This is a genomic window from Micromonospora sp. IBSANI012 (genome assembly GCF_052814045.1).
Map to the genome: position 1 here is coordinate 2,208,131 of NZ_CP199933.1, position 230,686 is coordinate 2,438,816.

145 protein-coding genes, 7 pseudogenes and 1 riboswitch (1 of these 153 only partly in view) are annotated in these 230,686 nt (G+C 74.2%); of the genes and pseudogenes, 77 read left to right on the forward strand and 75 right to left on the reverse strand.

Annotation, left to right across the window (positions count from 1 at the left end; translation table 11 throughout):
• Together ACTWM8_RS10365 and ACTWM8_RS10370 are read right to left on the reverse strand one after the other, a co-directional pair.
• Positions 1-82 carry the 5' end (the start) of an ABC transporter permease gene (locus tag ACTWM8_RS10365; RefSeq protein ID WP_446213620.1) on the reverse strand. Its footprint begins 710 nt before the window's first position, so the window shows 82 of its 792 coding nt (coding positions 1-82); its start codon is at positions 80-82; the stop codon falls past the left edge of the window.
• Complete coding sequence (locus ACTWM8_RS10370; protein ID WP_446213621.1) at positions 75-1,052, reverse strand: ATP-binding cassette domain-containing protein; 978 nt, start codon at positions 1,050-1,052, stop codon at positions 75-77. Before ACTWM8_RS10370 ends, ACTWM8_RS10365 begins: the two co-directional genes overlap by 8 nt.
• A gap of 870 nt (positions 1,053-1,922) precedes the next feature.
• Between ACTWM8_RS10370 and ACTWM8_RS10375 the strand changes: the two genes are divergently transcribed.
• A complete protein-coding gene (locus ACTWM8_RS10375) occupies positions 1,923-2,189 on the forward strand; it encodes a hypothetical protein (RefSeq protein WP_157746089.1) in 267 nt (88 codons plus the stop codon).
• Positions 2,190-2,294: 105 nt separating this feature from the next.
• On the opposite strand, the gene ACTWM8_RS10380 is transcribed toward ACTWM8_RS10375, so the two are convergent.
• Positions 2,295-2,513, reverse strand: a complete 219-nt coding sequence (locus ACTWM8_RS10380; protein ID WP_446213622.1) for an acyl-CoA carboxylase epsilon subunit — start codon at positions 2,511-2,513, stop codon at positions 2,295-2,297.
• Positions 2,510-4,078: an acyl-CoA carboxylase subunit beta gene (locus ACTWM8_RS10385; protein ID WP_435820588.1), complete on the reverse strand. Its 1,569-nt coding sequence runs from the start codon at positions 4,076-4,078 to the stop codon at positions 2,510-2,512. Before ACTWM8_RS10385 ends, ACTWM8_RS10380 begins: the two co-directional genes overlap by 4 nt.
• Before the next feature lie 427 nt (positions 4,079-4,505).
• On the opposite strand from ACTWM8_RS10385, the gene ACTWM8_RS10390 reads away from it, so the two are divergent.
• Positions 4,506-6,629, forward strand: a complete 2,124-nt coding sequence (locus ACTWM8_RS10390; RefSeq protein WP_446213623.1) for an MMPL family transporter — start codon at positions 4,506-4,508, stop codon at positions 6,627-6,629.
• Positions 6,630-8,058: 1,429 nt separating this feature from the next.
• The gene (locus ACTWM8_RS10395) at positions 8,059-10,884 is read left to right on the forward strand and encodes an AAA family ATPase (protein WP_446214517.1); all 2,826 of its coding nucleotides are present in this window, start codon (positions 8,059-8,061) and stop codon (positions 10,882-10,884) included.
• Between the two features lie 228 nt (positions 10,885-11,112).
• On the opposite strand, the gene ACTWM8_RS10400 is transcribed toward ACTWM8_RS10395, so the two are convergent.
• Positions 11,113-11,385, reverse strand: a complete 273-nt coding sequence (locus ACTWM8_RS10400; protein WP_446213624.1) for an acyl carrier protein — start codon at positions 11,383-11,385, stop codon at positions 11,113-11,115.
• A 104-nt stretch (positions 11,386-11,489) separates the two neighbouring features.
• Between ACTWM8_RS10400 and ACTWM8_RS10405 the strand changes: the two genes are divergently transcribed.
• The 6 genes and pseudogenes from ACTWM8_RS10405 to ACTWM8_RS10430 all read left to right on the forward strand — a co-directional run bounded on the left by ACTWM8_RS10405 (position 11,490) and on the right by ACTWM8_RS10430 (position 34,079).
• Positions 11,490-13,028 (forward strand): AMP-binding protein, encoded by a 1,539-nt coding sequence (locus ACTWM8_RS10405; RefSeq protein WP_446213625.1) that lies wholly within the window; start codon positions 11,490-11,492, stop codon positions 13,026-13,028.
• 76 nt (positions 13,029-13,104) lie between these two features.
• Positions 13,105-29,811 carry a type I polyketide synthase gene (locus ACTWM8_RS10410; RefSeq protein ID WP_446213626.1) on the forward strand — a complete coding sequence of 5,569 codons (16,707 nt, stop codon included), beginning with the start codon at positions 13,105-13,107 and terminating at the stop codon, positions 29,809-29,811.
• A gap of 26 nt (positions 29,812-29,837) precedes the next feature.
• Positions 29,838-31,184 (forward strand): annotated as a pseudogene (locus ACTWM8_RS10415) (type I polyketide synthase); the annotation flags it as partial.
• Between the two features lie 20 nt (positions 31,185-31,204).
• Positions 31,205-31,795 carry a flavin reductase family protein gene (locus ACTWM8_RS10420; RefSeq protein ID WP_446213627.1) on the forward strand — a complete coding sequence of 197 codons (591 nt, stop codon included), beginning with the start codon at positions 31,205-31,207 and terminating at the stop codon, positions 31,793-31,795.
• 127 nt (positions 31,796-31,922) lie between these two features.
• Positions 31,923-33,206, forward strand: a complete 1,284-nt coding sequence (locus ACTWM8_RS10425; RefSeq protein WP_446213628.1) for an LLM class flavin-dependent oxidoreductase — start codon at positions 31,923-31,925, stop codon at positions 33,204-33,206.
• 105 nt (positions 33,207-33,311) lie between these two features.
• Positions 33,312-34,079, forward strand: coding sequence for a thioesterase II family protein (locus ACTWM8_RS10430; RefSeq protein ID WP_446213629.1), 768 nt, complete (start codon positions 33,312-33,314; stop codon positions 34,077-34,079).
• 498 nt (positions 34,080-34,577) lie between these two features.
• On the opposite strand, the gene ACTWM8_RS10435 is transcribed toward ACTWM8_RS10430, so the two are convergent.
• On the reverse strand, positions 34,578-35,360 hold the full coding sequence (locus ACTWM8_RS10435; RefSeq protein WP_446213630.1) for a TetR/AcrR family transcriptional regulator: 783 nt from the start codon (positions 35,358-35,360) through the stop codon (positions 34,578-34,580).
• A gap of 303 nt (positions 35,361-35,663) precedes the next feature.
• On the opposite strand from ACTWM8_RS10435, the gene ACTWM8_RS10440 reads away from it, so the two are divergent.
• The 13 genes and pseudogenes from ACTWM8_RS10440 (at position 35,664) to ACTWM8_RS10500 (ending at position 85,081) form a co-directional block, all read left to right on the forward strand.
• Positions 35,664-36,875, forward strand: a complete 1,212-nt coding sequence (locus ACTWM8_RS10440) for a cytochrome P450 (protein WP_377606305.1) — start codon at positions 35,664-35,666, stop codon at positions 36,873-36,875.
• Positions 36,872-37,123 (forward strand): ferredoxin, encoded by a 252-nt coding sequence (locus tag ACTWM8_RS10445; protein ID WP_238450351.1) that lies wholly within the window; start codon positions 36,872-36,874, stop codon positions 37,121-37,123. The genes ACTWM8_RS10440 and ACTWM8_RS10445 overlap by 4 nt, the downstream gene beginning before the upstream one ends.
• Before the next feature lie 132 nt (positions 37,124-37,255).
• Complete coding sequence (locus ACTWM8_RS10450) at positions 37,256-38,449, forward strand: DUF993 family protein (protein ID WP_446213631.1); 1,194 nt, start codon at positions 37,256-37,258, stop codon at positions 38,447-38,449.
• The gene (locus ACTWM8_RS10455; protein ID WP_446213632.1) at positions 38,446-39,855 is read left to right on the forward strand and encodes an NAD(P)/FAD-dependent oxidoreductase; all 1,410 of its coding nucleotides are present in this window, start codon (positions 38,446-38,448) and stop codon (positions 39,853-39,855) included. Before ACTWM8_RS10450 ends, ACTWM8_RS10455 begins: the two co-directional genes overlap by 4 nt.
• A gap of 161 nt (positions 39,856-40,016) precedes the next feature.
• Positions 40,017-49,277 (forward strand): annotated as a pseudogene (locus ACTWM8_RS10460) (SDR family NAD(P)-dependent oxidoreductase); the annotation flags it as partial.
• 6 nt (positions 49,278-49,283) lie between these two features.
• Complete coding sequence (locus ACTWM8_RS10465) at positions 49,284-54,101, forward strand: type I polyketide synthase (RefSeq protein WP_446213633.1); 4,818 nt, start codon at positions 49,284-49,286, stop codon at positions 54,099-54,101.
• A gap of 23 nt (positions 54,102-54,124) precedes the next feature.
• Positions 54,125-70,024 (forward strand): SDR family NAD(P)-dependent oxidoreductase, encoded by a 15,900-nt coding sequence (locus ACTWM8_RS10470; RefSeq protein WP_446213634.1) that lies wholly within the window; start codon positions 54,125-54,127, stop codon positions 70,022-70,024.
• Positions 70,021-70,068, forward strand: a pseudogene (locus ACTWM8_RS10475) (polyketide synthase docking domain-containing protein); the annotation flags it as partial. The gene ACTWM8_RS10470 and the pseudogene ACTWM8_RS10475, both read left to right, overlap by 4 nt.
• Before the next feature lie 60 nt (positions 70,069-70,128).
• Positions 70,129-77,439: pseudogene (locus tag ACTWM8_RS10480) on the forward strand (type I polyketide synthase); the annotation flags it as partial.
• Between the two features lie 375 nt (positions 77,440-77,814).
• Positions 77,815-82,212, forward strand: a pseudogene (locus ACTWM8_RS10485) (SDR family NAD(P)-dependent oxidoreductase); the annotation flags it as partial.
• A gap of 75 nt (positions 82,213-82,287) precedes the next feature.
• Positions 82,288-82,590 carry a hypothetical protein gene (locus ACTWM8_RS10490; RefSeq protein WP_154938578.1) on the forward strand — a complete coding sequence of 101 codons (303 nt, stop codon included), beginning with the start codon at positions 82,288-82,290 and terminating at the stop codon, positions 82,588-82,590.
• Positions 82,590-83,492 carry a proline iminopeptidase-family hydrolase gene (locus tag ACTWM8_RS10495; RefSeq protein ID WP_446213635.1) on the forward strand — a complete coding sequence of 301 codons (903 nt, stop codon included), beginning with the start codon at positions 82,590-82,592 and terminating at the stop codon, positions 83,490-83,492. Before ACTWM8_RS10490 ends, ACTWM8_RS10495 begins: the two co-directional genes overlap by 1 nt.
• Positions 83,493-83,509: 17 nt before the next feature.
• Positions 83,510-85,081, forward strand: a complete 1,572-nt coding sequence (locus tag ACTWM8_RS10500) for an amino acid adenylation domain-containing protein (RefSeq protein WP_446213636.1) — start codon at positions 83,510-83,512, stop codon at positions 85,079-85,081.
• Between the two features lie 9 nt (positions 85,082-85,090).
• Here the strand turns inward: ACTWM8_RS10500 and ACTWM8_RS10505 are convergent, their stop codons facing one another.
• Positions 85,091-86,071: an ACP S-malonyltransferase gene (locus ACTWM8_RS10505; protein WP_446213637.1), complete on the reverse strand. Its 981-nt coding sequence runs from the start codon at positions 86,069-86,071 to the stop codon at positions 85,091-85,093.
• Positions 86,068-87,639, reverse strand: a complete 1,572-nt coding sequence (locus tag ACTWM8_RS10510; protein WP_446213638.1) for a phenylalanine aminomutase (D-beta-phenylalanine forming) — start codon at positions 87,637-87,639, stop codon at positions 86,068-86,070. The genes ACTWM8_RS10505 and ACTWM8_RS10510 overlap by 4 nt, the downstream gene beginning before the upstream one ends.
• Positions 87,640-87,986: 347 nt before the next feature.
• On the opposite strand from ACTWM8_RS10510, the gene ACTWM8_RS10515 reads away from it, so the two are divergent.
• Positions 87,987-88,442: an SRPBCC family protein gene (locus tag ACTWM8_RS10515; RefSeq protein WP_446213639.1), complete on the forward strand. Its 456-nt coding sequence runs from the start codon at positions 87,987-87,989 to the stop codon at positions 88,440-88,442.
• Between the two features lie 23 nt (positions 88,443-88,465).
• Here the strand turns inward: ACTWM8_RS10515 and ACTWM8_RS10520 are convergent, their stop codons facing one another.
• Both ACTWM8_RS10520 and ACTWM8_RS10525 read right to left on the reverse strand, forming a co-directional pair.
• Positions 88,466-88,858, reverse strand: coding sequence for an MmcQ/YjbR family DNA-binding protein (locus ACTWM8_RS10520; protein ID WP_446213640.1), 393 nt, complete (start codon positions 88,856-88,858; stop codon positions 88,466-88,468).
• 170 nt (positions 88,859-89,028) lie between these two features.
• The gene (locus tag ACTWM8_RS10525; protein ID WP_446213641.1) at positions 89,029-89,544 is read right to left on the reverse strand and encodes a 2'-5' RNA ligase family protein; all 516 of its coding nucleotides are present in this window, start codon (positions 89,542-89,544) and stop codon (positions 89,029-89,031) included.
• A gap of 83 nt (positions 89,545-89,627) precedes the next feature.
• Here ACTWM8_RS10525 and ACTWM8_RS10530 point away from each other — a divergent pair, with 83 nt between their 5' ends.
• From ACTWM8_RS10530 to ACTWM8_RS10540, 3 genes are all read left to right on the forward strand, one after another.
• Positions 89,628-90,137 carry a mycothiol transferase gene (locus ACTWM8_RS10530; RefSeq protein WP_446213642.1) on the forward strand — a complete coding sequence of 170 codons (510 nt, stop codon included), beginning with the start codon at positions 89,628-89,630 and terminating at the stop codon, positions 90,135-90,137.
• Positions 90,138-90,353: 216 nt separating this feature from the next.
• Positions 90,354-90,728 (forward strand): SCP2 sterol-binding domain-containing protein, encoded by a 375-nt coding sequence (locus tag ACTWM8_RS10535; RefSeq protein WP_446213643.1) that lies wholly within the window; start codon positions 90,354-90,356, stop codon positions 90,726-90,728.
• Complete coding sequence (locus ACTWM8_RS10540; RefSeq protein ID WP_446213644.1) at positions 90,725-92,791, forward strand: amylo-alpha-1,6-glucosidase; 2,067 nt, start codon at positions 90,725-90,727, stop codon at positions 92,789-92,791. The genes ACTWM8_RS10535 and ACTWM8_RS10540 overlap by 4 nt, the downstream gene beginning before the upstream one ends.
• A 40-nt stretch (positions 92,792-92,831) precedes the next feature.
• On the opposite strand, the gene ACTWM8_RS10545 is transcribed toward ACTWM8_RS10540, so the two are convergent.
• The 3 genes from ACTWM8_RS10545 to ACTWM8_RS10555 all read right to left on the reverse strand — a co-directional run bounded on the left by ACTWM8_RS10545 (position 92,832) and on the right by ACTWM8_RS10555 (position 95,087).
• Entirely contained in the window at positions 92,832-93,554 is a 723-nt protein-coding gene (locus ACTWM8_RS10545; RefSeq protein ID WP_446213645.1) for a Pr6Pr family membrane protein, read from the reverse strand.
• Positions 93,555-93,612: 58 nt separating this feature from the next.
• Entirely contained in the window at positions 93,613-94,350 is a 738-nt protein-coding gene (locus ACTWM8_RS10550; protein WP_446213646.1) for a hypothetical protein, read from the reverse strand.
• 230 nt (positions 94,351-94,580) lie between these two features.
• On the reverse strand, positions 94,581-95,087 hold the full coding sequence (locus tag ACTWM8_RS10555; RefSeq protein ID WP_377606343.1) for a DinB family protein: 507 nt from the start codon (positions 95,085-95,087) through the stop codon (positions 94,581-94,583).
• A 119-nt stretch (positions 95,088-95,206) separates the two neighbouring features.
• Here ACTWM8_RS10555 and ACTWM8_RS10560 point away from each other — a divergent pair, with 119 nt between their 5' ends.
• Together ACTWM8_RS10560 and ACTWM8_RS10565 are read left to right on the forward strand one after the other, a co-directional pair.
• Entirely contained in the window at positions 95,207-96,103 is an 897-nt protein-coding gene (locus ACTWM8_RS10560) for a DUF72 domain-containing protein (RefSeq protein WP_446213647.1), read from the forward strand.
• 58 nt (positions 96,104-96,161) lie between these two features.
• Positions 96,162-96,335 carry a hypothetical protein gene (locus tag ACTWM8_RS10565; RefSeq protein ID WP_446213648.1) on the forward strand — a complete coding sequence of 58 codons (174 nt, stop codon included), beginning with the start codon at positions 96,162-96,164 and terminating at the stop codon, positions 96,333-96,335.
• Between the two features lie 131 nt (positions 96,336-96,466).
• Here ACTWM8_RS10565 and ACTWM8_RS10570 read toward each other — a convergent pair whose 3' ends face one another.
• The 13 genes and pseudogenes from ACTWM8_RS10570 to ACTWM8_RS10630 all read right to left on the reverse strand — a co-directional run bounded on the left by ACTWM8_RS10570 (position 96,467) and on the right by ACTWM8_RS10630 (position 110,325).
• The gene (locus ACTWM8_RS10570) at positions 96,467-96,856 is read right to left on the reverse strand and encodes a hypothetical protein (protein WP_446213649.1); all 390 of its coding nucleotides are present in this window, start codon (positions 96,854-96,856) and stop codon (positions 96,467-96,469) included.
• Between the two features lie 95 nt (positions 96,857-96,951).
• A complete protein-coding gene (locus ACTWM8_RS10575; protein ID WP_446213650.1) occupies positions 96,952-97,584 on the reverse strand; it encodes a hypothetical protein in 633 nt (210 codons plus the stop codon).
• Positions 97,585-97,742: 158 nt separating this feature from the next.
• Positions 97,743-98,606 (reverse strand): alpha/beta hydrolase family protein, encoded by an 864-nt coding sequence (locus ACTWM8_RS10580; protein WP_446213651.1) that lies wholly within the window; start codon positions 98,604-98,606, stop codon positions 97,743-97,745.
• 20 nt (positions 98,607-98,626) lie between these two features.
• Entirely contained in the window at positions 98,627-99,568 is a 942-nt protein-coding gene (locus ACTWM8_RS10585) for a glycosyltransferase family 9 protein (protein ID WP_446213652.1), read from the reverse strand.
• Positions 99,565-100,260, reverse strand: coding sequence for an SDR family oxidoreductase (locus ACTWM8_RS10590; protein WP_446213653.1), 696 nt, complete (start codon positions 100,258-100,260; stop codon positions 99,565-99,567). The genes ACTWM8_RS10585 and ACTWM8_RS10590 overlap by 4 nt, the downstream gene beginning before the upstream one ends.
• The gene (gene rfaE2 / locus ACTWM8_RS10595) at positions 100,257-101,672 is read right to left on the reverse strand and encodes a D-glycero-beta-D-manno-heptose 1-phosphate adenylyltransferase (protein WP_446213654.1); all 1,416 of its coding nucleotides are present in this window, start codon (positions 101,670-101,672) and stop codon (positions 100,257-100,259) included. The genes ACTWM8_RS10590 and rfaE2 overlap by 4 nt, the downstream gene beginning before the upstream one ends.
• A 269-nt stretch (positions 101,673-101,941) precedes the next feature.
• Positions 101,942-102,517 (reverse strand): annotated as a pseudogene (locus tag ACTWM8_RS10600) (D-sedoheptulose-7-phosphate isomerase); the annotation flags it as partial.
• On the reverse strand, positions 102,517-103,734 hold the full coding sequence (locus ACTWM8_RS10605) for a glycosyltransferase (RefSeq protein WP_446213655.1): 1,218 nt from the start codon (positions 103,732-103,734) through the stop codon (positions 102,517-102,519). The pseudogene ACTWM8_RS10600 and the gene ACTWM8_RS10605, both read right to left, overlap by 1 nt.
• Positions 103,719-104,693 (reverse strand): glycosyltransferase, encoded by a 975-nt coding sequence (locus tag ACTWM8_RS10610; protein ID WP_446213656.1) that lies wholly within the window; start codon positions 104,691-104,693, stop codon positions 103,719-103,721. Before ACTWM8_RS10610 ends, ACTWM8_RS10605 begins: the two co-directional genes overlap by 16 nt.
• Before the next feature lie 9 nt (positions 104,694-104,702).
• Positions 104,703-106,319, reverse strand: a complete 1,617-nt coding sequence (locus ACTWM8_RS10615) for an HAD-IIIA family hydrolase (protein ID WP_446213657.1) — start codon at positions 106,317-106,319, stop codon at positions 104,703-104,705.
• Positions 106,319-107,341 carry a glycosyltransferase family 2 protein gene (locus ACTWM8_RS10620; protein ID WP_446213658.1) on the reverse strand — a complete coding sequence of 341 codons (1,023 nt, stop codon included), beginning with the start codon at positions 107,339-107,341 and terminating at the stop codon, positions 106,319-106,321. The genes ACTWM8_RS10615 and ACTWM8_RS10620 overlap by 1 nt, the downstream gene beginning before the upstream one ends.
• Positions 107,338-108,990 carry a carbamoyltransferase family protein gene (locus ACTWM8_RS10625; RefSeq protein WP_446213659.1) on the reverse strand — a complete coding sequence of 551 codons (1,653 nt, stop codon included), beginning with the start codon at positions 108,988-108,990 and terminating at the stop codon, positions 107,338-107,340. The genes ACTWM8_RS10620 and ACTWM8_RS10625 overlap by 4 nt, the downstream gene beginning before the upstream one ends.
• Before the next feature lie 114 nt (positions 108,991-109,104).
• Positions 109,105-110,325, reverse strand: a complete 1,221-nt coding sequence (locus ACTWM8_RS10630) for a globin domain-containing protein (RefSeq protein WP_446213660.1) — start codon at positions 110,323-110,325, stop codon at positions 109,105-109,107.
• Between the two features lie 148 nt (positions 110,326-110,473).
• Here ACTWM8_RS10630 and ACTWM8_RS10635 point away from each other — a divergent pair, with 148 nt between their 5' ends.
• The 4 genes from ACTWM8_RS10635 (at position 110,474) to ACTWM8_RS10650 (ending at position 116,743) form a co-directional block, all read left to right on the forward strand.
• On the forward strand, positions 110,474-110,911 hold the full coding sequence (locus ACTWM8_RS10635; RefSeq protein ID WP_446213661.1) for an RrF2 family transcriptional regulator: 438 nt from the start codon (positions 110,474-110,476) through the stop codon (positions 110,909-110,911).
• 157 nt (positions 110,912-111,068) lie between these two features.
• Positions 111,069-111,710 carry a class I SAM-dependent methyltransferase gene (locus ACTWM8_RS10640; protein WP_446213662.1) on the forward strand — a complete coding sequence of 214 codons (642 nt, stop codon included), beginning with the start codon at positions 111,069-111,071 and terminating at the stop codon, positions 111,708-111,710.
• A 403-nt stretch (positions 111,711-112,113) separates the two neighbouring features.
• On the forward strand, positions 112,114-114,225 hold the full coding sequence (locus ACTWM8_RS10645; RefSeq protein ID WP_446213663.1) for a DNA gyrase/topoisomerase IV subunit B: 2,112 nt from the start codon (positions 112,114-112,116) through the stop codon (positions 114,223-114,225).
• A 31-nt stretch (positions 114,226-114,256) separates the two neighbouring features.
• Positions 114,257-116,743 carry a DNA gyrase/topoisomerase IV subunit A gene (locus tag ACTWM8_RS10650; protein ID WP_446213664.1) on the forward strand — a complete coding sequence of 829 codons (2,487 nt, stop codon included), beginning with the start codon at positions 114,257-114,259 and terminating at the stop codon, positions 116,741-116,743.
• Positions 116,744-116,907: 164 nt separating this feature from the next.
• Here the strand turns inward: ACTWM8_RS10650 and ACTWM8_RS10655 are convergent, their stop codons facing one another.
• From ACTWM8_RS10655 to pseB, 8 genes are all read right to left on the reverse strand, one after another.
• Positions 116,908-118,245: a uracil-xanthine permease family protein gene (locus ACTWM8_RS10655; protein ID WP_446213665.1), complete on the reverse strand. Its 1,338-nt coding sequence runs from the start codon at positions 118,243-118,245 to the stop codon at positions 116,908-116,910.
• A gap of 166 nt (positions 118,246-118,411) precedes the next feature.
• Positions 118,412-119,047 (reverse strand): alpha-ketoglutarate-dependent dioxygenase AlkB, encoded by a 636-nt coding sequence (locus ACTWM8_RS10660; RefSeq protein ID WP_238449492.1) that lies wholly within the window; start codon positions 119,045-119,047, stop codon positions 118,412-118,414.
• 12 nt (positions 119,048-119,059) lie between these two features.
• Positions 119,060-120,130, reverse strand: coding sequence for a PseG/SpsG family protein (locus ACTWM8_RS10665; protein ID WP_446214518.1), 1,071 nt, complete (start codon positions 120,128-120,130; stop codon positions 119,060-119,062).
• The gene (locus ACTWM8_RS10670) at positions 120,127-120,825 is read right to left on the reverse strand and encodes a cytidylyltransferase domain-containing protein (protein WP_446214519.1); all 699 of its coding nucleotides are present in this window, start codon (positions 120,823-120,825) and stop codon (positions 120,127-120,129) included. The genes ACTWM8_RS10665 and ACTWM8_RS10670 overlap by 4 nt, the downstream gene beginning before the upstream one ends.
• A 65-nt stretch (positions 120,826-120,890) precedes the next feature.
• On the reverse strand, positions 120,891-122,660 hold the full coding sequence (locus tag ACTWM8_RS10675; RefSeq protein WP_446213666.1) for a class I SAM-dependent methyltransferase: 1,770 nt from the start codon (positions 122,658-122,660) through the stop codon (positions 120,891-120,893).
• 206 nt (positions 122,661-122,866) lie between these two features.
• Positions 122,867-123,703 carry a hypothetical protein gene (locus ACTWM8_RS10680; RefSeq protein WP_446213667.1) on the reverse strand — a complete coding sequence of 279 codons (837 nt, stop codon included), beginning with the start codon at positions 123,701-123,703 and terminating at the stop codon, positions 122,867-122,869.
• A gap of 11 nt (positions 123,704-123,714) precedes the next feature.
• On the reverse strand, positions 123,715-124,875 hold the full coding sequence (locus tag ACTWM8_RS10685; protein ID WP_446213668.1) for a DegT/DnrJ/EryC1/StrS family aminotransferase: 1,161 nt from the start codon (positions 124,873-124,875) through the stop codon (positions 123,715-123,717).
• On the reverse strand, positions 124,872-125,855 hold the full coding sequence (gene pseB / locus ACTWM8_RS10690) for a UDP-N-acetylglucosamine 4,6-dehydratase (inverting) (RefSeq protein ID WP_446213669.1): 984 nt from the start codon (positions 125,853-125,855) through the stop codon (positions 124,872-124,874). The genes ACTWM8_RS10685 and pseB overlap by 4 nt, the downstream gene beginning before the upstream one ends.
• A gap of 339 nt (positions 125,856-126,194) precedes the next feature.
• On the opposite strand from pseB, the gene ACTWM8_RS10695 reads away from it, so the two are divergent.
• On the forward strand, positions 126,195-127,949 hold the full coding sequence (locus ACTWM8_RS10695) for a hypothetical protein (RefSeq protein WP_446213670.1): 1,755 nt from the start codon (positions 126,195-126,197) through the stop codon (positions 127,947-127,949).
• 69 nt (positions 127,950-128,018) lie between these two features.
• On the opposite strand, the gene ACTWM8_RS10700 is transcribed toward ACTWM8_RS10695, so the two are convergent.
• The gene (locus ACTWM8_RS10700; RefSeq protein ID WP_446213671.1) at positions 128,019-128,528 is read right to left on the reverse strand and encodes a GNAT family N-acetyltransferase; all 510 of its coding nucleotides are present in this window, start codon (positions 128,526-128,528) and stop codon (positions 128,019-128,021) included.
• Between the two features lie 89 nt (positions 128,529-128,617).
• Here ACTWM8_RS10700 and ACTWM8_RS10705 point away from each other — a divergent pair, with 89 nt between their 5' ends.
• Genes ACTWM8_RS10705 through ACTWM8_RS10720 form a run of 4 tightly spaced genes read left to right on the forward strand, consistent with a single transcriptional unit; the run spans position 128,618 to position 131,279 of the window.
• Entirely contained in the window at positions 128,618-128,869 is a 252-nt protein-coding gene (locus ACTWM8_RS10705; protein ID WP_446213672.1) for a phosphopantetheine-binding protein, read from the forward strand.
• On the forward strand, positions 128,866-130,104 hold the full coding sequence (locus ACTWM8_RS10710; protein WP_446213673.1) for an AMP-binding protein: 1,239 nt from the start codon (positions 128,866-128,868) through the stop codon (positions 130,102-130,104). Before ACTWM8_RS10705 ends, ACTWM8_RS10710 begins: the two co-directional genes overlap by 4 nt.
• Positions 130,097-130,843, forward strand: a complete 747-nt coding sequence (locus ACTWM8_RS10715; RefSeq protein ID WP_358002811.1) for an SDR family NAD(P)-dependent oxidoreductase — start codon at positions 130,097-130,099, stop codon at positions 130,841-130,843. Before ACTWM8_RS10710 ends, ACTWM8_RS10715 begins: the two co-directional genes overlap by 8 nt.
• On the forward strand, positions 130,827-131,279 hold the full coding sequence (locus ACTWM8_RS10720) for a hypothetical protein (protein ID WP_446213674.1): 453 nt from the start codon (positions 130,827-130,829) through the stop codon (positions 131,277-131,279). Before ACTWM8_RS10715 ends, ACTWM8_RS10720 begins: the two co-directional genes overlap by 17 nt.
• A 100-nt stretch (positions 131,280-131,379) precedes the next feature.
• Here the strand turns inward: ACTWM8_RS10720 and pseI are convergent, their stop codons facing one another.
• The 3 genes from pseI to ACTWM8_RS10735 all read right to left on the reverse strand — a co-directional run bounded on the left by pseI (position 131,380) and on the right by ACTWM8_RS10735 (position 135,128).
• Entirely contained in the window at positions 131,380-132,432 is a 1,053-nt protein-coding gene (gene pseI / locus ACTWM8_RS10725; RefSeq protein ID WP_446213675.1) for a pseudaminic acid synthase, read from the reverse strand.
• A 141-nt stretch (positions 132,433-132,573) separates the two neighbouring features.
• Entirely contained in the window at positions 132,574-133,713 is a 1,140-nt protein-coding gene (locus ACTWM8_RS10730) for a glycosyltransferase family 2 protein (RefSeq protein WP_446213676.1), read from the reverse strand.
• Positions 133,714-133,802: 89 nt separating this feature from the next.
• Positions 133,803-135,128 (reverse strand): polysaccharide pyruvyl transferase family protein, encoded by a 1,326-nt coding sequence (locus ACTWM8_RS10735; RefSeq protein ID WP_446213677.1) that lies wholly within the window; start codon positions 135,126-135,128, stop codon positions 133,803-133,805.
• Positions 135,129-135,430: 302 nt separating this feature from the next.
• Here ACTWM8_RS10735 and ACTWM8_RS10740 point away from each other — a divergent pair, with 302 nt between their 5' ends.
• From ACTWM8_RS10740 to ACTWM8_RS10760, 5 genes are all read left to right on the forward strand, one after another.
• Complete coding sequence (locus ACTWM8_RS10740; protein WP_446213678.1) at positions 135,431-136,654, forward strand: acyltransferase family protein; 1,224 nt, start codon at positions 135,431-135,433, stop codon at positions 136,652-136,654.
• A gap of 66 nt (positions 136,655-136,720) precedes the next feature.
• Positions 136,721-137,128 (forward strand): hypothetical protein, encoded by a 408-nt coding sequence (locus tag ACTWM8_RS10745; protein WP_446213679.1) that lies wholly within the window; start codon positions 136,721-136,723, stop codon positions 137,126-137,128.
• Between the two features lie 151 nt (positions 137,129-137,279).
• Entirely contained in the window at positions 137,280-138,041 is a 762-nt protein-coding gene (locus ACTWM8_RS10750) for a hypothetical protein (RefSeq protein WP_446213680.1), read from the forward strand.
• Positions 138,042-138,344: 303 nt separating this feature from the next.
• Positions 138,345-138,485: riboswitch (cyclic di-AMP (ydaO/yuaA leader) on the forward strand.
• Between the two features lie 223 nt (positions 138,486-138,708).
• Positions 138,709-139,539 (forward strand): C39 family peptidase, encoded by an 831-nt coding sequence (locus ACTWM8_RS10755; protein WP_446213681.1) that lies wholly within the window; start codon positions 138,709-138,711, stop codon positions 139,537-139,539.
• A gap of 106 nt (positions 139,540-139,645) precedes the next feature.
• Positions 139,646-140,401 (forward strand): alpha/beta fold hydrolase, encoded by a 756-nt coding sequence (locus tag ACTWM8_RS10760; RefSeq protein WP_446213682.1) that lies wholly within the window; start codon positions 139,646-139,648, stop codon positions 140,399-140,401.
• Positions 140,402-140,507: 106 nt separating this feature from the next.
• Here the strand turns inward: ACTWM8_RS10760 and ACTWM8_RS10765 are convergent, their stop codons facing one another.
• From ACTWM8_RS10765 to ACTWM8_RS10795, 7 genes are all read right to left on the reverse strand, one after another.
• Entirely contained in the window at positions 140,508-140,681 is a 174-nt protein-coding gene (locus tag ACTWM8_RS10765; protein WP_446213683.1) for a hypothetical protein, read from the reverse strand.
• Positions 140,682-141,239: 558 nt separating this feature from the next.
• Positions 141,240-142,436 carry a helix-turn-helix domain-containing protein gene (locus ACTWM8_RS10770; RefSeq protein WP_446213684.1) on the reverse strand — a complete coding sequence of 399 codons (1,197 nt, stop codon included), beginning with the start codon at positions 142,434-142,436 and terminating at the stop codon, positions 141,240-141,242.
• Between the two features lie 214 nt (positions 142,437-142,650).
• A complete protein-coding gene (locus tag ACTWM8_RS10775) occupies positions 142,651-143,085 on the reverse strand; it encodes an ester cyclase (protein WP_446213685.1) in 435 nt (144 codons plus the stop codon).
• 326 nt (positions 143,086-143,411) lie between these two features.
• Positions 143,412-145,127, reverse strand: a complete 1,716-nt coding sequence (locus ACTWM8_RS10780; RefSeq protein ID WP_446213686.1) for a CDP-glycerol glycerophosphotransferase family protein — start codon at positions 145,125-145,127, stop codon at positions 143,412-143,414.
• A gap of 27 nt (positions 145,128-145,154) precedes the next feature.
• Complete coding sequence (locus ACTWM8_RS10785) at positions 145,155-146,666, reverse strand: D-ribitol-5-phosphate cytidylyltransferase (RefSeq protein ID WP_446213687.1); 1,512 nt, start codon at positions 146,664-146,666, stop codon at positions 145,155-145,157.
• A 113-nt stretch (positions 146,667-146,779) separates the two neighbouring features.
• On the reverse strand, positions 146,780-147,598 hold the full coding sequence (locus tag ACTWM8_RS10790) for an ABC transporter ATP-binding protein (RefSeq protein ID WP_088962955.1): 819 nt from the start codon (positions 147,596-147,598) through the stop codon (positions 146,780-146,782).
• Positions 147,591-148,484, reverse strand: a complete 894-nt coding sequence (locus tag ACTWM8_RS10795; protein WP_446213688.1) for an ABC transporter permease — start codon at positions 148,482-148,484, stop codon at positions 147,591-147,593. The genes ACTWM8_RS10790 and ACTWM8_RS10795 overlap by 8 nt, the downstream gene beginning before the upstream one ends.
• A 216-nt stretch (positions 148,485-148,700) precedes the next feature.
• On the opposite strand from ACTWM8_RS10795, the gene ACTWM8_RS10800 reads away from it, so the two are divergent.
• The 3 genes from ACTWM8_RS10800 (at position 148,701) to ACTWM8_RS10810 (ending at position 153,533) form a co-directional block, all read left to right on the forward strand.
• A complete protein-coding gene (locus ACTWM8_RS10800; protein WP_446214520.1) occupies positions 148,701-149,300 on the forward strand; it encodes a TetR/AcrR family transcriptional regulator in 600 nt (199 codons plus the stop codon).
• A 170-nt stretch (positions 149,301-149,470) separates the two neighbouring features.
• On the forward strand, positions 149,471-151,555 hold the full coding sequence (locus tag ACTWM8_RS10805) for a DUF6077 domain-containing protein (protein ID WP_446213689.1): 2,085 nt from the start codon (positions 149,471-149,473) through the stop codon (positions 151,553-151,555).
• 220 nt (positions 151,556-151,775) lie between these two features.
• Entirely contained in the window at positions 151,776-153,533 is a 1,758-nt protein-coding gene (locus ACTWM8_RS10810; protein WP_446213690.1) for a CDP-glycerol glycerophosphotransferase family protein, read from the forward strand.
• Between the two features lie 58 nt (positions 153,534-153,591).
• Here ACTWM8_RS10810 and ACTWM8_RS10815 read toward each other — a convergent pair whose 3' ends face one another.
• Positions 153,592-153,930 carry a DUF952 domain-containing protein gene (locus ACTWM8_RS10815; RefSeq protein ID WP_446213691.1) on the reverse strand — a complete coding sequence of 113 codons (339 nt, stop codon included), beginning with the start codon at positions 153,928-153,930 and terminating at the stop codon, positions 153,592-153,594.
• A 132-nt stretch (positions 153,931-154,062) separates the two neighbouring features.
• Between ACTWM8_RS10815 and ACTWM8_RS10820 the strand changes: the two genes are divergently transcribed.
• Positions 154,063-154,719: a response regulator transcription factor gene (locus ACTWM8_RS10820; protein WP_088962950.1), complete on the forward strand. Its 657-nt coding sequence runs from the start codon at positions 154,063-154,065 to the stop codon at positions 154,717-154,719.
• Positions 154,720-154,729: 10 nt separating this feature from the next.
• Positions 154,730-156,198, forward strand: a pseudogene (locus ACTWM8_RS10825) (ATP-binding protein); the annotation flags it as partial.
• Between the two features lie 104 nt (positions 156,199-156,302).
• Here ACTWM8_RS10825 and ACTWM8_RS10830 read toward each other — a convergent pair.
• From ACTWM8_RS10830 to ACTWM8_RS10845, 4 genes are all read right to left on the reverse strand, one after another.
• Positions 156,303-157,265: a TAXI family TRAP transporter solute-binding subunit gene (locus ACTWM8_RS10830; RefSeq protein ID WP_446213692.1), complete on the reverse strand. Its 963-nt coding sequence runs from the start codon at positions 157,263-157,265 to the stop codon at positions 156,303-156,305.
• Between the two features lie 60 nt (positions 157,266-157,325).
• Positions 157,326-157,973 (reverse strand): hypothetical protein, encoded by a 648-nt coding sequence (locus ACTWM8_RS10835; RefSeq protein WP_446213693.1) that lies wholly within the window; start codon positions 157,971-157,973, stop codon positions 157,326-157,328.
• Positions 157,974-158,072: 99 nt separating this feature from the next.
• The gene (yaaA, locus tag ACTWM8_RS10840; protein WP_446213694.1) at positions 158,073-158,867 is read right to left on the reverse strand and encodes a peroxide stress protein YaaA; all 795 of its coding nucleotides are present in this window, start codon (positions 158,865-158,867) and stop codon (positions 158,073-158,075) included.
• 22 nt (positions 158,868-158,889) lie between these two features.
• Positions 158,890-160,512 carry a hypothetical protein gene (locus ACTWM8_RS10845; protein ID WP_446213695.1) on the reverse strand — a complete coding sequence of 541 codons (1,623 nt, stop codon included), beginning with the start codon at positions 160,510-160,512 and terminating at the stop codon, positions 158,890-158,892.
• Between the two features lie 117 nt (positions 160,513-160,629).
• Here ACTWM8_RS10845 and ACTWM8_RS10850 point away from each other — a divergent pair, with 117 nt between their 5' ends.
• Positions 160,630-161,670 (forward strand): App1 family protein, encoded by a 1,041-nt coding sequence (locus tag ACTWM8_RS10850; RefSeq protein WP_446213696.1) that lies wholly within the window; start codon positions 160,630-160,632, stop codon positions 161,668-161,670.
• Positions 161,671-161,705: 35 nt separating this feature from the next.
• Here the strand turns inward: ACTWM8_RS10850 and ACTWM8_RS10855 are convergent, their stop codons facing one another.
• The 4 genes from ACTWM8_RS10855 to glgA all read right to left on the reverse strand — a co-directional run bounded on the left by ACTWM8_RS10855 (position 161,706) and on the right by glgA (position 169,347).
• Positions 161,706-163,409, reverse strand: coding sequence for a hypothetical protein (locus ACTWM8_RS10855; RefSeq protein ID WP_446213697.1), 1,704 nt, complete (start codon positions 163,407-163,409; stop codon positions 161,706-161,708).
• A 507-nt stretch (positions 163,410-163,916) separates the two neighbouring features.
• Positions 163,917-166,019, reverse strand: coding sequence for a 1,4-alpha-glucan branching protein GlgB (gene glgB, locus ACTWM8_RS10860; protein WP_446213698.1), 2,103 nt, complete (start codon positions 166,017-166,019; stop codon positions 163,917-163,919).
• Entirely contained in the window at positions 166,007-168,100 is a 2,094-nt protein-coding gene (locus ACTWM8_RS10865) for a maltotransferase domain-containing protein (protein ID WP_446213699.1), read from the reverse strand. The genes glgB and ACTWM8_RS10865 overlap by 13 nt, the downstream gene beginning before the upstream one ends.
• A 38-nt stretch (positions 168,101-168,138) precedes the next feature.
• The gene (gene glgA, locus ACTWM8_RS10870; protein ID WP_446213700.1) at positions 168,139-169,347 is read right to left on the reverse strand and encodes a glycogen synthase; all 1,209 of its coding nucleotides are present in this window, start codon (positions 169,345-169,347) and stop codon (positions 168,139-168,141) included.
• Between the two features lie 72 nt (positions 169,348-169,419).
• On the opposite strand from glgA, the gene glgC reads away from it, so the two are divergent.
• Together glgC and pgm are read left to right on the forward strand one after the other, a co-directional pair.
• Entirely contained in the window at positions 169,420-170,652 is a 1,233-nt protein-coding gene (gene glgC, locus ACTWM8_RS10875; protein WP_154938456.1) for a glucose-1-phosphate adenylyltransferase, read from the forward strand.
• 69 nt (positions 170,653-170,721) lie between these two features.
• Positions 170,722-172,365: a phosphoglucomutase (alpha-D-glucose-1,6-bisphosphate-dependent) gene (gene pgm / locus ACTWM8_RS10880; protein ID WP_446213701.1), complete on the forward strand. Its 1,644-nt coding sequence runs from the start codon at positions 170,722-170,724 to the stop codon at positions 172,363-172,365.
• A 13-nt stretch (positions 172,366-172,378) separates the two neighbouring features.
• On the opposite strand, the gene ACTWM8_RS10885 is transcribed toward pgm, so the two are convergent.
• Complete coding sequence (locus ACTWM8_RS10885) at positions 172,379-173,308, reverse strand: NAD(+)/NADH kinase (protein ID WP_446213702.1); 930 nt, start codon at positions 173,306-173,308, stop codon at positions 172,379-172,381.
• Between the two features lie 88 nt (positions 173,309-173,396).
• The gene (locus ACTWM8_RS10890) at positions 173,397-176,513 is read right to left on the reverse strand and encodes a M14 family zinc carboxypeptidase (RefSeq protein WP_446213703.1); all 3,117 of its coding nucleotides are present in this window, start codon (positions 176,511-176,513) and stop codon (positions 173,397-173,399) included.
• A gap of 247 nt (positions 176,514-176,760) precedes the next feature.
• Between ACTWM8_RS10890 and ACTWM8_RS10895 the strand changes: the two genes are divergently transcribed.
• The 4 genes from ACTWM8_RS10895 to ACTWM8_RS10910 are packed head-to-tail and all read left to right on the forward strand — an operon-like array spanning position 176,761 to position 180,402.
• Positions 176,761-177,708: an NAD-dependent epimerase/dehydratase family protein gene (locus tag ACTWM8_RS10895; protein WP_446213704.1), complete on the forward strand. Its 948-nt coding sequence runs from the start codon at positions 176,761-176,763 to the stop codon at positions 177,706-177,708.
• Positions 177,705-179,111, forward strand: coding sequence for a lipopolysaccharide biosynthesis protein (locus ACTWM8_RS10900; RefSeq protein WP_446213705.1), 1,407 nt, complete (start codon positions 177,705-177,707; stop codon positions 179,109-179,111). The genes ACTWM8_RS10895 and ACTWM8_RS10900 overlap by 4 nt, the downstream gene beginning before the upstream one ends.
• Before the next feature lie 23 nt (positions 179,112-179,134).
• Positions 179,135-179,698 (forward strand): DapH/DapD/GlmU-related protein, encoded by a 564-nt coding sequence (locus ACTWM8_RS10905; RefSeq protein ID WP_446213706.1) that lies wholly within the window; start codon positions 179,135-179,137, stop codon positions 179,696-179,698.
• Entirely contained in the window at positions 179,698-180,402 is a 705-nt protein-coding gene (locus ACTWM8_RS10910; protein ID WP_446213707.1) for an acyltransferase, read from the forward strand. Before ACTWM8_RS10905 ends, ACTWM8_RS10910 begins: the two co-directional genes overlap by 1 nt.
• On the opposite strand, the gene ACTWM8_RS10915 is transcribed toward ACTWM8_RS10910, so the two are convergent.
• On the reverse strand, positions 180,288-181,478 hold the full coding sequence (locus ACTWM8_RS10915; RefSeq protein ID WP_446213708.1) for a glycosyltransferase: 1,191 nt from the start codon (positions 181,476-181,478) through the stop codon (positions 180,288-180,290). The genes ACTWM8_RS10910 and ACTWM8_RS10915 overlap by 115 nt on opposite strands.
• A gap of 284 nt (positions 181,479-181,762) precedes the next feature.
• Here ACTWM8_RS10915 and ACTWM8_RS10920 point away from each other — a divergent pair, with 284 nt between their 5' ends.
• Positions 181,763-182,845, forward strand: coding sequence for a glycosyltransferase (locus ACTWM8_RS10920; protein ID WP_446213709.1), 1,083 nt, complete (start codon positions 181,763-181,765; stop codon positions 182,843-182,845).
• Positions 182,842-184,113 (forward strand): glycosyltransferase, encoded by a 1,272-nt coding sequence (locus tag ACTWM8_RS10925; RefSeq protein ID WP_446213710.1) that lies wholly within the window; start codon positions 182,842-182,844, stop codon positions 184,111-184,113. The genes ACTWM8_RS10920 and ACTWM8_RS10925 overlap by 4 nt, the downstream gene beginning before the upstream one ends.
• Here ACTWM8_RS10925 and ACTWM8_RS10930 read toward each other — a convergent pair.
• Entirely contained in the window at positions 184,100-185,590 is a 1,491-nt protein-coding gene (locus tag ACTWM8_RS10930; RefSeq protein ID WP_446213711.1) for a hypothetical protein, read from the reverse strand. The two genes, ACTWM8_RS10925 and ACTWM8_RS10930, sit on opposite strands and share 14 nt — an antisense overlap.
• Positions 185,591-185,996: 406 nt before the next feature.
• Between ACTWM8_RS10930 and ACTWM8_RS10935 the strand changes: the two genes are divergently transcribed.
• Genes ACTWM8_RS10935 through wecB form a run of 3 tightly spaced genes read left to right on the forward strand, consistent with a single transcriptional unit; the run spans position 185,997 to position 189,287 of the window.
• Entirely contained in the window at positions 185,997-187,028 is a 1,032-nt protein-coding gene (locus tag ACTWM8_RS10935) for an SDR family NAD(P)-dependent oxidoreductase (protein WP_446213712.1), read from the forward strand.
• A complete protein-coding gene (locus ACTWM8_RS10940; RefSeq protein ID WP_446213713.1) occupies positions 187,022-188,149 on the forward strand; it encodes a polysaccharide biosynthesis C-terminal domain-containing protein in 1,128 nt (375 codons plus the stop codon). The genes ACTWM8_RS10935 and ACTWM8_RS10940 overlap by 7 nt, the downstream gene beginning before the upstream one ends.
• A gap of 13 nt (positions 188,150-188,162) precedes the next feature.
• Entirely contained in the window at positions 188,163-189,287 is a 1,125-nt protein-coding gene (wecB, locus tag ACTWM8_RS10945; RefSeq protein ID WP_446213714.1) for a non-hydrolyzing UDP-N-acetylglucosamine 2-epimerase, read from the forward strand.
• A 77-nt stretch (positions 189,288-189,364) separates the two neighbouring features.
• Here wecB and ACTWM8_RS10950 read toward each other — a convergent pair whose 3' ends face one another.
• On the reverse strand, positions 189,365-189,952 hold the full coding sequence (locus ACTWM8_RS10950; RefSeq protein ID WP_446213715.1) for a sugar transferase: 588 nt from the start codon (positions 189,950-189,952) through the stop codon (positions 189,365-189,367).
• Complete coding sequence (locus tag ACTWM8_RS10955; RefSeq protein WP_446213716.1) at positions 189,949-191,103, reverse strand: DegT/DnrJ/EryC1/StrS family aminotransferase; 1,155 nt, start codon at positions 191,101-191,103, stop codon at positions 189,949-189,951. Before ACTWM8_RS10955 ends, ACTWM8_RS10950 begins: the two co-directional genes overlap by 4 nt.
• 121 nt (positions 191,104-191,224) lie before the next feature.
• Between ACTWM8_RS10955 and ACTWM8_RS10960 the strand changes: the two genes are divergently transcribed.
• The 3 genes from ACTWM8_RS10960 to ACTWM8_RS10970 all read left to right on the forward strand — a co-directional run bounded on the left by ACTWM8_RS10960 (position 191,225) and on the right by ACTWM8_RS10970 (position 194,141).
• Entirely contained in the window at positions 191,225-192,466 is a 1,242-nt protein-coding gene (locus ACTWM8_RS10960) for a glycosyltransferase family 4 protein (protein WP_446213717.1), read from the forward strand.
• On the forward strand, positions 192,463-193,095 hold the full coding sequence (locus ACTWM8_RS10965; RefSeq protein WP_446213718.1) for a GNAT family N-acetyltransferase: 633 nt from the start codon (positions 192,463-192,465) through the stop codon (positions 193,093-193,095). Before ACTWM8_RS10960 ends, ACTWM8_RS10965 begins: the two co-directional genes overlap by 4 nt.
• Positions 193,096-193,169: 74 nt before the next feature.
• Complete coding sequence (locus ACTWM8_RS10970; RefSeq protein ID WP_446213719.1) at positions 193,170-194,141, forward strand: DUF389 domain-containing protein; 972 nt, start codon at positions 193,170-193,172, stop codon at positions 194,139-194,141.
• Here ACTWM8_RS10970 and ACTWM8_RS10975 read toward each other — a convergent pair.
• Complete coding sequence (locus tag ACTWM8_RS10975) at positions 194,104-194,538, reverse strand: hypothetical protein (protein ID WP_358002667.1); 435 nt, start codon at positions 194,536-194,538, stop codon at positions 194,104-194,106. The genes ACTWM8_RS10970 and ACTWM8_RS10975 overlap by 38 nt on opposite strands.
• Positions 194,539-194,885: 347 nt before the next feature.
• Positions 194,886-197,405 carry a Tex family protein gene (locus ACTWM8_RS10980; protein WP_446213720.1) on the reverse strand — a complete coding sequence of 840 codons (2,520 nt, stop codon included), beginning with the start codon at positions 197,403-197,405 and terminating at the stop codon, positions 194,886-194,888.
• A 103-nt stretch (positions 197,406-197,508) separates the two neighbouring features.
• Here ACTWM8_RS10980 and ACTWM8_RS10985 point away from each other — a divergent pair, with 103 nt between their 5' ends.
• Entirely contained in the window at positions 197,509-199,020 is a 1,512-nt protein-coding gene (locus tag ACTWM8_RS10985) for a deoxyguanosinetriphosphate triphosphohydrolase family protein (RefSeq protein WP_446213721.1), read from the forward strand.
• Between the two features lie 47 nt (positions 199,021-199,067).
• Here ACTWM8_RS10985 and ACTWM8_RS10990 read toward each other — a convergent pair whose 3' ends face one another.
• From ACTWM8_RS10990 to ACTWM8_RS11015, 6 genes are all read right to left on the reverse strand, one after another.
• Positions 199,068-200,213 (reverse strand): MBL fold metallo-hydrolase, encoded by a 1,146-nt coding sequence (locus tag ACTWM8_RS10990; protein WP_446213722.1) that lies wholly within the window; start codon positions 200,211-200,213, stop codon positions 199,068-199,070.
• 254 nt (positions 200,214-200,467) lie between these two features.
• On the reverse strand, positions 200,468-201,421 hold the full coding sequence (locus tag ACTWM8_RS10995; RefSeq protein WP_446213723.1) for an SDR family NAD(P)-dependent oxidoreductase: 954 nt from the start codon (positions 201,419-201,421) through the stop codon (positions 200,468-200,470).
• Entirely contained in the window at positions 201,418-202,602 is a 1,185-nt protein-coding gene (locus tag ACTWM8_RS11000) for a zinc-dependent alcohol dehydrogenase (RefSeq protein WP_446213724.1), read from the reverse strand. Before ACTWM8_RS11000 ends, ACTWM8_RS10995 begins: the two co-directional genes overlap by 4 nt.
• A 171-nt stretch (positions 202,603-202,773) precedes the next feature.
• Entirely contained in the window at positions 202,774-203,535 is a 762-nt protein-coding gene (locus ACTWM8_RS11005; RefSeq protein ID WP_446213725.1) for a succinate dehydrogenase/fumarate reductase iron-sulfur subunit, read from the reverse strand.
• Complete coding sequence (locus ACTWM8_RS11010; protein ID WP_446213726.1) at positions 203,532-205,469, reverse strand: fumarate reductase/succinate dehydrogenase flavoprotein subunit; 1,938 nt, start codon at positions 205,467-205,469, stop codon at positions 203,532-203,534. The genes ACTWM8_RS11005 and ACTWM8_RS11010 overlap by 4 nt, the downstream gene beginning before the upstream one ends.
• Positions 205,470-205,471: 2 nt before the next feature.
• Positions 205,472-206,104, reverse strand: a complete 633-nt coding sequence (locus tag ACTWM8_RS11015) for a succinate dehydrogenase cytochrome b subunit (protein ID WP_446213727.1) — start codon at positions 206,102-206,104, stop codon at positions 205,472-205,474.
• Positions 206,105-206,238: 134 nt separating this feature from the next.
• Between ACTWM8_RS11015 and ACTWM8_RS11020 the strand changes: the two genes are divergently transcribed.
• Positions 206,239-207,171: a LysR family transcriptional regulator gene (locus ACTWM8_RS11020; RefSeq protein ID WP_446213728.1), complete on the forward strand. Its 933-nt coding sequence runs from the start codon at positions 206,239-206,241 to the stop codon at positions 207,169-207,171.
• 10 nt (positions 207,172-207,181) lie between these two features.
• Here ACTWM8_RS11020 and hrpA read toward each other — a convergent pair whose 3' ends face one another.
• Positions 207,182-211,222 (reverse strand): ATP-dependent RNA helicase HrpA, encoded by a 4,041-nt coding sequence (hrpA, locus tag ACTWM8_RS11025; RefSeq protein WP_446213729.1) that lies wholly within the window; start codon positions 211,220-211,222, stop codon positions 207,182-207,184.
• A 147-nt stretch (positions 211,223-211,369) separates the two neighbouring features.
• On the opposite strand from hrpA, the gene ACTWM8_RS11030 reads away from it, so the two are divergent.
• On the forward strand, positions 211,370-211,843 hold the full coding sequence (locus ACTWM8_RS11030; protein WP_154938401.1) for a cytidine deaminase family protein: 474 nt from the start codon (positions 211,370-211,372) through the stop codon (positions 211,841-211,843).
• Between the two features lie 61 nt (positions 211,844-211,904).
• Here ACTWM8_RS11030 and ACTWM8_RS11035 read toward each other — a convergent pair whose 3' ends face one another.
• Positions 211,905-212,264 (reverse strand): YciI family protein, encoded by a 360-nt coding sequence (locus ACTWM8_RS11035; protein ID WP_446213730.1) that lies wholly within the window; start codon positions 212,262-212,264, stop codon positions 211,905-211,907.
• A 136-nt stretch (positions 212,265-212,400) separates the two neighbouring features.
• On the opposite strand from ACTWM8_RS11035, the gene ACTWM8_RS11040 reads away from it, so the two are divergent.
• The 4 genes from ACTWM8_RS11040 to ACTWM8_RS11055 are packed head-to-tail and all read left to right on the forward strand — an operon-like array spanning position 212,401 to position 216,513.
• A complete protein-coding gene (locus ACTWM8_RS11040; RefSeq protein ID WP_446213731.1) occupies positions 212,401-213,447 on the forward strand; it encodes a FecCD family ABC transporter permease in 1,047 nt (348 codons plus the stop codon).
• A 56-nt stretch (positions 213,448-213,503) separates the two neighbouring features.
• Positions 213,504-214,586, forward strand: a complete 1,083-nt coding sequence (locus tag ACTWM8_RS11045) for a FecCD family ABC transporter permease (protein ID WP_446213732.1) — start codon at positions 213,504-213,506, stop codon at positions 214,584-214,586.
• A gap of 26 nt (positions 214,587-214,612) precedes the next feature.
• A complete protein-coding gene (locus ACTWM8_RS11050) occupies positions 214,613-215,569 on the forward strand; it encodes an ABC transporter ATP-binding protein (RefSeq protein WP_446213733.1) in 957 nt (318 codons plus the stop codon).
• Positions 215,569-216,513 carry an ABC transporter substrate-binding protein gene (locus ACTWM8_RS11055; protein WP_446213734.1) on the forward strand — a complete coding sequence of 315 codons (945 nt, stop codon included), beginning with the start codon at positions 215,569-215,571 and terminating at the stop codon, positions 216,511-216,513. The genes ACTWM8_RS11050 and ACTWM8_RS11055 overlap by 1 nt, the downstream gene beginning before the upstream one ends.
• A gap of 220 nt (positions 216,514-216,733) precedes the next feature.
• Here the strand turns inward: ACTWM8_RS11055 and ACTWM8_RS11060 are convergent, their stop codons facing one another.
• The gene (locus ACTWM8_RS11060; protein WP_446213735.1) at positions 216,734-216,928 is read right to left on the reverse strand and encodes a hypothetical protein; all 195 of its coding nucleotides are present in this window, start codon (positions 216,926-216,928) and stop codon (positions 216,734-216,736) included.
• A 60-nt stretch (positions 216,929-216,988) separates the two neighbouring features.
• On the opposite strand from ACTWM8_RS11060, the gene ACTWM8_RS11065 reads away from it, so the two are divergent.
• The 6 genes from ACTWM8_RS11065 to ACTWM8_RS11090 all read left to right on the forward strand — a co-directional run bounded on the left by ACTWM8_RS11065 (position 216,989) and on the right by ACTWM8_RS11090 (position 224,567).
• Positions 216,989-217,738: a hypothetical protein gene (locus ACTWM8_RS11065; RefSeq protein ID WP_446213736.1), complete on the forward strand. Its 750-nt coding sequence runs from the start codon at positions 216,989-216,991 to the stop codon at positions 217,736-217,738.
• Positions 217,739-217,836: 98 nt separating this feature from the next.
• Positions 217,837-219,396, forward strand: a complete 1,560-nt coding sequence (locus ACTWM8_RS11070; protein WP_446213737.1) for a pyridoxal phosphate-dependent decarboxylase family protein — start codon at positions 217,837-217,839, stop codon at positions 219,394-219,396.
• A gap of 26 nt (positions 219,397-219,422) precedes the next feature.
• A complete protein-coding gene (locus ACTWM8_RS11075; RefSeq protein WP_446213738.1) occupies positions 219,423-220,715 on the forward strand; it encodes a lysine N(6)-hydroxylase/L-ornithine N(5)-oxygenase family protein in 1,293 nt (430 codons plus the stop codon).
• Positions 220,712-221,281, forward strand: coding sequence for a GNAT family N-acetyltransferase (locus ACTWM8_RS11080; protein ID WP_446213739.1), 570 nt, complete (start codon positions 220,712-220,714; stop codon positions 221,279-221,281). Before ACTWM8_RS11075 ends, ACTWM8_RS11080 begins: the two co-directional genes overlap by 4 nt.
• Positions 221,278-223,062, forward strand: coding sequence for an IucA/IucC family protein (locus ACTWM8_RS11085; RefSeq protein ID WP_446213740.1), 1,785 nt, complete (start codon positions 221,278-221,280; stop codon positions 223,060-223,062). The genes ACTWM8_RS11080 and ACTWM8_RS11085 overlap by 4 nt, the downstream gene beginning before the upstream one ends.
• Positions 223,059-224,567 (forward strand): MFS transporter, encoded by a 1,509-nt coding sequence (locus ACTWM8_RS11090; protein WP_446213741.1) that lies wholly within the window; start codon positions 223,059-223,061, stop codon positions 224,565-224,567. The genes ACTWM8_RS11085 and ACTWM8_RS11090 overlap by 4 nt, the downstream gene beginning before the upstream one ends.
• Before the next feature lie 132 nt (positions 224,568-224,699).
• On the opposite strand, the gene ACTWM8_RS11095 is transcribed toward ACTWM8_RS11090, so the two are convergent.
• The 3 genes from ACTWM8_RS11095 to trmB form a co-directional block, all read right to left on the reverse strand.
• Entirely contained in the window at positions 224,700-225,347 is a 648-nt protein-coding gene (locus tag ACTWM8_RS11095) for a hypothetical protein (RefSeq protein ID WP_154938380.1), read from the reverse strand.
• A 118-nt stretch (positions 225,348-225,465) separates the two neighbouring features.
• Complete coding sequence (locus ACTWM8_RS11100) at positions 225,466-227,970, reverse strand: DEAD/DEAH box helicase (protein ID WP_446213742.1); 2,505 nt, start codon at positions 227,968-227,970, stop codon at positions 225,466-225,468.
• Positions 227,971-228,152: 182 nt separating this feature from the next.
• Positions 228,153-228,866 (reverse strand): tRNA (guanosine(46)-N7)-methyltransferase TrmB, encoded by a 714-nt coding sequence (gene trmB / locus ACTWM8_RS11105; protein WP_446213743.1) that lies wholly within the window; start codon positions 228,864-228,866, stop codon positions 228,153-228,155.
• A 133-nt stretch (positions 228,867-228,999) separates the two neighbouring features.
• Between trmB and ACTWM8_RS11110 the strand changes: the two genes are divergently transcribed.
• Together ACTWM8_RS11110 and ACTWM8_RS11115 are read left to right on the forward strand one after the other, a co-directional pair.
• Positions 229,000-229,584: a hypothetical protein gene (locus ACTWM8_RS11110; protein WP_446213744.1), complete on the forward strand. Its 585-nt coding sequence runs from the start codon at positions 229,000-229,002 to the stop codon at positions 229,582-229,584.
• On the forward strand, positions 229,581-230,276 hold the full coding sequence (locus ACTWM8_RS11115) for a class F sortase (protein ID WP_446214521.1): 696 nt from the start codon (positions 229,581-229,583) through the stop codon (positions 230,274-230,276). The genes ACTWM8_RS11110 and ACTWM8_RS11115 overlap by 4 nt, the downstream gene beginning before the upstream one ends.
• Positions 230,277-230,288: 12 nt before the next feature.
• Here ACTWM8_RS11115 and ACTWM8_RS11120 read toward each other — a convergent pair whose 3' ends face one another.
• Entirely contained in the window at positions 230,289-230,609 is a 321-nt protein-coding gene (locus tag ACTWM8_RS11120) for an antibiotic biosynthesis monooxygenase family protein (RefSeq protein ID WP_446213745.1), read from the reverse strand.
• Between the last annotated feature and the right edge of the window lie 77 nt (positions 230,610-230,686).

Consider the following 230,686-nt stretch of genomic DNA (forward strand, 5'->3'; position numbering starts at 1 on the left):
TGCAGCGCGCGATCATGGTCACCATGTCGGTCCCGAGCGAGGTGGGCCGGGGCCGGTTGCGCAGGACGATGGACTCAGTCACCGACAGTCTCCTTAACTCTCTCCACCTCCGGGCTCGGGGTGGGGTGGCCCGTCAGCGCCAGGAACACGTCGTCCAGCGTGGCGCTGTGCACCTGGAACTTCGTGATCCGGTTGCGCTGCGGGTCTGCCTCGTCCAGCACGGCCCGCACCTGGTTGGCCGAGCCGTCGGTGGTGACCCCGATCGTCAGCAGGTCGAGATCCTTGGTGACCACCCGCTCGCCCAGCAGCGCCAGGACGTCCTCCAGCGCCGTGCGGTCGACCAGCTCCAGGTCGAGCCGCTGACCCGCGACCCGCTCCTTGAGCTGGGTGGGGGTGCCCTCGGCGACGATGGTGCCGCCGTCGAGCAGGGCCACCTTGTCGGCGAGGCGGTCGGCCTCCTCCAGGTACTGCGTGGTCAGGAAGATGGTCAGGCCGTTGGCGGCCAGGTCGGCGATGACGCCCCACAGTGCGAGGCGGCTGCGCGGGTCCAGGCCGGTGGTCGGCTCGTCGAGGAAGACCACCGACGGCGCCCCGACCAGGCTCGCGGCGAGGTCCAGCCGGCGGGCCATGCCGCCCGAGTAGGTGGCCAGTCGCCGGCCACCGGCGTCGGTCAGGTCGAACCGGGCGAGCAGCTGCTTCGCGCGCTCCTGCGACTCGGCGCGGGACAGGCCGGTGAGCCGGCCCATCATGCGCAGGTTCTCCTCGCCGGTCTGGTTCTTGTCGATCGCTGCGTACTGGCCGGTCAGGGTGATGGCCCGCCGCACCTTGCGCCGCTCCTTGACGACGTCGAAGCCGGCGACCCGGGCCTGGCCCGCGTCGAGAGAGGTGAGCGTCGAGAGGATGCGGACGCTGGTCGTCTTGCCCGATCCGTTCGGGCCCAGCAGGGCGAAGACGCTGCCCCGGGGGACGGTGATGTCCACGCCCTTGAGCACCTGCACGTCGCCATAGGACTTTCGTAGCCCGCTGGCTTCTATTGCCAATTCGTAGGCCATTGTCGTTGCACTCCTTGCCGTCCCTGCTCCGGGTGGTCTTCTGCGTGCCTCATACGCTGATTCGTGTAGACTGTACGCAGTTCGATGTCCGCCTGTCAACCGGCTTCGTCGCCGCAGGTCAAGACCGTTCTCGCCGCCGCGCCGGGCGCCTGCGGTGGGGGCTCGCGGGCGGCGCCCGTCCACGGATGGTCAGGCGTGTCGCCGAGGGGTGGACCAGCGGCGGCGTCACGGCCCGCAATGGGAGGCGGCGCGGCTGGATTTCCCGTGCTCGACAATGCGCGGAATCGCCACCGACGGCCGGCTTGCTGAGCTGTTCTGAAACGTCCTCACTCATTTTCCGTCATCCGGGATCAGATGGGGGATGACCCTGATGTGTGGCCCCTCGACGCGTGCGCTGACCCCTAGGTGGTCCGCGTCCCTGCTGCTCACGGCCGCGTTCCGAACCGCCGCCAGTGGTCCTGGCTGGGGGTGCCGGCGTGCCGGTTCCCGGCCGGCGCCCGGTGGTGGGGTTGACGCGTCGAGTAGCCGGTGTGTACGGTCTGCACACAACGGTATACGGCATACACAGAAGCTTTCGGGGTCTATTCCCGAGCCGATTTCTGTTCGGTTCGAGGTTGACGCCGGGAAAGTCGCCACAATCATTCCGTTCTCACTTGTCGCATTGATGTTCGACTTCCTGCGTGAATTCGCGCCCGGCCCGGGCGGGCGCGGGTCGTCGAGGCGGACGGTGAGACGGCGCGGACGAGAGGGCACAGGCGACCGACGGCCCGGGAGGGCGCATCCCTCGGGTGGTCGCCCATCGCCCGGGAGGTGAGGGCGACGGTGATCGGAGCGCACAGGGATCGGGTGAGGGTGATGTCGGGAGGAATGGTGGGTCTGCGTTGGGAGCACAACGTGGAGGTCACGGTGTCTCCGGACGGGTGGCTGATCCTGCACCGGCAGCCGACCGCCGTCACGTACCGGTACCCGCCCTTCGTCACGGTCTCCTGGATCTCGCTGCAACGGCACGGCGGTGACCTCAACCTGGCCGCGGACGAGGTGGCCACCAGCTGGGAGGCGGACCGCGCGGAGATCATCGTGGTCATCGGCCGGTGGCTCGACGAGCTGCGCGACGCCGGCCTGGTGCGCGAGGACTGACCCCGCCGGTGACCGCCGCTTCCGGTGCCCGCCGGGCCGGCCCCCACGGTGCCGACGCGGTGCGAGGCGGCGCCGACCCGGTCGGCGGCGACGGCGGCGCCCCGGTCAGTGGCATCGTGAGGCCCAGGCACCCGGCGCCCGGTAGTCCGCCGCCGGGGACCACGACGCCTCGGCGCGCCGACGGCCGGGGGCGGTATCCCGAGCGGCGCGCAGCGCGCACATCAGGGCGACCGTGGCCGCCGCGAGCTCCTCCTCGGTGGGCGCGCCCCGGACCACCACCAGTCGGGGGACGCCCGCCGCGTCGAACTCCTCCGCCGCGGTCACGTCGGCGGGTTCCCGTGCTTGCGCCCCGGCAGCTGCACCCGCTTGGCCCGCAGCGTCTCCAGCGCCCCGACCAGCACCGCGCGCGTCTCGGCCGGGTCGATGACGTCGTCCACCAGGCCGCGCTCGGCCGCGTAGTAGGGATGCATCAGCTCCTGCTCGTACTGCTTGATCCGCTGCCGGCGGGCCACCTCCGGGTCGGGCGCCGCCGCGATCTCGCGGCGGAACACCACGTTGGCCGCGCTCTCCGCGCCCATCACCGCGATCTCGTTGCTCGGCCAGGCGAACGACAGGTCCGCGCCGATCGACCGGGAATCCATCACGATGTACGCCCCGCCGTACGCCTTGCGCAGGATCACCTGGATCCGGGGCACGGTCGCCGAGCAGTACGCGTACAGCAGCTGGGCGCCGTGCCGGATGATCCCGCTGTGCTCCTGCGCCGTGCCGGGCAGGAAGCCGGGCACGTCGACCAGGGTCACCAGCGGGATGCTGAAGGCGTCGCAGGTCTGCACGAAGCGGGCCGCCTTGGCCGACGCCAGGCCGTCGAGGGCGCCGGCGAGCATCCGGGGCTGGTTGGCGACGATGCCGACCACGTGCCCGTCCAGCCGGGCCAGGCCGCAGACGATGTTGCGGGCCCAGGAGGCGTGCACCTCGAGCAGGTCCCCGTCGTCGACGATCTCCCCGATCACCTCGCGCATGTCGTACGAGCCGCGGGGGTCGGCGGGCACCAGGTCGAGCAGGCGCGGGCAGCGGCGGTCCGGCGGGTCCCCGGTGGGCTGTACCGGCGGCAGCTCCCGGTTGTTGGACGGCAGCAGCGAGAGCAGGTGCCGGACCTCGGCCAGGCACTCCGCCTCGGTGTCGTGCACGAACGAGACGGTGCCGGTGACCGAGGCGTGCACCTCGGCGCCGCCGAGCTGTTCGTGTGTCACGGTTTCGCCCGTCACCGCCTGCACCACGTCCGGCCCGGTGAGGTAGAGCTGGGCCACGTTGCGGACGGCGAAGACGAAGTCGGTCAGCGCCGGGGAGTACGCCGCGCCGCCGGCGCAGGGCCCGAGCATCACGCTGATCTGGGGGATCACCCCGGACGCCTGCACGTTGCGGCGGAAGATGCCGCCGTACCCGGCCAGGGCGGTGACGCCCTCCTGGATGCGGGCACCCGCGCCGTCGCCGAGGCAGACCAGGGGCGCGCCGGCCGACTCCGCCATGTCCATGATCTTGTGGATCTTCTCGGCGTGGGCCTCGCCCAGCGAGCCGCCGAAGATCCGGAAGTCGTGCGCGTACGCGAAGACCGTCCGGCCGTCGACCTTGCCCCAGCCGGTCACCACGCCGTCCGTGTGCGGGCGGCGGTCCTCCAGCCCGAACCCGGCGGCCCGGTGCCGGCGTAACTGCTCGATCTCCCGGAACGTGCCTTCGTCGAAGAGCAGGTCGAGCCGTTCCCGGACGGTGAGTTTGCCCTTGGCGTGCTGCTGCGCCGAGGCGCGGGGCCCCGGGCCGGCGACGGCCGTGGCCTTGACGGAATGCAGCTCGGCCACCCGGGACCCGAGGTCGGAATGCGGTTTGTCCACCATGCGTCGTCGCCCCTCACGCTCGCCGACGCCGACCCGCGTCAACCGGCTGGTCGGGCTCTCACGTAACCACCGGCGACGGCGGCACGAACAGAACGGCCGCCCCCTAACCCGGGCGCCGGATCCCCTAGCCGCCCGCCCGAGAACCCCAGGGCTATCGACATTTCCGCAGCTGAAACCGGGTGAGAGCGCTTCTTGCCAGCTGATCGGACACTCTGCCGAAGTGCTTGACGCTGTTCCGCCGTACTGCTTAGCATGTACGCGTGGGGCATACGCAGAAGCGTGCCCCGCGTGGTGGGGCACCTTTGGAAATGGCCGTCAGGCCCGATGAGCGACGAGGTCTTGTCCCCGTCCCAGGCGGACGACGCCGGGATCTCCGTGCCCTGGACGATGAAATCGGCATAGACGGGCATAGAAGGGTTTCGGCTCAATGAGCGATTCTGTCGGGCTACTGGCCAAATTGCCGAGTGGTCGGCGTTCCAAGTGGGCCATCCTCGCGTTGTGGATAGTCCTCGCCGTCGTGCTCGGCCCGCTCTTCGGCAAGATCGAGGACTACGAGGACCGGACTCCGTCCGGCAGCCTCCCGCGCGGCGCCGAGTCGACCGCCGTCATGGAGGAGTTGGACAAGTACCGCTCCGCCTCCGAGGCCGTCCCGGTGGTCGCCGTCTACACCCGCGAGTCCGGGATCCAGGACGCCGATCGCAGCAAGGTGGAGGCCGACCGTACGGCGTTCGCGAAGTTCGCCGACGGCGGCGCGGCCATCCAGCCGGCCATCCCGTCCCAGGACGGCAAGGCGCTCATGCTGGTGGTGCCGCTCACCCGCGACGACGTCGAGATCGACTTCGCGGTCAAGGACCTGCGCACCGCCGCCCAGGCCGGCGCCCCGGCCGGGCTGGACGTCGACCTCGGTGGCCCCGGCGGCCTGCTCAACGACTACACGCAGTCGTTCGAGAACCTCGACGTCAACCTGATGATCGCCACCAGCTCGATCGTCATCGTGCTGCTCCTGCTGATCTACCGCAGCCCGTTCCTCTGGATCTTCCCCCTGCTGGCTGTCGGCTTCGCCAGCGCGCTCACCCAGGGCGTGGCGTACCTGCTCGCCAAACACGCCGGGCTGCCGGTCAACCCGGCCAGCTCCAGCCTGCTGATGATCCTGCTGTTCGGCGTCGGCACCGACTACGCGCTGCTGCTCATCGCCCGCTACCGCGAGGAGTTGCGCCGGCACGCCGACAAGCATCTGGCCATGGGCATCGCGCTGCGCCGCTCGGGCCCGGCGATCCTCGCCTCCGCCGCGACCGTCGTGGTCGGCCTGGCCTGCCTCGCCCTGGCCGACATGCAGAGCGCCCGCAGCCTCGGCCTGGTCGGCGCCACCGGTGTGCTCTGCGCGTACCTGGCGATGGTCACCATCCTGCCGGCGCTGCTGGTGATCGCCGGCCGGTGGGTGTTCTGGCCGTTCGTGCCGAAGTTCGGCCAGGAGGCACGGGCCGGGCGCGGGTTCTGGTCCCGGATCGGCATGGCCGTCGGCCGCCACCCCCGGGTGGTCTGGCTCGGCTGCCTGATCGTGATCGGCGGCCTCGCCGTCAGCGCGCTGGACATCAAGATGGGGCTGGCCCAGACCGAGGTGTTCCAGACCAAGCCCCAGTCGGTCACCGCGCAGGAGAAGCTCGCCCGGCACTTCCCGTCCGGCGCGTCCGACCCGGCCATCCTCGTCGCCGACGCCTCGGCGGCCGGGCCGGTCAAGGCCGCAGCCGCCGGCGTGGAAGGCACGACGGTCGGCCAGGAGTCGCCCAGCCCCGACGGCAAGCGGGTCATCATCGACGTGGTGCTCCGGGACGCGCCCGACAGCGACGCGGCGAAGGAGACCATCGACGAGATCCGGGACGCGGTGCACGCCGTACCCGGGGCCAACGCGAAGGTCGGCGGCACCACCGCGGAGACCCTGGACATCGACCGGGCCTCCAGCCGGGACGCCCGGGTGGTCATCCCGGTCGTCCTCGCGGTGATCCTGCTGTTCCTGATCATCCTGCTCCGCGCCCTGGTGGCGCCGCTGGTCCTGCTCGGCACGGTGGTGGCGTCCTACTTCGCCGCGCTGGGCGCGTCGCACCTGCTCTTCAAGCACGTGTTCGGGCACGAGGGGACGGCCTGGCAGTTGCCGCTGGTCAGCTTCGTCTTCCTCGCGGCACTCGGCGTCGACTACAACATCTTCCTGATGACGCGGGTGCACGAGGAGGCCGCGCGACACGGCCATGCCGAAGGCGTACGCCGTGGTCTGTCCACCACCGGCAGCGTCATCACCTCGGCCGGCATCGTGCTGGCGGCGACGTTCGCGGTCTTCGCCTCCATGCCGGTGGTCGACATGATCCAGTTCGGTGTGGTCGTCGCGGTGGGCGTCCTGCTCGACGCCTTCCTGGTGCGGACGCTGCTGGTGCCGGCGCTCTCCTTCGACATCGGCCGGGCGAGCTGGTGGCCCGGGCGCCTCTACCGGGACCTCGGCAAGCAGGCCTCCGCGCCGGTCAGCCCCGGCGTGCCGGGGCCGGTGCGGGCCAGCAAGTAGCCACCGGGCGGGGCGGGTCTCTGGGCCCGCCCCGGCCCTTGGGTGGGCTGGGCGCTCTGCCGTGGGCGGTGGTCGCCGGCGTTGGCCGGGGACCGTGACCTGGGGTGAGGCGGCACCGAGCCCGGGCAGCACGTGCGATTCGCTCTGGCGGCGCGCCCGACGATCTCGTCGGGCGCGCCGCTTCGTCGCTTCCCGAGAGCCTTCCCTGCCGCATGGCAGGGCCGCTGTCGCCGCGCCATACGTGGTGGGGCACGGTTTGCGGCCTGTTGGTGGGGCGCGGTCTGCGGTGTGTCGCGGCGACGACCGGCCAGGGTGCCGCGACTTGCCGCAAAGCGGGGGAGACCTCGTCCACGCTGCACCGTCGGGCGTCGGGGCGCTGCCTCCCGGTGGGGCGCGGTTTGCGGTGTGTTGCGGTGACGGTCGACCGGGACGGCGCGACATGCCGCAAAGCGGGGGAGCTCTTGTCCGCGCCGCACCGTCCGGGCGATCGGGGAGTCGCGGGCCGTCGAGCGCTCGGCGTCGCCGTAGTCAGCTCAGGGCGAGCTGACGGCAGGGCAGCAGGCCCTTGGCGAACGTGCGCGCCAGGTCGAGCTGGTGGCAGGGCAGCCAGCCCGGGGTGGCTCGTCCCGGTGGGCGGGGGCCGTCGGCGAGTGTGGGCGGCGAACATCGGTACCGCTCCGACGCCCATCGGACCGCCGCCCGCGTCCCACGGCACCACCGGATCGACGTGACGCAACGAGGCTCGGGCCGCCGTCGTTGTCCCGGACGCGCCCGGATCTGCGGGGATGTGGGCCGGGCCACCTGTCGGGAACCGGCCAGGTCGAGAGGCGCAGACGAGGGTGGCGACGGGCCGGCGGGTCGTCCCGAGGTCGCGTCTCGGATCGCCGTTCGGCCGTGAGGACAAGCCGGACGGCCAGCGCGGAAGGCCTGTCGTCCCGGCTCGTCGACGCGTCCCGCCCGGTCAGGGAAGGTCACGGTCAGGTCACACAACCGCTGTCGGGTGACGACGGGCCGGCGGCCGGTGTGAGTGCCCGGCGGGTGCGGCCCGGCAGGAGCCGACCGGACCTGCGCGAATACCGAGATCCCGCCCTCGCCGATCACCGAAAAATGAACGATAAGTTGCCGTATCAAGTAACCGTTGGTGACATTTGAAGATGGCTCACATCGTTCCTGATTGATTAGCGGGGCAAACGCGGCGGCGTGATCAGTCGCATTAAAAATGGGACACCCCGGCGAACTGGACATTCTGCAATTGGCCCGGATCGGATCGCCGACAGAACCGCCTGACCAGGGCCTTGTGCCCGATCTGTGCTAAAGCGGGTGGACTAGCATCACCGTCGATCTGTGGATATGATACGCCGCAACGTGGCTACCAGTGCTGGAGCGTTTCGACTACTACGCTACTTAGGGGTATGCAAACGTGGCGACCATGGGATATGAGGGGGCCCTGTCGCTGTTGCAAGGGCTCCTTCGCCAATGCGACGGCTCAAGCGGTCGACTGGCGCTCGTCGAGGGGGGACTCGCCAGCGGTAAAACATTTCTGCTCCATCAATTTTCGCGTTACGCGGTGGAGACGGGGGCGTTACTTCTCACTGGTACGGCATCACGGGCGGAGCAGTCGGTGCCGCTCGGAGTGGTCGATCAGTTGTTCCGCAGTGCCGACCTGGTGGACGCGCTACCCGAACGGGCCGCCCGGCTCATCGGTTCGGCCGATGCGGGTGACCAGGACGGGGGATGGTCGGACCCGCTGGCGGAGCCGGATGCTCGATCGGGCTGGATGCGTGAGTTCTGCGGAGTGCTGCTGGGCCTGGCCCGGGAGCGCACCCTCGTGATCGTGATCGACGATCTGCAGTTCGCCGATTCCGCCTCGCTGCGGCTGTTGTTGTCGCTGCAGCGACGGATGGATGCGGCCCGAATGCTGCTCGTCCTGAGCAAGTGGCACCGACGCCGGCCGACCCTGCCGCTTTTCTACACGGAACTGACCCGCCAGCCGCACGAGAGCATCAGGTTGTCGGCGTTGACCGTGTCGGACATCGCCGATCTGCTCACCGAGAAATGGGGAAAGACGGCGCCCGAGTCCGTGGCCCAGGAATACCACGACCTGACAAACGGTAATCGACTGTTGGTCCACGCGCTGCTCGACGACAATGCGGCGGACGCCGGGATCGAGGACGGGGCCACGCCCGTCGTCGGTGACGGATATGCCCACGCCGTGCTGGCCGGCCTGCACCGGTGGGACGCGCAGCTGCTGGACGTGGCCGCCGCGGCCGCGGTACTGAACGAGCGTTCGGATCCGGCCCTGATCGGCCGTCTTCTCGGAATGCGGAACGAAACCGCCGAGGAGATCGTCGGAATACTGACCGAGGCGGGCATACTGCGGGACTGCCGCATGCGCCATCCGCTGGGCGCGGCCACGGTGCTGGAGAGCATGACCCCGGCGGAACGGTCCGCCGTCCACGTCCGCGCCGCCGACCTGCTCCACCAGCAGGGCGCGCCGGCGGCCGAGGTCGGGCGGCACCTGCTCAACGCCGAGCAGGTGCCCGCCGACTGGGCGGTCGGGGTGCTGCGTACCGCGGCCGACCAGGCGCTGGCCGCGGACGACCCGGACCTGGCGGTGCGCTGCCTGGAGCTCGCGCTCTCCGGCTGCACCGACCGCAAGGAACGGATCGCCATCATGCACGCGCTCACCGGCGCGCTCTGGCGACGGAACCCGTCGGCCACCCTGGCGTACCTGCCCTGTCTGCAGGGCGCGGTGCAGGACGGGGAACTGCACGGGCCGGACGCGGCGGCGGTGATCCGCTACAGCCTGTGGAACGGCGACGAGGACGCGGCGGCCCGGGCCGCCACGGCGCTCGGCGCGTCCGCCGATCCGATCGACGCGCAGACGGCGGCCGAGCTGGCCGTCAGCTTCCACTGGTTCCTCGGTCCGGCGCGGGGGCGCCTGTCCGAGTTCGGGCCCACCGGCACCACCCACCCGAGGGACCTCTGGGCGGACGCGGCGCAGCGACTCACCTCGCTCTGGGGCCGGGGCGGCGGGGAGGCCGCCACCACCAGTGCCGAGCAGATCCTGCGCAGCTGCCAGATCGGTGAGACCCCGCTGGAGGTGGTGGCCGCGGCGGTGCTCGCGGTGCAGCGCGGCAACAAGCCGGAGCTGGCCCGCACCTGGTGCGAACGGCTGATGCGGCAGGCCGCCGAGCGCGGCGAGGTCACCTGGCAGGCGGTGCTCTCATCGCTGGCCGGCAGCATCGCCTACCGGCGCGGCGACCTGGTCAACGCGATCCGGCACGCCGAGCAGGCGCTGGCCCTGCTGCCGGAGAAGGGCTGGGGGGTCCTGATCGGTCAGCCGCGCGCCACCCTGATCGTCGCGCGCACCGCCCGGGGCGAGCTCCGGGAGGCGGCCGAGGTGCTCCAGGCGCCGGTGCCCGACTCGATGTTCGGCACCGTCTTCAGCCTGCCGTACCTGCGGGCGCGGGGGCAGTTCCACCTGGCCACCGACCGGGTGCTGGCCGCCGGACGGGACTTCCAGCTGTGCGGCCGGCTGATGCGCGAATGGGACGTGGACGTGCCGGCGTTGATCCCGTGGCGCAGCGACCTGGCCGAGGTGAACCTGCGGCTGGGCCGCTCCGTCGAGGCCCGGGACCTGCTCACCCAGCAACTGGAGCGGGCGCGCGCGGCCGACGTCCGGGTGCGGGGCATCTCGCTGCGGGTGCTCGCCGCCGCCAGCGAGCCGGCGCAGCGTCCGACGCTGCTGCGGCAGAGCGTGGAGTGCCTCCAGGCGGCCGACGACCGGCTGGAGCTGTCCAAGGCGCTGACCGCGTTCAGCGTCGTCCGGCAGCAGCTCGGCGAGTTCGACCGGGCCCGGGTGCTGGCCCGGCGGGCCGCGCAGGTGGCCCAGGCGGGTGCGACCGGGCCGGCCGTCCCCGCCGACGGGGACCGACCGGTCGAGCCGCCCGCGCTGGTGGGCCGCTGGCACGACCGGGAGAAGGAGGGCCGGCACGTGCTCAGCGAGGCCGAGCGTCGGGTGGCGAAGCTGGCCGCGTTGGGGCACACCAACCGGGAGATCAGCCAGACGTTGTACATCACCGTCAGCACCGTCGAGCAGCACCTGACGCGGGTCTACCGCAAGCTCGGCATCACCCGGCGCACCGACCTGCCGGCCGAGCACGAGCTGCGCAAGCGGCTCTCGGAGTCCCGTGGCGAGGGGGCCACCGGGCTGCTCCACGCCGGGCAGGACTGGGAGGAACTGGCCGGCTGAGGGGACCGCGCCCGTCTGGAGCACCCGGGACCGTGCTCCGGGCGGGCGCCTCGCTGTACGGACACACCACGGCGTCCCGACCGGAGCGGTCGGGACGCCGTCGTATGTCCACAGGGTCACCGCAGCCGTCGACCGCAAGGCCGGCCGGCGGCCGCGTACGTCAGGGGGCGCTAGGGGTTTCCGCGGGTACGGGCCTGCACCAGCATTGCCTCACACGGGCGTCACGGGTCAGTGGCCGACCCGGGCCTCGGTCACCTGGCCCGTGACGCCCAACGTGGTGAGGCTCGCCCAGATCGTGCCCGGGGTGGCGAAGTTTTCCAGGCTCAGCAGGTCGTCGACGAACCGCACCCGGTACGTCGACTCCAGGTCGGAGATCAGCTCCACCGTGGCCATCGAGTCCAGGCCGAAGTCGCGCAGCGGGGTGTCCTCGGTGAGGGTGTCGGTCGGCGACAGGAAGGCCAGGTAACCCCGCAGGATCCCCTCGAACCGTTCGTCCAGCATGGGTCACTCCGAATCTGTCGGAACCGGTGTCGGCGGTGACCTCGATACAAGTACCTGCCCGTGCGGCCGACAACCCCTGTCGCCCCTTACTGTTGGAGCACCGGATGGTAGACGTGGACGGTCCCGCCCTGTCGGCGCGTTTCCTTCGCGGCCTGGCGGCCAACCCCACCGGCACGGCCCTGCGGGTCGGATCCCGCGCCGTGAGTTACGAGGAACTGCACGAGCTGGCGCTGGCCCGGGCCGGGGCCCTGCGCGCCGCCGGGGACCAGCCGCCGGAGGCGGTCGCGGTGCTTACCGGCAAGAGCGTCGAGGCGTACGCGGGAATCCTGGCCGTGCTGTACGCCGGCGCCACGGTCGTACCGTTGCACGCCGGCTTCCCGGTCTCGCGGACCCGGCGGATGCTGGAGGTCTCCGGCGCGACCGCCGTGGTGGCCGACGAGGCCGGCCTGGCCACCCTCGGCGAGCTGGCCGGCGCCGGGCTGGAGCTGCCGGTGCTCGCGCCCGGCCTGGACGCCGACGCGGTGCCCGGCGCGGCGCGCATCCCGCTCGGCGACCGGCCCCTCGACGCGCCGCTGCCGGTCACCGCGTCGCAGGTGGCCTACGTGCTGTTCACCTCCGGCTCCACCGGCCGGCCCAAGGGCGTGCCGATCACCTACGGCATGACCGACCACTACTTCCGGCTGGTGGACCGGCACTACGACTTCGACACCACGGACGTCTTCTCGCAGACCTTCGACCTGAACTTCGACTGCGCGGCGTTCGACATGTTCTGCGCCTGGGGGGCCGGGGCGGCCGTGCAGCCGGTGCCCGCGCCGGCCTACCGGGACCTGCCCGGCTTCCTCGCCGAGCGTGCGGTGACCGTCTGGTTCTCCGCGCCGAGCGCGATCACCCTGATCCGCCGGCTGGGTGGCCTGCGCCCCGGCGGCATGTCCGGGCTGCGCTGGAGCCTGTTCGCGGGAGAGGCGCTGCGCGCGGCGGACGTGGCCGACTGGCACGCCGCCGCCCACCGGTCCACGGTGGCCAACATCTACGGCCCCACCGAGCTGACCCTCACCATCACCGGCCACCGCTGGTCACCGGAGACCTCGCCGGGGCTCTGCGTCAACGGGCTGGTGCCGATCGGGCACCTGCACGAGGGGCACGACGCCCTGCTGCGGACCCCCGACGGGGAACTGTCCGACCACGAGGGTGAGCTCTGCGTCACCGGCCCGCAGATGACCCCCGGCTACCTCGACCCCGCCGACGACGAGGGACGGTTCCTCGACCATGACGGGCGCCGCTGGTACCGCACCGGCGACCGGGTGCGCCGGCTGGCCAACGGGGAACTCATCTACCTCGGCCGGTGGGACGCCCAGGTGCAGGTCAACGGCTGGCGGATCGAGCTGGCCGAGATCGAGCACGCGCTCGGCGGCTGCCCCGGCGTACGGGACGCGGTGGCGGTCACCCGGACCGTCGACGGGCTGGTGGAGATCGTCGTCTACTACACCGGCGAGCAGGTGCCCGCCGCCCAGCTCGCCAAGCAGCTCGCCGAGATCCTGCCGAAGGGGATGCTGCCCCGCCGGTACACCCACCTCGACGAGTTCCCGCTGAACTCCAACCGGAAGATCGATCGCGGCCGGCTGGCCCGGGAGGCGGCGAGCTGATCGGCCGGCCCCGATCGGCACCGGTAGGGGCTGGTAGGGGATTCGGAAAGCAGCGTCCCGCCGTAATTCTGGTCGGGTGGCAGAAGAGGGTACGGAGAACCGGGGAACGCCCGCGTCGGTCGCCCGCCTGGCGGGCCTGCCGGGACCGGAGCAGACGCGCGTCCTTGTCGACCTGGTCCGCGCGCAGGCGTCGGCCGTGCTGCGGGAGATCGGCGCCGACGACGCGCCGGACACCGTCGACGCCGGCCGACCGCTGCGCGAACAGGGCCTGGACTCGCTCGGACTGGTGCAGCTGCAACGGCAGCTCACCGCCGCCACCGGCCTGACCCTGCCACCCACCGTCGGCTTCGACCACCCGACCGCGGTCGCCCTCGCCGACCACCTGCGCACCCTGCTGCTGGGCGAGGGTCCGGAGCCCGCCGAGTCGGCCCCGGCCGGCCCGCCGGCCGAGGAGGAGCCGATCGCCGTGGTCGGCATCGGCTGCCGCTACCCGGGCGGGGTGGACTCCCCGGACCGGCTGTGGGCGCTGGTCGCCGACGAGGGCACCGTGGTCACCGGATTCCCCACCGACCGGGGCTGGGACCTCGACGGGCTCTACCACCCCGACCCGGACCACCCCGGCACCACGTACGTGCGGCACGGCGGCTTCCTCGACGACGCCGCCGGCTTCGACGCCGAGTTCTTCGGCATCAGCCCCCGCGAGGCCAGCGCCATGGAGCCGCAGCAACGGCTGGTGCTGGAGACCGCCTGGGAGGCCCTGGAACGGGCCGGCATCGACCCGCAGTCGCTGCGCGGCAGCCGCTCCGGCGTCTTCATCGGCGCCGACCCGCAGGACTACGGCATGCGGCTGCACGAGGCCCCGGACGGCCTCGACGGCTACCTGATGACCGGCAACTCGCCCAGCGTCGTCTCCGGCCGGTTGGCGTACGTGCTGGGCACCGAGGGGCCCACGCTGACCGTCGACACCGCCTGCTCCGGCTCGCTGGTCGCGTTGCACCTGGCCGTCCGCTCGCTGCAACGCGGCGAGTGCACCCTGGCGCTGACCGGCGCGGCGTCGGTCATGGTCAACCCCGGCGCCTTCACCTCGTTCAGCCGCCAGCGCGGGCTCTCCCCGGACGGCGTCTGCCGCCCGTTCGCCGCCGGCGCCGACGGCACCGCCTGGGCAGAGGGCGTCGGGCTCTTCGTCCTCGAACGACTCTCCGACGCGCGCCGCCACGGTCACCCCGTGCTCGGCGTCATCCGGGGCACCGCGATCAACTCCGACGGCGCCAGCAACGGCCTGACCGCCCCGAACGGCCGGGCCCAGCAGCGGGTCATCCGGCAGGCGCTGGCCGACGCCGGGCTCACCCCCGCCGAGGTGGACACGGTGGAGGCGCACGGCACCGCCACCACCCTCGGCGACCCGATCGAGGCACAGGCGCTGATCGCCACGTACGGGCGGGCGCACCGGGCCGACGCCCCGCTCTGGCTCGGCTCGATCAAGTCCAACCTCGGCCACGCCCAGGCCGCCGCCGGGGCCGCCGGGCTGATCAAGGTGCTGATGGCGATGCGGCACGGCACGCTGCCCCGCACCCTCGGCGTGGACGCACCGACCCCGCACGTCGACTGGTCCGCCGGCACCGTGCGGCTGCTCACCGAGGCCCGGCCCTGGCCCGCCGACGGCGCCCCGCGCCGCGCCGGCATCTCCTCCTTCGGGGTCAGCGGCACCAACGCGCACGTCATCGTCGAGGAGCCGCCGTCGGTCGAGCCGGCACCGGCGCCGCACCCGGGGCCGCCCGTCGCCGCCGCGCTGCGCCCGGTCGTCGTCTCGGCCCGGACCGCGCCGGCGCTGCCCGCCCAGGCCGCCCGGCTGCTCGACGCCACCGACCCCGCCGGCACGCCGCCGCACCTGGTTGACCTGGGCTGGTCGCTGGCCACCGGCCGCGCGGCCCTCACCCACCGCGCGGTGCTGCTGGCCCGCGACACCGACGAGGTACGCGCCGGACTGCGCGCCCTCGCCGCCGGTGACCCGGCCCCCGGGCTGATCCGGGGCACCGCCACCGGCGGCCGGCTGGCCCTGCTCTTCACCGGCCAGGGCAGCCAGCGCCTCGGCACCGGCCGCCGGCTGCACGCCGCGTACCCGGTCTTCGCCGACGCGCTGGAGGAGGCGATCGGCCACCTCGACCTGCAACTGGACCACTCGCTGTGGGACGTGCTCTTCGCCGCCGAAGGCACCGACGAAGCGGCGCTGCTCGACCAGACCGGGTACGCCCAGCCGGCGCTCTTCGCCGTCGAGACCGCCCTCTACCGGCTCGTCGAGTCCTGGGGCCTGCGGCCGGACTTCGTCGCCGGGCACTCCATCGGCGAACTGGCCGCCGCCCACGCGGCCGGGGTCTTCTCGCTGCCCGACGCCGCCATGCTGGTCGCCGCCCGCGGCCGGCTGATGCAGGAGCTGGAGTCGGCCGGCGCGATGGTCGCGGTGGCCGCCGCCGAGGACGAGGTCCGCGAGCTGCTGGTCGACGGGGTCGACCTCGCCGCCGTCAACGGCCCGGCCGCCGTGGTGATCTCCGGCGTCGAGGACGAGACGCTGCGGATCGCCGCCGAACTCGCCGGCCGCGGCCGGCGCACCAAGCGGCTGCGGGTCAGCCACGCCTTCCACTCGCCGCTGATGGAGCCGATGCTCGACGAGTTCCGCCGGGTCGCCGAGCTGGTCGCGTACGAGCAGCCGCGCATCCCGGTGGTCTCCAACGTCACCGGCGCGCTCGCCAGCGCCGACCTGTGCACCCCCGACTACTGGGTGCGGCACGTGCGGCAGCCGGTCCGGTTCGCCGACGGCATCGCCTTCCTCGACTCCGCCGGCGTCGACACGTACCTCGAACTCGGGCCGGACCCGGTGCTCACCGGGATGGCGCAGGAGTGCGTCGCGCCCGACGGCGACCGCGCGTTCGTCGCCGCCCTGCGCCGCGACCACGACGAGGAGCGGGAGGTGCTGGCCGCGGTCGCGGCGGCGCACGTCCGGGGCGCCGACGTCGACTGGTCGGCCTGCTACGCCGGCAGCGGCGCCCGCCGCGTCGAGCTGCCCACCTACGCCTTCCAGCACCGGCACTACTGGCTGACCTCCCCGCCCGCCGCCGGGGACGCGTCCGGGATCGGGCAGCTCGCCGCCGACCACCCGCTGCTCGGCGCGCTGCTGCACCTGGCCACCGAGGACGGCACGGTGCTCACCGGCCGGCTGTCCCGCCGCTCCCACCCGTGGCTCGCCGACCACGTCATCGGCGGAGTCAACCTGGTGCCCGGCACCGCGCTGGTCGAGCTGGCCGCGTACGCCGGCGACCAGGTCGGCTGCGCCCTGGTCGAGGAGCTGACCCTGGAGGCGCCGCTGGTGCTGCCGGAGGACACCGGGGTCGCGCTCCAGGTCGTGGTGACCCCGCCGGACGCCGACGGGCGGCGGACGGTGGAGTTCCACTCCCGCCGTGAGGACGCCCCGCCCGGCGGCGACTGGACCCGGCACGCCAGCGGGGTGCTCGCCCCGACCGGCGCCGCCCCGACCCGCGACGACGAGCTGACCCGATGGCCGCCGCGCGACGCGGAGGCCGTCGACGTCACCGACTTCTACCCGGGCCTGGCCGAGCAGGGCTACGGCTACGGGCCGACCTTCCACGGCCTGCGCGCGGTCTGGCGGCGCGACGGCGAGGTCTTCGCCGAGGTGGCACTGCCCGAGTCCAGCACCGACGGCGGCGCGTACGGGCTGCACCCGGCGCTGCTCGACGCCGCGCTGCACGCGCTGGACCTGGCGCTGCCGCAGCCCGCCACCGGGGTCACCCTGCCGTTCACCTGGTACGACCTCACCCTGCACGCCTCCGGCGCCACCGCCGTGCGGGTGCGGCTCACCGCGACCGGGCCGGACACCGTCCGGGTCGCGCTGGCCGACGGCTCCGGCGCGCCGGTCGCCACCGTCGGCTCGCTGCTGGTGCGCACCGTCGACGCCGAGCAACTCGGCGCCGGCACCGGCGGCGGGGACCTGCTCCGCGTCGAGTGGACCGAGCAGCCGCTGCCCGCGCCGGCCGAGGCGTCCGTCGCCGTCGTCGGCCCGGACCCGTTCGGGCTGGCCGGCGCGCTCGGCGCACCGGCGGTGACCGGTCCGGAGGCCGTCGAGTCCGCGCCGGACCTGCTGGTCGCGACGTTCGACGCCGGGGACGGCGAGACCCTGGCCGGCGTACGGGCCGCCGCGCACCGGGCGCTGCGACTGGCCCAGGACGTGCTCGCCGACGACCGGCTCGCCGGCACCCGGCTGGTCGTGGTGACCCGGCACGCCGTGGCGGCGCTGCCCGGGGACCCGATCGCGCTGACCACCGCGCCGCTGTGGGGCCTGCTGCGCGCGGCCCAGGCCGAGAACCCGGGCCGCCTGCTCCTGCTCGACCTCGATACCGCCACCCCGGCCACCGCCCTGCCCGGCGCCGCCGTCGCCGGTGAACCGGAGGTGGCGCTACGCGAGGGCCGGCTGCTCGCCCCCCGCCTCGTGCCCGTCCGCCGCCCGCGCGCCGCCGCCCCGGACACCTGGGACGGCACCGTCCTGGTCACCGGCGGGACCGGTGGACTCGGCGCGGTGCTGGCCCGGCACCTGGTCACCACCCACGGGGTGCGGCACCTGCTGCTGGCCAGCCGGCGCGGACCGGACGCCCCGGGCGCCACCGCGTTGCGGGACGAGCTGGCCGCCCTCGGCGCCCAGGTCACCCTCGCCGGCTGCGACGTCGGCGACCGCGACGCCCTCGCCGCGCTGCTCGCCACGGTCCCCGCCGACCAGCCGCTCACCGGCGTCGTGCACGCCGCCGGCATCGTCGACGACGGCACGTTCGACGGCCTCACCCCGCAGCGGCTGGACGCGGTGCTGCGCCCCAAGGCCGACGCCGCCTGGCACCTGCACGAGCTGACCTGCGACGCCGACCTGCGCGCCTTCGTGCTCTACTCCTCGGCCGCCGGCTTCCTCGATGGCGCCGGACAGGCCAACTACGCGGCGGCCAACACCTTCCTGGACGCCCTCGCCGCGCACCGCCGGGCCGCCGGGCTGCCCGCCACCAGCCTCGGCTGGGGGCTCTGGCCCCGGGACATCGGCATGGGCGCCGGGGTGGACGACGTCGCCGCGCACCGGGTGAGCCGCCTCGGGCTGCGGGAACTCACCGTCGCGCAGAACCTCGCCCTCTTCGACGCCGCGCTCGGCGTGGACGAGGCGTTCCTGGCGCCGCTCCACTTCGACCTGGCGGACCTGCAGCAACGGGCCGCCGAGTTGCCCCCGCTGCTGCGCCGGCTGGTCCGCGCGCCCCGGCGACCCGCCGCCCGGGCCGCCGCCGGTGCCGTTCCGGTCGAGCTCTCCCTGGCGCGTCAGATCGCCGAGCTGACCGAGGCGGAGCGTATGTCGGTCCTGCTGGACCTGGTCCGTACCCAGGTGGCCGCCGTGCTCGGGCACAGCGGCGCGGACGCGATCGCGCCCCGGCAGGCGTTCAACGAGATCGGCTTCGACTCGCTGGCCGCGGTGGAGCTGCGCAACCGGCTCAACGCGGCCACCGGGCTGCGGCTGACCGCCACCCTCGTCTTCGACTACCCGAACCCGCGCGCGCTGGCCGGGCACCTGGTCGAGAAGCTGCTCGACCTGCGCCCGGCGGCCGAGGCGGTGCGGGCCGCGGTGCGCGCCGTCCCCGACGAACCCATCGCCATCATCGGCATGAGCTGCCGCTACCCGGGCGGGGTCGGCTCGCCGGAGGAGCTGTGGCGGCTGGTCGCCGAGGGTGTGGACGCCATCGGCGAGTTCCCCGCCGACCGGGGCTGGGACGTCGACGAGCTGTACGACCCGGAGCCGGGCCGGTCGGGGCGTACCTCGACGAAGGAGGGCGGCTTCCTCTACGACGCCGCCCTGTTCGACCCGGACTTCTTCGGGATCAGCCCCCGCGAGGCCAGCGCCATGGACCCGCAGCAGCGGCTGATGCTGGAGGCGTCCTGGGAGGCGTTCGAGCGGGCCGGCATCGACCCGCACTCGGTGGCCGGCTCGCGTACCGGGGTGTTCGCCGGGGTGATGTACCACGACTGGGCGACCCGGCCCGGCGAGATGCCGGAGGAGGCGCTGGGCTACCTGGGCAACGGGGGCCACACCAGCGTGGTCTCCGGGCGGGTCGCGTACGTGCTCGGGCTGGAGGGGCCGGCGGTGACCGTGGACACCGCCTGCTCGTCGTCGCTGGTGGCCCTCCACTGGGCGATCCAGGCGCTGCGCACCGGGGAGTGCGAGCTGGCCCTGGCCGGCGGCGTCACCGTGATGTCCACCCCGGACACGTTCATCGACATGAACCGGCAAGGTGGTCTCTCCTCCGATGGGCGGTGCCGGTCGTTCGCCGCGTCGGCCGACGGCACCGGTTGGGGTGAGGGGGTCGGCGTCCTGCTGGTCGAGCGGCTCTCCGACGCCCGCCGCAACGGGCACCCGGTCCTGGCCGTGGTGCGGGGATCGGCGGTCAACCAGGACGGCGCGTCGAACGGCATGACCGCGCCGAACGGCCCGTCGCAGCAGCGGGTGATCCGGGCCGCGCTCGCGTCGGCGGGTGTCAGCGCCGCCGAGGTCGACGCGGTGGAGGCGCACGGCACGGGTACGACCCTCGGCGACCCGATCGAGGCGCAGGCGCTGCTCGCCACGTACGGCCAGGAGCGCCCGGCGGAGCGCCCACTCTGGCTCGGCTCGATCAAGTCCAACCTCGGGCACACCCAGGCCGCCGCCGGGGTCGCCGGGATCATCAAGATGGTCCACGCGATCCGCCACGGCGTCCTGCCGCCCACCCTGCACGTGGACGCGCCGTCGCCGCAGGTGGACTGGTCCGCCGGTGCGGTGGAGCTGTTGACCGAGGCGCGCCAGTGGCCGGTGAACGGGCATCCGCGCCGGGCCGGGGTGTCGTCGTTCGGCATCAGTGGCACCAACGCGCACGTCATCATCGAGCGGGCCCCGGAGGACGCCCCGGCGGTCGTCGCGTCGGCGCCGGCCGGGCCTGCCGGCGACGCCCCCGGCCCGGTCGGGTCCGCCGGCCTCCCGGTGGCGGTGCCGTGGCTGCTCTCCGCCCGGTCCGAGGCGGCGGTGCGGAGTCTGGCCGGTCGGCTGGCGGAGTTCGCCTGGTCGATGGACCCGGCGGACCTGGCACCCGCGGCCCGGACCCTGGCGACCGGACGGGCGCTCTTCGACCACCGGGCCGTGGTGCTCGGCGCGACTCCGGCGGAGCTGTCGCCGGCCCTCGCCGCGCTCGCCGACGGCGAGTCCGCGCCGGGGGTGGTGTCCGGGGTGGCCCGGGCCGGTCGGCTGGCGGTGCTGTTCACCGGTCAGGGCGCGCAGCGCCTGGGCATGGGTCGCTCGCTGCACGCGGTGTTCCCGGTGTTCGCCTCGGTCTTCGACGCGGTGGCGGCGGAGCTGGATCAGCACTTGGACCGGCCGTTGCGTGAGGTCGTCTGGGGTGACGACGAGGAGCTGATCCGGCAGACGGGCTATGCGCAGGCCGGCTTGTTCGCGGTCGAGGTGGCGCTGTTCCGGCTCGCGGAGTCGTGGGGTGTGCGGCCGGATTTCGTGGCCGGGCATTCGATCGGTGAGTTGGCTGCCGCGCATGTGGCCGGGGTGTTGTCGCTGGCGGATGCGGCTCGTCTGGTGGCCGCGCGGGGTCGGTTGATGCAGGCGCTGCCCGAGGGCGGCGCGATGGTGGCGGTGCAGGCGTCGGAGGAGGAGGTGCGGGCGGCACTGTCAGGACGGGATGCCTCTGTCGCGTCCTACCGACCTGATCACGTAAACGATTCAGCCTCCAACGGCACAGTTGCCAGCAGCGGCCCGGTCGCCGACGGCAGCGATGGCGATGGCCGGGTCGTGGCCGACGGCACCGACGACGGCCGTGGCACGGTCGCGGCCAACGGCGATGGGCCGTTCGCGGCAACCGGCGCCGGCGTCGTCGCGGCGGCAGGTGCCGGGGTGGACATCGCGGCCGTCAACGGCCCCCGGTCGGTGGTCATCTCCGGCCCCGAAGCCGCCGTGCTGCACGTCGCCGAGCACTTCACCAAGCTCGGGCGCAAGACGACCCGTCTTCGGGTGAGTCACGCGTTCCACAGCGGACTGATGGACCCCATGCTCGACGAGTTCCGGGCCGTCGCCGCGGAGCTGACCTACGCCGAGCCGCACCTCCCGGTCGTGTCGAACCTGACCGGCGCTGTCGCCACCTCCGAGCTGACCGACCCGGAGTACTGGGTCCGGCACGTCCGTGAGGCGGTCCGCTTCGCTGACGGCATCACGGCCCTGCACCAGGCAGGCGTGACCACGTTCCTGGAACTCGGCCCGGATGCCGCGCTCACCCCGATGATCGAGGGCGTCCTCACCGACGACGCCACGATCATCCCCAGCCTGCGCCGGGGACACGACGAACAGCGGCAGGCCCTGACCGCCCTGGCGAGGCTGCACGTCACCGGCACCACCGTCGACTGGACCGCCCTGCTCCCGCAGACCACCCGCAACGTCGACCTTCCCACCTACCCGTTCCAGCGGCGGCGGTACTGGCTGAATCCGCTGCCGCCCGCCGGCGACGTCGGCTCGGTCGGGCTCGACCCGATCGGGCACCCGCTGCTCGGCGCCGCCGTACCGGCCGCCGACACCGACCGGGTGGTGCTCACCGGGCGGCTCGCCGTCGACCGGCAGCGCTGGCTGGCCGACCACGAGATCCTCGGTGCGGTGCTGCTGCCCGGCACCGGCTTCGTCGAACTCGCCGTCCGCGCCGGTGACCACGTCGGCTGCGGCCGGGTCGAGGAGCTGACCCACCGGGCACCCATGATCCTGCCCGGCCGGGGCGCGGTGGTCGTACAGGTGGTGGTGGGGTCGCCCGACGACAACGGCGTACGCCAGATCGGGATCCACTCCCGACCCGAGGGCGGGGACGGGGGGTGGACCCTGCACGCCACCGGCGCGATCGCGCCGACCGCCGCCCCGGCCACCTGGGACCTCACCCAGTGGCCGCCGCCGGGGGCCACCGCGCTGCCGGTAAAGAGCTTCTACCCCGGGCTGCGCGCCCGCGGCTACGGCTACGGCCCGACGTTCCAGGGCCTGCGGGCCGCCTGGCGGCGCGGCGAGGACGTCTTCGCCGAGGTCGCGCTCCCCGAGGGCGAGGACGCCGAGCGGTACGGCCTGCACCCGGCGCTGCTCGACGCCGCCATGCACGCCGACCAGCTCGGCGAGGACGGCCCGCTGGACGGCGAGACGCTGCTGCCGTTCTCCTGGTCCGGGGTCACCCTGCACGCCGCCGGGGCCCGTGCGCTGCGCGTACACCTGGAGCGGCTGCGTGGCGACGAGGAGTGCCGGATCCGGGTGGCCGACCCCGACGGACGCCCCGTCGCCACCGTCGAGTCGCTGCTGGTCCGGCCGGTCTCCGCCGGGCAGCTCGCGCGGGACGACCGCGCCGGCGCGCTGCTGCGCGTGGAGTGGACCCCGGCGCCGGCACCGCCGGCGACCAGCCGGGCCGTCGTGCTCGGCGACCTGCCGGGAACCGGACTGCCCGCGTACCCGGATCTGGCCGCGCTCGGCGCGGCGCTCGGCGCGGGAGAGACCGGCACCCCGGACCTGGTCCTGCTCGCCGCCCCCACCGGCGGGGGCGATCCGGCCGAGGCGGCCCGCGCCGTCACCCGCGACACGCTGCGGACGGTGCGGTCCTGGCTGGCCGACGGGCGGCTCGACGGGGCGCGGCTGACCGTCGTCACCCGACAGGCCGTCGCCACCGCGACCGGCGAGGACGTCGACCTGGCCCAGGCCCCCGTCTGGGGGTTGCTGCGGGCGGCGGCCGGCGAACAGCCGGGCCGGTTCGGCCTGCTCGACACCGACGGCAGCGCCGACTCCGCGCGGCTGCTCGCTGCCGTCGCCGCCGCCGAGCCCGAGGCGGCGGTCCGCGCCGGCCGGGTGAGCGTGCCCCGGCTGGCCCGGCTGCGCCCCGCCGACGGCGGGCCCGGCTGGAAGCCGGACGGCACCGTACTGGTCACCGGCGGCACCGGCGGGCTCGGCGCGCTGATCGCCCGACACCTGGTAACCACCCACGGGGTACGCCGGCTCGTGCTCACCAGCCGGCGCGGCCCCGACGCGCCCGGCGCGGCGGCGCTGCGCGACGAGCTGCGCGCGCTCGGCGCGACCGAGGTGACCGTCGCCGCCTGCGACGTCACCGACCGCGCCGCCGTCGCCGCCGTGCTCGCCGCCGTCCCCGCCGAGCACCCGCTCACCGCCGTGGTGCACGCCGCCGGCGTACCCGGCGCCGGCCTGGTCGCCGACCTCGACCCGGACGGACTCGACCCGGTGCTGGCACCCAAGGTGGACGGCGCCTGGCACCTGCACGAGCTGACCCGGGACCTGCCGCTCGACGCCTTCGTGCTGCTCTCCTCCGCCGGTGGCCTGGTGCTGGCCGCCGGGCAGGGGCACTACGCCGCCGCGAACGTCTTCCTGGACGCCCTCGCCGCCCACCGGGCCGCCGCCGGCCTGCCCGCCACCGCGGTCGCCTTCGGCCTCTGGGACCTCGGCGACGCCTCGGCCGACGACGTCGCCCTGGTGCGCCGGCTCGGCCTGCCGGCGCTCGGCGTCGACGACGGCCTCGCACTGCTGGACGCCGCCGTGGCGACCGGCGAACCGCTTGTCGTGCCGCTGCGCGTCGACCCGGCCGCCGTCCGGGCCCGCGGCGAGGTGCCGACCCTGCTCCGAGGCCTGGTCACCGCCCCCACCCGGCGCGCCGCCGCCGGTACGACCAGCGGCGGCGGCACGGCCACCGGCCTGGCCCAACGGCTCGCCGGCGTCACCGAGGCGGAACGGCACCGCGTCCTGGTTGAACTCGTCCGCGCCCGGGTGGCGGCGGTGCTCGGGCACTCCGGCGTCGAGGCGGTCGCCCCCGACCGGGCGTTCAAGGACCTCGGCTTCGACTCGCTCGCCGCCGTCGAGCTGCGCAACGCCCTCAACGAGGCGACCGGGCTGCGGCTGCCCGCCACCCTGGTCTTCGACCACCCGACCGCCGAGGCCGCCGCGCGTTTCCTCGCCGACCGGCTGGTCGGCGCCGCCCCCGCCGCCGCACCGGCGCTCGCCCCGGCCGCGCCCGACGACGACCCGATCGCCATCGTCGCGATCCACTGCCGCTACCCCGGCGAGGTGCGCTCCGCCGACGACCTGTGGCGCCTGCTGGTGGAGGAGCGCGACGCGATCTCCGAGTTCCCGGTCGACCGGGGCTGGGACGTCGACGCGGTCTACGACCCGCAGCCCGGCGCGGCCGGGAAGACGTACGTCAAGACCGGCGGGTTCCTGCACGACGCGGCCGAGTTCGACCCGGAGTTCTTCGGCATCATGCCGCGCGAGGCGCTCGCCATGGACCCGCAGCAGCGGCTGCTGCTCCAGGGCGCCTGGGAGGCGTTCGAGCGGGCCGGCATCGACCCCGCCTCGATGCGGGGCAGCCGCACCGGCGTCTACGTGGGCGTCATGTACACCGAGTACGGCAGCCGGGTGCAGCAGCACGTGCCCGAGGAGATCGCGGCGTACCTCAGCGGCGGCAGCGGCGCCAGCATCGCCTCCGGGCGGGTGGCGTACGCGCTCGGGCTGGAGGGGCCGGCGGTGACCATCGACACGGCCTGCTCCTCGTCGCTGGTGGCGCTGCACATCGCCTGCCAGGCGCTGCGCCAGGGCGAGGTGGAGATGGCGCTGGCCGGCGGCGTGACCGTGCTGCCCACGCCGGACGTCTTCGTCGACTTCAGCCGGCAGCGGGGCCTCGCCCCGGACGGCCGGTGCAAGGCGTACGCGAACGGCGCCGACGGCACCGGCTGGTCCGAGGGGATCGGGCTGCTGCTGGTGGAACGCCTCTCCGACGCCCGGCGCAAGGGCCACCCGGTGCTCGCCGTGGTGCGCGGATCGGCGATCAACCAGGACGGCGCGTCCAACGGGCTGACCGCCCCGAACGGCCCCTCCCAGCAGCGGGTCATCGAGGCCGCCCTGGCCGCCGCCGCGCTCGCCCCGGCCGAGGTGGACCTGGTCGAGGGGCACGGCACCGGCACCGCGCTCGGCGACCCGATCGAGGCGCAGGCCCTGCTCGCCACGTACGGCCGGGACCGGGACCGGCCGCTGTGGCTCGGGTCGGTCAAGTCGAACCTCGGCCACACCCAGGCCGCCGCCGGGGTGGCCGGGGTGATCAAGGCGGTGCAGGCGATGCGGCACGGGCTGATGCCCGCGACGCTGCACGTCGACACCCCCTCCGACGAGGTGGACTGGTCCTCCGGCGCGGTGGAGCTGCTGACCCGGCCGCGGGAGTGGCCGGCGCAGCCCCGCCCCCGCCGGGCGGCGGTCTCCTCGTTCGGACTCAGCGGCACCAACGCTCACATGATCATCGAGGAGGCGCCAGCGGACCTCGCCAGTTCGGACCGGCCCGCCGGCCCGCCGGTCGCTGACGCGCCGACGGCGCCGGTGCGGCCGTGGCTGCTGTCCGGGCGTACCGACCGGGCGCTGCGGGCGCAGGCGGAGCGGCTGGCCGCCCACCTCGACGGTCGGGACGACCTGGCCGACCGGGACGTCGCGTGGTCCCTGGCCACCGGCCGGGCCGCCCTGGAGCACCGGGCCGTGGTGCTCGGCGCGGACCGGGACGAGCTGACCGCCCGCCTGACCGCCCTGGCCGCCGGGGAGATCGCCACCGGCGTGCTCACCGGCGTCGCGCGCTCCGGCGGCCGGACGGCGGTCGTCTTCACCGGTCAGGGCGCGCAGCGCCTCGGGATGGGTCGCTCGCTGCACGCGGTGCTCCCGGTGTTCGCCGCTGCCTTCGACGCCGTGGTGGCGGAGCTGGACGGGCATCTGGACCGGCCGTTGCGTGAGGTGATCTGGGGTGATGACGAGGAGCTGATCCGACAGACGGGTTATGCGCAGGCGGGGTTGTTCGCGGTCGAGGTGGCGTTGTTCCGGCTGGTGGAGTCGTGGGGTGTGCGGCCGGACTTCGTGGCTGGGCACTCGATTGGTGAGTTGGCTGCCGCGCACGTCGCTGGGGTGTTGTCCATGGCGGATGCGGCGCGTCTGGTGGCGTCTCGTGGGCGGTTGATGCAGGCGTTGCCGGTTGGTGGGGCGATGGTGGCGGTGCAGGCGTCGGAGGAGGAGGTGCGGGCGGCGCTGGTGGGTCCGGGTGTGGTGGTCGGATCTTTTGGAGCTGATGTCGTAAACGACTCAGCCTCCACCGGCAACGGCACCGGCACCGGGGACGGCGTCGGCCAGGTCGCGGGCATCGGTACGGGTACGGGTAATGGTGGCGGTCTGGCGGCAGTTGGCAGTGTGGATGTCGCCGCCGTCAACGGCCCCCGGTCGGTGGTGATTTCCGGCCCGGAGGCCGCCGTGCTCGCGGTCGCCGAGCACTTCACCAACCTGGGCCGCAAGACCGCCCGGCTGCGGGTGAGTCACGCCTTCCACAGCCGGCTGATGGACCCGATGCTCGACGAGTTCCGGACCGTCGCGGCGAGCCTGACCTACGCCGAGCCGCAACTCCCGGTGGTCTCGAACCTGACCGGCGCCCTGGCCACCCACGAGCTGACCGACCCGGACTACTGGGTGCGGCACGTCCGCGAGGCGGTTCGCTTCGCCGACGGCATCACCGCCCTGCACCAGGCGGGAGTCACGACGTTCCTGGAGCTCGGCCCGGACGCCGCGCTCACCCCGATGATCGAGGGCGTCGTGACCGACAACGTCGTCGCGCCGGCTCAGCGCCGGGACCGGCCCGAGGTGACGCAGCTGCTCGACGCCCTGGCCCGGCTGCACGTCACCGGCACCCCGGTCCGCTGGACGGAGGTCCTCGGCGGCGGCACCCGCGTCGACCTGCCCACGTACCCGTTCGAGCGGCGGCACCTGTGGTTGAACGCCCCGAAGACCCGGGCCGGCGACGCCGCCGGGCACGGCCAGCGCGACGCCGACCACCCGCTGCTCAGCGCCGTCATGGTGGCGCCGCAGGGCGGCGGCGTGGTCCTCACCGGCCGGCTCGCCCTCGACACCCACGCCTGGCTGGCCGACCACAACGTGATGGGCATGGGGCTGCTCCCCGGCACCGGTTTCGTCGAGCTGGCCCTGCGGGCCGCCGAGGAGGTCGGCTGTGACGTGGTCGAGGAACTGATCATCGAGCAGTTGATGCCGCTGCCCGACCACGGCGGCGCGGCCGTCCAGGTGGTGGTGGGGGAGCCGGACGCCGGCAACCGGCGGAGCATCGCCATCTGGTCCCGGTTCGACGACGCCCCGCCGGAGGTGGGCTGGACCCGGCACGTCACCGGCTGGCTCGCCACCGAGAACGCGCCGCCGGTGACCCCGGAGGAGTTCGGCGTCGGGGTCGGCCAGTGGCCGCCGGCCGACGCCCAGCCGGTCGACATCAGCGGCGTCTACGACTACCTCACCGCGCAGGGCTACCACTTCGGGCCGATGTTCCGCGGGCTGCGGGCCGTCTGGCTGCGCGGCCGGGACCTCTTCGTCGAGGTGGCGCTCCCCGACGAGGCCCGGCAGGACGCGGCCGCGTACCGGCTGCACCCGTCGCTGCTCGACGCCGCGCTCAGCGCCACCGACTTCCTCGGCGGGCGCAAGCCGCAGGACATCGGCGCCGGCCAGCTGCCGTTCTCCTGGACCGGGGTACGGCTGCACTCCGGCGGCCGCAGCCGCCTGCGGGTACGGATCAACTGGACCAACTCCGACGAGAGCGCCGGCTCGGAGGCGGTCCGCCTGGACCTGGCCGACACCGCCGGCACCCCGGTCGCCACCGTCGAGTCGCTGGTGGTCCGGCCGGTCACCGCGGACCGGCTGGTGGCCGCCGGAGCGGCGATGACCGGCACCCGCCACCTCGACTCGGTGTTCCGGGTCGACTGGCCCCAACTGCCGCTGGGCGAGGCCGCCGAGGCCGTACCGGGGCGGTGGGCGGTGCTCGGCGGCGAGGTCGACCTCGGCCGCGCGGACGTGCCCGCGTACCCGGACCTGGCGGCGCTGGCCGCGGCGGCCGCGACGGACGGCGTACCCGATGTGGTGTTCCTGCCGGTCGAGCCGGCGGACGGCGAGGTGCCCGAGGCGGTCCGCGACGGCTTGGCCGGGGTGCTGGAGACCACCCGGGCCTGGCTCGCCGACGAGCGGTTCGCCGCCACCCGGCTGGTGGTGCTGACCTGGTTCGCCGCCGACGACGACAGCGGGCACCTCGACCTGACCGTCGCCCCCGTCTGGGGTCTGCTGCGCGCCGCGCAGGCCGAGAACCCGGACCGGCTGATGCTGGTCGACCTCGACTCCGACGAGGCCAGCCTGCGGATGCTGCCGGCCGTGGTCACCCTGCCCGAGCCGGAGGTCGCCGTGCGCGGCAACCAGGTGAAGGTGCCCCGGCTGGCCCCGGTCCCGGTGCCGACCGAGCTGCCGCCGTCGCCCTGGCGGCCCGACGGCACGGTGCTGGTCACCGGCGGCACCACCGGTCTCGGCGCGCTGGTCGCGCGGCACCTGGTCGGCACGCACGGCGTGCGGCACCTGGCGCTGGTCAGCCGGCGCGGCCCGGACACCCCGGGTGCGGCGCGGCTGCGCGACGAGTTGGCCGCGCTCGGCGCCGAGGTGACCGTCGCCGCCTGCGACGTGACCGACCCGAAGGCCCTGGCGGCGCTGGTCGACGGGCTGCCGCAGCCGCTGACCGCCGTGGTGCACGCCGCCGCGGTGCTCGACGACGCGCTGTTCACCTCGCTCACCCCGGACCGGCTGGCCGCGGTGCTGGCGCCCAAGGTGGACGCCGCCTGGGCGTTGCACGAGCTGACCGAGGAGCGGGAGCTGACCGCGTTCGTCCTGTTCTCGTCGGTGGCCGGCCTGCTCGACCCGGCCGGCCAGGGCAACTACGCGGCGGCGAACAGCTTCCTCGACGCGCTGGCCCGGCACCGCCGGTCGATGGGGCTGCCCGCCACCTCGCTGGTCTGGAACCTGTGGGGCGAGGGCGCCGGCCTGGCCGGCGGCACCGACCCCGGGGTCACCCGGCGGCTCGCCGCGATGGGCATGCCGGCGCTGTCGCCGGCCGACGGGCTCGCCCTGCTCGACCAGGCGATGCGGGTCGACGAGCCGGTGCTGGTGCCGCTGCGTCCCGACCCGACCGGCACCGAGATTCCGGCCAAGTTGCGCGACGTCGCCCGCGCGGCCGGTCGCCGGCCCGCCCCGGCGGCCACCCCGGCCGCCACCGCCGAGGCGCCGGCGGCCCCGGTGGACGAGGGCAGCCTCGTCCAGCGCCTCGCCGCGCTGCCCGAGGAGGGCCGGCAGCGGATGCTGCTGGACCTGGTCCGCGGTCACGTCGCCGCCGTTCGGCACGCCGAACCGGGGGAGATCGACGTCCACCGGGGCTTCACCGAGCTCGGCCTGGACTCGTTGGCCGCGATCGAGCTGCGCAACCGGCTCAGCGCGGCGACCGGGCTGCGGCTCGCCGCCACGCTGATGTTCGACCACCCGACCCCCGCCGAGGTGGCTCGGCTGCTGCGCGAGGAACTGGCCGAGGAGGTGCCGGTCGGGCCGTCCGCCGACGTGCCCGCCGGGCCGGCGGGCGCCGACGCCCCGGACGAGGAGGACGTACGCCGCCGGCTGGCCACCATCGGACTGGACGCGCTGCGCGAGGCGGGCCTGCTCGACGCCCTGCTGCGGCTCACCACGCCGGGCGTCGAACCCCCGCCCACCGCGGCGCCCGCCGCCGCCGACCGCAGCGAGGAGATCCGGAACATGGCGGTGGACGACCTGGTCCGCGCCGTCCTCGGCGGCGCCGACCCGAACGGAGCGCAGCGGTGAGCGGCGTGGACACCGACCAGATCGTCGCGGCGCTGCGGACCTCGCTGCTGGAGAACGACCGGCTCCGGCAGGAGAACGCCCGGCTCGCCCAGGCCGCCGACGAACCGATCGCCATCGTCGGGATGGCCTGCCGGCTGCCCGGCGGCGTGGACTCCCCGGAGAGTTACTGGGAGCTGCTGGCCCGGGGCCGGGACGCGGTCACCCCGTTCCCCACCGACCGCGGCTGGGACACCGACGCCCTGTACGACCCGGAGCCCGGCCGCCCCGGCCGGACCGTCACCCGGGAGGGCGCGTTCCTGCACGACGCCGCCGACTTCGACGCCGACCTGTTCGGCATCTCCCCGCGGGAGGCCCGCGACATCGACCCGCAGCAGCGGGTGATCCTGGAGACCGCCTGGGAGGCCCTGGAGCACGCGCGGATCGACCCGCTCTCGCTCAAGGAGAGCCGCACCGGCGTGTACTGCGGGGTGATGTACCACGACTACGACGGCGCGGACGGCGGCGGCAGCATCACCAGCGGCCGGATCTCCTACACCCTCGGCCTGCAGGGGCCGTCCGTCTCGCTGGACACCGCCTGCTCGTCCTCGCTGGTCGCGCTGAACCTGGCCGGGCACGCGCTGCGCTCCGGGGAGTGCACCCTCGCGCTGGCCGGCGGCATCACCGTGATGTCCACCCCGGAGACGTTCGTCTACTTCAGCTCCCAGCGCGGGCTCGCCCCGGACGGCCGGTGCAAGTCGTTCGCCGCCGCCGCCGACGGCACCGGCTGGGGGGAGGGCAGCGGCCTGCTGGTCCTGGAACGGCTCTCCGACGCCCGCCGCAACGGCCGGCGGATCCTCGCCGTGATCCGAGGCGCGGCGGTGAACTCCGACGGCGCGTCCAGCGGCATCACCGTGCCCAACGGGCCGGCCCAGCAGCGGGTCATCCGCCAGGCCCTCGACAGCGCCGGGCTGCGACCGGCCGACGTGGACGCGGTGGAGGCGCACGGCACCGGCACCCGACTCGGCGACCCCATCGAGGCCCAGGCGCTGCTGGCCACGTACGGGCGGGACCGGGCGGGGGAGCCGCTCTGGCTGGGGTCGGTCAAGTCCAACCTCGGGCACACCCAGGCCGCCGCCGGGGTCGCCGGGGTGATCAAGATGGTGCTCGCCATGCGGCACGGGCTGCTCCCCGCCACGCTGCACGTCGACGCGCCCACCCCGCAGGTCGACTGGTCGGCCGGGCGGGTGGAGCTGCTGACCGAGGCCCGGCCCTGGCCGGAGGCCGGCCGGCCGCGCCGGGCCGCCGTGTCCTCCTTCGGCATCAGCGGCACCAACGCACACGTGATCCTCGAAGAGGCGCCGGCCGAGGGTGGCGACGCCCCCGCGCCGGCGCCGGGCTGACGGGCGGGAGAGCGATGACATCGCGTACGGGCACCACGGCGGGCCGGGTCGACCCCGGCGCCTTCCGGCACGTCCTCGGACTCTTCTGCACCGGGGTCACCATCATCACCGCCGCCGGCGACGGGGTACGGCCGGTCGGCTTCACCTGCCAGTCGTTCGTCTCGCTCTCCCTCGACCCGCCGCTGGTCTCCTTCTCGGTGTCCCGCACCTCCCGCTCCTGGCCGCTGATCCGGGCCCGGGGCGCGTTCGGGGTGAACATCCTGACCGCCGAGCAGGAGGGACTGTGCCGGACCTTCGCCAGCCGGGCCACCGACAAGTTCACCGGGGTGGACTGGACGCCCGGCCCGGTGACCGGATCACCCCGGCTGTCCGGCTCGCTGGCCTGGGTGGAATGCACCGTCGAGGCGGAGTACCCGGGCGGGGACCACGTCATCGCCGTCGGCCGGGTACGCGACCTGGAGGTGGTCGACGGCGACGCCGACCCGCTGCTGTTCTTCCTCGCCGGGTTCCGCCGTCCCGCCCCGGCCGTCCCGCCGGCCCCCGCCGTACCCGGGTCGGTGCTGGCCGCCGGCGGCACCGCGCCCGCCGTCCCGGGCACCCCCTAGGCCGCGCCGGCCGACCCCTGAACGGCCCCCGCCGGCCCCCTGATTACGGCCTCCGCCAGGCCGGATCCGGCGGCCGCGGCCCTAGCGTCATGGCCACCGGGCAGCTTCTCGTCACGCGGAGGAACGCATGCGCTTCGGCTTGACCTATCACCACCAACTTCCCCGGCCGTGGGCCGAGGACAGCGAGGAACGCCTGTTCCAGGAGGCGCTGGCGCAGATCGAGCTGGCCGACCGGCTCGGCTTCGACTACGCCTGGGGCACCGAACACCACTTCTTCGAGGAGTACTCGCACTCCTCGGCGCCGGAGGTCTTCCTTGCCGCCGCCGCGGCCCGGACGAAGAACATCCGGCTCGCGCACGGCATCATCCACATGCCGCCGGCGGTGAACCACCCGGTGCGGATCGCCGAGCGGCTGGCCATGCTGGACCTGATCTCCGGCGGCCGGGTGGACTTCGGCTCCGGCCAGGGCAGCTCCCAGCTGGAGGTGGGCGCCTTCGGCATCGAGCTGGCGGACAAGCAGGAGCAGTGGCACGAGGCGCTCGAGGTGGTCATCCGGATGATGACCGAGACCCCGTTCACCGGCCACAAGGGCAAGTGGGTCGACGTGCCCGTCCGCAACGTCATCCCCAAGCCGAAGCAGAAGCCGCACCCGCCGCTGTGGCGGGCCTGCACCCGGCGGGAGAGCATCCAGGAGGCGGCCCGCGAGGGTATGGGCGCGCTCGCCTTCTCCTTCGTCAACCCGGAGGAGGCCGAGGAGTGGGTCGAGGCCTACTACCGGACGCTGGAGTCGGACGACTGCGTCCCGATCGGCCAGGCGGTCAACGCCAACGTCGCCATGGTGCTGCCGTTCATGTGCCACGAGGACGAGGAGGTCGCCCTCGACCGCGGGCTGGAGGGTGCCTACTTCTTCTCGTACGCCCTGATGCACTACTACATCACCGGTGAGCACCAGCCGGGCGTGACCGACATCTGGCAGGGCTTCCAGGACGCCCGGGAGAGCATGGGCTTCACCCGGGACGCGATCGTGCCGGACGAGAAGGACCTCCAGTCGGCCGAGTCGCAGGCCATGATGGACCAGGTCGGGCAGCTGCGCCGGGGCATCGGCACACCGGCGCAGATCGCCGACATCATCCGCCGGTACGAGGCGGTCGGCGTCGACCAGATCATCTTCTCGGTGCAGATCGGCAAGAACAAGCACGAGCACATCATGGAGTCGCTGGAGCTGTTCGCCCGCGAGGTGATGCCGGAGTTCGTCGACCGCCGGGAGGCCCGCGAGGCCGCCAAGCGGGACCGGCTCGACGTCGCCGTCAAGGCGGCCCTCGGCCGGGTCAAGCGGCAGACCAAGGACGTCTCCGACTTCGTCATCGCCCCGGAGATGTCGCTCTACGGCAACGCCGACGACGACGACTGACCACCGCCGCACCCCGGCCGGGTCGACCCCCGGCCGGGCCGGCGGCGGCCGGGCCGTTCCTCCCGCGCCGGCCGCGCCGGCGCACCGACGCGAAGGATGCACGAGATGGCCACGGACAACGGCGCCTGGATCCGCCGCTTCCACCCCGCCCCGGACGCACCCACCCGGCTGGTCTGCTTCGCCCACGCCGGTGGCTCCGCGTCGTACTTCTATCCGGTGTCCCAGGCGCTGAGCCCCAGCCTGGACGTCCTGGCCGTGCAGTACCCGGGCCGCCAGGACCGCCGCGCCGAGCCGGCCTTCGAGGACGTGCTCCGGCTGGTCGACGCGCTCGTGGACGAGGTGGCCGTCTGGGCCGACCGGCCGCTGGCGCTGTTCGGGCACAGCCTGGGCGCGACCGTGGCGTTCGAGGTGGCCCGGCGGCTGCAGGCGCGCGGGACGGAGGTGTCCGCGCTGTTCGCCTCCGGCCGGCGGGCGCCGTCGCGGCACCGCCCCGCCTGGGTGCACGAGGGCGACGACGACGCGCTGATCAGCGAGATGCTGAAGCTGGAGGGCACCGACGCCCAGATGCTCACCGACCCCGAGCTGGTGCGCATGATCCTGCCGGCGCTGCGCGCCGACTACAAGGCCGCCGAGACCTACCGCTACCAGCCGGGTCCGCCGCTGACCTGCCCGGTGTACGCGCTGACCGGCGACGCCGACCCGCAGGTCGACGTGGGCGACGCGGAGAGCTGGCGGGAGCACACCACCGGCCCGTTCGCGCTGCACGTCTTCTCCGGCGGGCACTTCTACCTCAACCGGCACGCCCCCCAGGTCATGGCCCTGATCCGTCGGCACGCCGCGGACGGGGTGGTGGCCGACCACGCCCGCGCCTGACGCCCGCCGCTCCGCATGGAGCGGGCCGACACCGTTGGAGCGTCGTGCTGGCGGGCCGGAGCGGGGCACGGGTGCGAGGTGCCCGGTGGGCCGGGCCCGCCGGGGTCGCTACGGACCTGATGTCTGAATGGCTCAGGCCGCTGCGGCGGGGTGGTGGTATCGGGGCCGTTGTCGAGCTGATGACGTGGACGGCTCAGGCTGCCGCCGACAGGACAGCCGTGTCGCGGCGCTGTCGAGCTGATGACGTGGACGACTCACGGCCCTCGCCGGCCGGGCAGCGGGGCGGACCGGGGCGGCCGAGACCCGGCGGGTCTCCTTGACCCTGTTGAAGGCGGTCGGCCCGCGACCCGAACGCACTGCTGCCGGTGCCGAGGGCCCGGGCGGACGCGCGGGTCACCGCGACGGATCAGCGTGCGGGCTGAGTCGTTCACGACATCAGGTCGACAGCGACGGGAACGCGGTGTGCGTCGGCCGGCCGGGGGGTGACCGGGCGGAGGGTCAGTGCCCGCCGCCGCCCGCGCTCCTCGCCGCGGCGCGCTGCTCGACCAGGGCACCGACCCCGTCGAGGATGCGCTCCAGGCCGAAGACGAACTCGTCGTCGGGGCCGGCCGGGGTGTCCAGCACGCCGGCGTCGATCACCGCGGTGAACGCCGGGAAGCGGTCCGGCCCGGCGAGCTTGCGGATCAGCTGGCCGTAGGAGGACATCGCGGCCAGCTCGTCGGGGGCCTTGGCCATGAACGAGGCCTGCACGTCGGCGGAGACGGTGGCGTCGTTGCGGCAGAAGCCGCTCAGCAGCATGATCACCGACAGCTTCTCGCCCTCGCCCAGCGCGGTGCCGCCCAGGCACTCCAGCCCCCGCTCCAGCCAGATGATCTGGTTGGGGGTGACCGGCGGGCCGAGGGTCGGGATGTGCAGCGCCCAGGTGTGCTTGCGCAGGATCGCGTGCTGCTCCCAGGTCCACCGGGCCAGCCCGGCGCGCCAGCCCTCGTCCGGCGAGTCGGGCCCGGACGGCGGCGTCTGGTAGATCGCGTCCATCATGAGCTGGAGCAGCTCGTCCTTGGCCGACAGGTAGCGGTACAGCGACATGGTCGAGGCGCCGAGATCCGACGCGACCCGGCTCATCGACACCGCCGACAGACCCTCGGACGCGGCGATGGCGACCGCCGCGTCGACGATGCGCGGAAGGCTCAGCGCGCGCTTGGGGCCCTTGTTCGGTCGGTCCCGCAAACCCCAGGCGTCCCCGATGTATCCCGGCAGCCCCGGATCAATGCTTCCGCCCATCGACTCCACTTTCCCTCGAGACGCCCGGCCGCGGTCATCCGCCCTTCGCCGCTGCCCGTCGCTGCGGTTCAGGGTATGCCGCCGCCCGAACGATGTCTGCACGGGATTGGGAACCGGACCGTCGGTGCCGTGACAGTAACCGTTCCGCCCCGTCCCGTGGTGCCGGCATAGGGGGCGCATCGCCGACCTTAGGGGGTGCGGAACCTGTCCGCCGTGCCGGCGCGCTGCTTGAATCGATCCGATCGATTCCCGCCGCCCCCTGAAGAGAGAGGCGTCGCAGCGATGACCGAAACAGCCGATGCCGTGACCACCGGTACCGAGCGCCCGGATTTTCCGCTGGACCGGCGCCGGTGCCCGCTCGCCGTTCCGCAGGAATACGAGCGGATGCGTGAGGAGAATCCACTCGCCCCGGTGACCAACCGGATGACCGGAAAACCCGTCTGGGCATTGACCCGCTACCGGGACGTGCGCCAGGTGCTCGGTGACCCGTCGATGAGTTCGAACGCCCGCAATCCCTCCTATCCGGCGCAGTTCCACGTGCCGGAGGAGATGCTGCCGTACATCGCTTTTCCGTTCCCGGCGATGGACCCGCCGGAGCACACCGTCCGCCGGCGAATGGTGATCCCCGAGTTCACCGCCGCGCGGATCAACAAACTCCGCCCGCGGATGCAGCAGATCGTCGACACGCAGATCGACCAGATGCTGGCCAAGGGCGGCCCGCTGGACCTGATGGCCGAGCTGGCGCTGCCCGTGCCGGCGCTGCTGTTCTGCGAGATGCTCGGCGTCGACCCGGTGCACATCGGCTATTTCCGCCGCTACGCCGAGACCACCACCGGCCGGGACTCGACGCAGGAGGCGGTGGCCGGCGCGATCGCCGAGATGGACGAGTTCCTCGACGAGCTGATCACCGAGAAGACCAAGAACCCGGGCGACGACCTGCTCAGCCGGATCGCGGCCCGGCTGCCCGACGAGCCCACCCTCGAACACGAGGACCTGGTCGCCATCGCCCGGGTGCTGGTGATCGCCGGCTCGGACACCACCGCCAACGTCGTCTCCCTCGGCACGGTGGTGCTGCTGGAGCACCCGGAACAGCTCGCCGAGCTCAAGGCGGACCCGTCGCTGTGGCCGGGCGCGGTCGAGGAACTGCTGCGCTTCCTCAGCATCCTCGACTCGGCCACCGTGCGGGTGGCCACCCACGACGTCGAGGTCAGCGGCGGCACCATCCGCCAGGGCGAGGGCGTGCTCGCGCTCAACGGCGCGGCGAACTGGGACCCGGAGCGTTTCCCGGAACCGGAGAAGTTCGACATCCACCGCAACGCCGAAGGACACATGGCCTTCAGTTACGGCAACCACATGTGCCCCGGCGCGAACCTGGCCCGGATGCAGCTCGAAACCGTCTTCCGTACGCTCTTCGAGCGCATTCCGGAGCTGCGCCTGGCCGCCGACGTCGACAAATTGTCGTACATGTTCGACGCGCACGCGTACGGGTTGCACGAACTGCCCGTCACCTGGTGAGCGACGGGTCGCCGACAATGCGTGTCGAGGTCGACCGGGAAACCTGCGTCGGTTCCGGCAACTGCGTGTACTTCGCGCCCACTGTGTTCGACCAGGACGACCGCGACGGTCTCGTGGTCGTCCTGGTGGAATCGCCGGAACCGGCGCTGCGCGCGGCGACCCGTACGGCCGCGCTGAACTGTCCGGTCGGCGCCATCTCGGTCGATCGGACCAATTCCGGCAGTCCGCCGGTCCGGCCCGCCCCCTAGGGGCGCGCTCGGGCCGGCGGAAGCCGTTGAGGGGTTGCCCCGGAATTAGGGGGTCGCCGCTATGGAACCGCACTCCCGCGAGTCGCTTGAATTGTGCCGACTCGATCCAGACGACGGTTCGGAGCAGAAAAAATGATCAAGCTTCCGGAGTCGGACGGCACCCTGACCGTCTACCACCCGACCCAGGCGCCGCGCGTGGTGCAGCCCGCCGACCCCTCCCCGTTCCGGACCCGTTCCGTGCTGGCCACCGCGCACGTGCTGGGTGACCCGCTGGCCGACAACGAGCCCTTCGGGCCGCCCGGCGGGTCGCCGCCGCCGCAGTCGCTGGACTGGGAGGCGACCCTGGCCTTCCGCCGGCACCTGTGGTCGTACGGCTTCACGCTCTGCGAGGGCATGGACACCGCCCACCGCGGCATGGGGCTCGACTGGCCCGGCGCCGCCGAGCTGATCCGCCGCTGCGGCGCCGAGGCGAAGGCGGTCGGCGGCCGGATGGCCGCGGCCGTCCTCACCGACCAGCTGGAGCCGTTCGCCCCGGTCACCCTCGCCGAGGTCCAGGCCGCCTACGAGGAGCAGCTGGCCGTGGTCGAGGAGGCCGGCGCGCAGCCGGTGATCATGTGCAGCCCGCACCTGAACGTCGCCGTCCGCGGCCCCGAGGACTTCGCCACCGTGTACGGCAACCTGCTCCGCCAGTCGAGCCGGCCGGCGATCGTGCACTGGATCACCTCGGAGTGGGACCCGCGCAACTCGGAGTACTTCGGCTACGAGGAGCCCGACGACGCGTACGACGCGCTGATCGCCATCGTCCGCGACAACCTGGACAAGGTCGACGGCGTCAAGATCGGGCCGGCGTCGCTGGCCCGGCAGGTCGAGTGGCGCAAGCGGCTGCCCGAGGGCGTGAAGTTCTACACCAGCGACACCACCGAGTACCCGGAGATGTTCGTCGGCGACGGGTCCGGGCACAGCCACCCGCTCACCCCGGTCATCGACGCGGTCGTACCGATCGCCGCCGAGGCCTTCCGGGCGCTGGACGCCGGCGACGACAGCCGGGCCCGGGGGCTGCTGGAGGAGACCTTGCCGCTCAACCGGCACCTGTTCAGCGGCGAGGGCCGGAGCATCTTCTTCTTCAAGACCGGAGTGGTCTTCCTGGGCTGGCTGGCCGGGCACCACGACCACTTCCGGATGGTCTGGGGCGAGCAGTCGGCCCGCTCGGTGCCGCACCTGGCCGCCGCGTACCGGCTGGCCGACAGCCTCGGCGCGCTGCCCGACCCGGAGCTCGCCGAGCGGCGGATGAAGCTCTTCCTCGCCACCTCGGGGATCGAGCAGTGAGCCGGGCCGTCGTCCTCGGCGGCGGCCTCGCCGGGATGCTCGCCGCCGCCGCGCTGGCCCGCGCCGTCGACGAGGTCACCGTCGTCGAACGGGACCAGCTCCCCACCGAGCCGCAGCCGCGCAAGGGGCTGCCGCAGGGCCACCACAGCCACATCCTCATGCGCGGCGGCGTCGAGGCCCTCGACCAGCTCCTGCCGGGCGTCACCGACCGGCTGTACGCCGCCGGCGCCAAGCGCCGGGGGCTGCCCTCCGGCGCGCTGGCCCGCGGCCCCGAGGGCTGGATGGAACGGCTGGACACCGACGCGTACCTGCTGCTGTGCAGCCGCGAGCTGCTCGACCACGCGGTCCGCGAGCAGGTGCTGCGCGAGGAGCGGATCGGCGTCCGGGAGGGCACCCGGGTCACCGGGCTGGTCGGCGACGCCGACCGGGTCACCGGCGTGCGGGTCGAGCAGGGTGGGGCGGAGCGCACCCTCGACGCCGACCTGGTGGTCGACGCCACCGGCCGGGCCACCAGCGCCCCGAAGTGGCTGGCCGACCTGGGCCTGCCCCAGGTCCGCGAGGACGTGGTGGACGCCGGCATCGTCTACGTCAGCCGCTGGTTCACCGCGCCGCCCGGCACCCGCGACGACTTCCCCGGCGTGATGATCCAGATGCAGGCGGGCACCGGCCGCCCCGGCCAGGGCGCCGGGCTGCTGCCGATGGAGAACGGCCGCTGGATCCTCAGCCTCTTCGGCAGCCGCGGCGGCGAGCCCCCCACCGACGAGGAGGGCTTCGCGCAGTTCGCCCGGGAACGGCACCACCCGATCATCGCCGACCTGATCGCCCAGGCCCGCCCGGCCGGGCCGATCCGCGCCTACCGGAGCATCCCGGACCAGCGGCGGCGCTTCGAGAAGCTGCCCGTGCCGGAGGGCTTCCTGGTGATCGGCGACGCCGCCCAGGCGCTGAACCCGGTGCACGGCACCGGCATGTCGGTCGCCGCGCAGTGCGCGCTGGCGCTGCGGACCGAGCTGGACGTGCGGGGCCTGCGCCCCGGCTTCTCCCGCAACGTGCAGGCCGCGATCGCGAAGATCAACCAGGGCGCCTGGCAGATCGCCGTCAACACCGACCAGGGGCTGCCGCACGTACGGGCCAACGTGCCGCTGCGCGGCGGCGCGTTCGCCAACAAGATGGCCGCCCGGGTCGCCCGGACCGGCTGCGGCAACCGCATGGTCATCAACACCGTGTTCAACGTGGCGTCGCTCTGCGCGCCGATGACCCGGATGATGACGCCCGCCTTCCTCTGGGCGGTGCTGCGCGGCCCCCGTACGCCGGCGCTGACCGCCGAGCAGGCCATCGCGCAGTTCCCCGAGTTCGGCGACCTCGTCAAGGTCGACGCGGCGCCCCGGTCCACGGCCAGCCCGGCCTGACCCATGCACGACCCGCAGACGGCTCACCTCGCGATCGGAACAGGCGGTGGTACCCGGTGAACCAGGAGATGCCGTCGCGGGACGGCGCGGTGCTGCCCTGGGTGCTCTCCGGGCGCGGCGCCGACGCGCTGCGCGGGCAGGCGGCCCGGCTGTCGGCGTACCTGGAAAAGGCCGCCGAGCCCCGGGCGGCGGACGTCGGTCACTCGCTGCTGACCACCCGGGCCCGGCTCGGCCACCGCGCCGTGGTGCTCGGCGCGGACCGCGCCGAGCTGCTGACCGGGGTACGCGCACTGGCCGTCGCCGCCGACGCCCCCGGCGTGGTGACCGGCACGGTCCTGCCCGACGCCCGGGCGGTCTTCGTCTTCCCCGGCCAGGGCTCCCAGTGGCCCGGGATGGCCCGGGCGCTGCTCGACGAGGCGCCGGCCTTCGCCGCCCGGCTCACCGAGTGCGCCACCGCGCTCGAGCCGTACGTCGAGTGGCGGCTGCTGGACGTGCTGCGCGACCCCGACTCGCCGCTCTGGGACTCGGTCGACGTGGTCCAGCCGATGCTCTGGGCGGTCATGGTGTCGCTGGCCCACCTCTGGCAGGAGCACGGGGTACGGCCCGCCGCGGTGGTCGGCCACTCCCAGGGCGAGATCGCCGCCGCCTGCGTCGCCGGCGCGCTCACCCTGGACGACGGCGCCCGCGTCGTCGCCCTGCGCAGCCGGCTCATCGGCGCGGAACTCGCCGGCCTCGGCGGGATGATGTCCGTGCTGCTGCCCCGCGACGCCGTCGAGGCCCGGCTGGAGCGGTGGGCCGGCCGGCTCCAGCTCGCCGTCGTCAACGGTCCGTCGTCCATGGTGGTCTGCGGCGAGGTCGCCGCCCTCGACGAGTTCCACGCCGAGCTGACCGCCGATGGCGTGCAGGTCCGCCGGATCGCCGTCGACTACGCCTCGCACTCGCACTACGTCGAGGGCATCCGGGAGAAGCTGATCGAGGCGCTTGCCCCGGTCAGCCCGCGTACGGCCGGGGTGGCCTTCTACTCCACCGTCACCGGGGGGCCGCTGGACACCGCCACGGTGACCGCCGACTACTGGTACCGCAACTTGCGCCAGACGGTCCGCTTCTCCGAGGCCGTCCGGGCGCTGCTCGCCGACGGGCACCGCGTGTTCGTGGAGTCCAGCGCCCACCCGGTGCTCACCTCCGCCGTGCAGGAGACCGCCGAGGCGGCCGGCGTCAATGCCGTACCGATCGGGTCGCTGCGCCGCGAGGACGGCGGGCTGCGCCGCTTCGCCACCTCGCTCGCCGAGGCGTACGTGCACGGCGCGCCGGTGGACTGGGCCGGCTTCCTCGCCGGCGGCCGGGTCGTCGACCTGCCCACCTACGCCTTCCAGCGGCGGCGCCACTGGAAGAACCCGACCGGGCGCACCACCGGCGCCGGCGAGGGCGCCCCGGGCCACCCGCTGCTGACCGGGCTGGTCCGGCCCGCCGACGGCGACGGGCTGCTGCTCACCGGCCGGCTCTCGGTGACCCGGCAACCCTGGCTCACCGACCACGAGGTGTACGGCCGGCCGGTGCTCCCCGGCGCGGCCCTGGTGGAGCTGGCCCTGCACGCCGGCGAGCAGGTCGACCTGCCACGAGTGGCGGAGCTGACCCTCGGCGTGCCGCTGGTGCTGACCGAGCGTGGCGCCGTCGCGCTCCAGGTCGTCGTCGGCGCCCCCGACGCCGACGGCGCGCGCCCGGTGAGCGTCCACTCCCGCCCCGAGGACGGGGACCGGCCGTGGACCCGGCACGCCGAGGGGCTGCTGGTGCCCGCCGCCCCGGCCCCCGCCGCCGGACCGGCCGACTGGCCACCGCGCGACGCGACCGCGGTCGACATCCGCGACGGGTACGCCCGGCTGACCGAGCGGGGCTACGGCTACGGCCCGGCGTTCCAGGGCCTGACCGGGCTCTGGCGGCACGGCGACGACCTCTTCGCCGAGGTGACCCTGCCCGAACCGGCCCAGCCGGACGCCGACCGGTTCGGGGTGCACCCGGCGCTGCTCGACGCCTGCCTGCACGCCGGCGTGATCGAGGACGCGGGCGGGGACACCCTGCTGCCGTTCGCCTGGACCGACGTCACCCTGCACGCCGTCGGGGCCACCGCGCTGCGGGTACGGGTGCGGCGCCTCGGGCCGGACCGGGCCACGATCGAGGCGGTCGACCCGGCCGGCGCACCGGTGATCTCGGTCGGCGCGCTGGTGGCCCGCCCGGTCGCCGCCGAGCAGTTGGCCGCCGCCGGTGCCCCGGCCGTGGAGCCGCTGCGCCTGGACCGCCGACCGGTCGACCTGGCGGCGGGCGTCGGCTCGTTCGACGGCTGGGCGGTGCTCGGCGCGGACCCGCCCATCGGCGCGCCCGCCACCAGCCACCCCGACCTGGCCGCGCTCCGGGCCGACCTGGACGCCGGTGTCGCCGTACCCGAGGTGGCGCTCTGGCCCGTCAGCGCCGGCGACGGCGACGTGGTCGACGCCGCGCACGCGGCGGCCCGGCGGGCGCTGCGGGTCGTCCAGGACTGGCTGGCCGACGAGCGGCTGGCCGGCGCGACGCTGGTGGCGCTCCTGCCCGACGCCGACGACGACCTGCTGACCGCGCCGGTGCGGGGCGTGCTCCGGGCCGCCGCGGCCGAGCACCCGGGGCGCTTCCTGCTGGTCGGCGCCGACGACGATCCCGCGTCCCTCGCGGCGCTGCCGGCCGTGCTGCGTCTCGGCGAGCCCGAGGTGACGCTGCGGGCCGGCGCGGCGGCCGTACCCCGGCTGGTGCGCGCCCCCGCGAACGGCGACGCGCCGCCGGCGCTGGCACCCGACGGCACCGTCCTGGTCACCGGCGGCACCGGCGGGCTCGGCGCCCTGGTGGCCCGCCACCTGGCCGCCGTCCACGGCGTGCGGCACCTGCTACTGACCAGCCGCCGCGGCCCGGACGCCCCCGGCGTCGACGCGCTGCGCGCCGAGCTGACCGACCTCGGCGCGCGGGTCACCGTCGTCGCCTGCGACGCCGCCGACCCGGTGGCGCTGCGCGCCCTGCTCGACGCCGTGGACGCCGCGCACCCGCTGACCGGGGTGGTGCACGCCGCCGGGGTGCTCGACGACGGCCTCGTGCAGTCGCTGACGCCCGAGCGGATGGCCGCCGTGCTGGCGCCGAAGGTCGACGCCGCCTGGCACCTGCACGAGCTGACCCGCGACGCCGACCTGGCGCTGTTCTGCCTCTTCTCCTCCGCCGCCGGGGTGCTCGCCCCGGCCGGGCAGGCCAACTACGCCGCCGCGAACCTCTTCCTGGACGCCCTCGCCGCGCACCGCCGCGGCCGGGGCCTACCCGCCCACTCCCTGGGCTGGGGGCTCTGGGCCGGCGGCACCGGGATGACCGGCCACCTCGACGAGACGGCGCTGCGCCGGCTGCGCCAGCAGGGCTTCGACGCGCTCTCCGAGGCCGACGGACTGGCCCTGCTCGACGCCGCGCTGGCCGGCGACGTCACCGCGCCGGTGCTGCTCCGGCTGGATCCGGCCGGCCTGCGCGCCCAGGCCACCTCCGGGGCGCTGCCGGCCGTGCTGCGCGACCTCGTCCGGGTGCCCCGCCGCCAGGCCCACCGGGGCGCCGGCGCCGCCTCGCTGGCCGACCGGCTGCTGCGGCTGCCGGAGGAGGAGCGCCGGCGCACCCTGCTGGACCTGGTCCGCGCCGAGGTCGCCGGGGTCCTCGGCCACGCCACCCCGGACGCCGTGGACGCCGGCCGCGCCCTCAAGGAACTCGGCTTCGACTCGCTCACCGCAGTGGAGCTGCGCAACCGGCTCAACGCGGCGACCGGCCTGCGGCTGCCCGCCACCCTGGTCTTCGACCACCCGACCGTCTCGGCGGTCGCCGCCCACCTCGCCGCGACGCTGCTCGGCGCGGGTCACCCGACCACCCCGGTCGCGCCGGCGCCGGCGGTCGCCGACGAGCCGATCGCGATCGTCGCGATGGGCTGCCGCTTCCCCGGTGGGGTCGGCTCCCCGGAGCAGCTGTGGCGGCTGGTCGCCGACGGGGTGGACGCCATCTCCGGGTTTCCCACCGACCGGGGCTGGGACACCGACGGCCTGTACCACCCCGAGCCGGGACTGGCCGGGCGTACGTACACCCGGTCGGGCGGGTTCCTGGCCGACGCGGGGGAGTTCGACGCCGACTTCTTCGGGATCAGCCCGAACGAGGCCGTGGCGATGGACCCGCAGCAGCGGCTGCTGCTGGAGTGCGCCTGGGAGACGCTGGAACGGGCTGGCATCGACCCGGCCACGCTGCGCGGCAGCGACACCGGCGTCTTCGCCGGCCTGATGTACCACGACTACGCCGGCAGCACCGCCACCGGCTCGATCGCCTCCGGCCGGGTCGCGTACGCGCTCGGACTGGAGGGGCCGGCGGTCACCGTCGACACCGCCTGCTCGTCGTCCCTGGTGGCGCTGCACTGGGCGGTCCGCGCGCTGCGCGCCGGGGAGTGCTCGCTGGCCCTCGCGGGCGGGGCGACCGTGATGGCCACGCCCGAGGTGATCCTGGAGTTCAGCCGGCAGCGCGGGCTCTCCCCGGACGGACGGTGCAGGTCGTTCGGGGCGGGCGCCGACGGCACCGGCTTCTCCGAGGGCGTCGGCCTGCTCCTGGTCGAACGGCTCTCCGACGCCCGCCGCAACGGGCACCCGGTCCTCGCCGTGGTGCGGGGCTCGGCGGTGAACCAGGACGGCGCGTCGAACGGGCTCACCGCCCCGAACGGGCCGTCGCAGCAGCGGGTGATCCGGGCTGCCCTCGCCTCGGCCGGCGTCCCGGCCGCCGAGGTGGACGTGGTCGAGGCGCACGGCACGGGTACGACCCTGGGTGATCCGATCGAGGCGCAGGCGCTGCTTGCCACCTACGGTCAGGACCGGCCCGCCGACCGGCCACTGTGGTTGGGGTCGATCAAGTCGAACCTGGGGCACACCCAGGCCGCCGCGGGCGTCGCCGGCGTGATCAAGATGGTCCTGGCGATGCGGCACGGGGTGCTGCCCCGCACGCTGCACGCCGAGGAGTCCTCGCCGCAGGTGGACTGGTCCGCCGGCGCGGTGGAGCTGTTGACCGAGGCGCGCGAGTGGCCGGTCGACGGGCGCCCCCGCCGGGCCGGGGTGTCGTCGTTCGGGATCAGCGGCACCAACGCCCACGTCATCATCGAGCAGGCCCCGGACGACGTGGCGACCGTTGCGTCCGGCTCCGGCGCTCTCGGCTCTGGCACCTCCGGCTCCGACGTCGCCGTCTCCGACGCGTCCGGCTCTGGCGCGTCCGGCTCTGGCGGGGACGGCCCGGGCGTGGAGTCCGGGGTGACCGGTGCACTGCCGTGGCTGGTATCCGCGAGGTCGGTACCGGCGCTGCGGGCCCTCGCCGGTCGGCTGGCGGAGGTCGCCGGGTCGATGGACCCGGCGGACGCGGCTGCGGCGGCTGGCACCCTGGCGACCGGCCGGGCGCTGCACCCCCACCGGGCCGTGGTGCTGGGCGCGGACCCGGCGGAACTGTCCGCCGGCCTGGCCGCCCTGGCCGCCGGCGAGACCGCGCCGAACACGGTGGTCGGCACGCCCCGGGGCGGTCGGCTGGCAGTGTTGTTCACCGGTCAGGGCGCGCAGCGCCTGGGCATGGGTCGTGAGCTGTGCGACGTGTTCCCGGTGTTCGCCTCGGCCTTCGACGCGGTGGTGGCGGAGCTGGACGCGCATCTGGATCGGCCGTTGCGTGAGGTGGTCTGGGGTGATGACGAGGAGCTGATCCGGCAGACGGGCTATGCGCAGGCCGGCTTGTTCGCGGTCGAGGTGGCGTTGTTCCGGCTGGTGGAGTCGTGGGGTGTGCGGGCCGATTTCGTGGCGGGGCACTCGATCGGTGAGTTGACTGCCGCGCACGTCGCAGGGGTGTTGTCGCTGGCGGATGCAGCGCGTCTGGTGGCGGCGCGGGGTCGGTTGATGCAGGCGTTGCCGGCTGGTGGGGCGATGGTGGCGGTGCAGGCGTCGGAGGAGGAGGTGCGGGCAGCACTGTCGGGTCAGGATGCCTCTTTCGCGTCCTACCGACCTGATGACGTAAACGATTCAACCTCCAACGGCAACGGCAACGGCACCGGCAACGGCACCGGCACAGGCCTGGCGGCAGGTGCCGGTGTGGACATCGCGGCCGTCAACGGTCCCCGGTCGGTGGTCATCTCCGGCCCCGAAGCCGCCGTGCTGCACGTCGCCGAGCACTTCACAGCGCAGGGCCGCAAGACCACGCGACTGCGGGTCAGCCACGCGTTCCACAGCGGGCTGATGGATCCCATGCTCGACGAGTTCCGGACCGTCGCATCGGAGCTGACCTACGCCGAGCCGCAACTCCCGGTCGTTTCGAACCTGACCGGCGCTCTCGCCACCATCGAGCTGACCGACCCCGACTACTGGGTCCGCCACGTCCGCGAGGCGGTCCGCTTCGCCGACGCCGTCACCGCCCTGCGCCAGGCAGGCGCGACCACGTTCCTGGAACTCGGCCCGGACGCCGCCCTCACCCCGATGATCGAGGGCATCCTCAGCGACGATGCCACGATCATCCCCAGCCTGCGCCGGGGACACGACGAACAGCGGCAGGCCCTCACCGCCCTGGCCAGGCTGCACGTCACCGGCACCACCGTCGACTGGACCTCCCTGCTCCCGCAGACCACCCGCACCGTCGACCTGCCCACCTACCCGTTCCAGCGGCAGCGGTACTGGCTCGCCGCACCCTCCACCGCCGACCTCTCCGGCTTCGGGCAGGTCGCCACCGGCCATCCGCTGCTCGGCGCCAAGGTGAGCGTCCCCGACGACGACCTGCTGGTGCTCACGGGCAGGATCTCGCTGCCGGGGCAGCCCTGGCTGGCCGACCACGACCTGCACGGCCGGGTCGTCTTCCCCGGCACCGGCCTGCTCGACCTCGCCCTGCACGCCGGTGCGCAGGTCGGTTGCGACCGGCTGGTCGAGCTGACCGCCGAGACCCCGCTCGTCCTCACTGACGAGGCGGCCACCGTACGCGTGGTGGTCGGGCCGCCCGACGACCACGGCGCGCGGCCGGTCGGGGTGCACACCCGCGGCGCCGACGAGGAACTGCCGTGGACCCGGCACGCCACCGGCGTGCTCGCCCCCGGCGGACCCACCCCGCCCCCACCGCCGGCCGCCTGGCCACCCCCGGGCGCGGTCCGCGCGGACGTCGAGGACGTCCACCGCGGCCTGCTGCGCCACGGCTACGGGTACGGTCCGACCTTCCAGGGTCTGCGGGCGGTGTGGCGACGGGGCACCGAGCTGTTCGCCGAGGTGAGCCTGCCCGAGGGGGCCACCGCCGACGGCCACGAGATTCATCCCGCGCTGCTCGACGCGGCCCTGCAGCCGCACCGGCTCGACGACGCCGCCGGACCGGTCCAGCCGTCGGTCTGGCGGGACGTCACCCGCCACGCCGCCGCCCCGGCGACGCTGCGCGTACACCTGGTGCCGGTCGGCGGCGGGGTCACGCTGACCGCCACCGACGCCGACGGCCGCCCGGTGCTCACCGTCGGGCACCTGGAGAGCCGGCTGGTCGGCGCCGCCGAACTGGCCGCCGTCACCGGCGCCGGCGACGAGAGCCTGCTCCGCCTCGACTGGGTGCCCGCGCCCGAGTCCGCCCCCGACGCGGCGCCGGCGACCTGGGCGGTGCTCGGCGAGGACCCGTTCGGGGTGGTTCCCGACGCGCCCGCGCACCCCGACCTGGCCGCGCTGCTCGCCGCCGTGGACGCCGGCGCGCCGGAACCGGCGTACGTGCTGCACGCCCCGGCCACCCCGGCCGGGCAGGGGCCGGAGGCGGTCCGCGCCCTGCTCACCGACCTGCTCGCAACGCTGCGGGACTGGCTGGCCCAGAGCCGGCTGCCCCGGACCCGGCTGGTGCTGCTCACCCAGGGCGCCGTCGGGGCGGGGGAGCTGCCCGCCGACCCGATGCTCGCGCCGGTGTGGGGGCTGGCCCGCGCCGCCCAGTCCGAGCAGCCGGGGCGGCTGGTACTCGTCGACACCGACGGCAGCGGACCCTCCTGCGTGGCCCTGCCGGCGCTGCTGGCGTACGACGAACCGGAGCTGGCCGTTCGCGACGGCCGCGCGCTGCTGCCCCGGCTCACCCGGGCCTCCGCCGGGGCCGGCGCGCCGCCGCGCTGGGACACCGGCGGCACGGTGCTGGTCACCGGCGGGACCGGCGGGCCCGGCGCGGCGATCGCCCGGCACCTGGTCGCCGAGCACCGGATCGACCACCTGCTGCTCGCCGTCGACCCCGCCGAGGACGCCGACAAGGACCTCCTCGCCGAGCTGGCCGAGTTCGGCGCCGACGTCACCGTCGCCGCGTGCGACCTCACCGACCGGGCCTCGGTGGCCGCGCTGCTCGACTCGATCCCCGAGGAGCACCCGCTCACCGCCGTCGTGCACGCCCCCGCCGTACGCGAGGAGAGCCTGCTCGCCACCACCGCGCCGGAGGCGTTCGCCGCCGCCCTGCGCGCCACCGTCGACCCGGCCTGGCACCTGCACGAGCTGACCACCGACCGGCCCCTCGCGGCGTTCGTGCTGGTCTCCTCGGCCGCCGGGCTGATGTTCGGCGCCGGCCGGCCGGCCACCGCGGCGGCGGCCACCTTCCTCGACGCGCTCGCCGCCCACCGGGCCGCCCGCGAGCTGCCCGCCACCGCGCTCGCCTTCGGCGCGTGGGAGGCCGGGCCGCCGTGGCTGGACCGGATGGGCCTGCACCCGCTCGGCGTGGCCGAGGGGCTGGCCCTGGTCGACCGGGCGCTCCGGCAGGCCACCCCCGCCCTGGTCCCGGTACGCCTCGACGTCGCCGCGCTGCGCGCCACCGGCGACGCGCTGCCGGCGCTGCTGCGTCAGGTGGTCCGGGTACCGGCCCGCCGTATCGCGCCGACCGGTCCCGGCCTGGCGCAGCGGCTCGCCGGGCTCCCCGACGACCAGCGGGACCGCTTCCTGCTGGAGCTGGTCCGCACCCACGTCGCCGCCGTCCTCGGCCACCCCGACTGGCGTTCGGTCGAGCCGGACCGGGCCTTCCAGGATCTCGGCTTCGACTCGCTGGCCGCCGTGGAGCTGCGCAAGACGCTCAGCGAGGCGTGCGGGCGGTGGCTCTCACCGACGCTGGTCTTCGACTACCCGACCTCGCGGGAACTCGCCGCCCACCTCGCCGCCGAGCTGGGCGCGCGGGACGTCGCCGAGGACGACCCGGTGCTGACCGAACTGGACCGGCTCGCGGCGGTGCTCGCCGGCCCCACCGACGGCGACCCGGCCCGGGTCACCGCCCGGCTGGAGGCGGTGCTGCGCGAGTGGCGGACCCGGCACGACCCGGCCGGGCCGGACGGCACGGACGACGACCTGGCCACGGCGACCGACGACGAACTGTTCGCGGTGCTCGACAACCTGGGGATGGGCTGAGCGGCGATGGCGACCGACGACAAGCTGCGCGACTACCTCAAGCGCGCCACGGCTGACCTCCAGCAGACCCGGCGGCGGCTGCACGACGCCGAGCAGCGCTGGCACGAACCCATTGCGATCGTGGCCGCGGCCTGCCGGTTCCCCGGCGGTGTCCGCACCCCCGACGACCTGTGGGAGCTGGTCGCCTCCGGCGGCGACGCGATCAGCGGGTTCCCGCAGAACCGGGGCTGGGACGTCGCCGGCCTGTACGACCCGGAGCCGGCCACGCCCGGGCGGACGTACTGCGTCAACGGCGGGTTCCTGCACGACGCGGGGGAGTTCGACGCCGACTTCTTCAAGATCAGCCCACGGGAGGCCCGGGAGACCGACCCGCAGCAGCGGCTGCTGCTGGAGACCGCCTGGGAGGTCGTCGAGCGGGCCGGCATCGACCCCGCCTCGCTCAAGGGCAGCGCCACCGGCGTCTTCGCCGGCCTCGTCTACCACGACTACGCCGCCAAGGGCGTCGGCAGCCTGGCCAGTGTCGCCTCCGGCCGGGTCGCGTACGCGCTGGGCCTGGAGGGCCCGGCGGTGACCGTGGACACCGCCTGCTCCTCGTCGCTGGTCTCGGTGCACCTGGCCGCGCACGCGCTGCGGGCCGGCGAGTGCGGCCTGGCCCTGGCCGGCGGGGTGACGGTGATGTCCACCCCGGACTCGTTCGTCGGGTTCAGCCAGGACCGGGGGCTGGCCCCCAACGGCCGGTGCAAGTCCTTCTCCTCCGACGCCGACGGCACCGCCTGGGGCGAGGGCATCGGCCTGCTGCTGCTGGAACGCCTCGCCGACGCCCGCCGCCACGGCCACCCGGTGCTCGGGCTGGTCCGGGGCAGCGCGGTCAACTCCGACGGCGCCAGCAACGGCCTCTCCGCCCCCAACGGGCCGGCCCAGCAGCGGGTGATCCGGGCCGCGCTGGCCGCCGCGCAGCTCACCGCCGACCAGGTCGACGCCGTCGAGGCGCACGGCACCGGCACCACCCTCGGCGACCCGATCGAGGCGCAGGCGTTGCTGGCCACGTACGGGCAGGGCCGGCCGGCGGACCGGCCGCTCTGGTTGGGCTCGTTCAAGTCCAACGTCGGGCACGCGCAGGCCGCCGCCGGGGTCGGCGGGATCATCAAGATGCTGGCGGCGATGCGGCACGACACGCTGCCGCAGACCCTGCACGTCAAGGAACCGACGCCCAACGTGGACTGGTCCACCGGCAACGTGCGGCTGCTCACCGAGGCCCGGCCCTGGCCGCGCGGCGACCGCCCTCGCCGGGCCGGGGTCTCCGCGTTCGGGCTCAGCGGCACCAACGCCCACGTCATCGTCGAGGAGCCCCCGGCCGAGGCCGCCCCCGTCCAGGACACCGCCGCCCCCATCCGCGACGACGCGGCCTCCGCGCGGGACGACGCCGGCGGGCGGCCGGCGCGCCCGGTGGCGCTGCTGGTCTCCGGACGGGACGAGCCGGCGCTGCGGGCGCAGGCCCGCCGGCTCGCCGGCCACCTGGAGGAGCACGCCGACCAGGCCCCGGCCGACGTGGCGTACTCGCTGGCCACCACCCGCGCCGCGCTGGAGCACCGGGCCGCCGTGATCGGCGCCGACCACACCGCGCTCCGCGCCGGCCTGGCCGCGCTCGCCGACGGCACCGCCGCCGCCCACCTGGTCCGCGACACGTTACGCGTCGACGGCCGAACCGCCTTCTGCTTCACCGGGCAGGGCGCCCAGCGCTCCGGCATGGGGCGGCAGCTGCACGCCGCCTTCCCGGCCTTCGCCGACGCGTTCGACGCCGCCGTCGCCGCCCTCGACCCGCACCTGGCCCGGCCGCTGCGCGAGGTGGTGTGGGGCGCCGACGCCGACCCGCTGAACGACACCGGGTACGCCCAGCCGGCGCTCTTCGCGCTGGAGGTGGCGCTGTACCGGCTGCTGGAGAGCTGGGGGGTGCGCCCGGCGTACCTGGTCGGGCACTCCATCGGCGAGCTGGCCGCCGCGCACGTCGCCGGCGTGCTCACCCTGCCCGACGCGGCGGCACTGGTCGCCGCCCGGGGCCGGCTGATGGCGGCGCTGCCCGCCGGCGGGGCGATGGTCGCCGTCGAGGCGACCGAGGAGGAGGTCCGGCCGCTGCTCGACGAGCGGGTCGACCTGGCCGCGGTGAACGGCCCGACCGCCGTGGTGGTCTCCGGTGTGGAGGCGGCCGCGCTGGCCGTCGCCGAGCAGTTGCGCGGCCTCGGCCGGCGGACCCGCCGGCTGGCCGTCTCGCACGCTTTCCACAGCCCGCTGATGGAACCCATGCTCACCGACTTCGCCGAGGTCGCCCGGTCGCTGCGCTACACCGCGCCGACCCTGCTGGTGGTCTCCACCCTGACCGGGCAACCGGTCACCGGCGAGCTGACCGACCCCGAGCACTGGGTACGCCAGGTGCGCGGCACCGTCCGCTTCCACGACTCCGTACGGTGGCTCGCCGAGCAGGGCGTCACCACGTTCCTGGAGCTCGGCCCGGACGCGGCGCTCTCGGCCACCGGCCCGGACTGCGTCGGCGACGGCCGGGACGCGGTCTTCGTGCCGCTGCTGCGCCGGGACCGGGACGAGGAGCGGGAGCTGGTCACCGCGCTGGCCCGCGCGCACACCCGGGGCACGCCGGTCGACTGGGCGGCGGTGCACCCCGGCGCCCGCCGGGTCGAGCTGCCCACCTACGAGTTCCAGCGCCGCTGGTACTGGTGGGAGGCGCCCGAGCCGGTCGCCGCCGACCCGAGCTTCCTCGACGACCTCGCCGCCGCCGACCCCGCCGCCCTCGCCGCCGACCTCGGCGTCGACCCGGCCGCCCTCGGCCAGGTGCTGCCCGCCCTGTCCGCGCTGCGCCGTCGGCACGCCGACCGGTCCGCGGTGGACGGCTGGCGCTACCGGGTGGTGTGGGAGTCTGTCGCCGACCCCGAGCCGGGCCCGGCGCCGGCCCGCTGGCTGGTCGCCGTGCCCGACGGGTACGACAACGACCTGCGGGTCGGCATGATCGCGGCCACCCTGGCCGAGCACGGCGGCGAGGTGGTCCGCCTCCCGGTGGCCGACGCCGACCGGGACGCCCTCGCCGCCCGGCTGCGTGAGCTGCCCGGCCCCGGCACGGTGCTGCTCTCCCTGCTCGCCCTCGACGACCGGCCGCACCCCGACCACCCGGCGCTGACCCGCGGCCTCGCCGGGACGGTCGCGCTGGTCCAGGCGCTCGGCGACGCCCAGCTCGACGCCCCGATCTGGTGCCTCACCACCGGCGCGGTCGCCGTCGACCCGAGCGAGTCCGCCGACCCGGCCCAGGCCGCCGTGCACGGCCTCGGCACCGGCCTCGCCCTCGACCTGCCCCGGCACTGGGGCGGGCTGGTCGACCTGCCCGAGTTCCCCGACCCGGCCGCCCTGCGCCGGCTGCGCGCCCTGGTCACCACCGCCGGCGGCGAGGACCACGTGGCCATCCGCGACGGCGGGGTGCGCGCCCGCCGGATGGTCCGGGCCGCCCGGCCGGTGGCGCCGCCGTCGTGGCGGCCGCGCGGCACCGTGCTGGTCACCGGCGGCACCGGCGGCCTCGGCGCGCACGTGGCCCGTGCCCTGGCCCGGGCCGGCGCCGAGCACCTGGTGCTGGTCGGCCGGCGCGGCGCGGACACCCCCGGCGCGGAGGCGCTGGCCGCCGAGCTGACCGGCCTCGGCGCCGAGGTGACCCTCGCCACGTGCGACGTCGCCGACCGCGACCAGCTCCAGGACCTGCTCGACGGGCTACCCGCCCGGTGGCCGCTGACCGCCGTGGTGCACGCCGCCGGGGCCATGCAGCGCATCGCCCCGGTCGGGGAGCTGACCCTCGCCGAGATCGCCGACGTGGCCGCCGCCAAGGTGGCCGGCGCCGCCCACCTCGACGACCTGCTCGCAGACACCGAGCTGGACGCGTTCGTGCTCTTCTCCTCCGGCGCCGCCGTCTGGGGCAGCGCCGGGCAGGCCGGCTACGCCGCCGCCAACGCCTACCTGGACGCGCTCGCCGCCCGCCGCCGGGCCCGGGGCCTCGCCGCCGCCTCGATCGCCTGGGGCTCCTGGGACAGCGGCATGGTCGACGCCGACCTGGCCGCCGGGATGCGCCGCCTCGGCGCGCCGCCGATGCGACCGGAGCTGGCGATCACCGCGCTGCCGGAGGCGTACCGGGCCGACGCCGGGGACCTCGTCGTCGCCGACATCGACTGGTCGCGCTTCGCCCCCGTCTACACCATGGCCCGGCGGCGGCCGCTGCTCGACGCGCTCCCCGAGGTGGCCGAGGCGGTCGCCGGCGACACCACGAACGCCCCGACCGGGCTGGCCGACCGGCTCGCCGGGCTGCCGCCGGCCCAGCGGGCGCGGGCCCTGCTGGACACCGTCCGCGCCGAGGTGGCCGCGCTGCTCGGCTACGACAGCCCGGCCGCCCTCGACCCCGCCCGCCCCTTCGCCGACCTGGGCTTCGACTCGGTCGCCGCGATGGACCTGCGGCAGCGGCTCACCGCCGCCACCGGCCAGGCGTTGCCCGCCACGCTGGTCTTCGACCACCCGACGCCGGCCGCCGTGGCGGAGTTCCTCGGTGCGGAACTGGGCGTCGGCGCCGCCGACGCGACGACCGGGCCGGCGGCCGACCTGGACCGGCTGGAGGCGTCGCTGGCCGCGCTGCCCGCGGACGACGCCGACCGGCCCGCGCTCGCCGCCCGGCTGCGCGCCCTGATCGGCCTGGTCGACCCCTCCGCCGGCGACGACCGGCTCGGCGAGGCGGCGACCGCCGACGAGATCTTCGACTTCATCGACAACGAACTCGGGTTGCGCTGACCCGCACAGGGGTGAGGACGGGCATGGCGGAGGACGGCAAGCTTCTCGACTACCTGAAGCGGGTGACCGCGGATCTCACGCAGACCCGCCAGCGGCTCCAGGAGGTCGAGGGCGTCGAGCGGGACCCGATCGCGATCGTGGCGATGGCGTGCCGCTACCCGGGGAACGTGCGGACCCCGGAGCAGCTCTGGGACCTGGTGGCCGGCGGCGTGGACGCGGTCGGCCCGCTCCCCACCGACCGGGGCTGGGACCTCGCCCGGCTGCTCGCCGACGACCCCGACCGGATCGGCACCAGCTACGTCGCCGAGGGCGGCTTCCTCGCCGAGGCCGCCGAGTTCGACGCCGCCTTCTTCGGCATCTCCCCGCGCGAGGCGGCGGCGATGGACCCGCAGCAGCGGCTGATGCTGGAGGTCTCCTGGGAGGTGCTGGAACGCGCCGGCATCGCCCCCGACGCCGTCCGGGGCAAGCCCGTGGGCGTCTTCACCGGCTCCGGCTACCAGGACTACGGGGACCTGCTCAACGCCGCCCCGGAAGCGGCCGAGGCGTACCTGGGCACCGCGGCGGCGGCCTCGGTGATCGCCGGGCGGGTCGCGTACACGCTGGGGCTGGAGGGGCCCACGCTGACCGTGGACACCGCCTGCTCGTCGTCGCTGGTCGCGCTGCACCTGGCGGTGCAGGCGCTGCGCCGCCGCGAGTGCACCCTCGCGCTGGCCGGCGGGGTGATGGTGATGTCCACCCCGGCGCCGTTCGTGGCGTTCAGCCGGCAGCGCGGGCTCGCCCCCGACGGCCGCTGCAAGGCGTACTCCGACGACGCCGACGGCACCGGCTGGGCCGAGGGCGCCGGCGTGCTGCTGCTCGAACGGCTCTCCGACGCCCGCCGCAACGGCCACCCGGTGCTCGCCGTCGTGCGCGGCACCGCGGTCAACCAGGACGGCGCGTCCAACGGCCTCACCGCCCCCAGCGGGCCGGCGCAGCAGCGGGTCATCCGCGCCGCCCTGGCCAACGCGCAGCTCCCGCCCGGCGAGGTCGACGTGGTCGAGGGGCACGGCACCGGCACCACCCTCGGCGACCCGATCGAGGCGCAGGCGCTGCTCGCCACGTACGGGCAGGGCCGGCCGGCGGACCGGCCGCTCTGGCTCGGCTCGCTGAAGTCCAACTTCGGGCACGCGCAGGCCGCCGCCGGGGTCGGCGGTGTGATCAAGATGGTGCAGGCCATCCGGCACGGCCTGCTGCCGAAGAGCCTGCACGTCGGCACCCCGTCGTCGCACGTGGACTGGACACCGGGGACCGTCCGGCCGCTCGCCGAGGCGCTGCCCTGGCCCGAGCTGGGCCGCCCCCGCCGGGCCGGGGTCTCCTCCTTCGGCGTCAGCGGCACCAACGCGCACGCCATCATCGAGCAGGCCCCCGAGGAGGAGCCGGCCGAGGTCACGACGCCGGAGCCGGCGCCGTCGGGGCGTACCCTCGCCTGGGCCCTGTCGGCCCGCGACCCGCAGGCGCTGCGCGCGCAGGCCGCGCGGCTCGCCGCCGTCGCGGCCGGGCCCGACCCGGCCGACGTCGGGCACGCCCTGGTCACCGGCCGCTCGGCGCTGGACCACCGCGCGGTCGTCACCGGTACGGACACCGCCGCGCTGCTGGCCGGGCTGACCGCCCTCGCCGACGACCGCGACGCTACCAACCTGGTACGCGGCACCGCCCGCACCGACGCCCGGGTGGCCTTCGTCTTCCCCGGCCAGGGCTCGCAGTGGGCCGGGATGGCCGTCGAGCTGCTCGACTCGTCGCCGGTCTTCGCCGCGAAGATCGCCGAGTGCGCCCGCGCGCTGGAACCCTTCGTCGACTGGGACCTGGTCGACGTGCTGCGCGGCGCGCCCGGCGCGCCCACCCTCGACCCGGTCGACGTGGTGCAGCCGGTGCTCTGGTCGGTGATGGTCTCGCTGGCCCAGCTGTGGCGCAGCCACGGCGTCGAGCCGGCCGCCGTGGTCGGCCACTCGCAGGGCGAGATCGCCGCGGCCTGCGTCGCCGGCGCGCTCACCCTCGACGACGGCGCCCGGGTGGTCGCCCTACGCAGCCAGGTCATCGCCGCCGAGCTGGCCGGCCTGGGCGGGATGATGTCGGTCTCGCTGCCCGCCGACGCCGCCCGCGAGCGGCTCGCCGGCTGGGCGGGACGGCTCTCCCTCGCCGCCGTCAACGGCCCCGGCTCGGTGGTCGTCTGCGGCGAGGTGGACGCCCTCACCGCGTTCCAGGCCGAACTGGCCGCCGAGGAGATCCGCACCCGGATGATCCCGGTGGACTACGCCTCGCACTCCGTCTTCGTCGAGGGCATCCGGGACCGGCTCGCCGAACTGCTCGCCCCGGTCCGCCCCCGCACCGCCGAGGTGCCGTTCTACTCGGCGGTCACCGGCGCCCTGCTGGACACCACCGCCCTCGACGGCGGCTACTGGTACACCAACCTGCGGCAGACCGTGCTCTTCGCCGACGCCACCCGGGCGATGCTCGCCGACGGGCTGACCGTCTTCGTCGAGCCCAGCGCCCACCCGACGCTCAAGGTCGGTATCGAGGAGACCGTCACCGACGCCGGCGCCCCGGCCGTCGTGATCGGTACCCTGCGCCGCGACGACGGCGGACCGGACCGCCTCGCCGCCTCGCTCGCCGAGGCGTACGTCCACGGCGTCGCGGTGGACTGGCTGCCGCTGTTCGAGGGGCGGCCGGGGCGGCGGGTGGAGCTGCCGACGTACCCGTTCCAGCGCCGCCGGCACTGGTTGGACGCGGCCGCCACCGGCACCGGGGACGTCACCGGCGCCGGCCAGCGCCCCGCCGACCACCTGCTGCTCAGCGCGGTCGTCGCCACCCCCGCCGACGACGGCGTGGTGCTCACCGGGCGCATCTCCACCGGCACCCACCCGTGGCTGGCCGACCACGCCGTCGCCGGCACCGTGCTGGTCCCCGGCACCGGCCTGGTCGAGCTGGCGCTGCGCGCCGGCGACGAGGTCGGCTGCCCGGCGGTCAGCGAGCTGACCATCGGTGCGCCGCTGGTGCTCGCCGACGGCGCCGGCGTGCAACTGCGGGTCGCCGTCGGCGCGGCGGGGGAGCGCGGCGCCCGCCCGGTCAGCGTCTGGTCCCGGGCCGAGGACGCCACCCCCGACGCGCCCTGGCAGCGGCACGCCACCGGCCAGCTCGCGCCGGCCACCGCCCGCCCCGCCGACGACCTGCGGCAGTGGCCGCCGACCGGTGCCACCGCCGTGGACGTCGCCGCCCTCTACCCGGAGCTGGCCGACGCCGGGCTGGCGTACGGGCCGGTGTTCCAGGGGCTGCGGGCCGCCTGGCGGGCCGGCGCCGAGGTGTACGCCGAGGTGGAGCTGCCCGAGGAGGCCGCCGCCGACGCCGAGCGCGCCGACCTGCACCCCGCCCTGCTCGACGCCGCGCTGCACGCGGTCGCCCTCACCGACGCCGTCGACGACCGGGCGCTGCTGCCGTTCGCCTTCACCGGGGTCACCCTGCACGCGGTCGGGGCGTCCAGCCTGCGGGTGCGGATCACCCCGCTGCGCGCCGGCGAGGTCGCCGTCGAGGCTGCCGATGCCACCGGCGCGCCGGTGCTCTCGCTGGACTCCCTCGTCCTGCGGCCGCTCCCGGCCGACCTCGCCCCGGCGGCGGCGGCCGGGCCGGTCGCCGAGGCGCTCTTCCGCACCGCCTGGACGCCCGTGCCCACCCCGTCGCCCGCGCCTGTCCAGGTCGGACGGTGGGACACCGGCGAGGTCGCCGACGTGGTGGTGCTGCCGGTCACCGGCGGCGCCGACGCGGCGTCGGTGCACGACACCACCCGCCGCGTGCTCGCCGACCTCCAGGCCTGGCTGGCCGACGAGCGGTACGCCGCCAGCACTTTGCTGGTGCTCACCCGCGGCGCGGTCGGCCGCGACGGCGAGGACGTCAGCGACCTGGCCGGCGCCGCCGTCTGGGGCCTGGTCCGCTCGGCCCAGTCGGAGCACCCGGACCGGATCGTCCTCGCCGACACCGACGTCGACGTCACCGAGGCCGTCGTGCTCGCGCCGACCCTCGTCGCCGCCGGTGAGCCGCAACTGCTGCGACGCGACGGCGACCTGCTCGCCACCCGGCTGGTCCGCGCGCCGGCCACCGGCGAGGAGCCGCCCGCAGGCCGGATCGACCCGGCCGGCACCGTGCTGGTCACCGGCGCCAGCGGCACCCTCGCCGCCATCGTCGCCCGCCACCTGGTCCTCGCCCACGGGGTACGCCACCTGCTGCTGCTCAGCCGGCGCGGACCGGCCGCCCCCGACGCGGCCGACCTGGCCGGCGAGCTGACCGGCCTCGGCGCCTCGGTCGACCAGGTCGCCTGCGACGTCACCGACCGGCACGCCCTCGCCGCCGTGTTGGCCGACGTCCCGGCCGCGCGGCCGCTGACCGCGGTGGTGCACACCGCCGGCGTGCTCGACGACGGCACCATCGCCTCGCTCACCCCCGAACAGCTCGACGCCGTGCTCGCCCCGAAGGTGGACGCGGCGCTGCACCTGCACGAGCTGACCCGCGACGCAGGCCTCGGCGCGTTCGTCCTGTTCGGCTCCGCGGCCGGCGTGGTCGGCGCACCCGGGCAGGGCAACTACGCGGCGGCCAACGCGTTCCTCGCCGGCCTCGCCGCGCATCGCCGGTCACACGGGCTCGCCGGTCAGTGCCTGGCCTGGGGGTTCTGGGCGCAGGCCACCGGCATGACCGGGCGGCTCGGCGGCGTCGACCGGGCGCGGATCTCCCGCAGCGGCATGATCGGCCTCGCCGTCGACGAAGGGTTGACCCTGCTCGACGCCGCCCTGGACCGCCCCGACGCCCTGCTGCTGCCGGTCCGCTTCGACCTCGCCGCCGTACGCGCCCAGGGCGACGTGCCGGCGCTGTTCCGTACCCTGCTGCCGGTCGCCCGGCGCAGCGCCGCCGGGGTACGCGCCGACGCCGGCTCCCTGGTGGACCGGCTGCTCCGGCTGCCCGAGGCGGACCGCGAGCAGGCGCTGCTCGACCTGGTGCTGGACCGGGTGGCGCTGGTGCTCGGCTTCACCTCCGCCGCCGCCGTCGCCCCGGAGCGGGCGTTCCGCGAGCTGGGCTTCGACTCGCTCACTGCGGTCGAGTTCCGCAACCGGCTCAACCAGACCCTCGGCCTGCGGCTGCCGGTCACCGCGGTCTTCGACTACCCCTCACCGGCCGGGCTGGCCCGCTTCCTGGTCGACGAGCTCTCCGGTACCGCCGCCGTGACGTCCGCCGTGGCGGCGGCGAAGCCGGTCGACGAGCCGATCGCCATCGTCGCCATGAGCTGCCGCTTCCCCGGCGGGGTCAGCTCGCCCGAGGAGCTGTGGCGGCTGGTCGCCGACGGAGTAGACGCGGTCGGCGACTTCCCAGCCGACCGGGGCTGGAACGTCGACCAGCTCCACGACCCCGACTTCACCACGCCGAACAGCAGCTACACCCGCTCCGGCGGCTTCCTCCACGACGCCGCCGACTTCGACCCCGCGTTCTTCGGGATCAGCCCGAACGAGGCGCTGGGCATGGACCCGCAGCAGCGGCTGCTGCTGGAGTGCGCCTGGGAGACCTTCGAGCGGGCCGGCATCGACCCGGGCACGCTCAAGGGCAGTCCCACCGGCGTCTTCGCCGGCCTGATGTACCACGACTACCCGGCCAACAGCGGCACCGGCGCGGTCGCCTCCGGCCGGGTGGCGTACGTGCTCGGCCTGGAGGGGCCGGCGGTGACCATCGACACCGCCTGTTCGTCGTCGCTGGTGGCGCTGCACCTGGCCGCGCAGGCGCTGCGGTCGGGGGAGTGCGACCTGGCGCTGGCCGGCGGGGTCAGCGTGATGGCCACCCCGGAGATCTTCGTCGAGTTCAGCCGGCAGCGGGCACTGTCGCCGGACGGTCGCTGCCGGGCCTTCGCCGCCGCCGCGGCCGGCACCGGCATCGCCGAGGGCGCCGGGTTCCTGCTGGTCGAGCGGCTCTCCGACGCCCGCCGCAACGGTCACCCGGTCCTGGCGGTGGTGCGGGGATCGGCGGTCAACCAGGACGGCGCGTCCAACGGCATGACCGCGCCGAACGGCCCGTCGCAGCAGCGGGTGATCCGGGCCGCGCTCGCCTCGGCCGGCGTCCCGGCCGCCGAGGTCGACCTGGTCGAGGCGCACGGCACGGGTACGACCCTCGGCGACCCGATCGAGGCACAGGCGCTGCTCGCCACGTACGGCCGGGAGCGCCCCGCCGACCGGCCCCTCTGGCTGGGATCGGTCAAGTCGAACCTGGGCCACACCCAGGCGGCGGCCGGGGTGGCCGGGGTGATGAAGGTGGTCCTCGCCATGCGGCACGGGGCGATGCCCCGGACGCTGCACGTGGACGCGCCGTCGCCGCAGGTGGACTGGTCCGCCGGTGCGGTGGAGCTGTTGACCGAGGCTCGTGACTGGCCGGTGAACGGGCACCCGCGCCGGGCCGGGGTGTCGTCGTTCGGCATCAGCGGCACCAACGCGCACGTCATCGTCGAGCAGGCCCCGGACGACCCCCCGACGCCGGCCGGCCCTGCCCGGGACACCGCCGGCCCGGTCGTGCCCTGGCTGGTGTCCGCCCGGTCGGACGCGGCGCTGCGGGCCCAGGCCGGGCGGCTCTCCGCGTACGCGGGCGAGCACCCCGACCAGCGCGACGGCGACATCGGGTGGTCCCTCGCCACCGGACGGGCCCGATGGGAACGACGGGCCGTCGTCCTCGGCGCCGACCGGACCGAGCTGCGGCGTGGCCTCGACGCCCTCGCAGCCGGCACGCCCGACCCGACGCTCGTGTCCGGCGTGGCCCGATCGGGTGGTCGGTTGGCGGTGCTGTTCACCGGTCAGGGCGCGCAGCGCCTGGGCATGGGTCGCTCGCTGCACGCGGTGTTCCCGGTGTTCGCCTCGGCCTTCGACGCGGTCGTGGCGGAGCTGGACGGGCACCTGGACCGGCCGTTGCGTGACGTGATCTGGGGTGACGACGAGGAGCTGATCCGGCAGACGGGCTATGCGCAGGCCGGCTTGTTCGCGGTCGAGGTGGCGTTGTTCCGGCTCGCGGAGTCGTGGGGCGTGCGGGCCGATTTCGTGGCCGGGCACTCGATCGGTGAGTTGGCTGCCGCGCACGTCGCCGGGGTCTTGTCGCTGGCGGATGCGGCGCGTCTGGTGGCCGCGCGGGGTCGGTTGATGCAGGCGTTGCCGGCTGGTGGGGCGATGGTGGCGGTGCAGGCGTCGGAGGAGGAGGTGCGGGCGGCGCTGTCGGGACCGGATGCCTCGTTCGCGTCCTACCGACCTGATGACGTAAACGATTCAACCTCCAACGGCAACGGCAACGGCAACGGCAACGGCCTGGCGGCAGGCGCTGGTGTGGACATCGCGGCCGTCAACGGCCCTCGGTCGGTGGTCATCTCCGGCCCCGAAGTGGCCGTGCTGCACGTCGCCGAGCGCTTCACAACGGAGGGCCGCAAGACCACGCGACTGCGGGTCAGCCACGCCTTCCACAGCGGGCTGATGGACCCGATGCTCGACGAGTTCCGCGCCGTCGCGGCAGAGCTGACCTACGCGGAGCCGCAACTCCCGGTCGTGTCGAACCTGACCGGCGCCCTGGCCACCACCGAGCTGACCGACCCGGAGTACTGGGTCCGCCATGTCCGCGAGGCCGTGCGTTTCGCCCACGGCGTCACCGCCCTGCACACCGCCGGAGCGACCACGTTCCTGGAACTCGGCCCGGACGCCGCCCTCACCCCGATGATCGAGGGCGTCCTCACCGACGACGTCACCGTCGTGCCCAGCTTGCGGCGGGGACACGACGAGCACCGCCAGGCCCTGACCGCCCTGGCCAGGCTGCACGTCACCGGCACCACCGTCGACTGGACCGCACTGCTCACCGGCAGCCGCGTCGAGCTGCCCACCTACCCCTTCCAGCGGCAGCGCTACTGGGCCGACGCGCGGGAGTACTGGGCCGACGCCTGGGCCGGGGCGGGCGACGGCGAGGTCGTCGCCGCCGGCCTCGCCGCGCTGCGCCACCCGCTGCTCGGCGCCGAGCTGGTCGTACCGGACTCCGGCGAGGTGGTGCTGACCGGACGGGTCTCGCTCGCCACCCACCCGTGGCTCGCCGACCACGCCGTCGCCGGGACGGTGCTGCTGCCCGGCGCCGCCCTGGTCGACCTGGCCGTGCACGCCGGTGACCGGGTCGGCTGCCCCCACCTGGTCGAGCTGACCCTCCAGGCGCCGTTGCCGCTGCCCGACCGCGCGGCGGTCGTGCTGCGGGTGGTCGTCGGTGGGGCGGACGAGGCGGGCGACCGGACCGTTGCCGTCTACTCGGGCGACGACGCCGAGGACACCGCCTGGACGGCGCACGCCACCGGGCTGCTCTCGGCGTCCGTACCCGCACCGGCCGCGCCGCTGGACGCCTGGCCGCCGGCCGGCGCGAGCCCGCTTCCGGTGGACGACGGCTACCAGCGGCTGCTCGCCGACGGCTACGCGTACGGGCCGACGTTCCAGGGACTGCGGGCGGCCTGGCGGCACGGCGACGAGGTGTACGCAGAGGTCGTGCTCCCCGAGCCGGCCCACCCGGACGCCGCCCGCTTCGGCCTGCACCCCGCGCTGCTCGACGCCGGCCTGCATGCCGCCCTGCTCGACGCCGCCGACCGCGACGCCGCCGACCCGTCGACCGGGGACGCGTTGCTGCCGTTCTCCTGGAGCGGGGTGTCCCTGCACGCCGCCGGCGCGACCGCGCTGCGGGTACGCATCACCCGCCGCGGCCCCCGCAGCGCCACCGTCATGGTGGCCGACGCGGCCGGACAGCCGGTGCTCACCGTCGACTCGCTGGACTACCGCGCGGTCAGCGCCGACCAGCTCGACCCCGGCGGCCGACCCGAGGCGATGCACCGGCTCGACTGGGTGCCGCTGACCACGCCCGCCCCGCCGGCCGGGACCGGGTCGGTCGTGCTGCTCGGTACGCCGCCGGCGGGCGCGGCGGAGCTGCCGGCCCACCCCGACCTCGCCGCGCTCGCCGATGCCGTCGACGCGGGTGCCCCGCTGCCCGACCGGGTGCTGGTCACCGTGCCGGCGTTCACCGGCGACGACGTGCCGGCGCGACTGCGCGCGGCGGTGGCGTGGACGTTGCGGCTGACCCAGGACTGGATCGCCGACGCCCGCTTCGGCGCGGCCCGGCTGGTGCTGGTCACCACGGCGGCCGTACCGGTGGCCGACGGTGAGGTGGACCTCGCCACCGCGCCCCTGTGGGGCCTGGTCCGGGCGGCGGAGGCCGAGCATCCGGGCCGGTTCGCGCTGCTGGACGTCGACCGTACCGTCGAATCGGGTCGCCGCCTGCCCGCGGCGCTGGCCTGCGGCGAGCCGGAGGCGGCGCTGCGCGGCGGCGAGATCCGGGTGCCGCGGCTGGTCCGCGCGGAGGCCGCGACCCCGGCCGCGCCGCACGAGCACGGCACCGTCCTGGTCACCGGCGGCACCGGCGGCCTCGGCGCGCTGGTCGCCCGGCACCTCGTCACCGAGTTGGGCGTCCGGCACCTGCTGCTGACCAGCCGGCGCGGCATCGACGCGCCCGGCGCCCGCGACCTGGTCGCGGAGCTGGCCGACCTGGGTGGCGACGTCACCGTCGCCGCCTGCGACGTCGCCGACCGGAACGCGCTGACCCGGCTGCTGGCCAGCGTGCCCGCCGCCCGTCCGCTGACCGGGGTCGTGCACGCCGCCGGCGTGCTCGACGACGGCGTCCTCGCCGCGCTCACCCCCGAGCGGGTCGACGCCGTCCTCGCCCCCAAGGCGACCGCCGCCTGGCACCTGCACGAACTCGCCCGTGACCTGCGGATGTTCGTGCTCTTCTCGTCGGCGGCCGGGGTGCTCGGCGCGCCCGGCCAGAGCGGCTACGCCGCCGCGAACGTCTTCCTCGACGCCCTGGCCGCGCACCGCCGCGCCGCCGGGCTGCCGGCCGTCTCGCTGGCCTGGGGACTGTGGGCGGCCGACGGGATGGGCGACCGGCTCACCGCCGCCGAGCTGCGCCGGCTGGGCCGCAACGGCTTCCCGCCGCTCACCCGCACCGAAGGGCTGGCCCTGTTCACCGCGGCGCTCGACGCCGCCGAGCCGCTGCGGGTGCCGGTCCGGCTCGACCTGCCGGCCCTGCGCGCGGTCGCCGCCAGTCAACCCCTCCCGGCCGCCCTGCGCGGCCTCGTCCCGACGGCCCGGCCGGTCGCGCGAACCGGCGCGACCGCGCCGGCCGGCGGTGACGACCTGCGCCGCCGGCTCGCCGGCCGGTCCGGGTCCGAGCGCCGCGAGGCCCTCCTCGATCTGGTACGCGTCGAGATCGCCGCCGTGCTCGGCCACGCCACGGTGGACGCCGTCCAGCCCGACCAGGCGTTCAAGGACCTCGGCTTCGACTCCCTGTCGGCGGTGGAACTGCGCAACCGGCTGACCGCGGTGACCGGGCTGCGGCTGCCCGCCACCCTGGTCTTCGACCACCCCACGGCTCTCGCCGTGGCCGCGCACCTCGACGAGGTGCTCACCCCCGGTGAGGCGGCCCCGACCACCGGTGCCCCGGCGGCGCGGCCGGTCGACGAGCCGATCGCCATCGTCGCGATGAGCTGCCGCTTCCCTGGCGGCGTCGGCTCGCCCGAGCAGCTGTGGCGGCTGGTCGCCGACGGCGTGGACGCGATCGGCGATTTCCCCGCCGACCGGGGCTGGGACGTCGACGGCATCTACCACCCGGAGCGGGGTGCCGAGGGGCGGTCCTACTCCCGTTCCGGCGGCTTCCTCGCCGACGCCGCCGAGTTCGACGCCGGCTTCTTCGGCATCAGCCCGAACGAGGCGGTGGCGATGGACCCGCAGCAGCGGTTGCTGCTGGAGTGCGCCTGGGAAACCTTCGAGCGGGCCGGCATCGACCCGGGCACGCTCAAGGGCAGCCCCACCGGCGTCTTCGCCGGCGTGATGTACCACGACTACCAGGACAACACGAACACCGGCTCGATCGCCTCCGGCCGCGTCGCGTACGCCTTGGGGCTGGAGGGGCCGGCGGTCACCGTCGACACCGCCTGCTCGTCCTCGCTGGTGGCTCTGCACCTGGCCGCCCAGGCGCTGCGGTCCGGGGAGTGCACGCTCGCGCTCGCCGGCGGGGTGACCGTGATGGCCACCCCTGACACCTTCGTCGAGTTCAGCCGGCAGCGCGGGCTCGCCCCGGACGGTCGGTGCAAATCCTTCGGGGCGGGCGCCGACGGCACCGGCTTCTCCGAGGGCGCCGGCCTGCTGCTGGTGGAACGCCTCTCCGACGCCCGCCGCCACGGCCACCCCGTCCTCGCCGTGGTGCGCGGCTCGGCGGTCAACTCCGACGGCGCGTCGAACGGCCTGACCGCGCCGAACGGCCCCGCCCAGCAACGGGTCATCCGCGCGGCGCTCGCCTCGGCCCGGGTGCCGGCCGCCGAGGTCGACGTGGTGGAGGCGCACGGCACGGGTACGACCCTCGGCGACCCGATCGAGGCGCAGGCGCTGCTGGCCACCTACGGCCAGGACCGCCCGGCGGACCGGCCGCTCCGGCTGGGGTCGGTCAAAGCGAACGTCGGCCACACCCAGGCCGCCGCCGGGGTGGCCGGGGTGATGAAGATGGTCCTGGCGATGCGGCACGGGCTGATGCCCCGCACGCTGCACGCCGAGGAGCGCTCGCCGCAGGTCGACTGGTCCGCCGGCGCGGTCGAGCTGCTGACCGAGGCACGCGAGTGGCCGGCGAACGGGCATCCGCGTCGGGCCGGCATCTCCTCCTTCGGGCTCTCCGGCACCAACGCCCACGTGATCATCGAGGAGGCGCCCACCGACGGTGACGCGTCCGCGCCCCGACCGGTCGACGGCCTGGTGCCCTGGCTGCTGTCGGCGCGGTCCGACACCGCCGTACGCGACCTCGCCGGACGGCTGGCCGACCTCGCCGCCCGGATCGACCCGGCCGACGTGCCGGCGGCGGGCCGGACGCTCGCCACCGGACGGGCGCTCTTCGGCCACCGGGCCGTGGTGCTCGGCGCGGACCCGGCGGAACTGTCCGCCGGCCTGACCGCCCTGGCCGGCGGTGCCGGCGCTCCCGGTGTGGTCACCGGCGTGGCCCGGCCGGGTGGTCGGCTGGCCGTGCTGTTCACCGGTCAGGGCGCGCAGCGCCTGGGCATGGGTCGTGAGCTGCACGCGGTGTTCCCGGTATTCGCTGCTGCGTTTGACGCGGTGGTGTCCGAGATGGACGCACACCTGGACCGGCCGTTGCGTGATGTCGTCTGGGGTGACGATGAGGAGCTGATCCGGCAGACGGGCTATGCGCAGGCCGGTCTGTTCGCGGTCGAGGTCGCCCTGTTCCGCTTGGTGGAGTCGTTGGGTGTGCGGCCGGACTTCGTGGCGGGGCACTCGATTGGTGAGTTGGCTGCCGCGCACGTCGCTGGGGTGTTGTCCGTGGCGGATGCGGCGCGTCTGGTGGCGGCTCGTGGTCGGTTGATGCAGGCGTTGCCGGTTGGTGGGGCGATGGTGGCGGTGCAGGCGTCGGAGGAGGAGGTGCGGGCGGCGCTGGTGGGTCCGGGTGTTGTGGTCGGATCCTTTGGAGCTGATGTCGTAAACGACTCAGCCTCCAGCGGCAGCGGCAGCGGCATCGGCCCGGCGGCAGGCGCTGGTGTGGACATCGCGGCCGTCAACGGCCCCCGGTCGGTGGTCATCTCCGGCCCCGAGGCCGCCGTGCTCACGGTCGCCGAGCACTTCACCAAGCAAGGTCGCAAGAAGACGCGGCTGCGGGTCAGCCACGCCTTCCACAGCGGGCTGATGGACCCCATGCTCGACGAGTTCCGGGCCGTCGCCGCGGAGCTGACCTACGCCGAGCCGCAACTCCCGGTCGTGTCCAACCTGACCGGCGCCCTCGCCACCACCGAGCTGACCGACCCCGACTACTGGGCCCGGCACGTCCGGGAGGCAGTCCGCTTCGCCGACGGCATCACCACCCTGCACCAGGCAGGCGCGACCACCTTCCTCGAACTCGGCCCCCACGCCGCCCTCACCCCGATGATCGAGGGCATCCTCACCGACGAGGTCACCGTCGTGCCCAGCCTGCGGCGGGGACACGACGAGCAGCGGCAGGCCCTGACCGCCCTGGCGAGGCTGCACGTCACCGGCACCACCGTCGACTGGACCGCGCTGCTCCCGCAGACCGGCCGCACGGTCGACCTGCCCACGTACCCGTTCCAGCGGCAGCGCTACTGGCAGCGGACCAGCACCGCCGACGGGGACCTCGGCGCGGTCGGGGTCGACGCCGCCCGCCACCCGCTGCTCGGCGCCGCCGTCACCCTCGCCGGCTCGGACAGCACCGTCCTCACCGGACGGCTCTCCGTGCACAGCCAGCCCTGGCTCGCCGACCACGTGGTGGGCGACGCGATCCTCCTGCCGGGCACCGCTTTCGTCGAACTGGCGCTCAGTGCGGGCGGGCAGGTCGGCTGCGACGCCCTCACCGAACTGGTCCTCGAGGCGCCGCTGGTCGTACCGGAACGCGGCGGGGTCACCGTCCAGGTGCTGCTCGGCGCGGCCGACGAGGCAGGCTGCCGGCCGGTCACCGTCCACTCCCGCGACGGCGGACCGGACCAGCCGTGGACCCGGCACGCCACCGGCGCCCTCGCCCCGGCCACCCGGCCGCCGTCGTTCGACCTGGCCGCCTGGCCGCCGCCGGGTGCCGTCCCGGTCGACCTCGCCGGGCGGTACGACGCCCAGGCCGCCGCCGGACTGGCGTACGGGCCGGCGTTCCAGGGGCTGCGCGCCGCGTGGACCGCCGGCGAGCAGGTGTACGCCGAGGTGACCCTGCCGGCCGGGGACGGCGCCGACGACGGGTACCGGATGCACCCGTCCCTCCTCGACGCCTGTCTCCAGGCGGTCGGCCTCGATGCCGGCCAGGTCGGGCCGGTCCGGTTGCCGTTCGCCTTCGCCGGCGTCACCGTCGCGGTGCCCGACGCCACCACCGTCCGGGTCCGGGTCACCCCGGCCGGGGACGGGGTGCGCCTCGACATCGCCGACGCCGCCGGCCTGCCGGTGGCCTCGGTGGAGTCGCTCACCCTGCGGGAACTCTCCGCCGCCCAGCTCGCCGCCGGTCGGCAGGAACCGCTGTACCGGCTGGCCTGGCAGCCCGCCGCACCGGTGGCCGCGCCCCCGGTGCGCTGGGCGGCGTGGGAGGACGTCCGCGAGGACGTACCCGAGGTGGTGGTGCTGCGGTCGGAGCCCGGCCGGGACGCCGCCGCCGTGCACCGGGCGACCCACCGGGCCCTGGAGCGGGTCCAGACCTGGTTCGCCGACGACCGGTACGCCCGGTCCACCCTGGTGGTGGTCACCCGGGGGGCGGTCGCGGTGGCCGACGAGGAGGCCGGCGACCTGGCCGGTGCCGCCGTCTGGGGGCTGGTCCGCTCCGCGCAGTCGGAGCAGCCCGACCGGATCGTCCTGGCCGACCTCGACGACCCGGACGACCCGGCGGCGATCGCCCTGACCGTCGCCACGGGGGAACCGCAGGTCGCCGTCCGCGCCGGCGTCGCCCACGTCGCCCGGCTCGCTCGCCTCGCGGCCGGCCCGGACGCCCCGTCGGCCAGCGTGTTCGGCGCCGAGGGGACGGTGCTGGTGACCGGCGCGACCGGCCTGCTCGGCCGGCTCGTCGCCCGGCACCTGGTCACCACGCACGGCGTACGCCGGCTGCTGCTGACCAGCCGGCGGGGCGCCGCGGCGGCCGGGGCGGACGACCTCGCCGCCGAGCTGACCGCGCTCGGCGCGGACGTCCGACTCGCCGCCTGCGACATGGGCGACCGGGACGCCGTGGCTGCCCTGCTGGCCGGGCTCGACCCGGCGCACCCGCTCACCGGGGTCGTGCACTCGGCCGGTGTGCTCGACGACGGGGTGATCGGGTCGCTCACCCCGGACCGCGTCGACGTCGTGTTCCGCCCCAAGGTGGACGCGGCGCTGCACCTGCACGAGCTGACCGCCGGCCTGCCGCTCACCGCGTTCGTGCTCTTCTCCTCCGCCGCCGGTGTGGTCGGTAACCCGGGTCAGGGCAGCTACGCCGCCGCCAACGCCTGCCTGGACGCGCTCGCCGCGCAGCGCCGGGCCGCCGGCCTGCCCGCCCAGTCGCTCGCCTGGGGAGCCTGGGCCGGCGACGCGGGGATGGCCGGCGACCTCACCGCCGGCGACCGGGCCCGCGTCGAGCGGACCGGCGTCCGCCCGCTCGCGCCCGCCGAAGGGCTCGCGCTGCTGGACGCGGCCGCCGCCACCGACGCGGCGGTGGTCGTACCGGTGGCGCTGGACCTGGCGGCGCTGGCCCGCGTACCCGACCTGCCGCCGCTCTTCCGCGGCCTGTTGCGGCGGCCGGCGCGCGCCGGCGGCGGGGCCGGGCCGGACGCCGCGGCGCTGACCCGGCGGCTCGCCGCGCTGCCGGCCGACGAGCGCGGGGCCGCGCTGCTCGACGTCGTGCTCATCCAGGCGGCGGCGATCCTCGGGCACGCCGGCCCGCAGGACGTCGACCCGGACCGGGCGTTCCAGGAACTCGGCTTCGACTCGCTGAGCGCGGTGGAGTTCCGCAACCAGCTCAACACCGCCACCGGCCTGCGGCTGCCCGCGACGCTGGTCTTCGACCACCCCAACGCGCGGGTCCTCGCCGCCGAACTGGCCGACGCGCTCGCCCCGGCGCCGGCCGGCGGGTTGCCCGAGGACCGGGTGCGGGAGGTCCTCCAGGGCATCCCGCTGAGCCGGCTGCGGGAGGCCGGGCTGCTGGACCGGCTGCTCGAACTCGGTGGGCTCGCCCCCACGCCGGACACGGCCACGGCGGACGACGAGGCAGGCCGCTCGATCGACGAGATGGACGCCGACGACCTGATCAGCATGGCGCTGGGCGACCAGGACCTCGACGACCTCATGACGGGAGACCCTCGATGACCGACGACAAGCTCGTCGCCGCGCTGCGCCGCTCGCTCAAGGAGACCGAGCGGCTGCGCGCGCAGAACCGGCGGCTCACCGCGGCCGCCCACGAGCCGGTCGCGATCGTCGGGATGAGCTGCCGCTTCCCCGGCGGGGTGAGCACACCGGAGCAGCTGTGGCGGCTGGTCGCCGACGGGGTCGACGCGATCGGCGATTTCCCCGCCGACCGGGGCTGGAACGTCGACGAGCTGTACGACCCGACCGGCGAGCGCCCGCACACCAGCTACGTCCGGCAGGGCGGGTTCCTCACCGACGCCGCCGCCTTCGACCCGGCGTTCTTCGGGATCAGCCCCAACGAGGCGACCATCATGGACCCGCAGCAGCGGCTGCTGCTGGAGTGCGCCTGGGAGGCGTTCGAGCGGGCCGGCATCGACCCCGGCACGCTGCGCGGCAGCCGTACCGGGGTGTTCGCCGGGCTGATGTACCACGACTACGCCAGCAGCCACGCCACCGGCTCGGTCGCCTCCGGCCGGGTGGCGTACGCGCTGGGGTTGGAGGGGCCGGCGGTCACCGTGGACACCGCCTGCTCGTCGTCGCTGGTCGCGTTGCACCTGGCGGTGCAGGCGCTGCGATCGGGGGAGTGCACCTTGGCGCTCGCCGGTGGCGCGGCGGTGATGGCAACGCCGGAGGCCTTCGTCGAGTTCAGCCGCCAGCGGGGGCTGGCCCCGGACGGCCGGTGCAAGTCGTTCGGCGCGGGCGCCGACGGCACCGGCTGGGGCGAGGGTGCCGGCTTCCTGCTGGTGGAACGCCTCTCGGACGCCCAGCGCCTCGGCCACCCGGTGCTCGCCGTGGTTCGTGGCACGGCGGTGAATCAGGACGGCGCGTCGAACGGCTTCTTCGCCCCGAACGGCCCCGCCCAGCAGCGGGTGATCCGCGCCGCCCTCGCCTCGGCCGGCGTCCCGGCCGCCGAGGTGGACGTCGTGGAGGCGCACGGCACCGGCACCACCCTCGGCGACCCGATCGAGGCGCAGGCCCTGCTCGCCACGTACGGGCAGGACCGGCCCGCCGAGCGTCCGCTCCGGCTCGGGTCGATCAAGTCGAACCTCGGGCACACCCAGGCTGCCGCCGGCGTCGCCGCCGTCATCAAGATGGTGCAGGCGATGCGGCACGGGGTGCTGCCCCGGACCCTGCACGCCGAGGAGCGCTCGCCCCAGGTGGACTGGTCGTCCGGCGCGGTCGAGCTGCTGACCGAGGCACGCGAGTGGCCGGCGGACGGGCACCCGCGCCGGGCCGGCATCTCGTCGTTCGGCCTCTCCGGCACCAACGCCCACGTCATCGTCGAACAGGCCCCGGAGTCCGCCCCGCAGCCGGACGCCGACGTGCCTTCGTCGCTGGTGCCCTGGGTGCTGTCGGCGAAGTCCGACCCGGCGCTACGGGAACTCGCGGACCGCTTCGCCGCTGTCGGCGGAGACTTGTCGCCGGTGGATTTGGGCGCCGCGGCCCGAACCCTGGTCACCGGTCGGGCGGCGTTCGGCCACCGGGCGGTGGTGTGGGGCGCGGACCCGGCCGAGCTGTCCGCCGGGCTCGCGGCGGTGGCGGCGGGGGAGCGGGCTCCCCACGCCGTCTCCGGGGTGGCCCGGTCCGGTCGGCTGGCGGTGTTGTTCACCGGTCAGGGCGCCCAGCGTCTGGACATGGGTCGTGAGGTGCACGCGGCCTTCCCGGTGTTCGCTGCTGCTTTCGACGCGGTGGTGGCGGAGCTGGATTTGCACCTGGATCGGCCGTTGTGTGACGTGATCTGGGGTGACGACGAGGAGCTGATCCGGCGGACGGGTTACGCGCAGGCGGGGCTGTTCGCGGTCGAGGTGGCGTTGTTCCGGCTGGTGGAGTCGTGGGGCGTGCGACCGGACTTCGTGGCCGGACACTCGATCGGTGAGCTGGCTGCCGCGCACGTGGCCGGGGTGTTGTCGCTGTCGGATGCGGCCCGTCTGGTGGCGGCTCGTGGGCGGTTGATGCAGGCGTTGCCCGTTGGTGGGGCGATGGTGGCAATCCAGGCGTCGGAGGAGGAGGTGCGGGCGGCGCTGTCGGCACAGGATGCCTCCTTCGCGCCCCACCGACCTGATGACGTAAACGATTCAGCCCCCCATGACGAGGGTGCGGCGGCAGGCGCCGGTGTGGACATCGCCGCCGTCAACGGCCCCCGGTCGGTGGTCATCTCCGGCCCCGAAGCCGCCGTGCTGCACGTGGCCGAGCACTTCACCAAGCTGGGACGAAAGACGAGCCGCCTGCGGGTGAGTCACGCCTTCCACAGCGGGCTGATGGACCCCATGCTCGACGAGTTCCGGGCCGTCGCAGCAGAGTTGACCTACACCGAGCCGCAGCTCCCGGTCGTGTCGAACCTGACCGGCGCCCTGGCCACCACCGAGCTGACCGACCCCGACTACTGGGTCCGCCACGTCCGGGAGGCCGTGCGTTTCGCCGACGCCGTCACCGCCCTGCACCAGGCGGGCGCGACCACGTTCCTGGAACTCGGCCCGGACGCCGCCCTCACCCCGATGATCGAGGGCATCCTCACCGACGACGCCACGATCATCCCCAGCCTGCGCCGGGGACACGACGAACAGCGGCAGGCCCTCACCGCCCTGGCCAGGCTGCACGTCACCGGCACCACAATCGACTGGACCGCGCTGCTCCCGCAGACCACCCGCACCGTCGAGCTGCCCACCTACCCCTTCCAGCGGCAGCGGTACTGGCTGCACACCCTCGACTACCTCGCCGAGTCCTGGCTGGCCGGCGCGCTCGGCGACGACCCGGCCGCGCTCGGTCTGGCCCCCGTCGACCACCCGCTGCTGCGGGCCGCCGTGGCCTCCGCCCAGGCCGACGGTCTCGTCCTCACCGGCCGGCTGTCCCGGCAGGCCCAGCCCTGGCTCGCCGATCACGACGTGCTCGGCACCGTGCTGCTGCCCGGCACCGGCCTGGTCGAACTCGCCCTGCGCGCCGGCGAGGAGGCCGGCTGCCACCGCCTCGACGAGCTGACCCTCACCGCGCCGCTGGTGCTGCCCGAACGCGGCGACGTCATGGTGCAGGTGGTCGTCGGCGACCCCGACAGCGCCGGCCGCCGTACCGTCGGCGTCTACTCCCGGGCCCCCGGCGGCCGGTGGACACTGCACGCCGACGGGCTGCTCGCCGCCGACGCCGCCGAGCCGTCCGTCGACCTGACCGCCTGGCCGCCGCCGGGCGCGACCCCGCTGGACACCGAGGGCGCGTACGAGCGGTTGCGCGGGCGGGGGTACGCGTACGGGCCGACGTTCCAGGGGCTGCGGGCCGCCTGGGAACGCGGCGACGAGCTGTACGCCGAGGTGGCCCTGCCCGACGAGGCGCACCCGGACGCCGCCCGGTTCGGCCTGCACCCGGCCCTGCTCGACGCCGCCATGCACGCCTCCCTGCTCCAGGACCACGACGGCTCCGGGGCGACGCTGCTGCCGTTCGCCTGGAACGGCGTCTCCCGGCACGCCCTCGGCGCCACCGCGCTGCGGCTGCGGATGGCACCCACCGGGCCGGACAGCGTCACCCTCACCGTCGCCGACCCGTCCGGGCAGCCGGTGCTCACCGTCGGGTCGCTGGTCTCGCGGCCGGTCTCCGCCGCGCAACTCGACGGCGTGCGGGCCGGCCGCGACCAGGTGTTGCACCGGGTGCGCTGGCAGTCGGCGACCATCCCGGACGGGGCGCCGGACCCGTCCCGCTGGGCGGTGGTCGGCGACGCCGTCGCGGTGCCGGGGGTGCCGTCGTACGCCGATCTGGACGCGGTCGGCGCGGCGGCCGACGTACCGGAGGTGGTGCTGCTGCCGCTCGCGGCCGGCGACGGCGACGTGCCGGCGGTGGTCCGCGAGGTGACCGGGGCGGCGCTGGCGGCCGTGCGGGCCTGGCTGGCCGACGACCGGTTCGCCGACTCGCGGCTGGTGCTGCTCACCCGGGAGGCAGTGGTCACCGGCCCCGACGACCGGGTGGCGCTGGACCAGGCGCCGGTCTGGGGCCTGGTCCGGGCGGCGCAGGCGGAGAACCCGGAGCGGTTCGTCCTCGCCGACACCGACGGCCGGCCGGAGTCCTGGGCCGCGCTGCCGGCGGCCCTCGCGGCGGGCGAGCCGGAGCTGGCGCTGCGCGCCGGACGCCTGTTCGTGCCCCGGCTCGTCCCGGTATCCGGCTCCGCGACGCCCGGCGGCGCCGCTACCGGCACCGCCGCACCCGCTACAACGCCCGGCGACACCGCCACCGACGCCGGCACGCGCGACGGCGCCGCGACGGACCCCGGCACGCGCGACCACCGCGCGATCGTTGGCGACCGGTCGACCGGTGCATCGGCCGGCGGCACGGCGCTGGTCACCGGCGGCACCGGCGGGCTCGGCGCGCTGGTGGCGCGGCACCTGGTCACCGCGCACGGCGTCCGCCACCTGGTGCTCACCAGTCGGCGCGGGCCCGCCGCCCCCGGCGTGGACGCGCTGGTCGGCGAGCTGGCCGCGCTCGGCGCGACGGTACGCGTGGCGGCCTGCGACGCCGCCGACCGGGAGGCCCTGGCCGCCGTGCTGGCCGACATCCCCGCCGCGCACCCGCTGCGGATCGTGGTGCACGCCGCCGGGGTCGCCGACAACGGCGTGGCCGCCACGCTCACCCCGGAACGGCTCGCGGCGACCCTCGCGCCCAAGGTGGACGGTGCCTGGCACCTGCACGAGCTGACCCGCGAGGCGGAGCTGACCGCGTTCGTGCTCTTCTCCTCCGCGGGCGGGCTGGTGCTCGCCGCCGGCCAGGCCGGCTACGCGGCGGCGAACGTCTTCCTCGACGCGCTCGCCGAGCACCGGGCCGCCGGAGGGCTGCCGGCGACCTCGCTGGCGTACGGGCTGTGGGGCACCGACGCGGGGCTGGGTGCCGTGCTCAGCGACGCCGACCTGGAACGGATGGCCCGCCAGGGCTTCCCCGCCCTCAGCGCGGCCGACGGGCTGGCCGCGTTCGACACCGCACTGCGGGACCGGCCGGTCACCCTCGTCCCGCTCCGGATCGACCCGACCGCCGTGCGCACCGACGCCGGCATTCCCGCGCTGCTGCGCGCCCTGGTCCGGGCGCCCCGGCGGTTGCGCCGGGCCACCGACACCCCGGCCGCCGCCGGGCGGTTCGCCGGCCTGTCCGGCTCCGACCGGCTCCGCGCCCTGCGGGACCTGGTCCGCGCCCACGTCGCCGCCGTCCTCGGGTACGAGTCCGCCGAGGCGGTGGAGCCGGACCGCGCCTTCTCCGAGCTGGGCTTCGACTCGCTCTCGGCGGTGGAACTGCGCAACGCGCTGGGCGCGGCGACCGACCTGCGGCTGCCCGCCACGCTGGTCTTCGACTACCCGACCGCCGACGCCGTCGCGGCGTACCTCGACTCGTTGCTCGGCGGGGTCTCCGCCGACGCACCCGCCCAGGCCGGGCCGCGCCCGGTGGACGAGCCGATCGCCATCGTCGGGATGAGCTGCCGCTTTCCCGGCGGGGTCGGCTCGCCGGAGGAGCTGTGGCGGTTGGTCGCCGACGGGGTGGACGCGATCGCGCCGCTGCCCACCGACCGGGGCTGGGCCGACGACCTGTACCACCCCGAGCCGGGCCGCCCCGGCCGCTGCTACGCCCGGGCCGGCGGGTTCCTGCCCGACGCCGCCGACTTCGACGCCGGCTTCTTCGGCATCAGCCCGAACGAGGCGTACGCGGTGGACCCGCAGCAGCGGCTGCTGCTGGAGTGCGCCTGGGAGGCGTTCGAGCGGGCCGGGATCGATCCGGGCACGCTCAAGGGCAGCCCCACCGGCGTCTTCGCCGGCCTGATGTACCACGACTACGGGTACGGCAGCTCCGCCGGCGGCAGTGCGGCGGCCGGCCGGGTGTCGTACGTGCTCGGCCTGGAGGGCCCGGCAGTGGCGGTGGATACCGCCTGCTCGTCGTCGCTGGTGGCGTTGCACCTGGCGGTGCAGGCGCTGCGGTCGGGGGAGTGCTCGCTGGCGCTCGCCGGCGGCGTGACCGTGATGGCCACCCCGGAGATCCTGATCGAGTTCTCCCGGCAGCGCGGCCTCTCCCCGGACGGCCGGTGCCGCTCCTTCGGGGCGGGCGCCGACGGCACCGGCTGGGCCGAGGGCGCCGGCTTCCTGCTGGTCGAGCGCCTGTCCGACGCCCAGCGGCTCGGCCACCCGGTGCTGGCCGTGGTACGCGGCTCGGCCGTCAACCAGGACGGCGCGTCGAACGGCTTCTTCGCCCCGAACGGCCCGTCGCAGCAGCGGGTGATCCGGGCCGCCCTGGCGTCGGCCGGCGTGCCGGCCGCCGAGGTGGACGTGGTCGAGGCCCACGGCACGGGTACGACCCTCGGTGATCCGATCGAGGCGCAGGCGCTGCTGGCCACCTACGGTCAGGACCGGCCCGCCGACCGGCCACTGTGGTTGGGGTCCATCAAGTCGAACCTGGGGCACACCCAGGCCGCCGCGGGCGTGGCCGGCGTGATCAAGATGGTGCAGGCGATGCGGCACGGCCTGATGCCGCCGACGCTGCACGCCGAGGAGCGCTCGCCGCAGGTGGACTGGTCCGCCGGGGCGGTCGAGCTGCTGACCCGCCCGCGCGAGTGGTCGGCGAACGGGCATCCGCGCCGGGCCGGCGTCTCGTCCTTCGGCCTCTCCGGCACCAACGCCCACGTCATCCTCGAACAGGCCCCACCGCCCCCGACCACCCCCGCGCAGTCGGAGACCGGGATGCAGGGACCGCTGCCCTGGCTGCTCTCCGCCCGCTCCGAGGTGGCGCTACGGGCCCAGGCCGCCCGGCTGCACCGCCACCTGTCGGGCCGGCCGGAGCTGCGGCTGCCGGACGTGGCGTACTCGCTGGCGACCGGCCGCGCCGCCCTGGAACAGCGGGCCGCCGTGCTGGGCGCCGACCGCGACGAACTCCTCGCCGGGCTGGCCATCCTCGCCGACGGCGGGACGGCGCCGACCGTCCTGTCGGGGACGGCCCGGGCCGGTCGGCTGGCGGTGCTGTTCACCGGTCAGGGCGCGCAGCGCCTGGGCATGGGTCGCTCGCTGCACGCGGTGTTCCCGGTGTTCGCCTCGGCCTTCGACGCGGTGGTGGCGGAGCTGGACGGGCACCTGGATCGGCCGTTGCGTGAGGTGGTCTGGGGTGATGACGAGGAGCTGATCCGGCAGACGGGTTATGCGCAGGCCGGCTTGTTCGCGGTCGAGGTGGCGTTGTTCCGGCTGGTGGAGTCGTGGGGTGTGCGGCCGGACTTCGTGGCGGGGCATTCGATCGGTGAGTTGGCTGCCGCGCATGTCGCTGGGGTGTTGTCGCTGGGGAATGCTGCGCGTTTGGTGGCGGCTCGTGGTCGGTTGATGCAGGCGCTGCCGGCTGGTGGGGCGATGGTGGCGGTGCAGGCGTCGGAGGAGGAGGTACGGGCGGCACTGTCAGGACGGGATGCCTCTTTCGCGTCCTACCGACCTGATGACGCAAACGATTCAACCTCCACCTCCACCTCCACCTCCACCTCCACCGGCACCGGCACCGACACCGACACCGACACCGGCAACAGCAACGGCACCGGCACGGTCGCCGGCAGCGGCCCGGTCGCGGCTAACGGCAGCGACGGCGATGGCGATGGCCGGGTCGTGGCCGACGGCGACGCCGACGGCCGTGGCACGCTCGCGGCCAACGGCGAAGCGCTGTTCGCCGCAACCGGCACCGGCATCGGCCCGGCGGCAGGTGCCGGGGTGGACATCGCCGCCGTCAACGGCGCCCGGTCGGTGGTCATCTCCGGCCCCGAGGCCGCCGTGCTGCACGTCGCCGAGCACTTCACCGAGCAAGGTCGCAAGACCACCCGCCTGCGGGTAAGCCACGCCTTCCACAGCCGGCTGATGGACCCGATGCTCGACGAGTTCCGCGCCGTGGCGGCAGAGCTGACCTACGCCGAGCCGCAACTCCCGCTCGTGTCGAACCTGACCGGCGCCCTCGCCACCACCGAGCTGACCGACCCCGACTACTGGGTCCGCCACGTCCGCGAGGCCGTCCGCTTCGCCGACGGCATCACCGCCCTGCACCAGGCAGGCGCGACCACCTTCCTGGAACTCGGCCCCGACGCCGCCCTCACCCCGATGATCGAGGGCATCCTCACCGACGACGTCACCGTCGTGCCGTCCCTGCAGCGGGGACACGACGAACACCGGCAGGCCCTGACCGCCCTGGCGAGGCTGCACGTCACCGGTATCACCATCGACTGGACCGCACTACTCACCGGCAGCCGCGTCGACCTGCCCACCTACCCGTTCCAGCGGCAGCGCTACTGGCGTCCGGAGCGGCCCGGCGGCGAGGGGGCAACCCCGGCCGGCCTCGCCGCGACCGAGCACCCGCTGCTCGGCGCGTCGGTCACCCTCGCCGACACCGACGGCGTGCTCTTCACCGGCCGGCTCTCCGTCGACACCCAGCCCTGGCTCGCCGACCACACGGTCGGCGACACCGTCCTCTTCCCCGGCACCGGCTTCGTCGAGCTGGCGGTCGCCGCCGGCGAGCGGACCGACGCGCCGGTGGTCGAGGAGTTGATCCTGCACGCCCCGCTGATGCTGCCCGAGAACACGGCGGTCACCCTCCAGGTCGCCGTCGGCCCACCCGACGAGGGCGGCTCCCGGTCCGTCACCGTCCACTCCCGCACCGGCGAGGCCGACCCGTGGACCCGGCACGCCGACGGCCGGATCGGCGCCGGCGGCACGGCGCCCGTCGTGGACCTGACCGCCTGGCCACCGCCGGGCGCGACCCCGCTGCCGACCGGCGACGCGTACGAGCGGATGGCCGAACGCGGCTACGGCTACGGGCCCACCTTCCAGGGGCTGCGCGCTGCCTGGCAGCGCGGCGACGAGCTGTACGCCGAGATCAGCCTGCCGGACGCCGCGCACGCCGAGGCCGAGCAGTTCGTGCTGCACCCGGCCCTGCTCGACGCCGCGCTGCACGTGCTCGGGCTCGCCGACGGCGTCGCCGACGACCAGGGCGACACCATGCTGCCGTTCTCCTGGAACACCGTCACCCCGCACGCCACCGGCGCCCGGGGGCTGCGGGTCGCGATCCGCCCGACCGGGCCCCGCGAGGTCTCGCTCGACCTGGCCGACCTCTCCGGCGCGCCGGTCGCCGCCGTCGGCTCCCTCGCCCTGCGGGAGGTCGACGCGACGCAGCTCCGGGCCGCCGCGCCAAGCCGGCAGGACGGGCTGTACCGGCTCGCCTGGACCCCCGCCGCCGAGCTGCCGACCGCCACCACCGGCACCGGATGGGCCGTCATCGGCCAGCCCGGCCCTCACCGCGCCGCGCCCGGCGCCGACACCGGTCCGGCGAACGCATCGACCCCTGCCGCTCCGGGGGCCGACACCGATCGGGCGAACGCCCCGGACCTTGACGCGCTCGGCCGGATCGTCGGCCTGGCGACCGACGGGGGCCTCGCCGTGCCTGGCGTCAACGGCGGCCCGGCAAACGATCGGAATCTGGCCGCGCTCGGCGGTGACGGCCACCCGGCGAACCATCCGGAACTAACCGCGCTCGGCGTCGACGGCCCGGCGAACGCCCCGGCCCCTGCGGCACTCGGCCGGAACGGCGGCCCGGCGAACGACCTGGGTCTCGCCGCACCCGGCGGGGACGGCGGCCCGGCGAACGACCTGGGTCTCGCCGCACCCGGCGGGGACGGCGGCCCGGCGAACGACCTGGGTCTCGCCGCACCCGGCGGGGACGGCGGCCTTCCCAGCTACCGGGACCTCGCCGCGCTCGGCGCCGCCGTGGACGCCGGCCTTCCGCCGCCCGGCGTGGTGCTCTTCCGGGTCCCCCGCCCGGAGACCACACCCAACACCGCCGGGCTTGCCGAGCCGAACACCGACGTCCTGGCCGGCGTCCGCGGCTGCGTGTACGAGGTCCTGGACCTCGTCCAGGCCTGGCTCGCCGACCCCCGCTTCACCGCCGCCCGGCTGGTCCTGCTCACCGAGGGCGCGGTCGGCGCCGACGGGGCGGACGTGGCGCTGGCCCAGGCGCCGGTCTGGGGCCTGCTCCGGGCCGCCCAGGCGGAGAACCCCGGCCGCTTCGTGCTGCTCGACACCGACCGGACCGTCGCGTCCCGGGACGTCCTCGGGCCCGCCCTCGCCACCGACGAGCCGGAACTGATGATCCGCTCCGGCCGAGTCCTGGTGCCCCGCCTGGTCCGCGAGCCGTACGCCCCGGCCGACACCCCGGCCGCGCTGGACCCCGACGGCACCGTGCTGATCACCGGTGGCACCGGTGGGCTGGGCGCACTGGTGGCCCGGCACCTCGCCGGGGCGTACGGGATCAGGCACCTGCTGCTGACCAGCCGGCGCGGGCCGGCGGCGCCCGGGGTGGACGAGCTCCGCGCCGACCTGGCCGCGCTCGGCGCCACCGCCGAGGTGCTGGCCTGCGACGTGGGTGACCGCGACCAGCTCGCGGCGCTGCTCGGTGGCGTGCCCGACCGGCGTCCGCTGACCGCCGTGGTGCACGCGGCGGCGGTGGTGGACGACGGGGTGGTGGGCTCGCTGACCCCGGAGCGGATCGACGGGGTGCTGCGCCCGAAGGTGGACGCCGCCTGGCACCTGCACGAGCTGACCCGCGACGCCGGCCTGGCCGCGTTCGTGCTCTTCTCCTCGGCCGGCGGGCTGGTGCTCGCCGCCGGGCAGGGCGGGTACGCCACGGCGAACGTCTTCCTCGACGCGCTCGCGCAGCACCGGGTGGCGGCCGGCCTGCCCGCCACCTCGGTCGCCTACGGGCTCTGGGGCACCGACGTCGGCCTGGGCGCCTGGCTCACCGAGGCGGACCTGCAGCGGATGGCCCGGCAGGGCCTGCCCGCGCTGACCGTGCCGGAGGGGCTGGCCGCGCTCGACACCGCGCTGCGCAGTCCCCGCGCGACGCTGGTGCCGGTGAAGGTCGACGTGGCGGCGCTGCGCGCCCGCGCCGACGAGCCGCCCGCGCTGCTGCGTGGCCTGCTGCCCCGGGTACGCCGGCGCAGCGCCGCGGCCGCCGTCGACCCGGAGTGGTACGCCCGCCGGCTCGCCGGGCAGTCCCCGGCCGAACAGGAGCGCCAGGTCACCGAGCTGGTACGCGGCCACGCCGCCGCCGTGCTCGGCCACGACGGCCCCGAGGCGGTCGACCCCGAGCGGGACTTCCTCGAACTGGGCTTCGACTCCCTCGCCGCGGTGGAGCTGCGCAACCGGCTCAACGCGGCGACCGGGCTGCGGCTGGCCCCGATGGCGGTGTTCGACAACAAGAATCCCGCCGCGCTGGCCCGGCACCTGCGCGCCGAGCTGGCCCCGGCAGCCGGTGGCGCGCCCGCCCCGGAGCCGGCCGGCGAGCCGGACACCCTGGCCGGGCTGTTCCGGGCGGCGGTGCTCGGCAACGAGGTGCTCAAGGGCTTCAACCTGCTGCGGGCGGTGGCCGACCTGCGACCCCGGTTCACCTGCGCCGCCGACTTCGGGGCGGTGCCACCGGGCGTCACTATGGCCGACGGCCCCGGGTCACCCGTGCTCATCGGAATCAGCACCCCGATGGCCACCGGCGGGCCGCACCAGCATGCCCGGCTGGCCGCCGCGTTCCGGGGCCGGCGTCCGATGGTGTCGCTGACCAACCCGGGCTTCGTCGCCGGGGAGCGGCTGCCCGACTCGGTGGACGCGGTGGTCGACGTGCTGGCCGAGAGCGTCGTCCGGGCCGCCGCCGGACGCCCGTTCGTCCTCATCGGCTACTCCTCGGGCGGGACGCTCGCCTACGCCACCGCCGGGCACCTGGAACGGAGCCTGGGGGTGCGCCCCGCCGGGGTGGTGCTGATGGACACCTACCGGGTCGACACCGATGACCGGGACCAGTCCCGGCTGATGGAGCAGCTCACCGTCGGGCTGGTCCAGGCCGACGCCCGCTTCGGGATGCTCAACAGCGCCGCCCTGTCGGGGATGAACCGCTACTTCGACCTGGTGCCCCGGTTCCGGCTGGACCCGGTCGAGGCGCCGGTGCTCTTCGTCGGCGCGGCCGAGCCGTTCCGGCCCGACGCGGCCGACGACGGCTCCTGGCAGGCCCGGCCCTGGGAGCCGACGCACGAGTACCGCACCGTCGCGGCCACCCACTTCACCATGATCGAGGACCGGGCGGCGGTCGCCGCGGAGGTCGTCGAGGAGTGGCTCGGGACGCTCGCCCCTAGGGGCTGATAGGGGTATGGACCGCCCGTCCCGATCCATAGTGTCTGCCACGGGAAGCGATCGACGCACGATAGGGAGCAACGGATGAGCACCGACGGCAGCTGGCAGCTGGACATCGAGAGCCCGCTCGGCAAGCAGAGCCTCTGGGTCGACCTGACCGCCGAGGGTGAGAAGCTGATCGGCAAGGCCCGGGCCAACGGCCAGGTCATCGACCCCGACATCATCGACGGCGAGCTGGTCGGCGACGTCGCCTCGTGGAAGATCAAGTGCCGCAAGCCGGTCCCGCTGACCATGAAGGTCACCGTCACCGTCAACGGCGACACCATGACCGGCAAGGCCAAGCCGGGCATGTTCGGTACCTTCCCGGTCACCGGCCGCCGCGTCTAGTGACCGCACCGACGACCAAGGGGACGGCGCCGTTCGGCGAATTCCGGACCTGGTACCGGGTCACGGGGGAGCTGTCGCCGCAACGGACCGCGCTGGTGGTCGTGCACGGCGGCCCCGGCAGCACCCACGACTACCTGACCAGCCTCTCCGTGTTCGCCGACGGCGGCACCCCCGTCGTCCACTACGACCAGCTGGGCAACGGGGGTTCCACCCACCTGCCGGGCCGGCCGGCCGAGTTCTGGACCGTCCAGCTTTTCCTCGACGAGCTGGACAACCTCCTGCGCCACCTCGGGATCGCCGACAACTACGCCCTGTTCGGACACTCCTGGGGTGGGCTGCTGGTGGCGAAGCACGCGGCGGCGGCGCCGGCCGGCCTGAAGGGCCTGATCATCGCCGACGCGCCGGCGTCGTACCCGCTGTGGCTGAAGGCGATGGCGGAGCTGCGCGCCGCGCTGCCGGCCGGGGTCGACGACACGCTGCGCCGGCACGAGGCGGCGGGCACCACCGACAGCGACGAGTACCACGGGGCCACCAAGGTCTTCTACGACCGGCACCTGTGCCGGCTCGACCCGTGGCCCCGCGACTACCAGGCCTCCTTCTACGAGCTCTACAACGACCCGACGGTGTACCTCGCGATGAACGGACCGAGCGAGTTCCACGTCATCGGGTCGCTGAAGGCATGGGGCGTCACCGACTGTCTCGCCGACATCGCGGTGCCCACCCTGGTCATCTCGGGCCGCCACGACGAGGCCACCCCGGCCACCGTCCGGCCCTTCATCGACCTCATCCCGGACGCGCGCTGGGAGCTGTTCGACGACTCCAGCCACGTGCCGCACCTGGAGGAGCCGGAGCGGTTCCGCCAGACGGTGGGCGACTACCTCAAGACCGTCGCGCAGGTGTGAAGAAGGACGGACATCCGATGACCGACGCGGTCGGGCGGTTCCCCGCCGACACCCTGGACCAGTTCGTACTCGGCCCCGCCGCCCGCAACCCGGACAAGCCGGCGGTGATCGAGCGGGCCGTCGGCGCGCTGGTGACGGTCACGTACGGCGAGCTGGCCCGCGCGGTCGACGCGCGGGCCACCGCGCTGGCCGAGGCGGGGGTCGGCACCGGCGACCGCGTCGTCATCGAGTCGCAGACCTCCGCCGCCGCCATCGCGCTGCTGCTCGCCTGCTCCCGGCTCGGCGCGGCGTTCGTGCCGGTCGACCCGGACACCCCGGACCTGCGGGTACGCGCCATCGTCGAGGCGACCGACCCGGTGCTGCACATCCGGCCCGCCGGCCGCCCGGCCCGGGAACTGCCGTCGATCACCGCGGTCGCCGAGTTCAGCCCGGACGGGCTGGTCGCCCCCGCCGGCAAGCCCCGGCAGCGCCGCCGCCGCGCGGTGGTGGGCACCGACCCGGCGTACCTGATCTTCACCTCCGGGACCACCGGGCAGCCCAAGGGTGTGGTGCTCAGCCACCACGCCGCGCTGGCCTTCTACCGGGGTGCCCAGCGCTTTCCGGTGGTGGCCGCCGACGACGTGGTGGCCAGCACCTCGCCGCTGGCCTTCGACGTCTCGCTGTTCGACCTCGGGGTCACCCTGGGCAGCGGGGCGACCCTAGCGCCGGTGCCCCGCGAGTTCCTCAGCTTCCCGCGCCGGCTGCTCGGCTTCCTCCGCGACGCCGGCGCGACCGTGGTGCACGGCGTGCCCTCGCTGTGGCGGCCGTTGCTGCGCCACGAGCCCGACGGCCTGGCCGCCCTGGACCAGTTGCGCGGCATCCTCTTCGCCGGCGAGAACTTCCCGCTGGCCGAGCTGCGCCGGCTGCGCGAGCTGCACCCGGGACTGCGGGTCGTCAACGCGTTCGGCGCCACCGAGACGGTGGCCTGCTCCTTCGCCGAGGTGCCCGACCCGCTCCCCGCCGACGCCGAGCGGCTCTCCATCGGCGACGGCTACCCGGGCGCCGAGCTGCTGCTGATCGACTCCGACGGCAGCGTGGTCGACGCGCCCGGCACGGTCGGCGAGATCCACGTCCGCTGCCCGTCGCTGTTCAGCGGCTACTGGGACGACCCGGCGGCCACCCGGCAGGTGCTGGTGCCCGACCCCCTGGAGCCCCGCTCCGGGCAGCTCGTCTACCGCTCCGGTGACCTGGCGTACCGGGGGGCCGACGGGGAGCTGTACTTCTGCGGCCGGACCGACTCGATGGTGAAGATCCGGGGCAACCGGATCGAGCTGGGCGAGGTGGAACGCCGGCTGCTGGACCATCCGACGGTCGGCGCGGCGGTGGCGGTGGCGGCCCCGGCGGCCGACGGCGAGCCGAGCCTGCACGCCTTCGTGGTGCCCCGGCAGGGCGCCACCGTCGGCGCGGCCGAGCTGGTGGAGCGGTGCCGGCGCACCATGCCGGCGTACATGGTCCCGGCGCGGTTCCACTTCCTCACCGAGCTGCCGCTGACCGCCAACGGAAAGGCGAACCGGACCGCGCTGGCCGAACTGGCCCGCGCGGCCCGGTAGGCCGCCGGATCATCCCACCAGGGTCCGCTGCCGCGGCCGGGGCCGCAGCGCCAGCGCCGGGGTCAGGGTCAGCACGTCGAACGGTCGCCGCGCCGCGTCCACCCGGCCCCAGAGCCCGTCCGGACCGGAGACGCAGAGCCGGGACACCCCGTGGGCGCGCAGCGTCTCCAGCGTCCCGGGCCAGCGCACCTGCCGGACGATCCCGTCCAGCAGCAGCCGGCGCACCTGCTCGCCCCGGGTCAGCACCGCGCCGTCGTGATCGGAGACCATCGGCAGCCGCGGGTCGGTGAACGGCAGCCCGGCCACCAGTTCCCGCTCCACCGTCGCCCGCAGCGGGGCGAAGGCGGCCGAGTGCATCGGCGGACTCATCGTGTACAGCGGCAGGCCGCCGCGCGCCCGCACGGCCGCCTGGAGCCACTCCAGGCGGTGCCGGCGCACCGAGAGCATCCAGAAGTCGTCGTCGACGTGGCAGGCCGTCTCGTACCACTCGCCGGCCTCGTCCAACTCGCCGAGGATCTCCGCCAGCCGGGCCCGGGGCGTCCGGGCGAAGGACTGGGTGACCACGTCGGTGTGGGCGTGCGCGAAGTAGGTGTCCAGGTGCCGGTTCCAGCCGACGGTGAGCCGTACCGCGTCGGGGAAGCTGAGCGCCCCGGCGTAGACGGCGGCCGGCGTGCCGCCGAAGCTCGGCCCGACGACGATGTCGGGCCGGACGTCCAGCGCGTCCTCGGCCCAGTACGCCAGCGCCAGGCAGACCACCAGGAACGCCACCCGCTCGCTCTCCGAGTAGCCTCCCTCGGCCTGCCGGTAACGGTCCACCAACGACCAGCCGAGGGCCTCGTCGGCCTGCGCGGTCAGCCGGCGCGCCTCCGGGTTGATCAGCAGGAAGCGTCCGACCTGCGCGAATGAGCTGGGGCTGATGCCGGGGAAGACCACGGCGGTGGCCCCACCGCCGGGCTCCGCCCCGACGCCGTCGGGCGCGGGGCCGGTCACAGCAGGACCTCCGACCGGTACGCGGGCGGCGCCGCCAGGATCTGGGTGGCGATCGCCTCGACGTAGTCGGTGATGGTGACGTCCCGGTCGAGGTAGGGGACCAGCTCGCGGGTCCGCTCGTAGAGCTCGCGGGTGACCGGGGAGAGACCCTCGTTGCCCCGGATGTCGACCGCCTGGGCGGCGCAGAGCAGCTCGAAGGCAACCACGTAGGTGGCGTTGGCGAGCACCTCCCGGGCCCGCCGGGCGGCCACGAAGCCGAACGAGACGATGTCCTGGAAGTCGCCGGTGCTGGTCAGCGACTGCACGGACATCGGTACCGCCAGGGCCCGCGTCTCGGCGGTCAGCGAGGCGGTCATGAACTGCCCGCCCATCAGGCCGAGCCGCAGGCCCGGGTTCTCCCGGCACAGGAAGGCCGGCAGCCCGTTGCTGTTGCTCTTGTCGAGGAACCGGTCGATCCGCCGGTTGGCCAGGTTGGTCAGGGTGGTCAGCGAAATGACCAGGTGGTCCATCGCCATCGCCACGTACTGGCCGTGGAAGTGCCCGTTGTGGAAGACGTCGTTCTCGTCCGGCACCACCAGCGGGTTGTCGTTGGACGAGTTGAGTTCGGCCTCCAGCGTCTCGCCGATCCGGACGAAACTGTCCAGCACCGGACCGAGGATCTGCGGCGTGCACCGGATCGAGTACGCGTCCTCGATGGGCTGCGAGCCGGCCTTCGCCGAGGAGTCCATCTCGGCGGCCAGCGCCGCCTCGGTCTCCTGCTCGTTGACCGCCAGGGTGGACTCCTGCAGGGTGCGCCAGAGCCGGGCGGCGATCTCGCGCTGACCCTTGTGCGGCTTCAGCTCGTGCACCCGCGGGTCGAACGGCTTGGTCATCCCGCGCAGCCCCTCCACGGACAGCGCCGAGACCGTCAGGTACGTCTCCAGCAGCCGGCTGGCCTGGGCGAAGACCAGGCCGCCCAGGCCGACCATGCCGGAGGTGCCGTTGATCAGTGCCAGCCCCTCCTTGAAGCTGAGCGTCATCGGCTCGATGCCGGCCAGCCGCAGCGCCTCCGCGGCGGGCATGGTCTCGCCCCGGTAGCGGGCCCGCCACTGGCCGACGCAGGCCAGCGCGATCGCGGCGAGCGGGCCGAGGTCCCCGCTGGTGCCCAGCGACCCCTTCTCCGGCACGCACGGGATGACCCCGGCGTTGTACACGGCGATCAGCTTCTCCAGGTTCGCCGGCGAGATCGCCGAGTTGCCCCGGGCCAGCGACACGATCCGGGACAGCATGATCGCCCGGACCGTCCGGTCGTCCAGGTGCGGCCCGACGTTGGTGGCCACCGCGTTGATCAGGTTCTCCTGGAGCTGCTGGGCCATGGTGACCGGCACCAGCCAGTCTACGAAGCCGCCCATGCTGGTGTTGACGCCGTAGATGACCCGGCCCTCGTCGACGAAACGCTGCAGCGTCTCCCGGGAGGTCTGGACGCGCTGCCAGACCTTGTCGTCGAGGCCGACCGGCACCGAGTGCGTGGCCGCCGCCTCCAGTTGCTCCAGCCGGACCCACTGGTCGGCTGCCACAGTGAATTCCACGAGATTGAACCCCCTCCGCGGGACGGATGTCAGCGTTGTCCGCGTCGGGCGGGACCAGCGGGCAGCGCGGTGTCGCACTGCCTCTGAGCAGGTGCCCCGTGGAACCCGACGGGTGCGCAGGGTCAGTCAAGCCGCCTCCGTCGCGGGTGGAACAGACCGGGCGTACCCCTAGAAGGGCGCGACCGGCCCCTAACCCGGGCCCGGCCCGGACCCCTTGCCCCGGCGGACGCCGGACCCGGGGGAGTGGGTTCCCTCGGCCGGGGGAGGCCCCGGCAGCGGCGCGTTCGTAGCGTCACCGGCATGGATACGACAGGTGCCGCTGCGCCCACCGTCGGGGGTAAGCGCTGATGCTGGTGCGGACCACGACCCTGGTACGCCGGCCGCCGGAGGCGGTCTGGCCGCTGCTCTGCGACTCCCGGATCACCTCGACGCCCCGCTGCCCGGTGTTCCGGCTCGGCGCGCCCACCCCGGTCGAGTGCTTCCTCCCGGCGGGGCCCGGTGCGGTCGGCGCGCCCCGGCAGTGCGTCTCCGACCAGGGGGTCGTGTACCAGCGGATCACCGAATGGTCGCCGCCGGCCCGGCTGGCGTTCCGGATGGAGCGCACCGACCTGCCGTTCGACTCGTGCGTCAGCGCGTTGAGCGACACCTTCGAGCTGACGCCGGCGGCCGGCGGTCGGGCGACCCGGCTCACCCGCAGCACCCGGGTCGAGGTGCGCGGTCGGTTCCGGTGGGCCCGGGCCCTGGCGGTCGGCATCGGGCTCAAGGCGGTGCACCGGTTCGTCTTCCGCGACTGGCGCCGCTGAACCGGCAGCTCCCCCGGGTGTGCCTACGCCTCGCCGGCGCGGTGGGCCGCGGCGAGGCGTTTCGGCGCGCGGGCGTACCAGGCGTCCAGGACCAGCTCGGTCAGCTCCGGCACGGTGATCCGGTCTAACCGGACCAGCACCGCCGGGTAGCCGTCGAAGTGCGGGGTGGTGAAGTAGATCGCCGGGTCGTCGGCGAGCAGCGCCTCCTTGGCGCCCAGGTCGGGCACCCGCGCGCCGAGGATCGGACCGTCGGGAGCGGCGTCGCCCAGGGCCTCGTGGTCCGCCCGGCGCAGCGGCCGCTCCCACACGAACGGCTTGTCGCGTACCCGCCAGGCCGGCGCGCCGTCGTACGACGGCCGCTCCGTCGTCTCCGGCAGGGCGAGCGCGAGCCGACGTACGTCCTCCCAGCTGGCCACGGTCCGACCATACGACCCGCGGCACGACAGGAACAGGACCTCACCCCGTCCTCCGGTCCGCCACCGCCAGGTGATCAAGAGGTTTGCGTCCTCCCGAGGCGGAATCCTGACGCAAACCTCTTGATCAACTCGCCTCGGCGGAGGGGAAGGGGGGAGCGGGGTGGGGTGGGTCAGGGGAGGGGGTGGGAGATGTTGCGGGCGTGGTCGGCGACGGCGGCGGCGACCACCGTCGCCTCCAGGGGCAGCATCTCCAGGCACCGTCGGACGGCGGCGGCCATCAGCACGTTCGGCACCCGCATGGACAGGGTGCAGTGCGGCACCCAGCGCCCCGGGCGGTACTGCTCGGACAGGGTGATCCCGGCCCTGATCAGCCGCTCGTGCACCAGGGCGTGGTGGGCCAGCAGCTCGACGGTGGGGGTGACGCCGAGCCAGAGCACCCGGCCGACGAACTGGCCGGCGTGGTCGAAACCCAGCCGCAGCGGCGCGGCGACCACCGTCCCGCGCAGCGCGTCGGCCACCCGCTCCGGGTCGAGGCGGGGCGCCACGGCGAGGGACACGTGCGGCCGGTGCCGCTGCTCCAGCAGCGAGCGCATGCTCTGTACGCCCTCGGCCTCCAGCGCGTCCCAGAGGACCCGGATGCGACGGGTGGCGTCGGTGTCCAGATACAGCTCCAGCGCCGCGACCACGTGATCACCCTAGATGCCGGGTTTACCTTGCCCCGGCCGGCGGTACCCGACCGGGAGACGGCGGCCCGCGAAGGAGTGCTCCGGTGGACGTGGACGACCTGCTGACCGAGATCTACGACCGGCTGCCCGACCTGGTGCGCGCGGCGGTGGACGGGCTGAGCCCGGCGGAACTGCGCCGGTCGCCGGCGCCCGGCGGCAACCCGGTCGGCTGGCTGGTCTGGCACCTGACCCGGATCCAGGACCACCATGTCGCCGACCTGCTCGGCGCGGAGCAGGCCTGGACCGCCGGTGACTGGGCCGCGCGGTTCGGGCTCGACCCCGACCCCAACGACACCGGCTACGGCCACACCCCGCAGCGGGTCGCCTCGGTACGCCCGGAGAACTCCCGCGCCCTGGTCGACTACTACGACGCGGTCGCGGGGCGTACCCGGACGTTCCTGGCCGGGCTGCGGCCGGCGGACCTGGACCGGGTGGTGGACGAGGCGTGGGACCCGCCGGTGACCCTCGGGGTGCGGCTGGTCAGCGTGGCCGACGACGGCCTCCAGCACGCCGGCCAGGCCGGCTACGTCCGGGGCCTGCTCCGCGCCGGGTGAGTCGTCACCCGGCCCGGCGCACCCCGGGGTCGTCCAGTTCACCCGTCGTCGCCTCCCTCCGCTCCTGCTACCCCGGATCCGGCGGCGCACCCCCGGGCTAACCCGGCTTGCGAGGGGAGGGACCGGGCCGGCTCACCCGGTTCGGGTGAGGCGGCCTCACCCCGACGCCTGCGACCGTGCTCACCGGGCTGTGGACCGGACGGGGGGAGGGGTGCGATGGGGACGTCGGGGGCGGAGTTCCTGGAGCGGCTGACGTCGCGCCGCCGCCCGCAGCTGCCCGAGACCCTCGCCGGCACGATCCGGCTCGACCTGCACGACGGGGGCCGCACGGAGCACTGGTACCTCACCGTGCACGACCAGTGTCTCGACGTGACCCGCTCGCCCGACGACGCCGACCTGGTGGTGCGGGCCGACCGGGAGGTCTTCGACCGGCTCGTCGACGGCCGGACGGAGGTGGTGCAGTCGCTGATGCGCAACGAGCTGACCGTGCAGGGCGAGATGCGGTTGCTGCTGGCCCTGCGGCGAATCTTCCCGGGCCCGGCCGACGCCCGGCACCCCCGCGACGTCGCCAGAGAGAGCCTGCGCCGGTGAGACAGGAACGCGTCCACGTCATCGCCGGCAACGCCTTCGCGGCCAGCGACGCCCAGGGCGACATGGAGGTCGACCCACGGGCGCCGGTCGGGCTCTTCTCGTTCGACACCCGGTTCCTGTCCCGCTGGGTGCTCACCGTCGACGGTCAGCGGCTGCACGCCCTGTCCCGGGACGACATCAGCCACTTCGAGACACAGTTCTTCCTGGTCCCCGGCACGGCCAGCCACTACGTCGACGCGGACGTCTCGATCATCCGGTACCGCTCCATCAACGAGGGCTTCAACGAGCGGATCACGGTGCTCAACCACTCCACCGGCCCGGCTGAGTTCGTCCTCCGGATGGACATCGACGCCGACTTCGCCGACACCTCGGAGATCCGCAGCCCCCGGCCCCGCCGGACGACCGCGACCGCCTTCCCCGACGAGGGAGTGCTCCGGCTGCGGTACCAGCGGGACCGGTTCTGCCGGGAGGCGGCGGTCTCCACGAGCGCCCCGGGCCATGTCGACCAGGGTGGCATCACCTACCGGATCACCGTCCCCCCGAACGGGCAGTGGGTCACCGACCTGCACGTCAACATGATCATCCACGGCGCCGGCGGCCGGGACGTACGGGCCAGCCTGGCGACGCACCGGCAGCGGGTCGACCACGACATGCGTCACGACCTGCGGGACTGGCTGGATCGGGCCCCGCGGCTGGTGGCCGAGCGCGACGTCCTGACGGACGTCTACGAGGGCGCGCTGACCGACCTGGCCGCGCTGCGCTACACACCGTTGTCCTACCCCGCGCCGGTGCCGGTGGGCGGCCTGCCGTGGGCGATGGCGCTCTACGGCCGGGACGCCATGATCACCTGCTTGCAGACGCTGCCGTTCACCCCTGAACTGGCCCCGGCCACGCTGCGGCTGCTGGCCCTGCTCCAAGGCGGGCGACTCGACGACTACCACGACGAGGAGCCCGGCAAGATCCTCGGCGAGCTGCGCTACGGCGAGTCCGCCGGCTTCGGCGAGGAACCGACGGCGCTCTACTACGGCGCCGCCGACACCACGCCGCTCTTCGTCGTCCTGCTCGACGAGTACGAGCGCTGGTCCGGCGACGCCGCGCTGGTCCGGGAGCTGCAGCACCCGGCGCGGATGGCGCTGGACTGGATCGACGCGTACGGGGACCCGACCGGCGACGGCTACCTTCGCTACCAGCGGCGCAACTCGCGCAACGGGCTGGTCAACCAGACCTGGAAGAACTCGCCCGACGCGATCGTGCACCGCGACGGCCGCCAGCCCGCCCTCCCGCGGGCCACCTGCGAACTCCAGGGGTACGCGTACGACGCGAAGCTGCGGGGTGCCCGGCTGGCGCGGGAGTTCTGGGGCGACCCGGCGTACGCCCACCGGCTGGAGGGGGAGGCGGCGGCGCTCAAGGAGCGGTTCAACCGGGACTTCTGGCTGCCCCGGCGCGGGCACTACGCGCTGGCGCTGGAGCCGGACGGCACCCCGGTGGAGACGCTCACCTCCAACATCGGCCACCTGCTGTGGAGCGGGATCGTCGACCAGGAGCGGTCCGCGCAGGTCGCGGAGCACCTGCTCGGGCCGCAGATGTTCACCGGGTGGGGCGTGCGGACGCTGGCCGAGGGGCAGTTGCCGTACAACCCGGTGGGGGCGCACGTCGGGGCGGTCTGGCCGTCGGACAACTCGCTGATCGCCGCCGGCCTGCGCCGCTATCACCACGACGACGAGGCGGCCCGGGTCGCGGCCGGTGTCCTCGCGATCGCGGAGCTGCTCGGCGGCCCGGTGCCCGAGGTGATCGCCGGCTACCCACGCGAGCACACCGAGTATCCCGTCCAGCTGCCGATGGCGGGCAGCCCGCAGTCCTGGGCCTCCGGGGCGCTGCTGATGCTGCTGGGCACCATCCTCGGGCTGCGGCCCTGCGGGGACGAGCTGCTGGTCACCCCGGCCGTGCCGCAGGGGTTCGGCCGGCTGGAGCTGCTGGACGTCCCCGGCCGCTGGGGCCACGCCGACGCGTACGCCCGGGACCGCTCGGTCCGCGCGAACGGGCGGCCTTCCCGGCCGCGCTGACCGCGACCGCGTCGCGCCCTCGACCGTCGCCGCGGCGCGGTCACCGCTGGGCGGCGGGTGTCTCCGTCGCGGCGTCGTCGGGGGCCGGGCCCGGCGGGGGAACGGCGGGCGCCGGGGCGTCGGCCGGCCGGGCGGCGACCCGCCGGGACAGTCTGCGGTCGACGCCGACGAAGAGCAGGCCGAGCAACCAGAACGCGAAGGCGAAGAAGACCGCGCTGACCGACACCCCGGCGTAGCCGAGCTGCCCGGCGTCGATGAACGGGTACGGGTACCGGTGCACGACGAGCCCGCGCACCAGCGCGAAGCCCAGGTACGCCAGCGGGAACGCCAGCCACCAGGCGGCGTAGCGCAGCCGTAGCCGGCCGCGCTGGTCGAACAGCGCCCAGTCGGCGATCGCGAGCAGCGGCACGACGGTGTGCAGGAACTGGTTGCCCAGCGCCTCGCCGAGCGCGCGGTCCGGCTGGGGCATCGCGAAGGGGCTGGCCGGGTTGGCCAGGACCAGGTGGTAGACCACCCCGGTGATGGTGATGTAGAGGGTGACCGCGCCCTTGAGCGCCGACGGCGGCTCGGGCCGTGCCCGCCAGGCCCGCCAACCCGCGTGGCCGGCGAAGAGCCCGACCGCGACGTTGCTCTGGATGGTGAAGTACGGCAGGAGGCCGGTGACCGTGGCCGGACCGAGCGCGGTGAGCACGATCCCGGCCAGCACGCTGATGACGATCGCCAGGCGGAAGGCCACCGCCACGCGTCGACGCCGCAGACTCATCGGCGCAAGCTACCAGCCCGGCGCTCACCAGCCGGCGGAGCCGGCTGGCCGGCGATGGTCAGTGGGTCGGGCGGGACGGGACGGTCCGGGCGGGGGCGTCCGGCTTGCCGCCCGCGGTGGAGGGTGCGGGCGAGGGCCGGCCGGTCGGCCGTTGGGTGGGCGCCGGGTGGATGGCCGAGGGGGGCGCGGAGGGGCCGTTGTCGCGGACCACGCGTTCGCAGTAGCCGGCCACCTCGTCCCGGCCACCGGCCCTGGTGACGAGGCCGGCGAAGGCCGGGTTGTCCAGGGCTCGGCCGGGGTTGTCGCCGGCCGCGGCGCGGTAGGCGCGGCACAGCCCGAGGATCGACGCGGCCGGCGTCGGCCTGCTCGGTTCCGGCTTCACGCTGGACGGAGCGGGGGACCCAGCGGTGGTGCGCGGCGTGGTCGATTGCGGCACGGCGGACGGTGGGGTGACCGGCGCGTCGCGGTGCAGCGGTCCGGGCAACGTGCCGGTGGCGGCGGCGAAGGCGACGCCCCCGGTGGCGGCCACGGCGAGGCCGGCGAGCGCGACCTTCAGCCCGGCCAGTCGGGCCAGGGAGAACGAGCGGGCGGGCGACGGAGCCGGCAGCGGCGCCCCGGCGCGGGCGCTGCGGAACGCGTGCATCGCGGCGGTCTCCCCGCGCAGCTCGCCGGGGTGCGGCGCGGCACGCACCGCCGTCAGCAGCCGGACGAGCGGCTCCGGGCCGTCGTGCGGGTCGACGACCGGGCCGACGAGCAGCCGCTCGACGGTTTCCTGGTCCATCCGATGTGCGTTCATCTCGTGTCCCTCAGCGCCGGGCACCCCCCCGACGTCACATCTCCGCCCTGAGGGTGGCGCTGATCACGCGACGACACCCGTCAGGTCAACCGCGACACGTCAGCACCCTTACAGGGCGTGACAATGAGGGTGGTTGCGCTGCCGGATGTGCGGGATGGGCAGGCCATCGAGATCGGCGGGATCCGGGACGACGTCTGCGACCTCGAGCGACCCCGCTGACCCGGGACGGGTCAGCCCATCGTCTTGGCGCCGTCGATCGCCTCGCGGAGGATGTCGGCGTGCCCGGCGTGCTGCGAGGTCTCCGCGATGAGGTGCAGCAGGACCCGGCGCACCGACCAGCTCGCACCCGGCTCGAACCAGGGCGCCACCGGCAGCGCCTGCGCGGCGTCCAGGTCGAGGGTGGCGATCAGCTCGTCGGTGCGGGCGGCGACCTGCGCGTAGTGGTCGAGCAGCCCGGCGAGGGTCTCGCCCTCGACCATCCGGAACCCGTTCGCCCAGTCCAGCGGCTCGCTCTGCATCGCCTCCGCGCCGCCGACCGCGAACCGCATCCAGCGGTCCTCGGTGACCGCCACGTGCTTGATCAGCCCGCCGAGGCAGAGCTCACTGACCGTGGTGCGCGCCGCGGCCTGCTCGTCGGTCAGCCCGCGCACCGTCTGCCGCAGAAAACCCCGGTGCCGGCCGAGGGTCTGGGTCAGGTCGGCCCGCTCGCCGGTGAGAACCCGCTCCGAAGTGGTCATCGCTGCACCTTCCGTCGATGTCGTCGAGGCTCAGGCTAGGCCGGTGCACCGACAGTTCCGCGCCCGCCACGCGACGCCAGCGGTTGCCGATCCGGCGCCCCGGCGGTCCACTGAACTACATGGGTGACATTTTGGTCGGCACGTCCTCCTGGGCGGACCAGACGCTGCTGCGGTCCGGCTGGTACCCGCGATCGGCGAAGACGCCCGCCGACCGGCTCGGCTTCTACGCCCGCCACTTCGGACTGGTCGAGGTGGACACCTCGTACTACGCGGTCCCGGCGCCGGAGACCACCGCCGGCTGGGTCGAGGCCACCCCGCCCGGGTTCACCTTCGACGTCAAGGCGTTCAGCCTCTTCACCGGCCATCCGACGCCGGTGTCGATGCTGCCGAAGGACCTGCGGCCGGCCGGTGGCCCGGCCCGGATCCGCCGCCGCGAGCTGCCCGAGCGGGCGTACGAGGAACTCTGGCGCCGGTTTCGGGCGGCGCTCGAGCCGCTCGCGGCGGACGACCGGCTCGGCGCGGTGCTGTTGCAGTTCCCGCCGTGGCTGACCCGGGGCGAGGCCGCCCGGCGGCGGATCATGGAGCTGGCGGGGCGCTGCCGGCCCTGGCCGGTGGCGGTGGAGCTGCGGCACGCCTCGTGGTTCGAGGACGCGGCCGCCGCCGAGACGGTGACCTTCCTGCGCGACAACGACCTCGGCATGGTCTGCGTGGACATGCCCCAGGGCCACCCGTCCTCGGTGCCACCGATCATGGTCGCCACGGCCGAGCCGGCGGTGGTCCGGTTCCACGGGCACAGCGCCCACTGGGAGGGCGGCAGCAAGGAGGACCGGTTCCGCTACGCCTACTCCGACGGCGAGCTGCGCCGCTGGGCGGAGCTGTTGACCGACCTGGCGGAGGGCGCCGGGGAGCTGCACGTGCTGTTCAACAACTGCTGCGAGGGGCAGGCCCAGCACGACGCGGCCCGGCTGGCCGAGCTGCTCGGCGTGACCCCCGCGCCGGAGCGCGCCGGGGTGTGAGGCGGTTTGTCGCCCCGGGGCACGGGTACCGCGCCGGCAACGACAGAGAGGTGCCGCGATGACACAGGAACGACAGCCGGGCGTGCCGGACGACGCCGAGGCCCAGCGGGTCCGCGAGGCGGAGGAGGCGCACGGCGGCAGCATGGCGCCGGGACTGGTGGACGAGACGGGCCGGCCCGTCGCCGAGCCGCCGCCACCACCGGCCGGTGAGGAGGACGGCACCGGCTCCTGATCGACGGGCCCGGTCCCGGATGGACGCCGGCGGGGCCGGCCACGGATCTCCGTGGCCGGCCCCGCCGTGGTAAGTGGTCGGTGGGCTTCCCGTGCGGTCGTCCTGCCCCAGCCCGGCCCGCCACACCACAGTCAGTCCCGGGTGACCCCCTCCGGGTGCATCCCGGTGGCCTCCTCCAGCGCGTTGTCCGGCAGGTCCCCGCCGGCCGTGTCGTCGGGGAAGGTGCGTGCCGACGGCGCCGGGTCGGGCGGGGCGCCCGGCCCCGCCTCCGTCATCCGGGTCGGCTCCACCGACCCGAAGCCGTGCCGGCCCGCCGGCCCGGACGGTCCGCTCGGCGCGCCCGCGCGGCGCTCACCCCGCCGGCCCTCCGGCACGGCGGTCTCCTCGCTGCCCTCGTCCATCGGGTCGTGCTCGCCCGCGCCCCAGGGCGGGTCCGCGTCGAAGCCGTCCGTGGTGCCCCAGGGGGCGGCGGACTCCGGCCCCCGCCCCGCACCCCGCCTCGGTCTCTTGTTCGCCGTCATGGCCACCTCGCAGCTCGTCTTCCCGACCGGCTTATGGCGCCCGTCCCGACCCGGTACGCCGGCCGTCGCCGACGGCCACCGGTCGGGCACGGCGTTCAGCCGGCCATCGCCATCCGGCGCTGACGGTTGGCCGTGCCCATCGCCGCCAGCTTCCCGATCGACGACGGCGCGCTCATCACCCCGCCGGCGCGTCCCAGCATCCCGCGGAACACCTGGCCGGGCTTCTGCTGCTCGCCCATGTACGACGTGACCACGACCAGCGCCCCGGTCAGCGCCGGAACGGCCCACTGGAGCAACTTCATCTGCCGCTGGCAGGAGGCCACGTCGGACGGGGTCTGGTAGTTCGGCTCGGTGATCCCCTCGACCGGCGGGTTGCCGGCCTTCTCCAACCGCATGCCGAGCAACCGGCTGTATCCGGTCACCGCGAGCGCACCGATGGTCAGCGCCGTCTTGACCGCGCTGATCCTTCCCACGCCCCGCTGGCTGAACACCCGCGGGCTCTCCGTGGCCAGTTCGCCGACCGCGCCGGCCAGGTGGGCGCCGATCGCCGCCGCGTTCACCGGCGTCCAGCGGGACCACCCCGCCGAGGCGACCGGGAGTCGCTGAGTCGAGTCGCTGATCCGCGCCGCCGCCCCGTTGACGCCGAGCGCTCCCATCAGGGAGCCACCGAACCAGGCTGCCAGGCCCAGGTCGTGCATCGAGCGCAGTGCGGTGTGCCGTTCGGACATCTGATCCCCCTCCACCGTATTCGGGCGCAGCGGCATACCCGCCCGACGCGCGGCTACGCACCCGATCTCACCGGCGGTCGGGACGTCCCCTCCCGCGCCGTTCGTCCCGGCGGTGCCGTCGGGGAATCCGGTGGTTGGGGGCGGGCCGCTACGGCCGCTCAGCGGCGGGGCAGGCCCGCCGCGAAGGCCGCCACCCTGGCGGCCAGCGGCCGCCCGGCGCGGACCCAGGTGAAGTGGTCCAGCGGGGCGCCGGCCTCGGCGGTGGTGTAGCGGTCCCGGGTGACCGGCGCGGCGGTCAGCTTGGCGCAGAGGTGGTCCAGGGTGCCGTGCGGGGTGTACTGGTCGTCGTCGACGCTCACCGCCAGCACCGGCGTGCCGACCCGCCCCACCGCCACCTCGGCGTCCACCCCGTCCAGCACCGGGAAGCGCCCGGTCCGGGCGGTGTACGCCCAGTCCCGGATCACCCCACGCGCCTGCCGCCCGCCGAAGCCCCAGCCCGGCCAGACGCCGAGCGCCGCCGCGGTCGCCGCGATGCCCTGGGTGTACGGCAGCACCCCGTACCCACGGGCGCCCGGGTAGCTGCGCCAGTACGGCACGCCGACGGCGAGCAGGGCGAGCCCGTCGACCGCGTCCGCGCCGTGCAGAGCCAGGTGCAGCAGGGCCGCCTGCCCGCCGAGGGAGTGCCCGAGCAGCAGCCGGGTACGCCCGTCCAGCCGGGGCTTGAGCGCGTCGAGCACCGCCCCGACGTCACCGGCCAGCTCGGCGTAGCCGTACCGGCAGGCGCGGCTCGGCGCGGGAGTGCTGGCGCCGGTGCCGCGCAGGTCGGCCACGACGACGGCCAGGCCGGCGTCGCGCAGCGCGGCGGCGAACGGGCGGTAGTAGCGGGCCCGGACGCCCATCGCCGGCCAGAGCACCACCACCGGCGCGCCGGCCGGCCCGTCCGGTTCGGGGTAGACCTGCACCCCGATGCGCGCGCCGTCGACGTCGACGAACTCCTGGCTGTACTCGATGTCCCCGCTCACCGCCCCAGCCTAAGCGGAAGCTACCGGCGGGTAGCAACGGGTGTGCCCCGCTCCACCCGCTCCACGGCGGCCAGCACCGCCGGCACGTCCAGCGCGGCCAGTGCCGGGTGCACGGCGGCGGCGTCGACCGGTTGCCGCTGCCCCACCCAGAGCGCCTGATGCCAGGGCCGGTCCGGCGGGGGACCCCACTGCGCGGGCGGCACCGGGCCGAAGAGCAGCACCGACGGGGTGGCGTAGGCGGTGGCCAGGTGACCGATGCCGGTGTCGCCGCTGACCACCAGGCGGGCGTGGGCGACCAGCGCGGCCAGCTCCCCGAGACCGGTCTCCCCGGCCAGCACCGCGCCGGCCGGCAGCCCGGCCAGGGCGCGCACCTGCTCGGCGATGCTCCGCTCGCCGGCGGTGCCGGTGACCACCACCCGGTGTCCCCGGGCGGTGAGCGCCCGGGCCACCTCGGCGAACCGCGCCGGCGGCCAGCGCCGCTGCGCAGCCTTCGCTCCCGGGTGGACGATGCTCACCCCGGTCGGCGTCTGCCCCGGTTCCGGCCAGCGCAGGGCCAGGTCGGTGCGGTCGGCGGGGATCCCGTACCAGGCCAGCATCCGGCACCAGCGGTCGATCTCGTGCTCCTCGGCCCGCCAGTCCGGGCCGTCGCGGTGGCCGGCCTCGGCGTTGGCGAAGGCGAGCAGCCGGCCCGGCCGGACCCCGGCGAGCATCCGGTGCGACTGCGGGCCGCGACCGTGCAGGTTGACCGCCAGCTCCGGCGGCGGGCCGGGCCACGCCAGGTGGCCCAGCCCGTCCGCCTCGACCAGCCGGTCGACCGCGCCGACCAGGTCGACCAGCGGGGCCAGCCAGCGCGGCGCGATCAGCGCCAGCTCCTCGTCCGGGTACGCGGCCCGCACCGCGCGCAGCGCCGGCACCCCGGTCGCGAGGTCGCCGACGCCGAGCGCCCGTAACACCAGGATCACGGGTACGACGACTCCTGTTCGGCGCAGACCACCAGCTCGCGTACCGCGCAGCCGGGTGGCTGGGCGAGGGCGAACATGACGGCGGCGGCGGTGTCGGCCGGGTCGTTGAGGATCGCGTCCGGACCCGGCTTGTACCGGTCGTCCCGGTCGTCGAAGAAGGCCGTCCGCATGCCGCCCGGGATCAGCAGGGTCACCCCGACCCGGCCGGCCAGTTCGGCGGCGAGCGCCCGGGTGAAGCCGACCACCCCGAACTTCGCCGCGCAGTACGCGGTGGCGTCGCTGACCGCCTTGATCCCGAGCGTCGAGGCGACCGTCACCACCGTGCCGTGCGCGCGCTCCAGGTGCGGCAGGGCCGCCCGGACGGCGGCGGCGGTGCCGAGCAGGTTGATGCCGACGATCCGGTCCCAGGTCGCGCCGTCGATGTCGGCGAGCTTGCCGGGCACGTCCATCCCGGCGGCGGTGACCAGGCCGGTCAACCCGCCGGCCTGCTCGGCGACGCGCAGGGTGGCCTCCTCGGCGGCGCGGGTGTTTCCCAGGTCGCACTCGACCCACGGCACCCCGTCGGCCGGCGGCTGCCGGTCCAGCACGTACGGCCGCCCGCCGGCCTTCGTCACAGCGTTCACCACCGCCGCGCCGAGGCCGCTCGACCCGCCGGTGACCAGCACCGCCGATCCGTTCAGATCCCTGCTCATCGTGCTCCCTTGACCAGTCGGGCGCCGCGCGAGCGCGCGGCGCTGATCGTCGCGGTGGTGGACCGGCCCGCCAGGTAGGGCACGGTCACCACCCGGCCACCCCAGCCGCGTACCAGCTCGGCCTCGGGCAGTTCGGGGGCGCCGTCGCCGGCGTAGTCGCCGCCCTTGACCCAGACGTCGGGGCGCAGCCGGGCCAGCGCGGTGGCCGGGGTGGGCTCGTCGAACACCACGACGGCGTCGACGCAGTCCAGCGCGGCCAGCAGCCGGGCCCGGTCGGCCTCCGGGTTGACCGGGCGGTCCGGACCCTTGAGGGCGCGGACGCTGCGGTCGGAGTTGAGGCAGACCACCAGGCAGTCACCCAGCCGGCGGGCCGCCTGGAGGGTGGCGACGTGCCCGGCGTGCAGGATGTCGAAGCAGCCGCCGGTGGCCACCACGGTGCCGCCGTCGGCGCGTACCCGAGCCACCAGCTCCTCGGCGGCGGACGTTGGGCGGCGCGACGTGGCCGGCTCGGGCTCCCGGCGGGCCAGCCCGGCCGCCCCGCCGGCGGCGACGTACGCGGACGCGGCGGCGACCGCCTCCTGCACCGCCTCGGAGGTGACCGCCCCGGCGGCCAGCGCGGTGGCCGCGGTGGCGGCGAAGCGGTCCCCGGCGCCGCAGGTGTCCTCGGCCCGTTCCAACTCGGACGGTGGCGGCACCACCAGCGGGGTGCTGCCGGAGTGGCAGAGTACCGCGCCGTCGGCGCCCATCGTCACCGCCACCGCGCCGACCCGCCAGCGCCGACGCAGCTCGTGCCCGGCGCGGGTGGCGGTGGACAGCGGCGACCCCGCGCCGGCGTCGCCGGTGAGCTGTCGCAGCTCGGCGAGGTTGGGGGTGGTCAGCCGGGCGCCCGGCACCGCGATCGGCCCCCGGGGGTGCGGGTCCCAGACCACCGGGGCGCTCGCGTCGGCGAGCGCGGCCCGCAGCGCGGGCTGCCGGACCAGGCCCCGGCCGTAGTCGCTGACCAGGATGGCGCCGGCCGAGGCGAGCACCTCCAGCGCCGCCTCGGGCGGCTCGCCGGGGGGCCGTGGCTCGCCGCCACGGTCCAGCCGCAGCAGGGTCTGGCCGCCCGCCCGGAGCCGGATCTTCTCCGGCGTCGCCCCGGGCAGCCGCAGCGGGTACAGGCGTACCCCGGCGGTGGTGAGCAGTTCGGCGATGCGGGCTCCGGCGGCGTCGTCGGCGAGCGCCGTCACCAGCGCCACGTCGGTGCCCTGGGCGGCGGCGAGCAGCGCGGCGAGCCCGGCGCCGCCGGGCCGGTCGATGCCGACCCGCTCGTCGAGCACCGGCACCGGCGCGTCCGGGCAGACCCGGTTCACCGCGCCCTCGACGTCCCGGTCGAGCAGGGCGTCGCCGACGACCACCAGCGGCCGGCTCACGACGGGCACCCGCGGCGGCTCGACCCGTGCCCGTTCGGCCCGTGCCCGTTCGGCCCGTGCCCGTTCGGCCCGTGCCCGTTGGCACCGTGGCCGTTGGCGGCGTGTCCGTTGGCACCGTGGCCGTTGGTGGTGTGACCGTTGAGGGCGCGCCGGTTGATCGCGGGGCCGTTGCCGGCAACGGTGAGAGCGGGTGCGTCGGCGCCGCCGGGGAGCCGGCCGGTGAACTCGACGGTCCGCTGCCGCGGGGCCGCCGTGCGCGGCAGCCGGCGGACCAGCGGCAGCGCCTCGTCGACGTACTCGCAGAGCAGGTGCAGCGAGACCAGGTGCAGCTCCTGCACCACCTGACTGTCCGGCGAGGGCACCGCGAGCACGTCGTCGCAGACCTCGGCCAGCGGGTTCGGCGCGGGACCGGTGAACGCCCAGCAGCGCACCCCGACCTCCCGGGCCGCCTCCACCGCCCGCAGCAGGTTGGTGCTGGTGCCGCTGGTCGACAACAGCAGCAGGATGTCGTTCTCCCGGCCGTGGGCGCGCACCTGGCGGGCGAAGACCTCGTCGTAGCCGTAGTCGTTGCCGATCGCGGTCAGCGACGACGTCTCGGCGTGCAGCGCGATCGCCGAGTAGGGCTCCCGGTCGTCGCGCAGCTTGCCGACCAGCTCGGCGGTGAGGTGCTGGGCCTCGGCGGCGCTGCCGCCGTTGCCGGCCGCCAGCAGCCGGCCGCCGGTGGCCAGCGTCCAGGCCAGCTGGGTGCCCCAGCCGGCCAGCCGCTCGGCGGTACGCCGGTACGGCAGCAGCGCGGCGGCCAGCCCGGACAGGTGCCCGTCGAGGGCGGACATCGCGTCGTTCATCAGGCCACCGCCGGGGCGACTCGACCGACCGTGCTGACCGTGGCGTAGACCGCGCTCAGCTGCTCGGCGCAGCGCTTCCAGGAATACCGGCTGCGGATGCGGTCCAGCGCCGCCGTGGCGTACGCGAACCGGCGCACCCGGTCGGTGAGCAGCCGGCGGATCGCGGTGCCCAGGGCGCGCGGGTCGCGCGGCGGCACCAGATCACCGGTCAGCCCGTCGACCACGGTGTCGGCGATGCCGCCCACGTTCGTGCCGATCACCGGCACGCCGCAGGCCATCCCCTCCAGCGGGGTGAGCCCGAACGGCTCGTACCAGGGGGCGGCCACGAGCACGTCGGCGGAGCGGTACCAGGCGCCCATCTCCTCGCGCGGGACCGCGCCGACCAGCTTGACCCGGTCGGCGACCCCGCAGGCCTCGGCGACCGCGCCCAGCCGGCGGGCGAAGCTGTCGGCGGGCAGCAGCTCGGCCGCCGGGCCGCCGACCACCACGCACTCGGCCTCCGGTACCGCCGGCAGCGCCCGGATGACGTCCTGGAAGCCCTTGCGCTCGACCATCCGGCCGACGGTGAGGATGCGCGGGCGGGCCGGGTCGCGGGGCGCGACCGGCCCCTCCGGACGGAACATCTCCTCGTTCACCCCGGACGGGACCAGTGCCATCCTCGACCGCGGCACGCCCAGCCGGACCAGCTCGCCGATCTCGTCCTGGCACTGGACGATCACCCGGTCGGCCGCCCGGCCCAGCGCCCGTTCGTAGCCGACCCGGCCCGGTGGACTGGTGTCCCGGGCCCCCTGGTGGCGGCGCTTCACCGAGCCCAGCGCGTGGTACGTCAGCACCACCGGCGTGTTGGTGCGCCGGCCGGCGTGCAGGGTGGCCAGGCCGCTCATCCAGAAGTGGGCGTGCGCCACGTCCGGCCGCCAGCCCTGGTCGCCCCACTGTTCGGCCATCCACCGCCCGAACTCGCCCATGTACGGCAGCAGCTCGTCCTTGGGCACCCGCTGCGCCGGCCCGGCGGGCACGTGCCGCACCTGGTAGCCGGCGGCGGCGTCGACCACCTCGGGCAGGTCGGCCGCGTCCCGACGGGTGTAGACGCGCACGTCGTGCCCCTCGCCGACCAGGGCCGCCGCCAGTTCGGCGACGTGCGTGTTCTGCCCGCCCGCGTCCTCCTCGCCGAGGACGGCGAGCGGGCTGGCGTGCTCCGAGATCATCGCGATGCGCATGTTTCCTCCTCAAGGATCCGGTCCCAGTCGGCGAGGAACCGGTCGAGCCCGAAGCGTTCCTTCGTCACCTCCCGCGCCCGCGCGCCCAACCGGTACGCGGCGTCGCGGTCCTCCGTCAGCCAGCGGGCCGCCTCGACGAGCGTGTCGACCCGGGTGGAGAGCACTCCCGCGTCGGGTGGCACCGCGTCCACGGCCTCGGTGGTGGCCAGCGCGACGACCGGCATGCCGATCGTCATGGCCTCAATCAGGCTCAGCCCCAGCGACGTCCACCGGCACAGGTGCAGGTACGCCCGCCGCCGGGCCAGCTCCGTGTGCATGACGTCCTGCGGCGGGTCGTCGTGGCTGGCCAGGCGTTGCCCGGGCAGCCCGAGCCGGTCGGCCAGCCCGGTCACCCCCATGCCGAAGACGTCCAGCGGGGCGACCTCGGCGAAGCGGGGCATCAGGTCGGTGCCGGTGACCCGCCAGCGCCGGATGGGTTCGTTCGTCACCACGGCGAGCCGGTCCAGTTCGCCGGTCCACTCCACCTTCGGCGGCACGATGCCGTGCTCGACGACGGCGGTGCGGGTGCCGCCGTTGTCCCAGAACAGCTCGTTGAAGTGGGTGACGTGGGTGAGCAGCAGGTCGTCCCGGTCGGCCATCGGGTGGCGGGTGGTGGGCACGTCGCCCTTGGGGGTGTTGTGCTCGACGTAGATCGCCGGCAGGTCCCGCCCCGGCCGCCGGCGCAGCCAGCGCTCGGCCAGCTCCAGCTCGTCGGGGCGTTGCAGCACGACCACGTCCACGTCGGCGTCGGCCAGTTCCTCGGGGGTCATTTCGACCGCGCCGGCCGGCCACGGGTAGGTGCGGGCCCGGCCCAGCCCGTACGGGCCGCGGTCGGGGGTGACCGGCACCAGGTAGCGGTGCCTGCCGTGCACGAAGGACGTGGTCCAGGAGCCGTGCACGTGCCAGAGCAGGACGTTCATGACCCTCCTTCAGCGTCGGATTCCGGTGGTGAGCAGGCGGACCGCGGCGACCACCTCGGCCGGGTCGACCCCGGCGGTGAGGCAGGGGTGGCCGGGTACCGGGCAGCGGGTTGCCCGGCTGTCCCGGCAGGGCGCGGCGGCGTCGCCGAGGCGGACCAGCGGCACCCGGTAGGGCGCCCACTGGCCGAAGGGGACGGTGGGGGCGAAGAGGCTGACGACGGGTACGCCGACGGCGGCGGCGAGGTGGGCGGGGCCGGTGTTGCCGACCACCAGGCAGCTCGCTCCGGCGAGGACTCCGGCCAGCTCCGCCAGGCCGGTGCGCCCGCCGAGGTCGGTGCCACCGGCGGCGGCGACCCGGGAGGTCAGCACGGTCTCGGCCGGCCCCCCGGTGACCACTACCCGATGGCCGCTCGCGGCAAGCCTGGCCACGATCTCCACCCACTGCTCAGGCGGGCAGGCCCGGGCCGGCACCGACGCTCCGGGGTGCACCACCACGTACGGGCCGTCGGGACGGGCGGTCGGGGGCGCCTCGACGCGCAGCGTCGGCTCCTCGCCGACGGGCAGGCCGAACCCGGCGGCGGCGGCGAGGGAGAGCGCCCGCTCCGGCTCCGGCACGCCGACCGGCACCCGGTGCCGCACGTCCAGCAGGGAGCCGGGGTAGTCGTCGCTGATCGCACTGATCCGGCCCACGCCGGCCAGCCGCAGCAGCAGCGCGAGGGGGAGCGCCGACTGGTGGAAGGAGGTGAAGACGACCGCCTCGTCGGCGCCGACGGCCGTGAGCCGGGCGGTCAGCGCGCGGATGTCGTCCGGGTCGACGGGCGGGGGATCGCCGTCGATCCAGGGCAGCGGCCATTCGACGATCTCGTCGACGCCGGGGAGCAGGTCGGCGGCGGCCCGGCCCCGGGGGCCGCAGAGCAGCACCACCCGCCGCGCCCCGGCCGCGACGGCCCGGATCGCCGGGCCGGTGACCAGCACGTCGCCGGCGGAGTCGCTGCGTACCACGAGGACGGTGCCGGCGCGGCGCGGCGCGGTGGGCCGGACGGCGGCCTGCCGGCGCAGGATCTCGTCGACGGCCGTGGGCAGGTCGCGGGCGACGTGCGGAGCGGCGGCGACCTCCTCGGGCCGGGTGACCGGGGTGGGCACCAGGACGCCGGTGGCGCCGGCGGCGAGCGCGGCGGTCATGTCCCGCCCGATGTCGCCGACCATGACGCAGCGCCCGGGGGAGGTACCGAGCGCGGCGGCGGCCGCGTGGACCATCCCCGGCGCGGGCTTGCGGCAGCCGCAGCCGTCGCCGTCGTCGTGCGGGCAGATCTGCCAGTCGTCGAACGGGCCGAGCAGCTCCTCGATCCGGGCGTGCACCGCCCGCATCTGGTCGGTGGTGAAGAGCCCTTTCGCCAGACCGGACTGGTTGGTGACCACGCCGAGGCGCAGGCCGGCGGCGCGCAGTCGGTCCAGCGCCTCGCGCGCGCCGGGCAGCGGACGCACCTTCTCCGGGTCGCCGTTGTACGGCACGTCCTCGACCAGGGTGCCGTCCCGGTCGAGCAGCACCGCGTCGAAGAGGTCGTAGGTTGTCGCCGCACCCCCGTTCATGGCAGACCAGTTGCCCGGGGCAGGGGGTGTAAACATCAACTCTGCGCTCCGGCGGGGTCACCGTCCGCACCGGAGGGTCGGTGTCGCCACCAGCCGCGTACCCAGTGGGCGACGGCGACCGGCGGGATGAGCGCGCTGGTCAGCAGCACGGTGGACACCTCGTCGCGGGTGCGCGGCCCGGGCCCGATCCGCACCGCGGCGAACTCGGCCGTGCCTGCCGCCCAGCCCAGCGCGCCGGCGGCGGCGACCGCGCCGAGCACCCGGCGCGGCGCGCCGTCGCGGGGCAGCACGGTCCGCAGCGCGGCGGCGGTCACCGCCAGCGCCCCGGCCGCGGTGACCGCGACGTGTCGGGGCCGCCGGCCGGGCGGCAACCCCAGCTCGGCGCGCCAGTCCGGGCCGTAGAGCCGGCGCAGCAGCGCGTCGTCGGCGTTGCCGCGCTGCACCCGCAGGCTGACCCAGCGGTCCTCCGGCCGCACCGGGTGGGTGACCACCCGCCGGCCCCGGACCAGCTCCCACCCGGCGCGGCGGACCCGGTGGGCCAGCTCGGCGTCCTCCCGGTAGGCCCGGGGGAAGCGTTCGTCGAAGCCGTCGACCGCCTCCAGCGCGGCCCGCCGGTACGCCATGTCCGCCGTGATCCACTCGCCCTCGGCCAGGCCGGCGGTGCTCCGCTCCCAGTCGGTGGGGCGCCGGTCGGCCGGCAGCGGCACCGCCACCGTCCCCTGCACCCCGCCGACCCGGTCACCGACCGCCAGGTCGGCGCGCAGCCGCCGGGCCCAGTCCGGTGCCGGCACCACGTCGTCGTCGAGGAAGACCACCCAGGGCCGGCGGGCCGCCCGCCAGCCGACGTTGCGCGCCGCCGCCGGGCCCGCGCCGCGACCGGTCACCACCTTGGCGTACGCGGACAGCGCCCCCGGCACCGCCAGCTCACCGGCGGCGTCGCGCCGGTCGTCGACCAGCAGGATCTCCACGTTGGGCAGCTCGGCGAGCTGCGGGGCGAGGGCGTCTAGCAACGTGCCGAGGCTGGGCCGGCCGAGGGTCGGCACCACGATGCTGATCACCGGCCACCGCCGAGCGCGCCGCGGCGCACCGCGAACGGGCCGAGGGCCAGCAGCTCCACCGGGGCGGAGCCGAACAGCTCCATCGCCTCGCGCGGGGTGTCCACCATGGGCCGGCCGGCGGTGTTCAGCGACGTGTTCACCACCACCGGCAGCCCGGTGAGCCGTTCGAACTCGGCCAGCAGCTCGGCGACGAGGGGCTCGGTGTCGGTGTGCACGGTCTGCACCCGGGCGGTGCCGTCGACGTGGGTGACCGCCGGGATGCGGTCGCGCCACTCCGGCTTCACCCGGTGCACGAAGAGCATGTACCGGCTGGGGAAGACCCCGTCGAAGATGTCGGCGAAGCGTTCGGCGCGGACCATCGGCGCGATCGGGCGGAACTGCTCCCGCCCCTTGACGTCGTTCATCCGGGCGGTGGTCGCCGGGTCGCCGGGATGGGCCAGCAGCGAGCGGTGTCCGAGGGCGCGCGGGCCGTACTCGCTGCGCCCCTGGTACCAGGCGACGATGCCGTTGTCGGCGAGCACCCGGGCCGCCTCGGCGGCGATCGAGTCCGGCCGGAAGTACGGCAGCGCCGCCCGGCGCAGCTCCGCCTCCAGTTCCTCGTCCGACCAGCCGCGGCCGAGGTCCGCCCCGCTCATCGGCGTCGCCCGGTCGCCGAGGGTGCCGGCGACGTGCAGGGCGGCGCCCAGCGCGGTGCCGGAGTCGCCGGCCGCCGGCTGCACCCAGATGTCCCGGTACGGCCCCTCGGCCGCGAGCCGGGCGTTCGCGACGCAGTTCAGCGCCACCCCGCCGGCCATCGCCAGGGTCGAGGCGCCGCCCGAGGCGTCGTACAGCCAGCGGGCCAGGTCGAGGATGACCTCCTCCAGCCGGGCCTGCACGCTGGCGGCCAGGTCGGCGTGGTCTTCGGTCAGCTCGGCGCCCGGCTCGGCGGCCTTGGCCAGGCTGGCCCAGTCGATCCGGTCGACGTGGAAGCCGCCGGAGTCGGTGACCCGTACCAGCTCGCGCAGCAGTCCGAGGTGCTTCGGCCGGCCGTACGAGGCCAGCGCCATCACCTTGTACTCGTCGCTGGAGTGCAGGAAGCCGAGGTGGCGGGTGAGGTCCTCGTAGAGCAGGCCGAGCGAGTGCGGCAGCTCCTGCGAGTACAGCGGGCTCAGTTCGCCGGTGCGGTAGACGCCGGCCAGGTGGCTGGCCACCTCGCCCCGGCCGTCGAGCACCAGGACGGCGGTGTCGTCGCCGGCCGGCGGGGCGGCCAGCCCGGCCGAGGCGGCGTGCGCCACGTGGTGCGGGACGAACCGCACCTTCTCCGGGTCGAGGCCGGGCAGGGCGGCGGCGAGGAACTGCGGGGCCCGCCGGGCGTAGTCGACGCGCAGCCAGTCCCACGGGTCGGCCAGGCCGAGGTCGGCGGCGTCGCGGCACAGGCCGGGGTCGAAGGAGTAGGCCACCGCGTCGAGGCTGTCGACGTCGACGCCGGCGCTGGACAGGCACCAGGCCGCGGAGAGTTCCGGCAGTTCCCAGGCGGAGAACGGGACCGGTCGCTTGCCGTGCTTGCGGCGGCTGAACCGTTCCTCTTCGGCGGCGGCCACCACCTGCCCGTCGACCACCAGGGCGGCGGCCGGATCGTGGAAGATCGCATTGATACCGAGGACGCGCATGGCAGGGTCCGTACCCTCGCCTTCACCTCCTAACCGGTAGATCATCGACTTCTCCCGCCGGCCGCGAATCTCCAGGTTGGAGATTCGCGGCCGCCGCGAGTCCCACCGGACCGGTCAGACGCCGCCGCGCAGCATCCCCGGCCCGAACACCTCGTACGCGATCCGCTCCACCGGTACGCCCCGCCGCAGCAGCCCGCCCCGGACCTCGCTCATGAACGGCAGTGGCCCGCAGAGGTGCACGTGCGCGTCGGGGGAGAGCGGGATCAGCTCGGGGTCGATCCGGCCGCTGGCCACCTCGGCGGTCAGCGCCGCCGGGTCGTCGCCGTCGGTGGTCCGCTCGTACCAGAGCTTGAGCCGCAGGTTGGGCAGCCGGGCGTGCAGCCGGGGCAGTTCGTCGCGGTGGGCGTGCGCGGCCTCGTCCCGATCGGCGTGCACCAGCACCACCGGCCGCTCGGGCGCGGTGGCCGCCAGGTGCTCCAGCGCGGACATCGCCGGGGTGAGCCCGATGCCGGCGCTGACCAGCAGCAGCGGCCCGTCGCCGGCCACCGCGCTGACCTCGCCGAAGGGCGCGCTGAGCCGGAGCGTGTCGCCGGGCGCGGTCCGCTCGTGCAGGACGGTGGAGACCAGGCCGTCCGGCGCGCCGCCGACGCCGCGTACCCGCTTGACCGTGATCCGCCAGTGGTCGGCGCCGGGACGGCCGGAGAGGCTGTACTGCCGGATCTGCTGGCCGAGCCCGCCGTCGAGGTCGACGGCGACCGAGACGTACTGCCCGGGGACGAAGCCGGGGACCGGGCCGCCGTCGGCCGGCACGAGGGTCAGCGAGACGACGTCGGTGGCCTCCGGCACCACCCCGGTGACCCGCCAGTCTCGCCAGACCGCGCCGCCCCCGGCCACGCCGGCCGTCGTGCAGAGGCGGGCCTCCCGGGCGATGAGTTCGCAGGCCATCAGCCAGTACACCTCGTCCCAGGCCGCGGCGACCTCCGGCGTGACGGCCGCGCCCAGCACCTCGCCGATGGCGGCCATCAGGTGCCGGCCGACGACCGTGTACTGGTCGGGGGTGATGCCCAGCGAGGCGTGCTTGTGCGCGATCCGGTCCAGGATCGCGTTCCACGCCGGCCCACCGGTGCCCGTCAGGTGCTCGGCGTACGCGACGACGGAGGCGGCCAGCGCGGCCTTCTGCTGGCCCGTCGCCTGGTTGCCCCGGTTGAACAGGTTGAGCAGCTCCGGGTGGGCGGCGAACATCCGCGGGTAGAACCGGCCGGTGATCTCCTCCCCGTGTGCCCGTACGACGGGCAGGGTCGCGATCACCACGGCCTTGGACGATTCCGAGAGCACGGCGCTCCTCCTTCTGCGTTGCCTACGCGAGCACTTAAACAGGAATCTGAGATACCTCTTCAGGGCCGAAAGTCCCGGGTCCGGTGTTGCCGGCGTCACGGTCTCCCGGCCCCTGTCCGGGCCGGGACGCGCTGGCTAGGGTCGGTACGTGAAGCTCAACCGGTCCACCGACATGGCGCTGCGGATCGCCATGCTGACCGCGCCGGCGTCGACCCGGACCACCGTCGACGAGCTGGCCGAGCGGCTGGACCTGCCCCGCAGCCACGTCGCCAAGGTGGTGCAGCGGCTGCAACGGCTCGGTGTGCTGGTCACCATCCGGGGGCGCTCCGGCGGCGTGGCCTTCGCCGAGGGCGCGGAGGAGCTGACCGTCGGCCAGGTGGTGCGGGCCTTCGAGGGCGAGGGTGAGGTCGTCGCCTGCGAGGAGTCCGGCTGCGCGCTGCGGGCCGACTGCCGGCTCCGCGTCCAGCTGCGCCGCGCCCAGGCCGCCTTCCTCGCCGTCCTCGACGACGTCCGCCTCGGCGACCTCGCCGGCAACCCCGCCGCTCCCGTCCTGCTCACGCTCACCGCACGCCCGCGTACCCCCTGAGGACGTCCGCTGGTCACCGCCCCGCGCCTCCCCGATTCCGGCCCCTGGCTGCCGCGTTTGCGTGGGCTGGCCCGGTGGTGCGGGCGTGGGGCGGCGGTGCGGTGGCGGACGGGCGGTAGCGTGCGGGACGAGCCGCCCACGTCGATGCGGAGCGCCGATGTCCAACTCCCGGGTGTCCCACCCGCTGTTCGCCCGGTTGTTCGCGCGGGCGAGCGTGGCCCTGGACCGGGCCGGCGCGGCCGAGCACCGGCGTCGACTGGTCGCCGGCCTGCGCGGGCGGGTGGTCGAGGTGGGCGCCGGCAACGGCCGGATGTTCGCGCACTACCCGTCCGAGGTGGACGCCGTGCTCGCGGTGGAGCCCGAGCCCTGGCTGCGCGCCGCCGCCCGCAGCGCCGCCGACCACGCGCCGGTGCCGGTGACGGTCACCGACGGGCTGGCCGAGGCGCTGCCGGTCGCCGACGCCAGCGTCGACGCCGTGGTGATGTCGCTGGTGCTCTGCTCGGTCCCCGACCAGTCCGTCGCGCTGCGGGAGGCGTACCGGGTGCTGCGTCCCGGCGGGTGGTTGCGCTTCTACGAGCACGTCGCCGCGGGCACCCCCGGGCTGCGCCGGACGCAGCGGGTGGTCGACGCGACCTGCTGGCCGCTGCTCTGCGGTGGCTGCCACACCGGGCGGGACACGGTGTCGGCGATCGTCGCGGCGGGCTTCAGCGTGGTCCGGCTGGACCGGTTCCGCTTCCCGCCCGGGCGGTTGCCGGCGCCGGCGTCGCCGCACGTGCTGGGCGCCGCGATCCGGCCCTGAGGCGGGCGGGTGCCCCGTCGGGGGCGGCCCGGGCGGGCGCCACCCCCGACGGGGCACTCAACCGACGGTGACGGTGCCGTCGGGCGCGCGCACGCAGGAGATCGCCCGGGAGGCGGTCGCGGCGGCGCCGGTCAGGCACCGGCCGAGCACCTTGTGCCCGGCGGCGTTCGGGCGTGATGGGCGTCAATGGGTGGTAACGCGTTCGTGCAACGTCCGACACGTGTGTGGCACGCGTGGCACCGCGCGGCCCGGCCCCGGGGAACACCCCGGCGGGGACCGGCGTTGCTGCCGGGAGACCGACACCCGGCGCCCCGGTTGCGATGGCTCCAGCGGGGCTGCGCGGTTGTGTCGGGGCGTGCGGCTAGGCTCGCTGCGGCGCGCCGCGCGTGGAGATCGAGTCAGGGTGGATCAAGACGGTGAGCGGCACCACACCGCCGAGACCTGGGAGTACGACCAGTTGACCGCACAGCCTGAGACCCTCTACGGGGCCGACGACCTCACCCACCTCGAGGGCCTGGACGCCGTCCGCAAGCGTCCCGGCATGTACATCGGCTCCACCGACAGCCGTGGCGTGGGTCACCTCGTCAACGAGATCCTCGACAACTCCACCGACGAGGGTGTCGCGGGTCACGCCCGGAAGGTCGAGGTGACGCTGCACGCCGACGGTTCGGTGCAGGTCGACGACGACGGCCGCGGCATCCCCACCGACGTGCACGCCAAGTCCGGCATCTCGGGGGTCGAGCTGGTGCTCACCCGGCTGCACGCCGGTGGCAAGTTCGGCGGCTCCGGCTACAAGACCTCCGGCGGCCTGCACGGTGTCGGCGCCTCGGCGGTCAACGCGCTCTCCCGCCGCTTCGACGTCACCGTCCGGCGCGGCGGCAAGGTGCACGCCATGTCGTTCCGGCACGGCGTGCCGGGGATCTTCGACGGCGACGGCCCGGCCGCCCCCTTCACCGCCGGTCCCGGGCTGCAGATCGTCGGGGCGATGAAGCGCGGCCAGCGCACCGGCACCTCGATCCGCTACTGGCACGACGCCCGCTACTTCGAGACCGGCGCGACGCTCGACGTCGACGCCGTCCGGATGAAGCTGCGCAACACCGCCTTCCTGGTGCCCGGCGTCGACTACCGGCTGCGCGACGAGACCGGTGAGCAGCCCGCCGAGGAGCGCTTCCACTTCCCCAACGGCCTCACCGACATGGTCGAGTTCCTGGCCCCGGCCGGCGACCGGCCGGTCTCCGGCACCCTGCTGGTCACCGGCGAGGGCACCTACCGGGAGAACGCCGCGGACGCCAACGGCGTGATGCAGTCCAACGTGCAGCGCCGCGCCGAGGTCGAGGTGGCCTTCCGCTGGGGCACCGGCTACGAGCGCACCGTGGAGTGCTTCACCAACACCATCCGCAACGCCCACGGCGGCACCCACCGCAAGGGCTTCGAGCGGGCGCTGGCGCGCACCCTCGCCGACGCCGTACGCAACACCCGTGGCCTGCTCAAGGCCAAGGAGGAGCCGCCCACCCTGGACGACGTCCTGGAGGGGATGACGGCCGTGGTGCACGTGCGCATCCCGGAGCCGCAGTTCACCTCGCAGACCAAGGACGAGCTCTCCACCGCCGGCATCACCAAGGTGATGCAGTCCCTGATCGAGCAGCACCTGAAGGCGTGGCTGGAGGACCGGCGCACCAAGGCCGAGGCGCGCACGGTGCTCCAGAAGATCGTCGACGCGGCGCGGGTCCGGCTCACCCAGAAGCAGCAGAAGGACGCGGCCCGGCGCAAGACCGCCCTGGAGGGCGCGTCGATGCCGGCCAAGCTGGTCGACTGCCGCGCGGCCGGCATCGACCGCAGCGAGCTGTTCATCGTCGAGGGTGACAGCGCGCTGGGCACCGGTCGGCTCGCCCGGTCGGCGGAGTACCAGGCGCTGCTGCCGATCCGCGGCAAGATCCTCAACGTGCAGAAGGCGAACCTCCAGCAGGTGCTGGACAACGCCGAGTGCGCCGCGATCGTGCAGGTGCTCGGCGCCGGCTCCGGGCGTACCTTCGACCTGTCGGCCCTGCGGTACGGCCGGGTCCTGATCATGGCGGACGCCGACGTGGACGGCGCGCACATCCGTACCCTGCTCATCACGCTCTTCGCCCGCTACATGCGGCCGCTGATCGAGGCCGGTCGGCTCTTCGCCGCGATGCCGCCCCTGCACAAGATCACCACCAAGGGGCGCAACCCGCAGACCATCTACACCTACACCCAGGCCGAGATGGAGGCGACGGTCCGCAAGCTGGAGAAGGCCGGCAAGCAGATCGTCACCCCCATCCCGCGCTTCAAGGGCCTCGGCGAGATGGACGCCGACGAGCTTTGGGAGACCACGATGAACCCCGCCACCCGGGCGGTCCGCCGGATCACCCTCGACGACGTCGACGCCGCCGAGCGGATCCTCGAACTGCTGATGGGGGAGAAGGTCGAGCCGCGCCGCAACTGGCTGATCGACTCCTCCGACCGGGTCGACCGGGAGGCGATCGACGCATGAGCACCGGGTCCGTTCGAGGGGAAAGCTGACGATGGCACGCCGCAAGGAAGACCGCGCCAAGGTGGACCTGTCCGCCTTCGACCAGGCCGGCGCGCGGGTCTTCGACAACCCGCTGGTCACCGAGGTCTCCGACTCCTACCTGGAGTACGCCTTCTCGGTCATCCACTCCCGCGCCCTGCCCGACGCGCGCGACGGGCTCAAGCCGGTGCACCGGCGCATCCTCTGGTCCATGCATGAGGCCGGCCACCGGCCGGACCGGGGGCACGTGAAGTCCGCCCGGGTCGTCGGCGACGTGATGGGCAAGTACCACCCGCACGGCGACACCGCGATCTACGACGCGATGGTCCGGCTGGCCCAGGACTTCTCGCTGAACGCGCCGCTGATCGACGGGCACGGCAACTTCGGTTCCCCGGACGACGGCCCCGCCGCCGCGCGCTACACCGAGGCCCGGCTCTCCCGCGAGGCGATGCTGCTCGTCGGCGAGCTGGGCGAGGACACCGTCGACGTCGAGCCCAACTACGACGGCTCGCTGACCCAGCCCACCGTGCTGCCGGCCGCCTTCCCCAACCTGCTGGTCAACGGCGCGTCCGGGATCGCGGTCGGGATGGCGACCAACATGATCCCGCACAACCTCGGCGAGGTGGTCTCCGCCGCCCGCTGGCTGATCAACCACCCGGACGCCGACCTCGACAAGCTGATGGAGTTCGTCCCCGGCCCCGACCTGCCGACCGGCGGCCTGCTGCTCGGCCTGGACGAGGTGCGCCGGGCGTACGAGACCGGGCGTGGCGTGGTCCGGATGCGCGGCCGGGTCGAGATCGGCCCGCTGGAGGGCAGCCGCGGCCGGCAGGCGATCACCGTCGTCGAGCTGCCGTACGGCGTCGGCGCGGAGAAGGTCATCGCGGCGATCACCAACGAGGTCACCAAGACCAAGCGGCTGACCGGCATCGCCGACGTCAAGGACCTCACCGACCGGGAGAGCGGCACCCGCCTGGTCATCGAGTGCAAGGTCGGCGTCAACCCGCAGGCGCTGCTGGCCGACCTCTACCGGCTCACCCCGCTGGAGCAGTCGTTCGGCGTCAACAACCTGGTGCTGGTCGACGGCCAGCCGCGCACCCTCGGGCTGAAGGCGCTGCTGGAGGTCTTCCTGGCCCACCGCTACGAGGTCGTCACCCGGCGCAGCGCGTACCGCAGGCGCAAGCGCGAGGAGCGGCTGCACCTGGTCGACGGCCTGCTGATCGCCCTGCTCGACATCGACAAGGTGGTCAAGCTGATCCGGGCCAGCGACGACGCCCAGGCGGCCAAGGACGGCCTGATGCAGAAGTTCAAGCTCTCCGAGATCCAGGCCACCTACATCCTGGACACTCCGCTGCGCCGGTTGACCAAGTACGACCGGATCGAGCTGGAAGCCGAGCAGGAGAAGCTGCGCGGGGAGATCGCCGAGCTGTCCAAGATCCTCGACGACGACAAGGTGCTGAAGAAGGTCGTCTCCGACGAGCTGTCGGCGGTGGTGAAGCAGTTCGGCGCGCCGCGGCGTACCACCCTGGTCGACGGCGACCTCAAGGAGGTGCTGGCGGCGTCGGTGCCGGCCGGCCCGCTGGAGGTGGCCGACGACCCCTGCCAGGTGATCCTCTCCGCGACCGGGCTGGTGGCCCGCACCGCGGCCGAGTCGGAGGAGGCCGCCGAGGGGCGCCGGCGCAACGGCCGGGTCAAGCACGACACGGTACGCGCCGTCGTGCACACCACGGCCCGGGGCCGGGTGCTCCTGGTGACCAGCGCCGGCCGGGCGTTCAAGATCGACGTGCTGCCGCTGCCGGTGCTGCCGGAGCAGGCCGGCACGGTCTCGCTGCGCGGGGGCATGTCCGCCGCCGAGCTGGTGCCGCTGGAGGCCGGCGAGACGGTGGTCGGCCTGGCCCCGCTCGGGGCCAGCGCGCAGGGCTCGCCGGGCCTGGCGCTCGGTACCCGGCAGGGCGTGGTCAAGGTCTGCGCGCCGGAGTGGCCGGTCCGCTCGGACGAGTTCGAGGTGATCGGCCTGCGCGAGGGGGACGAGGTGGTCGGGGCGACCTGGCTCACCGACGGCCAGGAGGCGCTGACCTTCATCACCTCGGAGGCGTCGCTGCTGCGTTTCGCCGCCACGCTGGTCCGCCCGCAGGGGCTCAAGGGTGGCGGCATGGCCGGCGTCAACGTGCCCGACGGGGCGCGGGTGGTCTGGTTCGGAGCGGTCCGCACCGACGACCCCGGGCACGGGGAGCCGATGGTGGTCACCTCCACCGGCGCGACGGTCAAGGTGACACCGTTCGGGGCGTACCCGGCGAAGGGGAGGGCGACCGGCGGCGTGCGCGCGCAGCGGTTCCTCAAGGGCGAGACGGACCTGGTGGTCGCCTGGGTGGGCGCCCGGCCGGTCGGTGCGACCGCCACCGGCGACCCGGTGGAGCTGCCCCCCGCCGACCCGCGCCGCGACGGCTCCGGCTTCGCGGTCATGCTCGGCCCCACGGTCCTCGGCCACCTCATCGAACGCTGACCCACCTGCCTGAGGGGCCCGGGGGCTGACGCCCCCGGGCCCCTCCGCGTCCCACCCGCCCCACCCCGCGCCCGCCCGCCTCGTTGATCATGAGGTTGCCCGTGCGGATTGTCCGACTCCGCGCCGTCAACCTCATGATCAACCGACAGGGGTAGGGGCGGGGGTCAGAGTTCGGGTTCGGGGGCGGGGCGGGTGGCCGGGGTGGTGCCGCGGAGGTGGGCGATCAGGCGCATGCCGTGGTAGATGAGCAGGGCGGCGGCGGTGCCGAGGGCGATGCCGTTGAAGGAGAGGTCGCCGGCGGTGAGGGTGTAGTTGGCGGCGCCGACGATCACGGCGACGGCGGCGGTCATCAGGTTGACCGGGTCGTGGAAGTCGACCCGGTTCTCGATCCAGATCCGCGCGCCGAGAATGGCGATCAGGCCGTACAGCGCGGTGGTGGCGCCGCCGAGCACGCCGGCCGGCACGGTCAGGATCAGCGCGCCGAACTTCGGGCTGAGCCCGAGCAGCACCGCCGCCAGCCCGGCCACCCAGTACGCGGCGGTGGAGTAGACCCGGGTCGCCGCCATCACGCCGATGTTCTCCGCGTACGTGGTGGTGCCGGAGCCGCCGCCGGAGCCGGCGAGCACGGTGGCCAGGCCGTCGCCGAGGAACGCTCGGCCCATGTCCCGGTCGAGGTTGCGGCCGGTCATCGCGGCGACCGCCTTGACGTGCCCGGCGTTCTCCGCGACCAGCACCAGGATCACCGGGATCACCAGCACCACCGCGCGCAGGCTGAAGCTGGGCGCGTGGAACTGCGGCAGCCCCACCCAGGCGGCGTCGCGCAGCCCGTCGACCGCCTTCGGGTCCAGGTCGCCGAGGACGGCGGCGAGCGCCCACCCGACCACCACGCCGAGCAGGATGGACAGTCGGGCCAGGAAGCCCCGGAAGGCCACCGTCGCCAGCAGGATCGCGGCCAGGGTCGCCACCGCGATCAGTGGCTGCGCCTTGACGCCGGTGCCACTGCCGCCGCCGTCCCAGGCCACCGGGGCCAGGTTCAGGCCGATCAGCGCGACGATCGCGCCGGTCACCACCGGCGGCATGAGCGCGTCGATCCAGCGCGCCCCGGCGAGCTGCACCACCACCCCGACGAGCGCGAGGGCGACGCCGGCGACGACGATCCCGCCGAGCGCCGGGCCGATGTCGCCGCCGGCCTTCGCGGCCAGCACCGGGGCGATGAACGCGAACGACGAGCCGAGGTACGACGGCAGTCGGTTGCCGGTGATCAGCAGGAACAGCAGCGTGCCGATCCCGGAGAAGAAGAGCGTGGTGGCCGGCGGGAAGCCGGTGATCAGCGGGACGGTGAAGGTGGCCCCGAACATCGCCACCACGTGCTGCACACCGACACCCACCGTGCGGGGCCAGGAGAGCCGTTCACCGGGGTGCACCACGTCGCCGGGGGTGACGGACCGGCCGTCGCCGTGCACCGTCCACGGTGCCCGGCGGGAAGTGGGGGACTGGGTCATCGCGGCCCTCCGCGTCGTCGACTGACGGGGGCGTGATCGACCCTGAGAGCTGTTTCTACCACGGTGATCAAGAGGTTTGCGTCAGCGGGGCGCGGATTTCCGACGCAAACTTCTTGATCAACAGCGCGATGGCCGGTGGCGGGGGCCGGGGGAGGCCGGGGATGGGTCAGGCGACGCCGGTGGGGCGGAACTGGACGCTGACGCGGGGGCCGACCGGGCGGGCGGTCTTGGGGATGGCGTGCTCCCAGGTGCGCTGGCAGGAGCCGCCCATCACCACCAGGTCGCCGTGCCCGAGCGGGAAGCGCAGGCTGGCGCCGCCGCCGCGCGGGCGCAGCAGCAGCGGCCGGGGCGAGCCGAACGAGACGATGGCGACCATGGTGTCGGTGTGCGCCGACCGGCCCTGGGTGTCGCCGTGCCAGGCGACGCTGTCCCGGCCGTCGCGGTAGAGGCACATGCCTGCGGTGACGAAGGGCTCGCCCAGCTCGGCGGCGTAGTGCCGGGTCAGGGTCTCGCGGGCCTCGGTCAGCACCGGGTGCGGCAGCGGGCGGCCGCCCGCGTACCAGCAGAGCAGGCGGGGGACGTCGACCTCGGCGTCGTACATGGTGCGGCGCTCGGCGCGCCACGGCACCTCGGCCAGCAGGGTGTCGAGCACCGCGTCGGAGCCGCGCACCCAGCCGGGAAGGTGGTCGACCCAGGCGCCCCGGGTGAGCACGTGCCGGCGCAGCGCGCCCGGCAGCGGCCCGAGCGACGGACCGGCGTCGGCGAGGTCGAGCATCGACGGCTGGTAGGCGGCCTGCGTCATGCCGCCACCCTATCAGCGGTTTAGTACAGGCGTACGATCACCGCGCTGGACCAGGTCGAGCAGCGCGTCGGCGACCCGGGCCCGGCCGCGCCCGTCGACGGTGGCCCAGGCCCGCGCGGCAAGCGCGGCCCGCCGCCGGGGGGAGCCGAGCAGGCCGGTCAGGGTCCGCGCGGCCGCCGCCCGGGCCGCCCGTCCGGCCACCCCGGCCCCGGCCAGCTCCGGCAGCTCGCCCAGGCCGGCGGCCAGCCCGTGGTCCACCACCCGGCGGTACGACTCGCGCTGGTTGTCCACCACGCAGACCAGCGCCGACGGCGCGCCCAGGCAGCACAGTTCCCAGGTGGACGTGCCGGCGGCGCTGACCACCAGGTCCGCCGCCCCGATCAGGGCGGGCAGCTCGTCGGTGGGCGGGACCGGACGCAGCGACTGGCCCCGGCCGGGGGTCAGCGCCTCCAGCTCCGCCTCGGCGTCGGGACGGCCGACCACCACGGTCAGCTCCATCGGGTGCCCGGTGGCGAGCAGCACCCGGGTCAGCACCGGGGCGGCGCCGAGCGCGTCGGTCCCGCCGAAGAAGGCGAGCACCCGGGGCCGGTCCACCGGCGCGGGCTGCTTTGGGGCGGCCGGCCGGGCGCCGATCACCGAGTCGCGCAGCAGCGCGTACCGGGTGCCGGCCAGCAGCCGCCCGGCGGGCGCGTCGGTCCGGGCGCCGAAGTTCTGGTCCAGGTAGAGGTCGGCGTCCTGCCCCCGGGTGTCGCCGTCGACCACCGCCAGGGTGACCACGCCCGCCGCGCGCAGCGCCCCGGCGCCGGCCGGGTCCAGCTCGTACGAGTCGAGCACCATCGCGTCCAGCCGGTGCCGGTGCGCCGCCTCAACCAGCCCGGCCGGGGTGTCCGGGCCCGGGTGCGCCGCGATGCCCCGCGCCGCCAGCTGCGCCTGCGCCCAGCCGATCCGCTCGACGGTGCCGAACAGCTCGACCCGGGCCCCCCGGGCCAGGAACTCCTCGCCGAGGGCCAGGCAGCGGACCAGGTGCCCGACGCCGCGCCGGGGCCCGGCGTCGCTGCGCAGCCCGATCCGTGGCGTGTTCAGGACTCCTCCAGGCGCTTCTGGCGTACGTCGGCGTTGAGGGCGCGCAGGGCGGGCTGGCCGTCCAGCCAGTCGGCGAGCTTGGCCAGCGGCACGCTGACGTCGCCGAAGTGGTCGGTGACCGCGCGCACCAATGCCCAGTCCTGCTCGGTGTCGAGGGTGAGCCGCAGCGCCGACCGGTCCGGGGTGAGGGTCACCCCGAGCACCCGGAACAGCTCCGGGTGGGTGTACGCGTACGAGGTGACGTGCACCCGGTGGTGGTCGGTGGCGAGCCGGTCCAGGGTGCGCAGCGCGTCCGCCCGGATGATCTCGACGTCCAGCCCGCGGGGCAGCGTACGGGCGATCGAGGTGCTGGCGTAGTCGAGCCCGGGCACCGCCCGGTACACCGAGGCCACCAGCGCGATGATCTCCGGGTCGAGCAGCGGGCAGTCGGCGGTGAACCGCATGACCGCGTCACCGGGGTGGGCGGCCAGGGCGCCGACGAAGCGGCCCAGCACGTCGTCGACCGGCCCCCGGTGGCACGGCACGCCCAGCCGGTCGCACTCGGCGGCCACCGCGTCGTCGACGGCGTCGGTGCTGGTCGCCACGACCAGGTCGGCGAGCACGCCGCTGTCCCGGGCGGCGCGGACCACCCGGCCGAGCACGCTGCGCCCGGCCAGCGGGCGCAGCACCTTGCCGGGCAGCCGGGACGAGCCCATCCGCGCCTGCACGATCCCCACGATCCGCGGCCCGTCGGTCGGCCGCACCGACCCGATCTCCCCGCTCACTGCTGCTCCTCCCGCGGACCGCGCTGGTTCAGCGCCTCCCGGGCGCGGCGCTTGGCCGCGCGGGCGCCCCGCTTCGCCAGCCGGGCCGGCGTGATCGCCAGCCGGCCCACCCGGTAGCTCAGCGAGCCGCTGAGCAGGTTGATGGTGGCGTCGGCCCGGCGCAACGCCCGCTCCCGCGAGGTCAGCAGCTCCTCGGTCCACTTCAGCAGCGCGCCCAGTCGGGTCAGCTCCTCCCGCTGGCGCACCCACGCCTGGAGGAGCTGCTGGTAGCTGCGCGGCCCGGCCGGCGGGTCGGTCGGCTCGACCGCGCGCAGCTCGGTGGCGAGGCGGACCCGCCCGTCGGCGTCGAGGCCGCGCAGCGCGGCGGAGATGGCCGCCTCCGCCTCGATCGCCGCGTCGACGGTGCGTCGGTCCAGCTCCCGGCCGGCGAGGCCGCCGAGCACCACGGTCAGGCCGGCGACGTCCAGGGTGGACGGCCAGGGGTGGGCGTACCCGCCGGTGAGCAGCGCGGCGGCGAACCGCCACAGGCTGCGGGCCAGCACGACGTCCACGTACATCGGCGCGGTGGCTCGCCAGCTCGGGTCGAGCACCGCGTGCTCGTCGCCGGCCACCACCACGTTGTCCGTGCCGGCGAGGGCCACCGCGCCGCCCAGTCGGCCGTGGGAGTCGGCGCCGGCGGCGAGCCAGGTCGCGTACCCGCGCAGCAGCCGGCGCACGGTGTCCAGGTCGCGGCGCAGGCAGGCGTCGAGCAGCAGGGTGCGCAGCAGCCGTCCCTCGGGCACCGGCCCGTCCAGCGCGCCCGCGTCCCGGTAGGCCGCCTCCCGGGTGGCGAACGGCGCCGGCTCCGGCCGGCTGACCCGGCCGCTCACCCGCCACCGCCAGCCGTCCGGCCCGTCGACCACCTCCACCACGCCGATCCCCGGCGGCCCGGTCTGCACCAGCGCCACGGGCAGCGCGTCCGGCGACAGGTCGGCCGGGCCGGTGTCCGGGTCGGCGGGCCGGTGCGCGAGCAGCAGCCAGCCCGGCGCCAGCGCCGAGCCGAGGCCCGCGTGCAGCGCGTCGACGGCCAGCCGGGCCGGGTCCTGGAGCACGGTGGCCGCGCCGCCCGCGCAGGCGCCGTGCAGCACCGCGTCGAAGAGCCCCGACGTGGTCCGCCGGTCCAGCTCGTCGGCGGCTACCAGCGCGGTCGGCGCGCTCGGATCGGGGTACGCCGCGAAGCACGCCGCCGGCCGCAGTCCCGCCCCGGTGAGCCGGGCGCGCAACTGCTCCGGGTTGGCCGGCCGGTCGGCGTCGAGCACCCCGCCGATGGTCCAGGCGGCGTCGGCGCGGTCGGCGTACCAGGGGGCGGTGGCGACCAGGCGGTGCACGCCGAGCGGGTTGTCCAGCCGCAGCAGCAGCGTTCCGCCCGGGCGCAGCGCCCGGGCCAGCCGGTCCAGCACGCCGTCCCAGCCCAGCCGGGGGCCCTCCACCGACTCCACGGCGTCCAGCCCGGCGGCGACCACCACCACGTCGAAGGTCTCGCCGGCGGGCAGGCCGGACGGGCCGCCCACCACCACCCGGGCGCCCCGCTCGGCCAGCGCCACCCCGTCCGGGTGGCTGCGCAGCAGGCAGGTCACCTCGGCGTGCGCCAGCCGGGTCAGCAGCGCCGGGTCGTGCGGCCCGGCCAGCAGCACCCGCGCCCCCGCCGGTACGACCCGGGCGGCCAGCGCGGCCAGCGGACCGCCGTCGGGCAGCCGCTCCTCCAGCAGGTCGGACCAGGCCAGCATCTCCCCGCCGGGCAGCGCGATCCGGGCCGCCGTCTGAGAGGCTGTCGGGAAACCTCGCGGCGGCTGCGGCGGGCCCAGCCGACGACCGGCCGCGTTGGAGATTGGTCCGGATACCGGTGTTGTATCCGGACCAATCTCCGCCTTGCCGGATCGCCGGCTGGACTCCGCCTCGCCCGCCCCGGGGTTTCCCGACAGCCTCTGTATGGTCAACTCTTCTCCTCCTGGAGGTTCGCCCACCCGAGCAGCTCGCGCAGCTCGGCCGGCGTACAGCGGTGGTCGGTGCCCAGCTCGGCGCGGGCGATCTCGACGGCGGTCGGCAGGTCGACGGACTCGCCGTGCAGCTCCGGCCACTGCCGGCGGATTCGGGCGGTGCCGCCGAAGGTCGGGTCCTCGGCGGCGAGGATCATCGGGTCGCCGTAGACGGCGGGTTCGCAGCCGGCGGCGATGCCGTAGAAGATCGCGCTGGTCAGCCGGTTGGAGGCGACCCGCTTGTGCCGGCGCAGCTCGGTGAGCTGCTTGTCGAGGAAGAGCGGGTCGGTGTCCTTCCACCAGTGGCCGCGGTAGCCGTGGCAGATGACCCGGAAGCCGGCGTTCTCGTAGAGCCGGCGCACCCGGCGCATGCCGTACTCGTGCCAGTAGAGGCAGACCGTGACCGGGCCGGGTTCGGTGGCCCGGATCCGGGCGATCAGCTCCTTGTGGTCGCCCTTGACGTGCTGGCCCTCCCAGCCGTGGAACGGGTACCAGATGGTGCCCTCCCGCTCCGCCTCCGGCGGGTCCTGCGGGCGCAACGACAGCAGGTAGGCGAACGGTGCGCCGACGGTGACCACGTTGCGCCGCCCCACCGACCAGGCCCGCCGCCGGGTCTGCTCGGACCAGAGCAGGCTGGGGGTGAACTCGGCGTACGGGTGGCCGGGGGCCAGCCCGTCGCCGATGTTCCAGCCGTGCTGGACGTACCCGTTGATCCGGGGCGGGTGCCCGTCGTCCAGCCCGCAGTAGCGGGCCAGCACGTGCGCGTGGCCGTAGAAGTGGTTCGCGTGGTGCATCGGTTCCCCAGTCAGGCGGCGGCGGGACGTGCCGTGACGCCCCGCAGCGCCGCGCCCAGCGCGTCGATCACGCGATCCTGGTCGGCATCGGTCAGGGTCGGGAAGAGCGGCAACGACAGCTGCTGCTCATAGAACGACTCGGCCACCGGGCAGGATCCGCGCCGGTAGCCGAGGTCGGCGAAGGCCGGGTGCCAGTGCGCGGGCAGGTAGTTGACCTGGACGCCGATGCCGGCGGCCCGCATCCGGTCGTACACCTCACGGCGGCGGCCGTCGAGCACCCGGATCGGGTAGAGGTGCCAGGCCGGGGCGGCCCACGAGCGGCGGCCGGGCCGCAGCACGCCGTCCAGGTCGGCCAGCGCCTCGTCGTACCGGGCGACCAGCCGGTCCCGGGCGGCGAGGAAGTCGCCGAGTCGGCGCAGCTGGCTGCGGCCGAGCGCGCAGAGCACGTCGGGCAGCCGGTAGTTCAGGCCGAACTCGTGCACCTCCTGGTGCCAGCCGCCCTCGTCCGGCCAGCGCAGCGCGTCCCGCTCGCGGACCAGCCCGATGTTGCGGAACCGGCGGGCCCGGGTCAGCAGCTCCGCGTCGAGCGCGGCGACCGCGCCGCCCTCGGCCGTGGTCAGGTTCTTGGTGGGGAAGAACGAGAAGGTGGTCAGGTCGGCCAGCGAGCCGACCGGCCGGCCCCGGTAGGTGGCGCCGATGGAGTGCGCCGCGTCGGCCAGCAGCAGCGCGTCGCTGCCGGCGAGGGCGCCGCGCAGGGCGTCGTAGTCGGCCGGGTGGCCGGCGTAGTCGACGGCGGAGACCACCCGGGTACGCGAGGTCGTCGCGGCGGCCGCCGCGGCCGGGTCGAGGGTGAAGGTCTCCTCCTCGACGTCGGCGAAGACCACCTTCGCGCCGAGCGCCACCGCGCTGCTGGCGGTGGCGACGAACGTCATCGGCGGCACCACCACCTCGTCGCCGGGGCCTACCCCGGCCGCCGCGTACCCGACGTGCAGCGCGGCGGTGCCGTTGGAGACCGCCGCGCAGCCGACCCCGCCGGTCCAGCTCGACAGGTCGGCCTCGAAGGCGTCGACCTGCGGGCCGGTGGTGAGCCAGTCGCTGCGCAGCGCGGCCACCACGGCGGCGACGTCGTCGGCGGTGACCGACTGCCGCCCGTACGGCAGCATCGCCGTCACGCGCCGAGGCCGAGCATGTCGCGCAGCTGCTCGACGCTCAGCCACTCGTCGTTGGTGTCCGACTGGTACGCGAACCCGTCCGGCACCGGGTCGCAGCCGACCGGCGGCTGGTAGCCCCAGGTGGCGATGGTGGGCTGGACGATGAACCGGTCCTTGGCGCGCAGCGTCCGCCGGCTGTCGTCCGGGGCGATCATCTCCTCGTGCAGCTTCTCGCCCGGCCGGATGCCGATCTCGTGGGTGGTGGCGTCCGGGGCGACCGCCTCGACCAGGTCGAGGATCCGCATGCTGGGGATGCGCGGCACGAACAGCTCGCCGCCCTGCATCTGGTCGAAGCTGTCCATGACGAACTGGACGGCCTGGTCGAGGGTGATCCAGAACCGGGTCATCCGCTTGTCGGTGATCGGCAGGCTCTTGCCCTCGGCGGCCAGCCGGCGGAACAGCGGCACCACCGACCCGCGGCTGCCCACCACGTTGCCGTAGCGGACCACCGCGAAGCGGGTGGGGTGCTGGGCGGCGTAGTGGTTGGCGGAGACGAAGAGCTTGTCGCCGACCAGCTTGGTGGCGCCGTACAGGTTGATCGGGCTGGACGCCTTGTCGGTGGAGAGCGCGATGACCTTCTTGACGCCGGCCTCGATCGCGGCGTCCACCACGTGCTGGGAGCCGGTGATGTTGGTGGCGATGAACTCCGACGGGTTGTACTCGGCCGTGTCCACCTGCTTCAGCGCCGCCGCGTGCACCACGTGGTCGACGCCGTGCATGGCCCGGGTGAGCCGGTGCCGGTCCCGGATGTCGCCGATGAACCAGCGCAGCCGCGGGTCGTCGCCGAGCTGCTGGCGCAGCTCGTACTGCTTCAGCTCGTCGCGGGAGAAGACCACCACCCGGGCCGGGTCGGCCTCGGCCAGGATGTGCCGGAGGAAGGTCCTACCGAAGGAACCGGTGCCGCCGGTAACCAGGATGGAGGATCCCGTCAGCTCGCTCAATGTGGTGCTCCCATGATCGCAGGTTGTGCGCCGGTGGCCGGGGGCCACGCGACCGGACGGACGCTAGCCACGGCGGGTTAACACCCCGACGCGCCCGGGTGAACCGACCGCGCTGGTCCCGTGAATGCCGGACACCCGGCAGGCGAACACTTGCGCCGACCCCGCCGAGCGGCTGACCGGCGGGAACTGTGCTGGCTACAGTGGCCCCGCGTACGCGACGGCGGGCCCCCGGCCCGGTCGCCCTCCGGCCCCGCGCCGCCGGCCACCACCCCTCCGCCCGACCCGCCCGCCGCGCCCCGCCGCGCGGCCGGCGCGGCTCACCAGCGACCAGGAGACGAGATGACGTCCGACGTACGGGAACGGCTCGCCGACCCGGCCGACCCGGCCGACCCCGCCGACCCGGCCGAGACGCCGGCGGCGCCGGCCCGGCGGCGTTGGCTGGTGCCGGCGCTGCTGGTCCTGGGCTGGCTGGCCGGGGTGGCCTGGCGGATGTGGCTGGCCCGGCACGTCGCCCTGCCGATCGCGCACACCGACGAGGACAGCTACCTCAACACCGCCCGGGCGCTGGCCGGCGGGCCGGGCGGCTTCAGCAGCGAGAACGGCCCGCTGCGCCGGGTCGGCTACCCGATGCTGATCTCCCCGGCGTTCCTCGGCGAACGGGACTTCACCGACAGCTACCGCCTGGTGCAGCTGATCAACGCGGCGGTCAACGCCACCGTGCTGCCGCTGGCGTACCTGCTGGCCCGTCGGCTGCTCGAGCTGCGCCGGTCGTACGCGCTGGTCGCCGCCGCGGTGGCCGCGACCCTGCCGGCCACCGCCTTCTACGCCGAGGTGGCGATGATCGACGCGGTGCTGGCGCCGCTGGTGCTGGCCTGGTTGCTGGCCGTGCACCGATGGGTCGCCCGGCCGGGGGCGCTGGCCGCCGCGACGGTGGGCACGCTGGTCGGCGCGTTCCACCTGCTGCACTCGCGGGGCCTGGTGATCGTGGCGGTGCACGCGGGACTGGTCCTGCTGCTGCTGGTCCGCCGCCGGGCCACCCTCGGGCAGGCGCTGGCCGCGGTGCTGCCGGTGCTGGCCCTGGCCCTGGTGAACACCGTCGGCATCCGGCTGCTCGGCGACCGGGTCTACCTGCTGGGCAACCCGCCCGGCGGCGGCACCGTCCGGGCCGTCGCCACCGGCCAGGGGCTGCTGCGGCTGGGGGCGGCCGTCGCCACGCAGCTCTGGTACCTGGTGGTGATCACCTTCGGGATGGCCGGGATCGCCTGGGCCGCCGCGGTGCGCGAGCTGCGCCGGCGCGGGGGCGACCCGGCCGTCCGCTGGACGCTCGGCGTCGCGCTGGTGACCAGCGTCGGCGTGGCCGGCGGCGCGTCGGTGATCCTGGCCGGCATCACCACCAAGCCGCTGGACGCCATCTACGGCCGGTACGTGCAGATGCTGGCCCCGTTCTGGCTGCTGGTCGGGGTTGGGGTGCTGCTCACCGTGGCGTACCGGGTGCTGCTGGCCCGGGCGGCCGTCGCGGTCGCGCTGCTGGTGGGGGGCGCGGCGCTAATCGCCGCCCGGCTCGCCTACGTGGCGAGCCGGGGGCACGAGCTGCGCTACGGCGGCTTCGGCGCCCCCGACCTGATGGCGCTGACCGGCGGCTGGCGCGAGTTCCGCCCGTTCACCGGGGCGGCGGTGGGCGCGGTGGCCTGCCTGCTGCTGGTCGCCGCGGTCCGGGTGCCGAGGCTGCGGGTGCCGGTGCTCGCCGTGCTGGTCGTGGTGAACCTCGGCACCATGCAGGTGATCACCGACCAGCTGGTCCGGCCGATGGTGGCGGCGACCGCGCCGACCCCGCGCGTCGCCGACCTCGGGGTAGGCCCCGGCGAGCGGGTCTACGCCTCCGTCGGGGTGCATTACATCCTGCGGTTCAACCTGAGCCACCAGGTGACCTGGAGCGACGTGCGGTGGTTCAGCGACCGGCCGCCGGCCGCCGCCGACGTGGTCTTCGCCCGCTGGGCGCCCGGCTCCCCGGACGACTGGGACGGCACCCGCTACGGCTTCACCCGCCTCGGCGGCAATCCGGGCCAGCACTGGGCGGCCTGGCGGCGCGGCTGACGATTCATTCCCGACCTCTATGAACGGGGAATGGCCGGCCGGTTAATGCGCGGCGGACAATTGTCGACATCAGCGCCGTCGACGATTCTCCCGCTTCAGCGAAACGGGGACGACGGTGATTTTCCGGCCGTCGTGAACCTGCTGTTCCTCATTGCCCTCGACGAACCGGAACCGGCGGTTCATCTGGCGGACCACCGTGTTGTCGGCGAGCACCTCGCCGTCGAGCCGGTCGAGCCGCAGCTCGTCGAAGGCGTGGTCCACCGCCGCCCGCATCACCTCCAGCCAGGCGGGCAGCGTCTCGCCCCGCTCGGCCAGCCCGTCGGCGTCCAGGTAGAAGCCCCAGGAACCGGTACGCCGACCGTCGAGACGCAGGTCGAAGAAGGTCACCACGCCGCAGGGCCGGCCGTCGCGGACGTACACCAGCACCCGCCGGCTGGGGTCGGTGCGCACCCGCGACCACCACGCGGCGTGCTCCTCGGCGGTGATCTCGTGACTGTTCTTGCTGACCTGCCGGTTGGTTTCCTGATTACGCCAGGACAACATCAGGTTAACGTCGTCCTCGGTCGCCCCACGCAGCACGCCGACCTCTTTCCATCCGATTCCTACGGGCCCCGGAAACCCTACCCGGGAAATGCCGGGACCAATTCCCGGGCTGTACACTCCGCCGCATGAACGAATTGAGTCGCGCGCAGATCCGCGACCTCATGGCACAGGTGCTCGCCAACCAGGGCAAGGTGCTCCCGGACGACGACGCCGCCGACCTGCGGGAGATCGGCTTCCGGTCGCTGGACTTCTCCGAGCTGGCCCTGCGGGTCGAGGACGAGACGGGGGAGGAGCTGAACTTCGACGCCCCCGGCCTGCGCCGGATCGCCACCGTCGGCGACGTCCTCGACTTCCTCGGCACGCTCCAGCAGCAGTGACCGTCACGACGTCCACCCCGGCCGGCCTGGACAACCGGGTCGTCGTCGGGGGCGCCGCGCGCACCTGGCGGGCGCTGCCCTCGCCGGCGCTGCCCTCGCCCGCCGCCGTCCTCGCCGCTGGCTCCGAAGACGCGCTGGCCGCCGCCCGGCAGCACGCCGAGCACGGCACCGAGCTGCTGCTGAGCACCGCGCACCGGGTCGACCCGGCGATGCGGGACGAGCTGCGCGAAGCCGGCTTCGCGGTGACCACCCTGGACGCCGACGGGCCGGTGCCCGTCCCGCCCACCCGGCCCCGCCCCGCCGAGTCCGGCCGGCTCTGGCTGCTCACCTCCGGGTCCACCGGGCGGCCCAAGCGGGTCGGGCACACCCTGGACTCGCTGACCACCGTCCGGGGCGCCCAGCCGGAGCGGACCTGGCTCTGCCCGTACGCCCCCGGCACGTACGCCTGGTGGCAGGTGGTGACGCTGTCGCTCACCCAGCCCGGGCAGCACCTCGTGGTGGTCGACCCGGACGAGCTGGACGAGTGGCCGGCCGTCGCCGCCGCGCACGGCGTGGACGCCGCCTCCGGCACCCCGACCTTCTGGCGGCGCACCCTGCACCGCGACGGCGCGGCGCTGGCCCGGGTGCCGCTGCGCCAGCTCACCCTCGGCGGGGAGCCGGTCGACCAGGCCGTCCTGGACCAGCTCCGCGCGGTCTTCCCGACCGCCCGGATCTCCTGGATCTACGCCTCCTCCGAGGTCGGCGCGTCCATCGTGGTGCACGACGGCCGGGCCGGGTTCCCGGTCGACTGGCTCGATCGTGAGGTGCCCGGCCGGCCCCGGCTCTCGGTCGACGGCGAGGAGCTGGTGGTCAGCTCGCCGTACCACGGGGTCGGGCTCGACGGGCCGGTGCGCACCGGCGACCGGGTGCAGGTGGTCGACGACCGGGTGCTGATCACCGGCCGGCTCGACTCCGACGAGATCAACGTCGGCGGCAGCAAGGTCTCCGCCGGACTGGTCCGCGGCGTGCTCACCGCCCACCCCCGGGTGGCCTGGGCGCGGGTCACCGGGCGGCGCGCCCCGGTGCTCGGCCGGATGGTCGTCGCCGAGGTGGTGCCGACGCCGTCCGGCGACCCGCTGGACGAGGCCACGCTGGTGCGCTGGTGCGCCGACCGGCTCCCCGAGTACGCGGTGCCGCGCCGCATCCGCATGTTCACCGAGATCCCCGTCAAGGAGACGTTGAAGAGCGATGTCTGACTCCCCGCTCGTCCCGCCCAGCACCGTGGTCCTCGTCTCCGGCGGCTCCCGGGGGCTGGGCCTGGCCATCGTCACCGACCTGCTCGACGCCGGCGTACGGGTGGCGGCCTTCGCCCGTACCGTCACGCCGGAGCTGGAGAAGTTGGCCGCCGAGCATCCCGACCGGGTGCACGTCGGCGCGGTCGACGTCACCGACCCGGCCGCCACCCAGGCCTTCGTCCGGGAGGTGGAGGAGCGGCTCGGCCCGATCGACGGCGTCGTCAACAACGCCGCCGTCGGCCAGGACTCGCTGCACGTGCACACCTCCACCGGCGACATCGCCCGGATCATCGAGACCAACCTGACCGCGCCGTTGCAGCTCACCCGCCTGGTGATCCGGCGGATGCTGGGCAAGGGGCTGCGCGGGCGGATCGTCAACATCACCTCGATCTGCGCGCAGCGCGGCTTCCCGGGGCTGGTGGCGTACTCGGCCACCAAGGGCGGCATGGACGCCGCCACCCGCTCGCTGGCCCGGGAGCTGGGCGGCCGGATGCTGGTCAACTCGGTGGCGCCCGGCTTCTTCGCCTCGGAGATGTCCGCCGTGCTGGGCAGCACCCAGCTCGACCAGATCGTCCGGCGCACCCCCACCGGCCACCTCACCGAGCCGGAGGAGGTCGTGCCGGTGGTGCGGATGCTGCTGTGCGAGCAGACCAACATCAACGGCCAGGTGATCGTGGTGGACGGTGCGGCCTCCGTCTGACGCGGCCCTGTCCCGGCCGGGGCCCACCACCCGCGCGCCCCGGCCGGTGCCGGCCCTGCTCGGCACCGCCGAACGTCACCTGCGGGTGGGCCGGCCGGCCGACCTCGGGTACGCCGTCACCCGCAGCCACCTCGACGACGGGCGCTGCGTCGGCTGGTACGGCCCACCGACCCCGGGCTGGCGGGTCGCGGTGGACGCCGAACGGGCCGACGCGGACGTCCCGCCCGCGCTGGCGCACCGCTTCGGGCGGGCCGACTTCTGGGCCCGCTGGACCCGGGCGGAGAGCCTCTGCAAGCTGGCCGACGTGCCGGTGGCCGCCTGGTGGCGGCGGCACGGGCTGGCCGTACCCCCGGAGAGCCGGGCGGTGTGGCGGACCCTGCGCCTGGACGACCTGGTGGTCACGGTGGCCTTCGCCCCGTCGCGCCCCGGCCCGTGACGCTTCCCGCCTCGCGGCGTGTCGCGGTGTCGCCCCTTCGGGGCAGCGCGACATGCCGCGCCCGGTCCGCTCGGCGCGGACCGGGCGCGGGATGGTCAGCTCAGACGAGGTCCCAGCTCAACGGGGTGCCGCGCGGGACGTCAACGGTGAAGGTGCGGCCCAGCACCTTCTCGATCTCCACCGGCGGCAGCCCGCCCGCGGGCCGGATCGACCGCACGTTGTCGGCGGTCACCGGGTCGCCGGCGCGCACGTCCGCCACCACGTAGAGCGAACGGCGGAACCGCAGCCCCTCCCGCTCGGCGGGGGTGGGGCCGATCGCGGTGCCGCCGAGCGCCGCGTACGCCCGCCCCGACTCGACCACCAGCGCGGCCAGCTCGTCCGGGTTGAGGGAGAAGTCGGAGTCCACCCCGCCGTCGGCGCGGTCCAGCGTCACGTGCTTCTCGATGAAGCAGGCGCCCAGCGCCACCGAGGCGACCGGGACGCCGATGCCGGGGGTGTGGTCGGAGAGCCCCACCGGCACGCCGAACGCGTCGGCGAGCACCGGGATGCGGCGCAAGTTGCTGTCCGCCGGCGGGGCCGGGTAGGAGGCGGTGCAGGCCAGCAGCACGATGCCGCCGGCCCCGCCCTCGCGGGCGGTCCGCACCGCGGCGTCGATCTCGGCCACCGTCGCCATCCCGGTCGAGATGACCAGCGGCTTGCCGGTGCCGGCGACCAGCCGGATCAGCGGCAGGTCGACCAGCTCCGACGAGGCGATCTTGTACGCCGGCGCGTCCAGCTCCTCCAGCAGCTGCACCGCCGTGGCGTCGAACGGCGAGGAGAAGACGGTCAGCCCCCGCTCGCGAGCGCGGGCGAAGATCGGCGCGTGCCACTCGTACGGCGTGTGCGCCCGCTCGTAGAGCCGGTACAGGTTCTGCCCGCCCCACAGCTCGTGCCCCCCGGAGATCCGGAAGGCCGGCGTGTCGACGTCGATGGTGATCGTGTCCGGCCGGTACGTCTGGAGCTTCAGCGCGTGCGCCCCGCTGGCCGCGACCGCGTCCACGATGGCCAGCGCCCGGTCCAGGTCACCGTTGTGGTTGCCGGACATCTCGGCGACCACGAAGGGCCGCTCCCCGGCGCCGACCACGTGCGGCCCGATCTTCACTGTCGTCGTCATGCCCGACCTCTGTCCGCTGTGCGTCCGCGCAGGCGCGCGGTCCCTGCCTCGTCGTCCGGGGACGACCTGAAAACTCCGCCGCCGGGTGCCGCCCGGACCCGGTCCGGACGCCTCGGCGGCGCGACGTGTCGACCCTCGCCGTCACGGCGTGCCGTGACCGGCCAGCGCGTCGGTCGCCTCGGCCCGCTCCGCCGGGTCGGCGGCGACCCGGTCCACACCCGCCGACGCGACGGCGCCGGCCGGGGGCGCGGCGGGCCGGCGCAGCCGACCGGCCAGCCGGTGGGCCTGGCGCAGCGCCGCGTACGCGAGGTAGTTGTCCCGGCCCACCAGCCGGTGCTTGAGCCCGACCACCCCGCCGGGGCGGGGGTAGCCGCCCGCCGGCAGGTGGCGACGGTACTGGGCGGCCACCCGGTGGAAGAAGTCCCGGCGCAGGTGCGGGTGCAGCCGGTCGTCGTTGCCGACCACCACCAGCATGTGGTTGACCATCAGCCCGAACAGCTCGGCTCGCAGCCGCTCGTCCGGGTACCGCCGCCCGACCCAGTCCAGCAGCCGGTCGTACTGGTCGAAGGCGTCGAAGTGCCGGCCGCTGCGGGTGGAGGTGATCGCGCCCTGCCGGCCCTGCCGGTACAGGTAGCAGACCCGGTCCAGCACCGAGATCTTCTCCGCGCCGATCAGCAGCGGGTGGCTGAACGGGATGTCCTCGTACCAGCCGGGGTGGAAGCGCAGCTCCAACTCGTCCATGAACGCGCGGCGGACCACCTTGTTCCAGGCAGTGTGCTGCACCCGCAGCAGCTGCGGCTGGTCGGCCAGGCGAACCACGTCGGGCACCCCGCGCAGCAGCGGACTGCTGGCGTCCAGCTCGCGCCGCCCGCCGTCGTGCACCCGCACGTGGTCCACCAGCAGCACGTCGGGGCGGTGCGCGCGCAGCCGGTCCAGCACCGCGGGGATGGTGCCCGGCGGCAGCCAGTCGTCGCTGTCGACGAACCAGACGTAGTCGCCGGTCGCCACCTCCAGCCCGGCGTTGCGGGCCAGGCCCAGACCGACGTTGCTGCTCAGGTGCACGGTGCGGACCTCGGACCGGCCGGCGCCGTACGAGCGCAGCATGTCGCCGCACCGGTCCGGGGAGGCGTCGTCGACGGCGACCAGCTCGACCGCGCCCCGCTCGCCGGCCGGGACGTCCGCCCGGATCGACTCGAGGCACTGGTACAGGTACGCCTCCACCCCGTGGACCGGCACGACGATGCTCAGCAGTGGGGTGGCGCGCGTCGGCTCGTTGACCACGCCGCCACCCTGGTGCACCCGGGTGGACGGCCCCGGAACCTGACGTATCCGGTAAAGATGGAGTTACTGAACAGCGGCCGAGCGGCGGGTTAACGACTCAGGATGCGCCGTACCGGTGCGCCGACCGCCCGCCTGACCCGGGCCCGCAGCCGCTGCTCCTCCAGCGTCCGCACCTGGCCGTCCAGCGTCGTGTTGCGGTCCCGCAGCCACTGGATCCGCTCCAGCAGGGCCTCCGGGGAGGTCGCGGTGGCCGGGCGGACGGCCGGCGGGAAGCTGGTGGCGCGTACCCGCTCGTCGAAGCGGGTGGTGGCGTCCCCGTCGTCGAAGGCGTTGCCGAGCCGGTGCGCGGCGAGGAACGCCGCCATCCGCTCGTAGCGGGCCCGGTGGCCGGCGTGCAGGGCGGTGTAGTCCGCCTCGGCGTAGAGCTGCGCGGCGTCGATGTCGGCGGGCACCTCCTTCATCGTCCGGTGCGGGATGTCGAAGTACCGGGCCAGCTCCAGCGTGCGCGAGTCGTGCGCGAAGAGGTAGCTGGGGGTTCCGGCGACCAGCGCGGTGATGGTGCCGTGGATGCGGGTGCCGAAGGCGAAGTCGAACCCGGAGAGGTAGTCCATCCAGGTCCACGGGTCCAGGAACATCCGCACCTTGTCCTCGACGAAGAGCGGGTGGGAGGTGTGCACGGGGATCGGGCTGGTCCTGCCCCGGTCCTCCGGGGCGTCGCCGTAGAGCAGCGTGCCGAGGGTGGTGAGGTCCTGCGGCAGGTAGCGCAGGTTCGGGTAGCGCCCGTGGTGCGCGGCGATGATCTTCGCCATCGACTTGACGTACGGGGAGACGGTCAGCGCCACCCGGGCGTCCCGCTCCAGCGTCGGCGTGGTCTTCTCCACCGTCAGCCGGTCGCCGTGCAGGAACATCGACGGGCAGCCGATCACGTCGACCGCCGAGAAGCCCAGGGTGCGCAGGTAGCTCTCGGTGATCTCGCCGCGTACGCCGATGCTGGGCGAGCGCTCGAGCACGGCCCGGACGAACCGGCTGACCACGTCGTCGATCGGGCGCAGGTACTCCCGGTCGCCGCTGACGTCGGTCTGCACCCCGACCCCGAGCACGACCACCGGGATCTTCAGCCGCTCGACCAGCCGGGTCATCAGCTCGATACGGTGCGCGTAGCTGCGCCGGAAGGCGTTGGCCAGCGGGATGACGTAGACGTCGTACTTCTCGTTGATCTCGTCGGCGTCGCGCGGGTTGACCTTGAACTCGGTCGGCGTGATCTCGGCGGTCGTCGTGCTGAGCAGTTTGTGGGCGGCGTGGCTGAAGACGAGGTTGCCGTTGTTGACCCCGATCCAGTCGCCCTCGAAGGCCTCCTCGGCGGAGCGGACGTCGAACGGGCCCTTCTTCGCCCGCATCAGGATCCGCTGGTGCATCGCCGCTCCATTTCGTGGTTCACGCGTGCCGGGGCGGCCCGGAGGGAGGACGCCGGCCGGCCCGCCGCCGGGCACGACGTCGGCTGCGGGTCCGGGGAATATTAGGGCAATCTGCAGCCCGCGTACATCTCCCGGTGGGTCCGCGTCCCCGGCCCGGTCGTGGCGGCCCCACCAGCCGGTAGGGTGCCCGGACGGTGGCACGACCGGTGCCGCCGTCCGGCGCCGGGCCGCGGTCGCGGCGGCGAGCGGCCGGGGGAGGAGAGGTACGTGCGGGTGAGCGTGGCGACGGCGGGGTGCCCGGCATGACGAGCGCGGTGGGCGCACCGACTGCCACGGCGAGCCGGCTGCCCTCGCTGACCGGGCTGCGCTGGGTGGCCGCGATGCTGGTCTTCGGCTACCACGTGGGCACCATGCGGATCGTCGGCGAACCGGACTACCAGGCGGTCGTCGGCGGGGTGTTCACCCTGGGCCTGTCCGGGGTGCAGTTCTTCTTCATCCTCAGCGGGTTCGTGCTGGTCTGGTCGGCCCGCGACGGGGACCGGCGGCGCGACTTCTGGCGGCGACGGCTCGCCAAGATCTACCCGAACCACCTGCTGACCTGGGTGGCGGCCCTGCTGGTGATGTGGTGGTTCGCCGACACCATCGTGCCCCGCGCCGCGCTGGAGAGCCTCCTGCTCGTGCAGGCCTGGGACCCGACGCCCGGCTACTTCTACGCCATCAACACGGTGAGCTGGTCGCTCTCCTGCGAGCTGTTCTTCTACCTCTGCCTGCCGCTGGTGCTGCCGGCGCTGCGCCGGGCCCGCGCCGGCCTGCTCTGGGCGGTGGTGGCGGCGGTGCCGCTGCTGATCGTGGCCCTCTGGCCCGGGCAGGCGCTGGTGCCGGAGGAGAGCACCTGGTGGTTCACCCAGATCTTCCCGGTGGTCCGCTCGCTGGAGTTCTGGCTGGGCGTGGCGGCGGCCGAGCTGATGCGGCGGGGCCGCTGGCGGGGGCCCGGCCTGCCGCTGGCCAGCCTCGTCTTCGTGGTCACCTGGGCGGTGGCGGCGCAGTGGATCCCCGCCGAGCTCTGGGCGGCGATCCTCTCGGTGGCGTACATCCTGGTCATCACCGCCGCGGCGGACGCCGACGTGCGCGGTCTGCCCTCGCCCTGGCGGCACCGCCGGCTGGTCTGGCTCGGTGAGGTTTCGTTCGCCTTCTACCTGGTGCACGTGCTGGTGATGGTCACCGTGCTGCGGGCCACCGGCCACCTCGGCGTCGGGCTGCCCGGCTGGTGGGGACCGCTGGCGGTGCTCGGCTTCCTGGCGGTGAACCTGGTGCTGGCCGCCCTGCTGCACCGCTGGGTCGAGACGCCGATGATGCGCCGCCTGGCCCCCCGTCGCCGGCCCCGCCCCGCCCCGACGCCCGATCCGTCCACCCTGGACGCTCCGGTCGCGCCGGCATCGCAGCCCACGCCGGCACCGCGGGCGGCCGCCGACGGCACGCCGGCCGGCCGACCCATCGAGTACGCAGGCCCGCGCGACCCCCACTGACGTGAGCGCCGCGACGACACGCCCGGCGACGCTGCGATCACCCCGGCATCGGCGTAGCGTGGTGCCGTGCTTCCGGTCGCGCTCACCAGTCCTCTGTGGTGGGTGGCGCGCTGGAGTTCCCGGCTGCTGACCGGCCTCGCCCTGGCGGTCGCGCTCTCCCTCGGCGGTCCGGCCGCGCCGGATGCCGGCCCGCTCTCCGCCGCCCCGAGCCCGGCCGCCGCCCCGGTCCTCGCCGATCTGGCGGTGCCCGACGGGTCCGCCGTCCGCGCGGCCGCCATCCCCGCCGTGACGCTCGCCGCCGGGGATGCCCAGAGCACCGGCCGCGCATTCGTCGCCCCGGCCGCCGCTCCGCTCGATCCGGTCACCTCGGTCGGCCCGGTCGGCAGGCCGGCCCATCCGGTCACCGCGCCGTCGCTGCCCCTGACCGGGCTGGCCGCCGGCGCGACCGGTCCCCGGGCCCCGCCGGTCGGCTGACCGCCACGCGGGGCCACCCGCGACCGCGCCTTCGAGAACCTCACCACCGCACCCGCCCCCCGGCACGCGGCGCCGCCCCGGCCTCGCCCCGTCGCCCCCGGGCCGGTGTGGGACTCCTCTTTCCGCATCCCGCTTCCGGGAGGTGCCCACCGTGAACACCGTCCTCTACCAGTTCCTCGTCGAGGTCCCGACCGCCGCCGCCATCTGGTCGGCCCTGCTCGTGCTCGCCCTGACCGTGCTCACCGTGCTGGTCGCCCGCCCCGAGCGGGACCCGGCCCCCGACGAGCCGGTCGTCGACCCGTCCCCGGCCGACCCCGCGACCGAGCTGGCGGACCTGCGCCGGTACGCCGAGGAGGTCGCCGTCGCGGCGGCGGGCGCCGCCCAGACCGCGCGCCGGTGGCGGGATGCCTGGTTGACCGCCCAGGAGGAGGTGGACCGGGCCTGGACGGCGTACGACGAGGCGGAGACCGCCGCCCGCCGGTTCACCGGCGCCGCCGCGCTGCCCGCCCCGCGTACCCCGCGTACGCCGGCCGAGTACGCGGGCCGGGAGCGCTGGCTGCACCAGGCGGCGGTGGCGGCCCACTGGCGCGGCGAGCTGCCGGTGGAGCGGCTGCGGGACGTCTTCGCGCACCGGGACGGTTGGGACCCCCGGCGGCACCCCGTCGAGCAGGAGGTGCTGCTGGCCCGGGCGGTACGCGACGGCCGGCGGGACGCGTACCGGGCGGCGGCCGGGCGGGAGCGGTCGGCGTGGCGGGACGCCGAACTGGCCGCCGAGGCGGCCCGCGCGCTCGCCGTTGAGGCGTACGCGGCGGCGGAGCGGCTGCGTCCGGTACGGCTGCCCGCCCAGCGGACGGCGACGGCGACGGCGCGGACGGCGCTCGCGGCACGGTGGCGGCCGGCCCGGGTGGGCTGAGGACTTGACCGAACTGTTACGCGTATTTCCGTGAGCCGCGTCACCGCAATCGGGAAACCGGTCATCCGGTCACAGTCGGTGATATCGATCGCGACGATCGGCAGGGTTTGCCGCCGTGCTGTCCGGTTGTCGCCCGACGGTCCCGGAACAACCGCCTGTCCCATTGAGTGACGTCAGTGCCGAAGTGTGCGGCTAATTTGTCGCCCTGATCATGTTTACGCAGCTGGGAGCGCTTGGCTGACACGTGACCGACCAGTAATGTCGCCCGGGTCCGGTGCGGTTTCCGATCGCAAGAGGCGACGCCGCGCCGACCCGCTCAATCGTGATTTCACGAACCGGGGACCCATGCACGTCCGGGGTGAATCCGCGGGCCACGGCCCGTGGTAGGGCGCTCTTCCCGCCCGAATCCGTCAGCTAACCCGGTAGGCGGTGTCGGAAGGAGTTCCAGCTTTTGCTGTTCTCTCGCATCCCTCGGCTTGCTCTCCACCTCGGTACCGGGGTGTTCGCGCCGGTCCGCCGCGCCCTCGCGCGCTGATACCGGCCCCACCCCGCCGCCCGGACACCGACCGGGCGCACCCCCGCCGAGCGGCCTCGCACACCGGCTTTGACACCCGCGGGTGACGTCCCGTCACGCGCCGATCCGGCACGCCGCTCCCGCCCTCGTACCGTGGAGGAAAACGTGAAGCACACCCTGAAGCGGCAGCTGCGACGCCTGGCCACCGAGCGGTCGTACCAGCTGGTCGCCGGCTCGGCCGCCGCCCTCGTGCTCGTCTCCGGCGCCAGCACCCTGCTCGCCGACGAGGCGCCCGCCCGCCAGCAGACCTCGGCCGCCGTCGCCGAGGTGGCGCCCCGGCTGGACGACGTCGCGACCCGCGGCCAGGGCCGCGTCGCCACCCCGTCCGGCAAGCCGTCACCCAGCCCCTCGCCGTCGGCCAGCGCCACCAAGGCCAAGGCGGACCCGGACCTGACCCGCAAGGCGGCCCCCAAGCCGCCGTCGACCAAGGTCCTCCGCTACGACTACCAGGCGCAGACCACCTACTACAACTGCGGTCCGGCGGCGGTGCGCAACGCGCTCAGCGCGACCGGCATCGAGCGGACCCAGTACGAGCTGGAGGGCCCGCTCGGCACCACCGAGATGGGCACCAACTCCGCGCTGGACACCACCCGGGTCCTGAACCAGATCGTCAAGGGCGACCCGTACCGGACCCGGATGTTCCAGGGCACCCCCAGCTCGGCGCAGATCGACCGGCTCCAGGCCGACGTGGTCGCGGCGATCACCGACGGCCGGGGCGTCGTGGCGAACATCGCCGGCACCGCCACCGACACCGACGGCGGCTGGCACTCCTTCCCGGGCGGCCACTACATCGCGGTGGTCGGCTACAAGAACGACGGCCGGACGGTCCGGATCGCCGACTCGGCGAACCCGAGCCTGCCGTCGTACTGGATGAGCACCATCGACCTGGCGAACTGGATCGCCACCCGCGGCTACTCCGCCTGATCCACACCGTCGCGCGTCCGGGCACCGGCTCCCCTGGGGGGCCGGTGCCCGTCGCCGTTGGCGCGGGTCTCGCGCGCCGGAACCGGGCGGTGGCACACTGCGGCCCATGACCGACGACTCGGGTACCCGCCGGCTGCTGTTGCTGCTGCACGGGATGGGCGCCACCGGCGACGTGTGGCTGCCCTGGGCGCCGCTGTTGGAACACCGCTGGCCGGGCCGCTGGCTGGCGCCGGACCTGGCCGGCCACGGCTTCTCGCCGCCGCTGCCCGGGTACTCCTTCGCCGGGTTCGCGAAGCAGGTCGCGGCGGGGCTCGGCCCGGTGGCCGAGGGGGCCCGCCCGGCTGACCGGCTGGTCGTCCTCGGCCACTCCCTCGGCGGGGTGGTCGCGCTGGCGCTGGCCGCCCGCGACGCCGGGCTCCCGGTGGACGCGGTGGTCGGGCTGGGCATCAAGGCGGTCTGGTCGCCCGCCGAGCTGACCCGGGCGCGTGAGCTGGCGGAGCGCCCGGTGACCTGGTTCGCCACCCGGGACCAGGCGGCCCGCCGCTACCTGAAGGTGGCCGGCCTCGGCGGGCTCTTCGCGCCGCACCACCCGGTGGTCGACGCGGGGCTTCGTGCCGAGGACGGCCGCTGGCGGCTGGCCATGGACCCGGCCGCCTTCGCGGTGGGCGAGCCGCAGCTGCCGGCCCTGCTGGCCGCCACCGACGTCCCGGTGCTGCTGGCCCGGGGTGAGCACGACCCGATGGTCAGCGGCGCGCAGCTCGCCGAGCTGGGCGTGCCAGTGGCGACCCTGCCCGGCCTCGGCCACAACGCGCACGTGGAGGACCCGGCGGCGGTGCTGGCCCTGCTCGACCCGTACCTGTGACCGGTTGCGGACCGCGGGCGTCGCCGCCGTCGGTCGCATGCGGCTCGGAACCACCTGCCGACCTGGACGTTCGAGCACGCCGTCTACACCGGACCTTGCAGCGGCATCAGACCAGCCGCCGCAGGCGCACCTTCGGGCGCTCGTTCCTCAGGTGGCTCTGCTTGTGCTGGCGGACCTGCTCGTCCCAGATCTCCTGGTCGTAGGCGGGGTCCGGCGGGATCCACCGGTGGGAGCCGTCGCTGTAGTGGAACTTCTCGTCGCCGGGACGCAGGATGCTCACCGCATCCAGCCGAGAAAGCGCCGATACAGCGTGCCGGCGGGTGCCCAGGTCAGATCGGCGGTGGCACGAACGAGTTGCGCCCCCATGTAGAGAGACAGGGACACCGGAGCATCCTCGAACTCTGCTCGCAGCTCCTGGCGTCGGGTAGTGCATGGCCAGGGTGCGCCACAGCCGCCGCAGCTCCAGATCGGCAGCACTGGCCCGTGGGCGCTCACTTGCCGCGCTCCGCAGACGGCGGCGCCGGGTGATAGTTGAGCGACCCATCTTCTACGGTCGAGGGCTGCTGCGCCGTGCCTCGCGCCTGATCCAAGAGCCGCCGCCGGGCAGCTTCCTGCTCCCGTGCCTCAATGCGCTGTCCGACGCGGGGGAGCGCCGGTGGCGACGGGAAAAGCCGGCTGACGATCCGTCGTAGAAGCCCGACAATCAACGTCACGAATCCGTCCCCTCTTCTTTGCAGGGCGCGGATAGGCAGCGGCTGATGTGCCCTGTTCCGCACCCCGGGGCAGTGAGGAACAGCGTCACGCCACAAACATCGTCGATCCAGAAGGTGACTGTCCGCTAACCGGATGTGCTGTCCGCTGATGGCCGACGCCCGGGGGCGAACTCGATGCACAGGTCGCGCAACGTCGTGGCCTCCGGCACTCTCGCCTGCTCCACCTTGGCCAGCAGCTCCGTGGCCCGCCACCAGTTCGACGGCACCACCCGTCCGGACGTCACGGCCTTCGCCCCGAGAGCTACCGCCTCGTCTGGCTGCCCAGCGGCGACCAAGGCAAGGCCCAGGTCAAGACGAGCTGACGCGGACCGGCGGGGCCGCGCTCCCCCATCGCCGGCTGGGTCCAGCTCCGCCAGCACGGCTCGCGCAACCTGCTCGGCACCAGGGTCCCCCGCCCACGACAACGTCGTAGCCGTGTACGCGGCAGCCTTGGCCGGGTCATAGCGATAGTGGTGCTCCGCGCGCTCAGGAACCGGCAGATTCGCCGCCAGTCGCTCCACCCGATCCAACGCGCGCCGCGTCGCACCAACGTCACCCATCCGCGCCCACGCACGCGCCTCCTGGGCAGTTGCCTGAATGTAGGCGGAGCTACCCTTCGGAGCGACCCGCTGGGCCTGGCGGGAAAGGTCGAGTGCCGTCCGGCAGTCGCCCTGAGTCAGCACGTCCCAGGCGCGGGTCTCCAGACACCAAGCCCGGATCTCGGCGTGCTCGGCATGCTCGGCGAGGTCATGAGCGGCCCGCAGATGGGCAGCCGCCGCGGACCGCTGCCGCAGGTCGATGTGAACGGTGGCCCGCAGCACCGCCAACCACCCGCCAGCAACCAACAGCCGTCGTTGCTGAGCAAGCGTGACACGACCGTCCAGTAGCCGCCCGACGTAGGCCAGGTGCCGTCGCACCAGAGGCAGGAGATCAGCTGGGGCCATTGTCGGATAGGCGCTGGCAAGGTCATCAACGCCCTGCTCGATACGGCCGAGCACGTCCTTACTGACATCGCTGGCGATAACCCTCGCCCGGAGCTCACCGGCCTCGGCAGCATGGTCTATGGGCGCATCGATCAAGCCAGCGAGCACGCCTCCCGCGTCGAGGATCCGGTCCAGGTGGCGCGCAGTGTCGACGGTCGGAGCCTTGAGCCCCGTCTCCAACTCGTGCAGATGGCTCTTACTCCGATGGGCGAGCTGCCCAAGAGATCGAAGCGACAGACCACGTCGCTCTCGGAACTCACGCAGAGCTACGCCGAAGCGCGGTTCGACGAATGAGGCCATGGCGCCGCTCCCAGCTGAAGGTCCAAGCTGACTCGCCGGCCGCCCCCCAGCGAGCCATCGCTCTCGACCGTACCCCTCCACGTCGCGCATCGATGTCAACCGGCAGGACGGTCGACCAACGCCGCCTTGATCCGCCCGGACATCCCGCCGACGGCCGGCTCCGTTGATGTCAACTGCGGATGTCAGCGCCTGCGGTGCCGCCTTCGCGCCAGTGTCAGGGCATCAGGCCGAGCTGCGCCATGATGCCCGCCAAGTCGGGGTGGATGCTGAGCTCCACGAACCTTCCATCCTCTACCCGAGCGAAGTACGCCCCCCGCCCAACCACCGTCTTGCCGGTGGGCGGCACCTGCGTCGAACCCACCGCCATGGGACCGGTGTGGGTTCCGGTGAACTCCACCTCGGCGGCGACCGCAGCATCATCATCGTCCACGAAGAGGCTCGTACGGCGAATCCGCATGTCCGGCAACGCGGTCAGCCATGCCTGCACGTATTCACGCGCGCCCTCCTTGGTAGTGATTGGCGCGCCCATCGTGGTGTCGCGAAGCACGAAATCATCGGCAAGCAGGTCAACGAAGGCATCGAGACTGTGGGTGTCCCACGCCGCGAGCCGGGCATCATCCAACCTTTTGAGGGCTTCCCTGTCGATCACGCACCTCCAGCTGACAACCGCACGCCCTCGGTACATCCTGCCTGGGCACCGCCGACCAGCCGTCGCATATCGCTTATTCCGCACCGATCAAGGCGGCGACGTCGGCCGGCTACGAGGCCCATGATCGTCCGCCCGCGCTCGCCGGTTTGGCTGCTCGCTCGGCTGCTCGACGGGCACACGGTTGCGGAAGGGTGTAGCGCCTACTGGACCACCCGTCGCCCTACCAGGAGTTATGCCCGACGGCTCCCCAATGATGCGCTTGATCATTGCGCGCATGTTCCGGATCTTGCCCGCCAGGGCCGGTGGAACCCGCCCCGGGCCGACGTTCAGGCGGTGGGGGAGAGGGGTGACGCCACCTGCGCCACCGCGTCGGCGGCGCGGGGCGACGGGGGCTCCCAGCCCGGCTCCAGCTCGCGCCGGGCGGCGTCGAGGAAGCCGTCGGCGTACGAGTCGGCGGGGAAGTCGCCGAGGTAGCGGCGGCGGGTCTCCCACCGGGCCGAGGCCAGCGGATCGGTGTCCAGCAGCCCGGTCAGCACGTCGTCCACGTTGGACATGTCCCGCCGCAGCACGTAACCCGAGCCGGCGAGGGGGAACCGCGCCACGAAGTCGTCGCCGTCCACCCCCATGTCGGTCACCGCGTACGGCTTGCCGGAGTAGAGGAAGTCGGAGATCACCCCGGAGACGTCGGAGACCAGCGCGTCCGCCCGGTTGACGCAGTCGACCAGGGACAGCTCCCGGCTCGCCGCGGGGCCCCAGAGGTGCTGCCGGCCGGTGCGGTTGCGGTCGGCCGCCAGCAGCTCGGTCAGCCGGGCCAGCTGCCGGGCCGAGGCCGGGTTCTGCGAGGTGTACGGGTGGGCCCGCAGAATCACCGTCGCCCCCCGGTCCAGCAGCCGGCGCAGCAGCGTCTCGGCCACCGGCAGCGAGCAGTAGTTGGCGTCGGCGTGGTGCCCCGTCCAGGTCGGGGTGTAGAGCACGGTCGGGTGCGCACGGCCGGTGACCGGCTCGGTGCGTACCTCGATCGCCTCGACCTGCGGGCGGCCGACCACGACGAACTTCTCCGCCGGGATCTCCACCCCGGCGCGGGCGTACCGCTCGACGGCGGCCGGACCGGCCACGAAGATCCGGTCGAAGATCGCCGACACCGGGTTGGCGCTCGGCGCCTTGTCGCTGTCGCCGTGGTGCAGCTGCACGTGGGTGAGCTGGGAGAACCGGATGCAGTGGCTGTTCTTCGCGCCGTGGTTGACGTAGAACGCCACCCGCAGGCTCGGCACCAGCGCCTCGTCCATCGCCTTGAGCGTCGGGCAGTAGACGACGGGGGCGCTCGTCGCGGCGGCGACGGTCGACAGGAACTCCGGCTCCCGCAGCAGCACCAGGAACGGCCGGCCGAGCCGCTCCAGGTACGGCAGCCACATGGTGACCTGGTACTCGGAGCCGGGGGGAGCGGAGAAGTAGAGCAGGAACTCCGGCTGGTGCGCCCGCAGCGCCCGGGCGACCGGCCCGCCGCCCGGCGCCGGCCGGAACCGCCGGCGGGCCAGGTCGAGCCCGACCACCGCGCACGCGCCGGCCACCAGCAGGCTGGCGGCCAGCGCGACGACGGCGGGCAGGGCGAGCGCGGCGCACACCGCCACCACCCCCAGCAGGGCCAGCAGCGCGCCGCCGAGTCGCGCGGCGACCAGCGGGGTCCAGGTGCGCACCGGCAGGTTCGCCGCCCGGATCTCCAGGTTGCCGGCGTCGCGCAGCGGCCCTACCAGCAGCACCAGGCCGAGCAGCGCCAGCGCGGTGAGCACCAGCGCCGGGTCGAAGCCGCCGTCGAGCCGGCGGGCGTACCCGACCAGGATCCCGGCGGCGAGCAGCACCGACTCGGCGCTGATGTCGGCGCCCGGCCGGACCCGGCGCTCCGCCGCGGCCGCGACGAGCGCGGCCACCGCCAGCGCCAGACCCCAGCCGGTGGCGCCGGTCAGCGCCACCACCAGGAACGCGATCACGGCCAGACCGATGGTCAGGCACCGCGCGATCAGTTTCCTGACCAGGTCACCACGCATGTCGCCCACTCGCCTCCGGGTCGCGGGTCAGCCGGCGTCGACGCCGCTGGCCAGCCGGTCCTGGTCGGCGGCGGTGGGCTGCGCCGGCACCGGGGCCGGCTCGCCCGGCGCCCGGCGTACGTCGATCACCTGGCCGGTCAGGTCGGAGATCAGCACGTCCAGCGAGGACTGGGCCACGGTCTCGGCGGCGAGCAGGGTGTGCTCGGGCTCCTCGCCGAAGGCCTTGGTACGCATCGGGGTGGCGGTGCGCTCCGGGTTGATGCAGTTGACCCGTACGCCGAACTCGGCCCACTCGTCGGCCAGCGCCTGGGTCAGGTTGACCAGGGCCGCCTTGGTGGCGGAGTAGAGGGCGTACTGGGCCCGGCCCCGGGTGTAGGAGCTGGACGTGTAGAGCAGCAGCTGACCCTTGGTCTGCTGGAGGTACGGCAGCGACTGCCGGGCGGCGATGACCGGGCCGACGAAGTTGACCTGGAGCACCCGGTCCATCGTCTCCTGGTCCATGTCGGTCAGCGAGCCCTTCTCCAGGATGCCGGCGGTGACCACCACGTGGTCGATCCGGCCGGTGGCCTCGAAGGCGGTCTTCAGCGCGGCCTCGACGTCCTCGGCGCGCTCGACGTGGGTGCCGGTGGAGGAGCGGCTGAACGGGAAGACCTGGGCGCCATAGCGGCGGGCCAGCTCGGCCAGGTCGTGGCCGATGCCGTAGCTGCCGCCGAAGATGACGATCGTGCGGCCGGTCAGCTCCTCGGTGTAGCTGCGGTGGTCGGTCAGCCGGGGCGCCTGGGCGGCGGCGAGCTGGAAGAGCTTGTCCGCCAGGTGCACGTCGACCGGGTGGGTGACCTTGATGTTCTCGTCCGAGCCGTCGATCACCTTGATCGGCGTGCCGGGCAGGTAGCGCAGCACCACGCCGCAGTCGTCGGTGGCGGCGAAGTTCGGGTCGCCCTCGGCCCGCCGGTACGCCTCCCGGATGGTGCCGGAGCGGAACGCCTGCGGGGTCTGGCCGCGGCGCAGCGTGGCGCGGACCGGGATGTCGGTGATGCACTCGTTCTCGTCGACCTGGATGATCGTGTCGGCCGAGGGGATCGCCACGTCGACGGCGGAGTAGGTCCACAGCGCGTTCACGCACTCGCGCACGATGCGGGCGCTGACCAGCGGCCGGACCGCGTCGTGGAAGAGGATGTTGACGTCACCCTCGCCGACCGCGTCCAGGGCGATCCGGGTGGTGGCGTTGCGGGTGTCGCCGCCCTCGATCACCTTGCTGACCTTGCGGAAGCCGGCCTTGTCGACGATCTGCTGGGCGTCGGCGACGTGGCCGGTGGCCATCAGCACGATGATCTCGTCGATCTCCGCCGCGGCCTCGAAGACGGCCAGGGTGTGCTCGATGATCGGCTTACCGGCGATCTTCAGCAGCTGCTTCGGGATGCCCAGGCCGAGCCGGGTCCCGGTGCCACCGGCCAGCACCACCGCCACCGTCCGCGAGGGCCGCCACGGCGCCGGGGTCTCCGGTGTGGCGTCCGGGCCAGTGGTGTGGTCCTGCGTCATTGCCGATCCTCACTTCCAGGAATGCCTGAACGAAAGATTGCGCCCGAGTGGCGACGGGTTGAACCTTAACGCGCGGACCGCGCCGCCCCAACGGGGCGACGCGGTCCGGGATGTTACTTACCGTTCGAGAACGCCTCGTATGCCCGGATGACCTCGTCGGTCGGTCCGTCCATCCGCAGCACGCCCGATTCCAGCCAGATCGTCCGTTCGCAGGTGTCCCGGATCGAGGAGAGCTGGTGGCTCACCAGGAACACCGTGCCGGCGCCCTCCCGCAGCTCGCGGACCCGCTGCTCGCTGCGCTTGCGGAAGCCCTTGTCGCCGGTGGCGAGCGCCTCGTCGATCAGCAGCACGTCGTGCTTCTTGGCGGCCGCGATGGAGAAGCGCAGCCGGGCCGCCATGCCGGAGGAGTACGTCCGCATCGGCAGGCTGGCGAAGTCGCCCCGCTGGTTGATCCCGGAGAACTCGATGATCTCCGGGGCCATCCGGGCCACATCGTCCGGGTGCATGCCCATGGCCAGGCAGCCGAGCGTGACGTTCCGCTCACCCGACAGGTCGTTGAGCAGGGCGGCGTTCACGCCGAGCAGCGAGGGCTGGCCCTGGGTGTAGACCGCGCCCCGGTTCACCGGCAGCAGGCCGGCGATGGTGCGCAGCAGGGTGGACTTGCCGGAGCCGTTGCTGCCGATCAGCCCGATCGCCTCGCCCCGGTACGCGGTGAAGGAGACTCCCTTGACCGCGTGCACCTCCTGGATGTTCGGAGCGGAGGACCGCTTCACCAGCCGCCGCAGCGCGGCCACCGGCGAACTGCCCCCACCGGCGCCCTTGTGCACCCGGTAGATCACATGCGCGTCGTCCACCACCACGGTGGGGATCCGCTCCGTCAGCCGGGGCAGCGTGACGGTGGCGTCGTTGGACGCCTCGAAGTGGTCAACCACGGCCGTACTCCTGTTCGCCGCGCCAGAAGTAGATGAAGCCCCCGACACCCGCCAGCACCGCCCACGCCGCGCCGACCAGCCAGAGCTGGGCCAGCGACTCGTTGAGCAGTGGAGCCTGCTCGAGCAGGGAGTAGCGGGCCAGCTCGATGTAGACCAGCATCGGGTTGAACTGGACCACGGTCGTCGCCCAGCCCGGCAGCCGCTCGAAGAGGCTGACGCTGTAGAGGACGCCGGAGCCGTACATCCAGGTGCGCAGGATGAAGGGCATGACCTGCTTCAGGTCGCTGGCCTTGGCGCCCATCCGGGCGACCACCATCACGATGCCGGCGTTGAAGACCGCCTGGAGCAGCAGCGCCGGCACCACCATCAGCCACTTGAGGGTGATCGGCTCGCCGGTCACCAGCACGATCCCGACCAGCACGATCATCGAGGCCAGCAGCTGCTGAAACTGGGTGAGCGTGGCGGCCAGCGGCAGGCTGGCCCGGGGGAAGTGCAGCGCCCGGATCAGCCCCAGGTTGCCGCTGATCGACTGGGTGCCGGCCAGCACCGCGCTCTGGGTGAAGTTGAAGATGAACAACCCGGTGGTCAGGTACGCGATGAAGTTCGGGATCTCGTTCTGGGCGAGCACGATCCCGAAGATCAGGTAGTAGACCAGGGCGTTGGTGAGCGGGGTCAGCACCTGCCAGACCTGACCCAGCTTGGCGTTGCTGTACGAGGCGACGAGCTTGGCGTTGGCGTACGCGGCGATGAAGTGCCGGTAGGACCACAGCCGGCGGCTGTATTCGGCCAGGGAGGGGCGCTCACCGGCGACCCGTAGTCCGTGCCGGGCGGCCAGCTGCGCCTGGGTCAGGCCCGTTTCGGGGTCGACCAGCGCGGTGTCGGCCATGGAAGGGCGCTCCGATCTTTCGTGCCAACGGGATGCGCGCGACGATGGAATCTTACGAGGGAGCTGTTCGCGGAGGCCGCCTCGTCGCTGCGTGGACGGTAGTCCAAAACACGTCGGGACGCAACCGTACCGTCGTTGCGGTACATTGGCCCACGTGACAGCTGCGGAGGGTCCCCGATGACCAGCGAAAAGAGGCGTACGCCGGCCGGCGCCGCGGTGCTCCGGGGCGACATCACGAAGGCTATCCGGCGCGCGCTGATGCAGGAGCTCGCCGCGGTCGGCTACGGCCGGCTCTCGATCGAGGCGGTCGCCCGCCGGGCCGGGGTCAGCAAGACGGCCATCTACCGCCGGTGGAGTTCCAAGCTCGAACTGGTCCTGGAAACCGTGGTCGCCGCCGCCGGCAACAAGCTGCCCGCGCTGGACACCGGCACCCTCCGCGGCGACCTGGCGCTGCTGTTCCAGGTGGTGGCGCACGCGCTGAGCCACCCGCTGGCCTCGCAGATCATCCCCGACCTGCTCGCCGAGGCGGCCCGCAACCCGACCATCGACCAGACCCTGCAGCAGGTGCTCCGGGGCAAGCAGCAGGAGATCGGCGGCCAGCTCATCGGCCGGGCGATCGAGCGCGGCGAGCTGCCGGCCGGCACCGACCCGGACGCCGCGGTCGACCTGATCGTGGGGCCGCTCTACTGGCGGCTCGCCATCGCCCGCACCCCGCTCACCGACACCTACCTCGACACCCTCGCCGAAGCGGTCGCGGCCGGCCTCGGCGCCGAACCGGCGCTGCCCCGCCAGCGCGAGGCGCCGGTGTCCGGCTGACCCGGGAAACACCGGTGAGTCCCGACGCGTCACCGCCGCGCCACCTGCCGGACATCACGAAAAGGTGGTTCCGGCTACTCTGCAACCCGGACCGGAGCCGGGCCGCCCCCGTGGCGCCGCCCGCCGCATGCCTGTCGCGCACATCGCCCACACAACGACAAGGACGACCCGTGTCGAACGCCGACCACGTTGCCGTCGAGGAGCGTTCCGCTCCCGCGGACGCGTCCCCCGAGAGCCCGCAGGCGCCTGGTCGGCGCCGGCTGTCCGCGCTGATCGCGGCGGCGCCCGCCGCCGTCACCGACGCGGGCGTGGTCGGCTTCGCGCTCTGGACCGTGCTCTACCACGCCGCGTTCCTGTTCAGCCTCCGCCCGTCGGTGACCTTCCTGATCTGGGTGGCGTCCGGCGTGCTGCTGGCCGGCTGGGCGGGGGTGCGCGCCTGGCGGCGCAGCGGCGCGGTCACCGCGTCGACGCCGGCGGCGCCGAGCCCGGCCCCCGCCGCTCACCCGCGCCGCTGGGTGCTGCCGATCGTGGCGGCCGCCGCCGTGGCGGCGATCACCGCCGGCCTGGCCGGCACGCCGGCCGGGGACGGCATCTCCTGGTGGGTGCCGGCCGCCGCCGGGATCGTCGCGGCCGTCGGCGTGATGCTGCTGACCCGGCGGGCCTGGCTGGCCGGGCCCGCGCCCGAGCCGGCGGCACCCGCGCCGACCGCGCTCCAGTCGGCGTACGCGCTGCTCGTCTCGGTCGGGGTGGCGATCTCCTCGCTGTTCATCGCGCGCAACACCCCCGACGACGTCTACTACGTCGGCAAGTCGGTCTGGGTGGCCGAGCGCGACATCGTGCCGCTCAACGACTTCCTCTTCACCGAGAACGTCGCCCCGGCGATGGGTTCGCAGCCGCCGACCCCCTCCATCGAGGTGTTCGCCGGCGCGCTCGGCCGGGTGCTCGGCATCCACGGCGCCTCGGCGACCTGGTACGTGCTGCTGCCGGCGCTGGCCGTGCTGGCCATCCTGGCGCTCTGGCGGCTGGTCCACCGGTGGGCGCCCCGCCGCCCGGTGCTGGCCTTCAGCGTCGCCGTCGCCTATCTCTACCTGGTGGCCGGGGCGGACGCCGCGCTGGGCACCTTCCACCTGCCCCGGCTCTACGAGGGCAAGGGCATGTTCGTCTCGGCGGTCATCCCGCTGATGTGGCTCTACCTGACCGAGTGGTTCGACACCCGCTCGCGCCGGTCGCTGCTGCTGGTCTTCGCGCTGTCGGTGACCGCCGCCGGCCTGACCACCACCTCCGCGATCATCCTGCCGATGCTGGTCGGCGCCGCGGGGCTGGCCATGCTGCTGGTCGGCCGCTGGAAGGACGCCCTGATCGGCGGGGTGGCCGCCGTCGCGTACCCGGTCGGGGCGATCGTGGTGTCCCGGCTGGTGCTCGGCGGGATGACCGCGACCGGCGCGGACGACGCCTTCTTCGACGCCGAGTACACCTACCGGCGGACGCTGCTGGTGGGGATCGTCGGCGTGATCAGTGGGCTGGCGCTCTGGTGCGGCCCGCTGCTGGCCCGGCGCCGCACCCCGGCGCTGCTGGCCGCCGGCGCCACCCTGACGATGAGCGTGCTGCTGATCCCCGGCGTGCTGGAGGTGCTGGGCGACCTCAGCGGCATCTCCGTGGTGCTCTGGCGGGTGCCCTGGCTGCTCGCCCTGCCGGCGCTGATCGGCCTGCTCTGCACGGTCGACGTCCCGTCACCCACGCCGCTGCTGCGCGGCGCGGTCGGGGGCGTGCTCGCGGCGGCGATGGTCGCCTGCTTCGCGATGTGGGCCACTCCGATGTGGTCACCGGAGAGCTGGGTGCAGACGCACGAGCGGCCCACCTGGAAGCTGCCCCAGCAGCGGCAGAAGATCGCGTTCTGGATCAAGGACCAGGATCGGCCGGACGGCGTTGTGCTCGCCCCGTCGGTGATCATGCGGACCTCGCTCATCGTCTCCAGCGAGGTCCGGGTGGTCCTGCCGCGCGACTTCTACCTGGTCGAGTACGACCTCAACTCGGACTTCGCCAAGGACCGGCTGCTGCTCGCCCGGTTCGCCGACGGCCGGATCCAGCCCCCGAAGGACGAGGTGGCCACGGCGGTGCGGCGGGTCGGCGTGGGCACCATCTGCGTCTACAACGGCAACCGGTACGCCCGCGACACCGTGGTCGACCTCGGCTTCCAGGAGTTCGCCGCGCGCAAGGGGCCGGGGGCGATGACCTGCTACCGACCGGCCGGCTGAGCGGTCCGACACCCACGCCCCGGCGGCGCGCCGGCCCGTGTCGCGGCGACGATGATCGTGCCCGACACCCGAGCGACGCCGGGGCATCCACTCGCGTTAAGGTCGCAGTCACCCGTAGCCGGGTCGAACCGGACACGGCGCGGGAAATACCACCCACGTCGCGGCGTGACGTCGACGACACGGGCAACGCCCGTCATCGATCTCATAGGGAGCGTAACCGTTGTTCGGCACGTTAATGGAACGCATCGGCGTCGCCGCCCGTGGCGCGCTGCTGGTGCTGTCCTACCTGGTCATGCTCGTCGCGGGCGCCCTCGGCTGGGTGCCCGTCTTCGCCGTGGCCGGGCTGGCCGCCGTCGTCGGTGAGTTCGCCCTCTCCCGGTGGTCGCCGGCGACGGACCTCCTGTTGGAGAAGGTCGGCCTCAACCGGGGCTACCGGCAGCTCAGCCGCGACCTGGCCACCGTGCTGCTGGTCGCCGCGACCGTCCGGCTGACCGCGATCGAGGTGACCTGGCTGCTGATCCTGCCGGCCGCGGTGTGGGTGATCGCGGTCTTCTCCGGCGCGCTCAACACGATGATCGACCGTCGCAACCCGATCTCCGCGCTGGTCCGCAACATCGAGCTGGGCCCGATCCGGTCCGCGCCGCGCCCGCCGCAGTGGGCGTCCGACCTCGCCGGCGTCCCGCTGGCGGTGGTGAACGTGCTGCTGATCCCGGCCGCCGTGGTGGCCGCGGTCCAGGAGGACGTCACCCCGGTCCTGGTCGTCGGCGCGGTGGCCGTCGTCGTCGCCGCGGCGGTCGGCGCGATCATCGCGCTGACCTGGCTGCGCGGCCGGGGCACCGGCGCGAGCCCGGTGCTGCCGGTGCTCCAGCGCTGGCTGGACAGCTACCGGCCCGAGGTGGCGCTCTACTTCGCCGGCCCCGCCAAGGACGTCTACCAGGCCAACATGTGGCTGGCCCCGACCGAGGCACTGAACCAGCGCGGCATCGTGCTCTTGCGCAGCAGGGAGGCCTTCCTCGAGCTGGCCGACACCCGGCTGCCGGTGGTCTGCGTACCGGCCGGGGTCGACTTCATGAACCTCGAACTGGGCACCGTCCGCGCCGCGCTCTACGCCGCGAACGTCGGCGCGAACATCCACATGCTCCGCGAGCCGGGCATGAAGCACGTCTTCGTCGGGCACGGCGACAGCGACAAGCAGGCCAGCGTCAACCCCTACAGCAAGGTGTACGACGAGGTGTGGGTCGCCGGCCTCGCCGGACGGGAGCGCTACGCCCGGGCCGCTGTCGGCGTACGCGACGAGGACATCGTCGAGATCGGACGCCCGCAGCTCGCCGGCGTGCACACCTTCGGCGCGCCCGCCGAGGACCGGCCGTTCACCGTCCTCTACGCCCCCACCTGGGAGGGTTGGCTGGACGACGACCCGTACCACACCTCGGTGGTGCTGATGGGCGAGCGGATCGTCAAGGGACTGCTGGCCACCTCGCCCGCCGTCCGCCTGATCTACAAGCCGCACCCGCTGACCGGCTCCCGCTCCAAGGAGGCCAAGGCCGCGCACGAGCGGATCGTGTCGCTGGTCCGGGCGGCCGGCGGCGACGTCGACGCCACCTCGCTGGACGGCCCCGGCCACCGGGTGGTCACCGGCCGCGTCCCGGCGCTGTTCGACTGCTTCAACCAGACCGACCTGCTGATCAGCGACGTGTCCAGCGTGGTCTCCGACTTCGTGCAGAGCCAGCGGCCGTACGTGGTCGCCAACCCGAGCGGGCTGCCCGAGGACGAGTTCCGGCGGGAGTTCCCGACCTCGCGGGCGGCGTACCTGCTCTCGGTCGACTGCGGCGAGCTGGAGAAGATCCTCGTGCTCACCCGGACCGGCGACGACCCGATGACCGAGGCCCGGCGCGAGCTGAAGACCTACCTGCTCGGCCCGGCCGAGGCGAACCCGATGGACCGATTCCAGGAGGAGATCGGGCGGCTCTGCCGCTGACCCAGCGCACCAGGAGGCCCGGGACGACGACTCGTCCCGGGCCTCCTCGTCTGCCGGCTCAGCGCAGCAGGTCGGCCACCGCCTCGGCGGCGGGCACGTCCGCCGGCAGCTCCGCGACGCCGGTGACCGCCGCCAGCGGCAGCGCGCCGTACAGGTGCGGGAACCGGGCGCCGTCGCGGGACGGCTCCCAGCGCAGGTCGTCGCCGAGCAGGTTCGGGTCGACGGTGAGCAGGGCCAGCCCGGTGGCGCCGCCGTAGTGCCGCCGGGCGGTCTCCACGATCTGGTCCGCCGCCGACAGGTGCAGGAACCCGTCCTGGCGGTCCAGGGCCGAGGCGGGGACGTACCCGTCGACCCCGGCCCGCGCCCACTCGTCGAGGGTCACCAGTTTGTAGATCATGACGGCAGCGTACGGCCCGCTCCGCCCGCCCCGGGGCCGGTCGAGCTGTCCGGTGGCCGGACCGGGCCTCCCGCCCGCCGCGCTCTTCTGCCACCATTCGCACGTCATCCGTACGACGAATGGGGGCCACCCGTGCGCATCCTGCTGGTCGAGGACGACCGTCGGGTGGCCGCCGCCCTCTCCTCGGCGCTGACCCGGCGCGGGTACGAGGTCGAGCACGCCGCCACCGTCGCCGCGGCCCTCTCCGCCGCCCCCTGCGACCTGGTGCTGCTGGACCTGACCCTGCCCGACGGGGACGGCACCGAGGTCTGCCGGGAGCTGCGCCGGCGCAGCAGCCAGCTCGGCATCATCGCGGTGACCGCCCGGGGTGAGGAACGCGACCGGGTGCTCGGCCTGCGGCTGGGCGCCGACGACTACGTGGTGAAGCCGTTCTCGATGGTGGAACTCCAGGCCCGGATAGAGGCGGTGCTGCGCCGCGCGTCGCACACCGTGCCGGAGCGGGACCTGATCGAGGCCGGCGCCGTGCGCATCGACGTCGCCGGCCGTACGGTCACCGTCGCCGGGCGGCCGGTGGCGCTGACCCGCAAGGAGTTCGACATCCTGCTCTCGCTGGCCCGCCAGCCCGGCGTCGCGGTGCCCCGGGACCGGATCCTGCTGGACGTCTGGGGCACCACCTGGGCCGACCGGCACACCGTCGAGGTGCACGTGGGCTCGCTGCGCGGCAAGCTCGGTGAGCCCCGCCTGGTGGAGACCGTGCGCGGGGTCGGCTACCGGCTCCGCGGCGAGTGAGGGGCGGCCGGTGCGTCGCCGACTGGTGATCAGCTACCTGCTGCTGATGGTGCTGGTGCTGCTGGCGTTGGAGACCCCGCTGGCGGCCACCCTCGCCTCCCGGGAGACCGACCGGGTCCGCGCCGACCGGCTCGCCGACGCGACCCGGTTCGCCTCGCTGGCCGGGCCGGCGCTGCGCGGCGGCGTGCCCGGACCGCTCAGCGGCGAACTGGCCGCCTACGAGGAGCTGTACGGCATCGGCGCGGCGGTGGTCGACCGGGACGGCCGTACCGTGGTGGTGTCGCCCGACTGGCGCACCGGCCGGGACGCCGAGACGGCGCGCGACACGGCCCTGGCGGGCCAGCAGTTCAGCGGGCCGGAGGCGGTCTGGCCGTGGGTGGACGGCCCGCTGGTGGTGGCGGTGCCGATCAACGACGGTGGCGAGGTGCTCGGCGCGGTGGTGACCGCCACCCCGGCCGGCAAGGTTCGGCGCACGGTGACGGTTTGGTGGCTGCTGCTGGCCGGGATCGGCCTGCTCGCCGTGCTGGCCTGCGTCTCCACCGCGTTCGGGCTGGCCGGCTGGGTGCTGCGCCCGGTGACCGAGCTGGACGCGGTGACCCACGAGATCGCCGAGGGCGACCGGGGGGCGCGGGTGCAGCACCGGCTGGGCCCGCCCGAGCTGCGCCGCCTCGCGGCCAGCTTCAACAACATGGCCGACGCGGTCTCCGACGTGATGGACCGGCAGCGCGCGTTCGTCGCCCACGCCAGCCACCAGCTCCGCAACCCGCTGACCGCGCTGCGACTGCGGGTGGAGGAGCTGGGCCCGAGCCTGACCGACCCGGACGGCCGGGCCGAGCACCGGCTCGCGCTGGAGGAGACCGACCGGCTGGCGCTGGTCCTCGACGCCCTGCTCACGCTGGCCCGGGCGGAGCGGGAGGAGAACCAGCGGGTGACCGTGGACGCGGCGGAGGTCGCCGCCTCGCGGGTCGCCGCGTGGGAGCCGCTGGCCCGGCACCGGTCGGTGGCCCTCCGGCTGCGCGCCCGTGGCCCGGCGTACGCCCGGACCGTGCCCACCGCCGTCGACCAGGCGCTCGACGCGCTGATCGACAACGCGGTGAAGTTCAGCGGGGCCGGGGGAGAGGTTACCGTCACCGTCCGGTACGCCGACGGCGGCACCGCCCTCGAGGTACGCGACACCGGGCCGGGCATGACGCCAGGCCAGCTGGACCAGGCCACCGAGCGGTTCTGGCGGGCGCCGGACGCGCAGAACATCGACGGCGCTGGGCTCGGGCTGACCATCGTCGCGGTGCTGGTGGACGCCTCCGACGGGCGGCTGACCATGCGGGCGGGGGAGCCGCGCGGCCTGGTCGCGGAGCTGTGGTTCCCGGCCCCCTGGGACGGCGCGACCAGCGGCGCCGAGGGCGTGCCGGCCGATCCCGACGGCCCCGCACCCGACGACCCACCACCGGGTCCGGTCGACCCGCCACCGGCGTTGGCCGCCACCGGGCCCACCCCGGCGGACGCCCCGGTGCCGCAGCAGGCGGGCCCGGGGCACCCGGCCGAAGACGTGGGCGTCGACGGGGCGCCGGCCGGGACCTGAGCGGTCAGGGCTTGACGGAGCGGTACCAGTCGGCTGCGCCCGGGTGCAGCGGCAGCGGCGCGGTGGCGATCGCCGAGCGGGGGCTCATCCGGCCGGCCGCCGGATGGGCCGCGGCCAGCTCGGCCCGGCGCTCCATCAGCAGCCGGGTCACCTCCCGCACCAGCGACTCCGGCAGGTCCGCCCGGACGATCAGGTAGTTCGGGTTGGCCACCGTGGTGACCGGGTCGAGGTGGTACACCGAGCGCGGGATGTCCCGCGACACGTACACCTCGCGGTAGCTGCGGCGCAGCGGCTCGGTCCACTCGCCGAGGTCGACGACCCGGGTGGCCGAGTCGGCCGTCAGCTCGCGCACGGCGCGCACCGGCAGCCCGCCGGAGAAGAAGAACGCGTCGATCTCGCCGGCCCGCAGCGCGGCCACCGAGTCGTCCAGGTTGAGATGCTTCTGCTGGACCCGGTCGCCGCCGAGTCGGGCCACCTCCAGCAGCCGGGTCGCGGTGACCTCGGTGCCGGAGCCCGCCGCGCCCACCGACACCCGCCGGCCGCGCAGGTCGGCGACCGTCCGGACCGGGCCGCCGGCGGTGGTGACCAGGTGCAAAAGGTCGTCGTAGACCCGGGCCACCGCGAGCACCGACGGGTGCGAGGCGGGCCCGGTGGGCAGCACGTCGGCCTGGGTGAAGCCGAGTTCGGCCTCACCCGCGCCGACCAGCCGCACGTTCTCGGCGGAGGCGGCGGTGACCACCACGCTGGCCCGCACCCCGGGCAGCTCCCGGTTGAGGATGGCGGCCAGCGACTGCCCGAAGGCGTGGTACACGGCCGTCGGGCTGCCCGTGGCGATCCGGATCGGCACCGGCTCGGCCGGGGAATCGCGGCAGGCGCCCAGCCCGCCCGTCGACACGAGGAGCAGCATCAGCAGCGCCGCCGGGGCGGCGGCGCGCCGCCGGCCGGGGACAGACCAGCAACGGCTCACGCGCAGCACTCTGCGCCGCGCACCGCCCCGGGCGCAAGCCCGCCCGGTCGGCGTACCGGGTCAGCGGGCCGGGGCGAGCGCCGCGCGGTCCATGATCCGGAGTCGGTCCGGGCCGTCGGCGACGCTGACCACGAAGCAGCCGGCGCCCGGCCGGAGCAGGGCCGGCACGTCCAACAGGGCGGCGCTCCGGACCAGCACGGCGGCCAACTCCCGGTCGGTCAGCCGGATCCCCAGGATGTGCCGGCGCACGTGCCGGCCGCCGGCCAGCAGCGCCGACCGCCAGGCCGCCGCGGCCAGCCGGGACCGCCAGGCCGCCCGGGCCGTCGACGCGCCGGGGGCCGGCCCGCCCAGCAGCTCACGGCGGCCCCGCCGCCAGCCCGACTCACGCAGCTCCGCGTACGCCGCCCGGTGTTCCCGGGGCACGTGCAGCCGGTGCAGCTCGTAGCGGCGGCGCAGGCCACCGCTGACCACCTCGTGCTCCACCGGCACGTCCAGCCGGTTGAGCAGTTGCCGCATCCGCAGCGCGGCGTCCTCCCGGTTGAACTCCACCGGCCGGTACGGCTCGACCGGGCCGCGCTCGGCGGCCGGCGGGGGTGTGCAGCGGACCAGGCAGGTCACCTCGAACGCGTCGCCAAGGGTGAGCCAGTCCATCGGCGGCGGGGGCGGCGGAACGCGGGGCCGGTCGAGCACAGTGGGTTGCGGGGCCATCGGACCGCTCCTTGTCGGCGTCGGGGTCCCCATACCGTCACCCGCGCGCCGGCCGGGTTCCACCGATCCGGCCCAGCCTTGAGGAAATCTTGCGGCTCGTCAGAGCTCGGTGACCACCACGTCGAGCTGCCGGGGGCGCCCGGCCGGCGTCGGCTGCTCCTCGACCGTGTACTTGAGGTCACGCAGCGCGGTGACCAGCCCGGCGGCGGTGCGCGGCCGGGCCCCGGCCACCAGCAGGTCGCGGACCAGGCGACCCTTGGTGGCCTTGTTGAAGTGGCTGACCACGCTGCGGGTCGGCCCGGTTGGCGTGTCCCGCTCGTGCAGCACCCGTACGGTCACCGTGCGGCCGGCCTGCTCGCCGCGCGGCGCCCAGGTCGCGGCGTACGCGCCGGAGCGCAGGTCCAGCACCGGCCCGTCGCCGGCCGCCGCCGCCATCGCCGGGGCCAACGCCCGACGCCAGTACGCCGACAGCGCCCCCACCCCCGGCAGCTTCGCCCCGATCGGGCAGCGGTACGGCGGGATCCGGTCGGTGAGGCGCACGGCGCCCCAGAGGCCGGAGCTGATCAGCACCGTCCGGCGCGCCGCCCGCTGCGCCGGGGCCGGCAGCGACGCCAGGTCGAGCGCCTCGTAGAGCACCCCGGTGTAGACCTGCCCCGCCGGTGCGGTCGTCGCCCGGTCCAGCCGTGCGTTGCGGGCCAGCTCGCCCCGCTGCCCGACGCTGAGCCCGAGCGCGGCCAGCGCGCCCGCCTCGTCGCCGCCGCTGAGCCCGATCAGCGCGGCCAGCACCTCCTGGCGGGCGGGGGTCAGCTCGGGCAGGGAGAGCCGGGTCAGGTCGAGCCGCCGGCCCGTGCCGGCGTCGGCCTTCCCCTCGGAGGGCGGCAGCAGGATGAGCACGCCGCCAGCGTACGGGCCGGGCTCAGCGCCATGGCCGCACGGCGGTCGGCGGGTGGTACACGCGATAGCCGGCCACCTCGGCCAGGGTGGCGGCGTCGGCCCGCTCGCCGAGCAGGCGGCGCAGCCGGCGGTCCGCCGCGGAGTCGACCGCCAGCACGTACCCGGGCCGCTCCGCCCGGCCCACCTGGTCCCAGTACGGCTGGTAGCGGTTCTGCCCAGGGGTGAGCGCGCCGTCGAGCACCGCGCAGACCACCCGCTCGTCGGTGGTGAAGGTCAGCCGGTTGCAGGTCCAGTAGTCGCCGTACACCGCGGCCAGCCCGGTACGGCGCACCGCCTCGGCCAGCTCCCGCGCCCGCCGCTCCTCGGTCCGGGGCGCGTCCAGCGCGGCGAGGAACAGGCCGGTGGCCACCACGGCGCCGGCGGTCAGCCCGGCCAGCACCGCGGTCGCGCTCGCCCCGGCCAGCCGGCCCGCCGCGCCGACCGTGCCCCGCCAGCAGGCCACCGCCGCCGCCCAGAGCGGCCAGAGCACCGCCGGCAGCGAGAGCTGGAGCACCGACAGGTAGCGGGCGTTGCCCAGCGGGTCGCTCACGGCGAGCGGGCTGCGGACGTACGCGAACAGGGTCAGCGCCGCGCCGGCGGCCAGGGCGAGCTGCGCGACCGGCCGGACCCGCCGGGCCGTGGGCAGGCCGGCGGTCCGGCGGTACGCGACCAGCGCGACCAGCCCGGCGACGGCCAGCAGCACCGGGTAGAGCAGGCCGAACCACTCCTGCCACCGGTTGCATCCGGTGACCGCGCAGAGCCCGGTGGCCAGCGGCACCCCCTCCAGCAGGCCGCCGCGCAGCCGGAGCGACCACGGCGGCGTCGGGCCGCCGGTGGAGTTGATCTCACGGAGCACCGACAGCGAGTCCAGCCCGGGCGGCGCGACCAGGTTGTCCCAGATCATCGGCGCCAGGCCGACGACGAAGCCGGCCAGCAGCAGCAGCGCCGGCCAGCCGAGCAGGTCCCGGCGGGCGGCGTAGAGCAGCAGCAGCCCGGCCACCGCCAGGTACGGCACGATCAGCCAGTCCGACCAGAGCGCCAGCCCGGCCAGCAGCCCGGCCAGGCCGATCGCGGCCCACCGGTGCCGCACCCGGTCCTGGGCCAGCGCCACCGCGATCAGCAGCATCGCCAGCACCGCCGGTTTCACCTCGGGGCGGCCGCCCACCACGGTCAACTGGTCGCGGACCACCCGTTCCGTGCCGAGCGCCAGCAGACCCACCACGAAGGTGGCGAACCAGGGCGAGTAGAGCCGACGGGTCAGCCGGTACGACAACCAGAGGAAGAGCGCGTACAGGGCCAGCAGTGGCAGCCGCAGCACCGGCCAGCTCGGCCCGGCCAGCGCCACCAGCGGCGCCGCCAGGTACGCCTCCGCCATGCCCATGTAGTGCTGCCCGTAGAGGAACACCGGGCGCTCCCGGCCGGCGGCGATGTGCAGGGCGGCGAGCCCGAAGGTGGCCTCGTCGCTGTTCGACGGCGGCACGGTCAGCAGGGTCAGCACCAGCCGGTAACCCACCCCGACCGCCCCGAGCAGCAGCGCGACGAGCGCCGGCCGGTCGAGCCGCGGCCGCTCCGCGTGGTCCTGCGATCCTGATGTCGACACGACCAACGCCCCCGTCGTCGTCCCGACCGGAGTGTTTCACGCCGTACCGGACGCCCGGGGCGGATCCCGGGAGGCGGCATCTCTCGCGTGGCCGCTTGCGCCCAGGTGTGGCAGGGTTGCAGCGTGCCACCCACTCCCGCAGGCCAGCTGGCCGTACCGAACCTGCATCGAGCCGCGCGGATCGAGGACGCCGTGCACCAGCTGGTGGAGCGTCGCCTGCGCCGCACCGGCTGGCAGGCCAACATCATCGCGTACGCCGGCTACGGCGCGCCGGGCTGGGCGCGGGTGCTCTGCCGGGTGCTGCTCGGCCGCCCGGACACCCGGCAGCGGGGCCGGCTGGACAAGGTTCGCGGCTGGCGCAGCTTCACCACCCTGCCGGCCAAGCACGTCAAGGTGACCATCGAGGCGGGTGGGGTCACCCACGAGGCGCACGCCGACCGCAGCGGCTTCGTCGACACCATCGTCGAGGGCGACTTCACCCCCGGCTGGTCCTCGGTCCGCCTCAGCGTGGCCGACGCCGAGCCGGCCGAGGCGTTGGTGCGGATCCTCGACCCGGAGGTCCGGTTCGGCATCCTCTCCGACATCGACGACACGGTCATGGTGACCGCGCTGCCCCGACCACTGCTCGCCGCCTGGAACACCTTCGTGCTGGACGAGCACGCCCGGGCCGCGGTGCCCGGCATGGCGGTGCTCTACGAGCGGCTGGCCACCGCCCACCCGGGCGCGCCGGTCTTCTACCTCTCCACCGGGGCGTGGAACGTCGCGCCGACGCTGACCCGGTTCCTCTCCCGGCACCTCTATCCGGCCGGCCCGCTGCTGCTGACCGACTGGGGCCCGACCGCCGACCGGTGGTTCCGCAGCGGCCGCGAGCACAAGCGCGCCACCCTGGCCCGACTGGCCCGGGAGTTCCCCGAGGTGCGTTGGCTGCTGATCGGCGACGACGGGCAGCACGACCAGGAGATCTACCGCGAGTTCGCCGCCGCCCACCCGGACAACGTCGCCGGGGTGGCGATCCGCCGCCTCTCGCCGACCCAGTCGGTGCTGGCCGGTAGCCTGCCCGCCCCGGCCGGCCAGTCCTCGTCCGGCCCGGTGGGGCAGAAGTGGCTCTCCGCGCCGGACGGCGCCGGGCTCTGGAAGCTGCTGCGGGACGCGGGCCTGGTCTGACGTACGCCCGACCAGGCCGCGCCCACCGTGCCGTCCTAGTCCGTGCGTGACCCGCTGACCGTGCCGGCCCTGCGGCCGTCGGCACCCGCGCCCGTGCCGGTGTCGGCCATCCCGCCGTCGGCGGCGGACCCGCCAGATTCTTCCCCGGCTGCGTCGGCGCAGCCCGGCGCACTCGGATCGGCCACCATGTAGGCATCGACCGCACCCTGGTCCTGCGCTCCGGCCTGGTCCTGCGCTCCGGCCTGGTCCTCGGCTCCGGCCTGGTCCTGGGCTCCGGCTTGGTCCTGTGCTCCAGCTTGGTCCTGTGCTCCAGCCTGGTCTTCTGCGCCGCTCTGCTCGTGGGCACCAGCCTGGTTCTCGGCCCCGGCCTGGTTCTGTGCGTCGGCCTGGTTGTCGGCCTCGTTCTGGTTCCCTGCCTCGTTCTGGTTCCCTGCCTCGTTCTGGTTCCCTGCCTCGTTCTGGTTCTGTGCACCGGCCTCGTTCTGCGCCTGGTCCTCGGCTGCGGCCTGGTCGCGCGCCGCCTGCCGGGCCGCCCGCACCTGCTGCAGGATCGCCCGCAGTTGCTGGATACGGACGCGGATCTGCTGGATCCGGTTGGCGACCTGCCCGCCGGCATTCGCCGCCTTCTGGCCGCCGGCGTTCCCGGCCTTCTGGCCTGCGCTTCCGGCCTTCTGGCCGCCGACGTTGCCGGCCTTTTGGCCGCCAACGTTCCCAGCCTGCTGGCCGGCGGCCTGCTCGGCGCCCGCCTCCTGCCCGCCGGCCTCCTGCTGCCCTGCGGCCTGCTGCCCGCCGGCCTCCTGCTCACCTGCGGCCTGCTGTCCGCCGGCCGCCTGCTGCCCTGTGCCCTGTTGCTCGCCGGCCTGCTGCCCACCGGACCCCTGCTCTCCGGCTCCGGCCTGCTGGCGAGCCCTGGCGGCCTCGACGATGTCGGCGATCTGCCCGAGCAGCCCACCCAGGGCATCGATGATCTCGGCCGCCCGCGCCGCGCCTCCGCCGGGACCTGCGCCTCCGCCGGGAGCTGCGCCCGCGCCGGGAGCTGCGCCACCGTCGGGAGCTGCGCCCGCGCCGGGAGCTGCGCCACCGTCGGGAGCTGCGCCCGCGCCGGGAGCTGCGCCACCGTCGGGAGCTGCGCCCGCGCCGGGAGCTGCGCCACCGTCGGGAGCTGCGCCCGCGCCGGGAGCTGCGCCACCGTCGGGAGCTGCGCCCGCGCCGGGAGCTGCGCCCGCGCCGGGAGCCGCACCCCCGCCGGGAGCGGTCTTCCCGGTTTGGGCCTGCTGCGCACCCTGCACGATGTCGCGGATGCCGCCGAAGATCCCGTCGAGCCGCTGCACTCGGGCCCCGGTCACCCGCGGGTCCGCGAGCTGGCCGGTCCGCTTCCCGGTCAGCTGCTCGGTGATCGCCCACGCCTGGTTCAGGCGGGTGGCCATGGCCACCTCCCACGGGACCATTGGGCAGGCGGCCCCGGCGACGTCCACGTCGCCGTCACAGCCGGCGGCGGCGCGGCGTTGCTGGATCAGGTCGACCACGGCCTGCCGGTTGGCGATCCGGGCCGGCGAGTTGGCGTCCGGATTCTGCCGTTGTCCGGCGATGAAGGTCAGGTTGTTGCGCAGGGCCGTGTCCAGGCCCTGGCAGTTCTCCGCCGCCTGACCGGTCCCGGTCGCGACCGCGAACGCCGCGCCGGCCGTCACTGCGAGCGCGACCCCGCCGGCGATCTTCCGCTGACGGGACGAACCCGTCATCCTTCGTCTGCTCGTCGTGCCCCTGCTCCACGCCATCGAAGCTCCTCCGCCTCGTCGTCACGGGTGTCCGGCATCCGATGCGGGATACGGCGGCGACCGCGGAGACGGTTCACGTCGCGGCACGACGACGACGCAAAGTTCGACGGAGGGTGAGAGTTGGGGTGTTGCCGGCTACTGCCAGTAGTGCATGGCTGGTCGATGTTCCGGTGAGCGATATGACTCTGAGGCATATTTATGACTCACAGGTATATCGCTCACCAGGAACATGTCTCCCCGGCCGCGACCTGACCAGCCGGCCCGCGAGCTGACTAGTCGGCCCGCGGCCCGGCCAAGCGGCCCGGCCAATCGGCCTGCGACCCGACCGACCGGCCCACGACCCGACCGACCGGCCCACGACCCGGCCGAGCGACCCGCGAGCCGGCCGACTGTCCGGCGACGAGTCCCACGACCCGCGCCGATTCTCGGGACGCGGGCGGGAAACGGTCAGCCGACCCGGGAACAACCCGCTCAGTCGCGGCGGAGCCAGAGCACGCCCAGCGGTGGCACCCGCAGCGTCACCGACGCCGCCATCCCGTGCCACGGCACGTCCTGCGCGTGTACCTCGCCGAGGTTGCCGACCCCGGAGCCGCCGTAGTGGTGGGCGTCGGTGTTGATCACCTCGGTCCAGGTGCCGCCGGCCGGTAGCCCGATCCGGTAGTCCTCCAGCGGCAGCGCGGAGAAGTTCGCCACGCAGACCAGGGTCGCGCCGTCGGGGGCGATCCGGACGAACGAGACGGTGTTGTGGGCGACGTCGTCGCCGGCGATCCACCGGAAGCCGGCAGGGTCGGTGTCCTGCGCCCAGAGTGCCGGCGTCGCCCGGTAGACCGTGTTGAGGTCCCCGACGAGGCGTTGCACGCCGGCCCGGGCGGGGTCGTGGGTCAGGTACCAGTCGAGGCCGCGCTCCTCGCTCCACTCCCGGTCGTCGGCCAGCTCGCAGCCCATGAAGAGCAGTTGCTTGCCCGGATGCGCCCACATGTACGCCAGCAGCGCCCGCACGTTGGCCAGCCGCTGCCAGGTGTCGCCGGGCATCTTGCCGGCGAGCGACCCCTTGCCGTGCACCACCTCGTCGTGGCTGATCGGCAGCACGTAGTTCTCGCTCCAGGCGTAGGCCAGGGAGAAGGTGAGCTGATGGTGGTGGTGCTGCCGGTAGATCGGGTCCTTGGAGGTGTAGAGCAGGGTGTCGTGCATCCAGCCCATGTTCCACTTGAACCCGAAGCCGAGCCCGCCGTCGGCGGTCGGCCGGGTGACCCCGGGCCAGGCGGTGGACTCCTCGGCGATCATCACCACCCCGGCGTGGTGCTTGTAGACGGTGGCGTTGACCTCCTGGAGGAACGCGATCGCCTCCAGGTTCTCCCGGCCGCCGTGCACGTTCGGGGCCCACTGCCCCTCCTGGCGGGAGTAGTCCAGGTAGAGCATCGAGGCGACGGCGTCCACCCGCAGGCCGTCGACGTGGAACTCCTCGCACCAGTAGAGCGCGTTGGCGACGAGGAAGTTGCGCACCTCGCGGCGGCCGAAGTCGAAGACGTACGTGCCCCAGTCGGGGTGCTCGCCGCGCCGCGGGTCGGCGTGCTCGTACAGCGGGGTGCCGTCGAAGCGCGCCAGCGCCCACTCGTCCTTGGGGAAGTGCGCCGGCACCCAGTCCAGGATCACGCCGATGCCGGCGCCGTGCAGCCGGTCGACCAGGTGGCGGAAGTCGTCCGGGTCGCCGAAGCGGGAGGTCGGCGCGAAGTAGCCGGTGACCTGGTAGCCCCAGGACCCGCCGAACGGGTGCTCCATCACCGGCAGGAACTCCACGTGGGTGAAGCCCATCTCGGTGACGTACGCGGTCAGCTGCTCGGCCAGTTCCCGGTAGCCGAGGCCGGGCCGCCAGGAGCCGAGGTGCACCTCGTACACGCTCATCGGCTCCTGGTGCGGCTGCCGCCGGGCCCGCCGCTCCAGCCAGGCGGCGTCCGACCACTCGTACGTCGAGTGGTGCACCACCGAGGCCGTGGCCGGCGGCACCTCCGCGTACGCGGCCAGCGGGTCGGCCTTGTCCCGCCACCGCCCGTCGGCGCCGAGAATCCGGTACTTGTACCGGGCGCCGATCCGCGCCTGCGGCACGAAGATCTCCCACACGCCGCTGGAACCGAGCGAGCGCATCGGCCAGCCGTCGTCCGGCCCCCAGCCGGTGAAGTCGCCGACCACCCGCACGCCCCGGGCGTTGGGCGCCCACACCGAGAACGCCACGCCCTCGTCGAAGACCCGCGCGCCGAGCGTCTCCCAGAGCCGCTCGTGGCGCCCCTCGCCGATCAGGTGCAGGTCCAGCTCGCCGATGGTCGGCGGGTAGCGGTACGGGTCGTCGGTGACCTGCCCGTCGGCCTCGATCCGGTAGTCGAGCACGGTGCCCTCGACCCGGGTCTCGAAGACGCCGACGTCGTGCACCCGCTTCATCGGGTGCCGCTCCTCACCGACCAGCAGCATCACGTCGCCGGCGCCCCGGCGCATCGCGCGGATCGTGGTCCACCCGTCGGCGGGGTGCGCGCCGAGCAGGGCGTGCGGGTCGTGGGTCTCGCCGGCGATCAGCTGGTCCATCGCGCGTCCTCCGGGGCGGGAGCGGTCGGGGCGGTGCCGCCCGAAAGGTCGGTCGGCACGTCGGCGACGGTGAGGTCGGCCGGGGCGTGCCCGGTGGGCTCCGCCGCGGCAGCGGCGGCCGGGCGGCGCACCGTCAACACGTGGGCGGGCTGAAGATACGGGTCGAGGCGGACGGCGTTGCGCTGCCCCCACTCGTAGCTGGCGCCGGTCAGTTCGTCGTGGACGGTGAACCGCTCGTGCCAGTCGAGGCCGAGGGCGGGCATGTCGAGGGTGGTGTTGCCCCACTGCACGCCGCGGGAGTCGAACGAGCAGACCACGATGACGGTGTTGCCGCTGTCCGGGTCGTGTTTGGACCAGCAGAGCAGCGCCGGGTTGTCGATGTCGTGGAAGCGCAGGTTGCGGAGCTGGTGCAGGGCGGGGTTGTCCCGGCGTACCCGGTTGAGGGTGGCGATGAACGGCGCGAGCGAGCGGCCCTGCGCCTGCGCGCCGGCCCAGTCCCGGGGGCGCAGCTCGTACTTCTCGTTGTCCAGGTACTCCTCGGCGCCGGGGCGGGCGACGTGCTCGAAGAGCTCGAACCCGGCGTACACGCCCCAGGAGGGGGAGAGCAGCGCGGCCAGCACCGCCCGGATCTTGAACATCGGCGGGCCGCCGTGCTGCAACGAGGAGTGCAGGATGTCCGGGGTGTTGGGCCAGAAGTTCGGTCGCATGTAGTCGGCTGCCGCGACCAGTTCCTCGCAGTACGCCCGCATCTCCGCCGCCGACGTGCGCCAGGTGAAGTACGTGTACGACTGGGTGAACCCGATCTTGCCCAATCCGTGCATGATGGCCGGTCGGGTGAACGCCTCGGCGAGGAAGAGCACGTCCGGGTCGACCTTCTTGACCTCGGCGATCAACCAGTGCCAGAAGTCGAACGGCTTGGTGTGCGGGTTGTCCACCCGGAAGATGCGGATCCCCTCGCCGACCCAGTGCAGCACCACCCGCAACACCTCGGCCCGGATCCCCTCCGGATCGTTGTCGAAGTTCAGCGGGTAGATGTCCTGGTACTTCTTCGGCGGGTTCTCCGCGTACGCGATGCTGCCGTCGGCCCGGGTGGTGAACCACTCCGGGTGCTCGGCCACCCAGGGGTGGTCCGGCGCGCACTGCAACGCCAGGTCCATCGCCACCTCCAGGCCCTGCTCGGCGGCGGCCGCGACGAAGTCGCGGAAGTCCTCCGGCGTACCCAGGTCGGGGTGGATGGCGTCGTGGCCGCCCTCGGCGGCGCCGATCGCCCACGGCGAGCCCACGTCGTCGGGCCCGGCGGTGAGCGAGTTGTTGGGGCCCTTGCGGTTGACCCGGCCGATCGGGTGGATCGGCGGCAGGTAGAGCACGTCGAAGCCCATCGCCGCGACGCCCGGCAGCCGCTCCATCGCGGTGACGAAGGTGCCCGAGCGGGCCGGGGAGTCGACGGTGGCCGGGATCGCGCCCTCGGAGCGGGGGAAGAACTCGTACCAGGCGGAGAAGAGCGCCCGGGGGCGGTCCACCCAGAGCCGGTACTCCTCGCCGGTGGTGACCAGCTCGCGCACCGGGTGCTCCCAGAGCAGGTCGGCCAGCTCCAGCGCCGGGGCGACCCGGCGGGGCAGGTCCAGCGCGGTGTCGCGCAGCGCGGCCACGGCGCTCTTCACCCGCACGACCTCGGCGGCCGGCACCAGCTCTGCCGCCGTCGTCAGTACGCGCACGCCCTCGGCGAGGTCGTTGGCCAGCTCCGCCGGCCCCTGCCCGGCGGCGATCTTCTTGGTCACGGCGTTCTGCCAGGTGAGGTAGGGGTCCTGGAACGCCTCGACGGTGAAGACCCAGTCGCCGACCGCGTCGGGCCGGATGGTGGCGTGCCAGGTGTCCTGGCCCGGCTCGCCGGGGCGCATCCGGGTGAAGGGTCGCGCCGCGCCGTCCGGGCCGAGCCAGACCACGTTGCAGCCGAGCGCGTCGTGCCCCTCCCGGTAGGCGCGGGCCGACACGGGCACCACCTCGCCGACCACCGCCTTGGCCGGATAGCGACCGCAGGCGACGACGGGGGAGACGTCTTCGATCGGGAACCGTCCGCTCACCCCGCCAACCTACTGCGCGAGATCGCTTCGCGCTCGGGTCAGCCTGCCGCGCCCACCGACCGGTACACCTCCATGGTGCGGGCCGCGACGGCGTCCCAGGAGAAGTGCTCCACCGCCCGCCGCCGCCCGGCCCGGCCGAGTTCGGCGGCGCGTGCCGGGTCGGCCAGCACCTCGTTGATCCGGGCGGCCAGGTCGGCCACGAACCGCTCCGGCTCCAGCGGCCGGCCGGAGCCGTCGCCGGCCTGTTCGATCGGCACCAGCAGCCCGGTCTCGCCGTCGGCGACCACCTCGGGGATGCCGCCGGTGGCGGTCGCCACCACGGCCGTCTCGCAGGCCATCGCCTCCAGGTTCACGATGCCCATCGGCTCGTAGACGGACGGGCAGACGAAGATCGTCGCGTGCGTGAGCACCTGGATCACCTCGTGCTTGGGCAGCATCTCGGCCACCCAGACCACCCCGGAGCGGTTGGCCCGCAGCTTGCCGACCAGGCCCTCGACCTCGGCGGCGATCTCCGGGGTGTCGGGGGCGCCGGCGAGCAGCACCAGCTGGGTGTCGGCGGGCAGCTCCCGCGCCGCGCGCAGCAGGTAGGGCAGTCCCTTCTGCCGGGTGATCCGGCCGACGTAGACCACGCTGGGGCGGGACGGGTCGATGCCGAGCCGGTCGACGACGTCGGTGCCGGTGTCCGGGGCGTACTGGGCGGTGTCGATGCCGTTGTAGACCACGCGGACCCGGTCCGGGTTCACCTCCGGGTACGCGGTGAGGACGTCGCGGCGCATCCCCGCGCTGACCGCGATGATCGCGTCGGCCGCCTCGACCGCCGTGCGCTCGCACCAGGACGAGAGCGCGTACCCGCCGCCGAGCTGTTCGGCCTTCCACGGCCGCAGCGGCTCCAGGCTGTGCGCGGTCACCACGTGCGGCACGCCGTGCAGCAGCTTCGCGGTGTGCCCGGCCAGGTTGGCGTACCAGGTGTGGCTGTGCACCACGTCGGTGCCGGCGCAGCCCGCGGCCATCTCCAGGTCGACGCCCATGGTGCGCAGCGCGGCGTTCGCGCCGGCCAGGCCGGCCGGTTCGGCGTACGCGGTGACGCCCGGCTCGGTGCGCGGCGCGCCGAAGCAGTGCACCCGTACGTCGGCGAGTCGGCGCAACTCACGCGCCAGGTACTCGACGTGCACCCCGGCCCCGCCGTACACCTCGGGCGGGTACTCCCGGGTCAGCAGATCCACGCGCAGCCGTGCCGATTCCGTCATGCCCCCGCACCCTAGTGCAGAACTGTGCCCGTACGAGTGGTGAAGTCGCAGCGGGATGGATAGCGTCGGTACATGGCTGCCAAGGTGCTCGCGATCGTCCTGGCCGGCGGAGAGGGCAAGCGCCTCATGCCGCTCACCACGGACCGGGCCAAGCCGGCCGTCCCGTTCGGCGGGATGTACCGCATGGTCGACTTCGTCCTGTCCAACCTGGCGAACGCCGGCTTTCTCAAGATCGTCGTGCTGACCCAGTACAAGTCCCACTCGCTGGACCGGCACATCACCCAGACCTGGCGGATGTCGACGATGCTCGGCAACTACGTCACGCCGGTGCCGGCACAGCAGCGCCGCGGCCCGTGGTGGTTCGCCGGGTCCGCCGACGCGATCTACCAGAGCTTCAACCTGATCAACGACGAGCAGCCCGACTACGTGATCGTCTTCGGGGCCGACCACATCTACCGGATGGACCCCCGGCAGATGGTGGACGACCACATCGCCTCCGGCGCCGGCGTGACCGTGGCCGGCATCCGGCAGCCGCTGTCGATGGCCGACCAGTTCGGGGTGATCGAGGTCGGCGAGGACGGGCGGCGGATCCGCGCGTTCCGCGAGAAGCCCACCGACGCGGTCGGCCTCCCCGACGCCCCGGACCAGATCTACGCCTCGATGGGCAACTACGTGTTCAGCACCGGCGCCCTCTGCGAGGCGGTCGAGCGGGACGCGGAGGACAAGACCAGCAAGCACGACATGGGCGGCAGCATCATCCCGATGCTGGTGGAGCGGGGCGAGGCCAACGTCTACGACTTCAAGGACAACGAGGTGCCGGGCAGCACCGACCGGGACCGCGGCTACTGGCGGGACGTGGGGACGCTGGACTCCTTCTACGACGCCCACATGGACCTGATCAACGTGCACCCGGTGTTCAACCTCTACAACTTCGACTGGCCTATCTACAGCAACCAGCCGCCGTACCCGCCGGCGAAGTTCGTCCACCAGTGGGGCGAGCGGGTCGGCCGGGCGGTCGGCTCGATGGTCTCGCCCGGCGCGGTGATCTCCGGCTCGCTGGTGGAGAACTCGATCGTGTCGCCGAAGGTCAAGGTCCACTCCTGGGCGCACGTCGACGGCGCGGTGCTGATGGAGGGCGTCGAGATCGGCCGGCACGCCGTGGTCCGCCGGGCCATCCTGGACAAGAACGTCTTCGTCCCCGAGGGCGCGGAGATCGGTGTCGACCTGGAGAAGGACCGGCAGCGCTACACCGTCTCCGACAACGGCATCGTGGTGATCGGCAAGGGCCAGCGCGTCGAGCCGTGAACCAGGTGTGATCCCGGCCGTCGCCGGGAAGCAGTGAGCGTCGGAGTACCGCCCTTGGAGGTTGCAGCAGTGGCCCATCCCCGCGCCGGACAGCCCGCCGAGCCCGCCGACCTGGTGGACGTGCCGCGGCTGGTGACCGCCTACTACGCCGAGCACCCGGACCCCGACGACCCGGCGCAGCAGGTCTCCTTCGGCACGTCCGGGCACCGCGGGTCGTCGCTGCGCAACGCCTTCAACTCCGACCACATCCTCGCGGTCACCCAGGCGCTCTGCGACTACCGCCGGAAGCAGGGCCTCGACGGCCCGCTCTTCCTCGCCCGGGACACCCACGCGCTCTCCGCCCCCGCCGAGGCGGACGCCCTGGAGGTGCTCGCCGCCAACGGCGTCACCGTGCTGCGGGACAGCCGCGACGGCTACACGCCCACCCCGGCGCTCTCGCACGCCGTGCTCACCCACAACCGGGGGCGCACCAGCGGCCTCGCCGACGGCATCGTCATCACCCCGTCGCACAACCCGCCCGACGACGGCGGGTTCAAGTACAACCCCACCCACGGCGGGCCCGCCGACAGCGACGTCACCAAGTGGATCCAGGACCGGGCCAACGCGATCCTGGCCGCCGGCCTCAAGGAGGTCCGGCGGATCCCGTACGCCCGGGCCCGCGCCGCCGACACCACCGGCGGGTACGACTTCCTCGCCGGCTACGTCGACGACCTGCCCGCCGCGATCGACATCGACGCGATCCGCGACGCCGGGGTGCGCATCGGCGCCGACCCGCTCGGCGGGGCCAGCGTCGCGTACTGGGGGGAGATCGCCGAGCGGCACCGGCTGGACCTGACCGTGATCAACCCGACGGTCGACCCGACCTGGCGGTTCATGACCCTGGACGGCGACGGCAAGATCCGGATGGACTGCTCCTCGCCCAACGCGATGGCCTCGCTGATCGCCGCCCGCGCCGACTACCAGGTCTCCACCGGCAACGACGCCGACGCCGACCGGCACGGCATCGTCACCCCCGACGGCGGCCTGATGAACCCCAACCACTACCTGGCGGTGGCGATCGGGCACCTGTTCCGTACCCGGGAGCAGTGGGGCCCGGCGGCCGCGGTCGGCAAGACGCTGGTCTCCTCCTCCATGATCGACCGGATCGCGGCGGACCTGGGTCGTCCGCTGCTGGAGGTGCCGGTGGGCTTCAAGTGGTTCGTGCCCGGGCTGCTCGACGGCGCGGTCGGCTTCGGCGGCGAGGAGAGCGCCGGCGCGTCCTTCCTGCGCCGCGACGGGAGCACCTGGACCACCGACAAGGACGGCATCCTGCTCTGCCTGCTCGCCTCGGAGATCATCGCCACCACCGGGCGGACCCCCAGCCAGCACTACGCCGAGCTGGCCGAGCGCTTCGGCGCCCCCGCGTACGCCCGGATCGACGCCCCGGCCACCCGGGAGCAGAAGGCCGTGCTCGGCAAGCTGTCCCCGGAGCAGGTGGGCGCCACCGAGCTGGCCGGCGAGCCGATCACCGCGACGCTCACCACCGCGCCGGGCAACGGCGCGGCGATCGGCGGGCTGAAGGTGACCACCGAGTCGGGCTGGTTCGCCGCCCGCCCGTCGGGCACCGAGGACGTCTACAAGATCTACGCCGAGTCGTTCCGGGGGCCGGAGCACCTGGCCCGTATCCAGGAGGAGGCGAAGGCGCTGGTCGACGGGGTGCTCGCCAAGGCCTGAGCCGGGGGCGCGGTCAGCGTGGCGGGGGCAGCTCGCGGCGGTTCAACTGCTTTCGCATCCCGTCCGGCAGCAGCTCGCGCAGCTGCTCGGGCAGCAGTGGCAGGTCCAGCAGGCTGAGCTTGAGCTGGTTGCGTTCGGCGTAGCGGCGGGGGTCGAGGCGGACCACCAGGCCGGCGTTCTGGTGGTACCGCACGTGCACCGCACCCTCGGTCGAGGCGTCCCGGATGATCACGCCGTCCATCTCCACGGCCACCGGCGCCGAGTCGGGCAGCAAATCCAACCGGATGGTCTCGTCGGAGGAGAGCACCACCGACCGGGAGATGCCGGCCATCGGCGCCGACGGCGTCACCACCACGGCCTGGGTCGCCGGGGAGATCAGCGGCCCGCCGGCCGCGTAGCTGTAGGCCGTCGAGCCGGTCGGCGTGCTCACCACCAGCGCGTCGCAGCGGTAGTAGCCGTACCGCTGCCCGTCGACGGCGAGGGTGGCGGTGACGAAGCCGGACCCCGGATGGCGGACGAGGGCGATGTCGTTGAACGCCACCACGTCGTCCCCGCACACGTCGCAGGCCAGGCAGGCGCGTGACTCGACGGTGAAGTCGTGGGCGACGAGCCGGTCCAGCGCCCGGGGCAGATCCGGCGGCTCGACCTCGACGAGGAAGCCGAGCTTGCCCAGGTGCACCCCGAGCACCGGCTTCGGGTCGCGCACGGCCGAGCGCAGCGCACCGAGCATGGTGCCGTCCCCGCCGATGCTGATCAACGCGTCCGACCGGTGGGCCAGCTCTGCCGCCGGCACCAGCTCCACCGACGGTGGCACCCGGTGCCGGTCCTCGGCGCGGACGGCGAGGCTCTTGCCGTGCCGGGTCGCCCACCGTTCGACGATCTCCACGACCTCGGAGACGTCCCGGGTGGGATGCAGCACCAGACCGAACACGTACCCCGCCACCGGTACAGCTCATCACACGGGCGGACGGTCCGGCAGCCGTACGGACAGGTGCGGCGGCGGTGAAAGCCCGCCGCCGCACCCGCGTCCGCTAGCGGCGCGGCCGGCCGCTCAGGTGGGCCAGCGACCGGGCGACCAGGTCGTCCCGGACCGCCGGGGCCAGCCCCTCCAGGCCGAAGCCGAGGTAGACGGTGTCGTCGGTGACCACCGCCGCGCCCTCGGTGAACGCCTGCTGGCTGCGGGCCCAGTCGTTGCCGCCCGGCGCCGAGCCCGGCGGCGGCCCGGCCACCGTCCACCCGCCCAGGTCCGGCGTCTCGAAGGAGGTCTCCGAGACGACCGTGCCGTTGGTGATCACCCGCGCGTCGTCCAGGAACACACCGAGGCCCTGGGTGCCCCAGTCGGAGACGTACGAGATGGAGATCTCGACCTGCTTGCCGGCGTACGCCGACAGGTCGACGGCGAACTCCCGCCAGCCGCCGGAGCTGCCCGTGGCCGCGTTCCAGCTACCGGTGCTGCCCGTGGGAGAGCAGTCGGCGCCCTGGTAGTGGGTGAGGAACGGGTGCAGGGTCTCCGCCCAGCCCGACTCGCAGCTGTCGCCGGTCTCGGTGCCGGTGCGGCCGTTGGCGTCGGGCAGCGTCGTCCAGTCGTCGCTGCCCACCTCGTGCGCCTCGACGATCAGGAAGTCCCAGTTCTGCTCGATGTCGTACGAGGCGAAGAAGCGCAGTTGCCCGCTGCTCGCCGAGGTGAGGTCGACGGTCCGGGTGAGCCGCTTGTACGACTCGTCGGACCGCCCGCTGTACAGGTACCAGTCGCCGGTGCGGGGGTCGAACGGCGCGCTGCCCGGCCGGGCCCAGTCCACCGCCGCCGAGCTGGCGAACTGCGGGAACTGATCCGGGGCCAGGAAGCTCGACGTGGTGAGGAACGAGGCCGTGTGGTCCTGGTTCCCCGCCGAGCCGGGCGCGTTGAGCTGCCCCTGGAAGCCGGCGAAGGCCCCGTCCGCGCCGCGCAGCGGATACGGCGTGCCGTCCGGGTCGCTGCCGCCGTCGCTGACGTAGTTGTAGGCCCCCAGGTAGTACTGCTGGAAGTCGTTCAACAGCGGCAGGCAGGTGGCGTCGTCCGGGTCGGCGCACTCCGCCACCGCCGGGTCCGGCTGGTAGACGTACGAGCCGTTGGCGGCCTGGGCGAAGAGCGCGTACTTGCCGCTGACCAGGAGCTTGCCGCCCTCGTTGAGGTAGTCGCGGACGGCCAGCTCGGTATCGAGCGCCGCGCGGGCGGCGGTGCCGCCGACCTGGCCGGGCGAGCGCAGGATGATGTCGTCGCCGGTCTCCCAGACCACCGCCCGGTAGTGCGAGAGCACGCCCAGCGGGTGCGGGGCCTTACGGCCCATCGCGTCGAAGTCGTACACGTCGCTGCTGCGGCCCGCCGTGGCCAGCGACGCGGCCACCTCGTCGGCGTACTTCGCGGTCGGGCCGCCGGTCTGCGCCGGGCTGAGCCCGGTCACGTCCTCCACGGCGAGCACCAGCACGTCCCCGCCGATGTCGCTGTGCACCCGGTAGGTGAAGTGCTCGCTGGCCACCGGACCCTGGCGCGGCTTGACCCCGGTGAACCACACCTCGACCCGGTCACCCGGCTTCGTGCCGGTGACCGTGCCGCGCAGCTCGGCGTAGTAGTCGTCGTTCGTGTCGCCGTACCGCTCGCCGCCGCGCCACTCGCGGACCTTGACCGTCTTCGGACGGCCGCCGTTGACCACGTAGTGCATCCGGACGTCCTGCAGCGCCCGCCGGGTGATCGACGCGACCTGCTGGGTACGCCCGTAGGAGGTGTCGAAGGAGTCGACCACGAAGTCGGGGGTGCTACGGCCGACCACCGACACCGGGTCGTCCGGGTCGGCCGCCGACTTCGCCACCGACAGCGCGAACGGCAGGTTCTTCGCCACCTCGGCGGAGATCAGCTTCTCGTCGTCCGGGAAGATGAACCCGCTGATGCAGTCCTCCGGCCGCCACTGGTCGTCCGGGTCGGAGGCGGCCGCCGTCTGGCAGGTGGACATCTCCGGGGTGAAGCCGAGGGTGCCGTAGCGGACCTGGGCGTGCGAGTCGGTGTCGCCGTTGGTGGTGTACAGCTCGGCGGAGATGTCCGGGTCGTAGCCGGGCACCGCCGAGTGCGCGTCGTCGCCGGCCATCGCCTGGTAGATGACGTCGTCCGGGGTCGGCGTGCTGACCTGCCAGCCGACGCCGTAGAGCAGCAGCTGGGCCGCCGAGTGGTAGTTGACGAAGAACTCGAAGCCCACCCGCTTGAAGAGCGCGTCGAGCGCCTTCGTCTCCGGCTCCGAGTTGGGGGCCGGGCCGCGGTAGGTGTCGCTGTTCGGCTCCGGCGAGGAGCCCTCGTCGTCGTACCCCCACTTGTAGCTGAAGTTGCGGTTGAGGTCGACGCCGTCGGCGGTGGTGACCTGGCCGTTGCCGTCGTTGTCGCGCAGGTTCTTGCGCCACAACCGGTTGCCCGGGGTGAAGGTGTGGTCGTAGCCGTCCGGGTTGGCCACCGGCAGGAACCACAGCTCGGTGCGGTCCACCAACCGGGTGATCTCCGGGTCGGTGCCGTAGTTGTCCAGCACGTGGTGCAGCAGGCGGCGGGTCATCTCCGGGGTGATCCACTCGCGGGCGTGCTGGGCGCTGCCGTAGATCACCGCCGGGCGTCGCCCGTCCGGCACGGTCCGCGCGTTCTTCGTGACCTTCACCGCCAGGATCGGCTTGCCCTGGACGGTCCGGCCGATGGTCTCCAGCTTCGCCAGCTTCGGAAAGCGCGCCGCGGTCGCGGTGAGCTCGTCGCGGATGCCGCCCGGCTCGCTGTACGACCGGAACGCCTCCCAGCCCGCCGCCGCCTGCTCGCGCAGCGCCAGCGACGCCGCCCTGCCCCGGACCTTCTTGACGTCCAGCCGTACGCCCTGGTCGGCGAGGCGGGCCGCCTCCCGCTTGCTGAGCACCGTCTCCACCCGGGTGCCCCCACCCGCGTCGGTGCCACGCTGGTCGTGGCCGAGGTCGACACCGGACGCGCGCAGCTTCTCCAGCTGTTGCGGGTCGAGCGTGCCGACGTACACCTCCAAGCTGTCGCGGCCGTCCGGGTCAGACGGTGGCCGCGCGCTCGCCGGTGCGGTCAGCGTCAACGCGCCGACCAGGGTGAACACGCCGGCGATCGCCAGCCGTGTTGGTCTCATCGCATCCCCTTCGGTGGAAGGACCTGTGCCGCGAGCCTTCCGCCGTGTGACGACTTATGTCAATGGTTCGATGAGGCTGTCATCACCAGGGGTGTCCGGACGATGCTCCAGTGTGGCGACGGGGACGCCGGTTACATGCCTCGTTGTCGCATTTCGCGCGTCTTGCCGGGGCGCCGGTCGTTGAGCGCTCCAGAGGACGCGACGCCATTTCCGGGGTCGACGCACCGCCACGCGGACGGGGAAGCTTGTGAAGATCGTAGTGACCGGAGGGGCCGGATTCATCGGTTCCAACCTGGTCCGGGCCCTCGCGGAGGTCCCGCAGGTCAGCGACATCGTCGCCGTCGACGACCTCTCCACCGGGTCGCCGGACAACCTCCTCGACCTGCCGGTCCGCCTCGCGCGCGGCAGCATCCTCGACCCCGAGCTGCTCGACGACGCGGTGGCGGGCGCGGCCAGCGTGGTGCACCTCGGTGCCCTCGGCTCGGTGCCCCGCTCGATCGACAACCCGCTGCGCAGCCACCACGCCAACGCCACCGGCACGCTCACCGTCCTGGAGACGGCGCGCCGCCACCGGGTGCCCCAGGTCATCCTCGCCTCCTCGTCCTCGGTGTACGGCGCCAACCCGGTGCTGCCCCGGGTGGAGACGCTGCGCCCCATGCCGGTGAGCCCGTACGCGGTGTCCAAGCTGGCCACCGAGGCGTACGCGCTCGCCTTCGCCTCCTGCTACGACATCGCGGTCCTGCCGTTCCGCTTCTTCAACGTCTTCGGGCCGCGCCAGGCCGCCAACCACGCGTACGCCGCCGTGGTGCCGAGGTTCGTCTCCGCCGCCCTGGCCGGCGAGCCGCTGCGGGTGCACGGCGACGGCCGGCAGACCCGCGACTTCACCTACGTCGGCAGCGTCACCTCGGTGATCGTGGACGCGGTCCTTCGCCAGGTCCGCGCCCCCGACGTGGTCAACCTCGCCTTCGGCGCCCGGATCTCGCTGCTCGAACTGATCGCCGAGCTGGAAGCGGTGCTGGGGCGGCGGCTGGACGTGGTGCACGAGGCGCCCCGGCCGGGCGACGTCCGCGACTCCCAGGCTGACAGCGGGGTGCTGCGCGCGCTCTTCCCCGACGTGACGCCGGTGCCGTGGGCCGAGGGGGTCCGCGAGACCGTGCACTGGTACGAGACAGTGCTGAAGCAGCCGGTGGGATGATCGATCAGCCGGTGGCGCAGCGGCTCCGCTCCAGTGGCCCCCAGCAGGGCGGGACCCAGGTCGTCTCCCCACCGCCGACGGCACCCGGCTCGCGTACCCGGGCGCTGGTCGCCGGCATCTTCTCGGCACTGGCGGGCAAGGCGGTCGGACTGGCCGCCCCGCTGCTGATCACCCCACTGACCTTCGGGTACCTGGGCGCCGAGCGGTACGGGCTCTGGATGGCCGTCACCTCGCTGACCAGCATGGCCCTCTTCGCCGACTTCGGCCTCGGCAACGGCCTGCTGACCCGGTTGTCGCGGCTGCGCGCCGACGGCGACGCGCGCGGCGCGGCCCGCGAGATCGCCAGCGCGTACGCGCTGCTCGGCACCCTGGCCGCGGCCCTCTTCGTGCTGCTGGTGGGCTCGATCCGACCGGTCGACTGGCCCGCTCTGCTCAACGTCACGAACCCCGAGGTGGCGCGCGATGTCCGGCCGGTCGTGCTGGTGTGCTTCGGGGCCTTCCTGCTCAACGTCCCGCTGGCGCTGATCCAGCGGGTCCAGTACGCCTACCAGCAGGTCGCGCAGAGCAACGTGTGGCAGGCCGCCGGCTCCGTGGCCTCGGTCGGCCTGGTCTACGCGGCGGTCACCGCGGAACTTTCCCCGGTGCTGGTCATTGGGGCGGCGGTCCTCGCCGTGCCGCTGGTCGGCGTCGCCAACACCGTCCACCATTTCGCCCGGCGCCACCCCGAACTGCGACCCCGGCTGCGCGCCGTGGATGCCACCAGGGCCGGCGGACTGCTCCGGCTCGGCGCGTCCTTCTTCGCCGTCTCGGTGCTCAGCTCGGTGGCGATGAACCTCGACGCCTTCCTGGTCGGGCGGGTCCTCGGGCTGGAGGCGGCAGCCACCTACGCGGTCGTGCTGCGGCTCTTCGCCCTGCTCGGGCTCTTCATCACCCTGGTCAACCTGCCGCTCTGGCCGGCGAACGGGGAGGCCCTGGCCTGCGGGGACGTCAGCTGGGTCAGGCGCAGCACCGGACGCATGGTGTGCCTGTCCATGCTGGTCGTGGCCGTGCCGGGCACCCTGTTGGCCCGGTACGGCGACGAGGTGCTGCGGCGGTGGATCGGCTCGGCGGAGGTGACCGGGCTGCCGACGGACCTGTTCCTCGCGCTGGCCGCCGGCTCGCTCCTGGTGGCGGTGGCCGCGCCGCTGTTCATGGCGCAGAACAGTCTCGGTCTGCTCCGCCCGCAACTGGTCGGCTGGAGCGCGTTCCTGGTGGTGTCGGTCCCCGCGAAGGTGGTCCTGGCCGGCACCGTCGGGCTGACCGGTGTGGCACTCGCCGCCACGGTGTCCTACGCCCTGACGGTCCTGCCCGCCGCGGTGGTCGGTTACCGCAGGGTGCTGGCCGTTGTTTCGTCCGAAGAGTGAACTGATGCTGGAGGTACGGCACCGTGCTTGACACGCTTCGCCGAGTCGCCCTGGCGGTGCGGGACCGCCGGGCCTGCGCGCGGGACCCGGAGGGGTTCGCCCGCTCCATCGGGGTGGACCTGCGGGGCCGGGTCCGCTTCTACGGCATCGACCGCGGGATGTTCGGCTCGGAGCCCTGGCTGGTCTCGCTCGGCGACAACGTCTACATCACCGCCGGAGTCCAGTTCGTCACCCACGACGGGGGGACGCTGATCCTGCGTCGGGACGACCCGGATCTGGAGTGGACGGCCCCGATCACGGTCGGCGACGACGTCTACATCGGGGTGCGGTCGATCATTCTGCCCGGGGTGACCATCGGTGACCGCTGCATCATCGGTGCCGGCTCCGTCGTCGCCAAGGACATCCCCGCCAACAGCGTGGCCGCGGGCGTGCCCGCGCGGGTGATCCGCAGCATGGACGAATACCTGGAGGCGATGCGCGCGAAGTCACTGCGGTGCGGGCATCTGCCGGCGGCGGAGAAGGCGGCCGTGATCAGACAGCACTACGGGGTGACGACGCGCGAGCGCACCGGGCCGGGGGTGTTCTGATGCGCGTGCGTGAAGGCCAGCCCGGCCCGGTCCTGCGCCGGCTCGCCTCGACGGTGGACGCGGTGCGGACCATCGCGTCCCGGGCCCGCCGTGCGGTGCGCGGCTGGGCCCTGGCCGATCGTTTCGCCGCCCGGGGGGACAACGTCGTCTTCGATCCCGACGGGGTGTACTCCTTCGCCACCATCGAGCTGGGTAGCAACGTCGACCTCGGCTACCGCCCGACGCTGATCGCGGCCCGGGGGAGGATCCGGATCGGCAACAACGTCATGTTCGGCCCGGAGGTCACCATCCGGGGCGGCAACCACCGGACGGACCAGGTCGGCCTGCCCATGATCGCCGTGCAGAAGCAGCCGGGCGACGAGCGTTACGACCTCGGCGTGACGATCGAGGACGATGTCTGGATCGGCACCCGCGCCGTCGTCCTGCACGGCGTCACGATCGGCCGTGGCGCGGTCGTCGGCGCCAGTGCCGTCGTGACCCGGTCCGTCCCGCCCTACGCGATCGTGGCGGGGAACCCGGCGCGGGTGATCCGACTGCGATGGCCCGTGCAGACCATCCGCGCCCACGAGGTCGAGCTCTATCCGCCGGATCAACGGCTGAGTGCCGAGGAACTCGCCGCGTTGGCGGACCTGCCGGGCGCAGCCGACCCGTCGACAGTTCCGTCGGCGACGAAACTGCTCACCACGGACGCCCAGGACCGGTAGTCGAAGTCCAAAGCTCGGGCGCGGGCGGCCTGGCTCATCCGTCGCCACTGCGCGTCGTCGAGGGCAAGTGCCCGTTGGAGGCCGTACCGGACGGCCTCGGCGGTGGAACCGGCCAGCACGATGCCCTCCCGGCCGTCGTGGATGTACCGGGCCAGGTCGCTGGTGTGGTTCAGCAGGACGGGACAACCGGCGGCGAGGCTCTCCGGGACTTTCGACGGGAAGCCGGCCCGGGAGTATCCGGCCTCCGGGCGGACCAGCACGGAGAAGTGCGCCTGTCGTAGCTCGGTCAGGACCCGGTCCCGAGGGACCCGGCCGAGGAAGGTCACCCGGTCGGCCACCGCCTCCAGGTCGGCGGTGCTCAGCTGTGGCAGGGCGGCGGCCTGGTCGCGGGACACCCCGGCGATCACCAGATGCACCCGTAGCCGTTCCGGCTCGGGGAGCTGGCGGATCCCGTCGAGGATCACGGCGAGCAGATCCTTGGGGCCGGGTGAACCGGCGTACAGCAGCCGCAGGCCACCGGCCAGCTGTGGAGGTTCCGCGCAGGTGTACTGCGCGCAGTCGACCTGCGGGGGGACCACCAGGACCGGCCGCCCCCGCCCGGCGAAATGGTGTCCGAGCGTCTCGGAGATGGTGATGACCCGGTCGGCGAGTTGTCCGGCGAGGAACGATGACCACCGGTGCCGGATGAAATAGGGGGTCAGCCGGCCGCGGACGAACTGGGCGGCATCGTGGCGTTCGAGGACGTCCACGGTCACCGGACGGCGTAGGAACGCGCGCAGCACCGCCCAGGTGGTGAGGTTGAACAGGTTCAGCGGAAGGTAGACCGCCGCCAGGTCGCGTCGGTGGACGCCGGCCCGACGTAGCGCCAGCAGCACCCGCACCGGCCGGGCCTGTCGTCGCGCCCACCGGGTCAGCCGGTTGCGAGCGGACCCGGTGAGGGTGATCAGGCGTACCGCCGACGGCAGCGAAGCGGCGGGGTCGGGCCGACTTCCGTCGTCCGGCCAGTCGTTGACCACCAGGGCGGGCGCTCCCGGTGGTGTGGCGGACCGGGCCAGCTGGAGCAGCCGGTTCGACATGGCATCACCGTGCGGGAACCGGAATGCGCTCAGGACAAGCAGGCGCGGCGGTTCCGGCGCAGCGGTGGCGACCGGGGACGCGGCCACGGACGTTCGCGCTTCCTGTTCCATGCCACCTCGACACTTCGGTCGTTTTATACGTGTAAGCAAGTTTTGACCGAGTTATCGTACGCTGTCGCGTCGCACGGGCGTGACCAGCGAAGATGCGTGTCGAGGAGCGGAGAAGGCGTGGGGGTACAGGACAACGTCGACAGTCCGGCGCGTACCACGGACGGAGGTCGGCGGTGAGCCGTCCCGTCGTGGTGCAGCACTCCGCCGGCTCGCCCGGCGCCAACGGTCCACTGACGGCTGTCGAGCGGGTCCTCGCCTCGCCGCTGGCGGAGCACTACGAGTTCGTCCGGATGCACCAGCCGCGGGGCAACGGTGGCCTGGACGTGGCGCTGCTGCGGGATTGGGTGCGCCTGCTGCGCCGGGTCCGACCGGACCTGGTGCACGTGCGCGGCCTGCAGAACGAGGGCTTCCACGGGGTCCTCGCGGCTCGGCTCGCCGGCTGCCCGCGCGTCCTGGTGACCGTGCACGGCACCGTACGGGATCTGCGCCACGCGGGCCGGTCCTGGCGTCGCCGGCTGCTCGTCCACGGCGCCGAGCCGTTCACCCTGCGCGCCGCGACGCACGTCGCGACGGTCTGCGAATACGCCGCCGGTCGGGACTTCCTGCGCGGCACCGCGAGCCGCTTCGTCGGCGTGATCCCCAACGGCGTGCCGCTCCCCGACGAGCCGGCTGCGTCCCGGGAGCGGGTCCGCGCTGAGCTGGGGTTGCGCTCCGACGACGTGGCGATGATCGTGGTGAGCCGGTTGACCTGGGAGAAGGGCCTCGGGGTGCTGGCGCGGGCGCTGCGGCGGTTGCCGCCGGGCCCCGCCCGGCGGGTGCTCCTGGTCGTCGGCGACGGACCCGACCGGGCCGGCATCGAGGCGGCGCTCCAGGACGCCGGACCGGTGGCCGTGCGGATGCTCGGCAGCCGGTCCGACGTGCCGGACCTGCTCTCCGCCGCCGACATCTTCGTGTTCCCCACCCTGCACGAGAACCTGTCCAACGCGCTGCTCGAGGCGATGGCGCACGCGTTGCCGGTGGTGGCGTCGGCGGTCGGCGGCAACGTGGAGGTGCTGCGGCAGGGCGGGGGCCGGCTGGTTCCCCCGAACGACCCGTCCGCGCTGGCCGCCGCGCTGGCGCCGTTCCTCGCCGATCCCGCCGAACGCCGCGATGTCGGCGAGGTGGCCCGCAAGGTCGTCGGCAACGGCTACGGCCTGGACGTGATGCTGGGCGCGCTGGACCGGGTCTACCGGCTGATCCTGGAGCAGCGGCGGTGACCGCCGAGTCGGGCCCACGCGTCACCCTGCTCGGTTTCACCGTGCCGGACGACGTGTTCGACGACATCACCGCCCGGGACAGCGTCCTGGCGACGCAGACGCACACCTTCGCCTGGGCGATGGTCCGCAGCCTGCGCGCCGCCGGCTGCCCGGTGCAGCTCGTCTCCGCCGCCCCGGTCTCGACGTACCCGCGCAATCGCCAGGTCCTCTTCCGGGCCGACCGGTTCCGCCAGGACGGGGTGGAGGGCACGCTGCTGGGCTTCGTGAACCTGCTCGGGCTCAAACACCTCACCCGATTCGTGGCGGCGTGCCGATCCGGCTCCCGGGCACTGCGGGACGGGCGGAGCGACGTACTGCTCGTGCACGGCGTGCACACGCCGTTCCTCTGGTTCGGCGCGTTGGCCGCCCGCCGTCGTGACCTGCGGGTCGTGGTGGTGCTCACCGATCCGCCCGGGGTGGCGCAGCCCACCGACGGCCGGCTGCTCCGGCTGCTGCGTGGCCTCGATGTCGCGCTGGTCCGGGCGGCCCTGCACCGATGTGCGGGGGTCATCGCGTTGACCTCGGCGCTCGCCGACGACTTCGCGCCCGGCCGGCCACGGCTGGTGATGGAGGGCATCTTCGATCCGCCACCTGGTTCCGCACCGACGTCGTCCGCGGCGGGCCACACCCGGGACGTCGTCTACGCCGGCGGCCTGACCCGGGCCTACGGCGTCGACCGGCTCGTCGAGGCGTTCCGCGGCCTGCCGGACCCGGATCTGCGGCTGCGACTGTACGGGCGCGGTGAGCTGACCGACTGGCTGCACGCGCAGGCCGCCGAGGACCTGCGGATCTCGCCACCGACGCTGCTCGACCGTGCGGAACTGGTGGGCCGGCTCGGCCAGGCCGCCGTCCTGGTCAATCCCCGACCGGTCGACCAGGTCTTCGTGCGGTACTCGTTTCCGTCGAAGCTCATCGAGTACCTCTCCACCGGGGTGCCGGTGGTGACCACCCGCCTGCCCGGGATCCCCGAGGAGTACGCGCCCTGGCTGCGTTTCGCCGACCCGGACAGCGTGGACGTGCTGCGGCAGGCCATCCGCGGTGTCCTCGATCTGCCCGCCGACGCGGCGCGAGGTCTCGGCGCGGGTGCGGCGGAGTTCGTCCGGACCAGCCGGGGAAGTCGGCCGCAGGGCCTGCGGATGCGAGCCTTCCTCGGCGGCCTGACCGGCCGGAACCGTGGCGGCGCCCCGGCCGCTCCGCAGCACCCCCGGGGCAGTCTCACCTCGGCGTGAAGGCCCCGGCGTCGGTGGGCTCCTGGGCGCGCAGCCGGCGGGAGATTCCCGCCCAGGCGTAGAGCACGAGCAGGGTGGCCATGCCGATCATCGACGGCCGGGACGCCCCCAACTGGTTGTTGGCCGGCAGGTAGGCGATGAGCAGCCCGAGCTGCACGAAGATCAGCATGGACAGGATGCGACGGCCGTAGGCGGCCTCGGTCCAGAATCGCGCGAGGAACCAGCCGATGAGCCCCATCAGCGCCACCACTCCGGGAAACGTGAGGTCCGAGGCGAGCCAGGGGTAGGCGGTGGACCAGTAGAGACCCGCCGGCCAACCGGTTCGGGCCTCGGTGCGCGCCGGGTACGCCGGGTGCGCGGTGGAGTCCGCACCGAGGTACTGGTTGGCGTAGGAGGCGGCCGCCGGCGCGGCACCGAGCCCGCGTGACCAGGCGAACGGCGTCTCCAGGTTGTAGGCCAGCCCGAGGTAGCCGTGGGTGGGATAGAAGATGGTGGCCGCCACGCCGGTCGCCGCCTCGTGTCCGATGACCCGCTCCACCGCCGGGCTCGGCCGCATCACGTCCTCGGTGCCGAACAGACTCGCCCTGGCCGCCTGGTTGCTGACCATGTACCAGCCGAAGAGGACCAGCACCACCGTGGCCATCGCCGTTGCCATCCCGCGTCGGGGCGGCCGTCGCCGGGATCGGCCCCGGAGTCCGGCGACCGAGGTGATCATGAGGCCTGCCAGCACCATGACGACCGTGTCACCCAGGCCTTTGAGCGTCCCGATGTACAGGAAGAACAGGACGTACACGCCGAGTCCCACCAGGCCGGCGGCGCGCAGGCGGGGCGGGAGCGTACGCCAGTAGACGACCAGCAGCGGGACGAGCGCCGTCGACAGCACGGCCAGCAACGTCAGGATCTGGATCGGCAGGCTGACCCGTCCGGCGTCCTGCTGCATCTGGTAGATCTCGAACTTGCTCGCGTATCCCTCGGCGGGGCTCATGATGCTCTGCATGATGTTTCCCGGACCGCTCGCACCGTACTCGACGAGCAGTGCCGCGCCGAGCAGCGTGTAGTAGCAGGCACCCCAGAACACCAGGCGGTGGGCCCGTCGGATCTGGTCGACCGGATCCTCGGTGGATCGCTCACGGGGCGGGTGCCGGAGGATCCGCGCGACGTAGCCGAGGGCGAAGACCGCCGTCGCGCCGAGCACGAAGAGGCAGAGCCGGCCGGGATTCGGCACCAGCTCGGCCTGCCCGCCGAGCCAGAAGGCCCCGAACGTGCCGAGCATCCAGGTCAGCGCGGCGAGAAGAGGAAGCCATGGCCGGAGACCCGCGGGCGAGCCGCCTACCGGCTCCAGGGCGTGCCGGCCGCCGGCCCAGGAGTCGAGGTGTCGGGAGGTGGCGTTGCCTGCCGTGGCGGCCGGCCCGGTGACCATGGTCGTGCCGCCCGAGCCGAGCTGCTGCTGTCTCAGGCCATTGTCCAACCAGGTCATCCCGCTACCGCCAGCCTCGTCCGTCTCGGAAACGTGCCCCGCGATCTCGTCCCGACGCCGTGCGCCCCGGGGATCAGCCTCGGGCGCTCAGTGGGTCGGCTCGCCTGGCGTCCGGCACCCAGACTCCTCAAGGGAGGGTTTCCGATGGCCGAGCGACAATTCCAAAGATCGTAAATCGGTCTAAAGCGTTATATCACCCGATGGCCTCCCGTTGGCTCGGATCAACGGAATCCGCGCGGCAATCGGCGGCAGTCCGCGCCGTCTGGGGTATTTGTGCTTCTTTTGGCCTGATTAGGCGTTTCGGTGTCTCTGATCCGTCGTTACAGGAAGTGCCGGCCCGACCGCCTGCGCCGTTTTCGGGTCGCCGCACATCGCCAGGCAACGAACGGGAGCGTCAGTGACTTTCATGACTGCTGGACGCCGGGTGCTCATCACCGGCGGCACGGGTTCCTTCGGTCAGACCATGGTGCGTCGACTGCTCGACCGCGACATCGGCGAGGTACGCGTGCTCAGCCGGGACGAGGCGAAGCAGGACGCGATGCGCCGCCAGCTCGGCGACGACCGGGTGCGGTACCTGATCGGCGACGTCCGCGATCCGGACTCTCTGCTGCGGGCCAGCCACGAGGTCGACTTCATCTTCCACGCGGCCGCCCTCAAGCAGGTGCCGTCGTGTGAGTTCTTTCCCTTGGAGGCGGTCCGCACCAACATCCTCGGCAGCGCCAACGTGGTCGAGGCGGCCGAGCGCAACGGGGTCGGCTCGGTCGTGGTGCTGAGCACCGACAAGGCCGTCTACCCGGTGAACGCGATGGGGATCAGCAAGGCGCTGATGGAGAAGGTCGCCCAGGCCCACGCGCGCAACAACCCGCGCAGCCGGACCACCGTCTCCTGTGTCCGGTACGGCAACGTCATGTACTCCCGCGGCTCGGTGATCCCGCTCTTCGTGGAGCAAATCAAGGCCGGCCGCGCGCCGACAGTCACCAACCCGGAGATGACCCGCTTCCTGATGTCGCTGACCGACTCGGTTCAGCTGGTGGAACACGCCTTCGCGCACGCCCGCCCCGGTGACGTGTTCATCCGCAAGGCGGCCGCCTGCACCATCGGGGACCTGGCCGAGGCGGTGTGCCAGCTCTTCGACATGCCGTCCAAGATCGAGGTGATCGGCGTGCGGCACGGCGAGAAGCAGGACGAGACGCTGGCCAGCCGGGAGGAGTTGGCCCAGGCCGACGACTTCGGCGAGTTCTTCCGGGTGCCGGTCGACGCGCGCGACCTGAACTACGCGCTCTACGTCTCCGAGGGCGAGCTCACCCAGCCGCCGGCCGAGGACTTCAACTCGGCCAACGCGCCGCGCCTGGACGTACCCCAGATCATGGACCTGCTGCTCACGCTGCCGGAGATCCGGGCGGAGCTGGCGCTGCGGGACCCGGTGCTGGCGTGCTGAGGCTGGCGCTCACCGGCGGTCGCGGTTTCCTGGGCTGGCACGTGCGGGTGCTGGCCCGCGCCCTGGGCTGGCCCGAGCCGGTGCTGATCAGTGGCAATGACCTGCTGGACGCCCCGACGGTGGCGGAGAAGCTCGACGGCGTCGACCGGGTGCTGCACTTGGCCGGCGTCAACCGGGGCGACGCCCGCGACGTCGCGGCGGGCAACGTCGAACTGGCCGCGGCCCTGGCCCGGGCGCTGCGCCTGTGCGCGGCGCCGCCCGGCGCGGTGGTCTTCGCCAACTCGGTGCAGGCCGGCAACGGCACCCCGTACGGCGACGCGAAGGCCGTCGCCGCCGCCACCCTGGCCGCGGCCCGTCCCGACCTGGTCGACGTGCGGCTACCGAACCTGTACGGCGAGCACGGCCTGCCCTACTACAACTCGGTGGTGGCCACCTTCTGCCGGCTGCTCGCCGAGCAGCGGTCGCCGGAGGTGCACGAGGACCGGGAGTTGAGTCTGGTGCACGTCAGCGACGCCGCGGCGCGGCTGATGGGCGCCCCGGACGGCGGCCCGTGGGACGCGGCCATGCCGGCCCTGCACACCGACGTACGCGAACTGGCCGACCGGCTCGGCGGGTACGCCGACCTATACCGTGGCGGGGAGATCCCGGCGCTGACCGACCGGCACGCCGTCCGGCTGTTCAACACCTACCGGTCGCACTGCTTCCCCGCCAGCTACCCGTTGTCGCTGACCCGTCGGGCCGACCTGCGCGGCGAACTGTTCGAGGCGGTGAAGGCGCACGGCGGCGGCGGGCAGACCTTCTGCTCCACCAGCCGGCCGGGGGTGACCCGGGGGGAGCACTTCCATCTGGCCAAGGTGGAGCGGTTCTGCGTGCTGCGCGGCAGCGCGGAGATCCGGCTGCGCCGGGTCGGCACGGACGAGGTCGTCCGGTTCCCGGTCGGCGGCGACGAGCCGGTGGTGGTGGACATGCCCACCATGTGGGCGCACAACATCGTCAACACCGGGTCGGACGAGCTGCTCACTCTCTTCTGGACCAACGAGATCTTCGACCCCGCCCGGCCGGACACCTGGCCGGAGCCGGTGGAGCTGACCGCGCCGGAGCCGGCGGTGGTGGCGGCGTGAGGAGGGAGCGGACATGACCCGGGTGATGACGGTGGTCGGCACCCGTCCGGAGATCATCAGACTGTCCCGGGTGCTGGACCGGCTGGACCGTACGGTGGACCACGTGCTGGTGCACACCGGCCAGAACTGGGACCGGTCGCTGTCGGACGTGTTCTTCACCGAGCTGCGGCTGCGCCAGCCGGACCGCTTCCTGCGGGTGGACACCTCGTCGCTGGGGCGGGTGCTCGGCGGGGTGCTGATCGGCATGGAGGAGGCGATCGCCGAGCTGCGGCCCGACGCCCTGCTCGTGCTCGGGGACACCAACAGCTGCATCGCCGCGCTGATGGCCCGCCGGATGCGGGTGCCGGTCTACCACATGGAGGCCGGCAACCGCTGCTTCGACCTGAACGTCCCGGAGGAGACCAACCGGCGGCTGGTCGACCACGTCGCCGACTTCAACCTGGTCTACACCGAGCACGCCCGGCGGAACCTGCTGTCGGAAGGGCTGCACCCGCGGCGCATCCTGCACACCGGCTCGCCGATGCGCGAGGTGCTGCTGCACTACCGGGCCGACATCGAACGCTCGACCATCCTCGACCAGCTCGGGCTGGCGCCGGGGGAGTACTTCGTGGTCAGCGCCCACCGGGAGGAGAACGTCGACCGGCCGGACCGGCTGGACCGGCTGCTGGACTGCCTGCGCGCCGTACGCGACGCCTGGGGCCTGCCGGTGCTGGTCTCCACCCACCCGCGTACCCGCAAGCGGTTGGAGGCGCTGGCCGCCGACGCCCTCGCCCTCGACGGCATCGCGTTCCACGAGCCGTTCGGGCTCTTCGACTACGTCCACCTGGAGAGCCGGGCCCGCTGCACGCTGTCGGACAGCGGCACGATCAGCGAGGAGGCCGCGATCCTGGGCTTCCCCTCGGTCACCCTGCGGGAGTCGATCGAGCGGCCGGAGGCGCTGGACGCCGGCGGCATCGTGATGACCGGCCTGGACCCGGCCGGGGTGGTGGAGGCGATCGAGGTGGTCGTCCAGCAGGTGGCCGCCGACGGCGTGCCCTGCCCGGCCGACTACGCGGTGCCGGACACCTCCCGCCGGGTGGTCGACTTCATCCTCTCCACCGTGCGCCGCCACCACGACTGGGCGGGCATCCGCCGCTGAGGCCCACCGCACGAACCCCGCCGGACCAGGTTCCGGCGGGGTTCGTCGTCGTGGGACAGGGCGGGCGGTCGCCGCCGTCAGCGGCCGAGCACCGCCTGCACGGTACGGAGCAGGATCCGCAGGTCACCGAGGAAGCTGCGGGTCTCCACGTAGCGCACGTACATCTCGACCTTGCGCGGCAGCACCACGGAGACGTAGTAGTCCTCCGGGCGGTCCGCCCCGGCCAGCTCCGCCGACTCGTTGCGGTACGCGATGGAGGCGGGGTCGGTGATGCCCGGCCGCACCGACAGGATGCGCCAGCGCGCCACCGACGGCCAGCAGTCGACGTACCGGCGCACCTCGGGTCGGGGCCCGACCAGGCTCATGTGCCCGATCAGCACGTCGTAGAACTGGGGCAGCTCGTCCAGCTTGCTGGCCCGCAGGAGCCGGCCCACCCGGGTGATCCGGTCGTCGGTGTCCGAGGTGACGGCCGAGCCGGGCCCGTCCCGCATGGTGCGGAACTTGTGGATCCGGAAGGGCCGCCCGCGCCGGCCGGCCCGTTCCTGGCGGAACAGCACCGGCCCGCGGTCCTCCAGCTTGATGGCGGCGGCGACCGCGAGCAGCAGCGGCGCGCACAGCACCAGCGCCACCGCGGCGACGACGACGTCGAAGGATCTCTTGATCATCGCAGTACCTTGCTGACGGTGTGGATGACGAGGTCGACCTGCTCGTCCCGCATCGCCGAGAAGAGCGGGAGGCTGACCACCCGCGCGAACTCCCGGCTGGCGACGGGGAACATGTCGTCGGTCAGCGCGAACCGCCGACGCCAGTACGTGTGCAAATGCAGCGGGATGAAGTGGACGCTGGACCCGACGCCCAGCCGGGACAGCTCCGTGATGAACCCGTCCCGGTCGAGCGGGGCGTCCGGGCGCAGCCGCGCCACGAAGAGGTGCCAGGCGTGCACGTCGCCGTCGGGCGCGGGCGCCGGCAGGTCCAGCGGGAGCCCGCCGAACGCCTCCCGGTAGCGCGCGGCGATCTCCTCGCGCCGGCGGCGCATCGCCTCCGCCCGGTCCAGCTGCACCAGCCCCATCGCGGCGGCCGGATCGGTCAGGTTGTACTTGAACCCGGCCTCGATCACGTCGTACCGCCAGGCGGGCCGGTCGCTGCGGTAGCGGTCGAAGCCGTCCCGGTCGAAGCCGTGCAGCCGCATGGTCCGCACCCGGCGGGCCAGGTCGGCGTCGCGGGTGACCAGCATGCCGCCCTCGCCGGTGGTGATGGTCTTGGTGGCGTAGAAGCTGAAGACGGTGGCCGCGGTGGGACCGGCGCCGACCGGCACGCCGCCGCTCGCGGCCGGGAAGGCGTGCGCGGCGTCCTCCACCACGGCCAGTCCGTGGGTACGGGCGAACTCGCGCAGCGGCTCGCCGGGCACCGGCTGGCCGGCGAAATGCACCGGGATCACCGCGACCGTGCGCGGCGTGACCTTGGCGGCGGCGTCGGCGAGGTCGATGTTGAGCGTCACCGGGTCGACGTCGACCAGCACCGGGACGGCGCCCACGTGCACCACGACCTCGGCGGTGGCGGTGAAGGTCCAGGTGGGCACGAGCACCTCGACGCCGGGGCCCACGCCCAGCGCGTCCAGTGCCAGGTGCAGGCCGGAGGTCGCCGAGTTCACCGCGATCGCGGTGACGCCCGGGCCGCACCGTTCCGCGAAGCGCTGCTCGAACTCGCGTACCAGGGGGCCGGCGGTGAGCCAGCCGGACCGGATCGCTTCCGTGACCGCGGTGATCTCCGCATCGCCGACGTCGGGTAGGGCGAAGGGAAGAGTGCGGTCATGCATGCCCGGTCCTCCTGGTTACTGCACTTACGTCCTATTTGCCTCGGGTGAGGATAGACTGCGCCAGTCCGTTAGGGGCCTGATTCCGGTGAATTCGAACCGCTTGTCCAGTGAGGTGAGGCGCGTGCGGGTCGGTCTGCTCAGCCAGTGGTTCGATCCGGAGCCGGGGCCGGCGGGACTACCGGGGGTGCTGGCCCGCGGCCTGGCTTCCCGGGGCCACGAGGTGCAGGTGCTCACCGGCTTCCCGAACTACCCGACCGGGCGGGTGCTGCCCGGCTACCGGATGACCCGCCGCGCCGACGAGGACCGCGACGGGGTGCGGATCCGCCGGGTCGCCCTCTATCCCAGCCACGACCGGTCGGCCCTGCGCCGGATGGCGACCTACGGCTCGTTCGCCGCCTCGGCACTGGCCTCCGGCACCGGCGCGCTGCGGGGCCTGGACGCCCTCTGGGTGAGCAACTCACCGATCACCGTCTCGCTGCCGATGTGGTTCGTCCGCTACGCCCACCGCGTCCCGGTGGTGTTGCACGTGCTCGACCTCTGGCCGGACAGCGTGCGGGCCAGCGGCTTCCTCGGCGACGGACCCGGGCGGGCGCTCGCCGAACGGGCGATGGGCGGCTGGTGCGCCGCGATGTACCGGGCCGCCGCCCGGGTCGCGTACATCTCGCCCGGCGTCGGCGAGCTGCTGGCCCGCCGGGGCGTACCGGAGGAGAAGCTCGTCCACATCCCGATGTGGGCCGACGAGACCCCGGCGCCGCCGTCGGTCGACCTCCGCGCGGAGCTCGGCATCGCCGACCACCGGGTCGTCCTGGTGTACGCCGGCACGCTCGGCGAGGCGCAGGGGCTGGAGGTGCTCATCGACGCCTGCGCGCTGACCGACGACCCGCGGCTGCTCTGCCTGATCGCCGGCTCAGGCACGGCGGAGGACCGGCTGCGGGACCGGGCCGAGGCGTCCGCCGCCCGCAACGTCCGCTTCCTCGGACGACTGCCCCGCGAACGGATGCCGGCGCTGATGGCGGCCGGCGACGCGCACTACGTCAGCCTGCGCCCGGGCGGCATGTCCGCGTACACGATGCCGAGCAAGGTGCAGGCGACCCTCGCCGCCGGACGGGCCCTGCTGGTCGCGGCCGACGGCGACGTCGCGACGGTGGCCCGGGACAGCGGCGCCGGCATCACGGCCCGCCCCGGCGACCCCTCCTCGATCGCCGACGGCATCCGCGAGGTATGTGAGCTGGGGCGGGAGAAGCTGCGCCTGCTCGGCCGGGCGGGCCGGGAGTACTACACGCGCGCCTTCTCCGCCGCGGCCGGAGTGGCCCGGGTGGAGACGGCACTGCGCCAGGCCATGGAGACCAGGAGACGTCGATGACCAGTTCCCACCTCGTCGGGTCCGACGAGCTGACCGCGGCCGACGTGCCCGCCGCCGCGGCCCTGCACGCCCGGGCCTTCCCGCGGTTCTTCCTGTCCCGCCTGGGCGAGCCGTTCCTGCGCGAGTTCTACGCCGGCTTCGTCGACGACCCCGACGCGGTGACGGTCGTGTCGCGCGCCGCCGACGGCACGCTGGTCGGCGTCGTCGTCGGCACCACCACGCCCGACGGGTTCTTCCGCCGGCTGCTGCGCCGGCGCGGGCCGCGGCTGGCCCGCGCGGCCATCCGCCCCGCGCTGCGGGACCCGCGCGCCGCGCTGCGGCTGCTGCGGGGCGTGGCGTACCGGGGCGAGGTGCCGCTCGCCGCCCGAGGAGCGCTGCTCAGCTCCATCTGCGTCGACCCCGCCGTCGCGCAGGCCGGGCACGGCCGGCGCCTGATCGACCAGTGGTGGCGTGCGGTACGGCAGCGGGGCGTCGACGCCGCCTACCTGACCACCGACGCCGACGACAACGACCGGGTCAACCGCTTCTACCGCCGGGCCGGCTGGACCCTGCTCGGCGCCTACACGACGCCCGAGGGACGGCGGATGAACTGCTACGGCATCTCCGCCGGGCCGGAGCACCGGCAGTGAGCCGGACGCCGCGCTGACCGGTACAGTGCTGCGGCCGGAGGCAGGCACGTCGCTCGACCGCAGGGGGCCCGTCAGTGCTGCACTTGAGGATCATCGTGCCGGTCGACCGGTCGTCCCAGGTGGTCGACCTGCTCGCCGACAACCCTGGCGTGGCGCACCTGGCGGTGATCCCCGGCGCGGCCCGGCAGCCCCCCGGCGACCTGGTCCTCTGCGACGTGGTCCGGGAGAGCGCCGACCGGGTGCTGCACCAGTTGCAGGAGCTGGGGGTCGAGGCGCGCGGCGGGATCTCCGCCGACGACGTCGAGCTGACCCTGTCCCGGGCGGCGAAGCAGGCCGCCCGGGACGCCCCCGGTCACGGCGAGGACGCGGTCGTCTGGGACGAGATCGCCGCCAAGACCGGCGAGCAGACCGAGCTGACCGGGACGTACCTGGCGCTGATCATCGTCGCCACGATGATCGCCGGCGTGGGCGTGCTGCTGGACCAGCCGATTCTCATCGTCGGCGCGATGGTGGTCGGCCCCGAGTTCGGCCCCCTCGCCGCGCTCTGCGTCGCGCTGCTGCGCCGCAAGCCCCGCACCATCGTCCGCTCGGTGCAGGCGCTGACGGTCGGCTTCCTGGCCGCCATGGTGGCCACCGTGCTGAGCACCTGGGCGCTCACCGCCGTCGACCTGGTCAACCGGGAGATGCTGCTCGCCGAGCGGCCGCTGACCGACTTCATCTGGCGGCCCGACGCGCTCTCCTGGGTCGTCGGCATCCTCGCCGGGATCGCCGGGATGCTCTCGCTCACCTCGAAGAAGTCCGGCTCGCTGGTCGGCGTGCTGATCTCGGTCACCACCGTGCCGGCCGCCGCGAACGTATCCGTCGCCGCCGCGTACGGGGTGTGGCACGAGGCGGCCGGGTCGGCGCTCCAGCTGGTGATCAACATCTGTGCGATCGTGCTCGCCGGGCTGGCCACCCTCGCCGTGCAGCAGCTGTGGTGGTGGCGGGTGGGCCGGCGCGCCGGCCGGGTCACCGCCAGTCGTCCCCAGCCTCCAGTCGGCGGGTGAGCAGCGTCCGCAGCGGGATCGACTCGCCGTCCCGGCCGCCCCGACCGAGCACCAGCGGCGCCGGATCGGGCTCGGGGTCGACGCCGAAGAGCCGGCCGCGCAGGCTGGGCGGCACGCTGAGCAGGTGGAACCGGCCCGCCGTGTCCACCGCCCGGGTCCCGGCGCGGTCGACGTACCAGCCGGTCAGTCGGGTCCGGTAGCGACCGCGACCGTCGTGCCCGCGGGCGACCAGCGGCGTGGTCCGCAGGCCCCGCCGGGTCGCCTCGGCGGCGAACCAGGCGACCAGCTCCGCGGCCTCCGCGTGCTCGGCCGCCCGCTGCCGATCGGCGGCCTCCGCGTGCGCCCGCACCGCCCGCTGCTGCCGCTCCCGCCACTGCAGGCCGTCGTCCGCACCCATCCCGCGACGGTACGCCCACCATGCTGGCCCGGCCCTGCCCGGTCGTCCCGGCTCGCGGGGTCGTCCGGGCATGCGGGTCGCCCGGGTTTCGGCCTTACCGGGTCGTCCGGCCTTGCGGGGTCGTCGCGCCTTGCCGGGGCGTGCGGCTTCGGCCTTGCCGGGTGGTCCCGCCTTGCCGGGTTGTGCGGCTTCGGCCTTGCCGGGTGGTCCCGCCTTGCCGGGTCGTGCGGCCCGCAGGCCGGCACGGCGTGGGGCCGTGAGCAAAGACCACGCCGTGCCGTCGAGTGTCAGGCCAGGCCGGCAAGGCGTGGTCGCCGTGAGCGGGGACCACGCCGTGCCGTCAAGCGTCAGGCCAGGCCGGCCCGGCGCAGCGCCTCGGCCATCGCGTCGTTCACCGGGGCCGGCGCGGAGCCGCCACGGCCCTGCCGCTGCTGCGGCCCGCCCCGCGACCCGCCGCGCGCGCCGCTTCGCTCACCGCGCTGCCCGCCGCGCCCGTCACCACCGCCGCGTCCGTCGGCGCCGCCGCGCCGGTCACCGCCGCCGCGCCCGTCGGCCCCGGCGCGTGCCTCGGTGCCGCCGCGCTGGCCGCGAGCGTCGGAGCCGGTCCGTCCGCCCTGGTCGCCGCGCGGCCCGCCCCGCTCCCGACGTCCGCCCTCGGCGGGGGCCGAAGGGCGGCCGGTCTGGTCCTCGTCCAGCCGGAGGGTGAGCGAGATCCGCTTACGGGGCACGTCCACGTCGAGCACCCTGACCCGGACCACGTCGCCGGACTTGACCACGTCCCGGGGGTTCTTGACGAAGGTGTGGGACATCGCCGACACGTGCACCAGGCCGTCCTGGTGGACGCCGACGTCGACGAACGCGCCGAACGCCGCGACGTTGGTGACCACGCCCTCCAGCAGCATCCCCGGGGTCAGGTCGCTGATCTTCTCCACCCCCTCGGCGAAGGTGGCGGTGCGGAACTCCGGCCGCGGGTCGCGGCCCGGCTTCTCCAGCTCGGCGAGGATGTCGGTGACGGTGGGCAGGCCGAACGTCTCGTCGACGAAGTCGGTGGCCCGCAGCCCCCGCAGGATCGCCGACTTCCCGATCAGCGAGCGCAGGTCCTGCCCGGTGCTGGCGAGGATCCGCCGCACCACCGGGTACGCCTCCGGGTGCACGCTGGAGGAGTCCAGCGGGTCGTCGCCACCCGGGATGCGCAGGAAGCCGGCGCACTGCTCGAACGCCTTCGGGCCGAGCCGGGGCACCTTCTTCAGCTCGGCGCGGGACCGGAACGGGCCGTTGGCGTCGCGGTGCAGCACGATGTTCTCCGCCAGGCCGGCGCCGATGCCGGAGACCCGGGTCAGCAGCGGCGCGGAGGCGGTGTTGACGTCCACCCCGACCCCGTTGACGCAGTCCTCGACCACCGCGTCCAGCGAGCGGGAGAGCTTCACCTCGGACAGGTCGTGCTGGTACTGCCCGACGCCGATCGAGCGCGGGTCGATCTTGACCAGCTCGGCGAGCGGATCCTGGAGGCGGCGGGCGATGGAGACCGCGCCGCGCAGCGACACGTCCAGCCCGGGCAGCTCCTGGGAGGCGTACGCGGAGGCGGAGTAGACCGACGCCCCGGCCTCGGAGACCACCACCTTGGTGAGGTTGAGCTGCGGGTACCGCTTGATCAGGTCACCGGCGAGCTTGTCGGTCTCCCGGCTGGCGGTGCCGTTGCCGATGGCGACCAGCTCGACGCCGTGCGCCCCGGCGAGCTTCGCCAGGATCTCGATCGAGGCGTCCCACTGCCGGCGCGGCTCGTGCGGGTAGATGGTGTCGGTGGCGACCACCTTGCCGGTGGCGTCGACCACCGCGACCTTGACGCCGGTGCGCAGGCCCGGGTCCAGGCCCATCGTCGCGCGGGTGCCGGCGGGCGCGGCGAGCAGCAGGTCACGCAGGTTGGTGGCGAAGACCCGGACGGCCTCTTCCTCCGCCGCCTGCCACAGCCGCATCCGCAGGTCCGCGCCGAGGTGGATGAGGATCCGGGTACGCCAGGCCCAGCGCACCGTGTCGGCGAGCCACTTGTCGGCGGGCCGCCCCTGATCGCTGATCCCGAACCGGCCGGCGATCGCCGCCTCGTACCGGGTCGGGCCGGTGACCACGGCGTCGGTGTCGCCCTCGGCCTCCGGGTCCATCGTCAGGTCGAGCACGCCCTCCTTCTCGCCCCGGAACATCGCCAGGATCCGGTGCGAGGGCAGCTTGGTGTACGGCTCGGCGAAGTCGAAGTAGTCGGCGAACTTGGCGCCGGCGGCCTCCTGGCCGTCGCGTACCCGGGAGACCAGCCGGCCCCGCGACCACATCTGCTCGCGCAGGGTGCCGATCAGGTCGGCGTCCTCGCCGAAGCGCTCGATCAGGATGGCCCGGGCACCCTCCAGCGCGGCGGCGGCGTCGGCCACGCCCCGGTCGGCGTCGACGAAGCCGGCCGCCGTCTCGCGCGGGTCCCGCGACGGGTCGGCGAGCAGGGTGTCGGCGAGCGGCTCCAGCCCCGCCTCGCGGGCGATCTGCGCCCGGGTCCGCCGCTTGGGCTTGTACGGCAGGTAGATGTCCTCCAGCCGGGACTTCGAGTCGGCCGCCATGATCTGCGCTTCCAGGGCCTCGTCGAGCTTGCCCTGGCCGCGGATCGACTCCAGCACGGCGGCCCGCCGCTCGTCCAGCTCACGCAGGTACCGCAGCCGCTCCTCGAGGGTGCGCAGCTGCGCGTCGTCGAGCAGGCCGGTGGCCTCCTTGCGGTAGCGGGCGATGAACGGCACGGTGGCGCCGCCGTCGAGCAGCTCCACGGCCGCCCGCACCTGACGCTCCGCGACGCCGAGCTCGTCGGCGATCCGCTGATGAACTGACTGGGTCACGATCTTGATCCGCCTTCGCTGTGGGTTCCGTGCTGCATTCTGCCGCCCGCCCCCGACGCCGCTCGCCACACCCGCCCGACGCGCCTGCGCTAGCGTTGCGATCATGGAACAACCAGCGGATCCGCGGGCCCGCCGGCTCTTCGGCGGCAGCGCCCGGGCGCTCGGCGACCTGGCCGCCAGCCCGTTCCGGGCCGACCGGGACCGGATCGTCGGCTCGCCGTTCTTCGCCCGGCTGAACGGCGTCACCCAGGTGATCAGCCCGGGTGGTTCCGGCCTGCTGGTGCACAACCGGCTCACCCACAGCCTCAAGGTCGCCCAGGTGGCCCGGGCGATCGCCGAGCGGCTCACCGCCGACCCGGCGCACCGGCGGCTCCTCGACGAGCTCGGCGGCTGCGACCCGGACGTGGTCGAGGCCGCGGCGCTCGCCCACGACCTCGGCCACCCGCCGTTCGGGCACCTGGGGGAGCGGGTGCTGGACCGGCTGGCCCGGCAGCGGCTCGGCCTGGCGGACGGCTTCGAGGGCAACGCGCAGTCGTACCGGATCGTCACCAGCACCGAGATCCGGGGCGCGGCCACCACCGGGCTCGACCTCACCGCCGCGGTCCGCGCGGCCCTGCTGAAGTACCCGTGGACCCGGCTGGACCATCCGGACCCGCACCCGCGGCACCTCACCCCGGCGCCCCGGGGCGCGGCCGCCCCGCCCGACGACCCGGAGAGCGGGTCGGTGAAGTTCGGCGCGTACCGGACCGAGCTGGCCGACCTGCGGCAGGCCCGGGAGCCGTTCGCCGGTCGGATCGCCGACTGGCAGCAGACCGTCGAGGCCTCGGTGATGGACACCGCCGACGACATCGCGTACGCGATCCACGACGTCGAGGACTTCTACCGGGTGGGGGTGCTCCAGCAGGGAGCGGTGGCCGCCGAGCTGATGGCCTGGCAGCGGGAGGGCGGTCACCTGCGCGCGGTCACCGACGCGGCGCTGGCCGGCGCGGCCCGCCGGCCCGGCTCGGCGATCGAGCGGCTGCGCCGCCAGCTGCACCGCAAGGACGGCTGGATCGCCGCCGACGACGCGTTCGCCGCCGCCGTCGAGCACGTCCGCCAGGAACTGGTCGAGGGCCTGCTGGCCATGCCCTTCGACGGCTCGATCGAGGCCGAGCAGTACGTGGCCCGCTTCTCCGCCCGCTGGACCACCCGGTTCGTGGACGCGATCACCGTGGTCCGCGAGCCGTCGGTGCGTTCCGGGCACGTGCTGCTCGCCCCGGCCCAGTGGCACGAGGTGCAGGTGCTCAAGTTCGTCCACCACCGGTTCGTGCTGGCCCGCCCGGACCTGGCCCTGCACCAGCGGGGCCAGGCCCGGCTGCTGGGCACCCTGGTCGAGGCGCTGTGGGAGTGGCTGCTCGACCCGGAGGAGGAGTCCCGGTTGCCGCGCCGGCTGCACGACCTGGTCGAGCTGGCCGAGGCGGAGCTGCACCCGCGTACGACGGACCGGATCGGCCGGGCCCGGGGCCGGGCCATCGTCGACTTCGTCGCCCAACTCACCGACGGCCAGGCCGTCGCCATGCTGGACGCCCTCTCCGGGCGCTCCGGCGCCCTCTGGACCGACGCCTTCGTCCTCTGACCGCCGGCCCCGCGCGTCGGGACGCCGTGCGCCGGCCGGCGGGTACGTCAGGCGACCGCCTGCCACCAGCCGTCCACCGGCGGCGGGTCGTCGACCACCACCCGCTCGCCGGGGCGGGGCACCGCCAGCCGCACGTCGCGCGCCTTGGCCTCGGCCCAGAGCCGGTCCACCGGCTCGGACCAGTCGTGCAGGGCCAGGTTGAACGTCGCCCAGTGCACCGGGAGGAAGAGCCCGCCCCGCAGGTCGAGGTGGGCCGAGACGGCCTCCTCGGGGAACATGTGGATGGCCGGCCACGCGCGGTCGTACGCGCCGATCTGCATCAGGGTGACGTCGAACGGCCCGTGCTCCGCGCCGATCTCGGCGTACCCGTCGAAGTAGCCGGAGTCGCCGGTGTAGAAGACCTTGCGGTGCGCGCCGGCGACCACCCAGGAGCTCCAGAGGGTGCCGTCGCGGCGCAGCCCCCGGCCGGAGAAGTGCTGGGCGGCGGTGGCGATGATCTCGAGCCCACCCACCTGGTGCCGCTCCGACCAGTCCAGCTCGATGATCCGCTCGGCCGGCACGCCCCACCGGTCGAGGTGGGCGCCGACGCCCAGCGGCACCAGGAACGGCGCGGACTGCCGCCGGGTCAGCTCCTGCACGGTGGCCATGTCGAGGTGGTCGTAGTGGTCGTGGGAGATCAGGATGGCGTCGACCGGAGGCAGGTCGGCCAGGGGTACCGGGGGCTGGTGCAGCCGCCTCGGCCCGACCGCGGCGGACGGTGAGCAGCGGTCGCTCCACACCGGGTCGACCAGAACCTTCCGCCCCTCGATCTCGATCATCGCGGAGGCGTGGCCGTACCAGACGATGTTGAGTTCGCGCTCGACGTCGGTCGCGGGCGGGGGCGTCGGGGGCAGCAGCGGGACCGGGGCGGTGGGGCGCCGGCGTTGCTTGCCGAAGATCAGCTCCCAGACCAGGTTCCGACCCGGGTCACCGGTGGTCATCGTCCGGGTGGCGGCCCGGTTGTGGAAGGTGCCGTCGCGGAACTGGGGGGAGCGGGCGGCCCGTTCCGCCCGGGCGCCGGTCAGCCGCCCGCCCAGCGCCGCCGGCACGTCCCGCGCCGCCCAGGCCAGGCCGGCCACCGCGGCCAGCCCCGTCATCCGCCACAGCCGTCCGCCGAGTGCCCGCTCGAGTTCCCGGTCCGCTGGTGCCCGCATCGCCACGTCCCCTCCGCCGTCTCCCGAGTACACGGTAGCCACCGCGTCACCCCCGCGCCGGACCGCCGCCGCACCCCCACCCGCGCACTCCCCGAGAGACCGTCCCCACGTCGCCCGTCGCGCCCCAGCACTTTCAGAGAAAGCGTGGCTATTCCGCGCGCCATAGCCACGCTTTCTCTGAAAGTGCAGCCAGGAAATGGCGGGGCGGGGACGGGGAGGTGGGGTGGGGGGAGGCGCGAGGGCGGGGGTGGGGGTCAGCGGAGGCGGCGGAGGGCGGCGGCGCCGGCGGTGACCGCCGAGGTGGCGGTGTCGCCCACGGCGCGGGCCAGGCGGGGGAGGTCGGGCCGCCAGCCGCCGCGGACGGCCTCGCCGGCCGGGTTGGGGGCGAACACCGCGCCCTCGTGCGGCGGTACCTGCCGGTCGGTCAGCCCGCCCCAGCGCATCAGCGGCCCGACCAGCGCGTCGTAGACGCCGGGCAGCACGGTGAAGCCGACCCGCATGAACAGGTTGATCCGGCCCACCGAGATCTCCCGGCGGGGCCGGTCGGCGCAGTCCACGATCGCCCGGGCCACCCGTTCCGGGGTGGTGATCGGCAGCGGCGGCCGGCCCACCCGGCCCAGGTAGTTGGCGGCCTGCTGGTAGACCGGGGTGTCCACGCTGCCGGGGGTGACCAGGCAGACGTGCACCCCGGACAGGTCCCGCGACTCCTGCTGCAACGTCCGGACCAGGCCGTGCAGGCCCCACTTGCTGGTGACGTAGCCGCTCATGTAGGGCGCGGTGATGTGCCCGAGCACCGATCCGGTGAGGATCAGGGTGCCGCCGCCGGCGGCCGTGAACTGCCGCAGCGCGACCCGGGCCACCCCGGCGGAGGCGAGCAGGTCGGTCCGCACCACCTGGTCGAAGACCTCCGCCGGGATCTCCTCGAACCGCCCGTACGCCATCACCGCCGCGGTGTGCACCCAGACGTCGATCCGGCCGAACTCCCGCAGCGCCGCCTCCGCCAGGGCGTCGAGCGCGCCGGGGGCGGTCACGTCGGTGGGCACCTCGCGTACCTCGGCGCCGGCGTCGCGGCACTCGCGGCGTACCTCGGCCAGGGTGGCGGGGGAGCGGGCGGCGAGGACCAGTCGGTCCCCGCGCCCGGCGAACTCCCGGGCGGCCGCGCGGCCGATGCCGCTGGTCGCCCCGGTGACCACCACCACCCGGCTCACGGTACGAGCACGACCTTGACGCAGCCGTCCTGCTTCTGCTGGAACATCTCGTACGCCTGCGGCGCCCGCGCCAGCGGCACCCGGTGGGTACGCAGGTCCTCCACGCCCAGTGGGTCGTCGTCGCCGGAGAGCAGCGGCGTGATCTCGTCGGTCCAGCGGCGCACGTGGCACTGCCCCATCCGCAGCTGGATGCCCCGGTCGAACATCTCCATCAGCGGCAGCGGGTCCACCTCGCCGCCGTAGACGCCGGAGATGGAGACGGTGCCGCCCCGGCGCACCGCCTTGAGCGCGGCCTTGAGCACCACGAGGCGGTCGACGCCGACCTTGTCGGTCATGGTCTGGGCGAGCTTGTCCGGCAGCAGCCCGGCGGCGGCCTGGGCCAGCTTTCCCGAGGCGGCGCCGTGCGCCTCCATGCCGACCGCGTCGATCACCGCGTCCGGGCCGCGCCCGTCGACCAGGTCGACCAGGGTGGCTGGCACGTCCTCCAGCTCGCTCACGTCGAGGGTCTCGATGCCGTGCCGGCGGGCCATCTCCAGCCGCTCCGGCACCAGGTCCAGCCCGATCACCCGCTCGGCGCCCAGGTGGCGGCCGATCCGGGCGCAGAACTGGCCCACCGGCCCCAGCCCGAAGACGGCGAGGGTGCCGCCGGGCGGGGTGTCGGCGTACCTCACCGCCTGCCAGGCGGTGGGCAGGATGTCGCTGAGGTAGAGGTAGCGCTCGTCCGCGCCGGTCTCCGGGATCTTGACCGGGCCGAACTGGGCGTACGGGACCCGCAGGTACTCGGCCTGGCCGCCGGGGACGGAGCCGTAGAGCGAGGTGTAGCCGAACAGCGACGCGCCCTTGCCCTCCGAGGTGACCTGGGTGGTCTCGCACTGGGCGTAGAGCTGCCGCCGGCACATCCAGCAGTCGCCGCAGGAGATGTTGAACGGGACGACCACCCGGTCGCCCGGCTTGAGCCGGGTCACGCCCGCGCCGACCTCCTCGACGATGCCCATCGGCTCGTGCCCGAGGATGTCGCCGGGCTTCAGGTACGGCCCGAGCACCTCGTACAGGTGCAGGTCGGAGCCGCAGATCGCGGTGGAGGTGATCCGGACGACCGCGTCGGTGGGCTCCTCGATCCGCGGGTCGGGCACCTCCTCCACCCGGACGTCACGCTTGCCGTGCCAGGTCAGTGCCCTCATGCCTGCCGTCCCCTCTCGGTGCCGTCCATGGGACTGCTACCCCGAGTGGGCGGCTCGAACCCGGCGGGCCGCCCGGGCCGGCGCCGGCGCTGCTTTCCCGCCGTATCCCCGGGAAAACGCCGACCGCCGCACCCCCGGACGGGGCTGCGGCGGTCGGTGCGCAACTGGCGGTCAGGAGCCGGGGGTGCCCGCGCCCTTGGTGGTGGCCTTCAGGTAGTCGCGGTTGAGCCGGCCGATGGTGTTCAGCGGGATGCCCTTCGGGCAGACCACGGTGCACTCACCGGCGTTGGTGCAGCCGCCGAAGCCGGCCTCGTCGTGCGCGTCGACCATGCCGATCACCCGGGTGTAGCGCTCCGGCTGGCCCTGCGGCAGCAGCGAGAGCTGGGTGAGCTTGGCGGCGGTGAAGAGCATGCCGGAGCCGTTGGGGCAGGCCGCCACGCAGGCGCCGCAGCCGATGCAGGCGGCCGACTCGAAGGCGGCGTCCGCGTTGGCCTTGGCCACCGGCGTGGAGTGCGCCTCGGGGGCGCTGCCGGTCGGGGCGGTGATGTACCCGCCGGCGGCGATGATCTTGTCGAAGGCGTTCCGGTTGACCACCAGGTCCTTGATGACCGGGAAGGCGCGGGCCCGCCACGGCTCGATGTCGATCGTCTCGCCGTCGGAGAACTGCCGCATGTGCAGCTGGCAGGCGGTGGTGCCGCGCTGCGGCCCGTGCGCGTCGCCATTGATCATCAGACCGCACATGCCGCAGATGCCCTCGCGGCAGTCGTGGTCGAACGCGACCGGCTCCTCGCCCTGAAGGATGAGCCGCTCGTTGAGGACGTCGAGCATCTCCAGGAACGACATGTCCGGGGAGACGTCGTCGACCTGGTAGGTCACCATCCGACCCTTGTCCTCAGGGCCGGTCTGGCGCCAGATGCGCAGGGTCAGGTTCACTTGTAGCTCCGCTGCGTGGGGTGGACGTATTCGAACTTCAGGTCTTCCTTGTGCAGCACGACCGGCTCACCGGTGCCGGTGTACTCCCAGGCCGCCACGTAGGCGAACCGGTCGTCGTCGCGCTGCGCCTCGCCGTCCGGGGTCTGGTGCTCGGCCCGGAAGTGGCCGCCGCAGGACTCCTCGCGGTGCAGGGCGTCGATGCACATCAGCTCGGCCAGCTCGAAGAAGTCGGCCACCCGGCCGGCCTTCTCCAGCGACTGGTTGAGCCCCTCGCCGTCGCCCGGCACCCGCACCCGCTGCCAGAACTCGTCCCGCAGCGTGCGGATCTCGTCGATGGCCTTGCGCAGCCCGGCCTCGCTGCGCTCCATGCCGCAGTGCTCCCACATGATCTGGCCCAGCTCCCGGTGGAACGAGTCCACGGTCCGGTCGCCGTTGACCGCCAGCAGCCGGGTGATCCGGTCCTCGACGTCGCGGCGGGCCGCGATCGCCTCGGGGTGGCTGGCGTCGACCTTCTCCAGCGGGCCCGTGGCCAGGTAGTGGGCGATCGTGCTGGGCAGCACGAAGTAGCCGTCGGCCAGGCCCTGCATCAGCGCCGAGGCGCCGAGCCGGTTCGCGCCGTGGTCGGAGAAGTTCGCCTCACCGATCACGAACAGGCCCGGGATGGTCGACTGGAGGTCGTAGTCGACCCAGAGGCCGCCCATCGTGTAGTGCACGGCGGGGTAGATCCGCATCGGGACCTCGTACGGGTCCTCGCCGGTGATCCGCTCGTACATCTCGAAGAGGTTGCCGTACTTGGCCTCGATCGCCTTGCGGCCGAGCCGGTTGATGGCGTCGGCGAAGTCGAGGTACACGCCGAGCTTGGTCGGGCCGACGCCCCGGCCCTCGTCGCAGACGTTCTTCGCGGCGCGGGAGGCGATGTCGCGGGGGACCAGGTTGCCGAAGGAGGGGTAGATCCGCTCCAGGTAGTAGTCCCGCTCGTCCTCGGGGATGTCCCGCGGCGCGCGGTCGTCGCCCTTGGCCTTCGGCACCCAGACCCGGCCGTCGTTGCGCAGCGACTCGCTCATCAGGGTCAGCTTCGACTGGTGGTCGCCGGAGACCGGGATGCAGGTCGGGTGGATCTGCGTGTAGCAGGGGTTCGCGAAGTGCGCGCCCTTGCGGTGCGCCCGCCAGGTGGCGGTGACGTTGCAGCCCTTGGCGTTGGTGGAGAGGTAGAAGACGTTGCCGTAGCCGCCGGAGGCGAGCACGACCGCGTCGGCCATCTCGGTGCTGATCTCGCCGGTGACCAGGTCCCGGACGACGATGCCCCGGGCCTTGCCGTCGACGACGACCAGCTCCAGCATCTCGTGCCGGGCGTTCATCTCCACGTTGCCCAGGCCGATCTGCCGCTCCAGCGCCTGGTACGCCCCGAGCAGCAGCTGCTGGCCCGTCTGGCCCCGCGCGTAGAAGGTCCGCTGCACCTGCGCGCCGCCGAAGGAGCGGGTGTCGAGCAGGCCGCCGTACTCGCGGGCGAACGGCACGCCCTGCGCCACGCACTGGTCGATGATGTTGACCGAGACCTCGGCCAGCCGGTGCACGTTCGACTCCCGCGAGCGGAAGTCGCCGCCCTTGACCGTGTCGTAGAAGAGCCGGTGCACCGAGTCGCCGTCGTTGCGGTAGTTCTTGGCGGCGTTGATGCCGCCCTGCGCGGCGATCGAGTGGGCCCGGCGCGGGCTGTCCTGGTAGCAGTAGGACTTGACCCGGTAGCCCTGCTCGGCCAGCGTCGCCGCGGCGGAGCCGCCGGCCAGGCCGGTGCCCACCACGATCACGGTCATCTTCCGGCGGTTGGCCGGGTTGACCAGCTTGGCCTCGAAGCGGCGGCGGTCCCAGCGGGTCTCGATCGGGCCCTCGGGAGCCTTGGTGTCGGCGATCGGGTCGCCCTCGGTGAAGAGATCCATGGTCAGGACACCAATCCGGTGAGTACGGCGAACGGGACCACCAGGTAGCCGACGCAGAGACCGACGGCGACGACCAGCGCGATCGCCCGGTTGCGACGCTCACCCTTCGGCGTCTGCTGGCCCAGGCTGCGCAGCGCGCTGAAGATGCCGTGCCGCAGGTGGAAACCGACGGTGACGATCGCCAGGGTGTAGAAGAGCGTGACGTACCAGCGCTCCGGCGCGAAGTCCGTGACCACGTTGCCGTACGGGTTGCTGGCGTCGCCCTGAGGGTTCAGGTGACCGGTGGTCAGGTCCAGGATGTGGTAGATCACGAAGAGCAGGATGATCACCCCACCCCAGCGCATCGTGCGGGCGGCGTAGCTGCCCTGGATCTTCTTGCGGTGGGCGTACTTCACCGGGCGGGCGGCGCGGGCGCGCCGGGCCAGCACGGTGGCGGCCACGATGTGCGCCACCACGGCGACCGTGAGCACGGTGCGCTGGATCCACAGGTACCAGGTGTGGGGCAGCAGCGGCGTGCCGATGTCCCGCAGCCAGTGCGCGTAGTGGTCGAACGACGTCTCGCCGGTGAAGATCTTCAGGTTCCCCAGCATGTGCACGACGAGGAAGAGCACCAGGAGGATGCCCGTCACCGCCATGACGGCCTTCAGGCCGACGTTCGAGCGGATGGGCGACCGAGTTTTCGTGATTACCACCTGACCGACGCTAGGAGGACTTTGATCAGTCGTCCAATGCATCGACCTCGCAGTCTTGATAGCCATAAGCTATGTAGATGCAGCTCCATCAGCTCAAGTACTTTGTGGCGGTCGCAGAAGTACGACATTTCACCCAAGCCGCCGACCTCGTCGGCATAACCCAGCCCTCACTGAGTAAGCAAATTCACGCCCTGGAGACCGACCTGGGGGCCCCGCTCTTCGAACGGGTAAGGGGCAATATCGCCCTCACCGCTGCCGGCGAGGTGCTGCTGCCGTTGGCCAAGCGGATCCTCGCCGACGTCGACACCGCCACCCGCGAGGTGCAGGAGCTGGTCGGCCTGCGCCGGGGCCGGGTCCGCCTCGGCGCCACCCCCAGCCTGGCCACCTCGCTCGCCCCGCCGGTGCTGCGCCGGTTCCGCGACGCCCACCCCACCGTGGACCTGCGGGTGGAGGAGGGCGGCTCCCAGGACCTGGTCCGTGACCTGCTGCGCGGCGACCTCGACCTGGCGCTGATCATCATGCCGGCCCAGGGCGCCGACCCGGGGCTGCGCGCCGACCCCATCCTGCGGGAAAGCCTCGTCGTCGCGTCGGTGGACCCGCTGCCCGCCGCCCGGGACAACGGTCAGCTGCGCATCACCGACCTGCGTGACCAGCCCCTGGTCATGTTCCGCGAGGGCTACGACCTGCGGGACGCCACCATCCAGGCCTGCCGGGAGGCCGGCTTCGAGCCGACCATCTCGGTCGATGGTGGCGAGATGGACGCCGTGCTCAGCTTCGTCGAGGCCGGGCTGGGCATCGCCCTGGTACCCGGCATCGTGGTCGCCCGCCGGGCCGGCGTCCGGGTCACCCGGCTCGCCCCGCCGGGCGTACGGCGGACCATCGCGGTGGCCCGCCGCCGGGACGTGGTGCCCACCCACGCCGGCCGGGAGCTGCGCCGGATACTGCTCGACTACGTGCACGACGCCACCGCCGCCGACGAGCTGCCGCCCGGCGTGGAGCCGCTGCCGTAACCGGGGCGGGTCAGCGCCCCTCGGCGTCGTCCATCGCCCGGTAGATCCGCTGCTCCGACACCGGGTACGGGGTGCCGAGCGCCTGGGCGAAGACGCTCACCCGCAACTCCTCGATCATCCACCGGATCTGCCGTACCGCCGCCGAGTTGCGCCGGCTGGGCGGCAGCGCGGCGAGCATGTCGGCGTACTCCTTCTGCACCACCGCGATCCGGTCCTGCTGCTGCTTGTCCCGCTGCGGGTTGCCCGGCAGCCGGTCCAGGCGCCGCTCGATCGCGGTCAGGTAGCGCAGCAGGTCGGGCAGGCGCGCGTACCCGGCCTCGGTGACGAACCCCTTGTGCACCAGCCCGGAGAGCTGGTTGCGGATGTCGGCCAGGGCGGCCACCACGGCCAGGTTCCGGGTCGCGCCGAGCCGCTGCTCCACCGCGTATGCGGCGGCGAGGACCCGGCGGACCCGGTCCATCACGTCGACCACCGTGTCGATCAGGTCGGCGCGGACCCGCTCGCGCAGCGCGGCGAAGCCCTCGGCGTCCCAGGCCGGCCCGCCCGCGTCGGCGATCAGCTTGTCGATCGCGGCCCCGGCGGCGTCGGAGATCAGCTCCTGCACCCCGCCGTGCGGGTTGCGGCTGAGCGCCAGCTTCGCCTCGTTGGAGAGCCGGCCCTGAAGGAACTTCGCCGGCGACGGCACGGTCAGCCGCAGCAGCCGCCGGGTGCCCGCCCAGTGCGCCGCGGCCTGTTCGGCCTCGGAGTCGAACACCTTCACCCCGACCGTCGCGCCCTCGTCGACCAGCGCCGGGTACGCGGTCACCGCGTAGCCGGCCCGGACCTGCTCGATGGTGCGAGGAAGATCGTCGATGCTCCACTCACGGAGGCCCGTCCGGGCGACGTCCGGCGCGGCGGCGGCCACGACCTGGCGTACCTCCTGGCGGAGCTGGCGTTGCAGGGCCGGCAGGTCCTTGCCCTCGGCGACCGGCTTGTTCTCCTCGTCGAGCACCCGGAAGCTGACCCGCAGGTGGGCCGGCAGCCGGTCGACGTCCCAGGCGTCGCGCGGCACGGTGACCCCGGTCATCCGGCGCAGCTGCCGGGTCAGCGCGTCCAGCAGCGGCTCCTCGCCGGCCGGCATCGCCGCCAGCGCGGCCCGGGCGTAGTCCGGCACCGGGACGAAGTTGCGCCGGACGGCCTTGGGCAGCGACCGGATCAGCGCGACGACCAGTTCCTCGCGCAGCCCCGGCACCTGCCAGTCGAAGCTCTCCGCCGGCACCTGGTTGAGCAGCGGCAGCGGGATGTCCACGGTCACGCCGTCGGTCGGGGTGCCCGGGTCGAAGGTGTAGGTCAGCGGCAGGGTGACCCCTTCGGCCTGCCACTCGTCCGGGTAGTCGGCCTCGTCCACCCCGCCGCGACCGGCGTTGATGAGCAGCTCGCGGGTGAAGGTGAGCAGCTCCGGCTGCTCCCGCCGGGTCGTCTTCCACCACGAGTCGAAGTGCCGGCCGGAGACCACGTCGGCGGGGATTCGCTGGTCGTAGAAGTGGAAGATCGTCTCGTCGTCGACCAGGATGTCCCGCCGCCGGGCCCGGTTCTCCAGCTCCTCGATCTCGGTGAGCAGCCGCTGGTTGTCCCGCCAGAACTGGTGGTGGGTCTGCCAGTCGCCCTCCACCAGGGCGTGCCGGATGAACAGCTCCCGCGACAGTGCCGCGTCGATCCGGCCGAAGTTGACCTTGCGGGAGGTGACCAGCGGGATGCCGTACAGGGTCACCTTCTCGTAGGCCATCACCGCGGCCTGCTTCTTCTCCCAGTGCGGCTCGCTGTAGCTGCGCTTGACCAGGTGCTGCGCCAGCGGCTCGACCCACTCCGGCTCGACCCGCCCGGCGACCCGGCCCCAGAGCCGGGAGGTCTCCACCAGCTCGGCGGCCATCACCCAGCGCGGTGGCTTCTTGAACAGCGCCGAGCCGGGGAAGATCGCGAACTTCGCACCGCGCGCCCCCAGGTACTCGTGCTTCTGCGCGTCCTTGAGCCCGACGTGGGACAGCAGGCCGGGCAGCAGCGACTGGTGCACCTTCGGGGTGTCGATCTCCTCCGGCAGGTCCGCGGTCGGGCCGCGCCGGCCGCCGTCCACCGGGGCCTCCGTCGCGCCGCGCCGGCCGCGCCCGCCGCCGCCCTGATCCGGGGTACGCAGCACCTGGCGCAACTGGCTGACGATGTCCTGCCACTCGCGGACCCGCAGGTAGTTCAGGTATTCCGCCTTGCACATCCGGCGGAACGCGCTCGACGACAGCGCCCGCTGCTGCTCCCGCAGGTAGCGCCACAGGTTGAGGAACGCGACGAAGTCGGACTCCTTGTCGGCGAACCGGGCGTGCGCCTGGTCGGCCTGCGCCTGCTTCTCCGCCGGCCGCTCGCGCGGGTCCTGGATGGAGAGCGCGGCGGCGATCACCACCACCTCGGTGGCGCAGCCGTTGCGCTCGCCCTCCAGCACCATCCGGGCCAGCCGGGGGTCGACCGGCAGCTGGGCCAGCCGCCGGCCCAGCGGGGTGAGCCGCTTCGCCGGGTCGGACTCGGTCGGGTCGAGCGCGCCCAGCTCGTGCAGCAGGTTGACGCCGTCGGTGACGTTGCGCCGGTCCGGCGGGTCGATGAACGGGAACGCGGCGATGTCGCCGAGCCCGATCGAGGTCATCTGGAGGATGACCGAGGCGAGGTTGGTGCGCAGGATCTCCGGGTCGGTGAACTCGGGCCGGGAAAGGAAGTCCTGCTCGTCGTAGAGCCGGATGCAGATGCCGTCCGAGGTACGCCCGCAGCGGCCCTTGCGCTGGTTGGCCGAGGCCTGCGAGACCGGCTCGATGGGCAGCCGCTGCACCTTGAGCCGACTGGAGTAGCGGGAGATGCGGGCCGTGCCCGGGTCCACCACGTACTTGATGCCGGGCACGGTCAGCGACGTCTCGGCGACGTTGGTGGCCAGCACCACCCGCCGCCCGGCGTGCGGGGCGAAGACCCGGTGCTGCTCGGCGGTCGACAGCCGGGCGTACAGGGGGAGGATCTCGGTGCCGAGCAGCGACCGTTTCTTCTCCACCAGCTTGCCCAGCGCGTCGGCGGTGTCCCGGATCTCCCGCTCGCCGGAGAGGAAGACCAGGATGTCGCCGGGCCCCTCGGCGGCCAGCTCCTCGACCGCGTCGCCGATCGCCTGGATCTGGTCGCGGACGTTCTCCTCGTCGTCGCCCTCGTCCTCCTCGGCCTCGCTCACCTCGACCAGCGGCCGGTAGCGCACCTCGACCGGGTACGTCCGCCCGGAGACCTCGACGATCGGGGCCGGCTCGCCGTCGGCGTCGGCGAAGTGCCGGGCGAAGCGGTCCGTCTCGATGGTCGCCGAGGTGATGACCACCTTGAGGTCGGGGCGGCGGGGGAGGAGCTGCCGAAGGTACCCCAGGATGAAGTCGATGTTGAGGCTACGCTCGTGCGCCTCGTCGATGATCAACGTGTCGTACTGGCGCAGCATCCGGTCGGTCTGCAACTCGGCCAGCAGGATGCCGTCGGTCATCAGCTTGACCAGGCTGCGGTCGCTGACCTGGTCGCTGAAGCGCACCTTGTAGCCGACCACGTCGCCCAGCTCGGTGCCGAGTTCCTCGGCGATCCGGTCGGCGACCGTCCGGGCGGCCAGCCGGCGGGGCTGGGTGTGCCCGATCAGGCCGTTCACCCCGCGCCCCAGCTCCAGGCAGATCTTGGGCAGCTGGGTGGTCTTGCCCGAGCCGGTCTCGCCGGCCACGATCACCACCTGGTGGTCGCGAATCGCGGCGGCGATGTCGTCCCGGCGCTCGCTGACCGGCAGCTGCGCCGGATAGGTGATCACCGGCACGGCGGCCCGCCGGTCCGCCAGCCGCGCCTCGGCTCGGGCCACGTCCGCGGCGATCTCGGCGAGCGCGCCGTCGCGCCGCTCGGGCTCCCGCAGCTTGCGCGCCCCGTCCAGCCGCCGCTGCAGGCGGCGCTGGTCGCGGAACATCAGCGAGGAGAGGCGGCGGTGCAGGTCGCGGACGGTGACGGCCTCGGCGGGTACGGCTGGATTCTGCATGTCGTCGCCAAGGATAGGCAGCCCGCCGCCGGAGCGCCCCCGGGTTACCTCCGGCCCCCCGCCGCACCCCGTCGGCGTCGCTGCCCGGGGCGGCGGGCCGGCCAGGTTAGAGTTTCCGCCGAGCGACACCGATCCGGGGGCGGCGACATGACGATGCTGGACACCGACCGCGCGCTGGTGCAGGCGGCGACCGCGGTCGCCAAGCTGCGCTGCCGCAGCGACAACCACACCGTCGCCGCCGCGGCCCGGACCGCCGACGGCCGGGTCTTCACCGGCGTCAACGTCTACCACTTCACCGGTGGCCCGTGCGCCGAGGTGGTCGCGATCGGCGCCGCCGCCACCCAGGGGGCCGGCGAGCTGGAGGCCATCGTCGCGGTGGGCGACCGGGGGCGGGGCGTCATCCCGCCCTGCGGGCGGTGCCGCCAGGTGCTGCTGGACTACTTCCCGTCGATCAAGGTGATCGTCGGGCCGATGGACGCGCTGCGCCCGGTGCCCGTCGCCGACCTGCTGCCCGAGACGTACGTCTGGGGCGACCACCAGCTCGACGCGCCGATGGCGGTGCGCACCGGGCAGTGGCCGATGCCCACCGTGCCGAGCAGCCGGCCGGCCTCCGAGGACTGACCCCCCGCTCGCCGGCACCGGCCTGCTTCCCGGCGGTGCCTCGGCCCTCTGCGGCGGCGGGTCAGTCGCCGGCGGCGGCCTCCAGCATTGAGCGGGGCACGCCGACGTTCTCGTAGCGCACGTTGCCCTCCGGCACCAGCCAGCTCGCCACCCGCACCACGAGTTGGCCGGCGCGCACCGCCGGGTCGTTGGCGTACAGCTCGCGGGCCTCGTCCGGGCCGATCGGCAGCACCGCGAGACCGCGCAGGGTCGGGTCGTCCGGGTCCACGAACGGGCCGGCGGCGAGCACGAGTCCCTGCTCCACCAGCCCCGCCTGGTGGGCCAGGTGGGTGTCGTGCAGCAGATCCGCCGCGTCCCGGGGCAGCTCCGGCGCGTCCGCCGGGCGGCTGAAGAGGACGAGGGTGTGCTGGTCGAATCGCATGGACCCAGGGTAGGGGGGATTTTCCCCGGTTGGTTCCGGTGTGCCCGGGTCGGCGGCTTATCGACGACGCTCGGTTAGGACACCCTCCACGTCTCGGCTAAGGTAAGGCGTACCTTAGTTCCAGCTCGGGAGCATCGTGACCACCCTCGCCGCACGTCCGGTCGGCGCCCCCCGCCGCACCGGCGGACAGCGGGGCCGCCGCACCGCCGTCGCCGTCGCGGCCGCGCTGGCGCTGCTCCTGGCCGTCCTGGCCAGCCTCGCGCTCGGCAGCCGGCCGCTGGGCGTCGGCCAGGTCTGGGACGCCGTGGTCGCCCCGGACAGGGGAACGGCGAGCACCATCGTGCGCGAGCTGCGGATGCCGCGTACCGCCCTGGGCCTGGTCGTCGGCCTCGCCCTCGCGGTCGCCGGGGTGCTCTTCCAGGCACTCACCCGCAACCCGCTCGCCGAGCCGCGGATCCTCGGCATCAGCGCGGGCGCCTCCTTCGGCGTCGTGCTGGCCATCGCCGTCCTCGGCGTCGGCAGCCTCGCCGGGTACGTCTGGTTCGGCATCGCCGGCGCGCTCGGCGCCGGCCTGCTGGTCTTCGCCGTCGCCAACCGGACCCGCGAGGGCGCCAGCCCGGTCACCCTCGCGCTGATCGGCGCGGCCCTCGACGCCAGCCTCGCCTCCGTGGTGTACGCGCTGCTCAGCATCGACGCGCGCACCTTCGAGGAGTACCGGTTCTGGGTCGTCGGCGGGCTGACCGGGCGGGATCTCGGCGTCGCCGCCCAGGTGCTGCCGTTCGTCCTGGCCGGGCTGGCCCTGGCCGCGGTGGTCGCCCGGGGCCTCGACGCGCTCGCCCTCGGCGACGACGTCGCCCGTGGCCTGGGCCACCGGATCGGCCTGGTACGCCTCGGCGGCGGCGCGGCCGCCGTGCTGCTCACCGGCGCCGCGGTCGCCTCGGCCGGGCCGATCGCCTTCGTCGGGCTCGCCGTGCCGCACCTGGCCCGCGCCCTGGTCGGTGCCGACCACCGCTGGACCCTGGGCGTCTCCGCCCTGCTCGGCCCGACTCTGCTGCTCGGCGCCGACATCGTCGGCCGACTGATCGCCCCGCCCGGTGAGGTGCCGGCCGGGATCATCACCGCGTTGATCGGCGCGCCGCTGCTGGCGTACCTGGTCCGCCGCGCCAAGGTGGTGACCGCGTGAGCGCGAGGAGTGAGCCGGGTTTGCGAGCGCCGCAGTCGCGAACTGAGGCTGGCACCGTGAGCGCTCCTGACCTGACCGTCGCCCCGGCCGCCGCCCCGACCGGCCTGGCCGGGCTGCCCGGGCGGTCGCTGGTGCGGGTCGGGCCGGTCAGCCTCCAGGTTCGCCGCCGCGCGGTGCTCGTCGCGCTCGCCTCGACCGTGCTGCTCGCCCTCGCCGCGCTGCTCAGCCTCAGCCTCGGCACCCCGTACGTCGCGCCGGCCGACGTGCTCCGCGCGCTCTCCGGCGCCGGCACCCCGTACGACCTGGTCGTGCTCGACCTGCGGCTGCCCCGGCTCGTGCTCGCCGCGACGGCCGGCGCGGCCTTCGGGATCGCCGGCACGCTGATCCAGAGCGTGGCCCGCAATCCCCTGGCCAGCCCCGACGTCATCGGCATCACCCAGGGCGCCGGCCTGGCCGCCACCGTCGCGATCACCACCGGTGCGGCGGCCGTGCTGGTCGCCCCGGCGGCCCTGGTCGGCGGGCTGGCCGCCGCGGTCCTGCTGCTCGCGCTCGGCGCCCGGCACGGGCTGGCCGCGCAGCGGTTCGTGCTGGCCGGCGTCGCCGTCGCGTTCGCCCTGCGGGCGCTGACCGAGGTGGTCATGCTCTCCGCCGACCCGATCGACGGGCTCCGGGCGCAGATCTGGCTGATCGGCACCCTCGCCGGCAAGGGCTGGACCGAGACGGTCTGGATCGCGCTCACCCTGGCCGTGCTGCTGCCGGTGCTGGCCTGGGCCGGCTGGGCGCTCAACGGCTCCGCCCTGGACGACGACACCGCCCGGGGGATCGGGCTGCGGCCGGTGGCCCGCCGGATCGGCCTGGCCGCCACCGGCGTCGTCGTCGCGGCCACCGTCACCGCCCAGGTCGGCGCGGTCGACTTCGTCGCCCTGGTCGCCCCGCAGGTGGCCCGCCGGCTGGTCCGGGCCGAGCGGCCGCCGATGGTGTGCGCCGCGCTGCTCGGCGCGCTGCTGCTGGTGCTGGCCGACCTCGCCGGCCGGCGGCTGTTCGCCCCCACCCAACTGCCGGCGGGCGTGCTCACCGCCGCGATCGGCGGGCCGTACCTGATGTTCCTGCTGGTCCGCGGCCGTCGGCGGTCGTCGTGACGTCCACCCCTGGCACAGGAGGCGCGATGCTCTCCACCCGCGACCTGGTCGCCGGTTACGACGAACGGACCGTGCTGGACGGGCTCGACCTGGAGCTGCCCGCCGACGCGTTCACCGTCATCGTCGGGCCGAACGCGTGCGGCAAGTCCACCCTGCTGCGCACCATGGCCCGGCTGCTCACGCCCCGCCGGGGCGCCGTGCTGCTGGACGGCACCGCCATCCGCGACCTGCCCACCCGGGAGGTGGCCCGGCGGCTGGGCGTGCTGCCGCAGAGCCCGCTGGTGCCGGAGGGCGTCACCGTGGCCGACCTGGTCGGGCGGGGCCGGCAGCCCTACCAGCGGTGGTGGCGGCAATGGTCGGAGCAGGACGCCGTCGCGGTGGACCGGGCGATGGCGCTCGCCGATGTCGCCGGGCTGGCCGACCGGCCGGTGGACACCCTCTCCGGCGGCCAGCGGCAGCGGGTCTGGATCGCGATGACCCTCGCCCAGGACACCGAGGCGCTGCTGCTCGACGAGCCGACCACCTTCCTCGACCTGGCCCACCAGGTCGAGGTGCTGGACCTGCTGCACCGGCTGCGCGCCGAGCGGGGCCGCACCGTGGTCGCCGTGCTGCACGACCTCAACCAGGCCGCCCGCTACGCCGACCACCTCGTGGCGATGCGGGCCGGGTCCGTGGTCGCGGCCGGGCCGCCGCGGGAGATCCTCACCGCGGAGCTGGTCCGGGACGTCTTCGGGCTCGACTGCGTGGTGGTGCCCTGCCCGGTCACCGGCGCTCCGCTGGTGGTGCCCGGTCTCACCAGCCCGTCGCTGGCCCCGCTGCCCGGCGCCCCGGTCCCCGCCGATCCGGCCCCGGCCGCCGGCACGCCCTCCGTTGCCGGCCCGGCCGGCTCGAATCCCGTGGGCCCGACCGCTCCGGCGGCCCGCACCTCCGTCGACGACGCGGACACCCCGCGCGTCGGCCCGTACCCCTCGAAAGGACTCTGATGCGTCGTCTCGCCGCCACCCTCACCGCGGCCCTCGCCCTCGGCGTGGGCCTCACCGCCTGCGGGGAGAGCGACCCGGTCGCCGGCACCGCCACCGGGGAGACCCGGGAGATCACCCACGCCATGGGCAGCACCAAGGTCCCGGCCGAGCCGAAGCGCGTGGTGGTCCTCGACACCGACAAGATCGACACCGCGCTGTCGCTCGGCGTCACGCCGGTCGGCGCCGCCACCGCCGGTGAGGCGAAGAGCTGGCCGACCTACTTCGGCGAGGAGAAGCTCGCCGGCATCAAGGAGGTCGGGGTGCTCACCGAGCCCGACCTGGAGGCGATCACCGCGCTGAAGCCGGACCTCATCCTGGGCAGCAAGTTCCGCCAGGAGAAGTTCTACGACGAGCTGAGCGCCATCGCGCCCACCGTCTTCACCGAGAAGGTCGGCATCACCTGGAAGGAGAACCTGCTCCTCGACGGCAAGGCGCTCGGCAAGGAGCAGCAGGCCCGCGACCTGCTCGCCACCTACGAGAAGCGGGCGAAGGACTTCGGCGCGAAGCTCGGCGACGCCGCCGCCCGCAAGATCTCCATCGTCCGGTTCATGCCGACCGAGATCCGCGTGTACGGGCCGGCTTCGTTCTCCGGCATCGTGATCGGTGACACCGGCCTCGGCCGCCCCGAGCGGCAGCTGCTCGCCGGCAAGGAGGACAAGCGGATGGACCGGGTCAGCCCCGAGCGGATCAACGAGGTCGACGGTGACGTCATCTTCGTGACCGCGTACGGCGAGAAGGCCGCCGCCGAGCAGGCCAAGGTCACCGGCGGCACGCTCTGGCAGGGCCTCTCCGCGGTCAAGACCGGCAAGGCGCACGTCGTCTCCGACGAGATCTGGATGACCGGTATCGGCGTCGGCGCCGCCAACAAGATCCTCGACGACCTCGCCAAGTACCTCACCGCCTGACCCCTCGCGCGCGCCCTCCTCGGCGCGCCCACCCCGCGCCCTCCTCGGCGCGCACTTTCAGAGAAAGAGTGGCTATTCCACGCGGAATAGCCACTCTTTCTCTGTATGAGGGCTCGGTGTTGGCGGGGTGGGGGCGTGGGTGCGTGCGCATCCGTCGCGGGGCGGGGCGTGCGGCGGGGTATGCGCGGGTGCGGGAGGGCAGGGCCGGGCGGGGGTGCGGCTAGGCGCGGGGGCGGGTGCGGGAGGTCAGGGCGGTGCGGACCTCGGTGAGGAAGGTGTCGAAGTCCTCGCGCATCCGCTTGCTGGTGACGTGCAGGACGATCCAGTCGTCGCCCAGCATCCTGTTGAGACGCTGGCGGTCGCGGTGGAACTGGTCCGGGTCGTGGTGCCAGAGCCCGTCGTACTCGTTGGCCACCTTCAACTCGGGCCACGCCAGGTCGACCCGGGCGACGAAGCGGCCGACCCGTTCGATGACGTGGGGCTGCTGGTGGTGTGGCGGTTCCGGGAGCCGGACCGGGCCGACCGGGTGGGCTCCGCCGCGCAGGCGTACCGGGCGCTGCTGTCGGTGTTCGCCCAGCCCGGATGTCGGTGGTGGACGTTCGGGGTCGTGCCGTTGGTCTACACCGGCGCCGGCGCGGCGTACGCGCTGGTCACGCCGGCGCTGGTGGACGCCGGCTGGTCCCTCGGGCGGATCGGGGTGGTGACCGGCGTGGTGACCAGCGCTCCCGCCGTCGTGGCCGGGCTGCTCGCCGGGGCCGGCGTGGGCCGGTTCGGTCGCGGCGCGGTCCTCGTCGTCGCGGGGGTGTCCCTCGCGGTCTCCACGGCGCTGCTGCTGCCGCTGCTGACCGGGCGGGCGCCGGTGGGCGGAACGGTGGCCGCGCTGTGCTGCTTCATGGCCGCGTACACGGTGGCCAACGTGGTGCTCTACACGGTCAACATGGACTACTCCCGGCCCGGTACGGGCGGCACCGACTTCACCGTCCTGTCCTCGTTCGGGCTGGTCTGCTCGTTCGTGGCGGCCTCGGTCGGGCTGGCCGCCGCCGATCGGGCGGGCTATCCCGCCGTCGCGGCGGCCTGCATGGTCCTGGTGGTGCTGGGCGTCGCGGTGGGCGTCGCCCACCAGCGCCGGTTCGCACCCGCATCCGCGTCGACGCCGGGGATGAGACGCCGATCGCCGAGCCGCGCCACGCCGAACCGGTGCGGCGTTGACTCGAACTTAGGTTAGGGTAACCTAACTTCACTCGATCAACTCGGGACCGCTGGCGGATGCCGCGCCGTTGCCCGTCCGCCCGCCGTGTCCACTTTCGACCATTGAGGACTGCCATGAGTCTGCCCGGAGCAACCGTTCAGGCCCTCCCGACCGGAGTCGTCCCCGGCTCGGTGGCCGCCGACCGGGCCCACCTGTTCACCGCCGGCACCGTCGCGGACTACCGGCGGGTGCTGGCCGACGGCATCGACCGGGTGGCCGACCGGGTCGCCGCCGCCGACCGGCCCTTCACCGGCGTCACTCCGCAGGACCTCGCGCCCCGGATCGCCGGCATCGACCTGGACCGGCCGCTCGGCGACACCGGGGCGGCGCTCGACGAGCTCCAGGACGTCTACCTGCGCGACGCGGTGTACTTCCACCACCCGCGCTACCTGGCGCACCTGAACTGCCCGGTGGTGATCCCGGCGCTGCTCGGCGAAGCGGTGCTGAGCGCGGTCAACTCCTCCCTGGACACCTGGGACCAGAGCGCCGGCGGCACGCTGATCGAGCGCCGCCTGATCGACTGGACGGTCGACCGGGTCGGGCTCGGCCCGGCCGCGGACGGGGTGTTCACCAGCGGCGGCACGCAGTCGAACCTGCAGGCGATGCTGCTGGCCCGGGAGGAGGCGGTCGGCTGGGCGGCAACCTCGGGCGGCACCCGGCCGTCCCGTCCGGAGGCGCTGTCCCGGCTGCGGATCCTCACCTCGGCGGCCGGCCACTTCAGCGTGCAGAAGGCGGCGAAGCTGCTCGGCCTCGACGCCGACGCGGTGGTCACCGTCCGCACCGACGCCGAGCGCCGGATGCGCACCGACGAACTGGCCCGGGAGATCGACCGGTGCCGTCGGGAGGGGCTGCGGGTGATGGCCGTGGTGGCGACCGCCGGCACCACCGACTTCGGCACCATCGACCCGCTGCCGCAGATCGCCGACGTCTGCGCGGCGGCCGGCGTGTGGCTGCACGTCGACGCCGCGTACGGCTGCGGGCTGCTGGTCTCGCCGACCCGGCGGCACCTGCTCGACGGCATCGAGCGGGCCGACTCGGTGACCGTGGACTACCACAAGTCGTTCTTCCAGCCGGTCAGCTCCAGCGCGCTGCTGGTGCGCGACCGCCGGGTGCTGCGGCACGCCACCTGGCACGCCGACTACCTCAACCCGGCCCGGGCAGTCGAGCAGCACATCCCCAACCAGGTCGACAAGAGCATCCAGACCACCCGCCGCTTCGACGCCCTGAAGCTCTGGCTCACCCTGCGCATCATGGGCCCGGACGCGGTCGGGGCGCTCTTCGACGAGGTGATCGACCGGGCCGCCGCCGCCTGGCAACTGCTCACCGAGGACCCCCGCTTCGAGGTGGTGACCCGGTCCCAGCTCAGCACCGTGGTCTTCCGCTACCTGCCCACCGGTCCCGGCCGGGCACTCGTCGACGAGGCCAACCTGTACGCCCGCGAGGCGCTGGCCGCCTCCGGCGCCGCCCTCGTCGCGGGAACCACCGTGGACGGCGCGCACCACCTGAAGTTCACCCTGCTCAACCCCGAGACCACCGTGGACGACATCGCCCACGTCCTCGACCTGATCGCCGAACACGCCGGCTGGTACGTGCGTACCCGCGCGGCCGGTGAGCTGTCCTGCCCCATCCGCTGACCGGCCGTCCCGCCCTGGAGAAACCCATGTCGACCCACGACTTCATCGCCGTCGGGCTGGGCCCGTACAACCTGGGCCTGGCCTGCCTGACCGCGCCGATCGGTGACCTCGACGGCCTCTTCCTCGAGGCCCGCGACGACTTCAACTGGCATCCCGGCATGCTGCTGGAGTCCACCCGCCTCCAGACGCCGTTCCTCGCCGACCTGGTCACCCTGGCCGACCCCACCTCGCCCTACTCGTTCCTGAACTACCTGAAGGAGTCCGGGCGGCTGTACCCGTTCTACATTCGGGAGAGCTTCTTCCCGCTGCGCAGCGAGTACAACGACTACTGCCGGTGGGCGGCGGCGAAGCTGTCCAACGTCCGGTTCGGCCACGAGGTCACCTCGATCGAGTACGACCCGGCCGACGAGCGGTACGTCGTGCACGCCACGGCGGCCGGCCAGCGGGTCACCCACCGGGCCCGGCACCTGGTGCTGGGCACCGGCACCCCGCCCCACGTGCCCGACGCCTGCCGGGACCTCGGCGGCGACGTGATCCACAACTCGCGGTACCTGGAGAACCGGGCGGCGCTGCGGGCCAAGCGCAGCGTCACCGTGGTCGGCAGCGGGCAGAGCGCGGCCGAGATCTACCACGATCTGCTCTCCGACATCGGCACCCACGGCTACCAGCTCAACTGGGTCACCCGCTCGCCCCGGTTCTTCCCGCTGGAGTACACCAAGCTCACCCTGGAGATGACCTCGCCGGACTACGTGGACTACTTCCACGCCCTGCCCGAGGCGACCCGGTACCGGCTGGAGGCCGAGCAGAAGGGCCTGTTCAAGGGCATCAACGCCGACCTGGTCAACGACATCTTCGACCTGCTCTACGCCCGCAGCGTGGCCGGCCCGGTGCCCACCCGGCTGATGACCAACACCGCGCTGAGCACCGCCACCCACGACCCGGCGAGCGGGAGGTACACGCTCGGCCTGCGCAATGTCGAGCAGTGTCGCGACTTCACCCTCACCACCGAGGGGCTGGTGCTGGCCACCGGCTACCACTACCGGGTGCCCGACTTCCTGGAGCCGATCCGCGACCGGCTCCGCTGGGACTCGCACGGCCGGTTCGACGTCGCCCGCAACTACTCCGTCGACCACACCGGCCGGGGCGTCTTCCTGCAGAATGCCGGCACCCAGGCGCACAGCATCACCTCGCCGGATCTCGGCATGGGCGCGTACCGCAACTCCTGGATCATCCGGGAGCTGATCGGGCGCGAGCACTACCCGATCGAGCAGCGCATCGCCTTCCAGGAGTTCGGCGCGCCGGTGGCGGTGACCGCATGACGATGTTCCGGCGGGTCGACGACCGGCTCGGCGAGTTCGCCCTGCGTACCCTCGATCCGGACGGCGACGCCGCGCTGCTGCACGGCTGGGTCACCCACCCCAAGGCCGCGTTCTGGCTGATGCAGGACGCCGGGGTGGCACGGGTGGCGCAGGAGTACCGGCGGATCGCCGCGCACCCGCACCACGACGCGTACCTCGGCTCGTGGCGCGGCCGGCCGGCGTTCCTCGCCGAGCGGTACGACCCGGCCCACGTCGAACTCGTCGGCCTGCACGACGCCGCCGAGGGCGACGTCGGCATGCACTTCCTCTGCGCGCCCGCAGACACCCCCGTGCACGGCTTCACCCGCGCCGTGATCACCACGGTCATGGCGTGGCTCTTCGCCGACCCGGCCGTCCGCCGCGTCGTCGTCGAACCGGACGTGCGCAACCACGCCGTGCACGCGCTCAACGCCGCCGTGGGCTTCACCGTCGTCGGCCCGATCCGCAAGCCCGAGAAGGACGCCCTGCTCAGCGTCTGCACCCGTGACACGTTCCTGGCCGCCACCCGAGGAGACCTGCCCGCGTGAACCCGCTCGCATCCGTGGACCACCTGACCCCGGGGCACTGGGCCGAGGCCAACCGGCTGCTGGTCCGCAAGGCCCTCGCGGAGTTCGCCCACGAACGACTGATCACCCCCGAGCCGCTGGGCGCGGACCGCTACCGGGTCCGCGGCGACGACGGCACCGTCGAGTACCGGTTCACCGCCCGGCTGCTCGCCCTGCGGCACTGGCAGGTCGACGCGGCCAGCATCAGCCGGCACTCCGACGGCCGGGAGCTGCCGCTGGACGCCGTCGACCTCTGCCTCGACCTGCGCGGGGCGCTCGGCCTCACCGACGAGATCCTGCCGGTCTACCTCGAGGAGATCACCTCGACGCTGGCCGGCACCGCGTACAAGCTCGGCAAGCCGGCGGTGGACGCCACCAAGCTGGCCCGGGCGGACTTCCAGGACGTCGAGACGCAGATGACCGAGGGGCACCCCTGCTTCGTGGCCAACAACGGCCGGATCGGGTTCGGGGTGCACGAGTACCACCGGTACGCCCCGGAGGCCGCCCGGCCGGTCCGGCTGATCTGGCTGGCCGCACACCGCGACCACACCACCTTCAGCTGCGCCGCCGACCTGGACTACGACACCCTGGTCCGCGCCGAACTCGGCGACGACACGCTCGCCGGCTTCGCCCGTACCCTCGCCGGGCTGGGACTGGACGCGGCCGACTACCTGCTCCTCCCGGTGCATCCGTGGCAGTGGTGGAACAAGCTCTCCGTCACCTTCGCCGGCGAGGTGGCCCGACGCCAGCTGGTCTGCCTCGGCGAGGGCCCCGACGAGTACCTCGCCCAGCAGTCCATCCGCACCTTCTTCAACGTCACCCACCCCGAGCGGCACTACGTCAAGACCGCCCTGTCGGTGCTCAACATGGGCTTCATGCGCGGGCTGTCCGCCGCGTACATGGAGCACACCCCGGCGATCAACGACTGGCTGGCCGACCTCGTCGCCACCGACCCCGTGTTCCGGCGCAGCCGGCTGACGATCATCCGGGAGCGCGCCGCGATCGGCTACCGCCACCGGCAGTACGAGGCGGCGACCGACCGGTACTCCCCGTACCGGAAGATGCTGGCCGCGCTCTGGCGGGAGAGTCCGGTCGCCGGGCTGGAGCCGGGCCGCCGGCTGGCGACCATGGCATCCCTGCTGCACGTCGACCGGGGCGGCCGCTCGCTCGCCGGCGCGCTGGTCGCGGAGTCGGGGCTGGCGCCGACGGTCTGGCTGCGCCGTTACCTCGACGCCTACCTGGTCCCCCTGCTGCACAGCCTCTACGCCCACGATCTGGCCTTCATGCCGCACGGGGAGAACGTGATCCTGGTGCTGCACGACGGCGCGGTGGAGCGGGTGATCTTCAAGGACATCGCCGAGGAGATCGCGGTGATGGACCCCGAGGCCGACCTGCCACCGGCGGTGCGACGCATCCGGGTCGCCGTCCCCGACGAGGAGAAGATCCTGTCGATCTTCACCGACGTGTTCGACTGCTTCCTGCGCCACCTCAACGCCATCCTGGTCACCGAGGGCGTCCTGGCCGAGGACGAGTTCTGGCGCACGGTGGCCGAGTGCGCCGCCGACTACCAGCGCAGCGTCCCGCACCTGGCCGACCGGCTGCGCCGGCACGACCTCTTCGCCGCCGAGTTCCCGCTGTCCTGCCTGAACCGGCTGCAACTGCGCAACAACCGGCAGATGGTCGACCTCGCCGACCCGTCGGCCGCTCTGCAGTTCGTCGGCACCCTGGCCAACCCGCTCGCCCGCTTCGCCCCGCCGCGATGAGCGCCCCCGGCGCGGTGCGCGACGGCAGTCGGGCGGTCACCCGGTTGGCCGGCCCGGTCCGGCACCGCTGGCTGATCCTGGCCGTGCTCTGCCTGGCCCAGGTCGCCGTGGTCCTCGACAACACCGTGCTGACCGTGGCGATCCCGGTGCTCACCGGCGAACTGGACGCCACCACCGCCGACGTCCAATGGATGATCAACGCGTACGCGCTGGTGCAGTGCGGCCTGCTGCTCACCGCCGGCAGCGCGGCCGACCGGTACGGGCGGCGGCGGATGCTGCTCGCCGGGCTGGTCCTGTTCGGCGCCGGCTCGCTGGCCGCCGGGCTCGCCGGGACCAGCGGTCAGCTCATCGCCGCCCGGGCCGGTATGGGGATCGGCGGCGCCCTCCTGGTCACCGCCACCCTCGCGGTCGCCATGCAGATCTTCGACGCGGCCGAGCGGCCCCGGGCGATCGGTCTCTGGGCGGCCACCAGCGCGCTGGGCTTCGCGGCCGGGCCGCCGATCGGCGGCGCCATCCTCGCACACCTGCCGTGGAACGCGATCTTCCTGGTCAACGTCCCGATTGTGCTGCTCTGCCTGCTGGCCGCCGGGGCACTGGTGCCGGAGTCCCGCGACCCGGTGGACGGCCGCCTCGACCTGCTCGGCGTGCTGCTCTCCACGGCCGGCCTGACCGGGGTGGTCTGGGCGATCATCTCCGGCCCGGAGCATGGCTGGGCGGCGCCGGCGGTGCTCGGCGCGGCCGGCGGCGGCGTGCTCCTGCTGGTGCTCTTCGCGGGGTGGGAGCGGCGGATCCCGGCCCCGATGCTGGACATGAGCCTGTTCTCCGAACGCCGGTTCGTCGGCGCGGTCTCCGGGGTCGTCCTGATCACCTTCGGCGCCACCGGCGCACTGTTCCTGCTGACCCAGCACCTCCAGTTCGTGCGCGGCTATTCGGCGTGGGAGGCGGGGCTGCGGATGGTGCCCTTCGCGCTCTCCATCGTCGTGCTCAACCTCGCCGGCGTCGCCGCCCGGGTCATCCGCCGGCTCGGGTCGCCGGTGGCGATCGCCGTCGGGATGGCGCTGCTGGCCGGCGGCCTCACGGTCGTCACGCACGCACCGGGGGACGGCTATCCCGTGCTGCTCGGCGGGCTGCTGCTGATGGGCGCCGGCTGCGCGCTGGCCAACCCGGCCATCGTCGAGGCGGTGATGAGCGCCGTGCCGGCGCGCAAGGCCGGCGTCGGCGCGGGGGTGGACGGCACCATGACCGAGGTCGGTGGCAGCCTGGGCATCGCCGTGCTGGGCGCCGTGCTGAACGCCCGGTTCGCCGCGCTGCTGCCGCCCGCCCTGGCCGGCGCGGGATCCCTCCCCGCCGCCGTGGCCGCCGCCCGGTCGGAGACCGAACGGCAGGTCGTCTCCGACGCCTTCCGCGCGGCGCTGGAGACCGGCCAGACGGTGGGCGCCGTCGCCGTCCTCGTCGGCGGCCTCGTCACCGCCGGGCTGCTGCGCCGGGCCGACCGCGCCGGCTGATTCCCGCGCCCGCCACGGGTCCTCGGTGACCGCCGGTTCGGATCGGTGACGGCCCGGCCGGGTCGGGGACCGCCCGGCCGGGTTGCCGACAGCCCGTCCGGACCGGTGATCGGCCCGGACGGGGAGGTCGGGTCAGGCGGCGGTGGACCAGATGGCGCGGAAGGCGGCGGCCTCCCCGGCCAGCCACTGCTCGACCTGCTCGGGCTTGATCGTGTCGGGCATCCGGTGGGCCTCGCCCCGCCGCACGTCGACCAGGACCGGCTCGGCGTGCGGCAGCACCGCGTCCATGTGCCGGGCCATCAGGTGCAGCGTGGCCAGCGTCGCCTCCTCGCTCGGCGGGGCCTCGTCGAAGTGCAGCCGGACGGCCTCGGCGTGGCCGTCGGCGTACCGGACGCCGAAGTGGGGGTTGATCTTGACGGGCAGGTCGCCCAGCATGGCGAGCGCGTCGCGGGTCTGGGCCAGGTCGATGCCGGCCGGCTCGCCGAGGGACTCCAGCCAGGCCGTCGCCCCGGGGACGAGCGCCTGGTAGAGCGGGCGCCACCGCGGCTTGACCACGTCGGCCACGCCGGCGAGGTGGGTGCCGCCGGTGTGGAAGGCGATGTCGGCCTTCAGGGCCTTGACGAACTGGCCGTGCGGGTTGAACCCGTGCCGGCTGGCCCGCTGCTTGCGCAGCCCACCGACGAAGGTGGCCTTGGTCGGCCCGGTGCGGTCGACGTACCGGGTGAAGCCGAGGAGCGTGGCGTAGGGGGTGAGCGGGGCGGCGGAGGTGGGCGCGGTCACGGCGTCCTCCCAGGTCAGGATCTCGATTAGTACATACATTCTAATCGACGGGGGTGACATCGCCCAGGGAACGAAAGGGGCCGCCCGCACACTCCGGACGGCCCCTTGAAACTCTTTTCTACAGCTGCCCGACGTCGGTGATCCGGACGACCGCGGCGCCCGCCTCGTCGGACGCGGCGAGGTCCACCTCGGCGCTGATGCCCCAGTCGTGGTCGCCCTCGGGGTCGTCGAGGATCTGCCGCACCGTCCAGCGCTCCCGGCCCTGCTCGATCATCAGCAGCGCCGGCCCGCGCGCGTCGGGGCCGACCCCGATCGAGTCGTACGACTCGAAGTACGGCTCCAGCGCCTCGGCCCACGCGTCGGCGTCCCAGCCCGACGCGGAGTCCAGCTCGCCCAGGTCGTACCAGCGGCGCAGCGCGGCCAGCTCGACCCGGCGGAACAGCGCGTTGCGCACCAGCACCCGGAAGGCGCGGGCGTTGCGGGTGACCGCCGGCGGCTTGTCCTCCAGCGAGGAGGCCAGCTCCGCCACGTCGGACGGGTTGCGCAGCCGCTCCCACTCGTCGATCAGGCTGGAGTCGACCTGGCGGACCAGCTCGCCCAGCCACTCGATGAGGTCGACCAGCTCCTCGGTCTTGGCGTCCTCGGGCACGGTCTGCCGCAGCGTCTTGTACGCGTCGGCGAGGTACCGCAGCACCAGGCCCTCCGAGCGGGTCAGCCCGTAGAACTGCACGTACTCGGTGAAGGTCATCGCCCGCTCGTACATGTCCCGGACGATGGACTTGGGGGAGAGCTGGTGGTCGGCGACCCAGGGGTGGCCCTGCCGGTACATCTCGTACGCGGCCTCCAGCAGCTCGGCGAGCGGCTTCGGCCAGGTCACCTCGTCGAGCAGTTCGAGGCGGGCCTCGTACTCGATGCCCTCGGCCTTCATTGCGGCCACCGCCTCGCCGCGGGCCTTGAACTGCTGCGCGGAGAGCACCTGCCGGGGGTCGTCGAGGATCGACTCGACGACCGAGAGCACGTCGAGGGCGTACGAGGGGGACTCGACGTCGAGCAGCTCGATCGCGGCCAGCGCCAGCGGCGACAGCGGCTGGTTGAGCGCGAAGTCGAGCTGGAGGTCGACGGTGAGGCGGACCCGCCGGCCGGCCTCGTCCGGCTCGTCGAGCTGTTCGACCACCCCGCCGGCGCGCAGCGCCCGGTAGATCGCGATGGCCCGGCGGATGTGCCGGCGCTGGGCGGCCCGGTCCTCGTGGTTGTCGGTGAGCAGGTGCCGCATCGAGGCGAACGCGTCGCCGGGGCGGCCGATGACGTTGAGCAGCATCGAGTGGCTGACCTGGAAGCTGGAGGTCAGCGGCTCCGGCTCGGCCTCGACCAGGCGCTCGAAGGTGGGCTGCCCCCAGCCGACCGAGCCCTCCGGCGGCTTCTTCTTGACCACCTTGCGCCGCTTCTTCGGGTCGTCGCCGGCCTTGGCCAGGGCCTTCTCGTTCTCGATGACGTGCTCGGGGGCCTGCACCACCACCCGGCCGAGGGTGTCGAAGCCGGCCCGCCCGGCCCGCCCGGCGATCTGGTGGAACTCGCGGGCCTTGAGCAGCCGGGTACGCACCCCGTCGTACTTGGACAGGCCGGTGAAGAGCACGGTGCGGATGGGCACGTTGATGCCGACGCCCAGGGTGTCGGTGCCGCAGATGACCTTGAGCAGGCCGGCCTGGGCGAGGGTCTCCACCAGGCGGCGGTACTTGGGCAGCATGCCGGCGTGGTGCACGCCGATGCCGTGCCGGACCAGCCGGGACAGGGTCTTGCCGAAGCCGGAGGTGAACCGGAAGTTGCCGATCGCCTGGGCGATCATGTCCTTCTCGGCCCGGGTGCAGACGTTGACGCTCATCAGCGCCTGGGCGCGTTCCAGCGCGGCGGCCTGGGTGAAGTGCACGACGTAGACCGGGGCCTGCTTGGTCTCCAGCAGCTCCTCCAGGGTCTCGTGCAGCGGGGTCATCGCGTACGAGAAGAGCAGCGGGACCGGCCGCTCGGCGGAGCGGACGACGGCGGTGGACCGCCCGGTGCGCCGGCTAAGGTCGTCGACGAACCGGGTGGTGTCGCCGAGCGTGGCCGACATCAGCACGAACTGCGCCTGCGGCAGCTCGATCAGCGGCACCTGCCACGCCCAGCCCCGGTCGGGCTCGGCGTAGAAGTGGAACTCGTCCATGACCACCTGGCCGACGTCCGCCCGGGACCCCTCGCGCAGCGCGAGGTTGGCCAGGATCTCGGCGGTGCAGCAGATGATCGGGGCGTCGGCGTTGACGCTGGCGTCGCCGGTGAGCATGCCGACGTTCTCCGCGCCGAAGACCTCGCAGAGGGCGAAGAACTTCTCCGACACCAGCGCCTTGATCGGCGCGGTGTAGAAGGTGGTCCGGGCGTCGGCCAGGGCGGCGAAGTGCGCCGCGATCGCGACCAGGCTCTTGCCGGAGCCGGTCGGCGTGTTCATGATCACGTTCGCGCCGGAGACGATCTCGATGACCGCCTCCTCCTGGTGGGGGTAGAGGTCGAGGCCGCGCTCCTTCGCCCAGCCGGCGAACGCGTCGTAGAGGGTGTCGGGGTCGGCGCTTCGAGGCAGCGCGGCAGTGAGCGTCATAGCCGCTCCATCGTGCCCGCCCCACACCCCCGCCCGCCAACCGGGTACACGCCGCCCCCCTCGCGCCGCCCCCTCGCATCGCACTTTCAGAGAAAGCGTCGCTATTCCCGCCCCGATACGCACTCTTTCTCTGAAAGTGCGCCCGGGGGCGGCGGGGTGCGTCGGAAGCCGGGGGTGGGGGGTCAGGGGTGGCGGTGGTGGATGAGGTCGAAGATGGGGCGGGCGGCGGTCAGGGCGCGGCGCTCGAACTTGGTGACCGGGCGGTGCGGGGGGCGGGGGGCGAAGCCGTTGTGCGGGTCCGTCAGGCCGGGGTCGGCGGTCAGGGTCTCCCGCATCGACTCGGCGTACTCGGCCCAGTCGGTGGCGCAGTGCAGGGTGCCGCCCGGCCGCAGGCGGGAGCGGAGCAGCGCCACGTGCTCCGGCTGGATGATCCGCCGCTTGTGGTGCCGGGCCTTCGGCCAGGGGTCGGGGAAGAAGACGTGCACCGCGTCCAGGGCGTCGGTCGGCATGGCCCGGACCAGGTCCAGCGCGTCGCCCTTGGCCACCCGGACGTTGGTCAGCCCGTGCCGTTCCACCAGTTCCAGCAGGTTGCCGAGGCCGGGCGTGTGCACCTCGACGGCCAGGTAGTCCCGGTCCGGGTCGGCGGTGGCCATCGCCGCCGTGGCGTCGCCCATGCCGGAGCCGATCTCCAGCACCACGGGGGCGCCCCGGCCGAAGAGCGCGGCCGGGTCGAAGGGGCCGTCGAGCTCGGCGATGTCGACGCCGTACTCCGGCCAGAGCCGTTCCAGCGCGTCCGTCTGGCGGCCGCTCATCCGGCCGCGGCGGGGGTGGAAGGTGCGGATCCGGGCGGCCGGCGGGGCCGCCGGGACGGCGGGGTTCTGGTCGGTGGAGGTCACAGCGACCCGAGCGTACGCGACGGTTCCGTCGTATCGGATGTGATGTACGCCCGGGGGTGAGACGATTCATCCCGTACGGCAGGCCGGGCGCTCGCTGTCCCGGCGCTGCCCGAGGCGGCCGGAAGGGGGCAGGATGTCGATCACGCTCCAGCGCACCGCGTTGGCCATCACGTTCGGTGCCCTCGGCCCGGCGCTGCTCGGGGCGGGCGCGGCGCTCGCCGCCCCGCCACCCGCGGCGGCCCCGGCCCCAGGCGAGCCGGCTCAGGGCTGGCCGGAGCAGCCCGGAGAGCCGCAGCCGGCCCCCGGCGTGGTCTTCGTCGAGGTGCGCCCGAGCCCGGTGCAGCCCGGCTATCTGGTCGGCATCCGGGCCAGCTGCCGGGACAACTCCATCCCGGCGACGGCCGTCTCCGATGCCTTCGGTCGGGTGCAGGTGCACCCCCAGCGTGGTGAGCTGACCGCCTCGGCCGAGGTCCGGGAGCGGACCCGGCCGGGCAACTACCGGGTCAAGCTGGAGTGCCGGGATGGCGCGACCGCCTCGACGATGCTCCAGGTGGTCAAGTCGATGAAGCCCAGCCCCGGCCCGCACACCGGCTTCGGTGGCGCCGCCGGCGCCAACCTCACCGGCCTGCTCGTACCCGGTGGCCTGGCCCTGACCATCGCCGGCGCGACCGTCGGCATCATCGCGGCCCGCCGCCCCCGTGGCGCCGCCCGAGGCTGAGCGGCGCGATGGCCCCGCAACCCGCCTCGACACCGGCCGCCCGCGGCGACCGTACCTCGGCACGCAGCCCCTGGTCGGTGCCGCTCGCGGCGGCCCTGGTGCTGCTCGGCGTCTTCGCCACCGGCGCGGGTCTCGGGCGCACCGTCGGGCCGCTGGACTGGGCGGCCGGCCAGCAGCGCCCGGCGGACGCGCAGGAGCGGCCCGCCGCCGGGCGGGGTGGTGGGTTGCCGGCCAGCCGGCCGGTGAGCCTCGCGGTGCCGGCCATCCAGGTGACCGCCCCGGTGGCCCCGGTGGGCAAGGCGAAGGACGGGTCGATCGCCGTGCCGCCGCTGGACCGGCACCACGAGACCGGCTGGTACGACCGCGGCCCGACCCCGGGGGAGCCGGGCCGGGCCATCATCGTCGGGCACGTCGACTCCAAGAGCGGCCCGGCCGTCTTCTACGACCTGCGCAAGCTCAAGCCCGGCGACCGGATCGAGGTGACCCGCGAGGACCGCAAGGTCGCGGTGTTCACCGTCGACTCGGTCGAGTACTTCGACAAGTCCCACCTGCCGGCCGACCGGGTCTACGGCGACGACGGGCCGCCGGCGCTGCGGCTGATCACCTGCGGCGGCTCCTGGGTCGGCGGCCGGACCGGCTACGAGGACAACGTCATCGTCTTCGCCTCGCTGGCCGAGACCCGGCAGCCCTGACCGGCCGGGCCGTCAGCCCTTGCCGGTGACCTGCTGGACGACCTCGAACTCCAGCAGCGTGGCACCGGAGGCGACCGGCCGCCGCTGCTCCCCGCCCCCGCCACCAGCGTGTGCGGCCCGGGCCGGGCCGGCCGCCCACGCCTGGTACGCCTCCTCGCTCTCCCACCGGGTGTAGACGAAGTAGCGGCTCTCCCCGGCGACCGGGCGCAGCAGCTCGAAGCCGAGGAAGCCGGGGGAGTTCTCCACCGCGCCGGCCCGGGCGGCGAACCGCTTCTCCAGTTCCTCGCCGGCGCCGGACGGGACGTCGATCGCGTTGATCTTCACGACTGCCATGGCTCCACCCTAACCAGCGGCCGATCAGCCGGCCGGACGTCCCGCCGGCGCCCCGACGCCGGCCGGGCCCGCCGGAC

What these genes read in the sequence shown, in the direction of transcription:
- ACTWM8_RS10795 (WP_446213688.1), bottom strand. Translation starts at nt 148,484, where the DNA reads ATGGCCGACACCGCGCTGGTCGACCCCGAAACGGGCCTGACCCAGGCG.
- hrpA (WP_446213729.1), bottom strand. Translation starts at nt 211,222, where the DNA reads ATGCAGAATCCAGCCGTACCCGCCGAGGCCGTCACCGTCCGCGACCTG.
- ACTWM8_RS10420 (WP_446213627.1), top strand. Translation starts at nt 31,205, where the DNA reads ATGACATCGCGTACGGGCACCACGGCGGGCCGGGTCGACCCCGGCGCC.
- ACTWM8_RS11030 (WP_154938401.1), top strand. Translation starts at nt 211,370, where the DNA reads ATGACGATGCTGGACACCGACCGCGCGCTGGTGCAGGCGGCGACCGCG.
- ACTWM8_RS11000 (WP_446213724.1), bottom strand. Translation starts at nt 202,602, where the DNA reads ATGAGGGCACTGACCTGGCACGGCAAGCGTGACGTCCGGGTGGAGGAG.
- ACTWM8_RS10680 (WP_446213667.1), bottom strand. Translation starts at nt 123,703, where the DNA reads ATGCACCACGCGAACCACTTCTACGGCCACGCGCACGTGCTGGCCCGC.
- ACTWM8_RS10390 (WP_446213623.1), top strand. Translation starts at nt 4,506, where the DNA reads ATGAGCGATTCTGTCGGGCTACTGGCCAAATTGCCGAGTGGTCGGCGT.
- ACTWM8_RS10975 (WP_358002667.1), bottom strand. Translation starts at nt 194,538, where the DNA reads ATGGGTGCGGACGACGGCCTGCAGTGGCGGGAGCGGCAGCAGCGGGCG.
- ACTWM8_RS10660 (WP_238449492.1), bottom strand. Translation starts at nt 119,047, where the DNA reads ATGACGCAGGCCGCCTACCAGCCGTCGATGCTCGACCTCGCCGACGCC.
- ACTWM8_RS10705 (WP_446213672.1), top strand. Translation starts at nt 128,618, where the DNA reads ATGAACGAATTGAGTCGCGCGCAGATCCGCGACCTCATGGCACAGGTG.
- ACTWM8_RS10670 (WP_446214519.1), bottom strand. Translation starts at nt 120,825, where the DNA reads ATGGGCTCGTCCCGGCTGCCCGGCAAGGTGCTGCGCCCGCTGGCCGGG.
- ACTWM8_RS10570 (WP_446213649.1), bottom strand. Translation starts at nt 96,856, where the DNA reads ATGACGGCGAACAAGAGACCGAGGCGGGGTGCGGGGCGGGGGCCGGAG.
- ACTWM8_RS10760 (WP_446213682.1), top strand. Translation starts at nt 139,646, where the DNA reads ATGACCGACGACTCGGGTACCCGCCGGCTGCTGTTGCTGCTGCACGGG.
- ACTWM8_RS10625 (WP_446213659.1), bottom strand. Translation starts at nt 108,990, where the DNA reads ATGCGCGTCCTCGGTATCAATGCGATCTTCCACGATCCGGCCGCCGCC.
- ACTWM8_RS10400 (WP_446213624.1), bottom strand. Translation starts at nt 11,385, where the DNA reads ATGCTGGACGAACGGTTCGAGGGGATCCTGCGGGGTTACCTGGCCTTC.
- ACTWM8_RS10465 (WP_446213633.1), top strand. Translation starts at nt 49,284, where the DNA reads ATGGCGACCGACGACAAGCTGCGCGACTACCTCAAGCGCGCCACGGCT.
- ACTWM8_RS10780 (WP_446213686.1), bottom strand. Translation starts at nt 145,127, where the DNA reads ATGCGTGGTGACCTGGTCAGGAAACTGATCGCGCGGTGCCTGACCATC.
- ACTWM8_RS11110 (WP_446213744.1), top strand. Translation starts at nt 229,000, where the DNA reads ATGTCGATCACGCTCCAGCGCACCGCGTTGGCCATCACGTTCGGTGCC.
- ACTWM8_RS10900 (WP_446213705.1), top strand. Translation starts at nt 177,705, where the DNA reads ATGATCGATCAGCCGGTGGCGCAGCGGCTCCGCTCCAGTGGCCCCCAG.
- ACTWM8_RS10640 (WP_446213662.1), top strand. Translation starts at nt 111,069, where the DNA reads ATGTCCAACTCCCGGGTGTCCCACCCGCTGTTCGCCCGGTTGTTCGCG.
- ACTWM8_RS10450 (WP_446213631.1), top strand. Translation starts at nt 37,256, where the DNA reads ATGATCAAGCTTCCGGAGTCGGACGGCACCCTGACCGTCTACCACCCG.
- ACTWM8_RS10545 (WP_446213645.1), bottom strand. Translation starts at nt 93,554, where the DNA reads ATGAGTCTGCGGCGTCGACGCGTGGCGGTGGCCTTCCGCCTGGCGATC.
- ACTWM8_RS11080 (WP_446213739.1), top strand. Translation starts at nt 220,712, where the DNA reads ATGACGATGTTCCGGCGGGTCGACGACCGGCTCGGCGAGTTCGCCCTG.
- ACTWM8_RS10515 (WP_446213639.1), top strand. Translation starts at nt 87,987, where the DNA reads ATGCTGGTGCGGACCACGACCCTGGTACGCCGGCCGCCGGAGGCGGTC.
- ACTWM8_RS11075 (WP_446213738.1), top strand. Translation starts at nt 219,423, where the DNA reads ATGTCGACCCACGACTTCATCGCCGTCGGGCTGGGCCCGTACAACCTG.
- glgB (WP_446213698.1), bottom strand. Translation starts at nt 166,019, where the DNA reads ATGGACCAGCTGATCGCCGGCGAGACCCACGACCCGCACGCCCTGCTC.
- ACTWM8_RS11100 (WP_446213742.1), bottom strand. Translation starts at nt 227,970, where the DNA reads ATGACGCTCACTGCCGCGCTGCCTCGAAGCGCCGACCCCGACACCCTC.
- ACTWM8_RS11010 (WP_446213726.1), bottom strand. Translation starts at nt 205,469, where the DNA reads ATGGATCTCTTCACCGAGGGCGACCCGATCGCCGACACCAAGGCTCCC.
- ACTWM8_RS10590 (WP_446213653.1), bottom strand. Translation starts at nt 100,260, where the DNA reads ATGAGCAGGGATCTGAACGGATCGGCGGTGCTGGTCACCGGCGGGTCG.
- pseI (WP_446213675.1), bottom strand. Translation starts at nt 132,432, where the DNA reads ATGACGACGACAGTGAAGATCGGGCCGCACGTGGTCGGCGCCGGGGAG.
- ACTWM8_RS11090 (WP_446213741.1), top strand. Translation starts at nt 223,059, where the DNA reads ATGAGCGCCCCCGGCGCGGTGCGCGACGGCAGTCGGGCGGTCACCCGG.
- ACTWM8_RS10560 (WP_446213647.1), top strand. Translation starts at nt 95,207, where the DNA reads ATGGGTGACATTTTGGTCGGCACGTCCTCCTGGGCGGACCAGACGCTG.
- glgC (WP_154938456.1), top strand. Translation starts at nt 169,420, where the DNA reads ATGGCTGCCAAGGTGCTCGCGATCGTCCTGGCCGGCGGAGAGGGCAAG.
- glgA (WP_446213700.1), bottom strand. Translation starts at nt 169,347, where the DNA reads ATGACGGAATCGGCACGGCTGCGCGTGGATCTGCTGACCCGGGAGTAC.
- ACTWM8_RS10650 (WP_446213664.1), top strand. Translation starts at nt 114,257, where the DNA reads ATGGCACGCCGCAAGGAAGACCGCGCCAAGGTGGACCTGTCCGCCTTC.
- ACTWM8_RS10955 (WP_446213716.1), bottom strand. Translation starts at nt 191,103, where the DNA reads ATGCATGACCGCACTCTTCCCTTCGCCCTACCCGACGTCGGCGATGCG.
- ACTWM8_RS10565 (WP_446213648.1), top strand. Translation starts at nt 96,162, where the DNA reads ATGACACAGGAACGACAGCCGGGCGTGCCGGACGACGCCGAGGCCCAG.
- ACTWM8_RS11120 (WP_446213745.1), bottom strand. Translation starts at nt 230,609, where the DNA reads ATGGCAGTCGTGAAGATCAACGCGATCGACGTCCCGTCCGGCGCCGGC.
- ACTWM8_RS10915 (WP_446213708.1), bottom strand. Translation starts at nt 181,478, where the DNA reads ATGTCGAACCGGCTGCTCCAGCTGGCCCGGTCCGCCACACCACCGGGA.
- ACTWM8_RS10575 (WP_446213650.1), bottom strand. Translation starts at nt 97,584, where the DNA reads ATGTCCGAACGGCACACCGCACTGCGCTCGATGCACGACCTGGGCCTG.
- ACTWM8_RS10715 (WP_358002811.1), top strand. Translation starts at nt 130,097, where the DNA reads ATGTCTGACTCCCCGCTCGTCCCGCCCAGCACCGTGGTCCTCGTCTCC.
- ACTWM8_RS10535 (WP_446213643.1), top strand. Translation starts at nt 90,354, where the DNA reads ATGGGGACGTCGGGGGCGGAGTTCCTGGAGCGGCTGACGTCGCGCCGC.
- ACTWM8_RS10985 (WP_446213721.1), top strand. Translation starts at nt 197,509, where the DNA reads ATGGAACAACCAGCGGATCCGCGGGCCCGCCGGCTCTTCGGCGGCAGC.
- ACTWM8_RS10555 (WP_377606343.1), bottom strand. Translation starts at nt 95,087, where the DNA reads ATGACCACTTCGGAGCGGGTTCTCACCGGCGAGCGGGCCGACCTGACC.
- ACTWM8_RS10470 (WP_446213634.1), top strand. Translation starts at nt 54,125, where the DNA reads ATGGCGGAGGACGGCAAGCTTCTCGACTACCTGAAGCGGGTGACCGCG.
- ACTWM8_RS10395 (WP_446214517.1), top strand. Translation starts at nt 8,059, where the DNA reads ATGGGATATGAGGGGGCCCTGTCGCTGTTGCAAGGGCTCCTTCGCCAA.
- ACTWM8_RS10490 (WP_154938578.1), top strand. Translation starts at nt 82,288, where the DNA reads ATGAGCACCGACGGCAGCTGGCAGCTGGACATCGAGAGCCCGCTCGGC.
- ACTWM8_RS10435 (WP_446213630.1), bottom strand. Translation starts at nt 35,360, where the DNA reads ATGGGCGGAAGCATTGATCCGGGGCTGCCGGGATACATCGGGGACGCC.
- ACTWM8_RS10500 (WP_446213636.1), top strand. Translation starts at nt 83,510, where the DNA reads ATGACCGACGCGGTCGGGCGGTTCCCCGCCGACACCCTGGACCAGTTC.
- ACTWM8_RS10770 (WP_446213684.1), bottom strand. Translation starts at nt 142,436, where the DNA reads ATGGCCTCATTCGTCGAACCGCGCTTCGGCGTAGCTCTGCGTGAGTTC.
- ACTWM8_RS10675 (WP_446213666.1), bottom strand. Translation starts at nt 122,660, where the DNA reads ATGCTGGCCTGGTCCGACCTGCTGGAGGAGCGGCTGCCCGACGGCGGT.
- ACTWM8_RS10935 (WP_446213712.1), top strand. Translation starts at nt 185,997, where the DNA reads ATGACTGCTGGACGCCGGGTGCTCATCACCGGCGGCACGGGTTCCTTC.
- ACTWM8_RS10370 (WP_446213621.1), bottom strand. Translation starts at nt 1,052, where the DNA reads ATGGCCTACGAATTGGCAATAGAAGCCAGCGGGCTACGAAAGTCCTAT.
- ACTWM8_RS11050 (WP_446213733.1), top strand. Translation starts at nt 214,613, where the DNA reads ATGCTCTCCACCCGCGACCTGGTCGCCGGTTACGACGAACGGACCGTG.
- ACTWM8_RS10835 (WP_446213693.1), bottom strand. Translation starts at nt 157,973, where the DNA reads ATGGCCCCGCAACCCACTGTGCTCGACCGGCCCCGCGTTCCGCCGCCC.
- ACTWM8_RS10990 (WP_446213722.1), bottom strand. Translation starts at nt 200,213, where the DNA reads ATGCGGGCACCAGCGGACCGGGAACTCGAGCGGGCACTCGGCGGACGG.
- ACTWM8_RS10965 (WP_446213718.1), top strand. Translation starts at nt 192,463, where the DNA reads ATGACCAGTTCCCACCTCGTCGGGTCCGACGAGCTGACCGCGGCCGAC.
- ACTWM8_RS10550 (WP_446213646.1), bottom strand. Translation starts at nt 94,350, where the DNA reads ATGAACGCACATCGGATGGACCAGGAAACCGTCGAGCGGCTGCTCGTC.
- ACTWM8_RS10740 (WP_446213678.1), top strand. Translation starts at nt 135,431, where the DNA reads ATGACGAGCGCGGTGGGCGCACCGACTGCCACGGCGAGCCGGCTGCCC.
- ACTWM8_RS10605 (WP_446213655.1), bottom strand. Translation starts at nt 103,734, where the DNA reads ATGCGCATCGCGATGATCTCGGAGCACGCCAGCCCGCTCGCCGTCCTC.
- ACTWM8_RS10610 (WP_446213656.1), bottom strand. Translation starts at nt 104,693, where the DNA reads ATGAACGTCCTGCTCTGGCACGTGCACGGCTCCTGGACCACGTCCTTC.
- ACTWM8_RS10910 (WP_446213707.1), top strand. Translation starts at nt 179,698, where the DNA reads ATGCGCGTGCGTGAAGGCCAGCCCGGCCCGGTCCTGCGCCGGCTCGCC.
- ACTWM8_RS10430 (WP_446213629.1), top strand. Translation starts at nt 33,312, where the DNA reads ATGGCCACGGACAACGGCGCCTGGATCCGCCGCTTCCACCCCGCCCCG.
- wecB (WP_446213714.1), top strand. Translation starts at nt 188,163, where the DNA reads ATGACCCGGGTGATGACGGTGGTCGGCACCCGTCCGGAGATCATCAGA.
- ACTWM8_RS11015 (WP_446213727.1), bottom strand. Translation starts at nt 206,104, where the DNA reads ATGGCGGTGACGGGCATCCTCCTGGTGCTCTTCCTCGTCGTGCACATG.
- ACTWM8_RS10950 (WP_446213715.1), bottom strand. Translation starts at nt 189,952, where the DNA reads ATGATCAAGAGATCCTTCGACGTCGTCGTCGCCGCGGTGGCGCTGGTG.
- ACTWM8_RS10855 (WP_446213697.1), bottom strand. Translation starts at nt 163,409, where the DNA reads ATGACGGGTTCGTCCCGTCAGCGGAAGATCGCCGGCGGGGTCGCGCTC.
- ACTWM8_RS10695 (WP_446213670.1), top strand. Translation starts at nt 126,195, where the DNA reads ATGACGTCCGACGTACGGGAACGGCTCGCCGACCCGGCCGACCCGGCC.
- ACTWM8_RS10930 (WP_446213711.1), bottom strand. Translation starts at nt 185,590, where the DNA reads ATGACCTGGTTGGACAATGGCCTGAGACAGCAGCAGCTCGGCTCGGGC.
- ACTWM8_RS10735 (WP_446213677.1), bottom strand. Translation starts at nt 135,128, where the DNA reads ATGCACCAGCGGATCCTGATGCGGGCGAAGAAGGGCCCGTTCGACGTC.
- ACTWM8_RS10655 (WP_446213665.1), bottom strand. Translation starts at nt 118,245, where the DNA reads ATGACCCAGTCCCCCACTTCCCGCCGGGCACCGTGGACGGTGCACGGC.
- ACTWM8_RS10890 (WP_446213703.1), bottom strand. Translation starts at nt 176,513, where the DNA reads ATGAGACCAACACGGCTGGCGATCGCCGGCGTGTTCACCCTGGTCGGC.
- ACTWM8_RS11070 (WP_446213737.1), top strand. Translation starts at nt 217,837, where the DNA reads ATGAGTCTGCCCGGAGCAACCGTTCAGGCCCTCCCGACCGGAGTCGTC.
- ACTWM8_RS10385 (WP_435820588.1), bottom strand. Translation starts at nt 4,078, where the DNA reads ATGGTGGACAAACCGCATTCCGACCTCGGGTCCCGGGTGGCCGAGCTG.
- ACTWM8_RS10615 (WP_446213657.1), bottom strand. Translation starts at nt 106,319, where the DNA reads ATGTTTACACCCCCTGCCCCGGGCAACTGGTCTGCCATGAACGGGGGT.
- ACTWM8_RS10425 (WP_446213628.1), top strand. Translation starts at nt 31,923, where the DNA reads ATGCGCTTCGGCTTGACCTATCACCACCAACTTCCCCGGCCGTGGGCC.
- ACTWM8_RS10785 (WP_446213687.1), bottom strand. Translation starts at nt 146,666, where the DNA reads ATGACGCAGGACCACACCACTGGCCCGGACGCCACACCGGAGACCCCG.
- ACTWM8_RS11020 (WP_446213728.1), top strand. Translation starts at nt 206,239, where the DNA reads ATGCAGCTCCATCAGCTCAAGTACTTTGTGGCGGTCGCAGAAGTACGA.
- ACTWM8_RS11055 (WP_446213734.1), top strand. Translation starts at nt 215,569, where the DNA reads ATGCGTCGTCTCGCCGCCACCCTCACCGCGGCCCTCGCCCTCGGCGTG.
- ACTWM8_RS10405 (WP_446213625.1), top strand. Translation starts at nt 11,490, where the DNA reads ATGGTAGACGTGGACGGTCCCGCCCTGTCGGCGCGTTTCCTTCGCGGC.
- ACTWM8_RS11035 (WP_446213730.1), bottom strand. Translation starts at nt 212,264, where the DNA reads ATGCGATTCGACCAGCACACCCTCGTCCTCTTCAGCCGCCCGGCGGAC.
- ACTWM8_RS10815 (WP_446213691.1), bottom strand. Translation starts at nt 153,930, where the DNA reads ATGATCTACAAACTGGTGACCCTCGACGAGTGGGCGCGGGCCGGGGTC.